Source organism: Pedococcus sp. 5OH_020, assembly GCF_027812955.1.
Classification (GTDB): domain Bacteria; phylum Actinomycetota; class Actinomycetes; order Actinomycetales; family Dermatophilaceae; genus Pedococcus.
On record NZ_JAPYZV010000004.1, the window covers coordinates 114,164 to 341,892 of the forward strand.

At 70.4% G+C, this 227,729-nt stretch carries 213 protein-coding genes, 3 tRNA genes, 3 rRNA genes, 1 other RNA gene and 1 riboswitch (2 of these 221 running past the window's edge); of the genes, 153 read left to right on the plus strand and 67 right to left on the minus strand.

What is annotated here, in order from left to right; translation table 11 throughout:
- The 3 genes in view from mrdA to PHA84_RS08340 are tightly spaced (at most 50 nt apart) and all read left to right on the plus strand, a layout consistent with a single transcriptional unit that may run on beyond the window.
- On the plus strand, positions 1–612 hold the end of the coding sequence (mrdA, locus tag PHA84_RS08330; RefSeq protein WP_270887637.1) for a penicillin-binding protein 2. 1,398 nt of this gene lie to the left of the window's left edge; only the last 612 of its 2,010 coding nucleotides appear in the window; the start codon falls outside the window, past its left edge; it ends in the stop codon at positions 610–612.
- A gap of 50 nt (positions 613–662) precedes the next feature.
- Positions 663–2,057 (plus strand): dihydrolipoyl dehydrogenase, encoded by a 1,395-nt coding sequence (gene lpdA, locus PHA84_RS08335; RefSeq protein ID WP_270887638.1) that lies wholly within the window; start codon positions 663–665, stop codon positions 2,055–2,057.
- A gap of 11 nt (positions 2,058–2,068) precedes the next feature.
- Positions 2,069–2,641: a GNAT family N-acetyltransferase gene (locus PHA84_RS08340; protein ID WP_270887639.1), complete on the plus strand. Its 573-nt coding sequence runs from the start codon at positions 2,069–2,071 to the stop codon at positions 2,639–2,641.
- Here PHA84_RS08340 and PHA84_RS08345 read toward each other — a convergent pair.
- Positions 2,622–2,972, minus strand: coding sequence for a TfoX/Sxy family protein (locus PHA84_RS08345; protein WP_270887640.1), 351 nt, complete (start codon positions 2,970–2,972; stop codon positions 2,622–2,624). The genes PHA84_RS08340 and PHA84_RS08345 overlap by 20 nt on opposite strands.
- 173 nt (positions 2,973–3,145) lie before the next feature.
- Between PHA84_RS08345 and rpsO the strand changes: the two genes are divergently transcribed.
- The 5 genes from rpsO to PHA84_RS08370 all read left to right on the plus strand — a co-directional run bounded on the left by rpsO (position 3,146) and on the right by PHA84_RS08370 (position 8,710).
- Positions 3,146–3,415 (plus strand): 30S ribosomal protein S15, encoded by a 270-nt coding sequence (rpsO, locus tag PHA84_RS08350; protein ID WP_270887641.1) that lies wholly within the window; start codon positions 3,146–3,148, stop codon positions 3,413–3,415.
- Positions 3,416–3,598: 183 nt separating this feature from the next.
- On the plus strand, positions 3,599–6,076 hold the full coding sequence (locus PHA84_RS08355) for a polyribonucleotide nucleotidyltransferase (RefSeq protein WP_270887642.1): 2,478 nt from the start codon (positions 3,599–3,601) through the stop codon (positions 6,074–6,076).
- A gap of 92 nt (positions 6,077–6,168) precedes the next feature.
- Positions 6,169–7,425 carry an NAD(P)/FAD-dependent oxidoreductase gene (locus PHA84_RS08360; protein WP_270887643.1) on the plus strand — a complete coding sequence of 419 codons (1,257 nt, stop codon included), beginning with the start codon at positions 6,169–6,171 and terminating at the stop codon, positions 7,423–7,425.
- Positions 7,426–7,597: 172 nt separating this feature from the next.
- On the plus strand, positions 7,598–8,359 hold the full coding sequence (gene dapB / locus PHA84_RS08365) for a 4-hydroxy-tetrahydrodipicolinate reductase (RefSeq protein WP_270887644.1): 762 nt from the start codon (positions 7,598–7,600) through the stop codon (positions 8,357–8,359).
- Positions 8,360–8,710, plus strand: coding sequence for a hypothetical protein (locus tag PHA84_RS08370; protein ID WP_270887645.1), 351 nt, complete (start codon positions 8,360–8,362; stop codon positions 8,708–8,710).
- 13 nt (positions 8,711–8,723) lie between these two features.
- Here the strand turns inward: PHA84_RS08370 and PHA84_RS08375 are convergent, their stop codons facing one another.
- From PHA84_RS08375 to PHA84_RS08395, 5 genes are read right to left on the minus strand one after another with little or no spacing between them, the layout of a single operon-like run.
- Positions 8,724–9,038, minus strand: a complete 315-nt coding sequence (locus tag PHA84_RS08375) for an AzlD domain-containing protein (RefSeq protein ID WP_270887646.1) — start codon at positions 9,036–9,038, stop codon at positions 8,724–8,726.
- The gene (locus PHA84_RS08380) at positions 9,035–9,772 is read right to left on the minus strand and encodes an AzlC family ABC transporter permease (protein WP_270887647.1); all 738 of its coding nucleotides are present in this window, start codon (positions 9,770–9,772) and stop codon (positions 9,035–9,037) included. The genes PHA84_RS08375 and PHA84_RS08380 overlap by 4 nt, the downstream gene beginning before the upstream one ends.
- Entirely contained in the window at positions 9,769–10,395 is a 627-nt protein-coding gene (locus PHA84_RS08385; RefSeq protein WP_270887648.1) for a GNAT family N-acetyltransferase, read from the minus strand. Before PHA84_RS08385 ends, PHA84_RS08380 begins: the two co-directional genes overlap by 4 nt.
- A gap of 44 nt (positions 10,396–10,439) precedes the next feature.
- On the minus strand, positions 10,440–10,907 hold the full coding sequence (locus tag PHA84_RS08390; RefSeq protein WP_270887649.1) for a dihydrofolate reductase: 468 nt from the start codon (positions 10,905–10,907) through the stop codon (positions 10,440–10,442).
- A gap of 18 nt (positions 10,908–10,925) precedes the next feature.
- On the minus strand, positions 10,926–11,717 hold the full coding sequence (locus PHA84_RS08395; protein ID WP_270887650.1) for a thymidylate synthase: 792 nt from the start codon (positions 11,715–11,717) through the stop codon (positions 10,926–10,928).
- A 61-nt stretch (positions 11,718–11,778) separates the two neighbouring features.
- Here PHA84_RS08395 and dapA point away from each other — a divergent pair, with 61 nt between their 5' ends.
- Both dapA and PHA84_RS08405 read left to right on the plus strand, forming a co-directional pair.
- The gene (gene dapA / locus PHA84_RS08400; protein WP_270887651.1) at positions 11,779–12,669 is read left to right on the plus strand and encodes a 4-hydroxy-tetrahydrodipicolinate synthase; all 891 of its coding nucleotides are present in this window, start codon (positions 11,779–11,781) and stop codon (positions 12,667–12,669) included.
- Positions 12,666–14,351, plus strand: a complete 1,686-nt coding sequence (locus PHA84_RS08405; RefSeq protein ID WP_270887652.1) for a ribonuclease J — start codon at positions 12,666–12,668, stop codon at positions 14,349–14,351. Before dapA ends, PHA84_RS08405 begins: the two co-directional genes overlap by 4 nt.
- 55 nt (positions 14,352–14,406) lie before the next feature.
- Here PHA84_RS08405 and PHA84_RS08410 read toward each other — a convergent pair whose 3' ends face one another.
- Positions 14,407–15,873: an aminotransferase class V-fold PLP-dependent enzyme gene (locus PHA84_RS08410; RefSeq protein ID WP_270887653.1), complete on the minus strand. Its 1,467-nt coding sequence runs from the start codon at positions 15,871–15,873 to the stop codon at positions 14,407–14,409.
- 41 nt (positions 15,874–15,914) lie between these two features.
- A riboswitch (SAM riboswitch) is annotated at positions 15,915–16,028 on the minus strand.
- A gap of 337 nt (positions 16,029–16,365) precedes the next feature.
- Here PHA84_RS08410 and PHA84_RS08415 point away from each other — a divergent pair.
- The 3 genes from PHA84_RS08415 (at position 16,366) to PHA84_RS08425 (ending at position 21,188) form a co-directional block, all read left to right on the plus strand.
- Positions 16,366–19,095, plus strand: a complete 2,730-nt coding sequence (locus tag PHA84_RS08415; RefSeq protein WP_270887654.1) for an FtsK/SpoIIIE family DNA translocase — start codon at positions 16,366–16,368, stop codon at positions 19,093–19,095.
- 188 nt (positions 19,096–19,283) lie between these two features.
- The gene (locus PHA84_RS08420) at positions 19,284–20,489 is read left to right on the plus strand and encodes a multidrug effflux MFS transporter (protein WP_270887655.1); all 1,206 of its coding nucleotides are present in this window, start codon (positions 19,284–19,286) and stop codon (positions 20,487–20,489) included.
- 36 nt (positions 20,490–20,525) lie between these two features.
- On the plus strand, positions 20,526–21,188 hold the full coding sequence (locus PHA84_RS08425) for an ion channel (RefSeq protein WP_270887656.1): 663 nt from the start codon (positions 20,526–20,528) through the stop codon (positions 21,186–21,188).
- Here PHA84_RS08425 and PHA84_RS08430 read toward each other — a convergent pair.
- Positions 21,185–22,381 (minus strand): dipeptidase, encoded by a 1,197-nt coding sequence (locus PHA84_RS08430; RefSeq protein WP_270887657.1) that lies wholly within the window; start codon positions 22,379–22,381, stop codon positions 21,185–21,187. The two genes, PHA84_RS08425 and PHA84_RS08430, sit on opposite strands and share 4 nt — an antisense overlap.
- A 33-nt stretch (positions 22,382–22,414) precedes the next feature.
- Here PHA84_RS08430 and rimO point away from each other — a divergent pair, with 33 nt between their 5' ends.
- The 4 genes from rimO to PHA84_RS08450 all read left to right on the plus strand — a co-directional run bounded on the left by rimO (position 22,415) and on the right by PHA84_RS08450 (position 25,550).
- A complete protein-coding gene (gene rimO / locus PHA84_RS08435; RefSeq protein WP_270887658.1) occupies positions 22,415–23,935 on the plus strand; it encodes a 30S ribosomal protein S12 methylthiotransferase RimO in 1,521 nt (506 codons plus the stop codon).
- Positions 23,929–24,612 carry a CDP-diacylglycerol--glycerol-3-phosphate 3-phosphatidyltransferase gene (pgsA, locus tag PHA84_RS08440; RefSeq protein WP_333742248.1) on the plus strand — a complete coding sequence of 228 codons (684 nt, stop codon included), beginning with the start codon at positions 23,929–23,931 and terminating at the stop codon, positions 24,610–24,612. The genes rimO and pgsA overlap by 7 nt, the downstream gene beginning before the upstream one ends.
- Positions 24,609–25,103, plus strand: coding sequence for a CinA family protein (locus PHA84_RS08445; RefSeq protein ID WP_270887659.1), 495 nt, complete (start codon positions 24,609–24,611; stop codon positions 25,101–25,103). The genes pgsA and PHA84_RS08445 overlap by 4 nt, the downstream gene beginning before the upstream one ends.
- Positions 25,104–25,250: 147 nt before the next feature.
- Positions 25,251–25,550, plus strand: a complete 300-nt coding sequence (locus PHA84_RS08450; protein ID WP_270887660.1) for a helix-turn-helix domain-containing protein — start codon at positions 25,251–25,253, stop codon at positions 25,548–25,550.
- Positions 25,551–25,583: 33 nt separating this feature from the next.
- Here the strand turns inward: PHA84_RS08450 and PHA84_RS08455 are convergent, their stop codons facing one another.
- Both PHA84_RS08455 and PHA84_RS08460 read right to left on the minus strand, forming a co-directional pair.
- Positions 25,584–26,450, minus strand: coding sequence for a DNA-formamidopyrimidine glycosylase family protein (locus PHA84_RS08455; protein WP_270887661.1), 867 nt, complete (start codon positions 26,448–26,450; stop codon positions 25,584–25,586).
- A 3-nt stretch (positions 26,451–26,453) separates the two neighbouring features.
- Positions 26,454–31,196, minus strand: coding sequence for an ATP-dependent helicase (locus PHA84_RS08460; RefSeq protein ID WP_270887662.1), 4,743 nt, complete (start codon positions 31,194–31,196; stop codon positions 26,454–26,456).
- Positions 31,197–31,301: 105 nt separating this feature from the next.
- On the opposite strand from PHA84_RS08460, the gene PHA84_RS08465 reads away from it, so the two are divergent.
- The 8 genes from PHA84_RS08465 (at position 31,302) to miaB (ending at position 38,954) form a co-directional block, all read left to right on the plus strand.
- Positions 31,302–31,523, plus strand: coding sequence for a DUF3046 domain-containing protein (locus PHA84_RS08465; protein WP_270887663.1), 222 nt, complete (start codon positions 31,302–31,304; stop codon positions 31,521–31,523).
- Positions 31,520–32,554: a nitronate monooxygenase gene (locus tag PHA84_RS08470; protein ID WP_270887664.1), complete on the plus strand. Its 1,035-nt coding sequence runs from the start codon at positions 31,520–31,522 to the stop codon at positions 32,552–32,554. The genes PHA84_RS08465 and PHA84_RS08470 overlap by 4 nt, the downstream gene beginning before the upstream one ends.
- Positions 32,555–32,624: 70 nt before the next feature.
- Positions 32,625–33,554, plus strand: coding sequence for an ABC transporter ATP-binding protein (locus PHA84_RS08475; protein ID WP_270887665.1), 930 nt, complete (start codon positions 32,625–32,627; stop codon positions 33,552–33,554).
- Complete coding sequence (locus tag PHA84_RS08480) at positions 33,554–34,399, plus strand: ABC transporter permease (protein WP_270887666.1); 846 nt, start codon at positions 33,554–33,556, stop codon at positions 34,397–34,399. Before PHA84_RS08475 ends, PHA84_RS08480 begins: the two co-directional genes overlap by 1 nt.
- Positions 34,396–35,220 carry an ABC transporter permease gene (locus PHA84_RS08485; RefSeq protein ID WP_270887667.1) on the plus strand — a complete coding sequence of 275 codons (825 nt, stop codon included), beginning with the start codon at positions 34,396–34,398 and terminating at the stop codon, positions 35,218–35,220. The genes PHA84_RS08480 and PHA84_RS08485 overlap by 4 nt, the downstream gene beginning before the upstream one ends.
- 325 nt (positions 35,221–35,545) lie before the next feature.
- Entirely contained in the window at positions 35,546–36,607 is a 1,062-nt protein-coding gene (recA, locus tag PHA84_RS08490; protein WP_270887668.1) for a recombinase RecA, read from the plus strand.
- A gap of 117 nt (positions 36,608–36,724) precedes the next feature.
- Positions 36,725–37,381, plus strand: coding sequence for a regulatory protein RecX (locus PHA84_RS08495; protein WP_270887669.1), 657 nt, complete (start codon positions 36,725–36,727; stop codon positions 37,379–37,381).
- Positions 37,382–37,409: 28 nt separating this feature from the next.
- Entirely contained in the window at positions 37,410–38,954 is a 1,545-nt protein-coding gene (gene miaB / locus PHA84_RS08500) for a tRNA (N6-isopentenyl adenosine(37)-C2)-methylthiotransferase MiaB (RefSeq protein WP_270887670.1), read from the plus strand.
- A gap of 101 nt (positions 38,955–39,055) precedes the next feature.
- Here the strand turns inward: miaB and PHA84_RS08505 are convergent, their stop codons facing one another.
- Positions 39,056–39,337: a hypothetical protein gene (locus PHA84_RS08505; RefSeq protein WP_270887671.1), complete on the minus strand. Its 282-nt coding sequence runs from the start codon at positions 39,335–39,337 to the stop codon at positions 39,056–39,058.
- A gap of 167 nt (positions 39,338–39,504) precedes the next feature.
- Between PHA84_RS08505 and def the strand changes: the two genes are divergently transcribed.
- The 3 genes from def to dapF are packed head-to-tail and all read left to right on the plus strand — an operon-like array spanning position 39,505 to position 41,891.
- Positions 39,505–40,101, plus strand: a complete 597-nt coding sequence (gene def, locus PHA84_RS08510; protein ID WP_270887672.1) for a peptide deformylase — start codon at positions 39,505–39,507, stop codon at positions 40,099–40,101.
- A 4-nt stretch (positions 40,102–40,105) separates the two neighbouring features.
- On the plus strand, positions 40,106–41,038 hold the full coding sequence (gene miaA, locus PHA84_RS08515) for a tRNA (adenosine(37)-N6)-dimethylallyltransferase MiaA (RefSeq protein ID WP_270887673.1): 933 nt from the start codon (positions 40,106–40,108) through the stop codon (positions 41,036–41,038).
- Complete coding sequence (gene dapF, locus PHA84_RS08520) at positions 41,031–41,891, plus strand: diaminopimelate epimerase (protein WP_270887674.1); 861 nt, start codon at positions 41,031–41,033, stop codon at positions 41,889–41,891. The genes miaA and dapF overlap by 8 nt, the downstream gene beginning before the upstream one ends.
- Here the strand turns inward: dapF and PHA84_RS08525 are convergent.
- Positions 41,875–42,483, minus strand: a complete 609-nt coding sequence (locus PHA84_RS08525; RefSeq protein ID WP_270887675.1) for a class I SAM-dependent methyltransferase — start codon at positions 42,481–42,483, stop codon at positions 41,875–41,877. The two genes, dapF and PHA84_RS08525, sit on opposite strands and share 17 nt — an antisense overlap.
- Positions 42,484–42,628: 145 nt before the next feature.
- Here PHA84_RS08525 and hflX point away from each other — a divergent pair, with 145 nt between their 5' ends.
- Both hflX and PHA84_RS08535 read left to right on the plus strand, forming a co-directional pair.
- Positions 42,629–44,080, plus strand: coding sequence for a GTPase HflX (hflX, locus tag PHA84_RS08530; protein WP_270887676.1), 1,452 nt, complete (start codon positions 42,629–42,631; stop codon positions 44,078–44,080).
- Positions 44,077–44,961 carry an SDR family oxidoreductase gene (locus PHA84_RS08535; RefSeq protein WP_270887677.1) on the plus strand — a complete coding sequence of 295 codons (885 nt, stop codon included), beginning with the start codon at positions 44,077–44,079 and terminating at the stop codon, positions 44,959–44,961. The genes hflX and PHA84_RS08535 overlap by 4 nt, the downstream gene beginning before the upstream one ends.
- Positions 44,962–45,032: 71 nt before the next feature.
- Here PHA84_RS08535 and PHA84_RS08540 read toward each other — a convergent pair whose 3' ends face one another.
- The 4 genes from PHA84_RS08540 to PHA84_RS08555 form a co-directional block, all read right to left on the minus strand.
- Positions 45,033–47,645: a DEAD/DEAH box helicase gene (locus tag PHA84_RS08540; protein WP_270887678.1), complete on the minus strand. Its 2,613-nt coding sequence runs from the start codon at positions 47,643–47,645 to the stop codon at positions 45,033–45,035.
- Positions 47,646–47,733: 88 nt separating this feature from the next.
- Positions 47,734–48,402 (minus strand): DUF3618 domain-containing protein, encoded by a 669-nt coding sequence (locus PHA84_RS08545; protein ID WP_270887679.1) that lies wholly within the window; start codon positions 48,400–48,402, stop codon positions 47,734–47,736.
- Positions 48,399–48,881 (minus strand): phage holin family protein, encoded by a 483-nt coding sequence (locus PHA84_RS08550; protein ID WP_270887680.1) that lies wholly within the window; start codon positions 48,879–48,881, stop codon positions 48,399–48,401. Before PHA84_RS08550 ends, PHA84_RS08545 begins: the two co-directional genes overlap by 4 nt.
- Positions 48,878–49,732: a hypothetical protein gene (locus PHA84_RS08555; protein WP_270887681.1), complete on the minus strand. Its 855-nt coding sequence runs from the start codon at positions 49,730–49,732 to the stop codon at positions 48,878–48,880. Before PHA84_RS08555 ends, PHA84_RS08550 begins: the two co-directional genes overlap by 4 nt.
- 194 nt (positions 49,733–49,926) lie before the next feature.
- Here PHA84_RS08555 and PHA84_RS08560 point away from each other — a divergent pair, with 194 nt between their 5' ends.
- The 3 genes from PHA84_RS08560 to rpsT all read left to right on the plus strand — a co-directional run bounded on the left by PHA84_RS08560 (position 49,927) and on the right by rpsT (position 53,724).
- Positions 49,927–52,185, plus strand: a complete 2,259-nt coding sequence (locus tag PHA84_RS08560) for an ATP-dependent DNA helicase (protein WP_270887682.1) — start codon at positions 49,927–49,929, stop codon at positions 52,183–52,185.
- 78 nt (positions 52,186–52,263) lie between these two features.
- Positions 52,264–53,238 (plus strand): DNA polymerase III subunit delta, encoded by a 975-nt coding sequence (gene holA, locus PHA84_RS08565; RefSeq protein ID WP_270887683.1) that lies wholly within the window; start codon positions 52,264–52,266, stop codon positions 53,236–53,238.
- A gap of 225 nt (positions 53,239–53,463) precedes the next feature.
- Complete coding sequence (gene rpsT, locus PHA84_RS08570; protein WP_270887684.1) at positions 53,464–53,724, plus strand: 30S ribosomal protein S20; 261 nt, start codon at positions 53,464–53,466, stop codon at positions 53,722–53,724.
- A gap of 84 nt (positions 53,725–53,808) precedes the next feature.
- On the opposite strand, the gene PHA84_RS08575 is transcribed toward rpsT, so the two are convergent.
- Both PHA84_RS08575 and PHA84_RS08580 read right to left on the minus strand, forming a co-directional pair.
- Entirely contained in the window at positions 53,809–54,372 is a 564-nt protein-coding gene (locus PHA84_RS08575; protein ID WP_270887685.1) for a type II toxin-antitoxin system PemK/MazF family toxin, read from the minus strand.
- 22 nt (positions 54,373–54,394) lie between these two features.
- A complete protein-coding gene (locus tag PHA84_RS08580; RefSeq protein WP_270887686.1) occupies positions 54,395–55,273 on the minus strand; it encodes a M48 family metallopeptidase in 879 nt (292 codons plus the stop codon).
- 82 nt (positions 55,274–55,355) lie between these two features.
- Between PHA84_RS08580 and PHA84_RS08585 the strand changes: the two genes are divergently transcribed.
- Both PHA84_RS08585 and lepA read left to right on the plus strand, forming a co-directional pair.
- Complete coding sequence (locus tag PHA84_RS08585; RefSeq protein ID WP_333742251.1) at positions 55,356–56,624, plus strand: MFS transporter; 1,269 nt, start codon at positions 55,356–55,358, stop codon at positions 56,622–56,624.
- Positions 56,625–56,647: 23 nt separating this feature from the next.
- The gene (lepA, locus tag PHA84_RS08590) at positions 56,648–58,507 is read left to right on the plus strand and encodes a translation elongation factor 4 (RefSeq protein WP_270887922.1); all 1,860 of its coding nucleotides are present in this window, start codon (positions 56,648–56,650) and stop codon (positions 58,505–58,507) included.
- 168 nt (positions 58,508–58,675) lie between these two features.
- Here lepA and PHA84_RS08595 read toward each other — a convergent pair whose 3' ends face one another.
- The gene (locus PHA84_RS08595; RefSeq protein WP_270887687.1) at positions 58,676–59,473 is read right to left on the minus strand and encodes a tyrosine-protein phosphatase; all 798 of its coding nucleotides are present in this window, start codon (positions 59,471–59,473) and stop codon (positions 58,676–58,678) included.
- Positions 59,474–59,527: 54 nt separating this feature from the next.
- Here PHA84_RS08595 and hemW point away from each other — a divergent pair, with 54 nt between their 5' ends.
- A complete protein-coding gene (gene hemW / locus PHA84_RS08600) occupies positions 59,528–60,751 on the plus strand; it encodes a radical SAM family heme chaperone HemW (protein WP_270887688.1) in 1,224 nt (407 codons plus the stop codon).
- Positions 60,752–60,788: 37 nt separating this feature from the next.
- Here the strand turns inward: hemW and PHA84_RS08605 are convergent, their stop codons facing one another.
- Both PHA84_RS08605 and PHA84_RS08610 read right to left on the minus strand, forming a co-directional pair.
- Positions 60,789–61,184: a DUF4870 domain-containing protein gene (locus tag PHA84_RS08605; protein WP_270887689.1), complete on the minus strand. Its 396-nt coding sequence runs from the start codon at positions 61,182–61,184 to the stop codon at positions 60,789–60,791.
- Positions 61,185–61,277: 93 nt separating this feature from the next.
- Positions 61,278–62,162 (minus strand): DUF3097 domain-containing protein, encoded by an 885-nt coding sequence (locus PHA84_RS08610; RefSeq protein ID WP_270887690.1) that lies wholly within the window; start codon positions 62,160–62,162, stop codon positions 61,278–61,280.
- A gap of 135 nt (positions 62,163–62,297) precedes the next feature.
- Here PHA84_RS08610 and hrcA point away from each other — a divergent pair, with 135 nt between their 5' ends.
- The 3 genes from hrcA to PHA84_RS08625 are packed head-to-tail and all read left to right on the plus strand — an operon-like array spanning position 62,298 to position 65,238.
- Complete coding sequence (gene hrcA, locus PHA84_RS08615; RefSeq protein WP_270887691.1) at positions 62,298–63,329, plus strand: heat-inducible transcriptional repressor HrcA; 1,032 nt, start codon at positions 62,298–62,300, stop codon at positions 63,327–63,329.
- A gap of 28 nt (positions 63,330–63,357) precedes the next feature.
- The gene (gene dnaJ / locus PHA84_RS08620; protein WP_270887692.1) at positions 63,358–64,485 is read left to right on the plus strand and encodes a molecular chaperone DnaJ; all 1,128 of its coding nucleotides are present in this window, start codon (positions 63,358–63,360) and stop codon (positions 64,483–64,485) included.
- A 9-nt stretch (positions 64,486–64,494) separates the two neighbouring features.
- Positions 64,495–65,238 (plus strand): 16S rRNA (uracil(1498)-N(3))-methyltransferase, encoded by a 744-nt coding sequence (locus PHA84_RS08625; protein ID WP_270887693.1) that lies wholly within the window; start codon positions 64,495–64,497, stop codon positions 65,236–65,238.
- Positions 65,239–65,290: 52 nt separating this feature from the next.
- Here the strand turns inward: PHA84_RS08625 and PHA84_RS08630 are convergent, their stop codons facing one another.
- Complete coding sequence (locus PHA84_RS08630; protein WP_270887694.1) at positions 65,291–66,478, minus strand: Gmad2 immunoglobulin-like domain-containing protein; 1,188 nt, start codon at positions 66,476–66,478, stop codon at positions 65,291–65,293.
- Positions 66,475–67,023, minus strand: a complete 549-nt coding sequence (locus PHA84_RS08635) for a SigE family RNA polymerase sigma factor (protein WP_270887695.1) — start codon at positions 67,021–67,023, stop codon at positions 66,475–66,477. The genes PHA84_RS08630 and PHA84_RS08635 overlap by 4 nt, the downstream gene beginning before the upstream one ends.
- A 69-nt stretch (positions 67,024–67,092) precedes the next feature.
- Here PHA84_RS08635 and PHA84_RS08640 point away from each other — a divergent pair, with 69 nt between their 5' ends.
- The 6 genes from PHA84_RS08640 (at position 67,093) to PHA84_RS08665 (ending at position 72,500) form a co-directional block, all read left to right on the plus strand.
- Positions 67,093–67,497 (plus strand): histidine triad nucleotide-binding protein, encoded by a 405-nt coding sequence (locus PHA84_RS08640; RefSeq protein ID WP_270887696.1) that lies wholly within the window; start codon positions 67,093–67,095, stop codon positions 67,495–67,497.
- Between the two features lie 24 nt (positions 67,498–67,521).
- Entirely contained in the window at positions 67,522–68,634 is a 1,113-nt protein-coding gene (locus PHA84_RS08645) for a PhoH family protein (protein ID WP_442952858.1), read from the plus strand.
- Positions 68,612–69,079, plus strand: a complete 468-nt coding sequence (ybeY, locus tag PHA84_RS08650) for an rRNA maturation RNase YbeY (RefSeq protein WP_270887697.1) — start codon at positions 68,612–68,614, stop codon at positions 69,077–69,079. Before PHA84_RS08645 ends, ybeY begins: the two co-directional genes overlap by 23 nt.
- Positions 69,080–69,089: 10 nt before the next feature.
- Complete coding sequence (locus PHA84_RS08655; RefSeq protein ID WP_270887698.1) at positions 69,090–70,412, plus strand: hemolysin family protein; 1,323 nt, start codon at positions 69,090–69,092, stop codon at positions 70,410–70,412.
- Positions 70,409–71,374, plus strand: a complete 966-nt coding sequence (gene era / locus PHA84_RS08660) for a GTPase Era (protein WP_270887699.1) — start codon at positions 70,409–70,411, stop codon at positions 71,372–71,374. Before PHA84_RS08655 ends, era begins: the two co-directional genes overlap by 4 nt.
- Before the next feature lie 91 nt (positions 71,375–71,465).
- Positions 71,466–72,500: an aspartate-semialdehyde dehydrogenase gene (locus PHA84_RS08665; RefSeq protein ID WP_270887700.1), complete on the plus strand. Its 1,035-nt coding sequence runs from the start codon at positions 71,466–71,468 to the stop codon at positions 72,498–72,500.
- Positions 72,501–72,514: 14 nt separating this feature from the next.
- Here PHA84_RS08665 and PHA84_RS08670 read toward each other — a convergent pair whose 3' ends face one another.
- Positions 72,515–73,420, minus strand: coding sequence for a GNAT family N-acetyltransferase (locus tag PHA84_RS08670; protein WP_270887701.1), 906 nt, complete (start codon positions 73,418–73,420; stop codon positions 72,515–72,517).
- Between the two features lie 88 nt (positions 73,421–73,508).
- Here PHA84_RS08670 and PHA84_RS08675 point away from each other — a divergent pair, with 88 nt between their 5' ends.
- Positions 73,509–74,528: a 1-aminocyclopropane-1-carboxylate deaminase gene (locus PHA84_RS08675; RefSeq protein ID WP_270887702.1), complete on the plus strand. Its 1,020-nt coding sequence runs from the start codon at positions 73,509–73,511 to the stop codon at positions 74,526–74,528.
- A 212-nt stretch (positions 74,529–74,740) separates the two neighbouring features.
- The gene (leuA, locus tag PHA84_RS08680; RefSeq protein WP_270887703.1) at positions 74,741–76,486 is read left to right on the plus strand and encodes a 2-isopropylmalate synthase; all 1,746 of its coding nucleotides are present in this window, start codon (positions 74,741–74,743) and stop codon (positions 76,484–76,486) included.
- A 9-nt stretch (positions 76,487–76,495) separates the two neighbouring features.
- Here the strand turns inward: leuA and PHA84_RS08685 are convergent, their stop codons facing one another.
- Positions 76,496–77,125 (minus strand): alpha-ketoglutarate-dependent dioxygenase AlkB, encoded by a 630-nt coding sequence (locus PHA84_RS08685; RefSeq protein WP_270887704.1) that lies wholly within the window; start codon positions 77,123–77,125, stop codon positions 76,496–76,498.
- 132 nt (positions 77,126–77,257) lie between these two features.
- Here PHA84_RS08685 and recO point away from each other — a divergent pair, with 132 nt between their 5' ends.
- Both recO and PHA84_RS08695 read left to right on the plus strand, forming a co-directional pair.
- Positions 77,258–78,049, plus strand: coding sequence for a DNA repair protein RecO (gene recO / locus PHA84_RS08690; RefSeq protein ID WP_270887705.1), 792 nt, complete (start codon positions 77,258–77,260; stop codon positions 78,047–78,049).
- Complete coding sequence (locus PHA84_RS08695; protein ID WP_270887706.1) at positions 78,046–78,828, plus strand: isoprenyl transferase; 783 nt, start codon at positions 78,046–78,048, stop codon at positions 78,826–78,828. The genes recO and PHA84_RS08695 overlap by 4 nt, the downstream gene beginning before the upstream one ends.
- Positions 78,829–78,880: 52 nt before the next feature.
- Here PHA84_RS08695 and PHA84_RS08700 read toward each other — a convergent pair whose 3' ends face one another.
- From PHA84_RS08700 to PHA84_RS08720, 5 genes are all read right to left on the minus strand, one after another.
- Positions 78,881–79,297 carry a Fur family transcriptional regulator gene (locus PHA84_RS08700; protein ID WP_270887707.1) on the minus strand — a complete coding sequence of 139 codons (417 nt, stop codon included), beginning with the start codon at positions 79,295–79,297 and terminating at the stop codon, positions 78,881–78,883.
- On the minus strand, positions 79,294–80,295 hold the full coding sequence (locus PHA84_RS08705; RefSeq protein WP_270887708.1) for a metal ABC transporter permease: 1,002 nt from the start codon (positions 80,293–80,295) through the stop codon (positions 79,294–79,296). Before PHA84_RS08705 ends, PHA84_RS08700 begins: the two co-directional genes overlap by 4 nt.
- The gene (locus PHA84_RS08710) at positions 80,292–81,143 is read right to left on the minus strand and encodes a metal ABC transporter ATP-binding protein (RefSeq protein WP_270887709.1); all 852 of its coding nucleotides are present in this window, start codon (positions 81,141–81,143) and stop codon (positions 80,292–80,294) included. Before PHA84_RS08710 ends, PHA84_RS08705 begins: the two co-directional genes overlap by 4 nt.
- Positions 81,140–82,087 (minus strand): metal ABC transporter substrate-binding protein, encoded by a 948-nt coding sequence (locus PHA84_RS08715; protein WP_270887710.1) that lies wholly within the window; start codon positions 82,085–82,087, stop codon positions 81,140–81,142. Before PHA84_RS08715 ends, PHA84_RS08710 begins: the two co-directional genes overlap by 4 nt.
- 88 nt (positions 82,088–82,175) lie before the next feature.
- Entirely contained in the window at positions 82,176–82,457 is a 282-nt protein-coding gene (locus tag PHA84_RS08720; protein WP_270887711.1) for a DUF6703 family protein, read from the minus strand.
- An 87-nt stretch (positions 82,458–82,544) separates the two neighbouring features.
- On the opposite strand from PHA84_RS08720, the gene PHA84_RS08725 reads away from it, so the two are divergent.
- From PHA84_RS08725 to PHA84_RS08740, 4 genes are all read left to right on the plus strand, one after another.
- Positions 82,545–83,936: a glycine--tRNA ligase gene (locus tag PHA84_RS08725; RefSeq protein WP_270887712.1), complete on the plus strand. Its 1,392-nt coding sequence runs from the start codon at positions 82,545–82,547 to the stop codon at positions 83,934–83,936.
- Between the two features lie 28 nt (positions 83,937–83,964).
- Positions 83,965–85,686, plus strand: coding sequence for a sigma factor-like helix-turn-helix DNA-binding protein (locus PHA84_RS08730; protein ID WP_270887713.1), 1,722 nt, complete (start codon positions 83,965–83,967; stop codon positions 85,684–85,686).
- A gap of 77 nt (positions 85,687–85,763) precedes the next feature.
- On the plus strand, positions 85,764–86,981 hold the full coding sequence (locus PHA84_RS08735; protein WP_270887714.1) for a sensor histidine kinase: 1,218 nt from the start codon (positions 85,764–85,766) through the stop codon (positions 86,979–86,981).
- A complete protein-coding gene (locus PHA84_RS08740) occupies positions 86,978–87,586 on the plus strand; it encodes a response regulator transcription factor (RefSeq protein ID WP_270887715.1) in 609 nt (202 codons plus the stop codon). The genes PHA84_RS08735 and PHA84_RS08740 overlap by 4 nt, the downstream gene beginning before the upstream one ends.
- Here the strand turns inward: PHA84_RS08740 and PHA84_RS08745 are convergent.
- Entirely contained in the window at positions 87,583–88,146 is a 564-nt protein-coding gene (locus tag PHA84_RS08745) for a sulfurtransferase (RefSeq protein WP_333742256.1), read from the minus strand. The two genes, PHA84_RS08740 and PHA84_RS08745, sit on opposite strands and share 4 nt — an antisense overlap.
- 77 nt (positions 88,147–88,223) lie before the next feature.
- Between PHA84_RS08745 and PHA84_RS08750 the strand changes: the two genes are divergently transcribed.
- A complete protein-coding gene (locus tag PHA84_RS08750) occupies positions 88,224–88,469 on the plus strand; it encodes a hypothetical protein (RefSeq protein ID WP_270887937.1) in 246 nt (81 codons plus the stop codon).
- A complete protein-coding gene (gene dusB, locus PHA84_RS08755; RefSeq protein ID WP_270887716.1) occupies positions 88,466–89,695 on the plus strand; it encodes a tRNA dihydrouridine synthase DusB in 1,230 nt (409 codons plus the stop codon). Before PHA84_RS08750 ends, dusB begins: the two co-directional genes overlap by 4 nt.
- Positions 89,696–89,749: 54 nt before the next feature.
- Here the strand turns inward: dusB and PHA84_RS08760 are convergent, their stop codons facing one another.
- Positions 89,750–90,316: a type 1 glutamine amidotransferase domain-containing protein gene (locus tag PHA84_RS08760; RefSeq protein ID WP_270887717.1), complete on the minus strand. Its 567-nt coding sequence runs from the start codon at positions 90,314–90,316 to the stop codon at positions 89,750–89,752.
- Positions 90,317–90,414: 98 nt separating this feature from the next.
- On the opposite strand from PHA84_RS08760, the gene PHA84_RS08765 reads away from it, so the two are divergent.
- Together PHA84_RS08765 and PHA84_RS08770 are read left to right on the plus strand one after the other, a co-directional pair.
- Complete coding sequence (locus tag PHA84_RS08765; RefSeq protein ID WP_270887718.1) at positions 90,415–91,077, plus strand: YdeI/OmpD-associated family protein; 663 nt, start codon at positions 90,415–90,417, stop codon at positions 91,075–91,077.
- 9 nt (positions 91,078–91,086) lie between these two features.
- Complete coding sequence (locus PHA84_RS08770; protein WP_270887719.1) at positions 91,087–92,316, plus strand: deoxyguanosinetriphosphate triphosphohydrolase; 1,230 nt, start codon at positions 91,087–91,089, stop codon at positions 92,314–92,316.
- Between the two features lie 55 nt (positions 92,317–92,371).
- Here the strand turns inward: PHA84_RS08770 and PHA84_RS08775 are convergent, their stop codons facing one another.
- From PHA84_RS08775 to PHA84_RS08785, 3 genes are read right to left on the minus strand one after another with little or no spacing between them, the layout of a single operon-like run.
- Positions 92,372–93,406, minus strand: a complete 1,035-nt coding sequence (locus tag PHA84_RS08775) for an ABC transporter ATP-binding protein (protein ID WP_270887720.1) — start codon at positions 93,404–93,406, stop codon at positions 92,372–92,374.
- Positions 93,403–94,953, minus strand: a complete 1,551-nt coding sequence (locus PHA84_RS08780) for an ABC transporter permease (protein ID WP_270887721.1) — start codon at positions 94,951–94,953, stop codon at positions 93,403–93,405. Before PHA84_RS08780 ends, PHA84_RS08775 begins: the two co-directional genes overlap by 4 nt.
- 11 nt (positions 94,954–94,964) lie before the next feature.
- Entirely contained in the window at positions 94,965–95,996 is a 1,032-nt protein-coding gene (locus PHA84_RS08785) for an extracellular solute-binding protein (RefSeq protein WP_270887722.1), read from the minus strand.
- A 229-nt stretch (positions 95,997–96,225) separates the two neighbouring features.
- Between PHA84_RS08785 and dnaG the strand changes: the two genes are divergently transcribed.
- The 3 genes from dnaG (at position 96,226) to PHA84_RS08800 (ending at position 98,854) form a co-directional block, all read left to right on the plus strand.
- Positions 96,226–98,175, plus strand: a complete 1,950-nt coding sequence (gene dnaG, locus PHA84_RS08790) for a DNA primase (protein ID WP_270887723.1) — start codon at positions 96,226–96,228, stop codon at positions 98,173–98,175.
- Positions 98,176–98,216: 41 nt separating this feature from the next.
- Entirely contained in the window at positions 98,217–98,690 is a 474-nt protein-coding gene (locus tag PHA84_RS08795; RefSeq protein ID WP_270887724.1) for a hypothetical protein, read from the plus strand.
- Positions 98,691–98,781: 91 nt separating this feature from the next.
- Positions 98,782–98,854, plus strand: a tRNA-Asn gene (locus tag PHA84_RS08800).
- Positions 98,855–98,927: 73 nt separating this feature from the next.
- Here PHA84_RS08800 and PHA84_RS08805 read toward each other — a convergent pair.
- From PHA84_RS08805 to PHA84_RS08820, 4 genes are all read right to left on the minus strand, one after another.
- A complete protein-coding gene (locus tag PHA84_RS08805) occupies positions 98,928–99,806 on the minus strand; it encodes an amino acid ABC transporter permease (protein ID WP_270887725.1) in 879 nt (292 codons plus the stop codon).
- A complete protein-coding gene (locus PHA84_RS08810) occupies positions 99,803–100,468 on the minus strand; it encodes an amino acid ABC transporter permease (protein WP_270887726.1) in 666 nt (221 codons plus the stop codon). Before PHA84_RS08810 ends, PHA84_RS08805 begins: the two co-directional genes overlap by 4 nt.
- Positions 100,469–100,564: 96 nt before the next feature.
- Complete coding sequence (locus PHA84_RS08815) at positions 100,565–101,404, minus strand: glutamate ABC transporter substrate-binding protein (RefSeq protein ID WP_270887727.1); 840 nt, start codon at positions 101,402–101,404, stop codon at positions 100,565–100,567.
- Positions 101,405–101,470: 66 nt separating this feature from the next.
- On the minus strand, positions 101,471–102,211 hold the full coding sequence (locus PHA84_RS08820) for an amino acid ABC transporter ATP-binding protein (RefSeq protein WP_270887728.1): 741 nt from the start codon (positions 102,209–102,211) through the stop codon (positions 101,471–101,473).
- A 363-nt stretch (positions 102,212–102,574) separates the two neighbouring features.
- Here PHA84_RS08820 and PHA84_RS08825 point away from each other — a divergent pair, with 363 nt between their 5' ends.
- The 5 genes from PHA84_RS08825 to PHA84_RS08845 all read left to right on the plus strand — a co-directional run bounded on the left by PHA84_RS08825 (position 102,575) and on the right by PHA84_RS08845 (position 104,537).
- Positions 102,575–102,715 (plus strand): hypothetical protein, encoded by a 141-nt coding sequence (locus PHA84_RS08825; protein ID WP_270887729.1) that lies wholly within the window; start codon positions 102,575–102,577, stop codon positions 102,713–102,715.
- 117 nt (positions 102,716–102,832) lie between these two features.
- Positions 102,833–102,982 carry a hypothetical protein gene (locus tag PHA84_RS08830; protein WP_270887730.1) on the plus strand — a complete coding sequence of 50 codons (150 nt, stop codon included), beginning with the start codon at positions 102,833–102,835 and terminating at the stop codon, positions 102,980–102,982.
- Between the two features lie 71 nt (positions 102,983–103,053).
- Positions 103,054–103,218 carry a hypothetical protein gene (locus PHA84_RS08835; RefSeq protein WP_270887731.1) on the plus strand — a complete coding sequence of 55 codons (165 nt, stop codon included), beginning with the start codon at positions 103,054–103,056 and terminating at the stop codon, positions 103,216–103,218.
- A gap of 173 nt (positions 103,219–103,391) precedes the next feature.
- The gene (locus PHA84_RS08840; protein ID WP_270887732.1) at positions 103,392–103,631 is read left to right on the plus strand and encodes a hypothetical protein; all 240 of its coding nucleotides are present in this window, start codon (positions 103,392–103,394) and stop codon (positions 103,629–103,631) included.
- Between the two features lie 645 nt (positions 103,632–104,276).
- On the plus strand, positions 104,277–104,537 hold the full coding sequence (locus tag PHA84_RS08845; RefSeq protein ID WP_270887733.1) for a hypothetical protein: 261 nt from the start codon (positions 104,277–104,279) through the stop codon (positions 104,535–104,537).
- A 79-nt stretch (positions 104,538–104,616) separates the two neighbouring features.
- Here PHA84_RS08845 and PHA84_RS08850 read toward each other — a convergent pair whose 3' ends face one another.
- The gene (locus PHA84_RS08850; RefSeq protein ID WP_270887734.1) at positions 104,617–105,147 is read right to left on the minus strand and encodes a hypothetical protein; all 531 of its coding nucleotides are present in this window, start codon (positions 105,145–105,147) and stop codon (positions 104,617–104,619) included.
- A gap of 97 nt (positions 105,148–105,244) precedes the next feature.
- Positions 105,245–105,439, minus strand: coding sequence for a hypothetical protein (locus PHA84_RS08855; protein ID WP_270887735.1), 195 nt, complete (start codon positions 105,437–105,439; stop codon positions 105,245–105,247).
- 24 nt (positions 105,440–105,463) lie between these two features.
- On the opposite strand from PHA84_RS08855, the gene PHA84_RS08860 reads away from it, so the two are divergent.
- Positions 105,464–105,652: a tyrosine-type recombinase/integrase gene (locus tag PHA84_RS08860; RefSeq protein ID WP_270887736.1), complete on the plus strand. Its 189-nt coding sequence runs from the start codon at positions 105,464–105,466 to the stop codon at positions 105,650–105,652.
- Positions 105,653–105,738: 86 nt separating this feature from the next.
- Here PHA84_RS08860 and PHA84_RS08865 read toward each other — a convergent pair.
- Positions 105,739–105,815 (minus strand) — tRNA-Ile (locus PHA84_RS08865).
- Between the two features lie 265 nt (positions 105,816–106,080).
- On the opposite strand from PHA84_RS08865, the gene PHA84_RS08870 reads away from it, so the two are divergent.
- A complete protein-coding gene (locus PHA84_RS08870; RefSeq protein ID WP_270887737.1) occupies positions 106,081–106,596 on the plus strand; it encodes a DUF3145 domain-containing protein in 516 nt (171 codons plus the stop codon).
- Between the two features lie 47 nt (positions 106,597–106,643).
- Here the strand turns inward: PHA84_RS08870 and PHA84_RS08875 are convergent, their stop codons facing one another.
- The 6 genes from PHA84_RS08875 to PHA84_RS08900 all read right to left on the minus strand — a co-directional run bounded on the left by PHA84_RS08875 (position 106,644) and on the right by PHA84_RS08900 (position 112,411).
- Positions 106,644–107,147 (minus strand): hypothetical protein, encoded by a 504-nt coding sequence (locus tag PHA84_RS08875; RefSeq protein WP_270887738.1) that lies wholly within the window; start codon positions 107,145–107,147, stop codon positions 106,644–106,646.
- A 172-nt stretch (positions 107,148–107,319) separates the two neighbouring features.
- Entirely contained in the window at positions 107,320–108,564 is a 1,245-nt protein-coding gene (gene fabF, locus PHA84_RS08880) for a beta-ketoacyl-ACP synthase II (protein ID WP_270887739.1), read from the minus strand.
- Between the two features lie 100 nt (positions 108,565–108,664).
- The gene (locus PHA84_RS08885; RefSeq protein WP_270887740.1) at positions 108,665–108,913 is read right to left on the minus strand and encodes an acyl carrier protein; all 249 of its coding nucleotides are present in this window, start codon (positions 108,911–108,913) and stop codon (positions 108,665–108,667) included.
- Positions 108,914–109,010: 97 nt separating this feature from the next.
- Positions 109,011–110,051, minus strand: coding sequence for a beta-ketoacyl-ACP synthase III (locus PHA84_RS08890; RefSeq protein ID WP_270887741.1), 1,041 nt, complete (start codon positions 110,049–110,051; stop codon positions 109,011–109,013).
- 2 nt (positions 110,052–110,053) lie between these two features.
- On the minus strand, positions 110,054–111,064 hold the full coding sequence (locus PHA84_RS08895; RefSeq protein WP_270887925.1) for an ACP S-malonyltransferase: 1,011 nt from the start codon (positions 111,062–111,064) through the stop codon (positions 110,054–110,056).
- Between the two features lie 147 nt (positions 111,065–111,211).
- Positions 111,212–112,411 carry a PucR family transcriptional regulator gene (locus tag PHA84_RS08900; protein WP_270887742.1) on the minus strand — a complete coding sequence of 400 codons (1,200 nt, stop codon included), beginning with the start codon at positions 112,409–112,411 and terminating at the stop codon, positions 111,212–111,214.
- 348 nt (positions 112,412–112,759) lie between these two features.
- Here PHA84_RS08900 and PHA84_RS20695 point away from each other — a divergent pair, with 348 nt between their 5' ends.
- Positions 112,760–112,921: a hypothetical protein gene (locus PHA84_RS20695; RefSeq protein ID WP_333742260.1), complete on the plus strand. Its 162-nt coding sequence runs from the start codon at positions 112,760–112,762 to the stop codon at positions 112,919–112,921.
- 199 nt (positions 112,922–113,120) lie between these two features.
- On the opposite strand, the gene PHA84_RS08910 is transcribed toward PHA84_RS20695, so the two are convergent.
- The 3 genes from PHA84_RS08910 to fdhD all read right to left on the minus strand — a co-directional run bounded on the left by PHA84_RS08910 (position 113,121) and on the right by fdhD (position 117,868).
- Positions 113,121–114,038: an NAD-dependent epimerase/dehydratase family protein gene (locus PHA84_RS08910; RefSeq protein ID WP_270887743.1), complete on the minus strand. Its 918-nt coding sequence runs from the start codon at positions 114,036–114,038 to the stop codon at positions 113,121–113,123.
- Positions 114,039–114,116: 78 nt separating this feature from the next.
- A complete protein-coding gene (gene aceE / locus PHA84_RS08915; RefSeq protein WP_270887744.1) occupies positions 114,117–116,891 on the minus strand; it encodes a pyruvate dehydrogenase (acetyl-transferring), homodimeric type in 2,775 nt (924 codons plus the stop codon).
- A 95-nt stretch (positions 116,892–116,986) separates the two neighbouring features.
- On the minus strand, positions 116,987–117,868 hold the full coding sequence (fdhD, locus tag PHA84_RS08920) for a formate dehydrogenase accessory sulfurtransferase FdhD (RefSeq protein WP_270887745.1): 882 nt from the start codon (positions 117,866–117,868) through the stop codon (positions 116,987–116,989).
- Positions 117,869–117,912: 44 nt separating this feature from the next.
- On the opposite strand from fdhD, the gene PHA84_RS08925 reads away from it, so the two are divergent.
- The 10 genes from PHA84_RS08925 to PHA84_RS08970 all read left to right on the plus strand — a co-directional run bounded on the left by PHA84_RS08925 (position 117,913) and on the right by PHA84_RS08970 (position 125,585).
- On the plus strand, positions 117,913–118,434 hold the full coding sequence (locus PHA84_RS08925; protein ID WP_270887746.1) for a PH domain-containing protein: 522 nt from the start codon (positions 117,913–117,915) through the stop codon (positions 118,432–118,434).
- A gap of 23 nt (positions 118,435–118,457) precedes the next feature.
- A complete protein-coding gene (locus tag PHA84_RS08930; protein ID WP_270887747.1) occupies positions 118,458–119,954 on the plus strand; it encodes a PH domain-containing protein in 1,497 nt (498 codons plus the stop codon).
- A 129-nt stretch (positions 119,955–120,083) separates the two neighbouring features.
- Positions 120,084–120,509 carry a DUF3052 domain-containing protein gene (locus tag PHA84_RS08935; protein WP_270887748.1) on the plus strand — a complete coding sequence of 142 codons (426 nt, stop codon included), beginning with the start codon at positions 120,084–120,086 and terminating at the stop codon, positions 120,507–120,509.
- A gap of 20 nt (positions 120,510–120,529) precedes the next feature.
- The gene (locus PHA84_RS08940; protein WP_270887749.1) at positions 120,530–120,997 is read left to right on the plus strand and encodes a peroxiredoxin; all 468 of its coding nucleotides are present in this window, start codon (positions 120,530–120,532) and stop codon (positions 120,995–120,997) included.
- A gap of 109 nt (positions 120,998–121,106) precedes the next feature.
- Positions 121,107–121,179: transfer RNA gene (locus PHA84_RS08945), tRNA-Val, on the plus strand.
- Between the two features lies 1 nt (position 121,180).
- Positions 121,181–122,041, plus strand: coding sequence for a Nif3-like dinuclear metal center hexameric protein (locus tag PHA84_RS08950; RefSeq protein WP_270887750.1), 861 nt, complete (start codon positions 121,181–121,183; stop codon positions 122,039–122,041).
- Positions 122,042–122,136: 95 nt separating this feature from the next.
- Positions 122,137–122,778, plus strand: a complete 642-nt coding sequence (locus tag PHA84_RS08955; RefSeq protein ID WP_442952865.1) for a zinc ribbon domain-containing protein — start codon at positions 122,137–122,139, stop codon at positions 122,776–122,778.
- 3 nt (positions 122,779–122,781) lie between these two features.
- Positions 122,782–123,921 (plus strand): bifunctional RNase H/acid phosphatase, encoded by a 1,140-nt coding sequence (locus tag PHA84_RS08960; protein WP_270887751.1) that lies wholly within the window; start codon positions 122,782–122,784, stop codon positions 123,919–123,921.
- Positions 123,922–123,984: 63 nt separating this feature from the next.
- Complete coding sequence (locus tag PHA84_RS08965; protein WP_270887752.1) at positions 123,985–124,398, plus strand: rhodanese-like domain-containing protein; 414 nt, start codon at positions 123,985–123,987, stop codon at positions 124,396–124,398.
- The gene (locus PHA84_RS08970) at positions 124,395–125,585 is read left to right on the plus strand and encodes an O-succinylhomoserine sulfhydrylase (RefSeq protein WP_270887753.1); all 1,191 of its coding nucleotides are present in this window, start codon (positions 124,395–124,397) and stop codon (positions 125,583–125,585) included. The genes PHA84_RS08965 and PHA84_RS08970 overlap by 4 nt, the downstream gene beginning before the upstream one ends.
- 66 nt (positions 125,586–125,651) lie before the next feature.
- Here the strand turns inward: PHA84_RS08970 and PHA84_RS08975 are convergent, their stop codons facing one another.
- Together PHA84_RS08975 and PHA84_RS08980 are read right to left on the minus strand one after the other, a co-directional pair.
- Positions 125,652–126,746: an SLC13 family permease gene (locus tag PHA84_RS08975; RefSeq protein ID WP_270887754.1), complete on the minus strand. Its 1,095-nt coding sequence runs from the start codon at positions 126,744–126,746 to the stop codon at positions 125,652–125,654.
- Between the two features lie 13 nt (positions 126,747–126,759).
- Positions 126,760–127,506 carry a YaaA family protein gene (locus tag PHA84_RS08980; RefSeq protein WP_270887755.1) on the minus strand — a complete coding sequence of 249 codons (747 nt, stop codon included), beginning with the start codon at positions 127,504–127,506 and terminating at the stop codon, positions 126,760–126,762.
- Between the two features lie 87 nt (positions 127,507–127,593).
- Here PHA84_RS08980 and PHA84_RS08985 point away from each other — a divergent pair, with 87 nt between their 5' ends.
- Together PHA84_RS08985 and rnpB are read left to right on the plus strand one after the other, a co-directional pair.
- A complete protein-coding gene (locus PHA84_RS08985; RefSeq protein ID WP_442952860.1) occupies positions 127,594–129,042 on the plus strand; it encodes an RNB domain-containing ribonuclease in 1,449 nt (482 codons plus the stop codon).
- Positions 129,043–129,140: 98 nt separating this feature from the next.
- An RNA gene (rnpB, locus tag PHA84_RS08990) (RNase P RNA component class A) lies at positions 129,141–129,538 on the plus strand.
- 565 nt (positions 129,539–130,103) lie between these two features.
- Here the strand turns inward: rnpB and PHA84_RS08995 are convergent.
- The 3 genes from PHA84_RS08995 to PHA84_RS09005 form a co-directional block, all read right to left on the minus strand.
- Positions 130,104–131,819, minus strand: coding sequence for an IPT/TIG domain-containing protein (locus tag PHA84_RS08995; protein WP_333742263.1), 1,716 nt, complete (start codon positions 131,817–131,819; stop codon positions 130,104–130,106).
- Positions 131,820–131,911: 92 nt separating this feature from the next.
- The gene (locus PHA84_RS09000) at positions 131,912–133,147 is read right to left on the minus strand and encodes an IS30 family transposase (protein ID WP_442952866.1); all 1,236 of its coding nucleotides are present in this window, start codon (positions 133,145–133,147) and stop codon (positions 131,912–131,914) included.
- 594 nt (positions 133,148–133,741) lie between these two features.
- Positions 133,742–134,533: an esterase/lipase family protein gene (locus PHA84_RS09005; RefSeq protein ID WP_333742264.1), complete on the minus strand. Its 792-nt coding sequence runs from the start codon at positions 134,531–134,533 to the stop codon at positions 133,742–133,744.
- 335 nt (positions 134,534–134,868) lie between these two features.
- Between PHA84_RS09005 and PHA84_RS09010 the strand changes: the two genes are divergently transcribed.
- From PHA84_RS09010 to PHA84_RS09085, 16 genes are all read left to right on the plus strand, one after another.
- A complete protein-coding gene (locus PHA84_RS09010; protein ID WP_270887758.1) occupies positions 134,869–136,002 on the plus strand; it encodes an acyl-CoA dehydrogenase family protein in 1,134 nt (377 codons plus the stop codon).
- Positions 136,003–136,014: 12 nt separating this feature from the next.
- Positions 136,015–137,076, plus strand: a complete 1,062-nt coding sequence (locus PHA84_RS09015; protein ID WP_270887759.1) for an SDR family oxidoreductase — start codon at positions 136,015–136,017, stop codon at positions 137,074–137,076.
- A complete protein-coding gene (locus PHA84_RS09020; protein ID WP_270887760.1) occupies positions 137,073–138,335 on the plus strand; it encodes an aspartate aminotransferase family protein in 1,263 nt (420 codons plus the stop codon). Before PHA84_RS09015 ends, PHA84_RS09020 begins: the two co-directional genes overlap by 4 nt.
- A gap of 4 nt (positions 138,336–138,339) precedes the next feature.
- Positions 138,340–138,813: a type II toxin-antitoxin system RatA family toxin gene (locus PHA84_RS09025; protein ID WP_270887761.1), complete on the plus strand. Its 474-nt coding sequence runs from the start codon at positions 138,340–138,342 to the stop codon at positions 138,811–138,813.
- Positions 138,813–139,316: a flavin reductase family protein gene (locus PHA84_RS09030; protein ID WP_270887762.1), complete on the plus strand. Its 504-nt coding sequence runs from the start codon at positions 138,813–138,815 to the stop codon at positions 139,314–139,316. The genes PHA84_RS09025 and PHA84_RS09030 overlap by 1 nt, the downstream gene beginning before the upstream one ends.
- A 59-nt stretch (positions 139,317–139,375) precedes the next feature.
- On the plus strand, positions 139,376–140,320 hold the full coding sequence (locus PHA84_RS09035) for an alpha/beta fold hydrolase (RefSeq protein ID WP_270887763.1): 945 nt from the start codon (positions 139,376–139,378) through the stop codon (positions 140,318–140,320).
- A gap of 2 nt (positions 140,321–140,322) precedes the next feature.
- Entirely contained in the window at positions 140,323–142,716 is a 2,394-nt protein-coding gene (locus tag PHA84_RS09040; protein WP_270887764.1) for an MMPL family transporter, read from the plus strand.
- Positions 142,703–143,221, plus strand: a complete 519-nt coding sequence (locus PHA84_RS09045) for a hypothetical protein (RefSeq protein ID WP_270887765.1) — start codon at positions 142,703–142,705, stop codon at positions 143,219–143,221. The genes PHA84_RS09040 and PHA84_RS09045 overlap by 14 nt, the downstream gene beginning before the upstream one ends.
- Positions 143,221–144,237 (plus strand): DUF2156 domain-containing protein, encoded by a 1,017-nt coding sequence (locus PHA84_RS09050; protein WP_270887766.1) that lies wholly within the window; start codon positions 143,221–143,223, stop codon positions 144,235–144,237. Before PHA84_RS09045 ends, PHA84_RS09050 begins: the two co-directional genes overlap by 1 nt.
- A gap of 4 nt (positions 144,238–144,241) precedes the next feature.
- Positions 144,242–146,332: an FAD-dependent oxidoreductase gene (locus tag PHA84_RS09055; protein WP_270887767.1), complete on the plus strand. Its 2,091-nt coding sequence runs from the start codon at positions 144,242–144,244 to the stop codon at positions 146,330–146,332.
- Positions 146,333–146,402: 70 nt separating this feature from the next.
- A complete protein-coding gene (locus tag PHA84_RS09060) occupies positions 146,403–146,885 on the plus strand; it encodes a hypothetical protein (protein ID WP_270887768.1) in 483 nt (160 codons plus the stop codon).
- Entirely contained in the window at positions 146,882–148,195 is a 1,314-nt protein-coding gene (locus tag PHA84_RS09065; RefSeq protein ID WP_270887769.1) for an NAD(P)/FAD-dependent oxidoreductase, read from the plus strand. The genes PHA84_RS09060 and PHA84_RS09065 overlap by 4 nt, the downstream gene beginning before the upstream one ends.
- 80 nt (positions 148,196–148,275) lie before the next feature.
- Positions 148,276–150,036: a substrate-binding and VWA domain-containing protein gene (locus PHA84_RS09070; protein WP_270887770.1), complete on the plus strand. Its 1,761-nt coding sequence runs from the start codon at positions 148,276–148,278 to the stop codon at positions 150,034–150,036.
- A gap of 177 nt (positions 150,037–150,213) precedes the next feature.
- Positions 150,214–150,732: a DivIVA domain-containing protein gene (locus tag PHA84_RS09075; RefSeq protein ID WP_270887771.1), complete on the plus strand. Its 519-nt coding sequence runs from the start codon at positions 150,214–150,216 to the stop codon at positions 150,730–150,732.
- A gap of 701 nt (positions 150,733–151,433) precedes the next feature.
- Positions 151,434–152,438 carry a glycosyl hydrolase gene (locus PHA84_RS09080; protein ID WP_270887772.1) on the plus strand — a complete coding sequence of 335 codons (1,005 nt, stop codon included), beginning with the start codon at positions 151,434–151,436 and terminating at the stop codon, positions 152,436–152,438.
- A gap of 54 nt (positions 152,439–152,492) precedes the next feature.
- Positions 152,493–154,148 carry a glycoside hydrolase family 13 protein gene (locus tag PHA84_RS09085; protein WP_270887773.1) on the plus strand — a complete coding sequence of 552 codons (1,656 nt, stop codon included), beginning with the start codon at positions 152,493–152,495 and terminating at the stop codon, positions 154,146–154,148.
- A gap of 58 nt (positions 154,149–154,206) precedes the next feature.
- Here the strand turns inward: PHA84_RS09085 and PHA84_RS09090 are convergent, their stop codons facing one another.
- Positions 154,207–154,719 (minus strand): bifunctional DNA primase/polymerase, encoded by a 513-nt coding sequence (locus PHA84_RS09090; RefSeq protein WP_270887774.1) that lies wholly within the window; start codon positions 154,717–154,719, stop codon positions 154,207–154,209.
- Positions 154,635–156,455, minus strand: a complete 1,821-nt coding sequence (locus tag PHA84_RS09095) for a sialidase family protein (protein WP_270887775.1) — start codon at positions 156,453–156,455, stop codon at positions 154,635–154,637. Before PHA84_RS09095 ends, PHA84_RS09090 begins: the two co-directional genes overlap by 85 nt.
- 250 nt (positions 156,456–156,705) lie before the next feature.
- Between PHA84_RS09095 and PHA84_RS09100 the strand changes: the two genes are divergently transcribed.
- The 11 genes from PHA84_RS09100 to PHA84_RS09150 all read left to right on the plus strand — a co-directional run bounded on the left by PHA84_RS09100 (position 156,706) and on the right by PHA84_RS09150 (position 167,864).
- Positions 156,706–157,698 (plus strand): Gfo/Idh/MocA family protein, encoded by a 993-nt coding sequence (locus tag PHA84_RS09100; protein ID WP_270887776.1) that lies wholly within the window; start codon positions 156,706–156,708, stop codon positions 157,696–157,698.
- Between the two features lie 12 nt (positions 157,699–157,710).
- A complete protein-coding gene (locus PHA84_RS09105) occupies positions 157,711–159,243 on the plus strand; it encodes a GMC oxidoreductase (RefSeq protein ID WP_270887777.1) in 1,533 nt (510 codons plus the stop codon).
- Complete coding sequence (locus PHA84_RS09110) at positions 159,240–159,770, plus strand: VOC family protein (RefSeq protein ID WP_270887778.1); 531 nt, start codon at positions 159,240–159,242, stop codon at positions 159,768–159,770. The genes PHA84_RS09105 and PHA84_RS09110 overlap by 4 nt, the downstream gene beginning before the upstream one ends.
- Positions 159,767–160,633 carry a DMT family transporter gene (locus PHA84_RS09115; RefSeq protein WP_270887779.1) on the plus strand — a complete coding sequence of 289 codons (867 nt, stop codon included), beginning with the start codon at positions 159,767–159,769 and terminating at the stop codon, positions 160,631–160,633. The genes PHA84_RS09110 and PHA84_RS09115 overlap by 4 nt, the downstream gene beginning before the upstream one ends.
- A gap of 66 nt (positions 160,634–160,699) precedes the next feature.
- Complete coding sequence (locus tag PHA84_RS09120; protein ID WP_270887780.1) at positions 160,700–163,360, plus strand: response regulator; 2,661 nt, start codon at positions 160,700–160,702, stop codon at positions 163,358–163,360.
- Positions 163,357–163,743 (plus strand): response regulator, encoded by a 387-nt coding sequence (locus PHA84_RS09125; protein WP_270887781.1) that lies wholly within the window; start codon positions 163,357–163,359, stop codon positions 163,741–163,743. The genes PHA84_RS09120 and PHA84_RS09125 overlap by 4 nt, the downstream gene beginning before the upstream one ends.
- A complete protein-coding gene (locus tag PHA84_RS09130) occupies positions 163,736–164,860 on the plus strand; it encodes a response regulator (RefSeq protein ID WP_270887782.1) in 1,125 nt (374 codons plus the stop codon). The genes PHA84_RS09125 and PHA84_RS09130 overlap by 8 nt, the downstream gene beginning before the upstream one ends.
- Positions 164,857–166,458 carry a peptide ligase PGM1-related protein gene (locus PHA84_RS09135; protein ID WP_270887783.1) on the plus strand — a complete coding sequence of 534 codons (1,602 nt, stop codon included), beginning with the start codon at positions 164,857–164,859 and terminating at the stop codon, positions 166,456–166,458. The genes PHA84_RS09130 and PHA84_RS09135 overlap by 4 nt, the downstream gene beginning before the upstream one ends.
- A gap of 87 nt (positions 166,459–166,545) precedes the next feature.
- The gene (locus PHA84_RS09140; RefSeq protein WP_270887784.1) at positions 166,546–166,680 is read left to right on the plus strand and encodes a hypothetical protein; all 135 of its coding nucleotides are present in this window, start codon (positions 166,546–166,548) and stop codon (positions 166,678–166,680) included.
- A gap of 185 nt (positions 166,681–166,865) precedes the next feature.
- Positions 166,866–167,513, plus strand: coding sequence for a Crp/Fnr family transcriptional regulator (locus PHA84_RS09145; protein ID WP_270887785.1), 648 nt, complete (start codon positions 166,866–166,868; stop codon positions 167,511–167,513).
- Positions 167,514–167,627: 114 nt separating this feature from the next.
- A complete protein-coding gene (locus tag PHA84_RS09150; protein ID WP_270887786.1) occupies positions 167,628–167,864 on the plus strand; it encodes a hypothetical protein in 237 nt (78 codons plus the stop codon).
- A gap of 86 nt (positions 167,865–167,950) precedes the next feature.
- Here the strand turns inward: PHA84_RS09150 and PHA84_RS09155 are convergent, their stop codons facing one another.
- The gene (locus tag PHA84_RS09155; RefSeq protein WP_270887787.1) at positions 167,951–168,652 is read right to left on the minus strand and encodes an ANTAR domain-containing protein; all 702 of its coding nucleotides are present in this window, start codon (positions 168,650–168,652) and stop codon (positions 167,951–167,953) included.
- A 229-nt stretch (positions 168,653–168,881) separates the two neighbouring features.
- Between PHA84_RS09155 and PHA84_RS09160 the strand changes: the two genes are divergently transcribed.
- Genes PHA84_RS09160 through PHA84_RS09175 form a run of 4 tightly spaced genes read left to right on the plus strand, consistent with a single transcriptional unit; the run spans position 168,882 to position 172,700 of the window.
- Positions 168,882–169,628 carry a GAF and ANTAR domain-containing protein gene (locus PHA84_RS09160; protein WP_270887788.1) on the plus strand — a complete coding sequence of 249 codons (747 nt, stop codon included), beginning with the start codon at positions 168,882–168,884 and terminating at the stop codon, positions 169,626–169,628.
- 46 nt (positions 169,629–169,674) lie between these two features.
- Entirely contained in the window at positions 169,675–170,331 is a 657-nt protein-coding gene (locus tag PHA84_RS09165) for an MBL fold metallo-hydrolase (protein WP_270887789.1), read from the plus strand.
- Positions 170,332–170,382: 51 nt separating this feature from the next.
- Entirely contained in the window at positions 170,383–171,153 is a 771-nt protein-coding gene (locus PHA84_RS09170; protein ID WP_270887790.1) for an ABC transporter ATP-binding protein, read from the plus strand.
- The gene (locus PHA84_RS09175; protein WP_270887791.1) at positions 171,129–172,700 is read left to right on the plus strand and encodes a hypothetical protein; all 1,572 of its coding nucleotides are present in this window, start codon (positions 171,129–171,131) and stop codon (positions 172,698–172,700) included. The genes PHA84_RS09170 and PHA84_RS09175 overlap by 25 nt, the downstream gene beginning before the upstream one ends.
- 9 nt (positions 172,701–172,709) lie before the next feature.
- Here the strand turns inward: PHA84_RS09175 and ppgK are convergent, their stop codons facing one another.
- Together ppgK and map are read right to left on the minus strand one after the other, a co-directional pair.
- A complete protein-coding gene (ppgK, locus tag PHA84_RS09180; protein WP_270887792.1) occupies positions 172,710–173,468 on the minus strand; it encodes a polyphosphate--glucose phosphotransferase in 759 nt (252 codons plus the stop codon).
- 32 nt (positions 173,469–173,500) lie between these two features.
- Entirely contained in the window at positions 173,501–174,364 is an 864-nt protein-coding gene (gene map, locus PHA84_RS09185; RefSeq protein ID WP_270887793.1) for a type I methionyl aminopeptidase, read from the minus strand.
- Positions 174,365–174,413: 49 nt separating this feature from the next.
- Here map and PHA84_RS09190 point away from each other — a divergent pair, with 49 nt between their 5' ends.
- Entirely contained in the window at positions 174,414–174,602 is a 189-nt protein-coding gene (locus PHA84_RS09190; RefSeq protein WP_270887794.1) for a methionine aminopeptidase, read from the plus strand.
- Positions 174,603–174,645: 43 nt separating this feature from the next.
- Here PHA84_RS09190 and PHA84_RS09195 read toward each other — a convergent pair whose 3' ends face one another.
- The 5 genes from PHA84_RS09195 to PHA84_RS09215 form a co-directional block, all read right to left on the minus strand.
- The gene (locus tag PHA84_RS09195) at positions 174,646–175,272 is read right to left on the minus strand and encodes a class I SAM-dependent DNA methyltransferase (protein WP_270887795.1); all 627 of its coding nucleotides are present in this window, start codon (positions 175,270–175,272) and stop codon (positions 174,646–174,648) included.
- A 42-nt stretch (positions 175,273–175,314) separates the two neighbouring features.
- Entirely contained in the window at positions 175,315–176,322 is a 1,008-nt protein-coding gene (gene fgd / locus PHA84_RS09200; protein ID WP_270887796.1) for a glucose-6-phosphate dehydrogenase (coenzyme-F420), read from the minus strand.
- On the minus strand, positions 176,319–177,383 hold the full coding sequence (locus PHA84_RS09205) for a M36 family metallopeptidase (protein ID WP_270887797.1): 1,065 nt from the start codon (positions 177,381–177,383) through the stop codon (positions 176,319–176,321). The genes fgd and PHA84_RS09205 overlap by 4 nt, the downstream gene beginning before the upstream one ends.
- 82 nt (positions 177,384–177,465) lie before the next feature.
- Entirely contained in the window at positions 177,466–178,338 is an 873-nt protein-coding gene (panB, locus tag PHA84_RS09210; RefSeq protein WP_270887798.1) for a 3-methyl-2-oxobutanoate hydroxymethyltransferase, read from the minus strand.
- Between the two features lie 36 nt (positions 178,339–178,374).
- The gene (locus PHA84_RS09215; protein ID WP_270887799.1) at positions 178,375–180,099 is read right to left on the minus strand and encodes an NAD+ synthase; all 1,725 of its coding nucleotides are present in this window, start codon (positions 180,097–180,099) and stop codon (positions 178,375–178,377) included.
- 208 nt (positions 180,100–180,307) lie between these two features.
- Here PHA84_RS09215 and PHA84_RS09220 point away from each other — a divergent pair, with 208 nt between their 5' ends.
- The 14 genes from PHA84_RS09220 to PHA84_RS09285 all read left to right on the plus strand — a co-directional run bounded on the left by PHA84_RS09220 (position 180,308) and on the right by PHA84_RS09285 (position 197,946).
- Entirely contained in the window at positions 180,308–182,608 is a 2,301-nt protein-coding gene (locus tag PHA84_RS09220; protein ID WP_270887800.1) for an immune inhibitor A domain-containing protein, read from the plus strand.
- Between the two features lie 162 nt (positions 182,609–182,770).
- Positions 182,771–183,052: a hypothetical protein gene (locus tag PHA84_RS09225; protein WP_270887801.1), complete on the plus strand. Its 282-nt coding sequence runs from the start codon at positions 182,771–182,773 to the stop codon at positions 183,050–183,052.
- Positions 183,053–183,127: 75 nt separating this feature from the next.
- Positions 183,128–184,678: a phytoene desaturase family protein gene (locus tag PHA84_RS09230; RefSeq protein WP_270887802.1), complete on the plus strand. Its 1,551-nt coding sequence runs from the start codon at positions 183,128–183,130 to the stop codon at positions 184,676–184,678.
- A 45-nt stretch (positions 184,679–184,723) separates the two neighbouring features.
- Complete coding sequence (gene glnA, locus PHA84_RS09235) at positions 184,724–186,061, plus strand: type I glutamate--ammonia ligase (RefSeq protein ID WP_270887803.1); 1,338 nt, start codon at positions 184,724–184,726, stop codon at positions 186,059–186,061.
- 74 nt (positions 186,062–186,135) lie between these two features.
- The gene (locus PHA84_RS09240; RefSeq protein ID WP_270887804.1) at positions 186,136–189,180 is read left to right on the plus strand and encodes a bifunctional [glutamine synthetase] adenylyltransferase/[glutamine synthetase]-adenylyl-L-tyrosine phosphorylase; all 3,045 of its coding nucleotides are present in this window, start codon (positions 186,136–186,138) and stop codon (positions 189,178–189,180) included.
- Between the two features lie 17 nt (positions 189,181–189,197).
- On the plus strand, positions 189,198–190,550 hold the full coding sequence (locus PHA84_RS09245; RefSeq protein ID WP_270887805.1) for an MFS transporter: 1,353 nt from the start codon (positions 189,198–189,200) through the stop codon (positions 190,548–190,550).
- Between the two features lie 43 nt (positions 190,551–190,593).
- Entirely contained in the window at positions 190,594–191,964 is a 1,371-nt protein-coding gene (gene hisD / locus PHA84_RS09250) for a histidinol dehydrogenase (RefSeq protein ID WP_270887806.1), read from the plus strand.
- Between the two features lie 8 nt (positions 191,965–191,972).
- Positions 191,973–193,220 (plus strand): histidinol-phosphate transaminase, encoded by a 1,248-nt coding sequence (locus PHA84_RS09255; protein WP_270887807.1) that lies wholly within the window; start codon positions 191,973–191,975, stop codon positions 193,218–193,220.
- Positions 193,217–193,831, plus strand: coding sequence for an imidazoleglycerol-phosphate dehydratase HisB (gene hisB, locus PHA84_RS09260; protein WP_270887808.1), 615 nt, complete (start codon positions 193,217–193,219; stop codon positions 193,829–193,831). The genes PHA84_RS09255 and hisB overlap by 4 nt, the downstream gene beginning before the upstream one ends.
- Complete coding sequence (locus PHA84_RS09265; protein ID WP_270887809.1) at positions 193,828–194,460, plus strand: hypothetical protein; 633 nt, start codon at positions 193,828–193,830, stop codon at positions 194,458–194,460. The genes hisB and PHA84_RS09265 overlap by 4 nt, the downstream gene beginning before the upstream one ends.
- Entirely contained in the window at positions 194,460–195,107 is a 648-nt protein-coding gene (hisH, locus tag PHA84_RS09270; RefSeq protein ID WP_270887810.1) for an imidazole glycerol phosphate synthase subunit HisH, read from the plus strand. Before PHA84_RS09265 ends, hisH begins: the two co-directional genes overlap by 1 nt.
- Before the next feature lie 46 nt (positions 195,108–195,153).
- On the plus strand, positions 195,154–195,891 hold the full coding sequence (priA, locus tag PHA84_RS09275) for a bifunctional 1-(5-phosphoribosyl)-5-((5-phosphoribosylamino)methylideneamino)imidazole-4-carboxamide isomerase/phosphoribosylanthranilate isomerase PriA (protein ID WP_270887811.1): 738 nt from the start codon (positions 195,154–195,156) through the stop codon (positions 195,889–195,891).
- Entirely contained in the window at positions 195,888–196,610 is a 723-nt protein-coding gene (locus tag PHA84_RS09280; protein WP_270887812.1) for an SseB family protein, read from the plus strand. Before priA ends, PHA84_RS09280 begins: the two co-directional genes overlap by 4 nt.
- Positions 196,611–196,698: 88 nt before the next feature.
- Entirely contained in the window at positions 196,699–197,946 is a 1,248-nt protein-coding gene (locus PHA84_RS09285; RefSeq protein WP_270887813.1) for an MFS transporter, read from the plus strand.
- 14 nt (positions 197,947–197,960) lie between these two features.
- On the opposite strand, the gene PHA84_RS09290 is transcribed toward PHA84_RS09285, so the two are convergent.
- Positions 197,961–198,371 carry a DUF1844 domain-containing protein gene (locus PHA84_RS09290; RefSeq protein ID WP_442952861.1) on the minus strand — a complete coding sequence of 137 codons (411 nt, stop codon included), beginning with the start codon at positions 198,369–198,371 and terminating at the stop codon, positions 197,961–197,963.
- Positions 198,372–198,697: 326 nt separating this feature from the next.
- Here PHA84_RS09290 and infC point away from each other — a divergent pair, with 326 nt between their 5' ends.
- From infC to PHA84_RS09425, 27 genes are all read left to right on the plus strand, one after another.
- Complete coding sequence (gene infC / locus PHA84_RS09295; RefSeq protein ID WP_442952862.1) at positions 198,698–199,303, plus strand: translation initiation factor IF-3; 606 nt, start codon at positions 198,698–198,700, stop codon at positions 199,301–199,303.
- Positions 199,304–199,388: 85 nt separating this feature from the next.
- Positions 199,389–199,583, plus strand: coding sequence for a 50S ribosomal protein L35 (gene rpmI / locus PHA84_RS09300; protein WP_270887814.1), 195 nt, complete (start codon positions 199,389–199,391; stop codon positions 199,581–199,583).
- Positions 199,584–199,660: 77 nt separating this feature from the next.
- Entirely contained in the window at positions 199,661–200,044 is a 384-nt protein-coding gene (gene rplT / locus PHA84_RS09305; protein WP_270887815.1) for a 50S ribosomal protein L20, read from the plus strand.
- A gap of 79 nt (positions 200,045–200,123) precedes the next feature.
- The gene (locus PHA84_RS09310; protein WP_270887816.1) at positions 200,124–200,888 is read left to right on the plus strand and encodes a TrmH family RNA methyltransferase; all 765 of its coding nucleotides are present in this window, start codon (positions 200,124–200,126) and stop codon (positions 200,886–200,888) included.
- Positions 200,889–200,898: 10 nt separating this feature from the next.
- A complete protein-coding gene (locus tag PHA84_RS09315; protein ID WP_270887817.1) occupies positions 200,899–202,014 on the plus strand; it encodes a sensor histidine kinase in 1,116 nt (371 codons plus the stop codon).
- Positions 202,015–202,295: 281 nt separating this feature from the next.
- On the plus strand, positions 202,296–203,390 hold the full coding sequence (pheS, locus tag PHA84_RS09320) for a phenylalanine--tRNA ligase subunit alpha (RefSeq protein WP_270887931.1): 1,095 nt from the start codon (positions 202,296–202,298) through the stop codon (positions 203,388–203,390).
- A complete protein-coding gene (gene pheT / locus PHA84_RS09325; protein ID WP_270887818.1) occupies positions 203,390–205,924 on the plus strand; it encodes a phenylalanine--tRNA ligase subunit beta in 2,535 nt (844 codons plus the stop codon). The genes pheS and pheT overlap by 1 nt, the downstream gene beginning before the upstream one ends.
- Positions 205,921–206,658 carry an SDR family oxidoreductase gene (locus PHA84_RS09330; RefSeq protein ID WP_270887819.1) on the plus strand — a complete coding sequence of 246 codons (738 nt, stop codon included), beginning with the start codon at positions 205,921–205,923 and terminating at the stop codon, positions 206,656–206,658. The genes pheT and PHA84_RS09330 overlap by 4 nt, the downstream gene beginning before the upstream one ends.
- Positions 206,659–206,745: 87 nt before the next feature.
- Positions 206,746–207,795, plus strand: a complete 1,050-nt coding sequence (argC, locus tag PHA84_RS09335) for an N-acetyl-gamma-glutamyl-phosphate reductase (RefSeq protein ID WP_270887820.1) — start codon at positions 206,746–206,748, stop codon at positions 207,793–207,795.
- Positions 207,792–208,202, plus strand: a complete 411-nt coding sequence (locus PHA84_RS09340; RefSeq protein ID WP_270887821.1) for an ACT domain-containing protein — start codon at positions 207,792–207,794, stop codon at positions 208,200–208,202. Before argC ends, PHA84_RS09340 begins: the two co-directional genes overlap by 4 nt.
- Positions 208,199–209,350 carry a bifunctional glutamate N-acetyltransferase/amino-acid acetyltransferase ArgJ gene (gene argJ / locus PHA84_RS09345; RefSeq protein ID WP_270887822.1) on the plus strand — a complete coding sequence of 384 codons (1,152 nt, stop codon included), beginning with the start codon at positions 208,199–208,201 and terminating at the stop codon, positions 209,348–209,350. The genes PHA84_RS09340 and argJ overlap by 4 nt, the downstream gene beginning before the upstream one ends.
- A complete protein-coding gene (gene argB / locus PHA84_RS09350; protein ID WP_270887823.1) occupies positions 209,347–210,303 on the plus strand; it encodes an acetylglutamate kinase in 957 nt (318 codons plus the stop codon). The genes argJ and argB overlap by 4 nt, the downstream gene beginning before the upstream one ends.
- Complete coding sequence (locus tag PHA84_RS09355) at positions 210,303–211,505, plus strand: acetylornithine transaminase (RefSeq protein WP_270887824.1); 1,203 nt, start codon at positions 210,303–210,305, stop codon at positions 211,503–211,505. The genes argB and PHA84_RS09355 overlap by 1 nt, the downstream gene beginning before the upstream one ends.
- The gene (gene argF, locus PHA84_RS09360) at positions 211,502–212,440 is read left to right on the plus strand and encodes an ornithine carbamoyltransferase (protein ID WP_270887825.1); all 939 of its coding nucleotides are present in this window, start codon (positions 211,502–211,504) and stop codon (positions 212,438–212,440) included. Before PHA84_RS09355 ends, argF begins: the two co-directional genes overlap by 4 nt.
- Positions 212,437–212,937, plus strand: a complete 501-nt coding sequence (locus PHA84_RS09365) for an arginine repressor (protein ID WP_270887826.1) — start codon at positions 212,437–212,439, stop codon at positions 212,935–212,937. The genes argF and PHA84_RS09365 overlap by 4 nt, the downstream gene beginning before the upstream one ends.
- A complete protein-coding gene (gene argH / locus PHA84_RS09370) occupies positions 212,934–214,436 on the plus strand; it encodes an argininosuccinate lyase (RefSeq protein WP_270887827.1) in 1,503 nt (500 codons plus the stop codon). Before PHA84_RS09365 ends, argH begins: the two co-directional genes overlap by 4 nt.
- A 167-nt stretch (positions 214,437–214,603) precedes the next feature.
- Positions 214,604–214,894, plus strand: a complete 291-nt coding sequence (locus tag PHA84_RS09375; RefSeq protein WP_270887828.1) for a hypothetical protein — start codon at positions 214,604–214,606, stop codon at positions 214,892–214,894.
- A gap of 2 nt (positions 214,895–214,896) precedes the next feature.
- Positions 214,897–215,748, plus strand: a complete 852-nt coding sequence (locus tag PHA84_RS09380) for a hypothetical protein (protein ID WP_270887829.1) — start codon at positions 214,897–214,899, stop codon at positions 215,746–215,748.
- 84 nt (positions 215,749–215,832) lie between these two features.
- Positions 215,833–217,740, plus strand: a complete 1,908-nt coding sequence (locus PHA84_RS09385; protein WP_270887830.1) for a fumarate reductase/succinate dehydrogenase flavoprotein subunit — start codon at positions 215,833–215,835, stop codon at positions 217,738–217,740.
- Positions 217,737–218,489, plus strand: coding sequence for a succinate dehydrogenase/fumarate reductase iron-sulfur subunit (locus PHA84_RS09390; protein ID WP_270887831.1), 753 nt, complete (start codon positions 217,737–217,739; stop codon positions 218,487–218,489). The genes PHA84_RS09385 and PHA84_RS09390 overlap by 4 nt, the downstream gene beginning before the upstream one ends.
- Complete coding sequence (locus tag PHA84_RS09395) at positions 218,453–219,100, plus strand: DNA-3-methyladenine glycosylase (RefSeq protein ID WP_270887832.1); 648 nt, start codon at positions 218,453–218,455, stop codon at positions 219,098–219,100. Before PHA84_RS09390 ends, PHA84_RS09395 begins: the two co-directional genes overlap by 37 nt.
- Before the next feature lie 69 nt (positions 219,101–219,169).
- The gene (tyrS, locus tag PHA84_RS09400; RefSeq protein ID WP_270887833.1) at positions 219,170–220,432 is read left to right on the plus strand and encodes a tyrosine--tRNA ligase; all 1,263 of its coding nucleotides are present in this window, start codon (positions 219,170–219,172) and stop codon (positions 220,430–220,432) included.
- 694 nt (positions 220,433–221,126) lie between these two features.
- A 16S ribosomal RNA gene (locus PHA84_RS09405) occupies positions 221,127–222,650 on the plus strand.
- A 334-nt stretch (positions 222,651–222,984) separates the two neighbouring features.
- Positions 222,985–226,102 (plus strand): 23S ribosomal RNA (locus PHA84_RS09410).
- Between the two features lie 72 nt (positions 226,103–226,174).
- Positions 226,175–226,291: ribosomal RNA gene (rrf, locus tag PHA84_RS09415) — 5S ribosomal RNA — on the plus strand.
- The 16S, 23S and 5S rRNA genes sit together here, the layout of an rRNA operon.
- Positions 226,292–226,978: 687 nt before the next feature.
- On the plus strand, positions 226,979–227,656 hold the full coding sequence (locus PHA84_RS09420) for a tetratricopeptide repeat protein (RefSeq protein WP_270887834.1): 678 nt from the start codon (positions 226,979–226,981) through the stop codon (positions 227,654–227,656).
- Positions 227,622–227,729, plus strand: the 5' end (the start) of a protein-coding gene (locus PHA84_RS09425) for an HAD-IIA family hydrolase (protein ID WP_270887835.1). The gene runs 945 nt beyond the window's last position; only the first 108 of its 1,053 coding nucleotides appear in the window; the start codon lies at positions 227,622–227,624; the stop codon falls past the right edge of the window. Before PHA84_RS09420 ends, PHA84_RS09425 begins: the two co-directional genes overlap by 35 nt.

Genomic DNA, 227,729 nt, shown 5'->3' on the forward strand with positions numbered 1-227,729 from the left:
GAAGCCACGAAACAGCAGACCTGCGCCCGGGCCAAGGTCGGCTACCCGCAGGTCGCTCGGGTCGACAGGGCCAGGGCGGCGTACCTCAAGGCGCTCGCCGAGGAGAGCTGCCGTACCGGGTTCCAGCTGCGCGCCGGCGATGCGGCGAACTTCGCCATCGGTCAAGGCGACAGCACGGTGACGCCGCTGCAGATGGCCCGCGTGTATGCCGCGGTCGCGAACGGTGGGACCCTGTGGACCCCGCAGGTGGCCCGGGGCTTCCGGGACCCCGACGGCACCCTCGGCGAGCCGCTGGAGCCGCGCGCCACGGGACAGGTCGACCTCCCGCCGGGGACGGTCGGGCTGCTGCACAGCGCACTGGCCGGGGTGGTGTCCGAGGGCACGGCGAAGGCCGCGTTCCAGGGGTTCGCGCTGGACCGCTGGCCGGTGGCAGGCAAGACCGGCACCGCGGAGTCGTACGGGGCGCAGGACACGTCGTGGTTCGTGTCGTACGCGCCGGCCACCCGACCGAGGTACGCCGTCGCGGTCGTGGTCTCCCAGGCCGGCACGGGGGGCGGGGCCGCGGCGACGGCTGCACGCCGGATCCACGAGGTGCTCCGGAGGCTGCCGTAGCCGGGAAGCCACCGGTGGGGGCGCGCGGGCCCAGTCAGTAGGCTGCCGCCATGGCTGACTTCGATGTGGTGGTCCTCGGTGCTGGTCCCGGTGGGTACGTCTCGGCGATCCGCGCCTCGCAGCTCGGGCTCAAGGCGGCGGTCGTCGAGTCCAAGTACTGGGGCGGGGTCTGCCTCAACGTCGGCTGCATCCCCTCGAAGGCGCTGCTGCGCAACGCGGAGCTCGCGCACATCCTGCAGCACGAGAAGGACAAGTTCGGGATCGAGGGTGAGGCCCGGATGTCGTTCGGGGTGACGCACGCCCGCTCGCGCAAGGTGAGCGAGGGGATCGTCAAGGGCGTCCACTTCCTCATGAAGAAGAACAAGATCACCGAGATCGACGGCTGGGGCACCCTCACGGGTCCGAAGTCGATGGACGTGGCGCTGAGCTCGGGGGAGAAGCGGTCGCTGACCTTCGACAACCTCATCATCGCGACGGGCGCGACCACCAGGCTGATTCCCGGTACCGCACTGTCCGACCGGGTCGTCACGTACGAGGAGCAGATCCTCACCGACCAGCTGCCCGGTTCCATCGTCATCGCCGGCTCGGGTGCCATCGGTGTCGAGTTCGCCTACGTCATGAAGAACTTCGGGGTCGACGTCACCATCGTGGAGTTCCTCGACCGGATGGTGCCGACCGAGGATGCCGAGGTCTCCAAAGAGCTGCTGAGGCATTACAAGAAGCTCGGGGTCACCGTGCTGCTCTCCACCAAGGTGGAGTCGATCGACGACAGTGGGGAGAAGGTTCGCGTCACGGTCTCGCCGGCGGGCGGCGGCGAGTCGCGCGTCCTCGAGACGGACAAGGTGCTTCAGGCCATCGGGTTCGCGCCACGCCTGGAGGGCTACGGCCTGGAGTCCTTGGCCGTGGTGACCGAGCGCGGTGCCATCGTGATCGACGAGTACTGCCGCACGAACGTCGAGGGGGTCTACGCCATCGGCGACGTCACCGGCAAGCTGATGCTCGCGCACACCGCGGAGGCGCAAGGCGTCGTCGCGGCGGAGTCGATGGCCGGTGCCGAGACGATGCCCGTGGAGTACGACTTCATCCCGCGCGCTACCTTCTGCCAGCCCCAGATCGCCTCGTTCGGCTACTCCGAGGAGCAGGCCAAGGAGAAGGGATTCGACGTCAAGGTGGCCAAGTTCCCGTTCTCCGCCAACGGAAAGGCCATGGGTCTGGGGGAGGCGGTCGGGTTCGTGAAGGTCGTCGCCGACGCCACCCACAACGAGATCATCGGGGCGCACCTCATCGGGCCGGAGGTGACCGAGCTGCTGCCGGCCCTCACCCTGGCGCAGAAGTGGGACCTGACCGCGGACGAGATGGCGCGGAACGTCTTCGCGCACCCCACGCTGTCGGAAGCCGTCAAGGAGGCCGTCGAGGGCATCGCCGGCCACATGATCAACCTCTAGGCGGGGGTCCGGTGCCACGCGTCCGGCTTCCGCTGCACACCGACCGGCTGGTGCTGCGCAGCTTCCGCCCGGGCGACGAGGACGACGTCTCCGCCTACCGGTCGGTGGAGGAGGTCGTCCGCTACATCCCCGGCGAGCCCAGGACGCGCGAGCAGGTCGCCGACCTGGTGGCAGAGCGAGCCACCGCGGGAAGGTTGGAGCCCGCCTCGCCCATCCTCACCCTCGCCGTCGAGCTCCCCGGGCGGGTCATCGGTGACGTCCTGCTCCATCTCGACGGCCTCGACGGCCACGACGGGCGGCAGGCCGAGGTCGGGTGGGTCTTCACGCCCGACGTGGCTGGACAGGGGTATGCCACCGAGGCGGCTCGCGCGATCATCCAGGCGGCGTTCGAGCAGGTCGGCGTGCATCGCGTGTGGGCCCAGCTGGAGCCGGACAACACCGCCTCCGCACGCCTGTGCGAACGGCTCGGCATGCGGCGAGAGGCGTTCTTCGAGAAGGCCTCCTGGTTCAAGGAGCGGTGGACCGACCTTGCGATCTACGCCATCCGCGCGGACGAGTGGGCGGCTAGGTCTTCGCCTTCCTGACCTTGGGCGGCAGCCGGGCGATGTGGTCCCGGGCGCGCTCCACCCATGCGGCGCGCTCCTCCTCGCCCAGGTCGGCGGGAAGGGAGGCCCAGCCACCCATCGGCCGCTCGGCGGGACCGAAGGGCCCGCTTCCGGGGAGCGCACGAAGCTCCGCCAGTCCGGCGTCGTCGAGCTTGACCCCGACGTCGTCGCCGAACAGCCCGGCATACATGTTCCCGTTCACGAACGCGCCGACACTGCCGAACATCGGCTTGACCTCCACGTCGGGTCCCGGCCGCACCAGGTCCCGGAAGGCAGCCTTCGCCTCGTCGCTGTGCGTGGGGATCTGCATGGCACCATCAAAGCAAGTGCGGCGGCCGGTGGGGAGCCCCCGCACCGATTAGGGGCGCCGCGGACCCGCTGGTAGCCTGGAACCCGCCGTAGACCGGCCGCGGATCGAGAGAGCCCAGGTGGACCAGCCCTGGCGCACCGCGCAACGACCAGTTCGAAGGAGAGTGTCGCCCCATGCCGTTGAGCACGGACGTCAAGAAGAAGATCATGACCGAGTACGCCACGCATGAGGGCGACACGGGCTCCCCCGAGGTCCAGATCGCGATGCTGACCCAGCGCATCCTCGACCTCACCGAGCACTCGCGGCAGCACAAGCACGACCACCACAGCCGCCGTGGGCTCCTGCTCCTGGTCGGCCAGCGTCGTCGCCTGCTGCGCTACCTCGAGAGCGTCGACGTCGAGCGTTACCGCTCGTTGATCAAGCGCCTCGGCCTGCGCCGATAGGCATCCGACGGGGGCGGTCCTCAGCAGAGGACCGCCCTTCTCGCATGGAGAGCGGCAGCCGTGCCAGAAGCGCGGCTGCCTGAGATGGACAACTGCATAGAGGCACGACAGCAGAACAGAAGAACGCCCGCGCACAACGACGATGCGCGTGGTTCGTTGAGAGAGAAGAAATGGAGGGCCCACATGGAGGGTCCAGAGATTCAGTACGCCGAAGCGACGATCGACAACGGTTCGTTCGGCACCCGCACGGTCCGGTTCGAGACCGGACGCCTGGCCAAGCAGGCCGGCGGCGCCGTCGCCGCCTACCTGGACGAGGACACGATGCTCCTGTCCACCACCACCGCCGGCAAGAGCCCGCGCGAAGGTTTCGACTTCTTTCCCCTGACGGTCGACGTCGAGGAGCGGATGTACGCCGCGGGCAAGATCCCCGGCAGCTTCTTCCGCCGCGAGGGCCGCCCGTCCACCGACGCGATCCTCACCTGCCGCCTGATCGACCGCCCGCTGCGACCCACGTTCACCAAGGGCCTGCGCAACGAGGTCCAGGTCGTCATCACGGTGCTCGCCCTGAACCCCGACCACCAGTACGACGTGCTCGCCATCAATGCCGCGAGCGCCTCCACCCAGATCTCCGGTCTGCCGTTCTCCGGCCCCATCGGTGGCGTGCGGATCTCGCTGGTCGACGGTCATTGGGTGGCGTTCCCGAACTTCTCCGACATCACGCGCTCGACCTTCGACATGGTCGTCGCGGGCCGCATCGCGGGCGACGACGTGGCCATCATGATGGTGGAGGCCGAGTCCACCGAGTCGACGTGGGACCTGGTCAAGAACGAGGGCAAGCAGGCGCCTACCGAAGAGGTCGTCGCCGAGGGACTCGAGGCTGCCAAGAAGTTCATCAAGGTTCTCTGCGAGGCCCAGCAGGAGCTCGCGTCGAAGGCCGCCAAGCCCGTGCAGGAGTTCCCGATCTTCCTCGACTACGAGGACGACGTGTACGCCGCCGTCGAGGGCGCCGTGACTGCTGACCTGTCTCAGGCCCTCACCATCGCGGGCAAGCAGGAGCGCGAGGAGCGCATCGACGAGATCAAGGACGCCGTCAAGGCTGAGCTCGCCGCGGAGGGCAAGGACTTCCAGGGACGCGAGAAGGAGATCTCCGCGGCCTACCGCTCCGTCCAGAAGAAGCTGATCCGCCAGCGGATCCTGCGCGACAAGGTGCGCATCGACGGCCGCGGTCTGGCCGACATCCGCGCCCTTGGTGCAGAGGTCGAGGTCCTGCCCCGGGTGCACGGCTCGGCGCTGTTCGAGCGCGGCGAGACGCAGATCATGGGCGTCACCACGCTCAACATGCTGCGCATGGAGCAGCAGCTCGACACGCTCTCCCCGGTGACGCGGAAGCGCTACATGCACAACTACAACTTCCCGCCGTTCTCCACCGGTGAGACCGGACGCGTGGGCTCGCCCAAGCGTCGCGAGATCGGTCACGGCGCACTGGCCGAGCGGGCTCTCATGCCCGTCCTGCCGACGCGCGAGGAGTTCCCGTACGCCATCCGCCAGGTGTCCGAGGCCCTCGGCTCCAACGGCTCGACCTCGATGGGATCGGTCTGCGCCTCGACCCTCTCGCTGCTCAACGCCGGTGTGCCGCTGCGCGCGCCGGTCGCGGGCATCGCCATGGGCCTGGTCTCCGACGAGGTGGACGGGCAGACGCAGTACGCCGCGCTGACCGACATCCTCGGCGCTGAGGACGCCTTCGGCGACATGGACTTCAAGGTCGCCGGCACGCGTGAGTTCGTGACCGCCATCCAGCTCGACACCAAGCTCGACGGCATCCCCGCCTCGGTGCTGGCCGGCGCGCTGACCCAGGCACGCGACGCACGGCTGCACATCCTCGACGTGATGAACGAGGCGATCGACGCTCCTGACGAGATGAGCCCGTTCGCGCCGCGCGTCATCGCGGTCCAGGTCCCCGTGGACAAGATCGGGGAGGTCATCGGCCCGAAGGGCAAGATGATCAACCAGATCCAGGACGAGACCGGCGCCGACATCTCGATCGAGGACGACGGCACCGTCTACATCGGCGCCACCGACGGCCCGTCCGCCGAGGCAGCGCGGGCGATGGTCAACGCGATCGCGAACCCGCAGATGCCGGAGGTGGGCGAGCGCTTCCTGGGCACCGTGGTGAAGACCACGACGTTCGGCGCGTTCATCTCGCTGCTGCCCGGCAAGGACGGCCTCCTGCACATCTCGGAGGTGCGCAAGATCGTCGGCGGCAAGCGCATCGACGCTGTCGAGGACGTCCTGGGCGTCGGTCAGAAGGTCCAGGTCGAGCTCAAGGAGATCGACCCACGGGGCAAGCTGTCGCTGGCCGCCGTCCTCCCCGAGGGCGAGAGCGGTGAGGCCGTGGCCGACGGCCAGACCGCCGACGGCGAGACCGCGGTCGAGGCCCGATCCGCCGACCCGTCCGCCGACGGGGGCGACCGCGCCGACCGAGCTGACCGTGGCGAGCGCGGCGGCCGCAGCCGAAACCGCAACCGTCGCCGTGGCGACCACGGCGACCGCAGCGAGCATGGCGAGCGCGTCGAGCAGGGCACCGGAACGCCGGCGTCGGAGAACCTCGTCGACGCCCACCAGGGTGGCGCCGCCGCGTCGTCGGAAGACGTCGCCGGCTGACGTCGGTCCCCGCACGGAACCCAAGGGCCGGCACACCTTCCGCGGTGTGCCGGCCCTTGCGTCCGCCGGGTGGAGCCGGGGAGGCTGGCCCCATGTCTGAAGCAGAGAGTGCAGACCGGTCTGACCAGCGCAGCTTCGTCGTAGTGGGCGGTGGCCTGGCAGGGGCCAAGGCCGTGGAGGGTCTGCGCGAGCGGGGCTTCGGCGGGCGGGTCGTCCTGCTTGGCGCGGAGCCGCACCTGCCGTACGAGCGGCCACCGCTGTCCAAGGCGTACCTCAAGACGGGCGAGAAGCTCGACGAGGCGTTCGTCCACGACCAGGAGTGGTACGACGCCCACAACATCGAGGTCCGGACGTCGACTCGCGTCGTGGCGGTGGACCGTGACGCGAAGACCGTTCGCACGCAGGACGGCCAGCAGGTCCGCTATGACCGGCTGCTGCTGACGACCGGTGCCTCCCCGCGCACCCTCTCGATTCCAGGGGCGGATCTCCCAGGGGTGCTGACGCTGCGCACCATCGAGGACAGTGACCGGATCAGACAGGTGCTCCGTGAGGGGAACCGCGTGGTGTTCGTCGGGGGCGGCTGGATCGGCCTCGAGGTGGCCTCGGCGGCAGCCGAGGCGGGCGCGCGCGTGACGGTGCTGGAAGCGCTGGAGCTGCCGCTGGTGCGGGTGCTCGGACCCCGCATCGCGCAGGTCTTCGTCGACCTGCACCGGGAGCACGGCGTCGACCTGCGCACCGGGGTCACGGTGCAGGCGCTGGAGCCGCAGGAGGGCCGGCCCGACGCCGTCGGCGCGGTGCTCCTCGGGGACGGCACCCGGATCCCGGCGGATGCAGTCGTCGTCGGAGTCGGCGCTGCGCCGAACGTGCAGCTCGCGGAGGCGGCCGGCCTCGAGGTGGACAACGGGGTGGTGGCGGACGCCGTCGGTCGGACGAGCGACCCCGACATCTTCGTGGCCGGCGACCTGGCCAACGCCGAGCACCCGTTCCTGGGCCGCCGCGTGCGGGTGGAGCACTGGGCAAACGCGCTCAACCAACCGGCAGTGGTGGTGGCTGGCATGCTCGACGAAGCGGGGCCCCAACCGGAGCTGCCGTACTTCTTCACCGACCAGTACGACCTCGGCATGGAGTACACCGGTCTGGCGTCGGCCGAGGACGACGTGGTCGTCCGGGGCGACCTCGCGACCCGTGAGTTCATCGCCTTCTGGCTGCGCGACGGCAGGGTGACGGCCGGCATGAACGTCAACGTGTGGGACGTGACGGAGCCCATCAATGCCCTGGTGACCAGTCGTGCGGTCGTGGACCCGCAGCGGCTGGCCGACCAGGCGGTACCACTGGAGGAGCTGACCTGACCTTTACGCTCTCCTCACCCCGGTGGTTCCCAGGGCCCCAGGAGGACCCGCTCCAGGTGCTCTGCCGCGCGTCCTCGGACCACGACCCCGAGGTGCTGGGCCTGAACGCCTTCGCGCGGTAGCGCCGGACCGACGCCGAGGCACTGTACCGACGATCGCTACGCTGGCGCGCGTGAGCGAGAACGCGACAGCGACGAGGGTGGCGGTCATCGGGGCGGCGGGACGGATGGGCGGCGAGGTATGTCGCGCGGTCGACGCGGCGGGCGACCTCGAGCTGGTCGGCCGGTTCGACCAGGGCGACAGCCTGGGCGACCTCGGCGAGGCCGAGGTCGCCGTCGAGTTCTCGGTGCCGGCGTCCTCCCCGGCGAACGTCGCCTACTGCGTCGACCGGGGCGTCCACGTGGTCGTGGGGACGACGGGCTGGGACGAGGCCCGGCTCGATGCAGTGCGCGCGCAGCTGGTCGAGCACACTGGGGTCGGAGTGCTCGTGGCGCCCAACTTCGCCATCGGTGCGATCCTCATGATGCGTTTCGCGCAGCAGGCCGCCCCGTTCTACGAGTCGGTGGAGGTCATCGAGCTGCACCATCCCGACAAGGTGGACGCGCCCTCGGGGACCGCGGCCAGGACCGCCGCGCTGGTCGCCCGCGCGAGGCAGGAGGCCGGCCTGGGAGCAGTTCCGGACGCCACCACACAGGACCCGGACGGTGCCCGCGGCGCCGACGTCCACGGCATACCCGTGCACTCCGTGCGCCTGCGCGGTCTGGTGGCCCACCAGGAGGTGCTGTTCGGTGCGGTGGGGGAGCTGCTGACGGTTCGCCACGACTCCTTCGACCGCTCCTCCTTCATGCCGGGTGTCCTTGCCGGTGTCCGTGCCGTGCCGCGCCACCCGGGCCTCACCGTGGGACTGGAGCACTACCTGGGTCTGGACGACTGAGTGCGCGAGAAGGTCACCGCGCTGGTCCTGCTCCTCGTCCTGGGGTTCTACTCGGCGACGATCGGCTGGCGCGGCGTCGAGCTGGTCCGTGACGGCCGGCCCGTCCCCGTGCTGCTCGGCCTGGCCGTCATCCTCGTCCCCGTCGTCGTCGTCGTGGCGATGGTCCCGCTCCTGCTGCTCGCCCGAGACGGGGCGCGGATGATGGAGCAGGCGCGCGAGCGGGGAGCCGAGGGGGACTGGGGCCGCGAGCTGGAACGGGCGGAGGCGAGCCGGGTGGCCCGGGACCGGGGGGCTGAGCAGCGCCACTACCGCGCCGCGGTGCGCGCGTGGCGGGCCGGCCGACCGCGCTGACCTGGCTCCAGGCTCACGGGAGGCCCAGCAGCCGCAGGCCGGCTGCCACGGCGGCTGCCGCGACCACGACGACGATGAACGGCGCTCGCAGCAGCAGCGCGATGACCGCCACCCCGACGGCCGCGGCACGGGAGTCGACCGCCACCTGACCCCCGCTCGACGTCAGGGTCTGCACCCCCACCAGCGCCGCCAGCAGCGCGATGGGTAGTGCCGAGGTGATCCGGGTGGTCCGGTCGCCGCCCAGCCAGGTGCCGGGAACGATGTAGCCCAGGAGCTTGAGCAGGAAGGCCAGGGCCGAGGCCAGCAGCACGGCCGTCCAGGTGCTCATGGGACCTCGCCCTCCGCCTCGTCCGGCCAGTGGTGTGGCGGCCGGGGGTCGTGACGGGCCCGACGCCATACGCCCGCCGGCAGCGCGCAGGCGGCAGCAACGAGCACCGGCACACCCGCCGGCGCGTGCGGAGCCAGCAGGACCGCCACGAGGCAGGCGAGCGCGGCGATCGCGAAGGCATCGACGGACTTCAGGCGTGGCCACAGCAGCGCGCAGAAGGCGGCCGCGGCGGCAGCGTCGAGCCCGTACCGGCGCGGGTCTCCGATGGCATCGCCCACGACTGCCCCTACCAGCGTCATGAGGTTCCAGAGCGCGTAGACCCCGGCTCCTGTGACCCAGAAGCCGAGCCGACCCGAGGCAGTGTCCGGCTGCCCGACGCCCACCGCAGTGGACTCGTCGATCGTCAGCTGGGCGGCGAGCGCTCTGCGCGGGCCTCGGGCACCGAGCATCCGCGCCACCTGCAGGCCGTAGAGGCCGTTGCGGACGCCGAGCAGCGTCGAGGTGGCGATGGCGGCTCCCGCGCCCGCGGGCCCGGCGGCCATCACGCCCACGAAGGCGAACTGGGACCCGCCTGAGAAGAGGAGGAGGGACAGGGCCTGAGTCTGCAGGAGGGACAGACCCGCGGCGACGGACAGCGCGCCGAAGCTGACGCCGTAGGCGCCGGTCGCCACCGCGACGGACAGTGACTGGCGGACGACCTGGCGCCTGCGCTCCTGAGCCAGCGTTCCGCTCACGCCGGTGGCTGGGTGATCGCCGCGACCAGCCGTACCTCGCGGGCGACGTCCCCGTCCGGGGAGACCACGCGGTCCCGGAAGGCTCCGTCCGGCCGCAGGCCCGCCTGCGTGAGGAAGGCGCGCGTCGTCTCGTCGGTCACCAGGACCCAGGCGGACAGGTACTCGGCGTCCGCGCCCCGCAGGGTGTCGACCGCGGCGTTGAGCAGCCGCGAGCCGTGTCCCACCCGTCGAGCCTGGGGGTGCACCCCGAGGGCGGTCAGCTCGCCCGTGGTCGGTGAGGCATCGGGGTCCTGGCTCGGGCCGATCGCCGCGAAGCCCACGACCTGGTCGCCCGCACAGGCCGCCAGGAGGCGGTAGATGCCTGCCGGTGGCGCTGCCAACGAGCGGCGCCACCCCGCGGCGAACGCCTGCGGCTCGAAGGCCTCCAGCGCCTGGGCCGGCAGCACCCCCGCATACGCCTCCCGCCACACGGCCGACTGCACCAGCCCCACGGCGGGAACATCGGTCTCCCGAGCGAGCCGCACGCTGGCGTCCGCCAGCGGGCGCGGGCCGTGCGTGTGGGACGGGGCGTCGTGGGCCGGGGCGTCGTCGGCGGGGGAGGTGTGACTGTGGTCGTGCGGCACAGCAGGCAATCCTGCCACCGGGCTGTGCGAGGCTCGAACCTCGGTCAGCCGCGCTCGTAGGTCACGATCTCGAAGCCGTCCTCCGGGACGCGACCCACCTCTCGCCACTCGCGCGGGTCCCAGCTGGGGAAGAACGTGTCGCCGTCGGGCGAGGCGGGTACGTGGGAGAGCACCATGCGCTGGGAGTAGGGCATGGCCTCGCGGTAGAGCTCCCCACCACCGACGACGAAGAGCTCGTCCCCCGGGCCGGCCAGGGCCAGCGCCTCGGCGAGCGAGTGGGCGGCCTCGACGTCGGAGTGCTTCCAGTCCCGCTGGCGTGTCACGACGATCGTCCGCCGGCCCGGAAGGGCCCGACCGATGGAGTCGAACGTCTTGCGCCCCATCACCATGGGGTGGCCCATCGTCGTGGCCTTGAAGTGCCGAAGGTCCGCCGGCAGGTGCCACGGCATGCGGCCGTCCCGGCCGATCACGAGGTTGCGTCCGATCGCGGCCAGCAGCGTCACCCGGGTCATGGGACGAGGGTATGCGGCTCAGACGGCGATGGGTGCCTTGATCGAAGGGTGCGCCTGGTACCCCACGAGGTCGAAGTCGCCGAGGTCGAACTCGTCGATGGCCTTGCCCGAGGCGATCGTGAGGTGAGGAAGCGGGTGCGGGGTGCGGGTGAGCTGCAGGCGCGCCTGGTCGAGGTGGTTGGAGTAGAGGTGGGCGTCTCCCAGCGTGTGGACGAAGTCGCCCGGCTCCAGGTCGCAGACCTGCGCGACCATCATGGTGAGCAGCGCGTAGCTCGCGATGTTGAAGGGGACACCCAGGAAGACGTCGGCGGAGCGCTGGTAGAGCTGGCAGGAGAGCCGGCCGTTCGCGACATAGAACTGGAACAGCGCGTGGCAGGGGGGCAGCGCCATGGAGTCGACGTCCGCGACGTTCCAGGCCGAGACGATGTGGCGCCGGCTGTCCGGGTTCGTCCTGATCGACTCGATGACCTTGGCGATCTGGTCCACGTGGCCCCCGTCCGGGGTCGGCCAGGAGCGCCACTGGTAGCCGTAGACCGGCCCGAGGTCGCCGTTCGCGTCGGCCCACTCGTCCCAGATCGTGATGCCGCGCTCCTGCAGCCAGCGGACGTTGGAGTCGCCCCTCAGGAACCACAGCAGCTCACCGATGATCGACTTGAGGTGCAGCTTCTTGGTCGTCAGCACCGGGAAGCCCTCGGACAGGTCGAACCGCATCTGGTAGCCGAACACCGACCTCGTCCCCGTCCCGGTGCGGTCCGGCTTCTCCGTACCGGTGGTCAGGACGTGGTCGAGGAGGTCGAGGTACTGCTGCACGCCCGCAGCCTAACCCGGTGCGCGCGAGGGACACGACGTACCGGGACGATAGCCTGCAGGTATGAGTGCGACGTCTCCTTTCGGCCGGGTGGTCACCGCGATGGTCACCCCGATGCGCGCCGACGGCACCCTCGACCTGGACGGGGCCCAGCGGGTCGCAGCCCATCTCGTCGCCCACGGCCACGACGGCCTGGTGGTCAGCGGCACGACCGGGGAGGCGCCGACGACCAGCGACGCCGAGAAGGCGGACCTCATCCGCGCCGTCCGGGAGGCCGTGGAGGGGCGCGCGGTCGTCACGGCCGGCGCCGGGACCAACGACACGGCACACTCGGTGGAGCTGGCGCGCCAGGCGGAGGCCGCCGGCGCCGACGCCGTGCTCGTCGTCACGCCCTACTACAGCAAGCCGCCGCAGGAGGGGATCCTCGCCCACATCACCACGGTCGCGGACGCCACCGGGCTGCCCGTCATGGTCTACGACATCCCGGGGCGCACCGGCGTGCCCATCCACACGCAGACCCACCTGCGGCTGGCCGAGCATCCGCGGATCGCCGCGGTCAAGGACGCCAAGGGCGACCTGTTCGCGGCCACCGAGGTGATGATGCAGACCGACCTGCTGTGGTTCTCCGGCGACGACGCCCTCAACCTCGCGCACCTGACCAACGGGGCGACCGGTGTGGTGAGCGTCGTCGGTCACGTGGCGGGCGACGTCTACGCCGAGATGGTCGCCTGCGTGGACAAGGGCGACCTCGGCCGCGCCCTGGAGCTGCACCGGCAGGCCGTGCCCGCCGTCCGCGCCGTCATGAACCTCACCCAGGGGGCGATCATGGCCAAGGCGGCGCTCAAGGAGCTCGGAGTCCTGGAGTCCGCGGCCGTCCGCCTTCCCCTCGTCGAAGCCACCCCCGACCAGGTCGCGCGACTGCGTGACGGTCTCACCGAGTCAGGACTGATGTGAGCCATCCTCACCCCGAGCTCAACACACCCCCCGCCCTTGCGCCGGACGGCGTCCGGATCGTCGCTCTCGGCGGCCTCGGCGAGGTCGGCCGCAACATGGCGGTCCTGGAGCACGCCGGCCAGCTGCTGGTCATCGACTGCGGCGTCCTGTTCCCGGAGGACCACCACCCCGGGGTGGACCTGATCCTGCCGGACTTCGAGTACCTCGAAGGCCGGCTCGACCGCGTGCAGGCGATCGTCCTCACGCATGGACACGAGGATCACATCGGCGCGGTGCCATACCTGCTCAGGCGCAAGCCCGACATCCCCCTCGTGGGCTCCATGCTCACGCTGGCCCTCGTCGAGGCGAAGCTCAAGGAGCACCGCATCACTCCGTACACCCTCGGGGTCAAGGAAGGGATGCGGGAGAGGCTCGGGAAGTTCGACTGCGAGTTCGTCGCCGTCAACCACTCGATCCCGGACGCCTTGGCGGTCTTCGTCAGGACTCCTGCAGGGACCATCCTGCATACCGGCGACTTCAAGATGGACCAGCTTCCGCTGGACGGCCGGCTCACCGACCTTCGGGCGTTCGCGCGGCTCGGCGAGGAGGGCGTCGACCTCTTCATGACGGACTCGACCAACGCCGAGGTGCCGGGGTTCACCACGCCGGAGCGCGAGATCGCGCCGGCCATCGACAAGGTGTTCCGCGACGCCCGCCGGCGCATCATCGTGGCATGCTTCTCCTCGCACGTGCACCGGGTCCAGCAGGTCCTCGACGCAGCGGAGCAGGCCGGTCGCAAGGTCGCCATGGTGGGGCGATCCATGGTGCGGAACATGGGCATCGCGGCGGACCTCGGCTACCTCCACGTGCCCGACGGCGTCCTGGTCGACGTCAAGAGGCTCGACAGCTACCCCGACGACCAGGTGGTGCTCATCTGCACCGGGTCGCAGGGGGAGCCGATGGCGGCCCTGTCACGGATGGCGAACCGGGACCACCGGATCGAGGTGGGGGAGGGCGACACGGTCCTGATGGCCTCGTCCCTCATCCCGGGCAACGAGAACGCGGTGTACCGCGTCATCAACGGTCTGATGCGCCTGGGCGCCGACGTCGTGCACAAGGGCAACGCGAAAGTGCACGTCTCCGGGCACGCAAGTGCCGGCGAGCTGCTCTACTGCTACAACGTCGTCAAGCCGCGCAACGTCATGCCCGTCCACGGCGAGTGGCGCCACCTGGTGGCCAACGCCGAGCTCGCGGTACAGACCGGCGTCCCACGGGAGCGGGTGGTGCTGGCGGAGGACGGGGTCGTCGTCGACCTCGTCCGCGGCGTGGCCAAGGTGGTCGGCGCCGTGGAGTGCGGATACGTCTACGTGGACGGCTCGTCCGTCGGCGAGTTCGACGAGGCTCTGCTGAAGGACCGCCGGATCCTGCGCGACGAGGGGTTCATCTCGGTGATCGTCGTGATGGACGCCGCGACGGGCAAGATCGCCGCAGGGCCGGAGATCCAGGCGCGCGGGTTCGCCGAGGACGACGAGATCTTCAAGCAGGTCCGTCCGAAGATCGAGCAGGCGCTCGCGGACGCCACCGGCAACGGGGTGACCGACTCCTACCAGCTGGAGCAGGTCATGCGGCGGGCCATCGGCAGCTGGGTGGGCGGCAAGATCCGCCGCCGCCCGATGATCATCCCGGTCGTCATCCAGGCCTGAGCCGAGGGGGGTCGCACCCTGGGCGCAGGCTGGTCGCCGCCTGGGCGGTGACCTCCTACCAGGGTCGGGCGGGCGTGCTGTCGCGCGGGTCGTCCGCGAGCACCCAGCCGTCCGGCGTCCGGGTGTAGTCGCCGCGCGGTCCGTGCTCCGCGAGCTCGGCGACAGCACTGAGCAGCCGGTCGACGTGCTCGGCCGTGTTCGCCAGTCCGACGCTCGCGCGGACGGCGGTGCGCGGCGCCGGCCGCGCCGCGTCATCGCTGTGGTCAGAGTCGTCGTCGTCCTCGCTGTCCAAGGTGTCCAAGGGGTCCAAGGCGTCCTCGAGGAGAGCGTCCACGCACAGGTGCGCGCAGAACTTGCCGTCGCGCACCCCGATCCCATACTCCGCGGACAGGGCCGTCGAGACGAGCGAGGAGTCGAGGCCCTCGATCGTGAAGGTGGCCACGGCGACCCGCTCGTGGTCGGGTGAGAACAGGGAGTACGTCTCGACGCCCTCGATGGCTGCCAAGCCTCGGGCCAGGGTGCCTCCAAGCGTCGCCTCGTGCTCCTCGACAGCCTCAGCGTGCGTGCGCAGCGCGCTGCACGCCGCGGCCAGGGCGATGGCTCCGATGACGTTCGGGCTACCGGCCTCGTGCCGGGCGGCGCCGTCCTGCCAGACCACGCCCGCCTCCGTCACGGAGCGGGTCGCACCGCCCCCGGCGAGGTAGGGCGCTGCCGCGTCGAGCCAGTCACGTCGGCCCACGAGGACGCCGGTGCCGAAGGGTGCATAGAGCTTGTGTCCGGACAGGACGGCGTAGTCCACGCCGAGCTCGGCGAGGTCGAGCGGCCGGTGCGGTGCGTACTGCGCCGCGTCGAGCACCACCCGAGCGCCGTGCCGGCGGGCGATGGACGCCAGCTCGCGCACCGGCCAGATCTCGCCGGTGACGTTCGACGCGCCGGCCAGTACGACGAGCTTGTGCCGTGCGTGGTCCGAGCGCAGGGCCGCCCGCAGCAGCGCCTGCGCGTCACGCACCGACCCTGGGACAGGCAGCCGGTGGGTGCGGGCGGCGGCCCACGGAAGCAGCGCGGCGTGGTGCTCGGTCTCGAACACGAACACGCTCGTCTGCCGGGGCACTGCCCTCGCCAGCAGGTTGAAGGAGTCGGTGCTGTTGCGCGTGAAGACGACCTCATCGTCGGGGCGGGCGCCCACGAAGGTCCTGACCTCCTCGCGCGCCTCCTCGTACCAGGCGGTTGTCACTCGGGAGGCATACCCGTTGCCGCGGTGGACCGAGGAGTAGGTGCGCAGCGCCGTGTCGACGGCCCGCTTGACCGACAGGAGCGCCGGGGTGGAGGCGGCGTGGTCGAAGTTGGCGTAGTCCACGGTGCCGGTGAGGGTGGGCACGGACAGCCCGGCTGACACGACGGCCGGTAGCGCCGACCCCGTCCCGGGGGTGCCCAGCGGGGGGACTGCTCGCAGGTGATCGCGCGCCTGGGCCAGCGGAGCGGTCCGCCGCGAAGGGGTGGGAGGTGTGCTGGCGATGGACATCTGAGGCGCTCCTGGGTCCGGTGGGACCTACGGGGCTCGCAGGTCCGCGCTTGCCGGCTGCGGGTGCAGCCGACCCGGTCGTCACCCGGAGCACCCCACCGCGGAAGGAGGGTTGCTGGCCAGCAAGCCGGGGCTGTGCGCTGGCACTCATGACCTGAGCCAGCACAGTAGTGACCGGTCGCCCGTCGATCCAGCAGACGGTGGGTCATTTCCGGCATCTGAGACGCCGGCCGTGGCGGCTGTCTGGTCAGGACGTCTGGTTGGTCTGTCTGCGCCTGTGCCGACGACCCCGTGGGGCCGTCGGCACAGGCCCCCGCCAGACGCGTTACTACTGTGGCACTGGTCGGGCGGCGGAAGGCGGCAACGGCGTGCGCAGGGCCGAACTCCAGGGATGGATTGCCCGTTCGGTGGAGGCCTTACCTGGCGATATCACCCGTCCTGCGACGCGTGTGACGAGTGTGTCCACTGTGACTTTCGCGTAACGTGCCGACCATGGCCACACGTCCGTCCACCTCAGCGCGCTCCTCGGGGGGCCGGGGCAGCACCACGCGTCCGGCCAACCGCAGGAGCGGCGCGCCTCGTACGTCGGCCGCCCGAGGCAAGCCCAGCGGCGGGGGACTGCCGCTGCCGCTGCGGGCCGTCAAAGGCACCTGGATGGGGATGGCGCATGTGGCCGGAGGGGCGGTTCGCCGCGTGGGCACCAGCGCGCGGGACCTCGACCCGGAGCACCGGCGCGACGGATTGGGCTTCTTCCTCATCGGGATGGCCATCCTGGTGGCCACCCGCGAGTGGTGGGCGTTCGAGGGAGCAGCCGGGGAGGTGGTGCACGCGGTCGTGGCGGGGACGCTTGGCCGGGTGGCCTACGCCCTCCCCCTGGCCTTGGTCTTCATCGGGTTGCGCGTGCTTCGCGCCCCCCAGGACGACGCAGCGAACTCCCGGATCGGGATCGGGCTGGGAGCTCTGGCGTTCGCCTCCTGCGGCCTTGCCCACGTGGCAGCGGGCATCCCGACCCCGCCCCAGGGCGCCGACGGGATGAGGGAGGGCGGTGGAGTGATCGGGTTCCTCGCCTCCAGCCCGCTGGAGGCGGCCGTATCGGTGTACGGGACCGTCCCGATCCTGGTCATGCTGGGGTGCTTCGGGCTGCTCGTCATGACGGCGACTCCGCTGCACCAGGTCCCGGCCAGGCTCGCCGAGCTGCGGAACCACCTGCTGCACCGGGGGCTGGACGCCGCAGTGCCGGGCGCCGACCCGGTCGGAGACCAGCCGGTCGAGGACAAGCCGAGGCGGCGCCGCGGGGCTCCGGCGGCGGGCGGGACCGTCGAGGGCCCGCTCGACGGCGACGAGGCGTTCGAGCAGGCTGCGCTGGTGATCCCCGACGGCAAGCGGCTGCGCCCGGGGGAGAAGCGCCCGACCGCACCCGGGGTTCTGGCTCCGGGAGCCGAGGCCCGGGGGAAGGCGGCTCCCGCGGTCGAGATCAAGGCGAGCCTGGAGGCCCCGCCCACCACGCCGCTGCCGCAGCGCGTGGAGCAGCTCGCCCTGGCCGGCGACATCACCTACACCCTGCCCGACAACGCGCTGCTCGAGCCGGGCTCCCCGCACAAGTCACGGAGCGCGGCCAACGACCGGGTCGTCGAGGCGCTGAGCCAGGTCCTCGACCAGTTCGACATCGACGCGCAGGTCACCGGCTTCTCCCGCGGGCCGACGGTCACCCGGTACGAGGTGGAGCTCGGGCGCGGCACCAAGGTGGAGCGTGTCACAGCGCTGTCGAAGAACATCGCGTACGCGGTGGCGTCCGCGGACGTGCGCATCCTCAGCCCGATCCCCGGCAAGTCGGCCATCGGCATCGAGATCCCGAACACCGACCGCGAGAAGGTCAGCCTGGGCGACGTGCTGCGCAGCCAGGCCGCGCGCGGCAACGAGCACCCCATGGTCATGGGGGTCGGCAAGGACGTCGAGGGCGGCTACGTCATCGCCAACCTCGCCAAGATGCCGCACCTGCTCGTGGCGGGCGCCACCGGCGCGGGCAAGTCGAGCTTCGTGAACTCGATGATCACCTCGATCCTCATGCGCTCCACCCCGGACGAGGTGCGCATGGTGCTGGTCGACCCGAAGCGGGTGGAGCTCACGGCGTACGAGGGAATCCCGCACCTCATCACGCCCATCATCACGAACCCCAAGAAGGCCGCAGAGGCGCTCCAGTGGGTGGTGCGTGAGATGGACACCCGGTATGACGACCTGGCCCAGTTCGGCTTCAAGCACGTCGACGACTTCAACAAGGCCGTCAAGTCCGGCAAGGTGAAGCCGTTGCCCGGGTCCGAGCGGACGATCCAGCCCTACCCCTACCTGCTCGTGATCGTCGACGAGCTCGCGGACCTCATGATGGTGGCGCCCCGAGATGTGGAGGAGTCGATCGTCCGCATCACGCAGCTGGCCCGCGCCGCGGGGATCCACCTCGTGCTGGCCACCCAGCGGCCGTCCGTGGATGTCGTCACCGGGTTGATCAAGGCCAATGTGCCGTCGAGGATGGCGTTCGCCACGTCGTCCCTGGCCGACAGCCGCGTCGTCCTCGACCAGCCGGGCGCGGAGAAGCTGATCGGCCAGGGCGACGCGCTGTTCCTGCCGATGGGCGCCAGCAAGCCGATGCGCGTCCAGGGCGCCTGGGTGACCGAGTCGGAGATCCACAACGTCGTCAAGGCGGTCACCGACCAGCTCAAGCCCCGGTACCGCGACGACGTCACCCTGGTCGCGGCCAAGAAGCAGATCGACGACATCGGGGACGACCTTGACCTTCTGCTGCAGGCCACGGAGCTCGTCGTCACCACGCAGTTCGGGTCGACGTCGATGCTCCAGCGCAAGCTGCGGGTCGGCTTCGCGAAGGCCGGTCGCCTCATGGACCTGCTGGAGTCGCGGGGTGTGGTGGGTCCCTCCGAGGGGTCCAAGGCCCGCGACGTCCTGGTGAAGCCGGACGACCTGCCGGTGACTCTGGCGCTCATGCGTGGGGACGACATTCCCGACGAGGACCCGGTGTTCGACGGCCAGGCGGCTGGCGCGCGCCTCGGCGCCGTCGCCGGTTCGGTAGCGGTGGACGAGCGCACCGACGAGGTCGCCAGGGGCTACGTCCCGGACGCCCGGTACGCCGGGGACCCGGTGGCCGCGCAGTTCGCCGGCCGGGACGAGGTGGAGGAGTCGCAGGACGCCTGGGAGCTCACCGGCCGCGACTGAGCCCGACGGCGTCGGCGGTCTGGTCACCGAGGAGATCTGCTGGGGGACGAAATACTGCCGCGCCGCTCGACGTTGCGGCCCAGGTGACTGCCTCCCCCGACAACCTGACCGACGTACGCCCGTCCGCGGCGACCCCTGCCCCAACCCGGGCGACCACAGGCTCGGCCCCGGCCACCCCAGGCTTGCCGGTGGACAAGGCTCCCAACGCCCGGTCCACGCTCCGGTTCGTGCTCGTTCTCGGCGCGCTGACGGCGATCGGGCCACTCACCATCGACACCTACCTGCCGGCGCTTCCCTCGATCACCCGGGACCTCGCCGCGTCGGAGTCCGCGGTGCAGGCCACCTTGACGGGCATGCTGGTCGGGCTGGGGCTGGGACAGCTTCTCATCGGTCCGCTGTCCGACGCGGTGGGCCGGCGTCGGCCGCTCATCGCCGGGATCTCGCTGCACATCCTCGCGTCCATCCTGTGTGCGCTGGCGCCCTCGATCCAGCTGCTCACGGTGGGCCGGGTCCTCCAGGGCCTGGCCAACGCCGCCGTGGCGGTGGTCGCGATGGCCACCGTGCGTGACGTCTTCGTCGGCTCGGCTGCCGCGACGCTGCTGTCCCGGCTCATGCTCGTCTCGGGCGTCGCGCCCATCGTGGCGCCCACCGTCGGCGGGACGATCCTCAGGTTCACGAGCTGGCGCGGGGTCTTCGTGGTGCTCGCCGTGACCGGGGTGCTGCTCGTCATGCTGGCGACCACTGCGCTGCGCGAGACGCTCCCTGCCGAGCGTCGCCGTCCTGCCCAGGTCTCGGAGGTCGCGCGGACGTTCCGGCGGCTCCTGAAGGACCGGACCTTCGTCGGCCTGGTCCTGGTGGCCGGGCTGGGCTTCGCGACCCTGTTCTCGTACATCGGGGGCTCGTCGTTCGTGCTGCAGAACGTCTACGGGCTCGGCGCCCAGCAGTTCGCGCTCGTGTTCGGGGCGAACTCCGTGGGTCTCATCGTCGCGTCGCAGCTCAACCCGGTGCTGGTGCGCCGGCATGGTCCCCGTGCCGTGCTGCGCGTGGCGGTCATCGTCCTGGCCACCGCCGCGCTTCTCATGCTCGGGTCGACGGTGTCAGGGGTGGGCGGTCTGGCGGGCCTGCTGGTGCCACTGGCGGTGGTCCTCGCCTCCTGTGGGTTCATCTTCCCGAACACCCCGGCCCTGGCCCTCAGCCGGCACGGGGAGGCGGCCGGCACCGCCGCGGCGATGCTCGGCGCGTCGCAGTTCGTTATCGGGGGGCTCGCCGCCCCGGTGATCGGGATGTTCGGCGGTGGCTCCGCGGTGCCGATGGCTGCGGTGATGGCGACCACCGCGACGCTGGCCGCCGCGGTTGCGGCCCGGACGCTGCGGGTCGAGGTCGTCACCGGCTGACGCGCTCGCGGGTGTGGCGCGCCCTAGGGTGGCGCCATGCCCGCCTGGTTCTCCGCCGTCAAGGGACACCCCAGCGCGGTGCTGCTGGCGGCCCAGCTGGTCGCGGTCCTGGTCTACCCCTTCGCCGGCGACACCGCCTGGGGCCGCACCGTCATCGGCGTCTTCGGCGTCATCGTCCTGTCGTTGGCCGTGTACGCGGTGCGGGCCACCCCTGCCCTCACCTGGGTCGCGGTCGTGCTCGGCATCCCGCTGACGCTGCTGACGGTCGTTGAAGGGGTGGTCCGTGGCAACGACCAGGTCACGCTGTGGTCCGCGGGCCTGCACGTCGTGTTCTACGGGTACACGGCCTACGGGCTCATCCGGTACCTGTTCGAGGACTCCTGGGTCACGCGCGACGAGATCTTCGCCGTGGGGGCGAACTTCACGGTGGTGTCGTGGCTGTTCGCCTATGCCTTCACTGCGGTCCAGGTGCTCTGGCCGGGCTCCTTCATCGCCTACCAGGGCGGCGGCCACCGGACGTTCCTCGAGCTGCTGTACCTGTCCTTCGCCAACCTCACGAGCGTCGGCCTCTCCGACGTCACGGCGGTCCTGCCGCACGCCCGCGCCGTGGTCATCGTCGAGCAGGTGACCGGCGTGATGTACGTGGCGCTCATCATCGCCCGGGTGGTCGGCCTGACCATCACCCGCTGGCGCGGCTAGCTGCCGACGGCCTGTCCGTCGAGGTCGGCGATGGTCGCCAGGCTGGGTCCACGCTGCTGCTGCAGGACCCGCGCGCCGGCCTCCGCCTCACGCAGCACCCGGAGGATGTTGCCGCTGGTGAGACTCGAAAGGTCGGCGTCGGACCACCCGCGCTCCGCCAGGGCGGCCAGCAGCCGCGGGTAGCCCGTCACGTCGTCGAGGCCCTCGGGGAGTACGTCGACCCCGTCATAGTCGCCGCCCAGGCCGACGTGGTCGACCCCGGCCACCTCCCTGACGTGCTCGCAGTGCCGGACGACGTCGGCGACCGTCGCCCGGGGCTCCGGAGACCTGCTGCGGTACCCGGCGTAGAACGACGCGAACGCCGTCGCGTCGGCCTGGGTGACGCCCTGCGCTGCCGCCTCTGCCACCCCCTGGGCGTGCCACGCCGCCGCGTCCGGGTTCACGAACTTGGGCACGAAGGTCACCATGCAGACGCCCCCGTTGTCCCGCAGCGACTCCAGCACGTCGTCCGGGACGTTGCGCGGGCTGTCACAGACCGACCGGGCGGAGGAGTGGCTGAAGATGGCAGGGGCCTTGGCCGCACGAAGGGCGTCGCGCATCGTGTCGCCGGACACGTGTGAGAGATCCACCAGCATGCCGATGCGGTTCATCTCACGCACGACCTCGACCCCGAAGCGGGTGAGCCCGCCGTGAACCGGCTCGTCGGTGCCGGAGTCGGCCCAGGGCACGTTGCTGTTGTGCGTCAGCGTCAGGTACCGCACTCCCAGGACGTACAGCATCCGCAGGGTCGCCAGCGAGCTGTTGATGCTGTGGCCACCCTCGGCCCCCAGCAGCGAGGCGATCCGGCCGGACTCCCACGCGGCCGCCACGTCGTCGGCGGTGCGGGCGAACGCCAGCTGGTCGCCATACCGAGCCACGAGCTGGTGCCCGGCATCGACCTGCTCCAGGGTGGCGCTCACCGCATCGTCACCGGACAGCGAGGCCGGGACGAAGACGGACCAGAACTGACCGCCCACGCCGCCCTTGCGCAGGCGTGGCAGGTCGGTATGGGTGGGGGTGCCGCCGGCCCCGACGTCCAGACCGTCGAAGTCATAACCGACCCGTTGGCGCGCCTCCCAGAGCAGGTCGTTGTGCCCGTCGACGACCGGGTGCGTCTGAAGGAGAGTGGCAATGCGGGCGGCGGCGGCGGTCATGAGCCACACCGTACTCAGCCTAGAGTGGAGCTCATGAGCTCGACCGTGCAGCGCAGCGTGGCCCTGGTGACCTTGGGGTGCACCCGCAACGAGGTCGACTCGGAGGAGCTGGCCGGGCGGCTGGCCGCCGAGGGCTGGCTGCTCGTCGACGACGCCGACGACGCGGACGTGGCGGTCGTCAACACCTGCGGGTTCGTGGAGCAGGCGAAGAAGGACTCGATCGACGTCCTCCTCGAGGCCTCCGCCCGCAAGGGATCGGGCCGAACCCAGAAGGTCGTCGCCGTGGGCTGCCTGGCCGAACGGTACGGCGAACAGCTCGCAGCCGAGCTGCCCGAGGCGGACGCGGTCCTCGGGTTCGACTCGTACGCAGACATGTCGTCACACCTGCGTGCGGTGCTGGACGGGCACGCTCCGGCGTCCCACACGCCGGCCGACCGCCGCCGTCTGCTGCCGGTGTCGCCGGTGGAACGCCAGCACGGCGCACAGGCCGTGGCGCTGCCTGGCCACGGCTCGCTCGAGAGGTGGGCCTCGCAGGGCGGACCGGCTCCGCAGGGCGGACCGGTTCCGCAGGGACCAGCGTCCGGGCCTCGGGTGGTGCGGGCGAGGCTGGACGACCGGCCTTGGGCGCCCCTGAAGCTGGCCAGCGGCTGTGACCGTCGCTGCGCCTTCTGCGCCATCCCGAGGTTTCGAGGGTCCTTCGTCTCGCGCCGTCCGCACGACATCCTCGCCGAGGCCCGCTGGCTCGGCGAGCGCGGCGTACGCGAGCTCTTCCTGGTCAGCGAGAACTCCACCTCGTACGGCAAGGACCTCGGGGATCTCGCCCTCTTGGAGAAGCTGCTGCCCGAGCTGACCGAGGTCCCGGGGGTCGAACGGGTGCGGGTGTCATACCTCCAGCCCGCCGAGATCCGGCCAGGGCTGCTGGACGCGATGGCGTCCGTGCCGGGGGTGGCGCCCTACTTCGACATCTCGTTCCAGCACGCTTCCGCGCCGCTGCTGCGTTCCATGCGCCGTTTCGGCGGCCGGCAGGCGTTCCTCGGACTGCTCGACGAGGTCCGGTCCAGAGCTCCGCTGGCCGGCATCCGCAGCAACGTCATCGTCGGCTTCCCGGGAGAGACGCAGGAGGACCTGGCCGAGCTCGAGGACTTCCTGGTCGCCGCGCGGCTCGACGTCGTGGGCGTCTTCGGCTACTCGGACGAGGACGGCACGGAGGCACAGGGGTATGGCGGCAAGCTGCCTGCCGACGTCGTCGCAGAACGCACCTCCAGGATCACCGACCTGGTGGAGGAGCTGAACCTGCAGCGCGCCGAGGAGCGCGTCGGCGAGATCGTGGAGGTCCTGGTCGAGGAGCTACCCGCGGAAGGTCTCGCGAGTGCCCTGGGTGAGGACGGCTCCGACGAGGCGCGGGTCGTCGGTAGAGCAGCCCACCAGGGGCCGGACGTGGACGGCGTGACGTTCCTCGACCCCGCGGACTGGCCGGACCTCGCGGTGGGCGGCCTCGTACGTGCGACGGTGGTGGCGACGGAGGGCATCGACCTCGTGGCTGCTCCGTGCTGAGCGAGTCCGCACCGGCTCCCGACCCCGCCGCGACCCCCGTCGCTGAGCCGGCCCCGAGCCCCTGGAACGTCGCCAACGCCCTCACCGTCGCGCGCATCCTCCTGGTGCCCGTCTACGGCTGGCTGCTGCTGGCCCAGCAGGGGGAGCAGGCGCAGCTGCGATGGTGGGCCGCCGGCGTGTTCGCCGTGGCCACGGCCACCGACCGCGTCGACGGTGAGCTGGCCCGTCGCCGCGGTCTCATCACGAACTTCGGCAAGATCGCGGACCCCATCGCCGACAAGGCGCTCATGGGTATGGCGTTCGTCGGCCTGGCTGTCCTCGGCGAGATCCCGTGGTGGGTCACGCTGGTGGTGCTCGTCCGGGAGTGGGGGGTCACGGTGCTGCGGTTCTTCGTCATCCGTCATGGGGTCATGCCGGCAGGTCGCGGTGGCAAGGTGAAGACGACGCTGCAGTTCTTCGGTCTCCTGCTCTTCACCCTCCCGCTGTGGACGTTCCCGAGCCACGGCGCGTGGATGACCGGGGCATGGGTCGTGCTGCTGCTCGCGGTTCTCGTGACCGTCGTGACGGGCCTCGACATCGCCGTCAAGGGACTGCGCCTGCGCCAGACGAGCGAGCGGGCCGCAATGAAGCGCGCCGCCCGCGCGTCCCGCGCGGCGCGGGCGGGTCGCCCGGGGTGACGTCCGCCCAGGAGGTCGTGACCGCCCTGCAGGGGGCCTCGCTGACGGTAGCCACTGCCGAGTCCCTGACGGGTGGCCTGCTGTGCGCGGCGCTCACCGACGTCCCCGGCGCGTCGACGGTGGTCCGTGGTGCGGTCGTCGCCTACGCGACCGAGGTCAAGAGCTCGGTGCTGGGGGTCGACGCGCAGGTCCTGCGGTCAGGCGGCGCGGTGCAGGGCGTGGTGGCCACCCAGATGGCAACGGGCGCAGCACGTGCGTTGGGCTCGGACCTCGGTGTCGCCACCACGGGGGTTGCCGGCCCTGACCCGCAGGACGGCCAGCCGGTCGGGACCGTGTTCGTCGCCGTGTCTCTGGCCGGGCGGCGGGAGGTACGTCGCCTCCGGCTCGCCGGATCGCGGGCGCAGATCCGCTCAGCCACCGTGCAGGCGGCCCTAGGGCTCGTGGCAGAGGTGCTCGGTGTGCAGGAAGATCCCGAGCTGCCGGGTCGTTGACGTGTTCGTGCCGCGGGTTCTGGCAATCCTCCAAGCGCAGCGTCATGGGCTCGGGGTAACGTTGGCTTGGCTGCTGATGTCATCGGTTGCCGAAAGCCAGCGGTGGGCCCCGTACCGAGCATCAACGTGGAAGGTGAAGGAGGCGTCATGATCCTGCTCCGTCGTGAACTGGGTGACGTCCTCCGCGAGCAGCGTCAGGCCCAGGGCAGAACGCTGCGCGAGGTCTCTGCTGCCGCTGCGGTGTCCTTGGGCTACCTCAGCGAGGTCGAGCGTGGCGAGAAGGAGGCCTCCTCCGAGCTGCTCGCCTCCATCTGTGGTGCCCTACGGCTACCCCTGTCCGAGGTGCTGGGCCAGGTGTCGGAGCGGGTCGCGGAGACCGAGGCGCTGACGGCTCCCGTTGCGCTGCCGCTTCCCAAGTCCTCGATGGTGTCGGCCTCCGCTGCGTGAGGCCACCAGAGCGTCTCTGACGGCGACGGTCGTTCAGACGCGCCGGTAGGGGGTGCGGCGGCCCGTGCTCGACCCCAGTGGAGCCTGAGGGCGACCGTCGTCGCCGGGACCCAGCCCACCCTGGCAGCCGGGGCAGTAGAACATGGTCCGCTCCTGGCCCTCGGGGCCGATCATCGCCACGCGCACTGGCTGACCGCACCGTCGACATGGCCTGCCGGACCTGGCGTGGACGTATGTCTCCTCCCCGTGTCGGCGCAGCCCTGTGCTGGCCTGGACCGGGTGGTGTCGAGCGGCGTCGAGGAGCCGGTGGGCTCGGTCGACCACGCGCTCGAGCGTCCCGGGGTCGAGCTCGAAGGTAAAGGTCCAGGGGTTGAGGCGCTCCAGGAACAGGCACTCCGCACACCACAGCGTGCCCAGGCCGGCGAGGTTGCGCTGGTCGAGGAGAGCGGCGCCGATAGGGGTCTGCGTGCGCTGGAGGTTGGCCACCGCGCGGGGCGCGTCCCAGTCCGGCCCGAGCAGGTCTGGCCCCAGATGCCCCACGACATCCGCCTCGTGCGACGTCCGGAGCAGGTCCAACATCCCGAGCCGCAGTCCCAGGGCCAGCCAGGCGTCCGTGCCGAGCGCCGCCCGCAGGTCCCCCCGACGCAGCCACCGCGCCGCGGTGTCTGCGGGCTCCAGGCGCCACTGACCTTCCATCCGCAGGTGCGAGTGCAGAGTCGCGCCCGTGTCCAGCCGGTGCAGGATGTGCTTGCCGCGGCTGAGCACGTCCGTCGTAGTGGCCCCGCGCAGGTCTACCGTGGCGATCCCTGGGAAGCGGAGGTCGGACACCGTGAGCACCTGGCCCGCGAGGGCTTGGTGGAGCCGGCGAGCGGTCCGCCAGACGGTGTCGCCCTCAGGCACCGGTCACCGCCGCAGCCGAAGGCCGCGCGGCGTGGCGTGGAACCCTGCCTGCGCCAGGGCCGCCGCGAGGGGGTGACCAGAACCGAGCACGGCGTCGCCGTCCGCCTTCTCCACCGTCAGCCGCCCCAGAGCGCCCTCACGGACGGCCAGGGCCAAAGCGTCGGCGGCGCTCTGCAGAGCATCGGGCTCGTCGGTCCACGACAGGAGCGTCTTCCCTCCGCGCTCCACGTAGAGGACGAGCTCCCCGTCGACCAGGACCACCAGGGCGCCCGCCTTGCGACCCGGTTGGTGACCTCGCCGGGAGCCGCTGGAGGGGGCGTCGTCGCCGAGCTCGTCACCGGTGCGCACGGACGTGCGGTCGGGCCATGGCAACGCCGCGCCGTATGCGTTGGCCGGGTCCGTCGCGGCCAGCACCGTCGCCGGCACCGCCGCCGTGCGCCCGGTCGGGGCCCCCAGGAGCGGACGTACGCCCGCGCGCAGCCGGTCGACGGCCCCCGTGGTCGAGAACTGGGCTGCGCCCAGAGACTCCACGAAGTACCCCCGCCGAACCCGTCCTGACTCCTCGGCGGCGGCCAGGACGCGGTAGACGGCGGCGAAGCCCCCCGGAACGTCCTCTGCGACGACCGAGCCTCGGGTCACGACGCCGTATCGGTCGAGCAGGACCTCCGCAGTGGCGTATGCGCGGACCGTGGGGTCCGGGTCGGGTGGGGGAAGCAGCGACCACCGGCCGGCGCCTGTCGGTGGCCCCGAGCGCGCGGGCAGGGGGGAGCGGCTCCGCGGCCTGCGTCCGGACAACAGACCGAGCGACCCCGGCCCAGCACCGTACCGAGCGGACCGCGGTGCCGACCCACTGCGGCGGGGGGCTGTCCGCCCCCCCGCGAGCAGAGCGCGTAGCGGGGCGATGGTGTCGTTCGTGAGGCGGCCGCCCCACACCAAGGACCACAGGTCCGCCACGAGGCCCGGGTCGTCGGTAGCGCGGACGGCGTCGGACAGGGTGCGGAAGAAGTAGGCCCCACCACCCGACAGCGCCTCGACGATCGTGAGCTGCCGATCGGTGAGCTCGAGCTCGGGGGGGTGCGCCAGCGTGAGGGGCGCCGTGTCGGCGAGGTGGAGGGAGACCCACCCGTCGTCGCCGGGGAGGCCACCGTGTCCCTGCCAGAGCACCTCACCACTGCTCATGAGGTCGTCGAGCAGGGACGGGGTGTAGCCAGCTACCCGGGAGGGCAGGACCAGGGTCTCCAGTGCGCTGGCCGGCAGCACGGCGCCGCAGAGCTGCTCCACGGCACGAGTGAGCCCCTCCCGGCCCCGTAGGCCAGCACCGACGGACTGCCACTGGGGAAGGAACCTCGCCAGCTCCACCGCGGGCACGGGTTCGACCTCGGCCCGCAGAGCTGCCAGGGAGCGACGGCGCAGCAGGCGGAGGACCTCGGCGTCGCAGTAGTCGAGGCCGTGCGTGCCGCCGCCGTTCTCCGCCGGCAGGAGCTCGCCCTCCACGATGCGGCCGGATCCCACAAGTCGACGCAGAGCGTCGAGTGCTACGGCTGGTCCGACACCCCACCACGCGGCCACTGCCACCGCCGGGAAGGGGCCATGGGAGCGGGCATACCGTCGCACCAGGTCGCCCAGCGGGTCGGACACGGACTCCAGGAAGGCCTGTGGCACCCCGACCGGCAGGGAGACACCAAGCGCGTCCCTGAGTCGCCCGGCGTCCTCGATGGCCGACCACCGCTCCTGGCCGGCGAGACGGACGCGGATCAGCCGGCGGGCGCCCTCGAGATCGACCAGCCAGGACCCGACCTCCTGAAGGGACAGGCCTGCCTGGCAGCGCCGCTGGATCTCGGAGAGGGGCAGCGGGCCCAGCACGCGAAGCAGGTCGGCGACGTCCTCGGCGTCCCGGCAGGCACGCTCAGGCACCAGGCGCTGCAGCTCCGCCTCCGTCCGGCTCACCTGGGCCGGGTCGAGCAGGTCGCGCAACGACAGACCCTCTCCTCGGCCGAGCAGCTCGGCAAGCAGCGTCGGGTCCAGTGCCAGAGCGGCGGCCCGCTTCTCGGCCAAGGGAGAGTCACCCTCGTAGAGGAACTGAGCGACGTAGCCGAACATCAGGGAGCGCGCGAAGGGCGACGGCTGGCTCGACTCGACGTCGACCAGCGTGACGTCCCGCGACTCCACTGCGCGCATCAGCTCCGTGAGCCCCGGAACGTCGAAGACGTCCTGGACGCACTCGCGCACCGTCTCGAGCACGATCGGGAACGAGGCGTACTGGCTCGCCACCTCCAGCAGCTGTGCCGCCCGTTGCCGCTGCTGCCACAACGGCTGCCGGCGGTCCGGTCGGCGGCGGGGCAGCAGCAGGGCGCGGGAGGCGCACTCGCGGAACCGTGCGGCGAACAGCGCCGAGCCGCCGATCTCTGCCGTGACGAGGTCATGGACCTCGTTCGGGTCGAGGCGTACCAGCTCGAGGAGCTCGGCGCCCACCTGGCCGCCGTCGTCGAACTCCAGGTCGGGGAGCCGGAAGACGATGCCGTCGTCACCGTGCATAGCCTGTACGTCGACTCCGAACCGCTCGCGCATCCGTGCCGACACGCAGAGCGCCCAGGGGGCGTGCACCTGACCGCCGAAGGGTGAGTGCACCGCCACCCGCCAGTCACCGATCTCGTCGCGGAACCGTTCGACCACGATCGTCCGGTCGTCCGGAACGTGACGCGTGGCCTCCTGCTGCTCCGCCAGGTAGGCCAGGAGGTTGTCGGCGGCCCAGTCGTCGAGCCCGGCGTCGATGACCCGACGACGCGCCTTGGCCGGCGCAAGACCGACGATCTCCCGTACGAAGGCGCCGACAGCTCGCCCCAGCTCCGCCGGGCGTCCGAGCTGGTCCCCCTTCCAGAACGGCAGCTTGCCGGGCAGGCCGGGCGCGGGAGTCACGAGCACGCGGTCATGGGTGATGTCCTCGATGCGCCACGTGGAGGTCCCCAGCGTGAACAGGTCACCGACCCGCGACTCGTAGACCATCTCCTCGTCGAGCTCTCCGACGCGTCGACCGGTCCCCTCCGAGGACGCCAGGAACACCCCGTACAGCCCGCGGTCCGGGATGGTGCCTCCCGACGTCACCGCCAGCCGCTGGGCGCCCGGGCGTCCGCTCAGAACGCCGGCGACCCGGTCCCACACGATGCGTGGACGGAGCTCGGCGAACTCGTCGCTGGGGTAGCGGCCGGACAGCATGTCGAGCACAGCCTCGAGGATCGAACGCGGCAGTGAGGCGAAGGGGGTCGCCCGGCGTACGACCTTCTCCAGGTCGTCGACCGTCCAGTCGTCGAGGGCGCACATCGCGACCACCTGCTGCGCCAGCACGTCGACCGGGTTGGCGGGCACGCGCAGGGACTCGATCGCCCCTGATCTCATCCGCTCGACGACGACCGCCGTCTGGACCAGGTCACCACGGAACTTCGGGAAGAGCACGCCGCGGCTGACCGCACCGACCTGGTGCCCGGCGCGACCGACGCGCTGGAGCCCCGAGGCGACGGACGGCGGCGACTCCACCTGGACGACGAGGTCCACCGCTCCCATGTCGATGCCGAGCTCGAGGGAGCTCGTGGCCACCACCGCGGGCAACCGCCCGGCCTTCAGCTCCTCTTCGATGACCTGCCGCTGCTCCTTGCTCACCGAGCCATGGTGGGCTCGGGCCAGCACGGCAGGTGCGCCCTTGGATGCCCCCGCCTGGGCCATCATCTCCGCTGGCGTCCGTGACGTGTGGCCTGCCGTGACGGCGCTGCGGGCGCTGAGCGTGTCAGGCGCCTCCTGCTCTGCCGCCGCCTCGTCCAGCCGCTCCTGCCAGATCTCGTTGAGGCGCGTCGTCAGCCGCTCCGCCAGCCGGCGGGAGTTGGCGAAGACGAGGGTCGAGCGGTGCTCGGAGATGAGATCGACGATGCGTTCCTCGACGTGGGGCCAGATCGACGCGCGCCGCTCGGCGCCGGCAGCAGGCCCGGACAGATCCGTCTCCTGCACCTCGCCGAGGGCCGACATGTCCGGGATGGGTACGACGACGTCCAGGTCCCACTCCTTGGTGGACTGCGGCTGCACCACCTCGACCGGTCGGCCACCCGCGAGGAACCGGGCCACCTCCTTCACCGGCTGGACCGTGGCAGACAGTCCGATGCGCTGGGCGGGCGTGTCCAACATCGCGTCGAGCCGCTCGAGGGAGAGCGCGAGGTGCGCGCCCCGCTTCGTCCCCGCCACGGCGTGGACCTCGTCCAGGATCACTGTCTGAACGCCGGCAAGGGCCTCGCGAGCCTGCGAGGTGAGCAGCAGGAACAGCGACTCGGGGGTGGTGATGAGCACGTCGGTGGGGGTGCGCGCGAAGGCCCGCCGTTCCTGGGCCGGCGTGTCCCCAGACCGGACCGAGACCGTGATGCTCGGCGGGGGCACCCCCAGTCGCGTGGCGGCGTGACCGATGCCGACCAAGGGAGACCGCAGGTTGCGCTCCACGTCGACGGCGAGGGCCTTCATGGGGGAGATGTAGAGCACGCGGCAACGCCGCAGACGCTCCGCCGGCACCGGTTCGGTCGCGAGCCGGTCCAGGGCCCAGAGGAACGCCGACAGCGTCTTGCCGGATCCGGTGGGGGCGACCACGAGCGCATGGTGGCCGGAGCTGATGGCGTCCCACGCCCCGGCCTGCGCGGCGGTGGGCGAGCTGAAGGAGCCCCGGAACCACTCCGAGGTGGCGGGGGAGAAGCGGCTCAGCACGTCTACCGTCATGGTCCTGACAGCCTGCCACGTCGCACCGACAACGCCGCGTGACCGTCGTCCCGACGGTGACCACCGCCGTGCTGTGCGTCTCGCGCTGCTGCCTAGACTTCCAGGATGCGGCTGAGCAAGTTCTGGGAGCTGATGAACGACGAGTTCGGCGAGGCGTATGCGGGGTCGCTGGCACGACACCATGTGCTCGCCGCGCTGGGAGACCGGACGCCCGAGCAGGCGTTGGCGGCCGGGGAGAGCCCTCGCCGCGTCTGGCAGGCGCTGTGCGACGACATGGATGTGCCGGAGGCTCGGCGTCTCGGCGTGGAGCGGAAGCCCGCACGGTGAGCACGCTGGACTGGCGCAGCCACCCGCTGGTGCTGGCACCGATGGCGGGCGGGCCCAGCACCGTCCCGCTCGCGGCGGCGGCCGCGAGCGGGGGCATGTTCGCCTTCCTGGCCGGCGCCTACCTGGCTCCGCAGCAGCTGCGGGAGGACATCGAGGAGCTGCGGGCCCTGGTCCCGGTTCCGTTCGGCGTCAACATCTTCGCGCCGTCGGACGACCGTCCCTCGATGCGCTCGGAGGCCGAGGCGTACGGCAGTCTGCTCGCACCCTGGGCCGCGTCGGCCGGCGTCGAGCTGGGCGAGCCGCGTTACGACGACGACGCGTTCGGGGCCAAGCTCGACGTCCTCGTGGAGCTGGCCCCTGCCGTGGTGAGCTTCTCGTTCGCGTGGCCGCCCGCGGACGCAGTCGCCCGCCTACGGAGGGCCGGGGCCGAGGTCTGGGTGACCCTGAACGAGCCGGACGAGCTGGCGTGGGCCGTCGAGCTCGGCGTGGACGGCGTGGTACTGCAGGGCTGGGAGGCGGGCGGCCATCGCGGAGGCCCGCACGACTCCGGCCGTCAGCAGCCTTCCGTCGACGTGCTCGTGCGCGAGCTGTCGTCGGCGGCCCGGTCAGCCGAGCTCGGCGTCATGGCGGCCGGCGGGGTGATGACCGGAAGGGACGCCCGGCGCCTCCTCGACGCCGGCGCCGACGCTGTCGCGTTCGGGACGGCCTTCCTCCCCTCCTCCGAGGCGGGCACGGCCCCGGTTCACGTACACGAGCTGACCCAGGGCCGGGGCACCACCGTGACGCGGGCGTTCACCGGGCGCAGTGCGCGGGCGCTCGTGACGACCTGGACCCAGCGGTTCAGCGACGCGGCGCCGGCTGCGTACCCGCATGTCCACCACCTCACCGCACCGTTACGGGCGCATGGCAAGGCCACCGGCGAGGCGGAGCTCGTGCACCTGTGGGCGGGAACGGGACACGCGGCGGCGCGGACCCTGCCCGCGAGGCAGCTGGCCGAGCTGCTGTACGAGGAGCTGCGCGCCGACGGGTGACGGCTCGACGGCCCGGGTCCCGCGAAAAACCGGGTGGCCTTGTCGGCGGATGTCTGTAGCGTGACGAAACGTGTCCGAGGAGATCCTGCTGCACGCCAGAGGCCTGACCAAGACGTTCGGGGACTTCACGGCGGTGGACGGCATCGACTTCGCCGTGCGCAAGGGGGAGTGCTTCGGGTTCCTGGGGCCGAACGGCGCCGGCAAGTCGTCCACGATGCGCATGGTGGGCTGCGTGTCGCCGGTGACGCGGGGTGAGCTGAGGCTTTTCGGGCTCGACCCGGCTACCGACGGCCCGGCGATCCGGGCGCGGCTCGGAAGCTGCCCGCAGCGGGATACCCTCGACGAGGAGCTCACCGTCGAGGAGAACCTGTGGATCTACGGCCGGTACTTCGGCCTCTCACGCAAGGAGGCCCGCGCGCGAGCAGCCGAGCTGCTGGAGTTCGCGCAGCTCACGGAGCGCGCCCGTGACAAGGTGGAGCCGCTCTCCGGGGGCATGAAACGTCGGCTGACCATCGCGCGCTCGCTCATCAACTCCCCCGAGATCCTCCTCCTCGACGAGCCCACCACCGGCTTGGACCCCCAGGCCCGACATGTGCTGTGGGACAGGCTGTTCCGGCTGAAGCGGTCCGGGGTCACGCTCGTGCTGACGACCCACTACATGGACGAGGCCGAACAGCTGTTCGACCGGCTCGTGGTGATGGACCACGGCAGCATCGTGGCGCAGGGCTCTCCTCGCGAGCTCATCGGTGCGCACGCGACCCGCGAGGTCCTGGAGCTGCGGTTCGACGCCGAGGACCACAGTGAGCTCGCGCCGCTCGTCGAGGGCGTGGGCAAGCGCGTGGAGGTGCTGCCGGACCGGCTGCTGGTGTACGCCGACGACGGTGACGAGGCCTCAGCGCAGGTGCATGCCCGAGGCGTGGAGCCGCTGTCGTCGCTGGTGCGCCGCTCGACCCTCGAGGACGTCTTCCTGACCCTCACCGGCCGGACGCTGGTGGACTGATGACCACGACGAGCTCGGCTGCCTCGGTGCGCGGCGATGCCCGGGCAGCCCCGGGGCCGCGGCCCCCGCTGACTGGCCCTGAACGCGTACTCGCCGTGGTCGGGTACCACCTCGCGGTGTACCAGCGCACCTGGCGTGCGAGCATCACCAGCCGGGTCCTGTCGCCCGTGCTCTTCATGCTCTCGATGGGAGTGGGCCTCGGAGCCCTCGTCGACAGCCGAGCCGGGGGGATCGACGGCAGGCCGTACCTGCAGTTCGTCGTGCCCGGAATCGTGGCGGCCCAGACGATGTGGGTGGCCTGGAGCGAGTCGAGCTACCAGGTTCTCGGCTACCTCAAGTGGAACATGGCCTACCACGCGCAGCTCGCCACGCCGCTGGGTGTCCGAGACGTGCTGGCGGGACACTTCCTGACGATCGCCGGGCATCTGGGCGTGGCCACAGCGCTGTTCCTGGCGGTCTCCTCGCTCTTCGGCGGCTTCGCGTCCTGGTGGGCGGTGCTGTGCCTGCCGGTGGCGGTCCTCACTGGGCTGGCCTTCGTCACACCGATCTTCGCGTTCACTGCCACGCAGGAGGGGGACAACGGCTTCAACATCCTGTACCGCTGGATCATCACGCCCCTGATGCTGTTCTCGGGCACGTTCTTCCCCATCGCGCAGCTGCCCGGCTGGATGCAGCCGGTGGCCTGGGTGACGCCGTTGTGGCACGGGGTGCAGGCCTGCCGCGCGGTGGCCTACGGTATGCCACACGCGGGGCCTCTCGTGGCCCACCTCGCCGTTCTGGTGACCTACATCCTGGTCGGCTGGTGGCTGGCGGAGCGGTCCTTCACCCGGCGGCTGGTCTCATGAGCAGCACGCTGCGGGCGCCGGGCGCCCGACTGTCCCGGGCCCTGCCCATGCCGGCCGGCGCGGGGCTCGCTCGAATGCTCGTCGAGCGAAACGTCACCTCGTTCAGGCACGGCTGGATCGCCCTCGCCACGGGGTTCGCCGAGCCGGTGTTCTACCTGTTCTCCCTCGGAATCGGGATCGGTGCCCTCGTCCACAGCGTGCGGACGGACTCCGGCCTGGCGGTGACATACCCCCAGTTCGTGGCACCCGCCCTTCTCGCGGCGTCGGCGATGAACGGCGCGGTCTTCGACTCCACCTTCAACGTCTTCTTCAAGCTGAAGTACGCGCGGCTGTACGACGCCGTCCTTGCCACGCCCATGGGGCCACGCGACATCGCGGTGGGCGAGATCACCTGGTCGCTCATGCGCGGCGGCCTCTACTCAGCCGCCTTTCTCGTGGTCGCGCTCCTTGCGGGTGCGGTGCGGTCGTGGTGGGCGCTGCTGGCCCTGCCAGCCGCCGTGTTCATCGGCTTCGCCTTCGCCGCCGTGGGGATGTTCGCGACCACCTTCATGAGGTCCTGGGTGGACTTCGACTACGTCACACTCGCCATCCAGCCGATGTTCCTCTTCTCGGCGACGTTCTTCCCGCTGTCGACCTACCCAGGTGCGCTTCAGTGGTTGGTGCAGCTGACCCCGCTGTACCACGGGGTGGCTTTGGAGCGAGCGCTGATGCTGGGCGACACCGGGTGGGGAGTCCTCGGCCACGTGGGCTACCTGGTGGTGCTGGGGTCGGTCGGAGTGGTGGGTGCTGCGCGCCGGCTCGACAGCCTGCTGTTGTCCTGACTGTTGTTGGATGCGTGGTGTCGGTCCTGATGGAGCGGTGGCCGTGGCCCTGGCCCTGGCCCTGGCCCTGGAGCCGGCGTCGCGTGCCCTCTGTTGGCGTGCCGCGCCTGTCGGCGTGTCGGCGCGCGAGATCCGGACAGTCGAACAGACGTTCGGTAACCTGAGCACAGGTGGATCCCCGCCGTCTCGTCGTCCACAGGTCGCCCGGTGGTCTGCGCCGAGTGTCGGTGGCAACTCCTAGCGTCTGACCCAACAGCAGATGATCTGCCCGTGGGTCGAAGGCAGGCGCGCCCGACTCGATGCGAAAGAAGGAAGCGTGGCGAAAATGGCTGGAGCCAACGCAGCAGGCGTGGACCAGAAGGCAAAATCCCTCGATACCGTCATGGGGCAGATTGAGAAGTCGTTCGGCAAGGGCGCCGTGATGCGCCTTGGCGACGACGTCCGGCCGCCTATCGACGTCATTCCCACCGGGTCGATCGCGCTGGACGTCGCGCTCGGGATCGGCGGCCTGCCCCGGGGCCGGGTGGTCGAGATCTACGGCCCCGAGTCCTCGGGCAAGACCACTGTCGCCCTGCACGCCGTCGCCAACGCGCAGCGCGCAGGAGGCATCGCGGCGTTCATCGACGCCGAGCATGCGCTGGACCCCGAGTACGCGAAGAAGCTGGGCGTGGACACCGACGCCCTGCTCGTCAGCCAGCCGGACACCGGCGAGCAGGCGCTCGAGATCGCAGACATGCTGATCCGGTCCGGGGCGCTGGACATCATCGTCATAGATTCGGTGGCGGCCCTGGTGCCGCGAGCCGAGATCGAGGGCGAGATGGGCGACAGCCACGTCGGCCTGCAGGCCCGGCTGATGTCGCAGGCCCTGCGCAAGCTCACCGGTGCACTCAACAACACCGGCACCACGGCGATCTTCATCAACCAGCTCCGCGAGAAGATCGGCGTGATGTTCGGTTCGCCCGAGACGACGACCGGTGGCAAGGCGCTCAAGTTCTACGCCTCGGTGCGCCTGGACGTCCGGCGCATCGAGACGCTCAAGGACGGCAGCGAGCCGGTCGGTAACCGCACCAGGGTGAAGGTCGTCAAGAACAAGGTCTCCCCGCCGTTCAAACAGGCCGAGTTCGACATCCTTTACGGGCATGGCATCTCCCGCGAGGGTGGCCTCATCGACATGGGCGTGGAGCAGGGCTTCGTCCGCAAGGCCGGCGCCTGGTACACGTACGAGGGCGACCAGCTGGGGCAGGGCAAGGAGAACGCCCGGCAGTTCCTGAAGGACAACCCGGACCTGGGCAACGAGATCGAGAAGAAGATCAAGGAGAAGCTCGGCGTCGGGCCTCAGGTGGACAAGCCGGCCGAGCCCGGGACAGACGTCCCGGTCGAGTTCTGAGCCTCCGACTTCTGAGCCTTGACAAACTTCTGAGCCTCAACGGACGCAGAGCCGCAGCTCTCACACTCCGTCACCCAGCCCGTCATCAGTGGAGGCCGTCATGGGTCGAAGCCCGTCATGAACGACCGACACGCAGCAGCGAGAGCAGCCCTGGAGGCTGCTCTCGCTGCTGGCGACGCACCCAGCTCCACCTCGGGCGAGCCGCAGGTCACGCCGACCAGAGGCCGGTCTTCGGCGTGGCAGCCGATCCCCGGAGATCCTGAAGCGGATCCGACGACTCGCGGCGACCAGGCTGACCCGCACGACGTTGCGAGACAGATCGTCCTACGACAGCTCGCGTCGGCACCCAAGAGCCGCAAGCAGCTGCGCGACAAGCTGCGACAGCGTCACTGTCCGGACGACGTGGCGGAGGCTGTCCTCGACCGCATGACCGAGGTGGGACTCATCGACGACGAGGCCTACGCGGGAATGGTCGTGCGCTCCCAGCAGGCGGGGCGCGGTCTCGCAGCTCGAGCGCTGGCCCGCGAGCTGCGAGCGAAGGGCGTCGACGAGGAGCTGGCCAAGGCCACCCTCGACGCGATGGACCCCGAGCAGGAGCGGGAGCGCGCGGAGCAGCTCGTGACGAAGCGGCTCAAGACGATGCATGGCCTGGATCCGACGGTGCAGCGGCGCAGGCTCGCCGGGATGTTGGCCCGCAAGGGGTATGCCTCCGACCTGTCCATGACCGTGATCCGGGAGGCGCTGGCGCGGTCCCCGGAGCATCAGCGTGACTGAGATGCCACCCCGTACCCTTGTCCGTGCGATGAGTGCTTCCACTGCCTACAAGACCTACGACGTCCGGACCCACGGGTGCCAGATGAACGTCCACGACTCCGAGCGGCTCGCTGGGCTGCTGGAGAGCGTCGGGTACGTCGACGTGAACAGCCTGCCCTTGCCGGAGCGCCCCGAGGCCGCTGACGTCGTCGTCTTCAACACCTGCGCGGTGCGGGAGAACGCGGACAACAAGCTCTACGGCAACCTCGGCCAGCTGCGCCCCGCGAAGACCCGCAACCCGGACATGCAGATCGCCGTGGGCGGCTGTCTGGCCCAGAAGGACCGCGCCACGATCGTCGCCCGCGCGCCGTGGGTGGATGTCGTCTTCGGGACCAACAACCTCGGCAGCCTGCCGGCCCTGCTCGAGCGTGCACGGCACAACCGTGCGGCGGAGGTGGAGATCCTGGAGAGCCTGGAGGTCTTTCCCTCCACCCTGCCCACCCGACGCGACTCCGCCTATGCGGCGTGGGTGTCGATCTCGGTGGGATGCAACAACACCTGCACGTTCTGCATCGTGCCGAGCCTGCGCGGCAAGGAGGCGGACCGTCGACCGGGCGACGTTCTCGCCGAGATCGACGCGCTGGTGGCCCAGGGCGTGGTCGAGGTCACTCTGCTCGGGCAGAACGTCAATACCTACGGGGTGGAGTTCGGTGACCGGTTGGCGTTCAGCAAGCTGCTGCGGGCCTGCGGCGAGATCGAAGGTCTGGAGCGGGTGCGCTTCACGAGCCCCCATCCGGCTGCATTCACCGAGGACGTCATAGCAGCCATGGCGCAGACGCCGAACGTCATGCCCAGCCTGCACATGCCGCTGCAGTCGGGCTCGGACAAGGTGCTCAGGGACATGCGCCGCTCCTACCGCAGCGCGAAGTTCCTCGGAATCCTGGACCGTGTGCGCGCCCAGATCCCGGATGCCGCCATCACGACCGACATCATCGTCGGCTTCCCGGGGGAGACGGAGGCCGACTTCGAGGAGACGTTGCGGGTGGTGCGGGCGTCCCGGTTCTCCAGCGCCTTCACGTTCCAGTACTCGATCCGCCCTGGGACGCCTGCCGCCACGATGCCTGACCAGCTTCCCAAGGCCGTGGTGCAGGAACGGTACGACCGGCTTCTCGCCGTGCAGGAGGAGGTGTCCTGGGCAGAGAACCGCGCTCTGGAGGGACGCACCGTAGAGGTGCTGGTCTCCACGGGCGAGGGGCGCAAGGACCGCTCCACGCAGCGTCTTTCCGGACGTGCACGCGACAACCGGCTGGTGCACTTCGCCGTTCCGGAGGGCGTCACGGCGCCGCGACCGGGGGACGTCGTGACCGTCGATGTCACCTACGGTGCCCCGCACCACCTCGTCGCGGACTCCGCACTCCTGGGCGGCGGTTCATTCGCAGTTCGCCGCACGGCCGGCGGTGACGCCTGGCAGGCGCTTCAGGACGGTCCGGTGCCGGGCAAACCGCCGGTCGCACCGGGGAGGCCGAGCGTGTCACTGGGGATGCCGACTGTCGGCCGGCCGGCAGTGACGACTTCGGCTCCGCAATGCGGCTGAGCCGCATGGCTCCGCGGTGCGGCTGAGCCGCAGTGGCATGGCGTCGCCGGACGCGGTCGGCGACCCTGCCTAGCCGATAACGCCGGGCCAGGCCCTGCGGCTTACCCGTCGGACTCGCTGGTCTCGATGTCCATGTCGGTGGTCGAGCCGCTGTCGGGGTCGAAGCCGGAAGTGTCTGAGCCGGAAGTGTCCGAACCCGACGTGTGCGAGCCGGAAGTGTCCGAGCCTGAAGTGTCTGAGCCGGACGAGTCCGAGGTGCCCGACTGTCCGTCGAAGCCGGCGTCGCCCTGGCCTGCGACTCCTGCCTGTGACCCACCGCTGCCGGCCCCGGCCGCCTCCTCGGTACCTTCGCCTTGGTCGGGCAGGTCGGCCGGCTCGCTCATCGTGCGCTCCTCGCGTCGGTTGATGGTGGGGTCGCGGCACGAAGGCCGCCGGCTCCATGGTTCCCCAGAGCCGTGACGCCCGCCACCGCAGTCCGCCCAGCCGGCGCGGCCCGCGCGCCCCAGTGCCCCGCGTCTGCGTCTGCTGCCCGATCTGGGAGACTCGCGGCATGACGATCCGCCCCATCGTGATCACGGGCGAACCGGTGCTGCACCGCCGGGCTGAGCCGGTCGACGCCTTCGACGCGGCGCTCACCGAGCTCATCACCGACATGTACGAGACCATGGACGCGGCCCATGGGGTGGGTCTCGCCGCCCCGCAGATCGGCGTAGGGCTGCGGGTGTTCACCTGGCAGATGGACAACGAGGATGGCGTCCCTGCGCGCGGTGCCATCGTGAACCCGTACCTCAGCCCCGCCAAGGCACCCCTCGACGACCCCGACCCGCACGACGACGTGGAGGGCTGCCTCTCCGTGCCGGGGGAGAGCTTTCCGCTCAAGCGGGGCGAGCGGGCCGGCGTCACGGGCTTCGACGTATCGGGCCGCCAGCTCTCTTTCGAGGCGACCGGTTGGTTCGCCCGCTGCATGCAGCACGAGTACGACCACCTCAACGGCTTCCTCTACGTCGACAGGCTGAACGAGCGCTGGTCCAAGAAGGCTCGCAAGGCGATCAAGCAGCACGGCTGGGGAAAGCCCGGGCACAGCTGGATGCCCGGTGTGGACCCGGACCCCTTCGGTCACGACAGCCCGGACGAGCACGACCTGTGAGCCGATGCCGGGGCCTCTGACCATCGCCGTCGTCGGCGCCACAGCCACCGGAAAGTCCGACCTCGCGCTGGACCTGGCCGAAGCCTGCGGCGGTGAGGTCGTGAACGCAGACGCCAGCCAGCTGTACGCCGGGATGGACATCGGGACCGCCAAGCTGACCGAGAGCCGCCGACGGGGGATCCCGCATCACCAGCTCGACGTCATCTCGGTGACCGAGGAGGCGTCCGTCGCGGCGTACCAGCGTGCCGCACGCGCCGACCTCGACGGCATCCGCGAGCGCGGTCGGCACCCTGTCCTCGTCGGTGGGTCCGGGCTCTACGTCCGAGCCGCCCTCGATCGCCTGGAGATCCCCCCGACCGACCGGGCGGTCCGGGCGCGCCTCGAGTGGGAGGCGGCGAGGGTAGGGGCTGCCAACCTATACGCCCGCCTGCGGGAGGTGGACCCCGCCGCGGCCCGCCACATCGAGCCGAACAATGTCCGGCGGATCGTCAGGGCCCTGGAGGTCCTCGAGCTGACCGGCAGGCCCTTCTCCGCCACCATGCCCCGACGGGAGCTGCTGGTTCCGACGGTCCTCATCGGCCTGCGCGCTTCGCGGCCTGAGCTCGACGCGCGTATCGGGCGGCGGGTCGACGCCATGTGGCGGGACGGGCTCCTCGACGAGGTGTCCCGGCTCGAGGCGCACGGGCTTCGCCGTGGGCGGACCGCGCCCCGGGCGCTGGGCTACGCCCAGGCGCTGGCCCAGCTCGACGGACGCCTGACCGAGGACGAGGCCAAGGCGGAGACGGCCCGGCTGACCCGTCGTCTGGCCCGCAGACAGGAGTCCTGGTTCGGTGCCGACCCGCGCATCGTATGGCTCGACGCCGACGCTGCCGGCCTGAGCCGACGGGCTCTCGCCACGGTGGAGACAGCCATCAGGGACAATGACGGCCATGGCTGACCAGACCACCTTCACCAAGGGCCACGGGACCGAGAACGACTTCGTGCTCGTGCCCGACCTCGAGGGTGGCTCGCCGCTCACCGCGGCGCAGGCGGCGCTGCTCGCCGACCGGCATGCCGGTATCGGCGCCGACGGGGTGATCCGGGTGGTGCCCACGGCACTGGCGGGTGAGCCGGACGTGCTGTCTCAGGCGGGCGCCGCACGGTGGTTCATGGACTACCGGAACAACGACGGCGGCCTGGCCGAGATGTGTGGGAACGGGGCGCGCGTCTTCGCGGCGTACCTGCGGCGGGAGGGCCTGGAGACCGCGGACGAGTTCGCCATCGCGACGCGTGCCGGTACGAAGGTCGTGCGGTTCGAGGCCGCAGACCTGATCGCCGTGAATCTCGGTCCCTGGCGGCTGGCCCAGCCGCAGATCGCCGACGCCGAGGGTTTCGACGCCCTGGTGCATCTCGACGGGCACGAGCCGTTGTCCGCGCTGAGCCTCGATCTGGGCAACCCCCACACCGTGGTCGCGCTGCCCGAGTCGCTGGACGTCGACACCCTCGATCTCCACCGGGCCCCCATGGTCAACCCGAGGCCGGAGCGCGGGACCAATGTCGAGCTGGTCCGTCCCATCGGCCCGGGCCACCTGCGGATGCGGGTCCACGAGCGCGGGGTCGGAGAGACGCGGTCGTGCGGGACGGGTGCGGCCGCTGCGGCCCTGGCCACCCGGTTCTGGGCCGGAGGAGGGGACACGTGGACTGTCGACGTGCCCGGCGGCAGGCTCCGAGTGCGGGCGCTACCGGACCAGCAGGTGGAGCTTGCCGGTCCGGCGGTGCTTGTCGCCGACGGCGTCACGCCCCTCGTCTGACCTCGAGCACCCGAAAGCCCTTGTCCGAGGCGTAGCGGCGCACGGCATACCGCTGCGGGAGGTTCGAAGTGAGCCAGCGCTGGAGCGAGTCCGAGCCCAGGTTCTTCTGCACCACGAGGTAGGCGGCTCCTCCCACGGCCAAGCGCGGCAGCCAGCTCAGCATCAGGTCGTGCAGGACGGCCTTGCCCACGCGGATGGGCGGGTTGGACCAGATCGCGTCGAACTCGAGATCGGTGGGCACCTGGTGAGGCAGGACGGCGCGGACACCGTCGAGCCGGAGAGTGGCGGCGTTCCGGCGGACCAGGTCCACCGACCGCTCGTTGACGTCGACGGCGTAGACCAGGGCCTCCGGAGCCAGCAGCCCCAGGGTCAGCGCGATCGGCCCCCATCCGCAGCCGAGGTCCAGAAGACGACCCGAGGTAGAAGGCGGGGGAGCCGTACGCAGCAGCACGGCCGTGCCCTTGTCGAGGGCGTCCGGGCTGAAGACCCCCGCCGCGGTCTCGACGGTGACGTCGCGGTCGGCCAGCCTGACGCGCAGTGGGCGCACCTGACCGGGGGTGGCCGGCTGCGCGGTGAAGTAGTGCTCGCTCATCGGACGGGGTGCTCGCTCATCGGTGCCAACGCTACTGGCAGGGCCGGCACTGACCGACGCGGACGCGTGCTGGAGCCGACGTGTGAACCACCGGGGCATAAACCAGTCGGCAGACCGGTTGAAAGGATGAGATTCTTGAGGGGATATGACACAGAGATCACACATTTTCGACTCCAAGGCATCGGCGCTGGCGGACGAGGAACGGTTCCTCGAGGCCGTCGACCCGCAGAGCTACGACGGCGACCAGTACGACCGTGAGGACCGTGCCGCCCTGCGGCGGGTCGCGGGGCTGTCCACCGAGCTCGAGGACATCACCGAGGTCGAGTACCGCCAGCTGCGGCTGGAGCGCGTCGTGCTCGCCGCCGTGTGGACCGAGGGCACCAGCGAGGACGCCGACAACTCCCTGCGGGAGCTCGCCGCGCTCGCAGAGACGGCGGGCTCCACCGTGCTCGCCGGCCTCGTGCAGCGGCGGGCCAGACCCGACACGGGCACCTACCTCGGCTCCGGCAAGGCCCGGGAGCTGCGCGACATCGTCATCGCCGAGGGCGCGGACACCGTCATCTGCGACACCGAGCTGACGCCCAGCCAGCGGCGTGCCCTCGAGGACGTCGTCAAGGTGAAGGTCATCGACCGCACCGCCCTGATCCTCGACATCTTCGCCCAGCACGCGAAGTCGAAGGAGGGCAAGGCTCAGGTCGAGCTGGCTCAGCTCCAGTACCTCCTCCCACGCCTGCGCGGATGGGGTGAGTCGATGTCCCGACAGGCCGGTGGCCAGGCGGCCGGCGGCCAGGGCATGGGCTCGCGCGGTCCTGGTGAGACCAAGATCGAGCTCGACCGGCGCCGGATCAACCAGCGCATGGCCAAGCTGCGCCGGGAGATCAAGGAGATGAAGACGAGCCGCGACACGAAGCGGTCGGGACGCAAGGCGAACGACGTGCCGAGCGTCGCGATCGCGGGGTATACCAACGCCGGCAAGTCCTCGCTGCTCAACCGGCTGACCGGCGCGGGCGTCCTGGTCGAGAACCAGCTCTTCGCCACACTCGACCCGACGGTACGGCGGGCGGAGACCGAGGACGGCCGCCTCTATACGCTCGCGGACACGGTCGGGTTCGTGCGTCAGCTGCCCACCCAGCTCGTCGAGGCCTTCCGCTCGACCCTGGAGGAGGTCGCGGACGCAGACCTGCTGCTCCACGTCGTCGATGGGTCGCATCCCGACCCCGAGGGGCAGATCAGTGCCGTCCGGTCTGTGCTCGCCGACGTGGACGCCGCCGACGTCAAGGAGGTCATCGTCGTCAACAAGGCCGACGCGGCAGACCCCGAGGTGCTCGACAGGCTCCGTCGGCACGAGAAGCACTCGATCGTGGTCTCGGCGCGCACCGGTGTGGGGCTTCCCGAGCTGAGGGCGTTGATCGCCGAGGAGCTCCCGCGGCCCACGATCGACGTCGAGGTGCTGGTGCCCTACGACCGGGGTGACCTGGTCAGCCGCCTCCATGAGGAGGCCGAGGTGCTCGCGAGCCAGCACACCGAGAACGGCACGATGGTCAAGGCGCGGGTCCATGCGGACCTCGCCAGCGAGCTGGCCGCGTTCGCGGCATGACAACGGACGGCGCGGCCGCTGACGGCGTCACGACCAGCGCACGCGACGGCCGAGCGCTGGTCGGCGTGACCGGGGTGACCGGGCACGTGGGCGGGCTGGTCGCCGCGGAGCTCGCCGGGCGAGGGCTGCCACTGGTCCTGCTCGCCAGGCGCCCGGACGCAGCGCCGGTCATCGCCGGCGCGCCCGTGCGCCAGGTGGACTATGCCGACACCGCCGAGACCCGTGCCGCGCTGGCGGGGGTCGACACGCTCTTCATGGTGTCCGGCGCGGAAGCCGTCGACCGGGTGGACCACCACAAGGCGTTCGTCGATGCTGCAGTGTCGGCGGGCGTCGGACATGTCGTGTACACGTCGTTCCAGGGCGCCGCACCGGACTGCACGTTCACGCTCGGTCGTGACCACTGGGCGACCGAGGAGTACCTGCGCGCCTCGGGTCTCGACCACACCTTCCTGCGGGACAGCCTGTATGCCGACTTCCTACCGCTCATGGTGCAGGACGGAGAGCTACGTGGGCCCGCCGGCGAGGGCAGGGTCGCCGCAGTGGCTCGTGCCGACGTGGCGGCGGTGGCCGCAGCCGTGCTGAGCGACCCGGCCCGTCACGTCGGGGCCTCGTACGAGGTCACCGGCCCCGAGGCGCTGAGCCTTGCCGAGGTCGCCAGCCTGGTCAGCGAGGTGACCGGCATGCCTACGAGGTATGTGGACGAGAGCGTCCCCGAGGCGTACGCCTCGCGGGCGAGGTATGGCGCGCCGGACTGGCAGGTGGACGCCTGGGTCTCGACGTACACGGCTATCGCCGCAGGCGAGGTGGAAAGGGTCAGCGATGCCGTCCCGAGGCTGACCGGTCGCCCCGCCACCAGCCTGCGACAGCTGCTGACGGCCTGAGCCGCCAGGACCCGTCCGGCACTGAGCCATTGAGCAGGTCTCCGGCTAGGGCCCCTGAGGATGCAGCCGGCTCAAAGGCGCCGGAAGGAAGTCGTGAGAAGGACCGGCTCACCCGCCTCGTCCGAGGCGTCGAGGTCGAGGTTCGCCTCGACGACCCAGTCGAGGTCCCGCGCCGGGTCCAGGACCGTCTGGCGGACCAGCCGAGACCGCCGTCCGGGCACGGGTTCAGGCTGGGGCTCTATGTGGAACAGGTGCGGCCCACGAGCCGCGCCGTCGGTGCCGATCGAGTCGTGGTCGGCGTAGTAGGCACCCAGCGCCTCGTCCCAGGCGGTGACGTCCATCGGTGGCTGTCGGCGTGGCTCCGTGAGTGCGGCGTTCGACTCGTCCAGGGCCGCCAGGTCCTGGAACCGGTCGCGGCTTGCCAGCTCCACTCGGCGGAACATCGCGTTGCGCACCATGACTCGCAAGGCGCGCTCGTTGGCCGTGACGGGCCTCGACGGCCGGGTCCCGCCGTGGGCTGCGAGGTCCTCCAGCTCCTCCAGCCGTGCCGAGGAGTCGGGATCCGTCAGGGCCTCCCACTCGTCGAGCAGTGAGGAGTCGGTCTGCCGCACTGTCTCGCCGAGCCATTCGAGGAGGTCGTCGAGCTGGTCGGTGCGGTGCGTGGTGGGCACCGTCTGCCGCAGCGTGCGGTAGGCGTCGGTGAGGTAGCGGAGCACGAGCCCCTCGGACCTGGCCAGTCCGTAGCTCGAGACGTACTCGGTGAAGGTCATGGCCCGCTCGTACATGTCTCGGACGACGGACTTGGGAGAGAGCGCGGACTCCGAGACCCACGGATGGCTCTGGCGGTAGATCTCGAACGTCGCCTCCAGGAGGTCTGCCAGCGGCCGGGGCCATGTGACGTCCTCCAGCAGCGTCATTCGCTCCTCGTACTCGACACCGTCTGCCTTGAGCTCGGCAACGGCCTCGCCCCGGGCCTTGAACTGCTGGGCCATCAGGACGGGACGCGGGTCGTCGAGGATCGCCTCGATGACGGATACGACGTCCAGTGCGTGGCTCGCGGCATCCGGGTCCAGCACGTCGAGCGCCGCGAGGGCCAACGGTGCCAACGGTTGGTTGAGGGCGAAGTCGAGCTGCAGGTCAGCCTGCACCGTGACTGTCCGTCCGTCCGGCCCCGGTGGCCTCACACGGAGCAGCACGCCTGTGTCCAGGAGACTCCGGCCGAGGGTGATCGCCCGGCGCGCCAGGCGGACCTGGCTCCGAGCAGGCTCGTGGTTGTCACGCAGCAGGTGGCTCAGTGAGCGCACCGGGTCACCGGGCCGCTGGACGACGTTCAGGATCATGGCGTGGTCGACCCGCATCCTGGACACCAGTGGCTCCGGCTCGGCAGCCACGAGCTTGTCGAAGGTCTGCTCCGTCCACGACACCTCCCCGTCGGCGGGCCTGCGACGCTGGAGCTTGCGGAGCTTCTTCGGGTCGTCACCGGCTCTGGCGAGGGCCCGGGCGTTCTCGATGACGTGCTCCGGCGCCTGGACGACGACCGATCCGCTCGTGTCGTAGCCGGCGCGTCCGGCTCGACCGGCGATCTGGTGGAACTCGCGCGCCTTGAGCACCCGTTGTCGGGAGCCGTCGAACTTCACCAGACCGGTGAACAGCACGGTCCGGATAGGGACGTTGATGCCCACGCCGAGCGTGTCCGTCCCGCAGATGACCTTGAGGACCCCCGCCTGGGCCAGCTGCTCGACCAGGCGCCGGTAGCGCGGCAGCATCCCGGCGTGGTGGACCCCGATCCCGGCACGGACCAGCCTGGACAGGGTGCGACCGAAGCCCGCAGTGAACCTGAACCCGCCGATCCGCTCGGCGATGGCGGCCTTGTCGACGTGGAGCGCGCCCTTGAGCCCGAGCAGTGCCTGCGCCTGCTCCAGCGCCGCGGCCTGGGTGAAGTGGACGACGTAGACGGGCGCCTGGTGGGTCGTCAAGAGCTCCTCGATGGTCTCGGGAAGCGGCGTCAGCGCCCACGAGAAGCTCAGTGGGACAGGGCGTTCCGTCCCCGTGACCAGCGTGGTCTCCCTACCCGTCCGACGGGTGAGGTCCCGCGAGATGGGCGTGATATCACCCAGCGTCGCCGACATCAGCAGGAACTGTGCCTGCGGGAGCTCGAGCAGTGGGACCTGCCAGGCCCACCCGCGGTCGGGCTCGGCGTAGAAGTGGAACTCGTCCATGACGACGAGCCCGACGTCCGCCTGGGCACCTTCCCGCAGGGCGATGTTCGCGAGGATCTCGGCCGTGCAGCAGATGATCGGCGCGTCCGGGTTCACCGAGGCGTCGCCGGTCAGCATCCCCACCTCCGAGGCGCCGAACACCTCGCAGAGCGCGAAGAACTTCTCGCTCACCAGAGCCTTGATGGGGGCCGTGTAGAAGCTGACGCGGTCGCTGGCCAGGGCGGCGAAGTGCGCCCCCGTCGCCACCAGCGACTTGCCGGAGCCCGTAGGGGTGGACAGGACGACGTGCTCACCGGCCAGGAGAGCGAGGAGGGCCTCGTCCTGGTGGGGGTACAGCGACAGTCCTCGATCCTGCGCCCACCCGGTGAAGGCCCCGTATACGTCGTCGACGTCCGCGTCGTCCCCCGGCAGCCGGTCCCCCAGAGACGTGGCCAGACGGATTGGGGCCGAGGTCGTGTCAGTCATCGCGGCCATCCTCGCACCGGATCCCCCGAGCGGGGATGCTCGGGGGATCCGGTCACACGGAGCTGCGTGGGCTGCGTGGGCTCTCGCCTCAGCTGCTGCGGTTCTCCTGCACCGTGTCCTTCGCGTCCTGCGCGCTCCCCGCGACGTCCTGGGCCGCCTGCTGGCCCTGCGACTTCACGGTCTCGGCGGCCGACTGCGCCGTCTCCTTCACCGACTGAGCGGACTTCATGGCCGGTTCCTTCAGGTTCTGGCCCATGTCCTTGGCAACGGACTGCGCCTCCTGCAGGACGGGCTGGGCCTTGTCCTTCAGCGCGGCGGCGCTCTGCCGCTCGCGCTCGCTCGCCGGAAGCAGCGACCCGAGCAGCCAGCCGGCGCCCAGGGCGATGACACCCGCGGCCAGGGGGTTGCCCTGCGTCTTGCGGCGCGCCGCCTGGGGTGCGTCGGACGCGTGCTCGGCCACACTCGACGCGGCACTCGAGGCCGCGCCCGTTACGGAGCTCGCGGCATCGCTCACCGAGCCGGTGACCGAGCCACCGGCGTCGCTCGCGGTGCCCATCACGCGGTCCTTGACGCCGCTCACGGCATCGCCGACCTTGTGGACCTGGCGACGCGCCACGTTGCCCGGCGACACTGCGTCCCCCAGGGCGTTCACGTCACGGCTGAGGTTGCCGCGGGTCCGCTCGATCTCCGCGCGCAGCGCGTCGGGGTCGCTGCTCTGCGTCGACACGGTGTCAGGGGTGGTCTGCTCGTAGCTCATGCTCGGTCCTCGTTTCCTTTCAGTGCCGTAGGCACCTGCTTGGCGCTGTCCACGGTGCGCGACATGCCGTTCACGTCTTTCAGCTGTTTGCGCCCGACGGTGGCGAGCACCGCGGCGATGATGCCCCACAGGACCGCCACGATGACCGCGGACCAGCCCAGGCTGTCGATGGCGTCGCCGATGGCCCACCACAGGGCGATGGAGAGGAACAGCAGGGCATAGCTGGCTGCTGCACCCGCGCCCCCGAGAAGGCCGGCACCCTTGCCCGCCCTCGTCGCGGACTCCTTGGCCTCGGCCTTCGCGAGGGCGACCTCCTGACGCATGAGCGTCGAGAGGTCCCCGGCGATATCCCCGATCAGCGCGCCGATCGAGGAGACCTCGCCTTTGACATAGGTGTCCTGGGAGCCGTGGATCACGTCCTCCCGGGCATTGGCCCGATGCGCTCCACCGGTACCGCTCAGGTTGTCGTACTGGCTCATCGCCAGGTGTCCTGCTCGGTCGTGGCCGTCTCCGTGACGTCAGGGACGCCGGTGGGGTATGCCGCGCCTTCGGCCGGGGCCACCGGGGTGGCGACCACCGGGGTGGTCAGGGGCTCGTCGTACGCCGTGCCGACACCAGAGGTGGCGTACGTGCCAGACGTCGCGCTGGTGGCCGGCGTGGTGAACGCGCTCGAGGTGGCTGCGCCGGCGGACTGGCTGTCGTTGCTCCCGGATGCGTCCGCCGTGAGGCCCCGAGTCAGGCGGCCACCGAGGAAGCCGATGGCCGCCGCCGCGGCCAGGAAGGTGCCAGGGCGCCGTCGCGCGAACGACGTCACCTCGCTGAGCACATCGCCGGGCTCGCGGGACTCCAGCCAGTCGGCCACGGTCCGTACGCGGTCGGAGGCCTGACCCGCGAGATCGCTGGCCATGCCGGACTGGCCGGTGCTCGCCATGGAGCCCAGCTCCTCGCTGAGGGAGCGCAGGCCCTGGGCCGCGCGCTGCTGCTGGCCGGAGGCCTGTCCGCTCATCTCTCCCTTGACAGAGTGGAAGAGCTGCTTGGCCTGGGTTCCGGCCTCGGAGGCGACCTGCTGGGCCTGGTCCTTGGCCGTGCTGGCGACCTCCGCAGTGCTTTGCTTGGCGTCGTCGGCGACGCTGCGCGCCTGCTCCTTGGCGACGTCCGTGGTGGACGACCCACCGGACGACCCAATGGACGTCTCAGTGGAAAAGTCGGTGGACGCTCCCGTGGTCACAGCGCCCGTCTCGGGGGCAGCCAGCCCCGAGGAGCCGTCGCCGGCTCCGCTGGTGGGAACGGCCCACGGGTCGCCGGTGTTCTCGTACGGTCGATCGGTCATCGCTCGTTCCTTTCGTAATGGTGACTCCCGCGCAGGATGGAGCCCGGTGCACAACGCCCGGCTGCTTGAGCGCAGGGGCCGACCCGAAAAGCGCGGATGCCCTGTCCTCCTACCCAAACACACGGGTTCGCATGCGGCCACCGGAGGCGGGGGACGGACGGTTCGGCCGGCGTGCGACGGCATACGCTGTCGGGGTGGCCACCCTGGACGAGCTCCTGCATGCGGCGGTGCGCGCCATCGGAGGGGTCGAGAGACCGGGCCAGGTCGAGATGGCCCACGCCGTGGCCGACGCGATCGCCAAGGACGAGCACCTCCTCGTCCAGGCCGGCACGGGGACCGGCAAGTCGCTTGCCTACCTGCTGCCCGCGGTCCTGCACGCCTTCGACACGGGCAAACCCTCTGTGGTGGCCACCGCCACCCTGGCCCTCCAGGCGCAGATCGTCGACCGGGACATGCCGCGGCTCGCGGAGGCTGTCGCCCCCCTGCTCGGGCGGCATCCCACGTACGGGCTCGTCAAGGGCCGGCGCAACTACCTCTGCGCGCACAAGCTGCAAGGCGGCTTCCCTGATGACGAGGACGGCCTCTTCGAGGTCGCGGACGTCGACCAGCAGGCGAGCAGGCTCGGCAAGGAGATCGTGCGGCTGCGCGACTGGGCCGAGGTGACCGAGTCCGGTGACCGAGACGAGCTGGTCCCAGGGGTGAGCGAGCGGGCTTGGCGTCAGGTGTCCGTGAGCGCCCACGAGTGCCTCGGCGGCACCTGTCCGATGCTGGCGGAGTGCTTCGTCGAACGGTCACGGGAGGCGGCCAAGGACTGCGACGTCATCGTCACCAACCACTCCTTCATGGCGATCGACTCCTTCGAGGGCCGGCAGATGCTGCCTGAGCACGACCTGCTCGTGGTGGACGAGGGACACGAGCTGGTCGACCGGGTGACCTCGACGATCACCGACGAGCTGACCTCCTCGATGGTGAGCGCCGCTGCGAAGCGGGCGGGCCGCCTGGCCGAGTCCACGGAGCCAGTGGACGACGCGGCCGTCTTCCTGCAGGGGGTCCTCGACGAGCTGCCCGAAGGCAGGCTCAACGGCATCCCTGACGCCCTGGGGCTGGCCCTGGCCCGCGTGCGTGACACCACACGACAGCTCCAGAGCGAGCTGAAGCCGGACAAGGGGGTCGAGCCCGACGGCGCGCGGAAGGTGGCCCAGGCCGCCGTGGAGGAGGTGTTCGAGAACTCCGCGCGCATCCTGGAGCAGCGCGAGCTCGACGTCGTGTGGGTGAACCGCGACCCCCGGCGCGGCTCGGTGCTCCGTGTTGCGCCCATGAGCGTCGCCATGCTGTTGCGGGACAAGGTCTTCGGCGACCGCACCGTCGTCATGACCTCTGCCACGCTGGAGCTCGGGGGCACGTTCGACGCCGTGGCCGGGACGATGGGACTGCGCGGCGAGGGTGCGCCCACCTGGCGAGGGCTCGACGTCGGGAGCCCCTTCGAGTACCCACAGCAGGCCATCGCCTACGTGGCCCAGCATCTGCCCCCGCCGGGGCGTGACGGGCTGAGTGCCCAGACCCTCGACGAGATCGAGGCGCTCGTCCGGGCTGCGGGCGGACGAACGCTGGGCCTGTTCTCGTCGATGCGCGCGGCTCGCGAGGCGACGGAGGAGATGCGGCGGCGCTTCGACGGAGACCTCGGCTTCCTGTGCCAGGGGGAGGACCAGATCACCACGCTGGTGCGCCAGTTCGCGCGTGACCCGAGGACCTGTCTCTTCGGGACCCTGACGCTCTGGCAGGGGGTCGACGTCCCCGGCTCGGCCTGCCAGCTGGTCCTGATCGACCGCATCCCCTTCCCGAGGCCCGACGACCCGCTGTCGTCCGCGCGGTCGCAGGCCATCGCTCGGATGGGCGGCAACGGCTTCATGGCGGTCTCGGCGACGCACGCCGCCCTACGGCTGGCGCAGGGCGCCGGGCGGCTCATCCGTCGCTCGGACGACCGAGGGGTCGTGGCCTTCCTCGACTCCCGCATGATGACGGCTCGGTATGCCGGGTTCCTCCAACGCTCGCTCCCTCCGTTCTGGCCCACCACGGACCGTGAGCGGGTGCTGGGAGCGCTGCGCCGCCTTGACGAGACCGCGCCACCGGTGCTCGCCGTCCACGAACCGGCCCTGCGAGGGGTCGCTGGGGCCGTGGCAGCCACCACCATGGGCAGGACGGGGGAGGACTCCGCAGAGCACCCGCGGCCGGTGGCAGCCGACCCGCCACCGGCGGAGTCGGCCCGCACCGCCGTCACCCAGGGCCACGCCTGGACCCCGGAGTCCGATGAGGAGCTGCGGGACGGCGTCGAGCTGGGCCTGTCTCTGGAAGAGCTCGCCGAGAGTCTGGAGGTCCCGGCGCAGGTGGTCGCGGCAAGGGTCAGCGGTCTCGGCCTTCAGGTGTCGGCGGAGACGACCCTCGCGTTCGAGTAGCGCCCGGCAGGCGAAGGAGGACGCTCGGCGACGCGGGCAAGGGATGGGGCTGTCCGGCCGGCATGACAGGCTTGACGGGTGACCACCACCCCCTCGACCACCGTGCCACCGCTGGTCCTGATCAGCGGCCCGGAGCAGGTCATCGCCGACCGCGCGCTCGCAGGGACCTTGGACGAGCTGAGGCAGGGTGACCCCGACGTCGAGGTGGTGCGACTGGACGCGGCAACGTACGACGCCGGGTCGCTGTCGCTCCACGCCAGCCCCTCCCTGTTCGGGGGCACGAAGGTGATCATCGTGCGCGACCTCGACGAGGCGTCGGACCACCTGCAGGAGGACCTGCTGGCGTTCCTGGCGGCGCCGGAGCCGGACGTCACCCTGGTGGTCGCGCACAAGAGCGGCCAGCGCGGCAAGAAGGTGCTCGACCTCCTGAAGAAGTCCGGTGCCCGCGTCGTCGACGCCCCCGCCATCAAGAGCGACCGGGACAAGACCGACTTCGCGACGCATGAGTTCCGGCGTGCGGGTCGCAAGGTCACGCCGGAGGCGGTGCGGGCCCTCGTCGAAGCAGTGGGGCGTGACGTCAGTGAGCTGGCCTCGGCCTGTCAGCAGCTCGTCGCGGACACCACCGGGGTGGTCGACGAGCAGCTGGTGGGCAAGTACCACGGCGGCAAGGTGGAGGCCACCGGCTTCCGCGTAGCCGACGCAGCCGTCGGCGGCGACGCCGGTGAGGCGCTGCGCCTGCTACGCCACGCCATCGCCAGCGGGGTCGACCCCGTGCCGATCGTCGCCGTGCTGGCCCAGCAGCTGCGCCAGCTGGTCAAGGTCGGCTCCGCGGGGCGGGGTCGCTCGGCGGACCTGGCCAGGGACCTGGGGATGGCTCCCTGGCAGGTGGACAAGGCGCGCCGCGCGCTTTCGGGGTGGGGCCCGGAGGGCCTCGCAACGTCCATCCAGGCGGTGGCCCTGGCGGACTTCGAGGTCAAAGGGGGTGGCCGCGACCCGGTGTATGCGGTCGAACGAGCTGTCCTGGCCATCACGTCCGCGCGGACCGGGCAGTAGCGGAGCGGCCGCTCAGTAGGGGCCGGGGCAGCCGCTCGACCGCTGCCCGTTTTGGGTGCGGGGGCCAGTCGCTGGTAGATTTGCCCCTCGCGTGCGCGCATGGTCCTGCGCGCATGCTGCATCACCAGAGCGGCTCAACCACGGGCGTCCCCACGGCCCGGTCCCGAGACGCTTCTGCCGCCCTCTAACGGCAACCTCCCGACCAACCAAGAAAGACACACACCTGTGGCAAACATCAAGTCCCAGCTCAAGCGGATCAAGACGAACCGCACGGCGACCGAGCGCAACAAGGCGGTCAAGAGCGAGCTCAAGACCTGGATCCGCAAGTTCCAGGCCGCCGCGGAGACCGGCGACGCAGCCGCGACCCAGCGGGCGCTGAAGGCGGCGTCGACGAAGCTCGACAAGGCTGTGAGCAAGGGTGTCATCCACGCCAACCAGGCCGCCAACAAGAAGTCGGCCATGGCGAAGAAGGCTTCCTCCCTCTGAGAAGGTCCTCGATCTGACGGTCCACGAGGGCCGGCCACCTGCTGGTGGCCGGCCCTCGTGCTGTCGAGGCGACGACGGCGCCGGTCAGGAGCCCGGTCTGGCCCCGGACACGACCGTTATCAGCCGGTGGAAGCGCTCTCGGTCCAGCACGGCTCCCTCGCGGCGCACCGCTGACGGGTCCACACGCACGACCCGGTCCAGCCGTACCTCGCTCGGACGTCCCTGCGAGTCCCAGGTCCCCGAACCGATGTCCTGCCAGCGCCGTCCGTGTCGGGCCTCCTGGCCGGCGTCGCGGTCATGGTCCTTGCTGGTCAGCATCAGCGCCAGCAGCCAACCCCGGTCCCGTCCGACCACGAGCACCGGCCGATCCTTGCCGCGGGAGGGGTCTTCCTCGTAGGGCACCCAGGTCCAGACGATCTCGCCCGGGTCGGGCAGTCCGTCGGGCCGGGGGCCATAGGTCATCTCGAACGTGCCCGTGAAGTCTCCGGGGTATGCCGTCGACGCGCGGTCCAGAAGCTCCGCCGGCTGGGCAACGACGTCCGTGCGGCTGGCGACGGGCCGGGCCGTACCGCTCGATAGAAGTCCTGTCGTACGACCCCAAAGCCCTGTGAGTCGCGCCTGCAGGGTCGCTATCCGGGGCTTCGGCATGACGGCACGCTAGCGGGGCTGGTCACGGGCGGTCCTTCGGCCGCCACAGCAGACGACCCGGACGTCTGCGGTCGCGCAGCGCATGCGAGCGCCAGACCAGCACCGGGTGGCTGGCCAGAGCGTTGACCACCCAGACGAAGAACCCCCGCTCGGTGGTGGCGCGGTCGGCGAGGGCGTTCACGTCCACGGTGCGGTTGAGGTACTTGCCGGCCGCGAGGGTCGCCATGGCGCTCGCACTCCCGTGCGGCACGAACGCGTACCCGAAGTTGTCGGCCGTGTACTCCTGGCTGCGACTCAGGGTCGAGCCCACGAAGGGGATCCACTGCGCGCCGCTGATCGCAAGTATTCGCCAGTAGCTCGTGTGGCCGGCGGCGATGTGGCCGACCTCGTGGCCGATGATGAAGCGGAGCGCATCGGGATCGCGAGCCTTTCCGCCGATCTCGAAGAGGTCGCTGTACACGAACACGAACCGGCGGAAGCCGTGTCCTGACGCGGCAGCGTTGATCATCCCGTTGCCCAGCACGACATACGCGTCGGGGACCCGCGACAGGCCGTGGTGCGCGCACGCGTCGAGGATCATCCGGTGCGCCTCCGGATACTGCGTCGGCGAGATCTTCACGCCACTGAGTCGCAGCTGGGCATACAGCTGTCCGCGCAGGAAGTAGACGATGAGCGGAGCCGCGAGGAAGATCACGGCGTACGGATCCGGCTGGCGTCGTTCCACGACGGCCGAGACCACCTCGTACCAGGACAGCGCCCAGACCGCGACAGAGGCCAGGATCACGACCACGAGGCAGAGGTTCTCCAACGGGTGGCGCAGGTGGGAGCGCACCGCGCGCCGGTATCCCGGGGAGGGCAGGGCACCCGCCGGGGCGGGTGCGTAGTAGATCTGGTCGGCCATGAGCCCCTCGCTGTCGGTCGTTGCGTGGCCTCGATGCTATGTCGCCGGGAATGCCCGGCGACCCGGCCCTCGTTGCACTGCCGTGACCGACGCGACCCTCTCCGGCTCCTCTCTCGACCTCGAGCCGGAGCCCGAGGTCCGGTCGGCGCACACGACCTTGGCCCTGCTCGCCCTAGCGGTGGGCGGCTTCGCGATCGGCACGACAGAGTTCGTCACCATGGGGCTGCTTCCCGAGATCGCCCGGGGTGTTCGGATCTCCATCCCCACCGCGGGTCACCTGGTGTCCTCGTATGCCGCCGGCGTCGTCGTGGGCGCGCCTGTCCTGGCGACCCTCGGCTCCCGGATGCCGCGCAAGCGCCTGCTCCTGTGGCTCATGGCCGCGTTCGCCGTCGCCAACGTCCTGTCCGCGCTGGCAGGTGGCTATGGCGTGCTGATGGTGGCCAGGTTCCTGTCCGGCCTTCCGCACGGCGCGTACTTCGGCGTCGGTGCCCTCGTCGCGGCCTCCCTGGTCCCGGCACACCGGCGCACCTGGGCGGTCTCCATGATGATCGCCGGGCTCACCGTGGCGAACATCGTCGGCGTGCCGGTCACGACCCGTCTCGGCCAGGCCTACGGCTGGCAGTGGCCGTATGCCGCTGTGGGTGCGCTCGCGCTCGTCACCGTGGTCGCGGTGTGGCGCTGGGTGCCCTACTGCCCCCCGGACGGCGGGGCCACCCTCCGCTCCGAGCTGTCCGCGCTGCGGCGGCCCCAGGTCTGGTTCGCGCTGGCGATCGGCACCGTCGGCTTCGGAGGCATGTTCGCCACGTTCTCCTACATCTCGCCCACGATGACGCAGCTCGGCGGCTTCGGGGTGTCGACGGTGCCGTTGCTGCTGGCGCTGTACGGGGTCGGCATGACTGCCGGGGCGATGCTGTCCGGCCCGGTGTCGCGGCTCGGGGTGCTGCGCGGGATCACGGCGTCCCTGGGGACGATCGCGGTCATGCTGGCCCTGTTCGGTGTGGCGGTTCGGGCTTCGCACGCGCTGGCCCTGCTGGCCGTGTTCATGCTCGGCCTGCTGCCGAGCGTCCTCGTGCCGATGCTGCAGACCCGGCTCATGGACGTGGCCCACGAAGGCCAGTCGCTGGCGGCGGCGCTCAACCACTCGACGCTCAACATCGCGAACGCGCTGGGCGCCTGGCTGGGGTCCATCGTGCTGTCGGCAGGGCTCGGGTACGAGTGGCCGTCCCGGGTGGGCGCGGTGCTCGCGGTGCTGGGCGTGGGCATTGCACTGACGTCAGCGGTGACCGAGCGCCGTCACGGGCATGCCGGCTCGCATGGGAGGATGGGCCGTTCCCAGCCACCACTCCCGTGAGGTCGAAGCAACCCGTGTCCCCCCTGGCCCGCACCGCGCTGCAGCCTGCCGCGACGCCGCCGGAGAAGATCCGGAACTTCTGCATCATCGCGCACATCGACCACGGCAAGTCCACCCTGGCCGACCGGATGCTGCAGATCACCGGAGTCGTGGACGACCGCGCCATGCGTGCGCAGTACCTCGACCGCATGGACATCGAGCGCGAGCGCGGGATCACGATCAAGAGCCAGGCCGTCCGGATGCCGTGGGAGGTCCGGGACGATGCGGGCAATCCTGATGTCTTCTGCCTCAACATGATCGACACGCCTGGCCACGTGGACTTCACCTATGAGGTCTCCCGTTCGCTGGCTGCGTGCGAGGGCGCTGTGCTGCTGGTCGACGCCGCGCAGGGGATCGAGGCCCAGACCCTGGCGAACCTCTACCTCGCCATGGAGAACGACCTCACGATCATCCCCGTCCTCAACAAGATCGACCTGCCGGCGGCGCAGCCGGAGAAGTACGCCGAGGAGCTGGCGGGGCTGATCGGCTGCGACCCCGAGGACTGCCTCAAGGTCTCGGGCAAGACCGGGGTCGGCGTCGAGCCGCTCCTCGACGAGATCGTGCGCCAGCTGCCGGCCCCTGTGGGTGACGCGGACGCTCCTTCGCGCGCCATGATCTTCGACTCGGTGTACGACACGTACCGGGGGGTCGTGACGTACGTGCGCGTCGTGGACGGCTCCCTCAACCCCCGCGAGCGCATCCAGATGATGTCGACGCGGGCGACGCACGAGCTGCTGGAGATCGGCGTCATCTCGCCTGAGCCGGTGCCGTCCAAAGGCCTCGGCGTAGGGGAGGTCGGCTACCTCATCACGGGGGTGAAGGACGTCCGCCAGTCCCGGGTCGGCGACACGGTGACCAACCAGAGCAAGCCCGCCAAGGACGCGCTCGGCGGCTACCGGGACCCCAAGCCGATGGTGTTCTCCGGGCTGTACCCCATCGACGGTTCCGACTACCCCGCCCTTCGCGACGCCCTCGACAAGCTGAAGCTCAACGACGCGGCGCTCGTCTACGAGCCGGAGACCTCTGCGGCTCTCGGCTTCGGGTTCCGCATCGGCTTCCTGGGGATGCTGCACCTGGAGATCGTGCGCGAGCGGCTGGAGCGAGAGTTCGACCTCGACCTGATCTCCACCCTGCCGAACGTCGTCTACGACGTGACCCTCGAGGACGGCAAGAAGCTCGTGGTCACGAACCCCAGCGAGTTTCCCTACGGCAAGATCAGCTCCGTTCGCGAGCCCGTGGTGCGCGCGACGATCCTGGCGCCGAGCGAGTTCATCGGCGCCATCATGGAGCTGTGCCAGCAGAAGCGTGGCTCGCTTCGCGGCATGGACTACCTGTCCGAAGAACGGGTGGAGATGCGCTACACGCTGCCGCTCGCGGAGATCGTGTTCGACTTCTTCGACCAGCTCAAGTCACGGACCCGTGGATACGCGTCGCTGGACTACGAGCCCGACGGCGACCAGGAGGCCGACCTGGTCAAGGTCGACATCCTGCTCCAGGGCGAGACCGTCGACGCGTTCTCCTCGATCGTGCACAAGGACAAGGCGTACGCCTACGGCGTGATGATGGCCGGCAAGCTGAAGGACCTCATCCCGCGCCAGCAGTTCGAGGTGCCGATCCAGGCCGCGATCGGGGCGCGCATCATCGCCCGCGAGAACATCCGCGCCATCCGCAAGGACGTGCTGGCGAAGTGCTACGGCGGTGACATCAGCCGTAAGCGCAAGCTGCTGGAGAAGCAGAAGGAAGGCAAGAAGCGAATGAAGATGGTAGGCCGCGTCGAGGTCCCCCAGGAGGCCTTCATCGCCGCGCTCTCCTCCGACGCCGGCTCCGAGAAGCCCAAGAAGTAGCTCGACCGGACTCACGTTTTGTGCGGGTCGCGCAGCGCGGGACGCGCGACACTCACAAAAAGGTGAGTCCGGTCGGATGGGGTGAGTCCGGTCGGATGGGGTGAGTCCGGTCGGATGGGTGAGGGCGGGTCGGATGGGGTGAGGGCGGGTCGGATGGGGCGGGTCTGGTCAGCGCGGCTCGCGAAGGCGGCGGCATAACGTCTCCACCTGGTCCTCGCTCCAGCCCTGCTCGCGCAGCCAGCCGGCGGCGCCGCCGTGGCGCTCGGCGAGCACGGTCAGCAGCCGCTGCATCGTCTCCGGCCGCGGGACGTGCTGGGACATCGGCTGGTCGCGGAGCGTCTCCTCGTACGCCGGCCGGGTCATCAGCCGGGCGACGATCCGCTCCACCCTCTCACCGGTCGCCACATAGTCCTTCACGACGTCCTCGTCGCTGACCCCTGCCACGGACAGCGCCATGGCGACCACCGTGCCGGTGCGGTCCTTGCCCGCGGCGCAGTGCACCACCGTCGCACCGCTGCTCGTGGCGACGACCTCGAGGGCCGCGCTGACCGAGTCCGGGCGGTCGGCGAGGTAGCCGAGGTAGTGGCTGGCCCAGTGGTCGTCGTCGCGCTTCGGCGGTTCCGGCCGGCCGCTCTCCTTGGCCCACGGCAGGACGAGCGCGGCCGCCGCGGGGTCGTCGTGCTCGTCGTCGGTCAGGAGCGAATGGTGGTGATGCGGCACGAGATCTCGCGCGCGCAGCGGTCCCGCGCCTTCGAGATGAACCTCCACGTTGCTGCGCAGGTCCACGATGTCGGTCACCCCGAGCCCGTCCACCAGGTGCGCGACGTCGCCGTCCGACAGGTCCTGGAGGTTGTCGGAGCGCAGCAGCCGGCCGGAGGCGACCCGGGAGCCGTCCGTCGTAGGCAGGCCGCCGACATCACGCATGTTGACGACGCCGTCAAGCTCGATCCACTTCGGTGCGCTCACCCTGTGACCCTAGCCGTGCGAGGCGCTTTCAGGCCTACTGGGACAATGGTGCCCATGCCAAGCGCCCTGCCCGACGGCGATCCCGCGCCCGCCGACGGCCACCTCGGTCCGCAGGCACTCGCTGCGCTCGAGGGCCGTCCGTTCGGTGTATACCTGCACGTCCCGTTCTGTGCCGTGCGGTGCGGCTACTGCGACTTCAACACCTACACGCTGCGGGAGCTGGGGACCGATGGTGCCAGCGTGGCGACGTTCGCCGATGCCGCGCTGCGCGAGGTGCAGCTCGCCGCGGGTGTTCTGGGAGCTGCGCCCTGCGTCGACACCGTGTTCGTGGGCGGCGGGACTCCGACGCTGCTGGCGGCGGCGGACCTCGGACGGATGCTCGGCGGCATCCGCGAGACCTTCGGCCTGGCCCCCCATGCCGAGGTCACCACGGAGGCCAACCCCGACTCGGTGGCTCCGGACGACCTGGAGCTCCTGGCGGTGGCCGGCTTCACGCGCGTGTCGCTGGGGATGCAGTCCGCCGTGCCACACGTCCTGGCGACGCTCGACCGCACGCACGACCCAGCCAACGTGGCGCGGGCGGTGCAGGCGGCTCGCGCGGCCGGCCTGCAGGTGAGTCTGGACCTCATCTACGGAACGCCGGGGGAGAGCCTCGCGGACTGGCGACGCAGCCTCGAGGCCGCTGTCGCCCTGGAGCCCGACCACATCTCGGCCTACGCACTGGTCGTCGAGGAGGGCACCAGGCTGGCGACCCAGGTACGACGGGGCGAGGTCACCGCCCCGGAGGAGGACGACGAGGCTGCCAAGTACGAGATCGCCGACGAGCTGCTCGCCGGGGCGGGGTACGGGTGGTACGAGGTGAGCAACTGGGCCCGTCGGGAGGACGCCCGCTGCAGGCACAACGAGGGCTACTGGGCGGACGGCAACTGGTGGGGGGTCGGACCAGGCGCGCACAGTCATGTCGGTGGTGTGCGCTGGTGGAACGTCAAGCATCCCAACGCGTACGCCGCGCGGGTCAACGCAGGGCAGAGCCCTGCGCACGCGCGTGAGACGCTCACCGAGGAGCAGCGCTACGACGAACGCGTGCTGCTCGGTATCCGGCTCGTGGACGGTCTGGCGGTCGGTGACCTTCGCAGCGAAGGCCGGACCGCCCTGGCGGGTCTCATCGCGGACGGTCTGGTGGACGCGCCCTCAGTCCTGCGCCGTCGTCGGGTGGTGCTGACGAGGCGGGGCCGACTGTTGGCCGACACGGTGGTTCGCCGGCTGCTGGCTGTCTGACCCCCGGGCGGCACGCCGGTCAGAGGTCACACGCCGGTCAGGAGAGGACGCGGATCTCGAACGGGTACCGGTAGGGCTCGTTCCTGTTCGCCTTGACCGCTCCCTGGATGTGGCACACGAGCGCCGTCAGGCCCGCGACGATCCACAGCACGACGGCGACCGGGATCAGGATGATGGTGAACAGGCAGATCCAGCCCACGATGAAGGCTGCCCAGATCGCCAGGTTGAAGTTGAAGGCCCCCGCGGCGGCCTGCCGAGCCAGCGGGCTGCGGTCCTTGTAGAGCGCCCACACGATCAGCGGCCCCACGATGCTCAGCCAACCGGCGGAGACGACCGCGGCGATGATGGCGGACAGGTGCGCGAGGATGGAGGCGGTTCGCTCCTCGGCCGAGGGAAGGGGTTGCGACGAGGGGTGGCTGGGCTGCTGCGTCATGGTTCCTCCGAGGTGGTGTTGCCACCAGTGAAGCGCACGAAGGGCACAGCGGGTTGGCGTTTCGGGGTGAGACGGGGTGAGACCAGGGCTCGTTCAGGGGCGACCCTGACCCGGCTCGGTGACGAAGTCGATGAGCTCCTCCACACTCGCCAGCAGGGTCGGCTCGAGGTCGGCATAGCTGCGGACCGTCCCCAGGATCCATTTCCAGGCGCGGGCGATGTCGGCCTGCGACTCGTGCGGCAAGCCGAGGTGGGCACAGATGCCGTGCTTCCATGACTGGCCGCGCGGGATGACCGGCCAGGCGCCGAGGCCGAGCCGCTCCGGGCGCACCGACTGCCACACGTCGACGTAGGGGTGGCCCAGGATGCGCACGTGCTCGGCATGCGGCCCCCTGGCGCACGACCGGACGACCCGGTGCTCCTTCGTGCCGGGCACCAGGTGGTCCACCAGCACGCCCATCCGGCGACCGGCGCCGGGCTGGAACTCCGCGATCGCGGCGGCCAGGTCGTCGACGCCGTCCAGCAGCTCCACCACCACGCCCTCGACGCGCAGGTCGTCACCCCACACCTTCTCGACGAGCTCGGCGTCGTGCCCGCCCTCGACGAAGATCCTCGAGCCGCTGGCCACCCGCGCCCGCACGCCGTCGACGGCGCGCGAGCCCGACGCCGTCCGGGACGCGACCCGGCGGGCCTCCTCGAGCTCCGCTCGCGCCCGGGACGTCGCCGGTACGAGGACGACCGGTGACCCGTCGAGCAGGAACCCTGGACCGAGGGGGAAGCCCCGGGTGCGGCCGCGCCGGTCCTCCAGGTGCACGACGCGCATCCCCCCGGCCTTCTCCACCCGGGTGACCGCACCACACCAGCCCGTCTCCACGTCCTCGACGACGAGGCCCGGCTCCGCCTCAACCTCGCGCGAGCGGCCCCGGGGCGGCACCTTCCAGTCGCCGGAGAGGACGTCGGAGCCATAGCGATCGGACACCGGGGAAGGGTATGCCGCGCCGAGGCACGGGCTGCGGGGACGCGCCGCCTGAGTCGCCCTACTCCGGGAACAACGTAGACTTGGCACTCGCTGACCATGAGTGCCAGCGCCAGCCGACAGCGGGAGGGAGGTGCCATGAGCGACGAACGTCGGCTCGCCGTACTACGGGCCATCGTGCAGGACTACGTCCAGACCTCGGAGCCCGTCGGCTCCAAGGCCCTGCTCGACCGTCACCACCTCGGCGTCTCCGCAGCGACCGTGCGCAACGACATGGCGGTTCTGGAGGAGGAGGGCCTGATCGCCGCGCCCCACACGAGCGCCGGCCGCGTGCCCACCGACGCGGGCTACCGGCTGTTCGTGGACCGGCTCAGCTCTGTCAAGCCGATGTCGAGCGCCGAACGGGCCGCGATCGCCCGCTTCCTCGAGGGGGCGGTCGACCTCGACGACGTGGTGGACCGGACCGTGCGGCTGCTGGCGACGCTGACGCGGCAGGTGGCGGTCGTGCAGTACCCGTCGCTGACCCGCTCGTCCGTCCGGCACATCGAACTGGTGCCGATGGGTGCCACCCGGCTCATGGTGGTCCTCATCGTCAACACCGGCCGCGTCGAGCAGCGCGTCATCGAGACCCCGCGCGACCTGTCGACCACCGATGGTGAGGCCACGCTGGGCCTTGTGCGCGCCAAGGTGAACGCCCGGGCGGTGGGGGAGCGGCTCATCGACGCGGCGGCCTCGCTCACCTCCTTGGCCGACGAGTTCGACCCGAGCGAGCGCGACCTCGTCCGGGCCGTCGTGGGCTCCCTGGACGACGCCCTGGTGGAGGAGCGCGAGGAGCGGGTCGTGCTGGCCGGCACGTCGAACCTGGCTCGTGCCGGCGCCGACTTCCCGCTGAGCATCGGACCGGTGCTCGAGGCCCTCGAGCAGCACGTGGTGCTGCTCAAGCTGCTGGGCACCGCCCGCGAGAACGCGGACGCCGTGTCTGTGCGGATCGGCCACGAGAACCCCTACGCGGGGCTGCAGTCGACCTCCGTCGTCTCGACCGAGTACGGCACGGGCGCCGACCTGGTCGCCGGTCTCGGGGTCCTGGGCCCCACCCGGATGGACTACCCCACCACCATGGCGTCTGTGCGCGCCGTGGCGACCTACGTCTCCCGCATCCTCGCGCAGTGACTCGCGACACCGACAAGGAAAAGAACCGTTGAACGACTACTACCAGGACCTGGGCGTGGCCCGTGACGCCTCTGCCGAGGACATCAAGCGGGCCTACCGCAGGATGGCCCGCAAGCTGCACCCGGACGTGAACCCGAGCCCGGAGGCCGAGGAGCAGTTCAAGAAGGTCTCCCAGGCGTACGACGTCCTGTCGGACCCGGCGAAGAAGCAGTCGTACGACCGCGGTGCGGACCCCTACGCCGGCGCCGCCGGTGGCTTCGGCCAGGGCTTCTCGTTCAGCGACATCATGGACGCCTTCTTCGGCGGGGGTGCAGCGGGGACGGCTCAGCGGGGCCCTCGCTCGCGGCAGCGCCGCGGGCAGGACGCTCTCATCCGGCTGGACCTCGAGCTCGCCGACGCCGTCTTCGGGGGTGAGAAGGAGCTCACTGTCGAGACCGCCGTGGTGTGCTCGACCTGCCACGGTGAGGGTGCGCAGCCGGGTACGTCTCGCCGGACCTGTGACGTCTGCCGCGGGCGCGGCGAGATCCAGCAGGTCCAGCGCTCCTTCCTCGGTCAGGTGATGACCAGCCGGCCCTGCATCACCTGCCAGGGCTACGGCGAGGTCCTGGTCAGCCCGTGCTTCGAGTGCTCCGGCGACGGCCGGGTCAGAACCCGCCGGACGCTGAAGATCAAGGTGCCGGCCGGTGTCGACACCGGCACCCGCATCCAGCTGGCGGGGGAGGGCGAGGTCGGTCAGGGCGGCGGTCCTGCCGGCGACCTGTACGTGGAGGTGGCGGTCCGGGCGCACCCGACGTTCCAGCGTCGGGGAGACGACCTGCACTGCACGGTGGAGGTCCCCATGACGGCCGCGGCTCTCGGCACGGTCCTCAAGCTGGACACGCTCGACGGGACCGACGAGCTGGAGATCAAGCCCGGCACCCAGGCCGGAGACGTCATGACGCTGCGTGGGCTGGGCGTCACGCATCTGCGAGGCACCGGGCGCGGCGACCTCATCGTGCACGCCAACGTGATGACGCCGACCCGTCTGGACGAGGAGCAGGAGTCGCTGCTGCGCCAGCTTGCTGTGCTCCGCGGTGAGGAGCGGCCGGAGGGCCGGCTGTCACCGGCCAACCACGGCCTGTTCGGCAAGCTCCGCGACGCCTTCAAGGCCAAGTAGCGTCTGACGGTGACGCTGCCCCTCTTCCTCGTCGAGCCCGCCCTGCTCGCCGGTGCGCAGGCGGGGTCGCCGATCGTCCTGGACGGGCCGGAGGGCAGGCATGCCGCGGCGGTCCGCAGGATAGGAGTCGGGGAGCAGGTCATGCTGGCCGACGGGGTGGGAACGCGGGTGACGTGCGAGGTAGTGGGTGCCGGCGCCGCCGAGCTGGTCCTGCGCGTGGTCGGGGCCGTCCACGAGCCTGAGCCGCAGCCCCGCCTCGTGCTGGTGCAGGCCCTTGCGAAGGGCGACCGGGACGACCAGGCGATCGAGGCGGCGACCGAGCTGGGGGTGGACGAGGTCGTGCCCTGGCAGGCCGCTCGAAGCATCGTCCAATGGCGAGGCGAGCGGGGGGAGAAGGCCCGGCGCAAGTGGGAGTCGGCCGTGGTGGCCGCGACGAAGCAGTCCCGTCGGGCCCGTGCTCCCGTCGTCGCCCCGACGGTCTCCAGCAAGGCGCTCGCGGAGCGGGTCACCGCCGCCGCCGCGGCGTACGTCCTGCATGAGGACGCCACCACGACGCTGGCCGCCCAGCCGCTGCCTGCGGCAGGCGACGTGCTCGTCGTGGTCGGGCCCGAGGGCGGGATCACTCCGGAAGAGCGTGCTTCCTTCGAGGCCGCCGGAGCCGTCATCGTCCGCCTCGGGTCGACGGTGCTGCGGTCCTCCAGCGCTGGCCCGGCCGCGCTGGCCGTGCTCAGCGCGCGGGACCGGTGGGCCTGAGCCGGCCGTGCACCGACCGACCCTCGGTCGGCTCTGAGCCCTCCGTCGGCGCCTACCGCACCGAGAACGCGACCGTCTTCTCGGCGGTGACCGTGGTGCCGTCCTTCATGCTCGTCTCGAAGACGCGGATCGAGTAGTCGCCGGGCGCGAGACGACCGAGCTCGAAGGAGTAGCTGCCCTGTTCGGGGGCGCCGATGCTTGCTGTCGCGTGCCCGTTCTTCACCGCCGTGGTGCCCCGGCTGAGCTGCCAGCTGACCGTCGCCTCGAACACGATCGCCTGACCTTGGACCACGACCGGCTTGCTCGCGGGAAGCACCTGGTCCCGCGACGGCGAGGTGACCCAGATCGGTGCGAGGTCCTTCCAGAGCTGGTCCTTGGCGGGGCGGTTGTAGTCGCGGTCGGTCGGCAGGGACCCGTACAGGCTGCCTTGTCCCGGCACCTCGAACCGCACGGGGATGGTGCCCTTGCCGACGGCCGCCTGGGCGGTCCACACGAGCTCCTGGACCGCCAGCCGCTGCGTCTCCCGGTCGAAGGCCGGCGGGCCGCCATTGCTGAGACCGACCGTGATGCGGTCCTGCGTGACGCGCACCGACGTGACCCGCGTGCCCGACCACGGCTGGAGGTAGCCGTCGGTGTTGCTGTACGGCTGGGCGTTCATGGCGAGCCGGAGCGCCGCGGTCGCCTTGGCCTCGTCCGTCGCCGGCAGGGTCACCGTGCCGGGCAGGAACTCGCGGAAGAGCTTGTAGGTCGGCTTCGCGTCCCCGACGGGGCCGACGAAGTACACCGGCAGCGCCATCGTCCTGGACTGGCCTGGGGTCGTGGTGCCTGTGGTCGGAGCCGTGGTGGCAGCCGAGCTGCTCGACTGCCCGGACGTCGCCGGCCCGGTCGCCGAACCGGAGATCGACGGCGTCGTGGCGATCGTCGTCGGACCGGAGTTCACCGGAGGAGCCGGCTCGACGCGGTCGTCCTGGTTCGACCAGAGCAGCCCTCCGGCGAGCGCCGCCACCGCGGCCGCTGCCGCCACCGGGACGAGCCAGCGTCGCGAGCCGCTCCCTCCGGTAGCCGACACCGGGCCGGCTTCGTGCGCCTCGTGGAGGATGGCCTCGAGCCGATGCGACGGGTGCACACGGCGGGTGTCCTCGGCCAGCGCGCGGCGCAGCTGACGCTCGACGCGGTCGAACTCGCCCGGCTCGAAGTCAGGGTGCAGGAAGTCGGGGTGGGAACCGTTCCGGTTGTTCATGACGCTGTCTCCATCCGGTCACGCAGGGTGGCGAGCCCGCGATGGGCATGGGCCTTGACCGAACCGGCCGAGATGCCGAGGGCGTCGGCGATCTCGGCCTCGCTCAGGTCGAGGTAGTAGCGCATGGTCAGGACCTCTTTCTGGCGCTGGGACAGGTGCCCGAGCGCCACGATCATGGAGCTGGTCGTCTCGGCGTCGAGTGCCCGTTCCTCGGCGCTCTTCTCAGTACGCCGCGCATAGCTGGTGGGCTCACCCTGCTCGCGGGTGAGGTAGCGCTCCTCGACCCCGCGGTGCCGAAGGCCGGAACGGGCGCCGTTCACCACGGCCCGGCGCAGGTACGCGGTGGCGTTCTCGTGGCTGCGCAGGCTGTCCCAGCGGCGGTGCACCGCGATGAACGCATCCTGCACGACCTCCTCTGCGGCGAGGTCGTCGCGCAGCAGCAGCCAGGCCAGGCGGACGAGCCCCTTCCAGTGCGCCGCGTACAGCTCGCCGACCGCCTCGTCCGCGGTCGGCCGCAGCCGACCACCGGGCTCGCGCTCTGCCACGCTCAACGTTCTCACGACCCAGTGACGCGCAGCGGCTTTGCCGGGTTGACGCGCGGATACCCTCGGTTCATGGCAGCAGCGACACCTGGTCCGGAGACCACAGGTCGAGGAACCCCCGAACGTGCCCGCGACGCGGCCTGCCTCTTCTGCAGGATCGCCTCCGGTGAGATCCCGGCGACTCTGGTCCACGAGGACGAGGCCACGGTGGCCTTCCGGGACGTCGACCCGCAGGCCCCCACCCATGTCCTCGTCATCCCGAGGCTGCACGTCCCCACCGTGGCCGCCCTCGCCGAGCAGGCCCCGGACGACCTCGTCGCCCTGCTCGGCGCAGCGGCGCAGGTGGCTCGTCAGGAGGGGGTGGCGGAAGGCGGCTACCGCACGGTGTTCAACACGGGGGCCGACGCGCAGCAGTCCGTGCTGCACGCGCATCTGCATGTCCTGGGGGGCCGGGCACTGACGTGGCCGCCTGGCTGAGGCGCACCGTAGACTGGGTGGACCATGCCTGATGCCGACCATCCGACCACGCCGGGCGGAGCACCCGACGCTGCCCGCCCGGTCCCCACCCACACCGTGGAGATCCCGCCACAGGTCCAGATGGTGACGCTGCTGGGTCCGCGCGACGAGCTCCTGCGCACCATGGAGCGGGCCTTTCCCCAGCTGCAGATCCACGTCCGGGGCAACGAGTTCCACCTGTCCGGCCCGAGCGCCGAGGTGGCTCTGGCCGAGCGCACGATCGACGAGCTGCTGCTCGTGATCGAGGGCGGCCAGCCGCTGAACCGGGACGCGGTGGAGCGCTCCATCAGCATGCTCCGCGCCCAGACGTCGGAGCGGCCGGCCGACGTGCTGACGATGAACATCGTGTCCTCCCGCGGCCGGACGATCCGTCCCAAGACGCTGAACCAGAAGCACTACGTCGACGCGATCGACCAGCACACCGTGGTCTTCGGCATCGGACCGGCGGGCACGGGCAAGACGTACCTCGCCATGGCCAAGGCCGTTGCAGCGCTCCAGGCCAAGCAGGTGAACCGGATCATCCTGACCCGACCGGCCGTCGAGGCGGGAGAGCGGCTGGGCTTCCTGCCCGGGACCCTCAACGACAAGATCGACCCCTACCTCCGACCGCTCTACGACGCGCTGCACGACATGGTCGACCCGGAGTCCATCCCCCGGCTGATGGCGGCGGGCACGATCGAGGTGGCCCCCCTCGCCTACATGCGTGGCAGAACTCTCAATGACGCGTTCATCATCCTCGACGAGGCCCAGAACACCTCGCCGGAGCAGATGAAGATGTTCCTGACCCGGCTCGGCTTCGGCTCCAAGATGGTGGTGACCGGCGACGTGACCCAGATCGACCTGCCCGACGGCACCCGCTCGGGGCTCCGGGTCGTCCGCGACATCCTGGCCGACGTGGAGGACATCCACTTCTCGCTCCTGACGCCGCAGGACGTGGTGCGCCACCGACTCGTCGGAGCGATCGTCGACGCCTACGGCAAGTGGGACGAGGGGCAGCAGAACGGCCACTCCCGCCCTCAGCAGGGCGGTCACCAGAGCGGTCAGCCGAGCGGTCCGCAGGGAGGACGAGGACAGCGTGAGCGTCGACGTTCTCAATGAGACCGACCACCGGCTCGACGAGCTGGAGCTCGTGGCGCTGAGCCGGTACGTGATGAAGGAGATGCGGGTCCACCCTGGGGCGGACCTGTGCCTGCGGCTCGTCGACGAGGCGGCCATGGAGGTACTCCACGTGCAGTGGATGGACCTGCCCGGACCGACCGACGTCATGTCGTTCCCGATGGACGAGCTGCGTCCGGGGCGGGAGGGCGAGGAGCCCGCGGAGGGCGTCCTGGGCGACATCGTCCTGTGCCCCTCGGTCGCCGCCCGGCAGGCCGCTGAGGCGGGGCACGCCACCGAGGAGGAGCTGCTCCTGCTCACGACGCACGGGATCCTGCACCTGCTGGGGTACGACCACGCCGAGCCGGAGGAGGAGCGCGAGATGTTCGAGCTGCAGCGGCAGCTCGTGCTCACCTTCCTGGCGGGCCGCGGGCGGCCCACCACCTGATGAGGCACCGATGACCGGGCTCGTCCTCACGGCGCTCCTCAGCATCGCGCTGGCCTTCCTCCTCTCGGCGGCCGAGGCGGCGATCTGGCGGATGTCCCGCGTGCGCGCGCACGAGCTGCTCGAGGAGCGGCGGCGCGGTTCGGCGGCGCTTGCGCGGGTGGTCGGCGACAGCGCGGCCTACCTGTCCGTCACGGCGTTCCTGCGTATCGTCGCCGAGGCGACGACCGCTGTCCTGATCACCCTGGGGGCCGTCGACCTCGTCGACGGGTTCTGGAAGCCGCTGCTCCTGGCGATCGGAGTGATGGCGCTGGTCTCCTTCGTGGTCGTCGGGGTCTCGCCGCGCACCCTGGGCCGTCAGCACTCGGACACGGTGGCGCTGCTGGCCTCGCCGGTCATCGTGGGCCTGCGGACCTTCCTCGGCCCGCTCGCCCGGGTGCTCGTCGCGCTGGGCAACGCGGTGACGCCGGGCCGCGGGTACCGCGACGGTCCGTTCCAGAACGAGTCGGAGCTGCGCGACCTCGTCGACCTCGCCGGCGAGAGCGCGGTCATCGAGGCGCAGGAGCGCGAGATGATCCACTCCGTCTTCGAGCTCGGCGACACCGTCGTCCGCGAGGTCATGGTGCCGCGCACCGACATGGTGACCATCGACGGCGAGAAGACGCTGCGGTCCGCCATGTCGCTGTTCCTGCGTTCCGGGTTCTCCAGGATCCCCGTGGTGGGAGACGGGTCGGACGACGTGCTGGGGCTGCTGTACTTCAAGGACGTCGCCCGGCGGGTCAACGCCGACCACGACGCGGGGTCGCTGCCGGTCACGACCCAGATGCGGCCCATGCACTTCGTCCCGGAGAGCAAGCCGGTCGACGACCTGCTGCGCGAGATGCAGCGCGACCAGAGCCACTTCGCCGTGGTCGTGGACGAGTACGGCGGCACGGCGGGCCTCGTGACGATCGAGGACATCCTCGAGGAGATCGTCGGCGAGATCGCCGACGAGTACGACCGGGAGGCGCCCGGTGTCGAGGAGCTGGGCGACGGGAGGTTCCGGGTGCCCGCCACCATGGACATCGACGACCTCGCGGACCTCTTCGACGTGGACATCGAGGAGGACGAGGTCGACACCGTGGGAGGTCTCATCGGCAAGACCATCGGCCGGGTTCCCATCGTCGGCTCTCGCTGCGAGGTCGGCGGCCTGCGGCTGACGGCGGAGCGGATGGCTGGCCGTCGCCACCGCATCGCCTCGGTGATCGTCGAGCGGATGGCGCAGCCGGCACCTGAGGGTGAGGCCCTCCCGGTGCGGCCCAGTACCGTGGAGCCAGAGCGCGAGGGAGTGTCATGACGGCCGACGGTCCGAGCAGGCAGGTGCCTGGCGATGTCGCCGCGGATGGCGCCGCGTATGTCGCCGGCTTCGCCTGCCTGGTCGGACGCCCCAACGCCGGAAAGTCGACGCTGACGAACGCCTTGGTGGGCCACAAGGTCGCCATCACCTCGTCCAAGCCGCAGACCACCCGGCACACGATCCGGGGCATCGTCACCACCCCCACCTCCCAGCTGGTGCTCGTCGACACCCCCGGTCTGCACAAGCCGCGGACGCTGCTCGGCGAGCGGCTCAACGACGTGGTGCGGGAGACCCTGCTCGAGGTGGACGTGATCGGGTTCTGCCTGCCGGCGGACCAGAAGACCGGGCCGGGGGACTCCTTCATCGCCCGCGAGCTCAAGGAGATCCAGCAGGGAAAGCGGCGACCGGTCGTGGCGATCGCCACGAAGATCGACGCCGTGGACCGCCAACGGCTGGCCGAGCACCTCATCTCGATCGACCAGCTGGGCTCGTGGGACGCGATCGTGCCGTGCTCCGCCGTGGACGGCCGTCAGGTCGACGACGTGGCGCAGGTGCTGTCGTCCTACCTTCCGCCCTCTCCGGGACCGCTCTACCCCCAGGGAGTCCTGACCGACGAGCCGGAGACGATCATGATCGCGGAGCTGGTCCGCGAGGCGGCGCTGGAGGGCGTCCGCGACGAGCTGCCCCACTCGCTGGCGGTGGTCGTCGAGGAGATGGTGCCGCGCGAGGGCCGCCCTGCGGACAAGCCGCTGCTCGACGTCCGGGTCAACGTGTTCGTCGAGCGTTCCTCCCAGAAGGCCATCATCATCGGCCGGGGGGGCTCACGGCTGCGACAGGTCGGGACGACAGCCCGCCGGGGCATCGAGGCCCTGCTGGGCCAGAAGGTGTACCTCGACCTGCACGTCAAGATCGCCAAGGACTGGCAGCGCGACCCCAAGCAGCTGCAGCGGCTGGGCTTCTGAGCCGCGCGGCTCCGGCTCGCGCTCCGCAGGCATCTCGCCACATCGTGGGCCCGAGACCCGACGTCCCGGGTGGCCTTCTAGACTTGCGCCCATGCGAGTCGGAGTCTTCGGAGCCACGGGCCAGGTCGGGTCGGTCATGCGCACGCTGTTGAGCGAGCGTGGCTTCCCGGTGGACGAGATGCGCTACTTCGCGTCCGAGCGTTCGGCGGGGACCACCCTGCCCTGGGCGGGCACCGAGGTGACGGTGGAGGACACCGCCACGGCGGACTTCTCCGGGCTCGACATCGCACTGTTCTCCAATGGCGGCTCGACGTCGAAGGAGTGGGCGCCGAAGGTCGCTGCGGCCGGCGCCGTGGTCGTCGACAACTCCTCCGCCTGGCGCAAGGACCCCGACGTCCCGCTCGTGGTCAGCGAGGTCAACGCCGACGACCTGGACTCGGTCCCGAAGGGAATCGTCGCCAACCCGAACTGCACCACCATGGCGGCGATGCCGGTGCTGAAGCCGCTGCACGACGCAGCCGGCCTGGTCCGTCTCACCGTGGCCTCGTACCAGGCCGTGTCCGGCTCCGGGGGCAAGGGCGTGCAGGAGCTCGACGGCCAGCTGCGCGGCGCCTATGCCGCGGGCGCGCCGGCCGAGCTGGCGCTCGACGGCCGTGCGGTGCAGGTCCCGCCGGCCACCGTGTACGCGGTCCCCGTCGGCTTCAACGTCATCCCGCTCGCCGGCTCCATCGTCGACGACGGCTCGTTGGAGACCGACGAGGAGCAGAAGCTGCGCAACGAGTCGCGCAAGATCCTGCACCTGCCCGACCTGCGGGTCTCGGGCACCTGCGTCAGGGTCCCGGTCTTCACCGGGCACTCGCTGGCCATCCACGCGGAGTTCTCCTCCGACCTGTCCACCGACGAGGCCCTGCGGCTGCTGGCGAAGGCGCCCGGAGTCGTCGTGGCAGACGTGCCGAACCCGCTGGAGGCGGCAGGTCGTGACGAGGTGTTCGTGGGTCGCGTCCGCGCCGACCAGGCGGCACCACAGGGCAAGGGCCTCGTGCTGTTCGTCGTGGGGGACAACCTGCGCAAGGGCGCGGCCCTCAACGCCGTCCAGATCGCCGAAGAGCTGCTCAAGCGCCGCTGACGGCGCTCAGGTGCTCACCGTGCTGGGACGTCGGTCATCCAGTGCTGGTACCACTGGCTGATCTGCATCCCGACATGCTCGTAGAGCGGCAGGGCGCCTGTCCGCGAGTCCGTGGCCAGCTCGCTACGCGTGGCGCCGTGCTCGCGTGCTCTGGCGAAGGCGTCGACCAGCAGGGCCCGAGCCAAGCCCTTGCCTCGCTGGTCACGGCGCGTGGCGAGCTGGTCCACGTAGCCGCAGCCGTCCGTCATGATCGTGAAGGCGACGGCCGCCGCCGCTCCGTCCGGTGCCACCGCCAGCCGCAGCTGCCACGGCTCGAACCCGGGGCGGTGGATGGTGCCGGCCGCCCAGTCCTCGAAGGTGCTGGCCTGACGGTCCGGCCACTCGTTGAACGCGTCCTCGACGAGGCGGAAGGCCGCCTCGTCGTCGATGCCGGGACGCAAGTCGCGCAGCGTGTAGCCCCTGGGCAGCGGCTGGGGCTCGATCCGAGCCCCTTCCGGCACCACGAGCACCCAGGACTGCCAGCCCTTGCGGTAGCCGAGCCGCCGGAACAGCGCCTCGGCGTCCCCGCCCACCGGGACAGTCTGTCCGACGACGGTCCCTCCTCTGCGGGCGCTGCACTCCTGGGCCCACGTCGCCAGCCAGGTGCCGATGCCGCGTCCCCGGTCCGCCGGGTGAACGGTCGCCTCGGCCCGGCGCGCCTTGTACACCTCACCGGCAGCCACGAGCCGCTCCCGGTCGAAGACACCGACACTCTCGTGCTCGAGGTCGAAGCTCGGACGGGCCCAGCCCCCCTCGATGTCCTCCGGCTCGACGACCACCTGGCCGGTGTCGTGCTTCTCGGCTGCCGCGAACAGCTCGTACGTCGCGTGGGCGTCAGCCGGCGTCAGCGGCCGGGACCTGAGTCCGTCGGGAAGCTTCATGGAGACCATGGTGGCGGCGGCACGGCCATCGTCGCATCCGGTTTCCCGCAGCCGTGCGCCCCGCTCGATCCCCGAGAAGGAGAATGACGTGTCGATCCACGACTTTCCGCGGTACCCCCTCACCTTCGGGCCCAGTCCCGTGCACCGGCTCGACCGGCTCACGGCGCACCTCGGCGGTGCCGACCTCTGGGCCAAGCGCGAGGACTGCAACAGCGGTCTGGCGTTCGGTGGCAACAAGACCCGGAAGCTGGAGTACATCGTTCCGGACGTTCTCGCGCAGGGGGCAGACACGCTGGTCTCGATCGGCGGGTACCAGTCCAACCACACCCGTCAGGTGGCCGCAGTGGCGGCGAAGCTGGGGCTGCGGTGCAGGCTCGTCCAGGAGCGGTGGGTGGACTGGGACGACCCGGTGAACGACAAGGTGGGAAATATCCTCCTGTCGCGGATCATGGGCGCGGACGCGAGGTTGGACCCACACGGGTTCGACATCGGCATCCGTTCCTCCTGGGAGGACGCCCTCCGGGAGGTCGAGGAGTCCGGTGGGAAGCCGTACGGGATCCCTGCCGGTGCCTCCGAGCACCCGCTCGGCGGTCTCGGGTTCGCGGGGTGGGCCTACGAGGTCGCCCAGCAGGAGCGGGAGCTGGGCGTGTTCTTCGACACCATCGTCGTCTGCACGGTGACCGGCTCCACCCACGCCGGCATGGTCGCCGGCTTCGCGGCGCTCGAGGACGCCGGCGGACCCACCCGCCGGATCCTCGGCGTCGACGCCTCCGCCACGCTCGAACGCACCCGTGACCAGGTCAGGCGGATCGCCCGCCACACCGCCGGCCTCATCGGCCTCGAGCGTGAGCTCAGGGACGACGAGGTCACGGTACTCGAGGGGTGGGCTGGGGATCTGTACGGCATCCCGGTCGACTCGACGGTCGAGGCCATCCGGCTCAGCGGGCGGCTGGAAGGCATGATCATCGACCCGGTCTACGAGGGGAAGTCCATGGCCGGACTGGTCGACCTGGTGTCGTCGGGGGAGATCCCTGCGGGCTCCACCGTCCTGTACGCCCACCTCGGCGGGCAGCCCGCGCTCAATGCGTACTCCGGCATCTTCGCCTGAGCCACGCTGCTGTCCGGATCGTGAGCGGCGACGTGGCGAAGATGGACGCGTCGATCCGCGGCGACATACTCTCCTGCCGTGCGTCTCGTGCACCTTCTCCTTCGCCGCCGCGGCGGGGCCTGACAGATCAGCCGCCCCTCGTCGCGGAGTAGCGTTGCCCAGGCTGAGGCTCTGACCGAGCCACCCAGCAACGAACCGATAGGCGAGAGACCATGATCCACCCGCAGCAGCCCTCCGGGATGCCGGTCGCCAAGTACCTGCCGTTCCAGGACCAGATCAAGGTCGACCTGCCGGACCGGACCTGGCCCACCAGGGTGATCCAGCACGCGCCCCGGTGGTGCGCTGTCGACCTGAGGGACGGGAACCAGGCGCTGATCGACCCGATGAGCCCGGACCGCAAGAAGCGGATGTTCGAGCTCCTCGTCCGTATGGGGTACAAGGAGATCGAGGTCGGCTTCCCCAGCGCGAGCCAGACCGACTTCGACTTCGTGCGCATGCTCATCGAGGACGACATGATCCCCCGGGACGTGACCATCCAGGTCCTGACCCAGTGTCGCGACCATCTCGTCGAGCGGACGTTCGACGCCATCCGTGGGGCGAAGCAGGCGATCGTCCACTTCTACAACTCGACGTCGGTGCTCCAGCGCAGGGTCGTGTTCGGCCTCGACCAGGACGGCATCGTCGACATCGCGCTCCAGGCGGCGAGGCTGTGCCGCAAGCTGGAGGAGACCATCCCGGACACCACCGTGTACTACGAGTACAGCCCGGAGTCCTACACCGGGACTGAGCTCGACTTCGCCGTGCGCATCTGCAACGAGGTCATCGACGTCATCGACCCGACGCCGGACCACAAGATGATCATCAACCTCCCGGCCACGGTCGAGATGGCGACTCCGAACGTCTATGCCGACTCCATCGAGTGGATGACGCGGCATCTGGAGCGCCGGGAGTCGGTCGTGGTCTCGCTGCACCCGCACAACGACCGTGGGACGGGCGTCGCGGCCGCCGAGCTCGGCTACCTTGCGGGTGCCGACCGCATCGAGGGGTGCCTCTTCGGCAACGGCGAGCGCACCGGCAACGTGGACCTCGTCACCCTCGGGATGAACCTGTTCAGCCAGGGCATCGACCCGCAGATCGACTTCTCGAACCTCGACGAGATCCGCCGGACGGTCGAGCACTGCAACCAGCTGCCGGTGCCCGAACGGCATCCGTGGGGCGGCGACCTCGTCTTCACGGCCTTCTCGGGCTCCCACCAGGACGCCATCAAGAAGGGCTTCGAGGACATGGACCGCCAGGTGGCCTCCTCGGGAAGGTCCATCGACCAGCTGGTCTGGGGAGTCCCGTACCTGCCCATCGACCCGCACGACGTCGGACGGTCGTACGAGGCGGTCGTGCGCGTGAACAGCCAGTCGGGCAAGGGCGGCGTCGCGTACATCCTCAAGACGGAGCACCAGCTGGACCTGCCGCGCCGCCTGCAGATCGAGTTCAGCGGAGTCGTCCAGGGCAAGACCGACAGCGAGGGTGGCGAGGTCAGTCCCGCGCAGCTGTGGGAGGCCTTCCAGGACGAGTACCTGCCCGCGGTGGGCGGCGCTGCGAACGCCTGGGGCCGGTTCACCCCGGTGGACCACACCCTGGTCAGCGAGACCGGCGGGTCTGACCACATCGTGGCCACCATGCTGGACCACGGCCGCGAGGTCACCGTGGAGGGAGACGGCAACGGGCCGATCGCCGCCTTCATCGACGCGCTGTCCAGGCTGGGCGTAGACGTCCGCGTGCTCGACTACGCCGAGCACGCGCTGTCGGCGGGCGGGGACGCCAGGGCCGCCGCCTATGTCGAGTGCGCCGTGGGCGACCGCGTGCTGTGGGGAGTGGGCCTGCACTCCTCGATCGTCAAGGCCTCGCTCACGGCTGTTCTGTCGGCGGTGAACCGAGCCGAACGCGCGGTCGCCGCTGGCTGAGCCATCGGGTCAGCGGACGCCGCGCGGGCGGAACTGGACGGAGATGCGGGGGCCCACCGGTCTCGCGGTTTTCGGCACGCAGTGGTCCCAGGTGCGTTGGCACGAGCCACCCATGACGACCAGGTCGCCGTGGCCCAGGGAGAACCGCAGGGAGTCGCCGCCCCCTCGTGGCCGCAGCATCAGCGAGCGAGCCGACCCCACGGACAGGATCGCGACCATCGTGTCCAGGTTCTTGGCCCGGCCGATGCGGTCGCCGTGCCAGGCCACCGAGTCCTTGCCGTCCCGGTAGAGGCACATCCCGGCGGTGACGAAGGGCTCGCCCAGCTCGTCGGCGTATCGGTCCGTAAGGTCCTCCCGGGCCTGCGCCAGGGCCGGATGGGGCAGCGGCTCTCCTTCGTCGTAGAACTTCAGCAGGCGCGGAAGGTCCACCAGACGCTCGTACATCTCGCGCCGCTCGGCGTGCCAGGGGACCTCCCGGTGAAGAAGGTCGAAGAGCCGGTCGGCTCCGGCGAGCCAGCCCGGCCGGTAGTCGACCCACGCCCCACGGGACAGCTCCGTGCGCCGAGTCGCCGTGCCGAGCGGCTGCAGCGCGATCTCGTCACCGACGTCGAGGAGCGAGGCCTGCCATGCCATAGCCATTCACGCAGCATAACGCTCCTTCGAACGTATGTACTAGTAGTCGCCAGGACTGCGGAGAGGTTCGGCAGAGGTTCATCAGGAGGTCCGGCACGGCCTCCCGCCCGCGCGCGACCGGTGCGGGACAATGGGCCCATGCCCCTGTACCGCGACGAAGGGATCGTCCTACGCACCCAGAAGCTGGGCGAGGCCGACCGCATCGTCACCATGCTGACGCGCACGCTGGGCAAGGTCCGGGTGGTCGGTAAGGGGGTACGCCGCACGAGGAGCCGGTTCGGTGCACGGCTCGAGCCGGGGATGATGGTGGACGTCCAGTGCTACGAAGGGCGCAGCCTCGACACGGTGACCCAGGCGGAGTCGCTTGCCTCGTGGGGTGACGTGCTGGCGCGCGACTACACCACGTACACGGCTGCGGCGGCAATGCTGGAGACGGCCGACCGGCTCACCGAGGAGCGGGAGCCCAACCTGCAGCAGTACCTGCTGCTCCAGGGTGCGTTGCGGTCCATGGCCGAGGGCGCCCACGACCCCGGCCTCGTGCTCGACGCCTACCTGCTGCGCGCGCTGGCCATCGCCGGATGGGCCCCCAGCTTCCATGACTGTGCGCGCTGCGGTGCGCAGGGGCCCCACCGCGCCTTCAACCTGGCCGCAGGCGGCACCGTGTGCCCGGTATGCCGTCCGATGGGCTCCGCTGCGCCGGCCCCCGAGACCCTGGCCCTGCTGGCTGCGCTGCTCGCGGGGGACTGGGTGGTCGCCGATGCCTCGCAGAGCCGGCACCGCCGGGAGGGCAGCACGCTGGCGAGCGCGTTCCTGCAGTGGCACCTCGAGCGCGGGGTGCGCTCGCTGCGTCTGGTGGACCGCCGGGACGCGGACGCGCCGGCGCACGTCCACCCCTCGCTCCCACCGGTGCGCACGGCGGCCCAGCCGTGAGCGGTGCGTACCTCACGCCGTTCTCCCACCCGAGCGGCGCCAGACCTCCCTCCTTGCCCACGGAGCTCGTGCCCCGGCACGTCGCCATCGTCATGGACGGCAACGGTCGGTGGGCCAACCAGCGTGGGCTGCCCCGGACGAAGGGACACGAGGCGGGGGAGGCGGCGCTGCTCGACGTGACCGCCGGCGCCATCGAGGCAGGGGTGACCCACCTGTCCGCGTACGCCTTCTCCACCGAGAACTGGAAGCGCAGCCCCGACGAGGTGCGCTTCCTGATGGGCTTCAACCGCGACGTCATCCGGCGTCGGCGCGACCAGCTCCACGAGTGGGGCGTCCGGATGCGGTGGGTCGGGCGTCGGCCTCGGCTGTGGGGCTCCGTCATCAAGGAGCTGGAGACCGCACAGGAGCTGACGCGGCACAACACCGGCCTGACGCTCTACTTCTGCGTCAACTACGGCGGTCGCGCAGAGATCGCCGACGCCGTCCAGCGGATCGCCGAGCAGGTGCAGCGCGGCAGGCTGAGACCGGGCTCCATCGACGAGCGCACGATCGCGCGCCACCTGCCCGAGCCGGACATGCCCGACGTCGACCTCTTCGTGCGATCCTCGGGCGAGCAGCGGACGAGCAACTTCCTGCTCTGGCAGAGCGCGTATGCGGAGCTGGTGTTCCAGGACACCCTATGGCCCGACTACGACCGGCGGCATCTCTGGGCCGCGATCCAGACGTACGCCGAGCGCGACCGGCGATACGGAGGCGCGGTGGATGTGCCCTCCGCCTGAGGTCCTGGGCCACCTCGCGGCCCAGCGACCTCACCGGCCTCAGCGTCACGGCCTAGCGGCGACACTCCTGGCAGGTGCCGACGATCTCGAGCGTGTGACGCACGTCGGTGAAACCGTGCTCGGCGCTGACCCTCGACGTCCACGCCTCGACGGTCGGCCCCTCCACCTCGACGGTGCGACCGCAGACCCGGCACACCAGGTGGTGGTGGTGCCCCGTGGAGCAGGCCCGGTAGACCGCCTCGCCCTCGTCGGTGCGCAGCATGTCGATGTCGCCGTCGGCGGCCATGCTCTGCAGCGTGCGGTAGACCGTAGCGAGCCCGACCTGGTCGCCCGACTCGCGTAGCACGGCGTGAAGCTCCTGGGCGGAGCGGAACTCGTCCGTGTCGGCCAGCGCGGCCGCCACTGCGGCGCGCTGGCGGGTCGGGCGCCGGCTGGCCTCCATGGTCCGGCGTTCTTCCACTCTGGTCATGGCTGCGCGTTCTCCTTCCGGGCTTCGTGACGGGCGGGGTCGTGCTCGTCGTAGTGGCCTTCGTGCGCCGCGTGCCTGTGGCCGTCGTGCACATAGTCGACGTGGTCATGGTGCTCGATGGCGGCATGTCCGCAGTCCGGGCCGTGCTCGTGGTCGTGGCGTTCGGCCCGGCGGTGCTGGTGCGCCCGGGCCTTGGCGATGGCGGCACTGGCGCTCGCCGCGACGACGAACAGGGCGATGGCCAGCAGCACGATCGTCCCGCCCGAGGGAGTCTCCGCGTAGAACGACGCGACGACCCCGCCGACGCTCGACACCACGCCGACGAGCACCGCCCAGCGCACCGAAGCGCGGAAGCTGCGGCCCAGCAGCTGGGCCGTCGCGTTGGGGATGATCATCAACGCGCTGATGAGCAGCAGCCCGACCACTCGCATCGAGACGACGACGGTGACGGCGGTGAGGACGGCGAGCGCGATGTTCAGACCGGTGACCGGCAGCCCGCCGGCGCGTGCGTACTCCTCGTCGTTCGCCACGGCGAACAGCCAGGGGCGCAGCACCCAGGTCGTGAGGAGCACCACGACCGCCAGCCCGGCGAAGACCCACAGGTCGCGCTGGTCCGCCGTCGTGATGGCCCCGAAGAGGTACGCGGTGAGGTTGGCGGGACTGCTGCTCGGCGACTTGGCGATGATGACCACCCCGGCCGCGATGCCGCCGTAGAACATCACCGCGAGCGCAACGTCCCCGCTGGTCCTGCCACGGCCCCGGATGAGCTCGATGGCGACTGCGGCCGCGACCGCCGCGAGCAGTGCGGTGAGGACCGGCGCGTGACCTGTGAGGACGCCGACGGCCACGCCGGCCAGCGCCACGTGACCCATACCGTCGCCGATGAGGGACAGGCGCCGCTGGACGAGGAAGACCCCGACGAGCGGTGCGGCGATGCCTACCAGCACCGCGGCCAGCAAGGCCTGACGCATGAAGTCCAGGGACAGCAGCTCGGTCACGAGCGTCGCACCCCCTTGGGGTCGAGGGGCCCGGCGGCAGGGGCCGCCGCGAGCGCGGTGGGGGTCAGCCGGTTGTCGTCGTCATCGTGATGGTCATGAGCGCCGGCGTCGAAGTCCCCTGCCCTCGATGCGAATGCGTCAGGCGTCCCGTCGAACGCGACGTGCCCCGACTGGATGACGACGATCCGCGTGACGATGCCGGCCAGGGCCGCCAGCTCGTGGGTGACGATGACCATGGTGGTCCCGCGGCGGGCGAGCCGGGAGAGGACCTCTGCGAGGACGTGCTGGTTCGCCGCGTCGATGCCGGCGGTCGGTTCGTCCATGACGAGGATATCGGGGTCCGAGGCGAGGGCCCGGGCGATGAGGACCCGGCGCTGCTGGCCGCCGGACAGCGTCGAGACGTCCGCAGCGGCCCGCTCGGACAGGCCCACGACCTCCAGCGCCCGTTCGACGATCTCGGTGTCTCGGGCCGACCTCAGCAGGGGCCGCCACCAGTGGTGGTGTGCCAGCCTGCCGACGGCCACGATCTCGGCAGCGGTGGCCCGCACGGAGGCCGACAACGTATGCCGCTGGGGCACATAGCCGAGGCGTGCGAAGTCGTGGAACTCTGCCCGCGGCACCCCGAAGAGCTCGACCTCGCCGCCGAGGTGGGTGGTGAGGCCCATCAGGCCCCGGACGAGGGTGGACTTGCCGGAGCCGTTCGGTCCCAGCACCGCGACGACCTCCCCCGCCCGTACGGTCAGGTCGGCGCCTTGGACCACGGGCTGGTCGGTGTAGCCGAAGGAGGCCTGTCGAAGCCGCAGGATGGGTGGAGCGGCGGTCGGCTCTGCAGGGGAGGCGGTCGTCATGAGCACTCCTGTCCGGCGCGCAGGGTGGTGAGGTCCGCGCGCATCACGGCCGGGTAGTCGTGGCCCGAGGAGACAGACGTGATGCCCTCGACCGGGTCGAGGACCGCCATCCTGGCGCCCGTCTCACGGACGAGGGTCTTGGCGACGTCCTGGCTGACCAGCGTCTCGGCGTAGACGGTAGTGGCGCCGGTCTCGCGGATGAGCGCGGCCAGCCGAGCCAGAGCGGTGGGGCTGGGCTCGCCTTCGGGTGACAGGCCGGTGATGCTGTACTGCCGCAGGCCGTAGGCCCGTGCCAGGTACCCGAAGGCGGCGTGCGAGGTGACCAGGTCCTTGAGCCGGCACCTGCTCAGGCCTGTCCGCAGCTCGGCGTCGAGCGAGGTGAGCGTGGCGCGGAACGCCTGCGCGTTCGCCCGGTAGGAGTCGGCATGGGAGGGATCCTTCGCAGCCAGCTCGCCGGCGATGGCGTCGCCGACATCGGCGTACCGCAGGGGGTCCAGCCAGAAGTGTGGGTCGGGAGCGCCCTTGGTGAGGTCCGTCGGGTTCGGCTCGCCCGCGTGGTCGTCCGAGTGGTCGTCCTCGGTGAGGGTGAGGGTCAGGCGCGCCGCCGGGGCGACGTCCAACGCGCGGTGCCGAGCCTGCCTTGCTACCGCCGCGTCGACGGCAGGCTGGAAGCCTCGTTCGTAGACCACGACGTCGGCCTGCGCCACGTCGGCCACCTGCCGGGGCGTGAGCTCGAGGTCGTGCGGCTCCGCGCCCGGCTTGGTCAGTGGCTTCACCGAGACGTACCCGCCGCCGACCTGGCTGGCGGCGTACTCCAGCGGGTAGAAGGCCGCCACGACGGTGAGCTTGTCACCGGCGCCGCCACTGCTGCCGGACGTACCGCACGCCGCGGCCAGCGCCACCGCGAGGCTCGTCGCAGCGAGGCGGAGGAGTGCGTACGTCATGACAATGATTCTCAACGAAAGTGAGAATCATTGTCAAACGGCTGGGTCAAACGGCTGCGGTTTCCGGTAGGTCAGTGCTGGGTGACTCTCAGTGCCTCGGGAAGGCCTGGGTGACCGTGATGGCCATGGCCAGGAGGATCACCGCGACGCGGGCGAGCCGAGGCGTCGCCTCGAGGACCGGCCAGGAGAGGTAGAGGGTCCAGACCAGGAACAGCACGACGACGAGGAGGAGCAGCCAGCCCCACCCCGGCACGAACAGGCCCGCGACCATCAGGGCGAGCACCAGGCCGAACGGCACGACCCTCGGGAGGCTGTCGAGCCACCGGAGTGCCGGGGTGCTGACCCTCTCGATGCGTTGGCGCGTGGACACGCGGGCACTCTAAGGCGTGCCGGGGTCTCGCCGGACACCCGGCATACGCCGTCGAGGCTGGCCGGACCGCACAGTAACCTTCTGCGCATGGCCGCACCCTCCACCGTCGACACCGTCGTCTCCCTGTGCAAGCGCCGCGGGTTCGTCTTTCCCTGCGGCGAGATCTACGGCGGGACGCGGTCGGCGTGGGACTACGGGCCGCTCGGGGTCGAGCTCAAGGAGAACATCAAACGGCAGTGGTGGAAGTCGATGGTCACCGGGCGCGAGGACATCGTGGGTCTCGACAGCTCGGTGATCCTGCCACGCCAGACGTGGGAGGCCTCGGGTCACGTCGCCACCTTCTCCGACCCCCTCGTGGAGTGCCTGAGCTGCCACAAGCGGTTCCGGGCGGACCACCTGCAGGAGGCGGTGGCCGAGAAGAAGGGCCTGGACAACCCCGACGACGTCAAGCTGACCGATGTCGCGTGCACCAACTGCGGGACACGAGGGCAGTGGACGGAGCCGCGCCAGTTCTCCGGCCTGCTCAAGACCTACCTCGGCGTCGTCGAGGACCAGTCGGGCCTGCACTACCTGCGCCCCGAGACGGCGCAGGGCATCTTCCTCAACTTCCTCTCGGTGATGAACTCCGCCCGCAAGAAGCCGCCGTTCGGCATCGCGCAGACCGGCAAGAGCTTCCGCAACGAGATCACCCCTGGCAACTTCATCTTCCGCACCCGCGAGTTCGAGCAGATGGAGATGGAGTTCTTCGTCAAGCCGGGTGACGACGAGGACTGGCACCAGTACTGGATCGACGAGCGCACCCGCTGGTACACCGACCTCGGCATCAGGCCCGACAACCTGCGCCACTACGAGCACGCCCAGGAGAAGCTGAGCCACTACTCCAAGCGGACGGTGGACATCGAGTACCGGTTCGGCTTCACGGGCAGCGAGTGGGGTGAGCTGGAAGGCATCGCCAACCGCACGGACTTCGACCTGACGACGCACAGCAAGCACTCCGGCACGGAGCTCGTCTACTTCGACCAGGCCACCGGCGAGAAGTACACGCCCTACGTCATCGAGCCCGCGGCTGGCCTCTCGCGCAGCCTGATGACCTTCCTCGTGGACGCCTACACCGAGGACGAGGCGCCCAACACCAAGGGCGGGGTCGACAAGCGCGTCGTGCTCAGGCTCGACACGAGGCTGGCGCCGGTGAAGGCGGCGGTCCTGCCGCTCTCCCGCAACGCCGACCTGTCGCCGAAGGCCCGCGACCTCGCCGCCGCCCTACGCCGACACTGGAACATCGAGTTCGACGATGCCGGAGCCATCGGCCGGCGCTACCGGCGACAGGACGAGATCGGCACGCCGTTCTGCATCACCGTGGACTTCGACACCCTCCAGGACCAGGCGGTGACGATCCGCGAGCGCGACTCGATGGCGCAGGACCGTGTAGGGCTGGACCAGGTCGAGGGCTACCTCGCCGGGCGGCTGCTCGGCTGCTGACGCCGAGCCTGCGTAGTCGGAGGGTGGAATGCGGCGCGAGCCGGACGCGGACTTCGCCCGCTACGCCAGAGCTCGGCAGCACCGCCTGCTGCGCGGGGCCTATCTCGTCTGCGGGGACCTGGCGGAGGCCGAAGCCCTCGTCGTGGACGCTCTCGCCCGCCTCGCCGACCGCTGGCAGCGTGCCCGCGAGGACGACCCCGACGCCTCGGTGCGCCGCATCCTCTACCGGGCCGCGGCGTCCTCGCGCGCTGCCCGCCGGGATCTCGCCCAGGCTGCCGCGCACGGCAGTGCCGTCGATGCCTTCCCGCTGGAGGCCCTGACGGCGCGCCAGCGAGCAGTGCTGACCCTGCGCTGGTTCGAAGGCCGCAGCGAGGTGGAGACGGCCCAGCTCCTGGGGGTCTCCGGCGGCAGTGTGCGACACGCCGAGGCGGCCCTGCACGAGGTGCGCCGAGCAGCGGCTCCCGTCGCGGCCGACGGGTCGCGGCGCCTGGGCGAGGTCGAGCCCGGGCAGCTGCTCGAGAGGCTCAGTGCCGCCGTACCGGAGCTCGACGTCGCTCACCGGTCCTGGGCTGTCGCCGTGGAGCGCCGCCGAGCCAGGCGGCGCCGCGCCGTGGCGGCCGTGGGCCTCACGACCGTCGTCCTGGCCCTCGTGGTGGCACTGCGCCTGACCGATGCCCCACGCCCCACCCCGGGGCCCACCGCGACGACGAGCGCGGCGCTGCGGACACTCGCCGACGGCACGGTCTACGCGGAGCTGCCCCCGGAGGGAGAGGAGGGGCAGCTCGGCGAGTTCGACGCGGGCGTTCCGTCCGTCATCGACACGGCGGCGCGGGTGACCCGCCTGTCCGACCTGCCCCGGCCTCTCGAGGCGGTGGCCGCGGTGTACCTGCGCCCTGAAGGGGCGGCCTACCGGGCGGTGCTCGTCACCTCCACGGGGAAGCAGGTCCTCGCCGACAGGCTGCGCCTGCTCCCGGTCCGAGGGCCGGACGACGAGCCGGACGTGCCCCTGGGGCCGCGCGCCCTGGGAGGTAGGGGCCGCTTCGCCGTCTTCGCCCAGCCCGGCGCCGTCGTACGGCTGGACATCAGCACCGGCGACCTCACGACGTACCCGGTCCCCGACCGGAACCTGCTCGTGGCGGGGTGGACGGTCGACCAGGACCTCGTGGTGGCCCGCTCCGCAGGCCGGGCCTGGACCATCGACGTACAGGAGCCCGGAGCGCGGGCGGTCGAGACCGTGCCGACGGCGTACGAGGGCAGGTTCCGGCTGCACTCGGACCAGGGGCGGCCGGGCCGCCTCCTCGTCAGGGTGCAGGACGCTCGCGGCGTGACCGGCTCCTCCAGCACCGTGGCGGCGCCCGTCACGCAGGTGTGGGGAGAGACCCTCGGCACCCAGGAGCGGGCGGTGGCAGGCGTGTTCTTCGACCAGAACCTCACCCACCCGGTGATCCGCCGGGGGAACGGGCCGATCTACCAGGGTCTGGCCGCCGTCGACCTGCAGAGCGGGTCGGCGCGGCTGCTCCTGGCTCCGGAGTCGCCGGACGGAAGGACCGGTCGCGTCGGCCAGTGCTGCGCCGCGCTCGGCTGGGCCGACGCTCGCACGGTCGTCCTGCGGTCCTGGGGGAGCCATGGGTCCTGGCTGTTGTCCTGGAACGTGCAGACGGGTGAGGTGCTGAGGGTCGCGCAGGTCAGGGAACGCGCAGCGACGGGGCAGCGGACGGCCCTCGCCCTGGCGGTGGGCTGGCGCTACTGAGGCGCCGTGGGCACAGCCGGTACGGCAGTCCTGCCCGACACGATGGCTCTGCCGGCAGAGTCTGACAGGCTGGTGTCGTGAGTGGACCGCAGCCCGGGCCCGACCTTCCCGAGGTGCCCGCACGCCTGTCGGCGACGGCAGAGGACCCGGCGTGGCCGGGCCGGCTCCTCGCGCTCTTCATGGCCGGAATCTGGCTGGTGTTCCTCTCCGACGCGTTCGCGCTCGCGTGGCGGGAACGCGAGAGCGTGCGGGGTGACGGCGCCCTGGGCGTGCTCGCGGCCTTCGTGGCGCTCTACCTCCTGCACTTCACCCATCTGCCTGCCGCGGTCTGGGGCAGCCGGGTTTCCGCGGCCCCGGGACCGTGGTACATCACGCGGTCCGGCGTACTGTGCTGGGCGGGGCTCGCCGTGCTGGCCGGGCTGGCGACGGTCACGCTGGGCCAGGAGGGGGCAACCACGTGGGTGTTCCTGGCCGTCTCTGGTCTGTGGACGTTCCGGTTGCGGATCGGGCTCGTCGTCGGGCTGTCGCTCGTCGTGCTCTACGAGTTCCTCACGCTGCACATCTCGGGGTGGACTCACGACGCCAGCATCAGCATGTCCATGGTGCTCGCCATGGCGGCGGTCACCGGCGGGATGGTGGCCTCGCAACGCCAGCGGGCGCTGGCGGAGGCTCGTCGCGAGAACGCCCGGCTCGCGATCCAGGAGGAGCGCAACCGGATGGCCCGCGACGTCCACGACATCCTCGGGCACAGTCTCACCGTCATCACCGTGAAGGCCGAGCTGGCGGCCCGGCTCATGGACGTGAGCCCGGACCGGGCCAAGGCCGAGGTGGCTGACCTGGAGCGGCTGGCGCGGGACGCCCTCGCCGACGTGCGGCGGGCCGTAGCCGGCTTCCGCGATCTCTCCCTGCCCGCCGAGCTCGCACGGGCCCGCTCGTCGCTGGCCGCGGCCGGCATCGCGGCCGACCTGCCCAGCGCCACCGACGCCGTGCCCACTCCCCTGCGCGAGGTCTGTGCCTGGACGCTGCGCGAAGGGGTGACCAACGTGATCCGGCACAGCGGGGCGACCGTCTGCCGGGTGACCCTCGACGAGTACGGCATCGTCATCACCGACGACGGGACGGGCAACTCGCCCGGTCCCCCGGGGACCGGCCTGCTGGGCCTGCGCGAGCGTGCGTCAGCGGTCGGTGCGCACCTGGAGTCGCAGGCGCTGGCGCCGCGAGGTTTCGAGCTGTCGGTCGGTCGCGCGGAACGCGACCGTGCCCAGAGGCATACCGAAGAAAGGGCCGAGGCATGACCATCCGTCTGCTGCTCGCCGACGACCAGGCCCTCGTCCGGGGCGCCCTGGCGACCCTCTTGGGGCTCGAGCCCGACATGGAGGTGGTCGCGGAGGTCGGCCGCGGCGACGAGGTCGTCGCCACCGCTCGCGCGTCCAGTCCGGACGTCGCGCTGCTCGATGTCGAGATGCCGGGACTGGACGGCATCGCGGCCACGTCCGCCCTACACGAGGCGATGCCGGCAGTCAGGGTCCTCATCGTCACGACGTTCGGGCGTCCGGGCTTCCTGCGCCGGGCCCTTCAGGCGGGGGCCCACGGCTTCGTCGTCAAGGACACGCCGGCCAGGCAGCTGGCGGAGGCGGTACGCCGCGTGAACGCCGGGCTGCGCGTCGTCGACCCCACGCTGGCTGCGGACTCCCTTGCCGGGGGCGAGTCTCCGTTGACCCCCCGCGAGACGGAGGTGCTCATCGCCGCCCGCGACGGCGGCTCGGTGGCCGACATCGCGAGGCATGTCAGCCTCTCGGAGGGCACCGTACGCAACCACCTCTCGTCTGCGATCGGGAAGACGATGGCCCGCAACCGCGCGGACGCGGTCAGGATCGCCGACGAGTACGGCTGGCTCTAAGGCCCCGTCGCGACGGGCCTGGAGGGGTCGCTGACCCAGTCGCTCCACGAGCCCACATAGAGGGCTGCCTCGATCCCGGCCTCCTGCAGGGCGAGCAGCTCGTGCGCCGCCGTCACCCCCGACCCGCAGTACACGCCGACCGGCCCGGTGGCGGCGACCCCGAGGTCGAGGAAGCGCCTGCGTAGGTCCGGGCCGGTCCGGAACGTGCCGTCGCCGGTCACGTTGTCCGTGGTCGGCGCGCTCAGCGCTCCCGGGATGTGACCCGCGACCGGGTCGACCGGCTCGCGGCTTCCGGTGAACCGCTCCAGGGCTCGGGCGTCGAGGAGGCTGCCTTCGCGAGCCACCCGAGCGGCCTGCTGGGCATCCAGGACCGGCAGGTGCCCGCTGCTCACGGAGTAGGAGCCCGGCGCCGGGTCGGGGACCGCCGTGCTGGTCGGGAGCCCCGCTCGTTTCCAGGCGGCCAGCCCGCCGTCGAGGACGCGCACGTCTTCGAGCCCGACGTAGCGCAGGACCCACCAGGCTCGGGCGGCCGCGAACGACGGACCCTGGTCGTAGACCACCACCCCGCGGTCAGCGTCGACACCGCAGCGCCGCAGCGCCGCAGCGCCGTCTCGACGACCTGGACGGAGGGGAGGGGGTGACGGCCGCCGACGACCCCCGGCGCGACAGGGCCGGCCAGCTCGGTGTCGAGGTCCAGGAAGGACGCGCCGGGAAGGTGCTCGGCGGCGTACAGGTCCCTGCCCGGGGGACCGCCGGCGGACGTGAGATTCCACTGGACGTCGAGCACGACAAGGCCCGCGAGCTGTCCGCTGAGGTCGGTGACGCTGACGAGGGCGCTCATTCGGCCAGTCAAGCAGCAGATGGGACACTGGGGACGCCATGACCACCATCACCAGCACCGCCCCCGCCCCTGCCGGCGCCCGCACACCCGTCCTGTCGGCCCTGCGCATCGGACGGCACCTCATCGAGTCACCGGTGGTGCTGGCTCCCATGGCGGGGATCACGAACCGCGCCTTCCGACGGCTGTGCCGCGAGTACGGGGAGGACGGGCTGGCGCAGGGTGGAGCGAGCGGGGCGACGTCGCTGTACGTCAGCGAGATGATCACTTCAAGAGCGCTGCTCGAACGGACGCCGGAGACCATGCGGCTGATCGCGCACGACCCGCAGGAGAGTCCGCGCTCGATCCAGCTGTACGGCGTCGACCCGGCCACTGTGGGAGAGGCCGTGCGGATGCTCGTGACCGAGGACCGCGCCGACCATGTCGACCTGAACTTCGGCTGTCCGGTGCCCAAGGTGACACGCAAGGGAGGCGGTGCGGCGCTGCCCTGGAAGAAGGACCTGTTCGAGGCCATCGTCACTGCCGCGGTGCGTGAGGCCGACCCGTACGACGTGCCGGTGACGGTCAAGATGCGCAAAGGCATCGACGACGGCCACCTCACCTACCTCGACGCCGGACGGACCGCGGAGCGTGCCGGGGTCGCGGCCGTGGCGCTGCACGGCAGAACAGCCGCGCAGGCCTACTCGGGTGAGGCGGACTGGACCGCGGTGGCGCGGCTCAAGGAGGCGGTGCGCACAATCCCGGTTCTGGGCAACGGCGACATCTGGTCCGCCGAGGACGCGCTCCGGATGGTCCGCGAGACCGGCTGCGACGGTGTCGTCGTCGGCCGCGGCTGCCTGGGACGGCCCTGGCTGTTCACGGACCTCGCAGCCGCTTTCGCCGGCACCTCGGCGCGGGTCCGGCCCACGCTGGGCGAGGTCACCGCGACGATGCGCCGGCACACGGAGTACCTCGTCGAGTTCTACGGCGACGAGTACAAGGCCTGCCGCGACATCCGAAAGCACATCGCCTGGTACCTCAAGGGTTTCCCCGCCGGGTCCAGCATCCGCAACCAGCTCGCCCTCGTCGACTCTCTGGAGGCACTTGACACGCTCGTCGCCTCGTTGGACCCGGGCGCCGTCTGGCCGGGAGACGCCGCCGAGGGCCAGCGAGGCCGAGCCGGCTCCCCCCGCCACGTGGCCCTGCCGGACCGCTGGCTGGAGTCCCGGCGGCTCGACGAGTCGACCCGTCACGTCGTGGCGCAGGCGGAGCTGGCCGTCTCGGGCGGCTGACCAGGGGTGCGGCTCCAGGGTCTCAAGCTCCGGGGCCTCGACCAGAACTGCGGCTCAGGAAGCGGCGCCCGCGGACGCGGACCCGTGTGCCAGCGCCTCCAGCAGGGCGTTGGTGAAGGCGGGGATGTCTCCGGGGTTGCGGCTGGTGATGACGTTGCCGTCCACGACGACCTCCTGGTCCACCCACTGCGCCCCGGCGTTGCGCAGGTCGGTCTGCAGGCTGGGCCACGAGGTGACCGTCCGTCCGGAGACCACGCCGGCCTCCACGAGCGTCCAGGGGGCGTGGCAGATGGCGGCCACCGGCTTTCCGGTGGCGACGAACTCCCGTACGAAGGCGACGGCCTTCTCGTCCATCCGCAGCTGGTCGGGGTTGGCCACGCCGCCGGGCAGGACGAGGGCGTCGTAGTCCTCGACGGACGCCGAGGACACCTCCTTGTCGACCGGCCGGGTCTCGGCCTTGTCCAGATGGTCGAACGTCTGCACCTCGCCGTTCTCGGGGGCCAGCAGCTCCGGGGTGGCGCCGGTGTCGGCGACGGCGGCCCACGGCTCCGTCAGCTCCACCCGCTCGATGCCCTCGTTGGCGACGAGGAAGGCGACCTTCTTGGCGTTGAGATCAGTCATGGCTCCACCCTGCGATGGCAGTCCGGCACCGGCAACTCGGGCGGAGCCGGACCGCGGCCGGGCGGTGGGGTGTCGCACGGCCGTGAGAGGCTGCCTGCATGGTCGGCACACCGGGCGGGACACCGGAGCGTCCTGCCCTGTTCTTCTCGGGACCGGAGGAGTTCGGCGCCTGGCTGGAGGAGAACCACGACACCGCGCCCGAGCTGTGGATGGGGCTCCACAAGAAACACGTGCCTGACCGCGGGCTCACGTGGGAGGACGCCGTCCTCGAGGCGCTGTGCTGGGGCTGGATCGACTCGATGTCCCAGCGCATCGACGAGGACACCATCCGCCAGCGCTGGACCCCCCGGAAGCCGTCCAGCACGTGGAGCGCAATCAACATCGCCGCGGTGGACCGGCTCAAGGCGCAGGGGCGGATGCGGCCGCCGGGACTGGCGGCGTACGCGCGCAGGCGTCCCGAGCGGTCGGTCGTCTATGCCTACGAACAGCCGGGCGAGCTCGACCTTCCGTCCGAGTACGCCGCGCAGCTGGCTGCCGACCAGGCGGCTTCCGCGTTCTGGGAGCAGGCGACGCCGTCGTACCGCAAGATCTGCGTGAACTGGGTGGTGACGGCCAAGCAGCAGGCCACCAGGGACAAGCGGATGGCCCAGCTCCTCGAGGACAGCGCGCAGGGCCGGCTCATCGCCACACAGCGTTACGGCACCGCGCCGAAGTGGGTCGAGCGAGCCGCCGAGGCGGCCAGGGCGGCAGCCGGGTCCTAGAGTTCCCTCGTGGGCTACACCGAGGTCGACCGGGAGCGCTGGGTGCGCGAGGATCCCGTCCTCAAGCTGGCCGACCGGGACGACTTCGCCCGCGACCGAGCCCGACTCGTACACAGCGCCTCGCTGCGCCGGCTGTCCGCCAAGACGCAGGTGGTCCAACCGGGCGACGACGACTTCGTCCGCAACCGGCTCACCCACTCCCTGGAGGTCGCCCAGATCGGCCGGGAGTTCGGGGCCGCCCTCGGCTGCAACGCCGACGTGGTGGACTCCGCCTGTCTGGCCCACGACCTGGGTCACCCTCCGTTCGGACACAACGGCGAGGAGGCGCTGGACGCGATGGCGGCGGAGATCGGCGGGTTCGAGGGCAACGCCCAGACGCTGCGGCTGCTCAGCCGCCTGGAGCCGAAGCGCGTCCATGCCGACGGCCGTCCGGCCGGTCTCAACCTCACCCGGGCCACCCTTGACGCCACGACGAAGTACCCCTGGCGGCGCGGGAAGGGACCGGGTGGCACCGCGAAGTTCGGCGTGTACGCCGACGACCTACCCGTGTTCGAGTGGTACCGCGAGGGCCGTACCACCCCGCAGCGGTGTCTGGAGGCGGACGTCATGGACTGGTCGGACGACGTCGCGTACTCGGTCCACGACGTCGAGGACGCCATCGCCTCGGGACGCCTGGACCTGCGCCGGCTGCGGGACAGCACGGACGTGGACAGGGTGCTCGCCGTGGCGACGGCACTGTACGCCCCGGACCTCGGCGTCGGCTCCCTGGGAGGGGCCCTGGAGAGGCTTCTGGCCACTGGGGCGGTGCCGACCGCCTACGAGGGGTCGCGAGGGGACCGGGCAGCGCTGAAGGACATGACCTCGAGGCTCATCGGGCGGTTCGTGCTCGCCGTGGAGCTGGCCACCCGGGAACGCTATGGGTTCGGCCCGCTGACGCGGTACGACGCCAACCTCGTGGTGCCGGAGGGCACCCGGGCGGAGTGTGCCGTCCTCAAAGCGGTGGCCGCCCACTTCGTCATGCACGCGCACGAGCGGGTCCCCGTGATGGCCAGGCAGCGAGAGGTGGTCCGTGACCTCGTGGAGGCGTACCGCGAGGACCCGGTCGCCAGGCTCGACCCCGACCTGCTCGAGGACTGGAAGGCCGCGGAGTCCGACAGCGGGGCACTGCGGGTCGTGGTGGACCAGGTCGCGTCGCTGACCGACGTCCGGGCAATGGTGCTGCACGCCCGCTGGAGCTGAGCGGCGGAAGCTAACCGTACCTCCGTGCTGGCTCTGTGCTGGCTCTGTGGCTGGCTCAGTGCTCGAAGGCCCGTGCCTCACCGATGACGGACAGTCCGACGATGGACCCGGTCGGCGGCACGTCGGTCCCGTTGACCCTGGCCGTCACGACGGTGTGGTCCGCCTGCAGCCTCAGGGCCACGAGCGCGTCGTGGCCGAAGTACGTCGTCGAGAGCACCTCGGCGCATGGCACGCCGGGCGCCATCGCGCCGAGCTGGATCTGCTCGGGTCTGATGAGGACGTCCACGGTGCCCTCCGGAGCCGGCTGGTGCACCCGGAGCCGGCCGAGAGCAGTGCTGACCGACGTGCCGTCTGCCTTTCCGTGCAGGAAGACCGCGTCGCCCAGGAACGCTGCGGCGTGCCGGTCCGCGGGCCTGGCGTAGACCTCCGCAGGGGAGCCGACCTGTGAGAAGTGACCCGCGTGCATGATCGCGACCTGGTCGGCGAAGGACAGCGCCTCGGCCTGGTCGTGCGTCACGAGCACCACGGTCACCTCCTGCTTCGCCAAGGCGTCTGCCACCGCCTCACGGGTCGTAGCCCGCAGCCCGGCGTCGAGAGAGGAGAACGGCTCGTCGAGCAGGACCACCTTCGGGCGACGGGCGAGCGCCCTGGCCAGGGCGACCCGCTGCTGCTGTCCACCGGAGAGCTGGTCGGGGCGACGGGCGGCGAGTTCGGGGCTCAGGCCGACCAGGTCGAGCAGCTCGGCCACTCCTTCGCCCGACCTGCGGGCAGCGCGGGGCAGGCCGTAGGCGACGTTGGCCCCCACGCTGAGGTGGGGGAACAGGTTCCCCTCCTGGGCGACATACCCCACACCGCGCCGCTCGGGCGCGACCCACGTCCCCGGTCCCACCACCACCTGGTCGTCCAGGGCCACCGTCCCGGCGTCAGGGGTCTGGAAGCCGGCGACCACCCTCAGCAGGGTGGTCTTGCCGCAGCCCGACGGGCCCAGGATGGCCGCGGTGGTGCCCGAGGGCACGAGGAGGTCGAGGCCGTGCAGGACCGGGCGCCCGTCGTACGACGCGGCGACACCGCGGATGCGCAGCGTTGTCACGGGGTCGGCTCCTCCTCGGCTCGGCGCAGCAGCAGGTACGTCAGCGGGGCGGAGACCAGCACCATCGTCGCTGCGTACGGTGCCGCGCCCGCGTAGTCGATGCTCTCACTCGCGCTCCAGAACGCGGTGGCCAGTGTCTGCGTCCCCGTGGGGGCGAGCAGCAGGGTCGCCGTGAGCTCGGTGGCGGTTGCGATGAACACCATCGCGAACCCGGCCAGGGCGCCGGGCGCCGTGAGCGGCACCATGACTCGGAGGAAGGCCCTGAGCGGCCCGTCACCCAGCGCCCTCGCCGCCTCGATGAGCTCCTCCGGAGCGTGTGCCATCGCGGCCCGGATCGTCACCATGGCGAGGGGGATGAAGAGGATGGTGTACGCGGCGACGGTCACCACGCTCGTCTGGTAGACCGGGCGGGCGTACCGCACCGAAAGCGTCACCAGGGCAAGGGCGATGACGACCCCCGGCAGGGAGGACGCGACGTACGTGGCTCGTTCCACCAGCACCGACAGCCAGCTTCGGCGACGAGCGATGAGCCACGCGACCGGGAAGGCGGCGGCCACACTGACCAGGCCTGCGGAGGTGGCCAGCCGTAGCGTGCCCCACACCGTCGCGGCGAGCTCGGCCGGGTCGAAACCGCTCTCCGACTGGCCCCCGGCGGAGAACCAGTACACCAGGCTGCCCAGCGGCACGCCGAGCGCCAGCACGGTCAGCGCCGTCATGAACACCAACGCCGGGACGGTCCAGCGGCCGAGCGGAGCAGACAGCGCCCGGCGTGCCGCCCCGCGACCCAGGCGGGCGTGGCGCAGCGTCCCGCGGAGCAGGGACTCCACCGTGAGCAGGGCCAGGCACAGCGCGATGAGGACGACGGCGAGCAGGCTGCCCGCGCTGTTGCTGAAGGCCACCTGGAACTGCTCGAGGATCGCCGTGGTGAACGTGTTGAAGCGCAGCATGGCCAGGACGCCGAACTCGGACAGCAGGTGCAGCGCGACCAGTAGCATGCCGCCCAGCGCCGCCGGTCGCAGCTGCGGCAGGACCGCGCGGAAGAAGGCTGCCCAGGGGCTCAGGCCCAGGGAGCGGGCCGAGTCCTCCAGGCCCTGGTCCAGCCCCCGCAGCACTGCCGCCACGGGCAGGAAGACGAAGGGGAAGTACGACAGGGTCGTGACGAGGACGGAGCCGCCGAGGCCTTCGAGGTCAGGCCGGACCGTCACCCAGGCGTAGCTGTTGACGAAGGCGGGGACGGCCAGCGGGCACACCATGAGGACCCGCCAGTAGCGGGCACCGGGCAGGCTCGTCCGCTCCACGAGCCAGGCCGCGCACACCCCCAGCACGGTGGTCAGCGACACGGTGACGAGGACGAGGGAGGCGGTGTTGCGCAGCAGCTCTCCGACGCGCGGTCGCCACAGCAGGTCGAAGGCCTGTGCCGGACCGACCTCGAACGCCTTGAGCACCACGACCAGCAACGGCAGTACGCAGAGCGCCGCGACGGCCAGGCTGGCCGCCACGACGGGCGCGGGCGTGGCACCGGAGGCGCCGCGCGGGGGTCTGGTCATCGGCTCGTCACCTAGAGCAGTCCCGCCTTCGTCATGAGCTGGATCACCTCGGGGCCGTTGAGCCGCGCCGGGTCGACGGCGGGCGCCTCCAGCGAGGCCAACGGTTCCAGGGCGGGATCGGACGCCACGCCCCTGCCCACGGCATACTCCTTGGCGTCACTCGTCGCCAGCACCTTCTGCCCTGCCTGGCCGGTCACGAACGCGAGGAACTTCTGCGCGTTGGCACCGTGCCTGCTCGACTTCAGCACCGCGCCGCCCGAGATGCTGACGAAGGCGCCCGGGTCATGGTGGCGGAAGTAGAGCAGCCTGGTGTTCTTGCTCCCGGCCTTGGTCAGCGCCTGGTCGCGGTACCAGTAGTAGTGGTACATGATCCCGACGGGCACCTGGCCGGAGTTCACCGCCTTCATCACGGCGATGTTGTTCTGGTAGATCTTGCCGCCGTCCTTGAGGGCCTTGAGCCACGCCGCGGTCTTGGCCTCGCCCTGCGTCGCGAGCACCGCACTGACGATGGCCTGGAAGTCCGCGCCTCCTGCGGCGGCGCCCCACCGTCCGGCCCACCTGGGGTCCTGGAGGTCCATGAGCGACTTCGGCAGCTCCGCCTCGGAGATCTTGCCCGGGTTGTAGACGAGCACCGTCGAACGGGCCGCGATCCCGACCCAGTCGCCCGTCGACGGGGCGTACCCCTTGCCCACCTGAGCGAGTGTCGGGGCGTCCACCTTGGCGAGCAGCCCGGCGTTCTGGACGGTGGTCATGGCGGGGGAGTTCTCGGTGAGGAACACGTCGGCCGGGGACTTGGCGCCCTCCTGGACGATCTGCGCAGCCATCGACGAGTCGCTCCCGTACCGGATCTGCACCTTGATGCCCGACTGCTCCTGGAACTTCTTCGCCCACGCCTGGGTGAGGTTCTCGTGCTGCGCGCTGTAGATCGTGAGCTTGTCCGGGTCCAGGTCCTTGCCGGCTTCCAGGCTGCCGCTGCCCCCGCACGCCGTCAGGGCCAGCAGAACAGTCGTGCCCAGGGTGGCCAGGGCGGTCCGTCGGCGCATCACGGGGGTCCTCCAGGAGGGGTCGGGAGTATGCCGGGGAAGTGCGGCGCCCGGCCTTGAGGCCGTCACGACACTGTAAAGGCAAGGCTTACCTTACCTACCGTGGTTCCAAGGCCGAAATCGCACCTCCGCTGGCACGGAGATGCGCACTGGACGCGGAAGGGGTGTAGCCCGACCCCGGCCAGCGTCGGACACCACCTAGACTCGGCGGCGGCGACAAGGAGGGGCTGTGGCGGGTCGGATCAAGACCGACGACATCGCGCTCGTCAAGGAGCGGTCCTCGATCGAGGACGTCGTGAGGGAGCACGTCACCCTGCGCCCAGCCGGACCCGGCTCGATGAAGGGCCTGTGTCCGTTCCATGACGAGAAGACACCCTCATTCACGATCCGGTCCACCGTGGGCGCCTGGCACTGCTTCGGCTGCGGTGAGGGCGGGGACGTCATCTCGTTCCTCCAGAAGGTCGAGCACCTCACCTTCACCGAGGCCGTCGAGCGGCTGGCCCAGAGGCTAGGGATGGAGCTGCACTACGAGGAGGGCGGCCGGCCCACCGGCCGTGACGGGGAGAGCCTCGGTAGGCGGTCGCGGTTGCTCGAGGCACACCGGGTGGCTCAGGAGTTCTACCACCGCGCGCTGCTCGACCTTCCGGAGGCGCGAGCCGGCCGCGACTTCCTGCGCGAGCGGGGGTTCGACAGCGCGGCGGCGAAGCTCTTCGGGGTCGGCTTCGCGCCCCGGGGTGGCGAGGAGCTGTCGCGGCATCTGCGCGGCAAGGGGTTCACCGAGGAGGAGCTGACGCTGGGCGGGTTGTCTGGGCGGGGCAGCCGCGGGCTCTACGACCGCTTCCGCGGCCGGCTGGTCTGGCCGATCCGGGACATCACCGGCGACACCGTGGGGTTCGGGGCCAGGCGGCTGTTCGACGACGACCGGATCGCGGCGAAGTACCTCAACACGTCAGAGACGCCCATCTACAAGAAGTCAACGGTGCTCTACGGCCTCGATGCGGCGAAGAAGTCCATCGCGGCGGAGCGCAAGGCCGTCGTGGTGGAGGGCTACACCGATGTGATGGCGTGCCACCTGGCCGGTGTCGAGGGCGCCGTGGCGACCTGTGGCACAGCGTTCGGCGTCGACCACATCAAGGTGCTGCGTCGCATCATGCGCGACGAGGCGGACCTGGCCCCGGCCCGGGTCGTCTTCACCTTCGACGGGGACGCCGCAGGGCAGAAGGCGGCGATGCGCGCCTTCGGGGAGGACCAGCGGTGGGCGTCGCAGTCGTTCGTCGCCGTCGCGGACGGCGGGATGGACCCGTGTGACCTCCGGATCGCCAAAGGTGACGACGCCGTACGCCACCTGGTGGACGACGCGGTGCCCATGTTCGAGTTCGCGGTCCGCACCACCATCGACCGGTTCGACCTGCGCACCGCGGAGGGGCGGGTCCAGGGGATGCGCGCCGCTGCGCCGATAGTCAACAGCATCCGCGACAGCTCCATGCGCCCCGAGTACATCCGCACGGTGGCCGGGTGGATCGGCGTAGAGGTCGAGCAGGTGCGGGCGGAGGTGGCCCGGGCGGCACGGGTGGCGGCCCGGGAAGGCGCTGTCGGAGCGGAGGCGACGGTGGGGTCCTCGCGCCTGGATGTCGACGCGGTGCCGGAGCCGTCCGTCGAGGAGGCGCGGGCCGCCCTGCCGACGCCCGACCTGCGGGACCCTGTGGTGTTCGCCGAGCGACAGCTGCTGCAGACCCTTCTGCAGTACCCGGACAGCTTCAGCGGCGCCGACGTCGACGCACTCTCGCCGGAGGCCTTCACGGCACCGGCCCACCGCGCTGTCTTCGACGGTGTACGCGGCGCCGGAGGGCCGCAGCGCGGGCTCTCGGCCCAGGCCTGGGCGGACAGGGTGACCAACGCGTCCGCTCTGGCGGTCAAGGGGCTCGTCGCCGAGCTCGCCGTGGCATCGCTTCCGACGCGGTTCGACAAGGCGACCGGCCTGCCGGAACGCCGCTACATCGACGCGCTGCTCGTGCGCGTCCAGGAGGTGCTGCTCACCCGGAAGATCGGTGACGCGATGTCCGCGATGCGGCGGATGGCAGCCGATCCGCAGACCGACCCCGCCAAGGCACGGGCCCTGAGCGCAGAGCTGCAGGACCTCCAGCGGGAGCTGGCACGGTTCCGGGACAGGGCGAGCTGATGCGGCTGCCCCTGCGCCGCTCGCAGAGGCTGCCCCCGGCAGTGAGGACTGCACTCGGTCGTGGCCCCGGAGAACGAGTGCTGGCCTGGAGCCGCGAGGGGGCCTCCGGCACGGTGGTGGTCGCCACGAACCACCGGCTGTACGCCGTGGGGGCTGACGGTAGCCGTCTGCTGGCCCGGCCTTGGCACGAGGTGGATGCCGGCACGTGGTCCTCGGAGCTGGGCCAGCTCACGGTGACCTGGGTCGACGGTGGCAGACCGGGGCAGTGGGTGCTGGGACCGGCGTCCCTGCTCCCGGAGACGGTGCGCGAGCGCGTCCAGGCCAGCGTCGTGCTGCTGCAGCGGGTGGACCTCGGACCCCGCCGCTCGGCACGCGCAGTCATCCGTCAGGACCTGGGCACCGGTGAGTTGGTGGAGCAGGTGGTGCTGGGACGGGGCGTGAGGCGTGACGATCCGGAGGTGGTCATGCGCAGCGAGGAGGCCCTGGCGTATCTGCGGGAACAGGTAGGCCTGTAACGCACCCGGACGCCCCTCAGGCCGTTTTCTGCCGCCCCGCCATCCTTTGCTATGGTTGCGCAGCGCCGGACGCGGAGCCGCCGACGGTCCTTCCCCTGTAGCTCAATTGGCAGAGCAGCCGACTGTTAATCGGCAGGTTGTTGGTTCGAGTCCAACCGGGGGAGCGCAGCACGAAGGCCCGGGTCGGCGGATCCGGGCCTTCGTCGTTGCTCCGCGTGGTCTTGGTTGTGCTGCGCCTCAGGTGGCAGTCGCCGGCTCCACCGGCGCGTGGACGGCCGTAGCCTCGTGCACCGTCGGACGACCCCGCCGGCTCAGGCGCCGCTCGACGCGAGAGGCGACGACCGTGAGCGAGTAGTTCACGAGGATGAACAGGAGCGCAGCCACGATGTACGCCGGGACGGTGTTGGCGAACGCCGAGCCCAGCGTCTTGGACCAGTTGAGCAGCTCAAGATAGGTGATCTGGTAGCCCAGCGCGGAGTCCTTCAGGACGACGACGAACTGACCGATGAGCGCGGGCAGCATGGCCGTGAGGGCCTGGGGAAGCTGGATCGACCGCAGGGTCTGGGCGGGCGTCAGCCCGATGGAGAGCCCGGCCTCGGCCTGGCCCTTGGGCAGCGAGAAGACACCCGACCGGACCAGCTCGGCGACCACCGAGCCGTTGTACAGGGTCAACCCGGTGACGACCGCCGCGAGGGGCGCCGTCTCGCTGGAGAAGATGTCGCTGCGGCTGTATATGCCGAAGTAGGCGAAGATCATCATCAGTAGCACGGGAACCGAGCGGAAGAACTCGACGACGATCCCGCAGAACCAGCGCACCGCAGTGACGTGGGAAAGGCGCCCGATACCGAAGACCAGGCCGAAGGCCCCCGCCAGGACGATCGAGACCAGGGCCGCCTTGAAGGTTCCCCAGAGCCCCGGAACGAGGTAGTCGCGCCACACCGCGCGGTCGGTGACGAACGGCTTCCACATCTCGGCCTTCAGCTGGCCGGCGTCCTGCATCTTGCGGACTGCCACGAAGGCGAGCGCAACCACCAGGAGCACACCGAGGGCCGACAGGATGGCGTGTCGCCGTCGGGCCCGGGGCCCGGGGGCGTCGAAGAGGACGGACGTGCTCATCGCTTCACCGCCAGTCGTCGCGACATGCTGGTGAACAGCAGCCCGAGCGGCAGGGTCAGGATGACGAACCCGACGGCGAAGATCACGAAGACCGCGAGGGCGCCCGTCTCGTTCTCGATGATGACGGCCATGAGGTTCGCTGCCTCCGCAACCCCGATCACCGCCGCCACGGTGGTGTTCTTGACGAGCGCGATCAACGTGGAGCCCAGCGGCGCGATGGCACCGCGGAAGGCCTGTGGCAGCAGGACGTGACGCATGCTCTGGCCGAAGGTGAGGCCCATCGCCCGGGCAGCCTCGGCCTGCCCCGCCGGAACGGTGTTCACTCCCGAGCGCAAGGCCTCACAGACGAACGCGGCGTGGTAGATCGACAGCATCACGATGGCCCACCGCGTCGCGTTCCCCTTGATGTCGCTCGGGTCGAGGTTGAGCCCGAGGATGTAGGTCATCCCCAGCACACTGAAGACCATCAGCAGCGTCAGTGGCGTGTTACGGAAGATGTTGACGTACCAGGTGCCGAGGAGGCGCAGCACCGACACCGGCGACACACGCATCACTGCCACCAGGGTTCCCAGGACCAGCGAGCCGATGGCGGAGAAGACCGCCAGGTAGACCGTCAGGCCGAAGGCGCCGAGGATGTCGTACTTGCTCAGGATGTCACCCATGCAGGGGCCCTTCCGTTGCGGAGCGTGAGCGAAGGAGGCGTCTCCGGTATGCCGCCGGGGTGAGGGGGCGGGATACCGGAGCGGTCAGCGGACGGGTCAGGTGCAGGGATCCTGCTTGGGAGGGTTGGTCGCGGTGTCGACCTTGAACCCTGCCGGCCCGAGGTTGGCGTCCACGGCCTTCTGCCACTCCCCGGAGCTCACCATCTTGGCGATCGCGCTGTTCACCTTCTCGCAGGTGGCCTTGTCGCCCTTCTTCAGGCCGATGCCGTAGCGCTCCTCGGAGAACGGCTTGCCCACGACCTTGAGCTTGCCCTTGTACTGCGCCTGCGAGGCGTACCCGGCAAGGATCGTGTTGTCCGTGGTCACGGCGTCGACGCCCTTGGAGACCAGCGCCGCCACGCACTCGGAGTAGGTGCCGAACTCCTGCAGCTGCACCCCGGGGTACTTGGCCTTGATCTTCTGCGCCGGGGTCGACCCGGTCACCGAGCACAGCTTCTTGCCCGTCAGCGTCTCCGGACCGGTGATCGCCGTCTCGTCCGACCTCACGAGGAGGTCCTGGCCGGCGACGAAGTACGGGCCTGCGAACGAGACCTTCTCCTTGCGGGCGTCGGTGATGGAGTACGTCGCGACCACCATGTTGACCTGGCCGGTGGAGAGAAGCGTCTCGCGCTGCGCCGAGGGCGCCTGCACCCACTGGATGTCGCTCGCCTTGTGACCGAGCTCCTTCGCGACGTAGGTGGCAACGTCGACGTCGAAGCCGGTGTACTTCGAACCCTCCTTGAGGCCCAGGCCGGGCTGGTCGAACTTGATGCCGACCTTGAACTTGGCGCCGCTGCCTCCTCCGCTGCCGCTGCTCTTGCCACTGTCTCCGCATGCGGTCAGGCCGAGCGCCAGCACCGATGCGGCGGCGACGGCGCCAATCTGACGTACGTTCATCTGTTTCCTCCTGATGGTTGGTCGCAGCGCGGACTGCGCCTCGGTCGAGTGGCTCGGTGACGTCGCTCAGTGCGTCAGGATCTTCCCGAGGAAGTCCTTGGCCCTCTCGGAACGGGGGGCCGTGAAGAAGCCCTCGGGCTCGTTCTCCTCGACGATCTGGCCGTCGGCCATGAACACGACGCGGTTGGCCGCCTTGCGGGCGAACCCCATCTCGTGCGTCACGACGACCATGGTCATGCCCTCTCGGGCGAGGCCGACCATGACGTCGAGGACCTCGTTGATCATCTCGGGGTCGAGCGCGGAGGTCGGCTCGTCGAACAGCATCACCTTGGGCTCCATGGCCAGTGACCTGGCTATCGCCACGCGCTGCTGCTGCCCGCCGGAGAGCTGTGCCGGGAACTTGTTCGCCTGTTGCGCGACGCCCACGCGCTCGAGCAGCTCCATGCCGCGCTTCTCGGCCGCCGACTTGGAAGCCTTGCGGACCTTGACCGGGCCGAGGGTCACGTTGTCGAGGATGGTTTTGTGCGCGAAGAGGTTGAACGACTGGAACACCATGCCGACGTCGGCCCGCAGCCGGGCGAGGTCCTTGCCCTCCTCGGGAAGGGCGTTTCCGTCGATGGTGATGCTGCCGCTCTCGAACGTCTCCAGCCGGTTGATGGTCCGGCACAGCGTCGACTTGCCCGAGCCGGAGGGGCCGATCACGACGACGACCTCGCCCTTGCCGATGGTCAGGTTGATGTCCCGGAGGACGTGCAGGTCGCCGAAGTGCTTGTTGACGTCCTTGAGGACGACGAGTGGCTCCGTCATGACCGGCAACCTACCGGTTCGTGGCGGTCCGTGAACCACCCGCGCCCACACCGTCACGTAATGGCAACGTGCGGTGGGCGAGGGTGGCCCGGCCGGCGGCGTGCTTCTCGCAACAGCGGCTGCCGGCCCTTTGCGGCGATGTGGACAGCCCTGTCGGTGAGGCTGCCGCCGGCGCCGGAACGGACCAGCGCTCCGGCTTTGGAGACCTCGTCTCCTCGCGAGGTCCCGTCGGCCTCCTTCGGAGGAGAGAGGCGTCCCATGCCGAGGGTCAGCGCTACCGCTACACACGGTGCGGCGGCTCAGGATTGAAGGCCAAGGTGTCGGGTATGTCCCCAGGCATCTCCGCGACGAACGGAAATCCCCATGAACAGAGATGCCACCTTCATCTTCCTCGGCCTTGGAGCGATTGTGTTGCTGATGGCTCTCTACGTGCTCGTCCTGGCGAGGAACAACGGCCGGAAGCCGCCCAAGGACTGGGACAAGGAGGGTCGCCGCGGCCCCTGAGACCAGCCGGACCGGCATCGTCCGTTCGGATGATTCTGGGGGGTGGGCCGGTCCCTCCAGGCTCGCGGCTCGTTAGAGGAGTCGTACGTTCCATTTCTGCCTGGGAGGCGAGACCGGATGACCTCCATCGACCCGGCCGAGAGGCTCAACGACGACGTCCTCCAGGAGGAGATCGCTCTGCTGGGTGACGTGATCGCAGCGGCCACCCAGGCCGGCCGGCCTCTCTGTCAGGCAGAGGTGGACCGGGCCCTGGGAGTGGATCGGTGAGCCGCGGTGGCCAGGGGTTTCCCCAGTCGAGGCCCCATCTTCGCCCCCACCTCCTACCAGAGGTGCCGTTCGTGCCTGTTCTGCTGACACCGCCAACCGTGCCGACGCCGCGCCCGCTCAGGTATGAGGAGCGGCTGGAGCTGCTGGAGCGGCTGGCGCGTGCCGGCTGGCTGACGACCGAGGAGGCGAGGGACAAGCGGGTGTCGTTGCTCACCGAGGCGCGAAGCATGGGGTGACTAGGCGCCGGGGGGTCCAGGGGGTCACGTTGAGCCATCGACGCCCCAGTCTGACGTCAGGCAGGATGGTCCCGAGGTCGAACAGACGGACTCGAGCCCGCTGTAGGGGTCCCCGCGACTGCGCGGACGGAGCTGACCCAACTAGCGCTGCTGTCGGGAGAAGGACCTCAACCATGGCTGACATCGACCCGGCCCCGGAGCTGCACGACTCCACCCTGGAGGAGGAGATCGAGCTGCTGGGCGACCTCCTGGAAGCGGTGGCTCAGGCTCATAGCCCGCTTGGCCAGGCGGAGGTGGACCAGGCCCTCGGCGTCGATGGCAGTCACGACGGCGCCCACCACGATGGCGCCCCGCGCGGCCACCGCGAGCCCGCAAGGCCTCCGTTCATCCGTGGTGGGGCAGGTCGGGCTTGAACCGACGACCGACGGATTATGAGTCCCGTCCGCTACGTCCTGCCCTATAGTCCGCCACCCGGTTACGTGCTCAGGGGTGGGGGAGCGGGGCACCTTCATCCTGCCCTGTCGGCGTCCATTCTGAGCGGTGGCGTAGCAACGCCGTTAGCAAGAAGTTGGGACGAGTCGGACACCGAAACGGCAGACGCTTAGACCCGCATCAGCTACAAATGATGCAGGCCCAGCCGATCTCTCGACGTCAAGACAGCACCGGCCAGTCGGGCGGGGTGCTGTCTTACGTGTCACGGGGGAAGTTCTCTAGGGCCAGGGCGCCGATCTCGGGCCTGCGTCGTAGCGGCAGCGCTCGGCCGCATTCGGCTCCGGGTGGACATGGATGGTGAGGCGGCTCAGACCGGCCACATCTCGGCGCGGGCGGGGCGGGAGGATGGGGGGACGTGCGCCGGCACGGCCAAGCGCGATAGCGCCAACTTCTGGGGTGGTTGTCGCTTGTGGCAGGCCGACTTACGCTGTGCCCGAGGCGACCGCCCCCGTGTCCTCGCTGCTGGATCCACGGGGCCGGTCTCCGAGTGCGCGTACCCGGGGGAACCCCCCCCCATTCATGGACCAGCTGGCGCTACCGTGCGGGCTCATGCTGAGACGTATCGCGTGACCTATCGGGGCATTGCCCCGTTCGCTTCGATGCTCGTTCAGATGCTCGAGGACGAGGGCGTCACTGTTGCGGACTGGGAGCGTCCGGAGGAGGCCCGGGGTGCTGGGGCTGATGCGCTGCGCGACGTCGTCGTCGGCCTTGTGACCTCCGGTGCCTATGACGCGATCAAGTTCGCGATCGAGCGTTTTAGGACGGCGGCTAAGGGCCGCGGTCATGCCACGATCGACGGCGACCCTGACGATGGCGGCTTCTTTTGACGCAAGGTGTCAGATGCGCGGTCCATGTTGGAGGGACAAAGTTGATGCAAGTTCCGAGGGAAAGACGACGAGGGTGTCGCTAGTTCCACCCGAGCACGGCCGGTAGGACCGACACGACGGATCCGATGCCGATGAGCAGGAGCCCAAACAACTGCATCCCTACAGTGCTTGTGGCATTCCGCCGTGCTAGCAGCTCGACCTCTGACGTTGCTGCTGCCGCCTTCGCCTCCGTGCCCGCGAGCTGTTGGCTCACGTCGTCGATCCGTCGGTCAGCTTCGCGGTGGTAGGTGTCGAGCGCTTGGTGTAGGGCATCGACCTCGCGCCGCAGGTACTCGATCTGCCGCTCCGTGGGCGCGTCCGCATCGGGGATTAGCCGCGTCACTAATCCCTCAGCGACGAGGATGCCCTCACCACCAAGAAACACTGTTCCGCTCGCAGTCACCGGGCCTCGGAACGGCAGCTGGTTAGCGGCCCAGCGCCGGGCCGCCACTAACCAAGGCAAGAGCGGCACGCCCTGCGCATTTTCGCGGTAGTCCTGGATGAGCGCCTTTCCCGCAAGGAAGGTGCCAGTGACGTTCAGCACAAGACCGATGACGGCTGCGATCTTCACGCGAAATAGAGTGACAGCGCGGCTCGCGCCTCCACCAGCGGGTCGGCTGCGAAGGGGCCCGAGCCCCCCTCCCCCCAGTGGCACCGATGGCCCGATCTCAGTCCTTGGTGTAGTCGGCATACCGGGCGACCTCCCGGCGCAGTGGAACGCGGAGCACCGGCCGACCAGCCTCGAGGATCTCGGCGCCGTTCCCGCACCAAGTCCGCCAGCCTTGCTCGGCGAGGTCTGCGGCCCACTGCTCAAAGGGCGGGTCGACGGTCGGGTCGTGGTCGAAGAGTTTGTACTGCCACATGAAGACTCACCGTAGGGTCCTGGTGTGACGCCGCTGCGGGTAACGTTCGGTAACGCCACGATGCTCCTGCGCGACGGAGTGCCTGTGCACGTCGTCGCCAAGCGCCTCGGTCACAAGGATCCGTCTGTGACCCTGAACGTCTACGCCGATGCCATTCCCGACGACGACGGCCGCGCCGTCGACACCTTCACACGGGCGGTGTGGGGCGCGTGAGGGCTGCTGTTAGCAAATCCGTAGCAGGCCGGTGCCGCATGGGTGCTCCCTCCGGACCACCGCAGGCCCCTCACCTGCGAGGACACTGGTGGGGCAGGTCGGGCTTGAACCGACGACCGACGGATTATGAGTCCGCTGCTCTGACCGACTGAGCTACTGCCCCGCGCCGACGGTGAGTTACCGCTCGGGCGCCGTGAGCCTACCTCCACCCGGCGACGCGCCGGCTGGCGAGGGACGCGACTGCAGCGCCGGTCGCACCAGTGTGGAATGGCAGCGCGCATCACGGTGACGACTGTGAGTGCTGGTGCTTATGTGCATTCTGGTGCAGAATGTGCGTGCAACGACAACTGAAGAGCCGCGGCGTACGCCGAGCAACCTGGTGCAGAGGTTCGTGGGGAAGACGTCCCTCGCACACCAAGGAGGCCCGGATGTCTGTCGCGATGCCGCGTGTCATGACCCGCGGGGTGGTGTTCATTCACTCCACCCCCAAGGCGTTGTGCCCGCACATCACCTGGGCGCTCGAGTCCGTTCTCGACGGGCGCCTGGCCATCGACTGGACCCCTCAGCCAGCCGGTGCCGCACTGGTCCGCGCGGAGTTCCCGTGGACCGGTGTGCAAGGTACCGGCGCCAAGCTCGCCTCGACCCTGCGCGGCTGGGACAACCTGCGCTACGAGATCACCGAGGAGCCGAGTGCCGGCAGCGACGGCTCCCGGTGGTCGCACACGCCGGCCCTCGGCATCCATCACACCTGGACGTCCGCGTCCGGCGATGCGGTCGTCAACGAGGACCGTCTGCGCGAGGTGGTCCGGCTGGCGGCGGGGTCGCCGGACGCCATGGCGGAGATGATCGAGGAGCTGCTCGGCGCGGACTGGGACGCCGAGCTCGAGGCCTTCCGTTACGCCGGGGACGGTGCGCCGGTGCGCTGGCTGCACAAGGTCGGCTGAGCCAGGCTGGTCAGCCCGTCGGCCCACTCGTGCGCTGTCGGGCGCGGTCAGCCCACGAGAGACGTCGGCAGCCCTGCGCGGCCCACCCGGGCGCGCAGGATGTGCAGGTCATGCGTGTCGAACATCTCCACGGGCAGGGCCCACATGGCCGACCCGCGCGAGATGACCACGATGTCGCCGTACTGGTGGACGCCGGTGATCACGGGGTACGCGTACTCCACCGCAGACTGGTGGTCGCGGACACGCAGAGACTGGGTCCCCATGGTGACCGCCAGCATGCGGCCCGGCACCAGCTGCCGGTCGAGGTGGGAGCCGATCCGCTGCATCGTCAGGGCGACCAGTCCGGCGTACGCCACGGCAGCCGCGGCGGGCACAGACATCAGCAGGAACGACAGCACCTGGCGGCGGTCGGCCCCGTGGTGGAACACCATGACTGCGCCGACGACCAGCACCACCGACATCACGGCGAGGGCGTTCTTCCAGAGCGCGGGACTCCGCCACGTGTGCTTCCACATGGCGCTCTTCACCCGCGCCGCAAGGAGCTCGTCCACTATGTGGATGCGCTCTTGGGCGCGCCAAGAAGAGTCCGTCGGTCCCAGCATCGAAGTCGCCCCTCACCCTGCGCCGGCGTGGCGCTCGGCTGCGTCAGACCATACGAGAAAACCGCAGGTCACGCCCGCGCCGGGACGAGGAGTCGACCGAACGGACGACGCTCAGCGGCCGTCAGACCGAGGTGAACACCACCGCGACGTTGTGACCACCGAACCCGAACGAGTTGTTGAGCCCCGCGATGTCCCCTTCTGGGAGCTTGCGCGCCTCACCATGCACGACGTCGAGGCGGATGGCCGGGTCGAAGTCGTCGAGGTTGATCGTCGCCGGAGCCAGCCGGTTCTTCAGCGCCAGGATCGTCAGCACTCCTTCGAGCGCACCCGCAGCACCGAGGAGGTGACCGGTCATGGACTTCGTCGCGCTGACCGGCATCCCGTCGGTGTCGTCGCCGAACGCGCGGCGGATGGCATTTGACTCGGCGACGTCCCCCACGGGGGTCGAGGTCGCATGGGCGTTGATGTGCACGATGTCCTTCGGCGACAGCCCTGCACGGTGCACGGCCTCCACCATGGCCCGCGACGCTCCGGCGCCCTCGGGCTCTGGAGCCGCGATGTGATGCGAGTCCGACGACATGCCGACGCCGGCGATCTCGGCATAGATCTTGGCGCCGCGCGCCTTCGCCCTCTCGTACTCCTCCACCACGACGACCGCCGCGCCCTCGCCCAACACGAAGCCGTCACGACCGGTGTCGTACGGGCGCGAGGCCTTCTCCGGCTCGTCGTTGCGGGTGGAGAGGGCCTGCATCGCGGCAAACCCGGCGATCGGGAGGGCGTGGACCGCTCCCTCCGTGCCCCCAGCGACGGCGATGTCGGCGCGCCCCGCGCGGATCATGTCGTACGCGTAGCCCATCGCCTCCAGGCCGGAGGCACACGCTGACACCGGCGTATGCGCGCCCGCGCGCGCCCCGATCTCGAGTGACACGGCGGCGGACGAGGCGTTCGGCATGAGCATCGGGACGGACAGTGGGAAGACCCGGCGCGGGCCCTTCTCCCTGAGGTTGTCCCACTGCGACAGCAGCGTCCAGACGCCGCCGATTCCCGTGCCGATGCACGCGGCCAGCCTCTCCGGGTCACCCTCGGGCATGCCAGCATCCGCCCAGGCCTCACGCGCGGCGATGAGCGCGAACTGGGCACTGGGGTCCATGCGGCGGATCTCGACCTTGGAGAGGACCTCCTCCGCCGGAGTGCGAAGCGTGGCGGCGAACTTCACCGGCAGGTCGTACTTCTCGACCCAGTCGAACGGCATGGTGCGGGCGCCGGACCGGCCGGCCAGGATGGCGTCCCAGGTCTCGGGGACGGTGCCGCCCACCGGGGTGGTGGCTCCGAGTCCCGTGACGACGACGCGTCGTTCGGCGGTCATGGCGTGGGTGCTCCTTCGGGTGGAGAGTCGATGTGGTGCTGTCGCGCGGTGGCGCGGGCGGCCCTACGGGTATGCCGCCGGCACGCCACCGCGCGGAGGGTCAGCTCTGGTTCTTGGCGATGAACGAGACCGCGTCGCCAACGGTCTTGAGGTTCTTGACCTCGTCGTCGGGGATGCGCACGCCGAACTTCTCCTCGGCGTTCACCACGATGGTCATCATCGACAGGGAGTCGATGTCGAGGTCGTCGGTGAAGGACTTCTCGGACTGCACCGATTCGGTGTCCAGACCGGTCTCCTCGTTGACGATCTCGGCCAGGCCTTCGAGGATCTCCTGCTCGCTCTGCGCCATGGGGCTCAGCTCCTTCATGTTGTCACTGGTGTGTTCGACGGATGTCGATCGGGTGGTCGGCCCGGTGTTTCACCCGCGGGCCAGCGGGAGTCTGTCGTCAGGGCAGCACCACGACCTGCGCGGCGTACACCAGCCCCGCGCCGAAGCCGATCTGCAGGGCCAGTCCACCGCGAGGCGCCTCACCCTCTCGCAGCATCCGCTCGGTGGCCAGCGGGATGGAGGCGGCGGAGGTGTTGGCCGTCTCGGCGATGTCGCGGGCCACGGGGATGTCGGCCGGAAGCTTCAGCTGCTTGATCATCGCGTCGATGATGCGCATGTTGGCCTGGTGCGGGATGAAGGCGTCAAGGTCATCGGCACGCACCCCCGCGGCGTCCATGGCCTTCTGCGCCACGGGAGCCATCCCCCAGACCGCCCACCGGAACACGGGCTGGCCCTTCATGAGGATCGCGGGGAACCCGAGGTGCTCATCCTGCGGCCTCGACCACGAGTCCCTCACATCGATCCACGTGTCCCGCTGTGCGATCGCCTCCCACTGCGAGCCGTCGGACCCCCAGACGGTCGGTCCGATGGCCGGGGTGTCCGAGGGGCCGACGACGGCCGCGCCGGCACCGTCCCCGAAGATGAACGCCGTTCCGCGGTCCGTGGGGTCTGTGAAGTCGGACAGCTTCTCCACACCGACGACCAGGACGTGCCGGGCGCTGCCGCCTCGCACCATGTCGTTGGCCAGGGCGATGCCGTGGCAGTAGCCGGCGCACGCGGCGGAGATGTCCATCGCCGCGGACCGGATGCCCAGGCGATCGGCCAGGATCGGGGCGGCGGCCGGAGTCTGGTACGGGTGCGTCACCGTGGCCAGGAGGATCGCGTCCACGTCCGACGGCTCCAGCTCGGCCATGGCCAGGGCCTCACGCGTCGCCGCCTCCGACATGTCGACGACCGTCTCGTCCTTGGCGGCGAAGCGACGGGCCTTGATCCCGGACCGCTCCTGGATCCACTCGTCCGAGGAGTTGATCGGGCCGATGATCTCTGAGTTGGGGACCACGCGTTCGGGCCGGTACCCGCCGACCCCCATGATGCGCGCGTGGGCCGCGCCGGTAGAGGTCGTGAGGCGGCCGGTGGCCTTGGGGCTGAGTGCGCTCATGCTCAGGCTTCCTGAGAGGGGGTCGTAGGGTCCGAGGCGGCTGTGGAGGCGGCCGGCTTCGTTGAACCGGTGCCAGCAGGATCTCCGCCGGCGTGGCCGTGCTCTGCGATGAGGGACCGAGCCGCGTCGAGGTCGTCGGGCGTCTTGACTGCCAGTGTGGCAACTCCGGGCATCGCGCGCTTGGCGAGTCCGACCAGTGTCCCGGCGGGTGGCAGCTCCAGCACGGCGGTGACCCCGAGGTCGACCATGGTTCGCATGCACTCGTCCCAGCGCACGGGGCTGCTGACCTGGCGGACCAGCCTCGCCAGCGCCTCCTCGCCGCCGGACACGGGGCGGCCGTCGGAGTTCGACAGGAGGGTGACCCCGGGGTCGCTGACGTCGAAGTCGGCGGTGAGCCGCCGGAGGGCCTCGACGGCGGGCGCCATGTGCCTGGTGTGGAAGGCGCCGGCCACCTGCAGCGGGATGACCCGCGCCTTGGCGGGAGGGTCGCCGGCCAGAGCCGCGAGCTGCTCCAGGGTGCCCGCCGCGACGGTCTGCCCGGCTCCGTTGGCGTTGGCGGCCGTCAGACCGTGCCGGCCGAGGACCTCGGCGACCTCCTGCGGGTCGCCGCCGAGCACCGCGCTCATCCCGGTCGGAGTCAGGGCGCTGGCCGCCGCCATACCGGCACCGCGCTCACGCACGAACACCATGGCGTCGTGGTCGGACAGCACGCCGGCGAAGGCCGACGCGGTGATCTCTCCGACGGAATGGCCGGCCGTGACCTGCCCCCTCGCACCGGTCTCTTCGCCGAAGAGCACCGACGCGGCCGCCAGGCCGGCACCCACGATGAGGGGCTGCGCGACGGCGGTGTCCTTGATGGTCTGTGCGTCGGAGGTCGTCCCGTGAGCCACCAGGTCCAGCGCCGCTGTCTCCGACAGGGCCTCCAACCGGTCGCGGAACCCCGGCACCTCGAGCCACGGGGCCAGGAAGCCGGGAGTCTGGGAGCCTTGTCCGGGGCAGAGGATCGCTAGCACGGTTCCAGCCTTGCCGCCCTCGGTGTGTGAGGTCGTCACCGATTGGCACCAACCTGCGACCCTCCTTTTAGAGGAAGCCTCCAAACCGTCGCGCCGGCCCCGGGGCTTGCGGACACGTCCGAAGACGAGGTCTCCCGACAGCGGCAGTCACTGGTCCCGCCTCTGCCGGCCCCGCGCCGCGCCGCTCCTGCTCAGCCGGCCCAGGGCCAGCGCCATCCTGACGGTGTGCGCGTCGTGGGGGTCGGTGAGCTGGTAGCCCGTGAGATCGGCGATCTTCCCCAGCCGGTACCGCACGGTGTTGGGGTGGACGAAGAGCAGGCGGGCAGTGCCCTCCAGCCCGCCACCGGACTCCAGGTACGACGCCGCCGTGTCCAGCAGTACGCCGCCGCTGGCCACGCTCAGCGGGTGCCAGATCCGGTCGAGCAGAAGGGCCCTGGCTGGCGCGTCGCCGACCAGGACGCGCTCGGCCAGCAGGTCGTCCGCCGACACGGGCCGCGGCGCGTGCGGCCACGCCTGCGCGCACGACTGTCCCGCGAGCGCCGCGCGGGCCGACCGTCCGGCTGCGAACAGGTGCGGCACGGTCGGACCCACCACGAGCGGTCCGTCGCCGAAGTGGTCGCCGACCTCCCGCGCAGCACCGAGGGCATCGTCGACGTTGCCGACGATGCACACGAGCCGTCGGCCCTGGACTGCCACGAGCGTGTCGACCCCGACACGCTCCGCGGCCCGGCGCAGGGCGTCTACGACGCCTGCCGGACTGCCCTCCGGCGTGCTGCCCGCCACGACGGCAACGCGGGTCGTGGACCCCCAGCCCAACGCGGCTGCCCGAGACTGCATCGAGTCGTCGGCCTCACCGCGGAGGACCGCGTCGACCACCAGGCCCTCGAGCCGGGCGTCCCAGGCCCCTCGGGCCTCGGCCGCATGGGCGTAGACCTCAGCCGCCGCGAAAGCGATCTCCCTGGAGTACCGCAGCACCGACTCGCGCAGCGCCTGCTCCTCGCCCGGCTCGGCCAGCGCTGTGGCGTCCTGCTCGACGACGTCGACGACCGAGCGGACCAGGTCGAGGGTCTGCCGCAGCGTGATGGAGCGGGTCAGCTCCCGCGGGGCAGTGCCGAACACGTCCGCTGTCACCGGCATCTGGTCCCCACCGTCACGAAGCCAGGCGATGAACGCGGCGATACCGGCCTGGGCGACGAGGCCGACCCAGGAGCGGTCCTCGGCGGACAGGGCGCGGTACCAGTCATGGCTGGCCTCCATCCGCCGCGTGGCTCCGCTGGACAGCTCTCCCGCCGAGCGCTCGACGCGACGCAGAGTCGCCGCGGAGGTGCTCACGGAGGTGGGCGGCATACCGGCAGTCTATTTGTATGCCGTCCACAACCTGTACGGCCGCGGCGCGAGGAGCTCGGGCGCTCACCAGGCGTTCCGACACCCTCCACGCGCTCGACAGGTCGCCGACGCCTTCCGTGACGCAGCTGTCCCTGCCGTCCTCGCGAGGGGACCTCGCCGCCCCCAATTGTCATCGCCCACCGTGGCGCGTCCGGCTACCGCCCCGAGCACACCGTCGGGCGTACGAGTGGTCCGTCGCCCTGGGTGCCCACTACATCGAGCCGGACCTCGTGATGAGCAAGGACGGGGTGCTCGTCGATCGTCACGAGCCGGACATCTCCGAGTGGTCGACGGGGTATCGACCAGCGGTTGGTTCACCGAGGACTTCACCCTCGCCGAGCCCAGGCCGAGCTCAGGAGGCTTCCGGCCAGGGAGCGCCTCCCGCAGCTCCGCCACGAGAACACCGTCTACAACGGCTACGAGGTGCCCACCTTCGCCGAGGTGCTGGCGCTGCGATCCAGGCTCCCGTGAGTCCGGCCGGCAGCTCGGGATCATCCGCGGGATCAAGCCCCCGACGTACTCCCACGCAGAGGGGCGGGACCCGTGGCGGCCCTCCTGAAGCTCGTGCGCCAGTACGAGCCGAAGTCCGGGACTTCGGGTGCGACACGCGGGTGCAGAGCCGAAGTCCCAGACTTCGGAGGCGTCGGAGGGAGGCGTGGGAGGCGGCGGGTCAGGGGGTGTCGGAGGGCCTGACGTGGTCGCGCCAGGAGTGGGCCGGCTCGTACCCGAGCAGCCTTCGCGCCTTGTCGATGCTCAGCAGGGTCTCGTGCTCCTCGAGCGCCTTGCGAAGCTCGACCCCAGGAAACACCTCGCGCATGAGATCGGCGCTCGACCGGCCCATCACCGTGTCGGCGTTGGCGATGACGAACACCTCCATGCCGGGGCGGTCGTACGCCAAGGCCCGCTCCACGGCCTGCGCACCGTCGCGGGCGTCGATGTAGCCCCACAGGTTCCAGCTGCGCAGCGACGGGTCCGCGTCGAAGGACGGAAAGGCCTCGTAGTCCTGCGGGTCCATGACGTTCGAGAAGCGCAGTCCCACCATCGTGAGCCCCGGGTCCCAGCGGCAGAACTGCCTGGCCATCTCCTCCTCGAGCACCTTGTTCAACGAGTACGTCGACTCCGGGCGCGGCGGACACTCCTCGTCCACCGGGGCGTACGGCGGAGGCGTCTCGAACGGCAGCCCCAGGACCGTCTCGCTCGAGGCCCACACCACGCGCCGGATGCCGACCGCGCGCGCCGCCGCGAAGACGTTGTACGTGGCAGCGGAGTTGTTCGCGAACGTCGCCGCGTTGGTCGTCAGGCCCGGTGCGGGGACGGCAGCCAGATGGACGACGGCCTCGACGGCACCGGCGTGCTCGTCCACACCTCCCGAGATCGCCTCGACGACCTGGCCGTAGTCGGTCAGGTCGACGGCCACGAACTCTCCGGCGTCGGCCGTCGGGAGCAGTCGGTCCAGACACACCACCTGCCGGCCCTGCTTCCGCAGGTGGTGCACGACGGCGCGGCCCAGCTTGCCGGACGAACCGGTGACCGCGACGCGGCCCTGCCCGGCCACCGGCGACGAACTGGTCGAGGGAGTGGTCGACATGGCCCCATCCTGCCGTGGACACAGGTATGCCGCCCGCCTTGGAGGACGAGCGGCATACCTGTCAGCCGTGCCGGTCGGTCAGCTCTCGCCGCCCGCGTTGCCGGACGTGCCGGCAGTGACGTCCAGGAGCCGGTAGCGGGAGGCCGCCTCACGAGCGACGTTGCCGTCGACCTCTCCGCGCTGCGCGAGCTGCTGCAGCGCGCGCACCGCCACCGAGGGTCCGTCGATGTGGAAGAAGCGACGGGCCGCAGGGCGCGTGTCGGAGAAGCCGAAGCCGTCCGCTCCCAACGAGACGAAGTCGCCGGGCACCCAGGGCTGGATCTGGTCCTGCACCTGGCGCATGTAGTCCGACACCGCGACGACCGGCCCCCGGGTCTGGCCCAGCCGCTGGGTGACGTACGGCACCCGACGCTCCTCGTCGGGGTGCAGGAACGCATGCTCATCGCACGCCATCCCATCGCGGCGCAGCTCGCTCCACGAGGTGACCGACCACACGTCCGCAACCACGCCCCAGTCGGTGCGCAGCAGCTCCTGGGCCTCCAGGGCCCACGGAACGCCCACCCCCGAGGCGAGCAGCTGGACCCGTGGCGCGTCGTCCGAGAGGCCGTCGGCGATGCCGGGAGCGAAGAGGTGCATACCGCGCACGATGCCCTCGCGGTCGACGTTCTCCGGTTCCGCCGGCTGGCTCATCGGCTCGTTGTAGACGGTGATGTAGTAGATGACGTTCTCGTTCTGGCCGGAGTCCTGGCCGTACATGCGGCGCAGGCCGTCCTCGACGATGTGCCCGATCTCGAACGCGAAGGCGGGGTCATAGGCCACCACCGCCGGGTTCGTCGCAGCGAGCAGCGGGCTGTGGCCGTCGGCGTGCTGCAGGCCCTCACCGGTCAGGGTCGTCCGTCCGGCCGTCGCGCCGATGAGGAAACCGCGGGTCATCTGGTCGGCGGCGGCCCAGATCGAGTCACCGGTCCGCTGGAAGCCGAACATCGAGTAGAAGACGTAGATCGGGATCATCGGCTGGCCGTGCGTGGCGTACGACGTGCCGGCGGCCGTGAAGGCAGCGACGGAGCCGGCCTCGTTGATGCCGAGATGCAGGATCTGGCCGTTCGTGGCCTCCTTGTACGCGAGCATCAGCTCGGCGTCCACGGACGTGTAGTTCTGCCCGTGCGGGTTGTAGATCTTGATCGTCGGGAAGAACGAGTCCATGCCGAAGGTGCGTGCCTCGTCCGGGATGATCGGCACGACGCGCTTGCCGAACTCCTTGTCGCGCATGAGCTCCTTGAGCAGGCGGACGAAGGCCATGGTGGTGGCGACCTGCTGCTTGCCGGTGCCCTTCTTGACGACCGCATAGGCCGAGTGGTCCGGGAGCTTGAGCGGCTCGTGCTGGACGCGGCGGGCTGGAAGGGCGCCGCCCAGCTTCTCGCGCCGCTCCCGGAGGTACTGGATCGTGGGGTCGTCCGGTCCCGGGTGGAAGTACGGCGGGGCGTACGGGTCCTTCTCGAGCACCTCGTCGGAGATCGGCAGCCTCAGGCTGTCGCGCAGGCCCTTGAGGTCGTCCAGGGTGAGCTTCTTCATCTGGTGGGTGGCGTTCCGGCCGGCGAAGTGGCTGCCGAGGCCGTAGCCCTTGATCGTCTTCGCCAGGATGACGGTCGGCTGGCCGGTGTGGTTCATCGCCGCCTGGTACGCGGCGTACACCTTGCGGTAGTCGTGGCCACCGCGCTTCAGGCGCCACCAGACGTCCTCGTCCGACCAGTCCTTGACCATCTCCCGCGTGCGGGGGTCACGGCCGAAGAAATGCTCGCGCACGTACTTGCCGTCGTTGGCGCGGAACGTCTGGTAGTCACCGTCGCTGGTGGTGTTCATCAGGTGCACCAGGGCGCCGTCGCGGTCCTGCGCGAGCAGGGGGTCCCAGCCACGGCCCCAGACGACCTTGATGACGTTCCAGCCGGCTCCCCGGAAGAAGGCCTCCAGCTCCTGGATGATCTTGCCGTTGCCCCGGACGGGGCCGTCGAGCCGCTGCAGGTTGCAGTTGATGACGAACGTCAGGTTGTCGAGCTCCTCGCCGGCGGCGAGCTGGAGCAGGCCGCGGGACTCGGGCTCGTCCATCTCGCCGTCGCCGAGGAACGCCCAGACCTGCTGCTGGCTGGTGTTCTTGAGCCCTCGGTTGTGCAGGTACTTGTTGAACTGCGCCTGGTAGATCGCGTTCATCGGCCCGATGCCCATCGAGACCGTCGGGAACTGCCAGAAGTCGGGCATGAGCCGCGGGTGCGGGTACGAGGGCAGGGCGAGTGGCTTGCCCGCCACGAGGTGGCTCTTCTCCTGGCGGAAGCCGTCGAGCTGGTCCTCGGTGAGCCGGCCTTCGAGATACGCCCGGGCGTACATCCCGGGGGAGGCGTGGCCCTGGAAGAAGACCTGGTCGCCACCGCCGGGGTGGTCAGCACCGCGCCAGAAGTGGTTGAAGCCCACCTCGTACAGCGTGGCGGCGGAGGCGTACGTCGAGATGTGCCCGCCGACGCCCACGCCGGGTCGCTGGGCTCGGTGCACCATGACCGCGGCGTTCCAGCGAAGGTAGGCGCGGTAGCGCCGCTCCACCTCCTCGTCCCCGGGGAACCAGGGCTCCTGCTCAGGGCCGATGGTGTTGATGTAGTCCGTCGCGGTCAGGGACGGGACGCCGACCTGCATCTCGCGGGCACGCTCCAGCAGCTTGAGCATCACATAGCGGGCGCGTTGACGTCCCCCGTCCTCGATGACTCCGTCGAGGGAGTCCAGCCACTCCTGGGTCTCCTCAGGGTCGATGTCCGGGAGCTGGCTGGGGATGCCGTTGAGAATCGGTCCGGCTTCCTCGCGTGCGGCCACGGTCGTGGGTCCTTTCTCGCGCCTCGGCCGCAGGGTTCTCAGCGGCCTCCACCCATCTTCCCCCCTGACGAGGCGTGGGTCGCAACCGGACGCCGCTACTGGCCAGTATGCAGAGCGGCCGGTGCCGGGGCGTCGTTCCGCTCGAGCACCAGCCGCTGCTCGCCGGCGTACACGGTCAGCTTCGGCTCGCGGGCGAAGGCCACCAGGGTCATCCCGGCCTCACGGGCCAGCGACACGGCGAGCGAGGACGGGGCGGAGACGGCGACGAGCGCGGGCACGCCTGCCATCACGGCCTTCTGGACCAGCTCGAAGCTCGCCCGCGCGCTCACGACGAGGACATGGCCGGTGAGCGGGAGCAGGCCCTCGCGCCCCGCCCACCCGATGACCTTGTCCACGGCGTTGTGCCGCCCGACGTCCTCGCGCACCGCCAAGGGCCGGCCGTCGGCGGCGAAGATGCCGGCGGCATGCAGGCCCCCGGTCCGGTCGAACACCTTCTGTCGGGCGCGCAGGGTCGTGGGCATGGCGACGAGGGTCTCGGGCCGTAGCCGCACGGGATCGGACTCCACCGCATACCGGCGCCGGGTGGTGACGGCCTCGATGCTGGTCTTGCCGCACACCCCGCAGGCACTCGTCGTATAGGTGTGGCGGGCGCTACGGCTCAGGTCGGGTCGAGCTCCCGGCGCGAGGGTCACGTCGACGACGTTGTACGTGGGCGAGCCGGTCTCGTCCTCGTCGAGGCAGTGCATCAGCCGCTGCACGTCGGTGGCCTCGGCGATCACCCCCTCGGCGAGCAGGTACCCGAGGGTGAGGTCGAAGTCGTCGCCCGGCGTGCGCATGGTGACCGACACGGACTCCCCGGCGACGCGGATCTCCAACGGCTCCTCCACCGCGACCGTGTCGGGTCGTGACACCGACCGGACCCCCTGCGCCGTGACCTCGACCCGGACCGCCGGCGTGCGCTGCGTCACCCTTCCCACCACTGCAATGTATGCCGCCCGGCGGCCACAGCTAAGTTGGGGCCGTGAGCGACACCTCCCGCGACGTGACGGCCGATGCGCCGTCCGTCCATCTCTACTCCGACGCGGGGATGCCCTGGCGGCCCGTGTCACCGAAGCTCGCGACTGCGCGCCTGATCGTGCTCACGGCGGTGGCGCTCCCGGTGGTCGTCCTGGCGGTCGCGCTCGCGCTCCTGGCCTGGGGCGGTTTCTGGGCCGCGGTGGCGGTGGCTCTGCTCGGCCTCGCCGCCGGCTGGTGGGTGATCCGCAGGCAGGTGCCGGCCATCACGTGGGCGGAGGGGCCGGAGGAGCTGGTGGTCCGCCGAGGTCGTCTCTTCCGGACGCTGGTGAGCGTCCCGTATGGCCGGCTGCAGTTCGTGGACGTCCAGTCCGGGCCCCTGCAGCGCCGGTTCGACCTCGCCACGGTGGAGCTGCACACCGCCTCGCCGGAGAGTGGCGCACACGTTCCGGGCCTCCCCACGGCCGAGGCCGAAGCCCTCCGGACACGGCTGGCCGCTCGCGGCGAGTCGCAGCGGGCCGGTCTGTGACGAGCGTCCGTGAAGAGTCCTCTGTGAACAGTCCACAGCCGACGGGCCCCCAGCCGACGGGCCCCCAGCCGTCGAGCCCACTGCCGTCGGGGGGCTGGACCCACCTGCATCCGCTGTCGCCCCTCCTGCGCGGCGGCATCGCCTTCGTCGCGGTCGTCGCCTACGTCCTCTCCCAGCAGCTCGACGCCTTGTTCGGAGCGAGACCGGACGACCCGACGCACGGCCACCTCGGGTGGGCCGCGCTCGCCGTACTGCTCGTCCTCGTTGCGATCGTGGCCGGAGCGTGGGTGTCCTGGCGGTTCTCCCGCTACCGGGTCACCGCCTCCCTGGTGGAGCTGCGTACGGGAGTCGTCTTCCGACAGCACCGTCAGGTGCCGTTCGACAGGATCCAGGCGGTCGACGTGGGGCGGCCCCTCCTGGCCCGGCTCACGGGGCTGTCCGAGCTCGTGGTCCAGTCCGCGGGGGGCAAGGACTCCCACGTTCGTCTGGCCTTCCTCACCGACGGCACGGCGCAGCGGCTCCGCGACCAGCTCCTGGCACTGGCTCGCGGCGACGACGGCGCGGGAACGGTCGGAACGGTCGTGCCCGCCGCTGAGGCACGTGACGTGGTCGACGACGCGGTGGACGCGCAGGCACAACCGCGGTCCCAGCCCGGGTCGGCGCACCCAGGCGGGTCCCTGCCGGCGACCGGCGGCTCGCGGGTGGTCAAGGTGCCGAACGCGCGGATCCTCCAGGCTGCGGCGTACAGCGGTCCTGGGCTGGTGATCCTGCTCGCGGTGCCGGCCTTGGCCATCTCCGTGGCCCTCGGAGTGCCGGAGATGATCGCCTGGCTCGGGCCCATGACCCTGGCCGTCGGCAGCGGCCACCTCAAGCGGCTGACCCGCGAGGGCAACTTCGAGCTGCTCCACGAAGGGCACCGCCTCCGGGTCCGCCACGGGCTGACCGACCTGCGTGCCACCACGGTGCCGCTGCACCGCATCCAGGCGGTGCAGCTCAGCCAGCCGCTGCCGTGGCGGCTGACGGGATGGTGGCGGATCCAGGTGAACGTCGCCGGCGCGGTGCACGACGACAAGGAGACCCAGACGGTGCTCCTGCCGGTGGGTACCTTGGCGGAGGCGCTCCGTGTCCTGGCGCTGGTGCTCCCCGACGTGCCGCCCCCGACCGCGGTGGAGGCCGCGGTCGGGGCCGGCACGGGCAGCGGGTTCGTGGTCTCGGGCCGGGGTGCGCGGCTGCTCGACCCGCTCGGTTGGCGCCGTCAGGGGTACGCGGTCGCGCCGGGCTGTCTTGTGGCTCGCCGAGGCAGGCTCTACCGGTCGGCGCAGTTCGTGCCCCATGCCCGGGTGCAGTCCCTCAAGGTGGAGCAGGGGCCGGTCCAGCGCCTGCGCGGCGTCGCGTCCGTCAGGCTGGTGTCCACCCCCGGACCGGTGTCAGTGGTGGTACCGCACCTGGACCAGGACGAGGCTCTGCGCCTCCTTGACGAACAGGTCCTCCGCTCCCGGCACGCCCGGCGCCCCGTCTGAGCGTGGCGTTGCCCGACCTGCGCCGACGCCGGCCCGGAAAACGGTCCGGATTCCCCGCAGCGGTTGAAAATCGGGCCGCAACCCGGTGGACTTACCGGCAACAACCGCAATGAGGGGACGGAAGAGGCTGTGAGCACGCCAGCGCATGCCGCGCTGCACAACACGGTGGGCCGTCTGGGCTTCACCGCTGGACAGGTCATCCAGGAGTTCGGCTACGACTCCGACGTCGACGACGAGCTGCGTTTCGCCATCGAGGACCTCACGACCAACGAGCTGGAGGACGAGGACTACGGCGACGTCGCCGACGGGGTGCTCATCTGGTGGCGGGAGGACGACGGCGACCTCGTCGACGCGGTCGTGGACGGGCTCACCAACCTCGCCGAGGGCGGTTCCATCGTCGTCCTGACGCCCAAGGCTGGACGCGAGGGCCACGTCCAGGCGAGCGACATCGAGGAGGCCGCGACGACGGCCGGTCTGCATACCTCCGGCACGATCAACGCGTGTGAGGACTGGACTGCCACCCGCCTGGCAGCACCCAAGTCCGGACGACGCTGACCCCCTGGCAGACTCCGCACATGACCTCCCCGCTATCCATCGGCGCCGCAGCCCCTGACTTCGCGCTCAAGGACCAGAACGGCCAGGACGTCACACTGTCCGAGTTCCGTGGCTCGAAGAACGTGGTGCTGGTGTTCTACCCGTTCGCGTTCTCCGGGATCTGCACCGGCGAGCTGTGCGAGATCAGGGACAACCTCGGCGCCTTCGTCGACGAGGACGTCCAGGTGCTCGCGCTGTCCTGCGACCACATGTTCAGCCAGCGCGCCTGGGCTGACAAGGAGGGGTACTTCTTCCCCTTGCTCTCCGACTTCTGGCCCCATGGCGAGGTCGCTCGGGCGTACGGCGTCCTCAACGAGCGGGCGGGCGCTGCGGTGCGGGGTACGTTCCTGGTGGACCGCGACGGCGTCGTCCGGTGGACCCTGGTCAACGAGATCGGACAGGCCCGGGACTTCACGGGCTACCACGCGGCGCTTGCAGCGCTGCGCTGACGGAACTGCAGCCGAGACTGGTCGTAGCGGACAGGGGCCGCACCTCGACTGCGGACCTGACACAATGACGCGCGCACCGCGTGGAACCACCTGGCTCCGTTCGGTGCCGGGGCCTGTAGCTCAGTTGGTAGAGCGCCACGTTTACACCGTGGATGTCGTCGGTTCGAGCCCGGCCGGGCCCACGTGCAGCTGACTCTCGCCGAGGTCCTCCCCGCGCTCGAGGGTCTCTACCCTGCGGCGACCGCCCAGTCGTGGGACCAGGTCGGTCTGGTCTCCGGCGACCTGGGACAACGGGTGGAACGGGTGCTCTTCGCGGTCGACCCGACACTGGCCGTCATCGAGGAGGCGCGCGCGCTGGGCGCAGACCTCCTCGTGACCCATCACCCGCTACTGCTCCGGGGCGTCCACAGCGTCGCCACGAACCGGGCCAAGGGTGCCGCTGTGACCGCCTTGGTGGTTCACGACATCGCCCTCTACGTCGCCCACACCAACGCCGACGCCGCCTCGCCAGGGGTGAACGACGCGCTCGCCGAGGCGATGGGGCTGCTCGACGTCGAGCCGCTGGCCGTGGTGGAGGGGCACCCCCTGGGCAGGGTCGGCCGCCTGCCGTCCCCGATATCGCTGGCCGAGTTCGCGCAGGCGGCCGCGGCAGCGCTCCCCACGACCGCAGGTGGCCTGCGGGTCGCCGGCCCTCCACAGGCCCAGGTCGAGCGGGTCGCCGTCATGGGGGGCGCCGGCGACGACCTGTTCGAGCAGGTCAGGGCCAGCGGCGCCGACGTGTACCTCACCGCGGACCTGCGCCACCACCCCGTACTGGAGGCTCGGGAGGAGACCCGCGGCGGCCCGCCGTACATCGTCGACGCCGGGCACTGGGCCACCGAGTCGCTGTGGCTCGCGTCGGCCGCACGACGACTCGGGGCCTCGCTTGCCGGGGCCGACGGACGGGGACCTAAGGTGGAGACCCACATCTCGACCCTGCGTACCGACCCCTGGGACTTCGTCGTCGGTACCCGCTCGCATCCTGCTTCCGGAGGTACGTCCTGAAAGCCGACCCGTCCCGTCAGTGGCGACTGCTCGACCTGCAGGCCATCGACACGAGGATCGACCAGATAGCCCACGCCCGCCGGAACCTTCCGCAGCTGGCGCAGCTCGCCGCCCTCGAGGCGCGGGCCTCGGCCCTGGACTCCGAGCTCGTTCGGGCGCAGACCGCCCTGGACGACATCCAGCGTGAGGTGTCCAAGGCGGAGGCCGACGTCCAGCTGGTGCGCGCCCGGGCGGCGCGGGACCAGTCCAGGCTCGACTCGGGCACCGGTTCGGCCAAGGACCTGCAAGCCATCCAGCACGAGCTCGAGTCCCTGCGTCGACGGCAGTCCGAGCTCGAGGACGTCGAGATCGAGATCATGGAGCGGGCCGAGACAGCGGAGTCCGAGGTCGCCAGGCTCACCCGTGACCGCGAGGCCCTGACCGCCGAGCTGGACGAGGTGCGGGCAGCGCGGGACGCGGCGCTCAAGGACCTCGACCTCGAGGCCGAGACGGTGGCCCGGCCGCGCCCCGACACGGTGGCTGGGGTGGGGGAGGACCTGGTCACGCTCTACGAGAAGATCCGGGTGCAGTCCGGTGGGCTGGGCGCCGCGCCACTGCGGCAGCGACGGTGCGGCGGTTGCCAGCTCGAGCTGAACAACGTCGACATGACGCGCATCAAGTCGGCCCCCGCGGACGAGGTGCTGCGTTGCGAGGAGTGCCGGCGCATCCTCGTCCGCACCGCCGAGTCCGGCCTCTGAGCCGTGGGGCGCACCCTCGTCGTCGAGGCCGACGGCGGTTCGCGAGGCAACCCCGGAGTCGCCGGCTACGGCGCGCTGGTGCGTGACCCGGGCAGCGGGGTAGTCATCTGGGAGGGTGCGGCACCCCTGGGCAGGCAGTCCAACAACGTCGCGGAGTACTCCGGCCTGATCGCCGGCCTCCAGGCTGCGCACCGCATCGAGCCGGGGGCCGACGTCGAGGTCCGGATGGACTCGAAGCTCGTCGTCGAGCAGATGGCCGGCCGCTGGAAGATCAAGCACAAGGACATGCGACGCCTGGCGTCGCAGGCACGGGACCTCTGCGCCCGCATCACTGCCGCCGGTGGCTCGGTGTCCTTCACGTGGATCCCCCGGGAGAGGAACAAGGACGCCGACGCGCTGTCCAACGTCGGGATGGACGGACGCACCGTCGACCGTCTTCTCGCCGAGCCGGAGGTCGAGACCGCCCAGGCGGTCGAGCAGCTCGTCGACCCGGCCGTCACGACGGTCCTCGGCGCAGACGTCCCACCCGAGGCCGGCACGCCGACCCGCGTCCTGCTCATCCGTCATGGGGTCACCGACTTCACGGTCGCGTCGCGGCTCGACGGGCGGGGCGGCGCCGACCCCGGGCTCAACGAGGCGGGCCGGGCGCAGGCGGTGGCTGCCGGCCGTGCGGCGGTGCACCTGCTCGCGGGAGCGCCTGCGCAGGTCGTCACGTCGTCGCTCGCCCGGGCGCGGCAGACCGGGGCCGAGGTGGCTGCCGCGATCGGCGTGGTGGCGCAGGTCGACGCGGACTTCGACGAGCAGGACTTCGGCGACTGGGACGGCGCCAGCATCCCCGACCTCGTGCGGGGCCATCCCGGCGAGCTCGCCGCCCTGCGCGCCGACCCCGCATACGCCCGACCGGGCGGTGAGTCGCACCTGCAGCTGCAGACCCGGGTGCTGGCGGCGTTCCAGCGCGTCGTCGCGGCGGGCGGGACGACCGTCGTGGTGTGCCACCGCAAGCCGATCATGGTCGTGCTCGCTCACCTGCTCCAGATCCCCCACGAGACGATATGGCGCCTCGCGGCCGCGCCGGGTTCGCTCACGGCAGTCGAGGTGTGGGCGGACGGCAACGCCTCCGTCGCCTTCACCAACCGCACCTGACTCGCCTCGCCCACCATGTGGCCCCGGCGTCTCGGCATGTGACTGGCGTCCTAGGCTGGCCGCATGAGCTACGCCGGAGACTTGGCACCCGAGGAGACGTATGCCGCCCTGGCTGCGGACCAGGACGCGGTCCTCGTCGACGTCCGCACCAGCGCGGAGTGGACCTATGTGGGGCTCCCCGACCTGACCGCCCTCGGCAAACGGGTGGTCTGTGTGGAGTGGCAGCGGTTCCCCGACGGCGCCCTCAACGGTGACTTCGTGGAGCAGCTCCAGGACGCGGGGCTGCCGGACGGCGCCCCGCTGTACTTCCTGTGCCGCTCGGGAGTCCGCTCCCTGGCGGCGGCGGAGGCGGCCACGGCTTCGGGCCTGGGTCCGGCGTACAACGTGCTCGACGGGTTCGAGGGGCCGCAGGACGACCACGGCCACCGCACCGTAGCCGGGTGGAAGAACGCCGGCCTGCCGTGGAGGCAGGGATGAGCAGCGACGTGCCCGTCTCTGGAGGGCCACGGCCTGACACGGTGGCTGTGCGGGGCGGCCTGACCCGCAGCAGCTTCGACGAGACCTCTGAGGCGCTCTTCCTGACCTCCGGCTTCGTCTACGAGAGTGCCGAGCAGGCTGAGGCGGCCTTCAAGGACGAGGTCGAGCACTTCATCTACTCCCGCTATGGAAACCCGACCGTCACCATGTTCGAGCAGCGGCTGCGCGACCTCGAGGGCGCCGAGGCCTGCTTCGCGACGGCGTCCGGCATGTCTGCGGTGTTCGTCGCCCTTGCCGCGCTGCTCGGCAACGGCGACCGGGTGGTGTCCTCGCGCGGTCTGTTCGGGTCGTGCTTCGTCATCCTCGACGAGATCCTGCCGCGGTGGGGCGTCGAGACGGTCTTCGTCGACGGTCCCGACCTCGAGCAGTGGCGTCAGGCGCTCTCGGAGCCGACGCAGGCGGTGTTCTTCGAGACCCCGAGCAACCCCATGCAGGAGCTCGTGGACATGCGCGCGGTGGCCGACCTGGCCCATGCCGCCGGGGCGCGGGTCGTGGTGGACAACGTCTTCGGCACGCCGGTGTTCTCGCGGCCGCTCGAGCATGGTGCCGACGTGGTCGTGTACTCGGCCACCAAGCACATCGACGGCCAGGGTCGCACCTTGGGCGGGGCGGTCCTCGGGACCCGCGACTTCATCGACGGACCGGTCAAGAACCTCATGCGGCACACTGGTCCCGCGATGTCGCCCTTCAACGCGTGGGTGCTCGTCAAGGGTCTGGAGACGCTGAGCCTGCGGGTGACCCGGCAGGCCGAGAACGCTCTGGCTGTGGCGCGCGCCCTGCAGGAGCACCCGAAGGTCGCCACGGTCCTGTACCCGTGGCTGGACTCGCACCCGCAGTACGAGCTGGCTCGTCGACAGATGCTGGGCGGCGGGACGGTCGTCACCTTCGACCTCGACGGCGGCAAGGAGGCGGCGTTCGCCCTGATGAACGCCCTGGAGGTCGTGGACATCAGCAACAACCTCGGGGACGCGAAGTCCATGGTCACCCATCCCGCCACCACGACGCACCGACGGCTCACGCCGCAGGCGCGAACCGCGGTGGGCATCACCGACGGGACGGTGCGGATCTCCGTAGGCCTGGAGGACCCGCTGGACGTCATCGAGGACCTTCGGCGCGGGCTGGGCTGAGGTTCGAGCGCGACGACGGTGAACGCGGGCTCCCACGGCCCAGCGGGTGCAGCTGCGCGTCGCCGCTCAGCCGAGCAGCAGGCCCGCCCAGGCGAGCCCCGCGGAGACCGCCGCGCAGGCGGCGCCCTGGACCACCAGCGTGCGCATCGGCACGCTCACGCCACGAGCCCTGCACCGCTGCGCCCACAGCACCGTGGCGAGCGAGGCCCATGGCGTCACCAGTGGCGCCACGTCGACGCCGACGAGCAGCGCCATCAGCCTGTGCGGTGAGTCCGAGGTGACCGACTCCAGGGCGGCGTAGGCCGGCAGGTTGTTCCCGGCGTTCGCGGCAAGCGCGCCGATGCCGACCACCCTGGCGAGGTCGCCCGGAGAGCTTCCCGTTCCGGTGGCCGACAGGAGTAGTGGCTGCAGCCCATGGCGCAGGGCGAGGTCCACTGTGACGAAGAGCAGGGCCACGCCCAGTGCCATGCGCCACGGGACCGCCAGCCCTGCGACCATCGAACGGTTGCGCGCGGAGGCAATCATGACGAGCGCCACCGCGGCCAGGCCGGCGACCCAGGCCGGGGAGAAGCCGAGGGCGAAGAGCGGTCCGACGGTCAGGCAGACGCCACCGGCCACCACGAGCATCGTCCGGTCGTGCGGCTGGGGCGGCGCCTCGGTGACATAGTGCCCGGCCAGCGCCGTGCGGTGGCTGACATAGAGCACCAGCACGGTGCCCAGCACCGCTCCGAGAGCCGGCGCCGCCGCCAGCCGTACGTACCCGGCGTGCCCCAGGTCCAGCAGGTGGAACCGTTGCTGCGCAAGGAGGTTGGTGAGGTTCGAGACCGGTAGCAGCAGGCTCGCCGTGTTGGCGAGCCACAGCGTCGTGAGGGCGAAGGGGACGGGGGAGAGGCCGAGCTGCGCTGCGACGGAGATGCCGACAGGGGTGAGCAGGACGGCCGTGGTGTCCAGCGACAGGAAGACCGTGCAGGCTACCGCGACGACGACGAAGAGCAGCCACAGAAGCGGCGTACGGTGCCGGCCGGCTCGCGCGGTCCAGTGACCGGCGACGTCGAACACCCCTGCTGCGTCGGCGATCTCGGCGACGACCGTGATGGCGACGAAGAAGACGAGGACGGGTCCCACTCGGGTCGCCAGCCCGTCGAGCTCCGCTGCCGTCACGGTCGTGGTTCCTTCATCGGGCGGCGGCGTCGAGGACCCAGGGACCTCCCGGCCGGGCGGGCTCGTGCAACTCCACGGTGAACGCGTCACGCAGGAAGGTGGGCAGGTCGGGCACTCGCCGGGCGTCGCGTCCCAGCTCGCACAGCCTCCTCGCCACCAGGCCGCGGGTGTGCTTGGCCTGGTGGGTGGCGCCCGGGACCCGGACCTGGACCCAGCGCTCGGCCAGTGGCCCACGCGGTACCCAAGCCGCGGCGTACGTGCTCGACCGGCAGTCGACGACCACGCCCCGCCCCGCGACGTCGGGCAGCACCCGTTCGAGCTCCGGCTTCCAGGCGGAGGCCAGCGGCCCCACTCCAGGCAGGTTCACCGCCATGGAGAGGCGGTACGGGGCGATGAGATCCGTAGGGCGCACCGCGCCGTAGAGCGCCGAGACGACGACCAGCCAGCGGTTGGCGCGCCGCTTGGCGCCCGGTCCCAGGCTCGCGTAGTCCAGCGCGTCGTACAGCACTCCCGAGTAGACGCGTGACGCGGGCGCGGCGGGCGCCGAGCCCAGTGCCAGGTTCCGTGCGATCTCTGCGGTGAGGTTGTGGCTCACGCCGAGCGTGGTGGCGGCGTCAGGATGGGCGCTCACCTTCGCGACTGCCTCGGCCACGTCGCGGCGCGTCTGCGACAGCGACGGGAAGGAGAGGGCGAGCGGGTCGACGGGCCGGCCTCTGCGCCGCTCTGTCTTGGACTCCGAGGGCGGAAGCAGGATCAGCACGAGGCCAAGGGTAGGCGGCTCGCTCGCCGGACCCACCGCGTGTCCGTCCAAGGGCTGTCGCCTGCGCTTTCCGGTTACGTTGGCCTCATGCTGATGCGCAGAATCGAGGTCCGTCGGCCGGTTGCCGACAAGGCCGTCGAACAGAGCGCCGCCTTGGCGGCGCGGTTCGCGGCTGTCCGCGCCGAGCTCGACGTGCCGACGCAGTTCCCCGAGGCGGCGCAGGCGGAGGCGGAGCAGGCCGCCGGCTCGCCGACCGACGCGCCGCAGCGGGACGAGACGGCGGTGCCCTTCCTGACCATCGACCCCCCTGGGTCCCAGGACCTCGACCAGGCCCTGCACATCGAGCGGCACGGGCAGGGCTACCGCGTCCGGTATGCGATCGCCGACGTGCCTGCCTTCGTGAGGCCGGGTGGTGCCCTCGACGGCGAGACCCGCAGGCGAGGGCAGACGATCTACGCGCCGGACGAGCGCATCCCGCTGCACCCGCCGGTGCTTTCCGAAGGTGCTGCCAGCCTGCTGCCAGGGCAGGTGCGTCCGGCCTTCGTCTGGGACATCGTGCTCGACGGGGATGGTGAGGACACCGACGTCAGCCTCTACCGCGCGCTCGTCCGCTCCACGGACCGGCTCGACTACGACGGTGTGCAGCAGGCGGTGGACAGCGGCTCGGCGGACGAGCGGCTCGTCCTGCTCAAGGAGGTCGGGCTGGCTCGGATCGCGTACGAGCGGCGTCGAGGGGGAGCCAGCCTGCCCATGCCCGAGCAGGAGGTCAGCGAGGACGACAACGGCCACTACCGGTTGCACTTCCGTCCGCCGCTTCCGGCGGAGGACTGGAACGCGCAGCTGTCGCTGATGGCCGGTATGGCCGCCGGAGCCATGATGATGAAGGCCAGGATCGGGGTCCTACGGACCATGCCCGCGCCTGACGAGAACGCCCTCGGCCGGTTCCGCCACGCATGTCGCGCCTTGGGCGTGCAGTGGCCGGACGAGATCTCGTACGGGGAGTTCCTTCGCACCCTGGACCGCACGAACCCCAAGCACCTGGCCCTCATCCACGAGGCCACATCGCTGTTCCGCGGGGCGGGGTACACGCCATTCGACGGCGAGCTGCCGGAGCAGACCGAGCACGCCGCAGTGGCAGCGCCCTACGCGCACGTCACGGCCCCCTTGCGCCGGCTCGTCGACCGATTCGGACTGGCGCTGTGCGAGGCGGTGTCCACCGGCACCCCGGTGCCCGGCTGGGTCCGGGAGGCGCTCCCCTCGCTGCCCGAGATCATGGCCGCGTCGGACAAGGTCGCCGGCGGGGTCGAGCGCGGCTGCGCGGACGCCGTCGAGGCCGCAGCGCTCGAAGACCGCGTCGGCGAGGTCTTCGACGCCATGGTCGTGGACAAGCGGGAGAACGGCAGGGCCTTGGTACAGCTGCAGGATCCCGCGGTGCTGGCCAACGCGGAGGGGGAGAGCGAGCTCGGCACGTCCGTGCGCGTCGAGCTCGTCGAGGCGACCGTCTCGACGGGGACGGTGCGGTTCCGGGTCGTATGACGGCCGCCCTTCCAGGCCGCATGAACGGCGCCATTCCGCGCCGCATGACGGACGCCATGATGGGTCGCCGGTCACGCTGCCCTATCCTTGTGAGCGGATGAGTCGGTCAGGCGGTCGCGTCAGTGGGAAACCACTGCCGAGGAACGTCCGGGCTCCACAGGGCAAGGTGGTGGCTAACGGCCACCCGGGGCGACCCGCGGGACAGTGCCACAGAGAACAGACCGCCACGACGAACCACCCGGCTCAGGCCGGGCAGGCGCCGCGGTAAGGGTGAAACGGTGGTGTAAGAGACCACCAGCGGCCTGGGTGACCAGGTCGGCTCGGTAAACCCCACCTGGAGCAAGCTCAGACAGTGCACGTCCGAGGGCGGCCCGCCCGAGTGCACGGGTAGAGCGCTGGAGGCAGTCGGCAACGGCTGTCCTAGATGGATGACCGTCACCGCGGCGCCGGCAACGGCGCCGCGGGACAGAACCCGGCGTATCGACCGACTCATCCACTTCTGCGCCCTTTGACCTGCGGGTTTCTCTCTCCGGATGGTCGACAGTCCGCAAATAGTCCCTGGCCGGCCAGGCCAGTCAACCTCCAATCAGGTAGCTGCCCTCTCCGAGCAAGAGCCCGCCGCGAACGGGCCGATGACCGATGCGTCCGACTCCTCGATGCCGAAAACGGCCTCGTCGGACAACTGACGACGATTAGGAAGTCGCAACGGCAGGCGCTCGAAATGGCCCGCGGTGTCTCGGTCGACGTGGCATTACCGGTCGAATCCGCGGGAGCGGGTCACCGAACCGGTACGGCAGAGAGATCGGGCGCACGCATCGCGGAGCAGCCGGGCCGATCGTGTCGTGGTCGCGGAGAGGATCACGGCGGGCTGGGCGGACGAGGTTTCGGTGGATTACTCGTTCGCGTCGGCGTGGGACCAGGGCCTGGTGCTCGCCTCACGCCGCTCGTGGTGGCGGATCGCGCACGGCATCGAGGACCAGTCCGTCCGCCCGGTCGCGCCCACCCGGCGCAGCAACAGGGCCCCGGCGCCGGCTCGTACCCAGCTCCCGACTGCGCGCGCTCTACGACTTGGTGGCGTTCCAGGCCTGGTCGTTGCTGGTGCAGTCCCGGGCCGGTGTGTCGGTGTAGGAGATGGACTCCCGTAGCGTGCCAGCCAGCCGTGGTAGCCCGGAGGGACTCAGGCCGTGGACGTTTCCGTTGAAGCGGTAGGTGAACGTTGCGGGGTGGCCGGCGAAGACGCCGCTTTGGGTGGTGGTCGAGGCAAACGACCCGTCGGCGTTCAGAGCGATCGAGGCGATCTGTATCTTGTCGAAGGCGGCGGCGCCGTCGGGGACACAGGCCAGATCCACGGTCGGCACCGAGACGTCCTGCAGTGCCGTACCGGGAGCCGAGACGAAGAACGTCAACGGACGTGACTGGGTGTCGGCCCCGGTGTAGCTGCCCGATGGTGGGGCGGTGGTGGGCTGCGCCGGCTGGGTGTCGCGGGTGGCGTTCCAGGCCTGGTCGTTGCTGGTGCAGTCCCGGGCTGGTGTGTCGGTGTAGGAGATCGACTCCCGTAGCGTGCCAGCCAGTTTCTGTGCTCCACCGGTCGTCGCGCCGGCCAGGTGACCGTTGAAGACGTAGGTGAACGTTGCGGGGTGGCCGGCGAAGACGCCGCTTTGGGTGGTGGTCGAGGCAAACGACCCGTCGGCGTTCAGAGCGATCGAGGCGATCTGTATCTTGTCGAAGGCGGCGGCGCCGTCGGGGACACAGGCCAGATCCACGGTCGGCACCGAGACGTCCTGCAGCGCCGTACCGGGAGCCGAGACGAAGAACGTCAACGGACGCGACTGACCATCGGACCCGGTGTAGCTGCCAGGCGGTGCCGTTGCTGGTGGGGCCAGGTAGGTGAAGACGTCGGCGGTCGCCGCGCTCGAGGTGCCGTAGGCGCCGGAAACCCGCCCATGAACGGCACCCAGGGCGTGGGCGGGGGCAGTAACGAGCAGCTTGGTGGTCGACAGCACCGACACCGCGGTCCCCGCACTCGTGCCGAACCGAACCGCGGTGACCCGCCTGAAGCCGGTGCCTGTGACCGTCACCCGGGTGCCGCCGCCCGTCGGTCCAGACGTAGGAGCCACGGCCGTGACGCGTGGCGGTGTGAAGAAGGTGAAGACGTCTGCCGCGACCGCCGGTGACGTGCCGTAAGCCCCGGAAACCCGCACATGAACGGCAGCCAGGGTGTGGGCGGGGGCAGTAACCAGCAGCTTGGTGGTCGACAGCACCGACACCGCGGTCCCCGCACTCGTGCCGAACCGAACCGCGGTGACCCGCCTGAAGCCGGTGCCTGTGACCGTCACCCGGGTGCCGCCGCCCGTCGGCCCAGACATAGGAGCCACGGCAGCGACGCGTGGAGGTGCGAAGAACGTAAAGCGATCAGCAGTGACCAGTGCTGAGCGGCCAGCTGTGGTCAGGACCCGAACGTCAATCCTCCCGACCGCATGTCGGGGACTGGTTACCTGAAGCTTGGTGGACGACAGTACCCGCACCAACGTGCCAGCCACCGTCCCGAACTGCACGCCCCGAACATGCGAGAACGCGCGGCCGGTGACAGTCACACGGGTCCCGCCGTTCGTGGAACCAGACGTCGGGGAGACGGCGGTCACCACCGGCCGGGTCGCCGCCGCGGCGGGGACCGCCCCGCCCTCCACGCCGACCAGCCCCACCAGACAAGCGAGGGCCGCAACGATGGCGCGACGCATCAGATGTGACCGCACGGAGGACCCCTGGGAAGCGTGCATCGCGAATCTCCATCATCCGTCGCGAGTCACAGTCGGAAGCAGCTGTGCCAGCTTCCGAATGTCCTCCGTGTCGACGCTCCGGTGGGTTCTAGTCAACGTCGCAACACTGGCTGGTTCTGGGAGGCTAGCAGCGCGGCGAAGAGGTCGGCTGGCGCGCGGTTGTTGAGGACGAGTCTGGGTCGCCTGTTGAGCTCGTTCTCGACCTCCAGCAGGTGCTTCGCCGAGTGCGTGCTCAGGTTGGTTCCTTTCGGGAAGTAGTCGCGCAGCAGGCCGTTCATGTTCTCGTTGGAGCCGCGCTGCCAGGGCGAGTGGGAGTCACAGAAGTAGACCGGTGCCCCCAGAGTTTTGGCGATGGTGAGGTGACGGGCCATCTCCGTGCCCTGGTCCCAGGTGATCGATCGCAGGAGGTGAGCCGGTAGGTCGCCCATGCGGTGCTTCAACGCTTCGTGGAGGGTGTCGCCGTCGCGTCGGGGAAGGTGTAGCAGCCGTACCAGGCGGGTCTTGCGTTCGACGAGGGTGCCGATCGCCGACCGCTGGTCCTTGCCGATGATGAGGTCGCCCTCCCAGTGTCCGGCCTGCGAACGGTCCTGGGGCAGGAACGGGCGCTGATGGATCGACAGCATCGGCTGCTCGAACCGCGGCCGGCGCCGCTCGACCCGTTGATGGGCACGCCGGTGATCGCGGCCGGTGCGCAAGGGCGAACGGTGGTGCGGGGCCAGCCGTGATGGCCGGAACAGCACCGATCCGGGCTGATAGACGGCCTGGTAGATGCTCTCGTGGCAAAGGCGCATTGAGCGGTCCTGCGCAAACCGGCCCTTGAGGTGCCGGCTGATCTGGTTCGGGCTCCACCGCTGCGCCAGCAGGTGCGCGACGAGATCTCGCAGCTCGTGGTTGGTCTCGAGGCGGCGCCGGTGATGGCGGGCACGACGGGCGGTCGCCTTCCGGTGGGCCTGGAACGGGCGGTAGCCGCCGCGGCCGGTGGCGTTGCGGCGCAGTTCGCGCGAGACCGTCGAGGGCGCCCTACCGAGCCGGTGGGCGATCTGACGGATGCTCAGCCCGGCACGGCGCAGGTCGGCGATCTCGATCCGCTCGTCCTCGGACAGGAACCGGGCGCTGACCTGGCGAACCGCGAGGCGGTCCAGCGGGGGCACGAACCCGACCAGAACACCGTTGCGGTAGGTCTTGTACCCGCGAGCCCAGTTGTTGCCCGCGCTGCGCGACGCGCCGACCTCTCGAGCAGCCGCGCGGATGCTGAACCCCCGCGCCCGCAGCTCCATGAACCGCTGCCGCTTGGCCGACTGTGGGCGCCGCCCCGGCCCCTTCTTCACACGACGCGTAGATGTCAACACGACCTCCAAGAATGTCGGAAGTGTTGCGACCGTCGCTGGAAACCGCCCCAGCGCAACCGGCCTAGTTTTCAGCGAGCGTCAACACCTCCGTCCGTCTGACACCCCACACCGATCATTTGAGTAGGGCGAGTCATCCATTCGGGGTGCTGTTTCCTCCGGGGCGGCCGCCTCTCCCTCGATGGCGTCCTCTGGATCCAACCGGTGCGACGGTTCTCCGCCATTTGATGTGGGACACGCGGCTTGGCAAAAGTGTGCAACCGTCTGTGCCCGGTCCGGGCAGCGACCCATGTGGAACGGTTCGCCAGCTGCATCGCCGCACTCAGTGGGACGAAGTTGGACACGTACTCTGAACTCAAGGTTGGGCTGGCCATGTCCTCTCAGGAACCGGGCCGGGACCTACACCACCAAGAGGACTTGACCCCGGAGTCCCGACCGCGCGTCACGGCGCTCGGAGACGCGCTGAACGCCGTCACACGTCTACCACGACCCGACCCAGCACTATGACCACCACTGCAGGCAGCTCGCGTTCGCGGTTCGGCGTCGCCCCAGGGCCTGCTCGACCGGACGATCTTGTCAGGCAGCCTCACGGTGGTCGTCCGGCAGCCTGGCAGCCGCAAGTTCTTCGAGGACGATCTGCAGGCAGTGCTTGTTGTTCGGTAGAGCCAGATGGCCGCCCCAAGATACCGTGATATTGCGGACGTTCTCCGAATCGGGGAGCCGAGCGTAGTTTGGCGGTACAACCCAGTCCTGTTCGCTGCCCACCGCGATCCAACGAGTGGCTCCGCCCAGACTATGGTGGATCGCGTCGCGGATGTCGGCGTTGCGTGGCCGGAGTTGGCCGATGATCTTGCCGAGGCCTGGTAAAGCATGAGGCGCGAGACAGGCGGTCGGCGTCCCGCGATGCGGGCTACCCAACGTTACGGCGACGTTCACCCAGTCGCGCATCCATGTGTGCGCTAGCGCCCATCGAAGGACAACTCCGCCGAGGCTGTGAGCCACCACATTCGCGGATGCGCACCCCGTCGCGTCGCGCAGCCAGGCCGCTTCGCGTGCCAGATGCCTACCACAGGCGGCAATGTCCGCGCCGAAGCACGAATACTCGACCGCATAGATGGTGTAGCCCTCGCCGTGGAGGGATCGCTCCATGTTGCTGAAGCAGGACCTGTTCGACGCCAAGCCGTGGACCAGAATGACGGGGCCCGGTAGCGTCCCCAGCCTCAGCTCGCTGGAACCGGCCAACTGCGTCCCATAAGCAGATGCACGCACGAGCCGGGTCGCAGCCGAGAGGCCACTGGATATCTCCGGTACAAGGGTCGCAGCCGCCCGTAGCCGGCGGCCGGCGGTTCGTCGGGCAGACATCGGCATGGTGCACGGTCTTCCATTCCTTGGCAGGCGGGTCCCGCCGTTCACCCACAAGGAGGGACTGAAAGACACAGCAGATACGTCGCTCACTGGAAGTGGCCGTGGCCTCACGAGCGTGGATGAGGCAACCGGCGCGCCGGTTGCCCGCTGCCGCTCTCCGTCTACCCGAGCACTCCTGCGCTCACGTCCACCCTCCGACGGTTGGACCTGCCCTGAACGGAGCCAGCCACCCACGCCGTGATCCCCGCAGCGGCGGCCTTCGTGAGGGCAGGCTGCGATGTATTTATCGGGCGTCCGACGGCTCTTCTTTGCAGGATCTGCCGACCCGAGGGTGAGCGATGAAACTACTGGAGAACGAGCGTGCGGCGCTACACATGTTCCTGCCCGGGCTTGACGAGTTCCTGTGCGGCGAGACGCTGACGGACCTGGAGAGCGCGCAGAGCAAGGGCATCGCCGCCTTCCGCGGCCATCGCGGCCCAGCGCTGCTCGTGCCGGCCGAACACTCGGGAAGCGGCGTGAGCGCGCTCGACGCCGTACGGGTGCAGCTCGCGATCGGCTCGCGCTCGCCGTCGCTGGCCGTCGCGACGACGATGCACCACTTCTCCGTCGCCAGCCTGGTCGCGCTCAGCGAGCTGTCCACCGGCATGGAGTGGATGATCCTCGAGGGTGTCGCCACCAACAACCTGCTGGTCGCCTCTGGCTTCGCCGAGGGTCGCGCCGGAGGCGCCATCCTGCAACCCACGATGCTGACCACGATGGTGGACGGCGGCGTCCGGGTGACTGGCGTCAAGCGACCGTGTTCGCTCGCGCGGTCCATGGACCTGCTGACGGCGAGCGTCCAGGTGCCGCGTCTGGACGGCAATGGAACCCAGCTGGCGGTCGCGCTCATCCCGGCTACCAGCGAGGGCATCGAGGTCACCCCGTTTTGGAGCACCTTCGCCCTCGCCGGCGCCGAGAGCGACCAGGTCAGCCTCACCGACGTCCTTGTGCCGAACGACTTGTTGGTGCGGACCGAGCTGCAGCCCGGTGAGCGGCTGGACGACGTGCAGACGACAGGGTTCGTCTGGTTCGAGCTGCTGATGATGGCGTCGTACCTCGGCGCCGCCGCGGCCCTGGTCGAGCGGGTCCTTGACAACGAGCGCGTGCCCGAGGCCGAGCGGGCCCGCATCGTCACCGACCTACTGGGAGCCGTCGCGGCCCTCGAGAACATCGCGCGTCAGATCCCGGAGCGGCAGCGTGACCGCAACCTGCTGGCCGAGTCGCTCTTCGTCCGCTACGCCGTCCAGGGCGCGATCGCCCGGATCGTCCCGCAGGCGGTCGAGCTGCTCGGCGGGCTCAGCTTCATCAGCTCCGACGACACCGGCTACCTTGCCGCCGCGGTCAACGGGCTCGGCTTCCACCCGCCGGCACGCACCAAGATGGCGGCACCCCTGCTCGGCTACCTGGCCGGCGCACCTCTCGAGATCGCCTGAAGGGGCATCCCCATGCGAATCGCGCATCCCACCGTCCTGCTCACCGGGGCCTCCGGCGTCGTCGGCCGAGCCCTGATCGACGAGCTCAGCCCAGACCACCGGATCATCTGTCTGCGCCACCGCCGGGACCTCGCCGACCCGCGGGTCCACGAGGTCACCGGCTCTCTGGACGAGCCGCTTCTGGGGCTGACGCCGCACGACTACGACCGGCTGACCGCGGGGGTGGACCTGGTGGTCCATGCGGCGGCTGCGACGAACTGGAAGGCCAGCGCGGAGGCGATCAGGGAGACCAACGTCGCCGGCACCCGAGCGATGCTGGCGTTGGCGGAACGCGCGGATGCGCCCATGGTCTACGTCAGTACCGCGTTCGTCGCCAACCCTCCCGCCGGTGCCAACGGTCAGTTCGCCAGCGCACGCGCCTACATCGCCTCGAAGGCCGAGGCCGAGCAGAGCACCCGCGACAGCGCCGTTCCCACGGTCATCGTCCGGCCCTCGGTCGTGATCGGCGACTCCCGCGATGGCCACATGGCTGCCTTCCAGGGGCTGCACCGCGTGGCTGGGCTGATCGCCCAGGGCATGGTGCCACTGATCGCCTGCGACGAGGACGTACTGGTTGACACCGTCCCGCAGGACGTCGTCGCCGCCGCGATCGGGAGGGTGGTCCGCGAACGGCATACCGCGGGGGAGCTCTGGCTCACCGCAGGTTCGACCGCGATGACGGCGGGGGACATCTTGGGCAGCTCGTTGCGGCTCGGGCACGAGCTGGGGCTCGACCCGGCGGCACCGCGCTTCATCCCGGCTGAGGCGGTGGACCGGCTGTTGCTGCCGCTGATGGCCGACGCGATCAGCCCCGCGCTGCGGCAGATGTTCGCCGAGCTGCTGGAGATGACCTGGCTCTTCCAGATGCCCGCTGCACTGCCCACCTCCCTGCCTGAGCTGGGGCTCGGCGCCGCGGTGACGCGGCAGCGGCTGCAACGCGCCTTCGACCTGTCCCTGGGCTTCTGGGCCGACGTCAAGGGTCTGCGGCCCGCCTTCGGCGACGAGGACGCGGACGAGCCCGAGCTGGCGTCATGACCCTCCATTCGGCTCCCCCCATCGTGGACGTCACGGGCGGCCTGCTGGATACCTACCGCCGTCACCTGGGCGCCGGCCGCGCCGCCGTGGGGCAACTCCTCGGCGGGATGGTCGAGGTCGAGTCGTCCGGTGCCTGGATCAGGGTCGCGGACGGCCGGCGGTACCTGGACTTCGGCGGCTACGGGGTGTTCATCCTCGGTCACCGGCACCCCGTCGTCGTCGCTGCCGTGCACGAGCAGCTGGACCGCCACCCCCTCGCCAGCCGCACCTTCCTCGAGCCGGTCACGGCGGCGGCCGCGGGCGCCCTCGCGGAGACGACCCCCGAGGGCCTGGACCTCGTTCACTTCGTCAACTCCGGAGCCGAGGCCACCGAGGCGGCGCTCAAGCTCGCCCGGATCCACGGCTGCAGGTCGGTGATCACCACGACGTCCGGCTTCCACGGCAAGACCCTCGGGGCGCTGAGTGTCACCGCGAAGGCTGTCTACCAGCAGCCCTTCCGCCCGCTGCTCCCCGGAGTCACCGAGGTCGCCTACGGTGACCTGGGCCAGATGGAGGCTGCGCTGACAGGCGCTCCGGGACGAGCCGTCGTCATCCTCGAGCCGATCCAGGGCGAGGGCGGCGTGGTGATCCCGCCGGCCGGCTACCTCCGCGCGGTCGCCGAGCTCTGCCAGAGGACCGACGCCCTCTTCGTCATCGACGAGATCCAGACCGGCATGGGCCGGCTCGGCACCTGGTGGGGGATCGAGCCCGAGCACGTCGTGCCGGACATCCTGCTGGTGGGCAAGGGCCTGTCGGGCGGGGTCGTGCCGATCGCGGCCATGGTCGCCACGGAGCGGGCGTACGCGCCGTTCGCGAAGGACCCGTACCTACACACGTCCACGTTCGCCGGCTCGCCTCTGGCATGCTCGGCCGCCGTGGCGACCATCGCGGCCATCCACGACGAGGACATCGTGGGGCGCGCGAAACGGGTCGGCGCCCAGCTTCTGGAGAGCATGAGGGCGACCTGCCGGCAGCTGCGACCGGCCGGCCTGGTCGAGGTCCGCGGGCGCGGCCTGCTCATCGGCATCGAGTTCACCGACCCTGGCGCGGTGGGCGAGCTGGCCCTAGAGCTGGTCGAGCGCGGTGTCATCTCCTGCCACTCGCTCAACTCCTCGCGGGTGCTCCGCTTCACCCCTCCGGCAATACTCGATCAGAGCGAGATCGGGCAGTTCCTCACAGCCTTCGGCGCGGCAGTCGCTGCGCTCGGAACCGAAAGGTAGAGCCATGCCCAACGTCACGATCCACCTGCACGCGCCGGCGGTCGACCATCTCCAGGCCTACGCGCGGGTCAGCGACTTCGCCCGCTATCCGGGCCTCGTCGAGACGGTTCGACAGGTCGTCGTCGAGGAGCCCGAGACCGACGGCTCGGTCGTGTCCAGCTGGACGGTCGCCTTCCGTAACGGCCTGCTGCAGTGGACCGAACGCGATGTGCTCGACCGGGTGGCCAACACGATCACCTTCACTCAGCTCAAGGGCGACTTCCACAGATTCAGCGGGCAGTGGCGGATCAGCCCGGCCGCGAACGGCGGCACCGTCGTCGCCTTCGATGCAGCGTTCGACCTCGGCATAGCGAGTCTGGAGGCGATCCTCAACCCGATCGCGGAGAGGACGCTGCGCAGCAACATTCGGCTGATCGTCCAGGGCCTGCTCGGCGAGGTCGCCGAGGTCGTCCCCTCCCCGGGCCGGTCGGGGCCGTGATGTGGGGCGCCGAGCTCGCGGAGGGCGGCCCCGGGCTCTCCAGATCGCTGAGCCTCTACCGACGGCTGGCGGCCGGGGTCAGCGTGGTCACGGCCCGCGGTGACGACTCTGCCGCTGCGCTCACGGGGATGACGGCCTCGTCCGTGACGTCAGTGTCGCTGCGGCCCGCCCTGCTGCTCGTGTCGGTGGCCAACGGCTCGCGGACGCTTGCCGCGATCCGCTCCCGGCGGGCCTTCGCCGTGCACCTGCTGCGGGAGGACCAGCGGGACCTGGCGCGCCGGTTCGCGGCACCGGGTGACCGCCAGGTCAGCGATCGGGCCGTGCGAACCGTCCTGGGTGTGCCCGTCTTGACCGACGTGCTCGCCTGGTCGGTCTGCCTGCTCGAGGCGGAGCACGCCCACGGCGACCACACCCTGGTCATCGGTGCCGTTGCCGCCACGCACATCGGAGTCGGCCGCCCCTTGCTCTGGCACGACCAGGCGTTCGCCGAGCTGGCCGGCTAGCTCGGAAAGCCGGTTCAGCCACCGACCAGCTCTTCGCAGAAGAACCGAGAGGAACCTGCATGGACAACGACGGCACGCACGGCAACCAGACGTCCAACGACGGCTCGCCCCAGACGTCCGCAGGCGCGTCCCTGCTCGGTGCGCCGTTCCGCGAGATCGCGGTCAGTGGTGGCCGGATCCGCTACCGGCGGCTGGGGTCAGGTGTCCCGCTGCTGTTCGTCCACGGGGTGTTCGTCAACAGCGACCTGTGGCGCACCGTGGTCCCTCTGCTCACCGACCGCTTCGACTGCGTGGTGCTCGACCTACCCCTCGGCTCCCACTCTCTGCCGATGGACCCGAGGGCCGCGCTGTCGCCGGGTGACCTGGCTGCCATCCTCGCGCAGATCATCGAGGCGCTCGACCTCGGCCCGGTGCGCATCGTGGCCAACGACAGCGGTGGCGCGCTCGCGCAGATCCTGACCAGCCGCCGGCCCGACCTGGTGCACTCGATGGTCCTGACGTCCTGCGACACCTACGACTACTTCTTCCCCCCGCTGTTCCGCACGCTGCCGATCGTCGCACGGATCCCCGGGGCGATCGCGGGACTGGCGCAGGCCTTGCGGCTGCGCTGGTTCCGCGCGCTGCCGATCGCCTACGGCTGGGTGACGGTGTCGCCGATCGCCGACGAGACGATGGACTCCTACATCCGGCCGATGCGCCAATCCGCCGCGGTCCGAGCCGATCTGGCCTCGGTGCTCAAGGATGTCCGGCCGCACTACACCCTCGATGCGATGGAGCGGCTGCGGACGTACGACGGCTCGGTCCTGCTCGTGTGGGGCGAGTACGACAAGGTGTTCCCGCTCTCGCATGCCCGACGTCTGGCTGCCGACCTGAGAAACGCCGCGCTGGTCACCCTGCCGGGCGCGGGTGCGTTCGTCCCGGAAGACGCCCCGGTGAGACTTGCCGAGCTGATCGGCCGGTTCTTCGGGGACCCGGTCTCCGGGCCGCCTCGGACGGAGGGCTAGCGATGGCCACCTCCACCACAACAGCCACGTCGCTGCGCTCCAAGCGCCGCGCTCGGGCCGTGCTGCTGGTCGCCCTACTGTTCCTCCTGGTCGGTGCCGGAGCATCGCTGGACCTCGGTGAGCACCTCGGCGTGGGCGGCTTCTATGCCCCCGGCGACGAGTCCACGCGGGCCGATGCCGCGCTGAACGTCGGCCTGCCGGCAGGACCGCACAACCTCGTGGTCCTCGCCCAGGCCAACAACGGAGTAAGCGTGGACTCGGTCGGCGCCAGCGCGGGTGGCCTTGCCCTGACCACGTACCTGACGGGCCAGCAGGGCATCTCGTCGGTCGTGTCGTACTGGACCACCAAGGACCCGAGCCTGCGCTCGACCGACCGGCGGACGGCTTTGATCCTGGCGCGGATCACCGGCAACGAGGATCAACGCAAGGCCACCCTGCTGCGGCTGCTGCCCCGGATCCACGGTGAGCACGGGGCGCTCTCGCTCAAGCTCGGCGGCCAGCCCGCCGTGGAGCGGGAGGTGACCACGCGCAGCCAGCAAGACCTGCACCGAATGGAGCTGCTCGCCACCCCGGTCGTGGCCGTCATCCTCGTCCTGGTCTTCGGCAGCCTGGTGGCGAGCCTACTGCCGCTGGTGATCGGCCTCGCGGCCATCGTGGGCACCCTGGTGACCCTACGCGTGCTGACGATCTTCACCCACGTCTCGATGTACTCCCTCAACATCGCCACCGCGCTCAGCCTCGGCATGGCGATCGACTACGGGCTGTTCATCGTGACGCGCTACCGCGAGGAGCTCGACACCGGCGCCTCGGTCTCGTCTGCAGTGTCCACGACGATGGCGACCGCCGGCAGGACCGTGCTGTTCTCGGCCATGACGGTCGCGCTGTCCCTGGCCTCCGTTCTGGTGTTCCCGCTGTACTACCTGCACTCGTTCGCCTACGCCGGTATCGCGGTCGTCGCCTTCGCCGCCCTGAGCGCCGTCGTTGTCCTTCCCGCCGTGCTGACCCTGCTGGGCCGGCGGATCGACCGCTGGGACGTCCTGAGCGGACTGCGCATCGTGCGCGGCCAGAGCCACGGAGTCCACAGTCCCGTGGGCAAACGCAGGCCGCTGCGGTCGGGTGGCCGGCTGAGTCGCGCCGGTGTCGGGCGCTGGCACCAGATCGCGATGCTCGTCATGCGCCATCCGGTCCCGTTGCTCGTTGGCGGGGTGATGCTTCTGCTGGTCCTGGCCATGCCGTTCCGTGGAGTGCAGTATGCCCTGCCCGACGAGTCGAGCCTGCCGAAGAACAGCGAGAGCCATCACGTCAGCCAGGTGTTGAGCAATGGTTTCCGCCCGTTGGCGACCGACTCGATGTACGTGGTCTCGCCCGGCCATCGGCTCAGTCCCGGGCAGACCCGGGACTACGCGACGGCGGTCTCAGAGGTGACCGGGGTGTCGCAGGTGCAGTCGTCCGTGGGCACCTTCGTCCGCGGGCACCTGGTAGCTCCAGCCGCGCCACAGGTGGCGGCCCGGTTCGACGGCGCCACGGCCTCCTGGCTCAGCGTGGGGCTGCAGGGCGATGCGCAGGGGCTCACCGCACAGGCAGCGGTCAAGCGCGTCCGGTCCGTTGTCGCGCCCGAACCGGTCCTGGTCGGCGGCAACGCCGCCCATCTCGTCGACACACGCCATACCCTCAGCGGCGCCCTGCCCTGGGCGCTGTCGATCGTCGCCCTCTCCACGATGGTGCTGCTCTTCCTGTTCACCGGAAGCGTCGTGATCCCCGTCAAGGCTGTGCTGATGAGCCTGCTCAGCCTGACAGCGACCTTTGGCGCAGTGGTCTGGATCTTCCAGGAGGGGCACCTGCGATGGCTGCTCGGCGACTTCCAGACCAACGGCGCGCTCGAGATGACGACCCCGATTCTGTTGTTCACCCTAGCCTTCGGGCTCTCGATCGACTACGAGCTCTTTCTCCTCTCACGCATCAAAGAGGAGTACAGCAGGCTCAGGGACAACACAGCCGCGGTTGCCAACGGGCTGGAACGCACCGGGCGACTGGTCACCTACGCAGCGCTTCTCTTCGTGATCGTCATGGTCAGCTTCGCCGCCTCGGGACTCAGTGTCCTGAAGCTGGTCGGCGTCGGCCTGGGGCTCGCGGTCTTCATGGACGCGACGGTGGTCCGGGCGATCCTCGTGCCGGCCGTCATGCGGCTCGCGGGCACCGCCAACTGGTGGGCACCGGGCCCCTTGCGAGCGCTGCACCAGCGCATCGGACTGCGCGAGGGGCCTGCCTCACCTGCCGTCCTCGGAGCCAGTAGCGAAGCCGGCGGGCAGCACCTCCGATCGATGCGCCCGAAGGACGACATCCCACAGCTGACCTTCCAGTCACGACCACTAGGAGCAGACCATGGACCCGCGTAACCTCTTCTTCACCCCGACCACCTACCGGTTGATCCGGTCGGAGTACCTCGCCGGCCTGGTGGTCTGCACCGCGCTCGCCCTGACCCATGTCGGGCAGCTGCGCTGGCCAGTGTTCGTCGGGCTGTTCCTCTACATCGACGTGATCGGTTACCTGCCCGGGGTCATCGCGCACAAGCGTTACCGGACCGCCTACCTGCCTCGCGTGTACTACGTGCTGTACAACACCATGCACAGCCTGACCAGTGCCAGCATCGTGGCCGGCCTCTGGTGCCTGTTGGTCCGCCCCGAGTGGGCGCTGTTGGCCCTGCCGCTGCACCTGTTCGGTGACCGGGCCCTGTTCGGCAACTTCTACAAGTCTTTCGGCATCGAGTTCGAGCCGAGCGCGCACCCGGACTACGCGCAGGCCAAGCCGCTGCTGGATCGCCCGCGCCGGACCCTGACCATTGCCGCGTCCGCCCGGTCGGACGGGCTCGCCACCGTGGCCGCAGCCTCGAAGGTGGCATGATGAGCGCCGTCCCGCTGCTCGACGGGAGCGAGCTGCTGGGCACGCTGCGCAGGCAGGCGCAGAACCCGTCCTCGTTCCTGGCTCTCAACGACGGGAACGAGTTCTTCCGCGCAGCCGGTATCGACGGGGTCGTCGCCTACCGCTCGATCGGCCGCCGGTACTGGGTCCAGTTCGCCGGGCCCTGCGCGGCGGCGAACGAGCGGGTACACCTGTGGCGGCTGTTCCTCGACGCGGCCGACGCCGCCAACCGCCGGGTGATCGGCGTGCAGCTGCACGCCGACGACGCCAGGGCAGCGGTGGACACCGGGTTCACGGTGAACCAGTTCGGCTCGTCGTACAGCATCGACCTGTCCGACTTCACGCTGAAAGGCCACGCCTTCGTCAAGACCCGCAACATGATCATGCGGTCCCGGCGTGAGGGCGTCACCATCGCTGAAGCAGGAGTCGACGTGCCGGACGACGAGGCGCTGGACGCCGAGCTGCGCCGGATCGACCACACCTGGCTGCGGAACAAGGGCTGGCACACCCGCGAGCTCACCTTCCTGGTCGGTCAGCGAGGGGGCCGGTTCCAGTCCGCGCGGCGACTCTTCGTCGCGCGCCGGGAGGGAGCGGTGGTCGGCTACGTCTCCTACTCCCCGGTCTTCGGCGACCGACCGGGGTGGCTGTACGACCTCACCCGCCGCGGCCCGGACGCACCTCCTGGAGTGATCGAGCACATCTTCTTCGAGGCCGCGCAGCGGCTCGCGGCCGACGGAGCCGCGTGGCTGCACCTCGGGCTCACCCCCTTCGTCGGGCTCGACGCCGAGCACACGCTCCAGGGTGGATCCCACGCGGTCGTGGACCGGCTGATGCACTGGATCGGCAGCAACGGGTCCTGGCTCTACCCGTCGGCCGGACAGGTCGCGTTCAAGCTCAAGTGGCGGCCCCAGCTGACCACTCCGGAGTACGTCGCCGTGCCGGGGCGTCCTCGACTACGCGACGGGCTCAGCCTGGCCCGCGCGACGAATGCGCTGTGACTCCATGCCTGATCTGATCGAGCCCGAGACAGCACCTATCTGGTGGTGGGGGACAGCGACGACCCCCCTGCGGCCGAGCCTGGCCGGGGACGCGAAGGCCGACGTCCTGGTCGTCGGCGCCGGACTGGCCGGCACGGCGACCGCGTACTTCCTCGCGCGACAGCGGCCAGACCTGGAGGTACTTCTGATCGACGCCAGCCAGGTCGGACTGGGCGCCACCGGGCGGAGCACCGGCATCGTCGGGCCGGGCCTGAGCGCGCCGCTGCGTTCGATGCGCCGCCGCTATGGCGACCCGGTGACCGCCGCCGCGTTCGCAAGCACGGTGGCCGGTGTCACGGAGCTCGGCCGGCTGATCCAGTCGGAGCGGATCGACTGCGACGCCCGGTTCGAGCGGCAGACGATCTGCGCCCTGACCAGCCAGCAGGAGCGCCGGATGCGCCGGCACACGGCGGATCTTCGCGACCTGGGTCTCTCCGGCCGATGGCTCGCTGCGGGCGACCTGCGCCGCAGCGTCGGAGGGTTCTACCGGGCCGGTTTCGCCTACGACGACGTTCTTCTCGTCGACCCCTACCGGTTGGTCACCGGCCTGGCGGCCGCGGCAGAGCGGCGCGGCGTCCGAGTCCTCGAGCGCACCCGCGTCCACCGCATCCAGCCGGATGGCGACCAGGTCCTCGCGCACACCCCGGCAGGCACCATCCGGGCCGGACAGGTCCTCCTCGCGGTGGACGGCTACGGCGACGAGCTCAACCCTCACCCGTCGTCGGTCGTCCCGCTGCGCACACATGTCGTCGCCACCGCGCCGCTGACACCGGTGGAGCGGGAAGCATTGGGCTGGAACGGCTTCGGCGGCGTCATCGACCAGCGCAACTTCTTCAGCTACTACCGCCTGGGTGTCGATGACCGGCTGATCTTCGGCGGGGGACCGGCACTGGTCGCCAGTGGAGACCCACGCCGTGACGCCCTCGGGTCTGCAGCCGTGTTCCGGCGCGTCGTGGAGGAGATGCACCAGCGGTTCCCAGCGGTGCGCGACGTCCCCGTCGAAGCCCGGTGGTCGGGCCTGACCGGTGCCACGCTCGACCGGCTGCCCATCGTCGGTCCGGTAGGGGGCTCGTGGGGGGGGCTGCCGGGTGCACTTCGCGGGTGGCTGGTGCGGCCACGGGCTCGCGATGTGCGTCTCCACCGCGCTGCGCTACAGCAACGTGCTCGCCGGTGGGGGGTCGCCTACCGACGCGTTGCCGTGGTCGCGCAGCAGCACGGCGGGCGTCCCCTCCGCGTTGCTGCCCTCCCGCGGGCTGCCCGCCTACCTGCGGGCGATGGACCTACAGGACCGCGTCTCGCTCGCCCTGTCGCCGCATCACCCGGCCCTTGCTGTGCGGCCGTCAGCCCTCTCGACCCATACGAGGAGATCGTCATGAAGACCGACTACCTGCCCCTCATGCTCGAGGAGAGCCGAGACCTGGCAACGCTGCTCGACGCCCTCGACGACGCGCAGTGGCACGCGTCCTCACTGTGTGCGGGGTGGCGGGTCAAGGACGTGGTCGCACACATGGCGGTCGGTCACTCCATGTCCGTCCTGGCGTTCGGGGCCGCTGTGGCGCGGCACCGGTTCTCCGTGGACGCGACCTCGCTGACGCTGGCGAGGTCATTCGCGGAACGGCACTCGGAGCGGCAGGTGCTGGATCTGTTCGTCGCCGGGACCAGCGGACCGCCACGTGCCTCCGCGCGGTTCGTCCCCGTCCACGAGCTGTTCACCGACCACCTCGTGCACCACCAGGACATCCGGCGCCCCCTCGGTTTGCACCGCGAGATCCCGTCAGGCCGCCTGCTGGCGGCGTTGGAGTCGCTGCCCCGGCTGAGCTCGCGCATCGGCAGCCGCAAGCGGATGTCGGGCCTGAGGGTGGTGGCGAGTGATGTCGAGTTCGACTCAGGCGCGAGCGGACCCGAGCTGAGGGGACCGGCCGAGGCCCTGGTGATGACGCTGACCGGTCGCCGTGCAGCGCTCGAGGAGCTTAGCGGCCCCGGCGTCGAGGTCCTCGCCACGAGGGTGTCCGGCTCGCCGCACCGGCTGGGCTCCAGTCCCGCCCCACGCGCCTGACCGCACGCCACCAGACCTCACCGCCGAGCCCCGCCCACCCGACACCACCCGACCAGAACAGGAACTTCTCATGCGCACCATACGACTTCGCACGGCACTTCGCGCCGGGCTGGTGATGCTCGTCCTCGAGGCCGTCACGATCGGCGTCCAGGCTCTCTTCTTCCCGATGTACTTCTACCAGAAGTTCCTCTTCGGACGCGGCTGGGTCGCGATGATGCCGCCTTACAACGAGCACATCACCCGAGACCTCGGGGCGCTGTACCTCGGCTTCGGCGTCGTCCTCGGGTATGCCGCGGTCAAGATGTCACGAGACCTGTTCAACGGTGCGGTGGCAAGCTTCGTCGTGGCCACGATCCCGCACATGACCTTCCACGCCGCCCACACCGACATGGCGCCGCAGCTGCTGGACAAGGTCCTTCAGGTGGGGGCCCTCGCCCTCACGGTCGCTCTGGGGCTCGCGATGATGTACCTCGGGCGGGGGTACTTCCGGTCGAGCGATGCCACGACTGCCCCTGCGCAGGCCCACACGTCGACTCAGGGCGCCCTCCGGTGACCGGTCCCAGCCCCTCGCTGGACACCCAGCCCTTCGACGTCGTCATCGTGGGCGGCCGGGTCGCCGGATGCGCCATGGCGATCAGGTTGGCCCGGTCCGGGCTGTCGGTGGCACTCGTGGAGCGGGACCCGGTCCCCAGCGAGACGCTGTCGACCCACCTGATCCAGGATGTGTCGCTCTTCGCGGAGCTGGGCGTGCTCGGTGAGGTGATGGCCTGCGGCGCACCGCCGCTGCGTGAGGTCAGCATCCATCTGGAGGATGCCGACCTGTCGGCAGCGACGGCGGACCGGCCCTGGCTGTGCCTACGCCGGATCTCGCTGGACGCGGTGCTCCACCGCGCCGCGCGGGACGCCGGCGCCGAGGTGTTCGCGCAGACGGCCGTGGTGGACGCACTGTGGTCCGGTGGGCGGGTCAACGGCGTCGTCGCGCAGCGGCCGGACGGCACCCGAGTCGCACTCAGCGCACGCATCGTCGTCGGCGCCGACGGCCGCAACTCAACGGTGGCCAGGCTGGTGGGCGCCGAGCGCTACGACGTGCGGCCGAACGAGCGGACGGCATTCTGGGGGTACTTCGCCGGTATCCCGATGCCCAACGTCTTCCACCTGGCGCGGCGTGGGCGGGACATGATCCTGGTGGCACCGTGTGATGACGGCATGACGCTCGTGGCCGGGCAACCGCCCCTGGACGACCACCGGGACTGGCGTGACCCCTCAGTGCTGGTGTCGGTCGCCAGTCAGCTCATCGGGCCGCTGAGGGGCACCATCGACGAGTCCAAGCTCGTGGGGGGCATGCGCAGCGTCCGCCGGATGGACGGGTTCTTCCGTCCAGGAGCCGGGCCGGGCTGGGCTCTGGTCGGAGACGCCGGTCACTTCAAGGACATCGTGGTCGGACAGGGGATCTGCGACGCCCTCCGTCAGGCGCGAGGGCTGTCCCGCTGCCTCACCAAGGAGTCGCTCCGGGACCCTGCACGGCTCGACCCGGCCCTGAACTCCTGGTGGCGCGAGCGGGACGCCGATGCCCGGCCGATGTCCTGGCTCGCCCAGGATCTCGGCCGGGTGCAGACGACGGTGTTGGACCACGAGCTCCTGCGGGTGCTCGCAGGGTCGACCCGGCATCGGCGGCACTTGCAGGACGTGCTCGCCCGCCACCGCCGGCCTGCTCATGTCGTCGGCCGCGCCGTGCAGAGCCAGGCGCTGGCCAGAGCGGCGCTGCGCGCATCGAGAGCCGACCTGCGGGACGCCGTCAGCGGAGCCCTCGGGAGGGAGCGCGACCGTCTGTCCGTGGGCCGCCGGGCGACCTTTGACACCTGAGCGATCGACTCCTGTATCAGGCGAGGTTCGCGGACCCTCCTTCCGACGATGGGCCGCGACGACCAGCCGAGGAGGTCAGAATGACCGGACGGGCCAAGCACGCCGGCACCTCAGTCGGCCGCGCCCGGCGGGTCGCCCGGATCGCCTTGAGAGTCGGTGTCGTCGCCGCCGTGGCCGTGACGGTGCCCCTGTCGTTCTCGCGGGGCCGCACGGCGCACCCGGTGTGTACGGCCGCGAGCGGACCGATCCACGTGACCGCCTCTCCCGACATCGCTCCGGTCGTAGAGGCTGTTGCGGCGACCCTTTCATCTGCCTCCCGCTCGACCTGCGTCACCGTCCGGGTCACCCGCCAGGACCCGGCGGACGTCATGGACCAGATCAAGGCCGGAGCCGCGCAGCTCCCGGACGTGTGGATCCCCGACTCGTCCACCTGGCTTCTGGAAGCCCGGGCGGCTGGACTGCAGCTCCCCGGTCAGCACCCCTCCGTCGCCACCAGCCCCCTCGTTCTCGCCGTGCCGGAGGCATCCGGCGTCGCACCGTCCGGGACCCACAGCCCGTCCGTCGCGGCCAGCGCCTCCGCGCCCACCGGTGAGTCCAGCCCTGCCCATGGGGATGGTCGCCTCCGGCCCGCGGATATCGCCGGGCTGCTCGCCAGCGGCGTCAACCCGAGGGTGCACCTCGTGCTGCCCGAACCGCAGCGCTCCACCGCTGGCCTGGCCGCCGTGCTCGGGCTTCAGGATGCTTTGGCTGGGCGTCCCCAGGCGCGCGCTGAGCTGACTGCAGCGCTCCGGTTGGCCCAGCCGGCGGCCACGACGAACGCGTCGGCCCTCCTCGACTGGGCCGCGGAGCGCTCGGATGTCGCGGTCCCGGCCAGTGAGCAGGCCGTGTGGCACCATCGCCTCGCCGGTCGCGACCGGACCGCAGCCGTCTACCCGCCGGGTCAAGCGCACGCGTTCGACTATCCCTTCGTCCTGCTCAACGCCCGGGACAGTGTGACCGGAGAGGCCGACGTCCTACTGAAGGCGTTGCAGTCGAGTGCCGGCCGGCAGCGCCTGCAGTCAGCGGGGTTCCGCGACTCTCACGGCCACGCGGGGCCGGCCCTCGCCGGTGTCGCCAGGTTCGGTCCGATCGGCCCTTCGGCCGACCGCCCACCCACGGTCGCCTCGGTCCAGCTGGCCATCCGGACGCTGCAGTCGATCCGCAAGCAGGCTCGCGTGCTGGCTGTGATGGACGTGTCCGGGTCGATGGACCTGCTGGTCCCTGGCGCGCACGGCGCCACCCGGCTGCAGCTGGCCCAGGCGGCTGCGGCTCGCGGCCTGGCCCTCTACCCTGACAGCACCGACATAGGGCTCTGGGTCTTCTCCACCAACCTCACTCCGAGCACCGACTACCGCCAAGTCGTGCCGATGACGCGGATGACCGCCGGGGCCAACGGCGGGCGGCACCGGCTGTCTCGTGCGCTCGCAAGCATCCAGGACGTCCGCTACGGCGACACCGGGCTGTACGACACGACCCTCGCCGCCGTCCGCGCAGTGCGCAGGAGCTTCGACCCGAGCCGGATCAACGCCGTGGTGCTGCTCTCTGACGGCAAGAACGACGACGCCAAGGGGATCAGCCTCAGGCGCCTGCTCGGCACCCTCCGCAAGGAGCAGGACCAAGCGCACCCGGTGCCAGTCATCACGATCGCCTACGGGCCGGACAGCGACGCCACCTCGATGGCGGCGATCAGTGCGGCGACGGCAGGCTCGTCGTACCGGGCCAAGGACCCCCGCCAGATCAGCCGAATCTTCCTGGACGCTGTCGGGCAACGCGTGTGCCGACCGAGCTGCTCGCCATCGTGACGACGGCCGCCGCCACGAGCCGCCGGACGCCGAGCCGGCTGATGGTGTATCAGCGAGGCAAGAGGGCGCTCTTTGATCCATTGGACGACGGGCTGCCCAGCGTGAGTCGCCGTCGGTCGCAACCCATCACAAGCAGTCCCAGAAGGCCAGTCAACCGGTGTTGCTCAGGAGGTCCCCATGCCGATCACCTCGGCTGATGTCCGCACGAAGGTGTTCCCGCTGGCCTTTCGTGGCTACGCGGTCGATGATGTCGACGCGTTCCTGGCCAGCATCGAGACCGAGCTCGACCGCTTGGCGAGCCGCGGTTCCCCGCCAGTCGACGACGCGGCCGCGGATCCGTTGTCTCGGTCGCTCGCCCTCTTGCGGCTGGCCCAGCAGACGGCCGACGCCAGTCTCGCCGAGGCGCATGTCGAGGCAGCGCAGCTTCGGGCCGCCGCTCTCGAGGAAGCCGAGCTCCTGAGGGCACAGGCCGCCGCGGAAGCCGAGCGGATCGTCATCGAGGCCCAGATCTGCGCAGAGGGTCTCGTGGCGGAGGCGCATGCCGAGACCGGGCGGCTCACCGCCGACCTCAGTCGGCTGCAGCATCTGGACCGTACCTACCGCGACCGGCTGAGGTTGCTGCTGGTCGAGCAGCAGCGGCTGCTCGACGAGGAGGCTCCCGTCGCGCTGACTCTCGTGTCGTCCTCCGGGGACTAGGCCGGGCAACGCACGGCCCTGTGACCAGTGGTGCCGAAGCCATCTGGTCGGTGAAGAAGGCCTGGCGTGGTCAGGGGCGTGACCCAGTCAGTGACAAGGGCATCGGATCTCGCACCACACCGGAGGACGGTGGCCGACCCCTTTGTGCTCAATCAGGCTCACAGGAGACGCCTTGAGGAGTGTCGGACGCTCAGGTCCTCGGCGCGGCCCGACGAATCCCTTCCAACGGCAGCGGGTACCTCAGAGATGGCGTCATCGTCCACCTCCAGCAGCGTGGGGTTGGCGGTGCCGTCCCTGGGGCGCAACACCTGGAGCTCGGGGGCGGCTGACCGCCCCCACCAAACGCGGGCTCCCCGCTCACCCGGGTGGGGGAAGTGGCCTACGACACTGCGGTGCAACGATGAAGTTGTCACGCCCGCCACCACCACCCCCAGCCTGGCGGGCCGTCGACCAGCGCGCCCCCGCTTGCCTCTCGCGAGTTGGGCGGGGGCGCTTACGTCATGCCCGGGGAGCCGGGATCTACGACGCCGAGGCGGTGACCGCATCTACCCGTCTCTGGCCAACGCTCGCAAACGGTGTTTGTGCAGGTCCGGACGGCGCTGGGCCTCATCGGCGCGGATGAGCGCCAAGGGACTCCCGACGCTGGCATGGCCCATCCGGGCAGCGGGGCGTGCCGAGGACGGCCTGCCATGATGTGGCTCATGCTGCGCTTGGACGACGCCTGGATCTGGGACTCATGGTGGTTCGACGACGGCACGCGCCACCACCTGTACTACCTCCAGGCGCCCCGGATGCCGCAGGGCGACATGCGGCACGAGAAGGCCCGGATCGGACACGCGGTCACCGGGGACCTGAGGTCCTGGGAGGTTCTGGGCGAGACCTTCGGCCCGGCCGGAAGAGGCGCCTTCGACGATCTCGCTACGTGGACCGGCTCGGTCATCTCGGTCGGCGACCGGGCCTACCGCCTCTTCTACACCGCCATCTCGACGGCGGGGCACGGGTTGCGCGACCAGCGGCTGGGGATGGCCTCCTCGACCGACCTGCACACCTGGACCGACCGCTCGACCGCGCCCCTCGCCGCCCCGGACCCGCGCTGGTACAAGACCCTGGAGGACTATCCCGACGTGGCCACCGCGGGCCCGCCAGTGGGCACCGTCAGTGAGACGTGGCGCGACCCGTTTGCTGTCCGCGACCCCGAGGGGGACGGGTGGCACCTGCTCGTGACGGCCAGAGCCGTGGGCGCCGACCGCAACGACGACGGCGTCGTCGCGCACCTGCACTCTCCCGACCTTCAGACCTGGACCGTACTGCCCCCGCTGTCCTCGGCCGGGACCGGTTTCGGGCAGCTGGAGGTGCTTCAGACCCGTGAGGTGGACGGCCGCTGGGTGCTCGTCTTCACCTGCCACCCGCAGGAGATGACCCCCGAGCGGGTCGCCCGGAGCGGGCACTTCTGCACGTGGTCGGTTCCCTGCGAGGGCCCGCTCGGGCCCTTCGACATCGACGCCGCGCGGCCGTTCACGCCCGACCCGACGCTGTTCGCCGCGCCGCTGGTCCGCCAGCGCGACGGGACGTGGGTGATCCTCGGCTTCCACAACCTGGAGGACCGTGGTGGGGAGAGCTTCGAGATCTGCGACCCGATCCAGGTCAGGCTGGATGAAGAGGGCTACCTGGTCGCTCGAGCCGAAACCGGCCGACGTGGGGCATGACGAACGTCCGACCTGACAATGGTGTCCTTCGCCGATGGGCCCTAGGTTCGCGGTATGAGCGGCAGCGATGACGAGTCGGCTTGGTGGCGCGATGCAGTGATCTACCAGGTCTATCCGCGCAGCTTCGCGGACGGGACCGGGGACGGCGAGGGCGACCTGCCCGGCCTCCGGGCGCGGCTTCCCTACCTGGCGGACCTCGGCGTCGACGGCCTGTGGATCTCACCGTGGTTCCCGTCTCCGATGGCCGACGGCGGGTACGACGTCAGCGACTTCCGGGGCATCCACCCGATGTTCGGCACCCTGGCAGATGCCGATGCCGTGCTCCGAGAGGCGCATGCCCTCGGACTGCGGGTGATCATCGACCTGGTTCCGAACCACACGTCTGACCGGCACCCATGGTTCCTCGCAGCCCTGGCTGCGGAACCGGGCTCCTCGCTGCGGGACCGGTACTTCTTCCGTGACGGTCGCGGCCCTGATGGCGAGGAGCCGCCCAACAACTGGATCAGCGCGTTCGGCGGGTCGGCATGGGCGCGGGTCACCGAGGCCGACGGACGTCCGGGCCAGTGGTACCTGCACCTGTTCGCCCCCGAGCAGCCGGACCTGAACTGGACCAACACCGCGGTGCTCGAGGACTTCGACGACGTGCTGCGGTTCTGGTTCGATCGTGGCGTCGACGGACTGCGGATCGATGCTGCGCCGGCGATGGCGAAGAAGGCCGAGCTTCCGGATGCCGACTACGGCGGGGTCCTGCAGTTCCGCACGGTGGACTGGGACGACAACCCGCACTGGGACGTCGAGCAGGTGCATGACATCTTCCGGCGGTGGCGGGCCATCGCTGACACCTATGACGGCGACCGCGTGTTCGTGGCGGAGGCCGTGGTGAGCACGCCGGAGCGGCTGGTGAAGTACCTGCGGCCGGACGAGATGCACACGGCGTTCAACTTTCCCTACCTCAAGAGCCCTTGGGACGCCGAGGCGCTGCACGACGTCATCGACGCGACGCTGGCATCGTTCGAGCCGGTCGGCGTTCCGTCGACGTGGGTGCTGACCAGCCATGACGAGATCCGCCCGGTCACGCGCTACGGCCGTCCGACGACGAGCTCCTTCTTCATCACCGACGGGGAGGGCGAGGTGTCCGACCTCGCCCTGGGAACCCGGCGGGCCCGGGCAGCGGCGATGTTGATGCTCGCCCTGCCCGGGGGCGCCTACATCTACCAGGGTGAGGAGCTCGGGCTGCCCAACGTCGACGACCTGCCCGAGGAGGTGCTTCAGGACCCCATGTTCCTGCGCAGTGGCGGCGCGATACGCGGACGCGATGGCGCCCGGGTGCCACTGCCGTGGAGCGGCGTTGCGCCGCCGTTCGGGTTCTGCCCCGACGAAGCGCAGCCGTGGCTGCCCCAACCGGAGTCGTGGAGCGCCCTGACCGTCGAGGCCCAGTCCTCCGAGCAGGGGTCGATGCTCTCCCTCTACCGGGCGGCGCTGCGGCTTCGGCGCAGCACCGAAGGGCTCCATGCCGCGCCCCTGGTGTGGCGCCGCTCCCCATCCGGGGTCCTGGACTTCGACCGCGGCACCGTCCTGCGGTGCCTGGTCAACCTAAGCCGGGAACCTGTCGAGGTCACGGTCGCCGAGGTCCTGTTGAGCAGTGCTCCGGTGGCCCGCGGACACCTGCCCGTCGACGCCGCCGCCTGGCTCCGCCCTCTGACGCAGTAGCCCTCTCACGCAATAGAAGGCCGGGAGGCCCGAGATACCGGCCCGACGCGTCGAGCGGTCAGCGTCTGACGAGCTTGAAGAACGTGCTGTCCTCGCCGCTGGCCTTCTTCGCCTGGTAGAGGAAGGCGAGGTCGCTGTCCTCGAACGTGGCGAACCACTCGTCCCAGCTGATGTGCTCGAGCCGGTCCTCCCCCGCGCCGCCCGGGAAGTCGATGCGCAGCACTCCGGCGGAGTCGTCCGAGCCCGTGTCCCGGACCGCTGCAGGCTTGCCGTCGTGCTCCTCGACCCAGGAGCGGATCTCGTCGTGGTCGGTGGTCGTGTGGCTCTCGGACGCCATGGTGGCCGGGCTCCTCTCCGGTGAGGTAGGACGGTGCGGCAACTGCGGGGCCGTCGGGTGTCGGCTCCGCACGGGAGTCCTACCCCGGCATCCCGTCGGTATGCCGGGGTATCCACGGCTTTCCGGCGCTGAGGCCGGGGGCCTCGGCCCTAGGGTGCCAGGTCCCCGTAGATGTTCTGGTCCAGACCGCCCGCCCGTGGACAGGTGTCCCCGGCAGTGGCACTGGCCCGGCACTGCAGGACGTCGGCTCCCTCGTTCGGCTCCGGGGTTCCGGCGACCGACGTCTCGCGAGCGTCGGAACCGGGAACGGTGTCACGCCAGTCGGTCCAAGTCGTGAACGTGGTGGTTCCCACACTGTCCACCCAGAGGTAATCGCCTGCGAACGGCACGGTGCGCCCACTGAACTGCTCGAAGTTCGGGTTGCTCGACGTGTCGCTCACCCGGACCGCAGTGCCAGCGGCGGGGCCGGTCGACACCGGGAACGCCTTCCCGTAGACGTCCAGGGCGTCCTGCACGACATGCCGGTCGGCGGTGTTGCCGACGGGCTGACGGGCGCAGGCTGTCGCGTCTGCGCAGCTGGAGTCGTTGCGGCTGTCCCACCAGATGACGTGGGCGGTTCCGGCATTCAGCGCGATGTCCGGGAAGAGCTGGTGCTGCTTGGTAGGCCTGTCGACCAGCACGGGTGCTGTGTGCGTACCCGTAGCGCCGTGGAGCACCACGTAGTACGCCGCCGACAGCGACCCCACGCCGGGAGCCACCATCCCGTAGGACGACCCCGTCGCCACGTCCGGCCCGTACGCCGCGTCATACACGATGTGGACGTTCTCGCTGGTGCGGTCGGCCTGGTCCGTCGCCGACCTCGGGGTGGTGTCCGCGCGGAAGAACGTGTAGCCGGAGGGGCAGGCGCTTGCGGCGTCGCCGCAGTCACGGAAGCCGCTGTCCTGGTGGGCGTAGCCCTCGAACGTCACGACCGTCCTGGCGGGCGTGAACGTAGCGCCGCAGGTGCTGCTCTTGGCGTACTGCACAGCATCCGTCTCGGTCCTCTTGTTGCCGATGGTGGCGAGCCACGTGACGTAGACGTGGCCGTTGCCGGTCACGGTGACCTCGGGGACCTGAACGTCGTTGACGCGGGTGGTGAGCAGCCGGGGCGTCGACCACGTGCTGCCGTGGTCGGTCGACCGTGACAGGTAGATGTTGCTGCTGTTGTTGGTGAAGCGCGACCAGGCGAAGTACACCGTCCCGTCGCAGGAGCCGCCGGTGCGGTCGACCTCGATGGCGGTCTTGTCGTTGAACTTGCCCAGCAGGTTGGGCGCGGACGAGCCGCGGGCCACGATCTCGGACCGGACGAACTCGCTGCCGTCGCGCAGGGTGCTGCCTGACGGGCCGGCCGGGTTCTGGAAGGTCGCCACCCAGGCGTCACCGAAGGTCTTCTTCGACCCGGCCGGGTCGTCGGAGCTTTCCGAGCCGGCGAACAGGCGCCCATGGTTGTCCCAGGCCAGCACCGGGTCACCGGCGCTGGCCGTGCGGATGTGCGCGCGGGCGGCGTAGGGGCTGGTGTCGCCCGGATAGCCAGGCACCAGCGAGCTGGCGAACGACCCACCACCGTTGGTGGAGCGGTAGTACCCGAGCCAGATGGGACCGGACGCGATGGGCGCACCGTCGGCGTCGACCCCGTCGTTGTACACGCCGCAGTAGTCGTTCGAGCTCCCGACCATCACGCGCTGGTCGCGCGGGTCGATCGCCACGGACGGCTCGTTCTGACGGCCACGAGAACGCGAGCACTCGGTGAGGGTGGCGTCGGTGTACGGTTGACCGGTCGCCATGGTGTAGGTGCTGGTGTAGCCACCTGCCCTGTCGTTGCTGAGGCGGACGTCGCTTCGAGGCGTCGACGCCGGTGCGGCGGTCGCGGTCAGCCCCGCGACGAACAGGGCGGTGATGAGGGTGGTCGTGAAGCGTTCGCGAGCGCGCATGGCGTCTCCACAGGGTCTCTGCACTGCGACGATAGGGCGTCTCGCGACGGTACTCCTCCGGAGACTCTCGGAGTAGACCCATCTGCACGAGTGAGCCGCAGGCGGGGTGAGGCCTAGAACCTGCTCCTCCACGCTGAGCGACCAGAAGTGCGGCACCGGGCTCAGTCGCGAGCTCACCGGCCTCGTTCGGCGTGTCCGGCGACGTGTCGTGTCGCCTCGGGGCCGCCACGCCGCGTGGTACTTTCTCGCCATGCTCGGCGCCCCCGCGCCTGTTCGCCTCGCCTTTCTCGGGTGCGGCTACATCACCGGCGTCCACAGCCGGAACCTGCGCGCCCTCGCGGGCCAGGTGGTGACCGGGTACGCGAGCCGGGACCGCGCCAAGGCCAGAGAGTTCGCCGCCCGGTATGGCGCGGACCGGACCTACCACGGCTACGAGGCGGCGGTCCAGGACCCGGAGGTCGACGCCGTCGTCGTCGCGGTCCCACCGAGGCTTCATCTGCCCCTGACGCTGGAGGCGCTGCGCGCCGGCAAGCATGTGCTGGTGGAGAAGCCGGCCTTCGTCCGCAGCGACGACTATGAGCTGGTCCGCGAGGCGCGCAGGGTCGCGGGGCGCGTCGTGCTCGTGGGGGAGAACGACCACTACAAGCCGTTGGCGGTGAGGCTGCGGGCGTTGGTCGGCAGCGGCGTCATCGGTGAGCTGGTGCTGGCGCACTTCGCGACCGTGGCCCACCGCCCCAAGCCCGCGGACGACTGGAGACACGACGAGACGATGGCCGGAGGTGACGCCTTCTTCGAGGAGGGGGTCCACTGGCTGCACCTCGCGAACAGCCTCGGCCCGCGGATCACGAGCATCCACGGCCTGCGCCCCTCGACCGCGCGAGCCGCGGTCGGCGGCAGCGGCCGACGGGAGAGCATGCTCGTCGCGTTCGGCTACGACACCGGAGCGGTCGGCGCGCTCTACTACTCCCGCGAGGTTCCCTCCCCGCTGGGCGGGGTCAGGTTCTCCCACCTGTATGGCCGCGAGGGCGTCATCTCCTTCGAGTCCAACGGCGGGGTGGTCCTCGTCAGGGGCCGGGGTCTGCCGCGGATGACCATCCCCGGGCTTCGCGACGTGCGGGGCTACCAGGCGATGTACCGCGACTTCGTCGGCGCCATCCGGGGCGGCAGACCACCGCAGATGACCCTGGAACGCGCCCTGGAGGACCAGCGGCTGATGGACCAGATCTACGCGAGCCTGGGCTGAGGCGCGCAGCTCATGCCGCAGGAGCACTACGACGTCGTCATCGTGGGGACCGGCGCCGGAGGCGGCACGATGGCGCACGCGCTGTCCTCGTCAGGCGCCAGCATCCTGCTCGTCGAGCGCGGGTACTCCGTGCCGCAGGAGGCCGAGAACTGGGACCCTGCCGCGGTGTGGAAGCAGCTGCGCTACCGCGCGGACGAGCGCTGGCTCAACGACGCGGGCCGAGAGTTCCATCCCTTCATGCACTACGTCGTGGGCGGCAACACCAAGTTCTGGGGAAGCGTGCTGTACCGCCTGCGAGCGGAGGACTTCACCGGCGTCGAGCACCACGACGGCGTCTCACCGGCCTGGCCGATCGACTACGCCACCCTGGCGCCGTGGTACGACCGCGCGGAGGCGCTCTTCCAGGTCCATGGGCAGGCCGGCGCGGACCCGACCGAGCCGCCCAGGACAGGGTTCCCGTTCCCTCCAGTGCGGCACGAGCCTCGTATGCAGCTGATCGTGGACGGGCTCCTCGCCCAGGGTCTCCACCCGTCATACCTTCCGCTCGGACTGATCCGTCCCGGCGAGCCGGGCGGGTGCGTCCTGTGCAACACCTGCAACTCCTTCCCCTGCCGGATCCATGCCAAGAGCGACGCAGAGCTGCTCTGCGTCCAGCCGGCGCTCGCCACCCCCGGCGTCACCCTGTGGGAAGGGGCCCATGCGGACCGGCTGATCACCGACGCCACCGGGGAACGGGTACAAGAGGTGGAGATCACTCGGAAGGGGCGAACAGTCCGCGTCGGTGCCTCCACGGTGGTCGTCTCGTGCGGCGCCGTGAACTCGGCCGCGCTCCTGCTCCGCTCGGCGAACGACAAGCACAGGAACGGGCTGGCGAACAGCTCGGGGCAGGTAGGCAGGCGCTACATGGCACACCTGGCCACGATGCTCGAAGCCTTTCATCCGTTCGAGGTCAACCCCACGGTGTTCCAGAAGACCGTGGCCGTCAACGACTTCTACTTCGCCGGCAACGGGCGCGAATACCCCCTCGGCCACCTGCAGTCCCAGGGCCGGGCCCACGGCGTCGTGGCGCAGACCGTGGCCCCCTCCATCCCGGTCTGGGCGTACAACGCCTGGGTGGCCCGTGGCGTCGACTGGCTCGCCCTGTCCGAGGACCTGCCACGCGAGGAGAACCGCGTCTGCGTCGAGCCGGACGGACGCCTTCGGGTGCGCTACCGGCCGAACAACGTGGTCCCGCACGCGGAGCTGGTGGCGGAGGCGGTGCGGATGCTGCGGCGGCTGGGCTTCTGGAAGGTCGTCACGCATTCGTTCAAGGTCCAGAACACCACCCACCAGTGCGGCACCCTCGTGTTCGGCAAGGACCCGCGCACGTCGGTGCTCGACGAGTTCTGCCGCAGCCACGACATCGGCAACCTCTTCGTGGTCGACGCGTCCTTCTTCCCCTCGTCGGCGGCCGTCAACCCGGGGCTGACGATCATCGCGCAGGCTCTGCGCGTCGCCGACCACCTCGCTCGACACGACCTCCAGCACAGGGAGCAGCTGCCGTGAAAGTGCACTCGTTCAGCCACGTCGCCATCACCGTCTCCGACTTCGACGAAGCCGTGCGCTTCTACTGGGAGACGTTCGGCTGCCCGGTAGTGGGAGTCTCCGACACTCCCACCCACCGCGTGCGGACGTTCTTCGGGGTGGATGCGCCGGAGCCGACGTGCAGGATCGGGTGGATCCGGGTGCCGGGCGGCGCGACGATCGAGATCTTCGAGTTCGACCCTCGGCAGCCGGCGGCCGACGTGGCCTGGAACCGGGTCGGCATGACGCACATCTCCTTCAACGTGCGGGACACCCACGCATGGCACGCGTATCTTGCGGGCAGAGGCGTCGAGATCGTGAGCCGGCCGGAACAGTCCCCGCACGGGCAGTTCTTCTTCTTCGTCAAGGACCCCGATGGCAACCTCATCGAGCTCATCGACCTGCGGCACATGCGTCCGGTGCTCAAGTGGCTGGGCCCGCTGGGCGGCCTCGTCTTCCGGCACAGCCTGTACCGCCGCCACTACCGCACGAAGTCGGCCACTCGGTGATCGGCGCCGTGGTGGCGGCGCTCGGCTCGGCCGCGTGCTTCGCGGTGTCCACGTCCCTTCAGCACCGCGCCGTCTCCTCGGCACCCCGGTCCGCGCACCGGTTCCGGGTGCTCCTGCGCTACCTCGTCCGGAAACCGGCCTGGCACCTCGGGCTCGTCGTGGGCGGGGTCGGGTTCGTCCTCCATGCGCTCGCCGTGCGGGTGGGGGCGCTCGCGCTCGTCCAGCCCCTGATGATCAGCGGGATCGTGTTCGCCGTCGTCGTGCGCGCTGCCCTGGACCGGCACCTCCCGTCGCACACCGAGGTCTTCTGGTCCTCGGTGGTGGCTGCCGGCCTCTGTGTGCTCGTCCTCGTGTCAGATCCCCTCCCCGGCCCGGGAACCGCCCACGCGCCGGCTGCCGGGGTGCTCATCGTCCTGGGCACGGTCGCCGTCTGTGGGTGCCTGTGGCGGGTGAAGGCTCCGATGGGGGGCAGGCCGCGGGGGCTTCTCCTCGGCGGTGCCGCGGGCGTGCTGTTCGGCCTGACCGCGGGCCTGCTCAAGATGTCGGTGCTCGCGGTGGTGGCCGGGGAGGTCGCTCTCTGGCCCCTCGCCGCGCTGGGGGTCCTCGGGCTTGCTGGGGTGGCGCTGAACCAGGCGGCGTACCGGCAGGCGCCTGTCTCGGTCTCGATGCCGACCCTGAACGTCGTCGACGTCCTGGTGTCCATCGCCTTCGGCTTCTTCGTCTTCGATGAGTCGCCGAGCAGGCGCCCCGCGCTGCTGGTCCTGTACGTGGCGTGTCTGCTCGTCATGGTCGTCGGCCTGCGGCGGCTCGCCACTGCTCCACCGGTCGATGTTCCTCACCCGTTGGTCGTAGGCAAGGGGTGAGGGTGGGGAGCACAATGCAAGGGTCGCTCCCCACGGCCGCCGGTGTGGCCGGGAACGGAGGCCGGGATGGTCGGCTCCGCGAACACCAGCAGTGGGTCCGCTGCGGTCGCGGGGCAGGCCAGCCTCGCTGAGCGGCTCACCGAGACCCAGGAGCAGCTTGCCGCCACGAGCGAGATCCTCGCGGTGCTCGGTACCTCGAGCTCGGGGCAGATGGAGGTCTTCGACGCCATCGTGGAGCGGGCCCGCAGGCTCTGCCGGGCGGATGCCACCCAGATCCACCTCGTCCGGGACGACACCCTTGCGATGGTCCACTCCGTCGGGCTCCCTCCGGCGTACCTGGAGCTCGCCAGCGCGGGGCCGGTCCCACGGAACCGCGCTTCCTTGATCGGTCGGGTCAGCCTGGACGGTCGAACCCAGCAGATCGTCGACGTGCTCTCAGACCCCGACTACAACCGGCCGGAGTTCCAGCGGCGCGGGGGCTACCGGACGATCATGGGCGCCCCGATGGTCGTCGGCGACGAGGTGGTCGGCGTCCTTTCCGTGTGGCGAACGCGGGTCGACCGCTTCGACGACCGGGTGTGCAGCCTGCTCAGCACGTTCGCGGCGCAAGGCGCCCTGGCGCTGCGCAACGTCGGACTCTTCCATGCCCTCGAGAGCAGGTCCGAGGAGCTGTCCCGCAAGGTTGCCCAGCTCGAGGCCCTGGCGCAGGTCAGCGAGGCGGTCAGCGCGTCCCTGGACCCCGACGAGGTGCTCACCACCATCGTCACCCACGCCGTCCGGCTGTCGGAGACCGACGGCGGCTCCCTGATGGAGTACGACGAGGACACCGAGCTCTTCCGTGTCCGGACCGCTTACGGCACCAGCCCCGAGGTCATCGAGGAGCTGCGCCAGTCCCGGATCCATGTCGAGGAGAGCTTCGTCGGCCGCGCGGCGGCCTCCGACACGGTGGCCCAGATCCCGGACCTCTCGGCGGTCGACCTCGACCCGCACCTCGCGGTGCTGCACGCGGCCGGCTGGCGCTCTCTGGTCGCCATCCCGATGACCAGGCCCGACCGCATCGTTGGCGCGCTCGTCGTCCGCCGAAAGCAGCCGGGCGGCTTCAGCGCCGAGATCTGCGAGCTGCTGTCGGCCTTCGCGAGCCAGTCGACCATCGCCCTGGTCAACGCCAGGCTCTACCAGGAGCTGGAGCGACAGAGCGCAGAGCTCGCTGAGGCCAGCCGGCACAAGTCGGAGTTCCTCGCGAGCATGTCGCACGAGCTCAGGACGCCGCTCAACGCGGTGATCGGCTTCTCGGAGGTGCTGCTCGAGCGGATGTTCGGCGACCTCAACGAGCGGCAGGCCGACTACCTCCAGGACATCCTCGGCGCGGGCCGGCACCTCCTGGCGCTGCTCAACGACATCCTCGACCTCTCCAAGGTCGAGGCCGGCCGGATGGAGCTCGAGCTCCGCACCTTCGATGCCGCGGAGGCCTTGGCGTCCACCCTGGCGCTGGTGCGCGAACGTGCGTCGCAGCACGGCATCGCCCTGTCACTGGACGCGCCCGCAGAGCTCGGCGCGGTGTGGGCCGACCCGCTGCGCTTCAAGCAGATCGTCCTCAACCTGCTGAGCAACGCCGTGAAGTTCACGCCCGACGACGGGAGCGTTCGGGTGACCGCTCGCCGCGAGGAGGACAGCCTGGTCGTCACCGTCGAGGACACCGGGGTCGGCATTCCCGCCTCCGACCAGGCGCGCATCTTCGACTCGTTCCAGCAGGCGGGCCGGAACGCCGCCTCCGCAGAGGGCACCGGGCTGGGCCTGACCCTGACCCGCAGGATCGTCGAGCTGCACGGCGGCACCATGTGGCTCGACAGCGAGCCGGGTCGCGGAAGCATCTTCGGCTTCAGCATCCCCCTGCACGCCGAGCCGGTGCCCGAAGCGGGCCCGGCGCAGTGGGAGCTCGTCGCACCCGACGAGAGGCCCCTGGTGGTCGTCATCGACGACGACGAGAGCTCCGCCGAGCTGGTCTCGGTCCACATCACCGCGGCCGGGCTCCACGCCGTACCCGTCCGGACCGGTGAGCAGGGGCTGGCTGCAGTCCGGTCCCTGCACCCGGCCGCGGTCATCCTCGACATCCGGCTGCCGGGCATGGACGGCTGGGCGGTGCTCAGCGCCCTCAAGGCGGACCCCGAGACCGCGGAGCTGCCGGTGGTCGTCGTCTCCGTGCTGCCCGAGCAGGGACACGGCTTCGCGCTCGGGGCGTCCGACTACCTCGTCAAGCCGGTACGCCGAGACGACCTCCTGGCTGCCCTGCGGCGGGTGGTGGTGGACCGGCCGGAGCCGGAGGCGGGGGCGCGGCGGATCCTCGTCATCGACGACGACCCGACCGCCCTCGAGCTCGTCCGAGCCACGCTCGAACCACTGGGCTGGGACGTCCGCACCTGTGGGGAAGGCACCGAGGCCCAGGCGATCGTCCGCGCCGAGCGGCCGGCGGTCATCCTCGTTGACCTGCTCATGCCGGACCCGGACGGCTTCCGAGTCATCGACCAGGTTCATGCGGATCCTGCGACGCGCGGGACGCCGATCGTGGTGCTGACCGCCAAGACCTTGACGGCCCAGGACCGCCGGCGACTGCGTGGACGCGTCGAGTTCGTGGCCGGCAAGGGACACCTCGACCTGGTCCAGCTGTCCGCTCGCCTTGCCTCCCTCACCCACGCCGGCGGGGCGGCGGCCCAGGGGGTGCCGTCGTGACGGGGAGCACCGTGCTGCTCGTGGAGGACAACCAGCGCAACGTCAAGCTGGCCCGTGACGTCCTGGAGTTCCACGGGTTCGTCGTCCACGTCGCGACCACGGGGGAGGAGGCTCTGGGCGAGGCGCTCCGGACGGCGCCGGACCTCATCCTCATGGATCTCCAGCTTCCCGGCATCGACGGCCACGCGGCCCTCTCCCGTCTGCGCGCCGACCCCCGTACCGCCGCCATACCGGTGGTCGCCCTGACGGCCTTCGCCATGGCAGCGGACCGGGAGCGTGCGATGGACGCCGGGTTCGACGGCTACCTGGAGAAGCCCATCAGCGTGCGCGACTTTCCCGGGCAGGTCCGGCGCCACCTCGTCGCAGGAGGACCTGATGGGTGACGACGGCAGGGTCCTGGTGGTCGACGACCTGGCGCAGAACGTCAAGCTGATGGACGCGATCCTCAGCCCCCGAGGCTTCACGGTGGAGACCGCCACCTCGGGGGAGCAGGCGCTCGAAGCGCTCGGCCTGCGACTGCCGGACGTCGTGCTGCTGGACGTGATGATGCCGGGACTGGACGGCTACGAGACCTGTCGCAGGATCCGGGCCGACCCCGCGACCTCCTTCCTGCCCGTCGTCATGGTGACGGCGAGCGGTGGACGGGAACGGCTGCAGGCCATCGAGGCGGGCGCGGACGACTTCGTCACCAAGCCGTTCGACCAGGCGGAGCTGCTCGCGCGGGTCCGCTCCCTGGTGCGCATCAAGCGCTACCACGACACGGTGACGGCGCAGGCCGCCGAGCTCCGTGCCTGGAACGAGGAGCTGGCCGGCCGGGTGGCCAGTCAGGTGGCCGAGCTCGAGCGGCTGGACCGGCTCCGCCGGTTCCTCGCTCCACAGGTGGCCAGGGAGATCCTCGACAGCGGGGACGACGGCGTCCTGCGCAGCCACCGGCGGGAGATCACGACGGTCTTCACGGACCTTCGCGGCTTCACCGCCTTCGCGGAGACCTCCGAGCCGGAGGAGACGATGGCCGTCCTCGGGGACTACCACCGCACATTGGGGGAGCTGGTCTTCGCCTACGAGGGGACGCTCGAACACTTCGCCGGGGACGGTCTCATGGTCTTCTTCAACGACCCGGTGCCCTGCGCCGACGCACCTGAGCGTGCCGTGTCGATGGCGGTCGAGATGCGGGCGCGGGTCGCCGAGCTGGCCGAGTCGTGGCGGTGGCGTGGTCACAGCCTGGGCTTCGGCGTCGGCATCGCGCAGGGCTACGCGACGCTGGGGCGGGTCGGGTTCGAGGGCCGCTACGACTACGCCGCGATCGGCACCGTCACCAACCTCGCCGCCAGGCTCTGCTCGGAGGCGGTCGACGGGCAGATCCTCGTCACCCCGCGGGTCCTGTCGGGGGTCACCGGTCCGGTGGAGGCCCGAGCGGTCGGCCCGTTGGCTCTCAAGGGCTTCTCCCGCCGCATCGAGGCGTACGAGGTTCTCGGCGTGCCCTCGCGGGTGTCGCCATGACCGTGGTCGGCGCGACGGGCGCGACGGGCGCCACCACCCTGGCCGACCTCGACGAGGCAGCACGGTATGCCGTCTTCGACCGGCTCCAGGAGCGGATGCCCGCCGTCTGGCGGGGCATCCAGACCGCCGACCCGCTCGAGTCCGTCGTCGTCGTCCCCTCGCTGACCCTCGACCGGGTGACCGCCGGCAGTGCGGCCATGACCCAGGCCATGGAGGAGCGGTTCCTGTTCATGCTGCTCCTGCTCCGGCAGCCGCGCCTTCGAATGGTGTACGTCACCTCCGTGGCGATCAACCCGGCGATCCTGGAGTACTACCTGTCACTCCTGCCAGGAGTCATCCCCGGTCATGCGCGCTCGCGCCTGCACCTGGTCGACGTCGGGGACTCGCGCGCCGGGTCACTGACCGCGAAGCTCCTGGCGCGACCCCGGCTGCTGGCCCTGATGCGCTCCCACATCCCCGACCCGCTGCGCTGCCATCTGGTGCCGTACAACACGACGACGCTGGAGCGTGACCTCGCGGTGGAGCTGGGCATCCCGATGTACGCCGCGGACCCGCGGCTCTTCCCCCTGGGCACCAAGTCGGGGTGCCGACAGGTGTTCTCGGAAGCCGACGTCCGGTTTCCTGCGGGGGCAGAGGACCTCCACAGTCTTGCTGACGTCGTGGGCGCTCTGGTCGAGCTGCGCGGTGACCATCCTGCTGTCCGCTCCGCCATGGTGAAGCTGAACGAAGGCGTCTCAGGGTCGGGGAACGCGGTGGTGGACCTGACCGGGCTCCCCGAGCCCGGCTCGGCCACCGAACCGGGCGAGGTGGAGCAGCGGGTCCTGTCGATGCAGCTCGAGTCCAGTCAGGTCACGGTAGGAGCCTTCCTCGACAAGCTGTCCGAGCGGGGCGGGATCATCGAGGAGCGGGTCGTCGGTCAGGACATCCGCAGTCCCAGCGTGCAGCTGCGGGTCACCCCCCTGGGCGAGCTCGAGATCCTGTCCACGCACGACCAGGTGCTCGGGGGACCGAGCGGACAGTCGTACCTGGGTGCCCGGTTCCCGGCCGAGCCGGCATACGCCTCGCTCATCACCGCGGAAGCGACCCGGATCGGCCAGGTCCTCGCGCGCAAGGGCGTCATGGGACGTTTCGCCGTCGACTTCGTCGTGGTCCACGACGGTCCGCAGGCCTCAGACGGCGCGGGGTGGACCAGCTACGCGATCGAGGTGAACCTGCGCAAAGGCGGTACCACCCACCCCTTCCTGACTCTTCAGTTCCTCACCGACGGCCGGTACGACGCTGACTCGGGCCGGTTCCTGACGCCGAGCGGTGAGGAGCGACATCTCGTCGCCACCGACCACCTCGAGGACCCGCTGTTGCACGGGTTGCGGGTCGACGACCTGTTCGACCTCGTCGCCCGGACCGGCATGCACTACGACCAGTCCCGTGGCCGAGGGATCGTCTTCCACATGATCAGTGCGATCACGGAGTGCGGCCGTGTCGGGATGACGGCGATCGCGGAGACGGCGGACGCTGCCCAGGCGGTCTACTCGGCTGCGGAGAGAGCCCTGCACGAGGAGGCCGAGGCCGCCCTGGCTGCTCAGCCTCTCCAGCTCTGACCGAAGGCATCACGCAGCCCGGGCGTCACGGAGCGAAGGCATCACGGAGCGAAGGCATCGGAGCGGAGGCATCACGGAGCGAGGGTGGTGGAGTGCCTCAGCGCCTCGACCAGCATCTGGTGCCAGCTGGCCGGGCTGGGGGAGGTGCGGCATGACGCGCCGCCGCAGGAGCAGCTCCAGGTCCAGCGCCCCATCACGGTGCGCCGGACGACTGGATGGTGATGTGTCACGTCGGGGTGATGGTGAAGCCGGGTCGTCATGGCGGCCACTCCGTTCGTTCTCGGTGGTGTGGAGGAAGGACACGCTCAATCTCCGCGCCGACGGGACGGACGTCTGTTCCGCCGGTGACACACCGGCTGTGGCGGGTGCCACGTTGTGGGTTCGCCCGCGAGGTGCTCCACTCAGCCATGGAGTGGCACCTGCTGAGCGGGCTGACCGAGCAGGACCGGACGCGAGTCCTCGAGCTCATGACGAGACGGTGCTACCGCCGGGGCGAGACGGTGCTGCACGAGGGGGATGCCTCGCAGTCCGTCCATTTCGTCGTCGAGGGTCACGTGCTGGTCCGCCGCACCACCGCGTCGGGAGACCGTGCGGCCTTCACGGTGCTCGGTGCGGGTGACGCTTTCGGCGAGCTCGCCCTGCTCGCGCCCAACGCGCGGCGCAGCTCCTCAGTAGTGGCGTTGGAGCCCGTCGTGACGCTCGTCCTGGGAGCCGACGACTTCCGCGTCCTGGTCGACGGCAGCCCTGCGGTGAACCGGCTCCTCGTCGACGTGCTCGCCGCCCAGGTCCGTCGCCTCTCCGACCACCTCATGGAGGCGCTGTACTCGAGCGTGGAGGAGCGCGTCGTAGGGCGACTGCGGGACCTGTGCCGGATCTACGGCGCTCCGCAGGGCCGGGTCGTCCTGCCTATTAGGCAGACGGACCTCGCCGAGATGGCGGGCGCCTCCAGGCCTGCGACGAACCGCGTGCTGCGCCGGCTCGCGGACGAGGGCAGCGTCGTGCTCTCGCGTGGACACATCCAGGTGCTGCGGCCGCGGGGTCTGGCGCCACGCTGACCGCCTGCCGCCCCGTCATCGCCTGGGGGCCGGCGTGCTCCTCCTCTTGGCTCATGGCATGGTGTGGCCATGGCTGGTGGAGGGCGGACCTGCCCGAAGTGCGAGAGTCCCAAGGTGGCGACGATCAAGGTGCCCCGGCACGTACCGGCTGGTCAGCCGCCGGCGACCCAGACGGCCTTCCGGTGCCTGGTCTGCGACACCCAGTGGGTGGATCGCGACGCGTGGCTGGCCGAGCACGCCGGTGACAAGGACAGCGGTGACAAGGACAGCGGTGACACGGACGGCGGTGACAAGGACGGCGTCGACCAGGCTGGCCCGACCACCCTGACAGGGACGTCCGGGGACGCCTGAGGAGCCGCCCGGCGCCCCCTGGCCTCACTCCCGCCCGGCGCCCCCTGGCCTCACTCGGTGCCCGCCACTCGATGCCTTTCAGCCCGTCACTCGATGCCTTTCAGCACCGCCCGGGCCACGTCCGCCTCGTGCACCCCCGCACGTGCGGCGGCCTCCAGGAGCACCTCCCGGGCCGCGACGAGGTCGATCCGGCGGGCGGCGGCGACGTAGCCGGTGGCCCGGTCGATGACACCCTGGTCAGCCAGCAGACGAGGCGCCTCACGAGCGGCGACGCGACTGGAGAAGGTCATCTCGGCGTTCATCACCGCGCCCGGGGCCCACGCCCCCATGATCGCGGCGAGCGCCTCGTGCCGGCCGTTGAAGGCGTCGGGAGTGGAGGCGTAGAAGTTGACGCCGCCGATGACCCTGTCCTTCTCGCCGAGCGGCATGGAGAGAGTGCTCAGCACCCCGGCAGCGGCCCCCGCACGGGCGAAAGCCGCCCAGCGACCCTCGTCCAGAAGCCCCGCGCCGCCGCTCGTGTCGAGGATCTCCTCCTCGAGGACCGCGTCCACGCACGGCCCGCCGACGGCGTACTGCACGGCATCCAGGGCGGCGATGTCCTCGGACGTGGCCACCAACGTGAACGTCAGCCCCTCCGTGAACATGGCCAGGCTCATGCCTACGCACTCCGGCACGACCTGCTGGACCTTCTCCCCGCAGCGCTTCAGGTCGGCGAGCAGATCCTCCTCGGACCAGCTTCCGACCTCTTCGAGGGCCGCCGCGGTCTCGGGCAGCGGTTCTAGCGGCACGACGATCGGTCCTCCTTCATCGGCCCCCTATTTCCCAGCCCAGGCAGGGCACAAACCCCTCCGGCCGTCCGGAAGCGGATGGGTCGGTTTTGGGGTCACCACCACGGGGTATGGTCGCCAGCGGCCCTGAGGCAGAGGGACAGCAGGGCTGGAGGGTCAGCAGGACAAGGGACGGCATCGCGCTGCGCCGGCAGGGTGGTGGATAGGTCGACGGGACTGGAGGTGCGACATGAGCGGTAGTTCGGGTACCGGCGTCGCGCGGGTGCTTGCCACCGTGGCGCGGGACATCAACGCACCACGAGACGTGGCCAGCACGCTGGACACCATCGTCAACGCGGCGCAGCGCTCGCTGCCGGGGATCGACCACGTCGGCGTCTCCATCACCCATCGGGACGGCACGATCGAGACCATGGCGGCCACGGACCCGTTGGTCCTCAAGCTCGACCAGCTCCAGTACGAGCTGTCGGAGGGCCCGTGTGTCGACTCCCTGCGCGACGCCGAGGTCGTGAGCGTGAGCTATGCGGACCGTTACTGGGACCGGTGGCCCCGGTACATGCCCAAGGCGGTGGACCTCGGGCTGCGTGCCCAGCTCGCGCTTCGGCTGTACGTGGAGGAGTCCACCCTGGGTGGGCTCAACCTGTACTCCACCGAGAGCGACGAGCTGCCGCCCGACACTCCCGAGCTGGCCGAGATCTTCGCCGCCCATGCGGCGCTGGCCCTCGGGCGCGCCAACACGGAGCAGAACCTCAACACCGCGCTGGCGACGCGCAAGGCCATCGGACAGGCGATCGGGATCCTCATGGTGCGGTACGAGCTCACCGAGGAGCGCGCCTTCCAGTACCTCAGCAGGGTCTCCCAGACGGGCAACATCAAGCTGCGCGACGTGGCTCTGGAACTCGTCGCCCAGACGGAGGCTGCGAACCAGCTCCCTGGCGAGCCACCGGCGTCGGGCGGAGGCAGGGGCTCCCTGCGCTGACTGGCAGCGGCGGGCGTGGGCCTGGCGGTCGGCCTACGGTGGATGCATGCGGATCACCCATCTCGGACACTCGTGCCTGCTCGTCGAGACGGCGGACGCCCGCATCCTGGTCGACCCGGGGGGCTTCTCGCCGGGTGCCCGCGACCAGCGCGCCCTGGACGCGGTCCTGGTGACCCACCAGCATGCCGACCACCTGGACCGGGACATCGTGCCCGACCTGCTGCGAGGCAGCCCGGACGTCGTGCTCCTGGCCGACCCCGACTCCGCAGGACTGCTGCACGACCTCGGCTTCGACGCGCAGTCGCTCGGGGCGGGTGAGGAGGTCAGCGTCAAGGGCGCCACCGTCACTGGGGTGGGGGAGCTGCACGCGCTGATCCACGACGACCTACCGCGCATCCACAACACCGGCATGCGCATCTCCGCCGCCGGCGAACCGACCCTGTTCCATCCCGGAGACGCCCTGGACGCAGAGCCGGAAGGTGTCGACGTGCTGGCCTTCCCGCTCCATGCGCCCTGGGCCCGCAGCCGCGAGATGACAGCGTTCCTGCGGCGGTTGGCTGCTCCCACCGCGGTGCCGGTCCACGACGGCCTCCTCAACGGCGCCGGACGCAAGCTCTATCTCACCCAGGCGCGCGACCTCGGCTCGCCGATCACCGCCATCCGGGACCTCGGGGACGGGCTGCCGGCAGACTTCGCACTCTGATCCCCCGCGACTTGTCCACCCGAGGCCGTCGCTTCGCGTAGTTTTCCCTGCATGTCCCGTCCCGAGACCGCCCTGCGCCTGCGTGGGCTCACCAAGCGCTTCGGTGACACGATGGCGGTCGACCACCTGGACCTGGACGTGCCTCGGGGCTCGTTCTACGGCCTCGTAGGACCCAACGGCGCGGGGAAGACGACCACGCTGTCCATGGCCACCGGGCTGATGCGTCCCGACGCCGGCTCGGCAGAGGTCCTCGGCACCGACGTCTGGACCGACCCCGTGCAGGCGAAGGCAGGCATCGGCGTGCTACCGGACGGGCTGCGGATCTTCGACCGCCTCACGGGCCGTCAGCTGGTCACCTATGCCGGCCTCCTGCGGGCCATGGACCGCCGCCTCGTGCTGGACCGCGTCGACGAGCTGCTCGTCGCCCTCGGCCTCGCTGACGAGGCCGACAAGCTCGTGATCGACTACTCCGCCGGCATGACGAAGAAGGTGACGTTGGCCTGCGCCCTCGTCCACGCCCCGCGGCTGCTCGTGCTGGACGAGCCGTTCGAGGCGGTGGACCCGGTGTCCGCCCGCACGATCCGCGGGATCCTCGAGGACTTCACCGCCGGTGGGGGGACCGTCGTCCTCTCCAGCCACGTCATGGACCTGGTGGAGCGGATCTGCGACCACGTCGCCATCATCGCCCGGGGCCGCGTCCGCGCGGCCGGCCCCGTGGCGGCCGTCCAGGCCGGGCTGAGTCTCGAGGACCGCTTCCTGGACCTGGTCGGGGAGAGTACCGCCGTGCAGGGCCTGGCATGGTTGCGCACCTCCTGCGACTGAAGCTCGCGCTGCTGCGCAACGGCCTTCGGCGCAACGTCGCCGCGATCGTCGGAATGGTGGCCGGCGTCGTCTACGGCGGCGGGCTGCTGCTCGCGGCGATGACAGCGCTCGTCGCGCTGCGGCTTCAGGCCGACCCGGTGCTGACCCGCACCGCGGTGGTCCTCGGTGGGGCGGCGTTGACCGCCGGCTGGGGGCTGCTGCCCGTCCTGCTCTTCGGAGTCGACCCCACGCTGGACCCGGCTCGGTTCGCCCCCTTCCCGGTGCCGGTGCGCACTCTCGCGCTCGGGCTCGTGCTCTCGGCGCTGGTCGGGATCCCGGGGCTCGCCTCGTCGATGCTCGTGGTGGGAACCGTCGTGGCAGGGTCACGTTCTGCGGGCGCGGCGGTCATGGCGCTGTTGGGAGGAGTCGCGGGCCTGGCCGCGTGCGTGCTGCTGAGCCGGATCGTGACGGCGGCGGCGTCGGCGGTGCTCGCCAGCCGTCGGGGCCGGGACGTCGCCGGCATGGGCGTGCTCCTGCTCGTGCTCTCGTTGGCTCCGTCCGCCAGCCTGGTGGGCCAAAGGGGGGTCGACCGACACGTCCTCACCTCGCTGGCCGACGTGGTGGCGTGGACGCCGTTGGGTTGGGCCTGGGCGGCGGCCGGTGACGTCGCTCTCGGCCACTGGAGAGCGGCGCTGCTCCGCCTCCTGCTGGCCGGCGGGCTGTGCCTCGCGCTTTTCGCCGTCTGGGAGCGGCTGCTCGCCTCGGTGCTGTGCAGCCCCCGGTCGACGTCCGGGACCGACAGCGGGACCCGGCGGGGGCTCGGGCTGTTCGGCCGCCTCCCGGGTTCGCCCGTGGGCGCCGTCGCCGCACGTGCAGGCACCTACTGGGTCCGGGACCCTCGACTCAACCTGCCTGCGGTCATGACGGCGGTGCTTCCCTGCGGGCTGTTGCTACCCGGCCTCGGGTCGAGGGTGGACCTGGCTCTGGTGGCGATGCCGCTCGTCTCCGCATACCTCATCGGCTGGGGCCAGCACAACGACGTGGGCTACGACTCCACCGCCTTCTGGATGCACGTCGCCTCGGGCGTCGACGGGCTGAGCGACCGGCTCGGCCGGCTCTTCCCGTCAGGTCTCCTGGCTCTGGTCTGCGTGCCGGCGTACGCCCTCCTGGGTCCGCTCGTCGGAGGCCCGTGGCGGCTGCTGCCGGCGACTCTCGGGGTCGCGACGGCCTTGGCGCTCAACGGTTTCGCCGTCGCCTGCGTCACCAGCGCCGTGAAGCAGTACGCCGTGCCCCCACCGGGGGAGAACCCGTTCAGCAGCCGTCCGGGGTCCGTCGGCGTGACGTTGGCCGTGCAGACCCTGTGCGGCGCCGCCGTCGTGTCGCTCTCCTCGCCAGCCCTGGTCCTCGGCGTTCTGGCCTGGACCGGACGCGACTGGGCCGGGTGGCTGGTCCTGGCGCTCGGCCCGGCCCTGGGCGCCGCCTGCCTTGTGACCGGGGCGCGCCTGGGGGCGCGGCTCTTCACCCGGCGTCAGGCCGACCTGCTGCAGGACCTCGTGGCGTTGCGCTGAGTACTCCGCCTAGTGGTGATGTGCCGCCAGGTGCGCCGCACCGATGATGCCCGCCTTGTTCTGCAGCGTCGCCGGCACGATGGGGGTGCGCAGAGTCAGCAGCGGCAGGAACTTCTCCGAATCCTTGGACACGCCTCCACCGACGACGAAGAGGTCGGGCCAGAGGAGGGCCTCGAGGTGGCTGTAGTAGCGCTGCAGCCGGGTGGCCCACTCGGGGTAGCTCAGCCCCTCCTTGTCCTTCACGGAGGAGGCCGCCCGGGTCTCCGCGTCGTACCCGTCCAGCTCGAGGTGACCCAGCTCGGAGTTCGGGACGAGCTCGCCGTCGTAGATCAGCGCCGTCCCGATGCCCGTGCCGAGGGTCGTCATGATGACGAGCCCCTTCTGCCCCTTGGCAGCGCCGTAGTGCAGCTCCGCCACGCCGGCCGCGTCGGCGTCGTTCACCAGCACGATGTCGTGACCGAGCTTCTTCTCGAGCATCGGCTCGGCGTCGAAGTCCAGCCATGACTTGTCGATGTTCGCCGCAGACCTCACCACGCCGTGGGTCACGACGCCGGGAATGGTCACGCCGATGGGGGAGTCGCCGCGGACGTCGTCGAAGTAGTCGACGATCTGGTCGATCACGTCGGCGACTGCCTCGGGGGTGGACGGCACCGGGGTGTCGATGCGCTGGCGCTTGGCGGCGAACGCTCCCTTGGCAAGGTCGACCGGCGCACCCTTGATCCCGCTGCCTCCCACGTCGATGCCCAGGGGTAGCCCGTGCTTGGCCATGTCTTCCACCTCTCCTTGCCGTGGCCCCAGGGCTACGGCAGCGTCAGGATCTCGTTGCCGCTCTCGGTGATCAGGATCGTGTGCTCGAACTGCGCCGACCGCCGCCGGTCCTTGGTGACGACCGTCCAGTCGTCGTCCCACATCTCCCACTCGTGCGTGCCCAGGTTGAGCATCGGCTCGACGGTGAAGGTCATCCCCGGCTCGATCAGCGTGCTGTACGACGGTGCCGCATCGTAGTGCGGCACCACGAGCCCCGAGTGGAAGGAGCGCCCGATGCCATGACCGGTGAAGTCGCGGACCACCCCGTAGCCGAACCGCTTGGCGTAGCTCTGGATCACCCGCCCGATGACGTTGAGCTCGCGACCGGGCAGTGCCGCCCTGATCCCGCGCATCATGGCCTCGTGGGTGCGCTCGACGAGCAGCCGCGACTCCTCGTCCACGTCGCCGACGAGGTACGTCGCGTCGGTGTCCCCGTGGACGCCGTCGAGGTACGCCGTGATGTCGATGTTGACGATGTCGCCGTCTTCGAGGGGCCGGCTGTCGGGGATGCCATGACAGACCACCTCGTTGACCGAGGTGCACAGCGACTTCGGGAAGCCCTTGTACCCCAGGGTCGAGGGGTAGGCGCCATGGTCGAGGAGGAACTCGTGGCCGACGCGGTCGATCTCGTCGGTGGTCACCCCTGGCGCGATGGCCTGCGCTGCGGCCTGCATCGCCTGAGCCGCGATCCTGCCGGCGACCCGCATCCGCTCGATCGTCTCCGCGTCCTTGACCTCGGGGCTGGTGTCGCGAGCCGGGGCAGGCCGGTCGACGTACTCCGGCCGGGGGATCGACGCGGGGACGGGACGACGCGGCGACACCTCGCCCGGGGCCACACTTGCGTACGTCAACGGCATACGGTGGAGTCTAGGGACGTGCGCAGATCCGTCGAGTTGGAGGGCACTGATGGCCTACTGGTACAACCTCACCACCGGGCAGGTCGAGCCGGACGACGCCAAGAGCCAGGGCGACGACCTGATGGGCCCCTACGACACCCAGGAGGCGGCCGCCAACGCGCTGGAGTCCGCACGGGCACGGACCGAGGCCTGGGACGCCGAGGACAAGGCGTGGGAGGAAGGCTCCACCGACGACTGAGCCCTCCGAGTCGCCGGACGCAGTGCGAGTCGTGCCTGACCGCTCAGTCGTTGAGCCGGTGGACCGACACGGCATACCCGGAGTCGGGTCTCCAGCTCACCCGGTCCCAGCCGGAGTGCCGGCGCACGAAGGACAGCCCTGCCACGTCGCAGGCGCGGTCGTAGTCGGCCAGTGGGGTGACTGGACACCCCGGCGGCAGGTGCGCCTCGTCGAGCCCGAAACCTGCGACCAGCAGGCCGCCCGGCTGCAGGTGGGCGGCCAGCCTCTCCACCGCGGTCACGAGGGTTCCCGGTGCCAGGAGCGGGATGACGTTGCCGGCGAGGATGGCCACCTCGAAGGCTTGCGAGCGCAGCTCGAGCCGGCTCAGGTCCTGCCGGACCCACCGGGTGGAGGGGTCACGCTGCTCCGCGACCGCGATCATGTCGGGGTCTGAGTCCACACCGACGCAGTGGTAGCCCAGGGCCGTGAGCTGGGTGGCGACCCGGCCGGTACCGCAGCCGGCGTCGAGCACCCTCGCCGGCGGTGGCAGCAGCGACTCGACGAAGGCCGCCTCGCCGTGGATGTCGACCCCCGAGGCTGCCAGGTCGTCGAACCGCTGCTGGTATGCCGTGGCACCGCCCAGGCCGGCGGAGACCTCGGACCAGCGGGTGCGGGGTTCCGTCTCGCTCATGCGTCCAGCGTAGATTCGGTTGTGCCGGAAGGGAACCGGGCGTCAGCCAAGCTCGCGCAGCCCTGGTAGCACCTGCTCGGCGAAGCTCGTCAGGAAGCGTGACTGGTCGGCCCCGGGCCCGTGGAAGACGAGGTGGTTGAAGCCCAGGTCCGTGTAGCTCCGTACGGCGGCCACCACCTCGTCGGCGTCGCTGGACACGATCCAGCGCGACGCCACCTGCTCGTCCGGCAGGGCGTCGGCGAGCCGTTCGAGCTCCACGGGGTCCGTGGTCCCGTGCTTCTGCTCGGCCGTCAGGGACAGGGGCGCCCAGAACCGGCAGTTCCGGACCGCCTGCTCGTGGTCGGGGTCCCAGGACAGCTTGATCTCGATCATCCGGTCGAGGTCGTCACGTGAGCGGCTCGACCTCTCCAGCCCCTCGTCGACGGCGGGCAGGAGCTTGTCCCGGTACAGCTCCTCGCCCTTGCCGGACGTGCAGATGAACCCGTCGCCGGAGCGACCCGCATACCGCGCCACCAGCGGACCGCCGGCGGCGACGTAGACCGGCACGGGCGCATCGGGGCGGTCGTAGACCGTGGCGTCCGTCGTCGAGTAGTACTCGCCGTCGAACGTCACCCGCTCCTCGGTCCACAGGCGGCGCATCAGCGTGACCGCCTCGCGGAGTCGGGCGAAGCGCTCCTTGAACTCCGGCCACTGCTCGACGGAACCCACCACGACCTCGTTGAGCGCCTCACCCGTGCCGATGCCGAGCATGACCCGCCCCGGGTACAGCGACCCCAGCGTGCCGAAGGCCTGCGCCACGACGGCGGGGTTGTAGCGGAACGTCGGGGTCATGACGGACGTACCGAGCTGGACACGCTCCGTCCGCTCGCCGACCGCGGCGAGCCACGCCAGGGAGAACGGGGCGTGGCCACCGTGGTGCCGCCAGGGCTGGAAGTGGTCGGAGATCATCACGCTGTCCAGGCCGACCTGCTCGGCCTGGACCGCGTACTCGAGCAGCTCTCGCGGGGCGAACTGCTCGGCGGACGCCTTGTACCCGATGCGCAGGGTCATGAGACGGAGATCCCGCGGGCGGCGAAGCGGTCCTTGACCAGCGCTGCTGCCGCGGCGCCATCGTGCGTCAGGGCCTCGGTGTAGGTCGCCTTGGCCGCGGCGTCGAAGCTGGTGCCGGGGGCGTAGGAGAACTGGCTGTCGATGAGGGTGCGGTCCCAGGCGGCGCTACCCTTGCCCATCGCCTCGTAGCCCTTGCGGATCTCCCAGAGGGCCTGGCTCCAGATCTGGCCGTCGTAGTGCACCTCACCCTTCTTGTCCGCAACAGTGAGGTCGAGGTCGAAGTGGCGGATGCAGTGCGGGGTCTTGCTGGTGTACGAGGTGGAGTCCCAGTCCATGGGGCAGGCCTGCGGCGCGTTGACCGGCCAGCCGTAGCTCTTGGCGGCCGCGAGGCCGACCGACACCGCGAAGTAGTCGCCGAAGGACTCGCCGATCGACCCCGCCTCCTCACTCGTGCCGTACCCGGGCACCTGGGACGCGTGGACGGCGTGGCCGTACTCGTGCACGATGACCTCTGCGTCCTCTGCGTCGTCCACCCCGCCCTTGCCCAGCCGGACCCGGTACGGCTTGTCCGTCTGGTACGAGTTGTCACCGCCGTACTGGTCGATCTTGACGGGGAAGGACTGGTGGACGATCCCGGGCAGGGTGGACCCGAAGCCCAGGGACTGCAGGTACTCCTGGGCCTGGTTGACCCAGAAGTAGGCCATCACCTGCTCGAACTGGTCCTGGTGCCGGGTGTAGCGGAAGGTGTTCGTCGTGCTGTACGCCGGCGTACCGGTGGCCGACTGCACCGAGACCCAGGACCCTCGCAGGTAGCCGGACCCGTCGAGGTGGCGCAGCGGGACCGTGGCGTAGGCGGTGGCAGGCACGGCGGCGTCGGAGTCCTTCTGGTCGGTCAGCCCCTCGTTCCCGCTGGACTGCACGGGGTTGACCATGAAGACCGCCCCGGAGCCGGTGGCGCTCCCGCTGCCGGTCTTGGTGGCCTGGGCAGGAGAGGCGGCCAGGCAGAGGGCTGCGCAGCCCGCGCCGACGGCGGTGAGGAGGGAGGCGCGAGGCTGGATCATGGGATGTTCTCCGTTTCGGCTGGGTCGGTGTGGCTGCTACTGGCGATACTTGCGGTTCCTCGGGGTGGTTGGCGCTACGGGGCTACTCGGGGAACGAGTGCTCGGAGGCGGGGAAGGCGCCGGAGGCGACGTCTGCGGCGTACGCGGCGGCCGCTCGCCCCAGCTCGCCGCGCAGGTCGGCGTACTTCTTGACGAACCGCGGCGCCTTGCCGCCGCGCAGGCCCGCCATGTCCTGCCAGACGAGCACCTGCGCGTCACAGTCGGGTCCCGCCCCGATGCCGATGGTGGGGATGGTCAGGACCTCCGTGACGCGGGCTGCCAGGGGGGCCGGCACCATCTCCATCACGAGGGCGAAGCAGCCGGCCCTCTCCAAGGCCACGGCGTCCTCCACGAGGCGGTCGGCGGTGTCGCCGCGGCCCTGGACCTTGTAGCCGCCGAGGACATGCTCGCTCTGCGGGGTGAAGCCGATGTGCCCCATCACCGGGATGCCGGCGCGCACGAGGAGCTCGACCTCAGGCACCATCGGCTTGCCGCCCTCCAGCTTCACGGCGTGCGCCAGGCCCTCCTTCATCATCCGGGTGGCCGTGGCCAGCGCCTGCTGGGGGCTGGCCTGGTAGGACCCGAACGGCAGGTCCGCGACGACCATCGCCCGCCTGGCCGCCGAGGTGACCGCCCGCACCAGCGGCACCATGTCGTCCACGGTCACGGGGACCGTCGTCTCGTAGCCGTACACGTTGTTGCCGGCCGAGTCGCCCACCAGGAGAACCGGAATGCCTGCCTCGTCGAAGATCTCCGCGGCATACATGTCGTACGCCGTGAGCATCGCCCACCTCTCGCCGCGGTCCTTCATCGCCTGGAGGTGGGGGATGCGGACCCGACGCTGCGGCGCCGCCTGTGCGCCCGTCCCGTAGGGGGCGCTGACCTCGGTGAGGGGAGAGGGGGGCTGGTCGCTCATGGTCGGCATACTAGGTGGGCCCGCCGACCGGACGGCTCAGGAATCCTGCTCACGCCACTTGCTGGTGATCGGCAGGCGTCGGTCCCGGCCGAAGGCGAGAGCCGAGATCTTGGGTCCTGGCGCGAACTGCCGCCGCTTCCACTCCGCGCGGTCGACGAGGGACACGACGCGGTCGACGACGGCGGGCTCGAAGCCCGCGGCGACCAGCTGGCCCCGACCCTCGTTGCCCTCGACGTAGCGGTCGAGGACCGCGTCGAGCACCTCGTACGGAGGCAGGCTGTCCTGGTCCACCTGCCCCGGTCGCAGCTCAGCCGAAGGCGGCTTGGTGATGGAGCTCTCCGGGATGGGTGGCGTCCGTCCGGCGGCCGCGGCCTGGTCGTTGCGCCAGCGGGCCAGCTGCCACACCAGGGTCTTGGGCACGTCCTTGAGGGGAGCGAACCCCCCCACGCTGTCCCCGTACAGGGTCGAGTAGCCCACCGCCAGCTCCGACTTGTTGCTCGTGGCCAGGGTCAGGTGACCTTCCTGGTTGGCCAGCCCCATGAGGATGACGCCGCGGCACCGTGCCTGGAGGTTCTCCTCGGCGACACCCTCGAGCTCCAGCTGCGCCTGGAACGACTGCACCATGTCCTTGATCGGCTGCACCCGATAGTGCAGGCCGGTCCGCTCCGCGAGGTCGGCCGCGTCGTCCTTGGAGTGCTCGGAGGAGTAGCTGCTCGGCATCGACACGGCGTACACGTGCTCCGGTCCCAACGCGTCGCAGGCCAGCGCCGCCACGAGGGCGGAGTCGATGCCGCCGGAGAGCCCGAGCACCACCGACGTCATGCCGTTCTTGCGCACGTAGTCCCGGAGCCCGGTGACCACGGCGTGCCAGACCTCCCCCACGGGGTCCAGCCTCTGCGCGTGGGGTGGCACGGGCGCCCGGGCGTACGCAGCCACGGGCTCCTCGCTGACCGAGGTGAAGCTCACGCCGGCAGGGGGATGGGCCGCGTCGACCGTCGACTCCTCGAGGTCGAGGTCGATGAGCAGCAGGTCCTCGCTGAACTGCGGGCCGCGGGCCAGCACGGTGCCGCCGGCGTCGACGACGAGGGAGTCGCCGTCGAACACGAGCTCGTCCTGCCCGCCGACCATGTTGAGGTAGGCGAGCGTGCATCCGGCCTGGGCGGCCCGGCGCGTGACGAGCTCCAGTCGCGTGTCGTCCTTCTCCTCCTCGTACGGCGAGCCGTTGACCACGAGTAACAGCTCCGCACCCGCCTCGCGGGTCTTGGAGACCGGTCCGCCCTCCTGCCACAGGTCCTCGCAGATGGCGATGGCCACGTCGACACCCCGGACGCGCACCACGGCGAGGTCGTGGCCGGGGGCGAAGACCCGGGCCTCGTCGAACACTCCGTAGGTGGGCAGGTGGTGCTTGGCGTACCGGGCGACGACCGCTCCGCCGTGCAGCACCGCTGCGCAGTTCTGCGGCAGCAGCCGGCCTCCGGGGGCGCGGTCCAGATAGCCGACGACGACCGGCAGGTCGCCGAGGCCGTCCGCGGCCAGGTCCCGGGCGAGTCGTTCCAGGGCCGCCCGCGACGCCTCGACGAACGAGGGACGCAGTGCCAGGTCCTCCACTGGGTACGCCGTGAGCATCATCTCGGGGAAGGCGACCAGGTGAGCCCGCGCCGCGGCCGCCTGTGCCGACCACTGCCGGACGAGTCGGGAGTTGCCGGGGAGGTCCCCGACGGTGGGGTCCACCTGGGCGAGCGCGAGGCGCAGCTGAGCCATAACGGCAGCCTAGCCACGGGCAGACCGGCCGCATCCTCGCCCTAGCACGCTCGCTGTTCGCGGTGAGACGGGCGCACCCCGCCCTGACCGACCGTTCGGTCAGATTTTACGAAGCTCTTACCTGCACCCTCTTTGTCTGCTTTGTCCCCCGTGTTTAGGTCGACCTTGCGTGTGCCGCGAAGGGTGGCGCATATCAACTGGAGGATTCGTGAAGAGGCGTCATCTGAGCGTTCTCTCTGGCGCGGCCGTCGCGGCCGTCGCCATGAGCATGGCTTCCGCGCCGGCACAGGCAACCCCTGTGCAGGGCGACAAGGAGCCGAAGGCCACCAACCGCAAGCACGACCTGCCCAACCCGCTGGGCGACGCAGAGCGCGCGCTGCGCAAGGAGGCCGTCGACAAGCTGGTCAAGGGCCAGGCGACCACCGAGACCCGGGGTGGCCAGCGGGTCATCAAGCTGAAGGGCAGTGACAAGGCGCCCAAGGGCAGTCCCGCGGCCAAGGACCGGTACGTGTCCTACCCCGTGGAGCGCGAAGAGGACATCTTCACCATCCTCGCCGACTTCGGGGACCAGGTGAACCCTACGACAGGCGGCACCGCCGGACCGGTGCACAACCAGATCCCGGAGCCGGACCGCAGCTGGGACGGGGACAAGACGGACGACAACTCCACGTACTGGACCCAGAACTTCGACACGGCCCACTACAAGGACATGATGTTCGGAGACGGGGAGTCCTTCAAGGACTTCTACTCCAAGCTGTCCAACGGCCGTTTCGTCGCCAAGGGCGACGTCTCGGACTGGGTGAAGGTGCCGTACAACGAGTCTCGCTACGGCAGCAACAAGATCTCCGACGCTGCCGGCGCCTGGCCCTTCATCCGCGACAGTGCGGCGGCGTGGTACCACGCCCAGAAGGCGGCGGGCAAGAGCGACGCCGAGATCACGACGTACCTGTCGCAGTTCGACAAGGTGGACCGTTACGACTACGACGGCGACGGCAACTTCAACGAGCCGGACGGGTACATCGACCACTTCCAGGCGATCCACGCCGGAGAGGGTGAGGAGGCCGGCGGCGGCGCCCAGGGCGAGGACGCCATCTGGTCGCACCGCTGGTACGCCTACTCCACCCAGATCGGCACCAATGGCCCGGCGCAGAACAAGGCCGGCGGCGTGCCGATCGGCGACTCCGGCCTCTGGATCGGCGACTACACGACGGAGCCGGAGAACGGTGGGCTCGGCGTCTTCGCGCACGAGTTCGGCCACGACCTGGGTCTGCCCGACTACTACGACACGCAGGGTGGCGACAACGGCACCGGCTTCTGGACCCTCATGTCCGGTGGCTCGTGGCTGAACCACGGTGGCAGCTCCATCGGCACGACGCCCGGCTACATGGGTCCGCTCGAGAAGCTCCAGCTCGGCTGGCTCGACTTCAGGACGGTGCCCTACGGCCAGGACATGACCGTCAAGCTCGGGCCGGCCGACAAGCCGAAGAGCACGTCCGACTACCAGGCCCTCGCGGTGACGTTGCCGGACAAGACGGTCAGGACGAGCTACAACACGCCGCACTCGGGCACGACCGAGTGGTGGGGTGGCGCGGCCGACAACCTGCAGAACACCCTGACGCGCGACGTCAACCTGGTCGGGAAGAGCTCGGCATCCCTGACGGCGTGGCTCCAGGCCGACATCGAGAAGGACTACGACTACGTGTACGTCGAGACCTCCACCGATGGCGCGAACTGGACGAAGGTCGGTGAGGTGACCGGCGAGGGCCAGCCCTGGGCGCAGAAGACCTGGGACCTGACCTCGCTGGCCGGCAAGGCCGGGAAGGTGCGGTTCCGCTACGCGACCGACGGCGGCCTGCACTACAAGGGTGCGTTCCTGGACGACCTGACCATCACCGCGGACGGCGCACCCCTCTTCACCGACGACGTCGAGTCCGGCGACAACGGCTGGACGGCGGCGGGCTTCACCCGGATGAACGGGTCCACCTCCAAGGTGGTCAGCCACTACTACCTCGCGGAGAACCGCGTCTACAGCGGCTACGACAAGACCCTCCAGACGGGGCCGTACAACTTCGGCTACGCCACCACTAGGCCCGACTGGGTGGAGCGGTTCCCGTACCAGAACGGCATGCTCGTCTGGTACGTGGACGGCGAGTTCACGGACAACAACACCTCGTCGCACCCTGGGGGCGGACAGTCGCTGCCCGTCGACGCCCGTCCGGCGCCGGTGAGGTTCTACGACGGCACCAAGCTGGGCAACCGGCGTCAGCCGTTCGACGCCACGTTCGGCCAGGAGGCAACCGACGCCGTGACGTTCCACAAGAACGGCATCGCCACGCAGGTGCCTTCGCAGCCCGCCATCCCGGTCTTCGACGACAGCAACCCGAACACGTACTGGGACGCTGCCAACCCCTGGTCCTCGGTGCAGGTCGCCGGGTCGGGCACCGAGCTGAAGGTCAACAAGACCTCGGACGCCGGCAACGAGCTGCAGGTGCAGGTCTCCTTCAAGTGACCCGTACCGGCGACTGACGCCGACAGCGTGGACAAGGCCCCGGGAGCTGCCTCCCGGGGCCTTGTCGTGCCGGTCCGCCTCTCGGCTGGTGCGCGCCGCACCGCCGCGACAGACTCGTACAGAGGCCGCCCACCCGGTGCGGCCCGGACGATGGAGGGCAGCATGTCCGACAGCTTCCAGGTGGCTGAGCCGGCCGAGGGGGAGGGCGAGCTGGACGAGCAGAGGCGCCACGAGATGGTGGCGGCCCAGCTGCGGGGCGAGGCCAAGGCGGCTGGTCAGCCTCCCGAGGCCGTGGAAGCCTCGGTGGCGGAGGAGCTCGAGGGGCTGGGTCTGGAGCCCAACGAGCAGGAGCTCGGGCGGCGGTACGAGGAGGTCGACCCCGACCTGCCGGTCACCCAGGACCGCGACCAGGACACCGGCAGCAGCGTCGACGACCCCCTCTGACCGCCCCCGCGCCCCCGGGCCGCGGTAGGTCGTGCTGCCGGCCCGTCGTCGCGGCCGGCCCGTAGAGTGCCCGCCGTGGACTACGACGACGTCGTCATCGGTGCCGGGCACAACGGGCTCACGGCGGCCGCCTACCTGGCGCGCGCGGGCCGGCGCGTCCTCGTCCTGGAGGCTGCCGACCATGTGGGCGGCGCGGCGGTCTCCGCGCAGGCGTTTCCCGGGGTCGACGCCAGGGTCTCCAGGTACTCCTACCTCGTCTCGCTGCTTCCCCGCCAGGTCCTCAGTGACCTGGACCTCGACCTCCGGCTGGTCCGTCGACGCTTCTCCTCGTACACGCCTGTGCCCGGACGGCCGGAGCTGGGCCTTCTCGTCGACCAGGGCGACCCTGCGGCCACGGCAGCGGCCTTCGCCTCGGTGACTGGCAGGCCCGACGAGCACGCCGCCTGGCAGGACTTCTACGGCCGGGTGCAGCGCCTGGCCCAGCGAGTGTTTCCCACGGTGCTCGAGCCGTTGCGCTCGGAGGCCGAGCTCGCGGAGCGCGTCGGTGACGCCGAGCTATGGGAGTCGCTGGTACGCCGACCTCTCGGCGAGGTGCTCGAGCGACAGTTCGGCGACGACACCGTGCGGGGAGTCGTGGCGACCGACGCGCTGATCGGCACGTTCGCGGACCTGCACGGAGCCGACCTCCGTCAGAACGTCTGTTTCCTCTACCACCTCATCGGGGGCGGCACCGGCGACTGGGACGTGCCGGTGGGCGGCATGGGGGCGCTCACCGACGCCCTGGCGCGTGCCGCGGTGGAGGCGGGCGCTCAGCTGGTCACCGGCGCGCGGGTCACGGCGGTCGACCCCGACGGCCGCGTGAGCTGGGAGACCGGCAGTGCGCGAGCCTCCGTCGTCCACGCCGCCTGCGCGCCCACCGTGCTCAACGGGCTGCTGGCCGCCGCCGGGGCGGCGCCGGTGGACACCGAGCCGGCCCCCGAGGGAGCGCAGCTGAAGGTCAACATGCTGCTGTCGCGGCTGCCGCGGCTGCGCGACGCCTCGGTCGACCCTGCTGCCGCCTTCGCCGGCACCTTCCACGTCAACGAGGGCTATCGGCAGCTCCAGGACGCGTACGCCGCCGCTGCCGACGGTCGCGTGCCGCAGGTGCCGCCGTGCGAGATCTACTGCCACAGCCTGTCCGACCGCTCGATCCTCGGCCCGGAGCTCGCTGCCACGGACGCGCAGACCTTGACGCTCTTCGGGCTGCACCTGCCGGCCCGGCTGTTCAGCGGGACGCAGGAGGAGCGCGACGAGGTCAAGGACCTCGCCCTCGCCCGGACGCTGGAGTCGCTCGGCTCCGTGCTGGCCGAGCCCATCCAGGACGTGCTGCTGCGAGATCCCGACGGCGCCTACTGCCTGGAGGCCCGCACTCCGGTGGAGCTCGAGGCGGAGCTCGGGCTCCCGGGCGGCAACATCTTCCACCGCTCGCTCCAGTGGCCGTGGGCGGAGAGCGAGGGCGAGGTCGGGACGTGGGGTGTCGAGACGCGGCATGACCGCGTGCGGCTCGCCGGCGCCGGGGCCCGCCGCGGTGGCGGAGTCAGCGGCATACCGGGACACAACGCAGCGAGGTCGGTCCTCGGGACCTGAGCGGCCGTAACGCCCGGGAAACACAACTAGGGCAGGATTCGTCACATGGACCGTCAGCAGGAGTTCGTCCTTCGCACCATCGAGGAGCGTGACATCCGCTTCGTGCGGCTCTGGTTCACCGACGTGCTCGGCACGCTGAAGTCTGTGGCGGTCGCTCCTGCCGAGCTCGAGGGCGCGTTCGCCGAGGGCATAGGCTTCGACGGGTCGGCCATCGAGGGTTTCGCCCGGGTCTACGAGGCCGACATGCTGGCCAAGCCGGACCCGTCCACCTTCCAGGTGCTGCCCTGGCGGGGCGAGAACCCCGGCACGGCGCGGATGTTCTGCGACATCACGCTCCCTGACGGGACGCCCAGCTTCGCCGACCCGCGCCACGTCCTGCAGCGCGCGCTGGGCAAGGCGTCGGACCTCGGCTTCACCTTCTACACGCACCCCGAGATCGAGTTCTACCTGTTCAAGGCCGGCTTCCGGCCCGGCGAGACGCCGGAGCCGATCGACCAGGCCGGCTACTTCGACCACGTCCCGCACGGCACCGGGCACGACTTCCGCAGGGCCGCCATCACGATGCTCGAGTCGATGGGCATCTCGGTGGAGTTCAGCCATCACGAGGGCGGGCCGGGGCAGAACGAGATCGACCTGCGCTACGCCGACGCACTGTCCACGGCGGACAACATCATGACGTTCCGCACGGTGATCAAGGAGGTGGCGCTGGAGCAGGGGATCTTCGCCTCCTTCATGCCCAAGCCGTTCGCGCAGCATCCCGGCTCCGGCATGCACACCCACATGTCGCTGTTCGACGGTGACAGCAACGCGTTCCACGAGCCGGGAGCGCCCTACCAGCTGAGCAAGGTGGGACGGCAGTTCATCGCCGGGCTGCTGCGGCACGGGGGCGAGATCACGGCGGTGACGAACCAGTGGGTCAACTCGTACAAGAGGCTATGGGGTGGCGGCGAGGCGCCGGCGCACCTCACCTGGGGGCACAACAACCGGTCGGCGATGGTCCGCGTGCCGATGTACAAGCCCACCAAGGGGCAGAGCAGCCGGGTCGAGGTGCGCACCCTGGACGCGGCGTGCAACCCGTACCTGTCCTTCGCGCTCATGCTCGCGGCGGGCCTCAAGGGCATCGAGGAGGACTACGACCTCCCGGCCGAGACCGAGGACGACGTATGGCGCCTGACGTCCTCGGAGCTCCAGGCGATGGGGATCGAGCCGCTGCCCACGTCCCTCTACGAGGCGATCCGGGTGATGGAGCACAGCGAGCTCGTGGCGGACACCCTCGGCGAACACGTCTTCGACTTCTTCCTGCGCAACAAGCGTGCGGAGTGGGACGACTACCGCGGCGAGATCACCCGCTTCGAGCTCGAGCGCTACCTTCCCGGGCTCTGACCGGCGGTCGCGCGTGACCGCCCGTAGCTGGTGACCGCCCGTAGCTGGTGACCGCCCGTAGCTAAGGTGGCGGCGTGATCTCCGGCCGCGCCGTCTCCCAGAGCGCCACCCTGGCCCGGCTGGGGTTTGCTGACCCGCCACGGGCGGCGCAGCTACTGGCAGACCCGGCGCTGGCCGGGCTGGTGGACCCCTTCGACGACGTCTTCAGCGACGGCCTGCCCGACGCCCTCGGCGCCGTGGCGGACCCCGATCTGGCCCTGCTCAGCCTCGTGCGGCTCATGGAGGCGCTTCGCTCCTCGGAGCCACGCCGACGGGACCTGGAGTCGGAGGCCGCCACGACGGTCTCCGGACTGGTCGCCGCCCTTCGCCGTCCGGGGGAGGCGCGTGACCGGCTGCTGGCCGTCCTGGGCGCCTCCGCAGCATTGGGAGACCACCTCGTCGCGCACCCGGAGCACTGGCGCAGCGTGGCGCACGCGCAGCCCAGCACGCCGCAGGACCGCATCGCCGAGCTGGTCGCGGCGGTGAGCGAACCGGGGGAGCACACCGCGTACGACGCGCTGCGCATCGGCTACCGGCGGCAGCTGCTGGGCATCGCCGCGCTCGACCTGACCTCCGGCGACCCGGAACGCGCCCTGCCGGAGGCGGCCGCCGCGCTGGCCGACCTGGCCGAGGCGGCTCTGGAGGCTGCGCTGGTGGTCGCGCGCAGCAACGTCGGCGAGGCGGCCGACCTGTGCGACTTCGCCGTGATCGGCATGGGGAAGACGGGGGGCCGGGAGCTGAACTACGTCAGTGACGTGGACGTCATCTTCGTCGCGGAGCCCCGTGCGGGCGTCGCCGAGCCGGAGGCGATCGCGGCGGCCACCGCCCTCGCGACGCAGCTCATGCGGGCCTGCTCCACGTCGACCGGGCAGGGCACCCTGTGGCCGGTGGACGCCGCGTTGCGGCCGGAGGGCAAGAACGGGCCGCTGGTGCGCACGATCGAGAGCCACCGCACCTACTACGAGCGCTGGGCCAAGACGTGGGAGTTCCAGGCCCTGCTGAAGGCGCGTCCGGTCGCCGGCGACCGTGCCCTCGGCGAGGCCTACCTGCAGGCGGTGGAGCCGATGGTCTGGCGGGCAGCCTCCCGGGACAACTTCGTCGAGGACGTCCAGGCCATGCGGCGCCGGGTGGAGCAGCATGTGCCGCCGGGCGAGGCCGACCGCCAGCTGAAGCTGGGTCCGGGCGGCCTGCGTGACGTGGAGTTCAGCGTGCAGCTGCTGCAGCTCGTCCACGGTCGGTCCGACGACTCTCTGCGCTCCGGCACCACCCTGGAGGCGCTCGAGGCGCTGGCGCTCGGCGGGTACGTCGGCCGTGAGGACGCCGCGACCCTGGACGCCGCCTACCGTCTGCTGCGCGCGTTGGAGCACCGCATCCAGCTGTTCCGGCTCCGCCGCACCCATCTCATGCCCACGGCGGACGCCGACCTGAGGCGCCTGGGCAGGGCGCTGGGGCACCGCTCGGACGCGGCGAGCGCAGTGGTGGACCAGTGGCAGCAGCAGGCCCGGGAGGTCCGCCGGATCCACGAACGACTGTTCTACCGCCCCTTGCTCGCCGCCGTCGCCCGGCTCAGCAGCAGCGAGGCGCGGCTGGCCCCGGAGGCGGCCCGGGAGCGTCTCGGCGCCCTCGGCTTCCGCGACCCCGCGGGGGCGATGCGGCACCTGGAGGTCTTGACGGCGGGCGTGAGCCGCCGCTCGGCGATCCAGCGCACCCTCCTGCCGGTGATGCTGGGCTGGTTCGCCGACGAGGCCGACCCGGACGGCGGCCTGCTGGCCTTCCGCAAGGTCAGCGAGGAGCTGGGGTCGACACACTGGTACCTACGGCTGCTGCGGGACGAGGGCTCCGCCGCCGAGCGGCTAGCCCACACCCTGGCTCGCAGCCGCTACGCCGCGGAGCTGCTGCTGGGTGCGCCCGAGTCCGTCGCGCTGCTCGGCGACCCTGGAGGCCTCGTGCCGTTGTCGCGGGAGGACCTCAGCAGACGGATGAGGGCCGTGGCGGGTCGCCAGGACGACCCCGACAAGGCCGTCCGCGCCGCACGCAGCATCCGCCGTCAGGAGCTGTTCCGCATCGCCGTGGCGGACCTCGCCGGACAGCTCGACCTGGCCGGGGTGGGGCGGGCGCTCACCGACCTCACCGCGGCGCTCCTCGAGGCGGCGCTGTCCGTGGCGGTGCGAGCGGTCGAGAGCAGGCGCGGTCCACTGGCGACCCGGCTGCTGGTCGTGGGGATGGGACGTCTCGGTGGCGCCGAGGTGGGGTACGCCTCGGACGCGGACGTCCTCTTCGTGCACGACCCGATGCCGGGGGCCGGCCCGCAGGAGGCCGCCGAGGTCCTTGCCCAGGAACAGGCGCTGGAGACCGTCCAGGAGCTGCGGCGGCTGCTCGGCGTCGCGGGGCCCGACCCCCAGCTCGGCGTCGACGCCGACCTGCGACCCGAAGGCAAGAACGGACCGCTCGTCAGGAGCCTGGCGAGCTACCGGACCTACTACGGCCGCTGGTCCCTGACCTGGGAGTCCCAAGCCCTCCTCCGCGCGTGTCCGGTCGCGGGTGACGAGGAGCTCGGGGCACAGTTCCTCGAGCTTGTCGACCCGCTGCGGTGGCCTCAGGGTGGTCTGGACGCGACGCAGGTGCGGGAGATCCGGAGGCTGAAGGCGCGGATGGAGTCGGAGCGGCTGCCTCGCGGCGCCGACCCGAAGAGCCACTTCAAGCTCGGCCGAGGCGGGCTCTCGGACGTCGAGTGGACCGTCCAGCTCCTGCAGCTCCAGCACGCGTACGAGGTGCCGGGTCTGCGAACCACGAGCACCCTGCCGGCCCTGGAGGCGGCTCTCGACGCCGACGTGGTGAGCGGGGCGCACGCCGACGCCCTGCGCGAGGCCTGGACCTTCGCCTCCCGGCTCCGCAACGCCTCGGTGCTCTATCGCGGGCGCCCCGTCGAGAGCGTGCCGTCCGACCTGCGGGTCGCCGACGGGGTGAGCCGCATCCTCGGGGGCGAGCCGGGAAGCGGAGCCGAGCTGGCAGAGTCGTACCGCAAGGTGGCACGCCACGCCCGCGCCGTCGTCGAGGCTGACTTTTACGGCGCCACCTAGCGAGGTACCGTCGCCCCATGGTGAGCGACAGACGGGGCGAGGTCTCGGTCCCGTCGTTTCGCGAGGTGCTCCGTGCCCCGGTGTTCCTGCCCGTGTTCCTCGCCTCGACACTCTCCACCTGGGGCGACTACATCGCTCGTATCACCGTCGCCGCGGTGGTCTTCAGCTGGACCGGCTCCGCCCTGGCCACCGCGGCCACATTCGCCGTCTCCCTCGTCCCGAGCATTCTCGGGCGGGCCCTCCTGTCCCCCCTGTGTGACCGGCTCGCGCCCCGTACCTGCCTGGTCGGCACGCACCTGATCCGGGCGGTCCTCGTCGGTTGCCTCGTGGCTGCGGTGACAGCCACCCGGTCGGTGGCGCTGGTGCTGGTGCTGCTGTTCGTTCTCGAGTTCGTCGGTGGTCCGGCCATCACGGCCAGCCAGATCCTGCTCACCGACCTCTTCCCGGACCGACGCCTCTACGCGCGAGCCTTCGGGCTCACCACACTGGCCACCCAGGTCAACCAGGCGATCGGACTGGCGCTCGGTGGGGTGATCGTGGGCCGGACGGGCGACGTGAACGCCCTGGCCCTTGACCTCGCCACGTTCCTCATCGGCGCGGCAGTGCTCTGGATGGTGGCCCCGCGGCGGTCCGAGGTCCCGCCCGAGGAGCAGAAGCTCGCCGGGCTGGTGGGCGACCTCGCCCAGGGCTGGCGCGAGATCCGGCGCAGCCGCGTGCTGACGATCCTGCTCGTCGTCTCACTGGCCAGCGCGCTCGCCATCGCCGCCCCGGAAGCCGTCGCCCTGCCGTACGCCAGCGGTCACAACGGCTCGCCGACCTGGGGTGGCTTCCTCATGGCCGCACCGATCCTCGGCACGGTGGTGGGTCTCATCCTCATCGGGCGCCGGCCCGCCGAGCATCAGACCCAGCTCGTCATGCGGCTCGCGCTGCTCACGCCGCTGCCGCTCCTGGTCACCATCGTCGAACCGCCGCTGACTTCGGTCTGGGCCGCCTGGTTCGTCTGCGGCGCCCTCCAGGCCTACATGCTGCCGCTCCAGTCCGCGTTCACCCTCCTCGTGCCGCTGGCGATGCGTGGCCGGGTGTTCGGGCTCGCCGGAGCCCTGTCCGTAGGCGTGACCGGTCTGTGCTTCCTGCTCGCGGGGTGGATCTCGGAGCGCACTTCGCCCGCCGCCTCGGTCGGGGTCTGCGCCGTCATCAGCCTCGGCGTGCTGGTGCTGCTCGCCGCGCGGTGGCCACGCGAGGAGATCTCCGCGGCGCTCGAGGCCACCTTCGACCCCGAGGTGGAGGGGACCCCGCCGCCCTCCACCCGGCAGCCCGAGGACGGCATACCGCGTCCCATGACGAGGCCGGGCGGCCTTTCCGGGGGTTGAGACCAGGCGAGGTGGCCCTACGGCCGACACCTAGACTTGGGTCATGATGTCCACGATCGACCTGAGGGGGCGTGCCCTCGGGGCCCGCGAGCTGCGCCGGCTCCTGCCGCGCGCCGAGTTCGACGTGGCGGCGGCCGTGGAGACCGTGCGCCCCATCTGTCTGGACGTCCAGCATCGCGGTGCGCAGGCGCTCTACGAGCTCGGCGAGCGGTTCGACGGGGTCCGTCCGCCGTCGCTGCGCGTGCCGGCCACCGTCCTGTCCGCTGCCCTCGCGGCGCTCGACCCGCAGGTGCGGGCTGCGCTGGAGGAGTCGGTCCGTCGGGCCCGCCTGGTGCACGAGGAGCAGCGCCGCTCCACCGTCACGACCACGGTCGTGCCGGGAGGCGAGGTGACCGAGCGCTGGGTCCCGGTGGACCGGGTCGGCCTCTACGTCCCCGGTGGCCGCGCCGTCTACCCGTCCAGCGTCGTGATGAACGTGGTACCCGCGCAGATCGCGGGCGTCGGTTCCCTGGCCGTGGCGTCCCCGCCGCAGCGCGAGAACTCCGGCGTGTTCGCGGGCTACCCGCACCCCACGATCCTGGCCGCCTGCGAGCTGCTGGGCGTCGACGAGGTGTATGCCGTCGGGGGAGCGCAGGCGGTGGCCGCGTTCGCCTACGGCTTCGACGACGCCTCCACCGGCTCGACGGTGGTCTGCGAGCCGGTCAGCCTCGTCACCGGTCCAGGGAACATCTACGTGGCTGCAGCCAAGCGGTTCTTGAAGGGCGTCATCGGCATCGACGCCGAGGCCGGCCCGACCGAGATCGCCATCCTGGCCGACGACACAGCAGACCCGGCCCATGTCTCCGCCGACCTCGTCTCCCAGGCCGAGCACGACCCGCAGGCGGCCTCCGTCCTCGTCACCTCCTCCCAGGCGCTCGCCGAGGCCGTGGCCACGGACCTCGAGCACCGAGTGGCGTCCACCAAGCATGCCGACCGCGTGCGACAGGCCCTGTCCGGCCGTCAGTCGGGGGTCGTCCTCGTCGACGACCTCGACGCCGGCCTCGCCGTCGTCAACGCGTATGCCGCCGAGCACCTGGAGCTGCAGGTCGCCGATGCACCGGCCGTGAGCGACCGGGTCCGCAACGCTGGCGCGATCTTCGTGGGGCCGCACTCGCCGGTGAGCCTGGGCGACTACGTCGCCGGGTCCAACCACGTGCTGCCGACGGGAGGCTGCGCGTGCCACAGCAGCGGCCTGTCGGTCCAGACGTTCCTGCGCGGCGTCCACGTGGTCAGCTACACCCGGCAGGCTCTGGAGGAGGTCGCCGGCCACGTCGTGGCCCTCGCCCAAGCCGAGGACCTGCCCGCCCACGGCGAGGCGGTCCAGGTGCGCTTCGCACACGAGGCGGCCCAGGTTCCCGCCGTCGACGAGGTATGAGCGCGCCGATGACCGACACCGTAAGCGCCGCAGCCGACCGGGTCGAGAGCATCCAGCGACTGCTGCGCCCGGACCTGCGCGGCGGCACACCCTACGGGGCCCCGCAGCTCGACGTGCCGGTGCGCCTCAACACCAACGAGAACTCGTATCCCGTCCCGCCGGAGGTCGTCGACGACATCACCCAGGCCGTGGCCACCGTCGCGGTCGACCTCAACCGCTACCCCGACCGGGAGTTCACGGCGCTGCGCACCGCTCTCGCCGCGTACCTGAGTGAGGCCACCGCCGGGAACACGGTCGGGGACCCAGTCGAGGGCACTGACGAGGGCACTGACGAGGGCACTGACGAGGGCATGGACGAGGGCACGGACCGGGGCACGGTCGGGGTCCGTCCCGAGCAGGTGTGGGCCGGCAACGGGTCCAACGAGGTGCTCCAGCACCTCGTCCTCGCGTTCGGCGGCCCGCAGCGGGTGGCGCTGGGCTTCACCCCGGCGTACTCCATGCACCCCATCATCAGCGCCTCGGTCGGCACGACCTGGGTGGACGGGCTTCGCGGGCAGGGTGGGGAGCCGTTCGACCTGACCGTGTCGTCGGCGGTGGCCCAGGCCCGCGACCACCAGCCGCACCTCGTGTTCCTGTGCTCGCCCAACAACCCCACCGGGACCGCACTGGACCTCGACGTGGTGGAGGCCGTGTACGCCGCGGCGGAGCGCGCGGTGGTCGTGGTCGACGAGGCCTACGCCGAGTTCGCCCGCCCGGGTACGCCGAGCGCCCTGACGCTGCTGCCCGGAAGGCCCAGGCTGGTCGTCACCCGCACCATGAGCAAGGCGTTCGCCTTCGCCGGTGGCCGCCTGGGGTACCTGGCCGCAGACCCGGCCCTCGTAGACGCCCTGAGACTGGTGCGCCTGCCCTACCACCTGTCCAGCCCGACGCAGGCGATCGCCCTGGCGGCGTTGCGGCACTCCGGCACCATGCTCGGGACCGTCGAGGTCATCAAGGAGCAGCGCGACCGGATGGTCACCCGCCTCGCCGAGCTGGGCTACGCGCCGGTTCCGAGCGACGCCAACTTCGTGCTGTTCGGCGGACTCCGCGACGCCGCCCAGACCTGGCGCGACCTTCTCGACCGAGGAGTGCTCGTCCGCGACGTGGGCATCCCGCACTATCTTCGTGTCACGGCCGGGACCCCGGCCGAGACCGACGCGTTCCTGGCCGCCATGGCGCAGGTCGCGGCCCTCGCACCGGACAGGAGCACGTTGTGACCTCGGGTGACCGCACCGTCTCGCTGAGCCGCTCGACCTCGGAGTCGAGCGTCGAGCTGGAGCTCGACCTCGACGGCACGGGAGCGTCGGACATCCGAACGGGCGTGCGGTTCTACGACCACATGCTCGCCTCGCTCGCCAAGCACTCCCTCTTCGACCTCAAGGTCAAGGCCACCGGCGACGTCGACGTGGACGCGCACCACACGGTCGAGGACGTGGCCATCGTCCTGGGAGACGCGCTGCGCGAGGCTCTCGGCGACAAGAGCGGCATCTCGCGGTTCGGCGACGCCACCGTGCCCCTGGACGAGGCTCTGGTGCAGGCCGTGGTCGATGTCGCGGGGCGGCCGTACGTCGTCCACACCGGGGAGCCCGAGGGCCAGCAGTACGTCGTCATCGGCGGCAGCTACGTCGGGTCCCTGACGCGCCACGTCTGGGAGTCCTTCGCGGGCCGGGCGGGCATTGCGCTCCATGTGCGGGTCCTGTCCGGCCGGGACCCGCACCACATCGTCGAGGCGCAGTTCAAGGCGGTCGCGCGCGCCCTCCGGGCCGCGGTGGCGCGCGACTCCCGCGTCACGGGCGTCCCGAGCGCGAAGGGCAGCCTCTCCACGTGAGCGTCCCGTGGCAGTCCGCGGGCGAGTCACGCGGGCTGCTCCTGGTGCATGGTGAGCCCCGGCGCGTGTCGAGCTGGGTCCGTGGCGGGCTGGTGGCCTGCGACGTGGTCGAGCGCGGACCGTGGACGGTGCTGCTCCCGGCCGAGCCCTTCTCCCGTGCCGCGCCGCCGTACGACGACGCCCTCGGCGTCCTCGTGTCGCGGCCGGTGCCTCGGCGGCTGCGTCCTGCGCTGGGGTTCCTGGTGGTGGACGACCGCGCCCTCGTCACCGTGCAGCCCGGTGGCTGGGCCGTGCGTCGACGCTGGGTGGCCTGGGAGCCCGGGACCGGGGTGGTGCGCGTCCCAGGCTGGGACCTGGCGTCCCCGCGGGCCCTGGCCACGGCGGCCGCGGGCGCCGGCGCTCCGGGTCTGGCCGCGGCGGTCGCCGCGGTGCTCGCAGACCGCACCGGCGACGCCCAGTGGATGATGGACCGGCTGCTGGGGGCGTTGCGGCTGCCCGGCGCAGGGCTGCTCAGCCACGGGGAGGAGATCCTCGGCACGGTCGTGCGGCCCAGTGCCCGGGCGGTGGCGAGGTTCGACGCACGCATGACTGACCAGGCGCGGCATCGCGCGGAGCTGGAGGAGGGCTGATGAGCAGGGCCGGCAGGGTGGTGGTGTTCGACTATGGCAGCGGCAACGTCCGCTCGGCCGTGCGTGCGCTGGAGCACGTCGGCGCCACGGTCGAGCTGACGGGCGACCGTGCGGCCGCGCTGGCCGCGGACGGGCTCTTCGTTCCAGGCGTGGGGAACTTCCACGCCTGCATGTCGGGGCTGCGCGCGGCGGACGGTCCGCTGGTCATCGACCTCCGGCTGTCCGGCGGCCGGCCGGTACTCGGCGTGTGCGTGGGGATGCAGGTGCTCTTCGACGGCTCAGAGGAGCCGTCCGCGGACCCGCAGGAAGGGCTGGGGGAGTGGCCCGGCACCGTGTCCCGCCTGGTCGCCGACGTGGTGCCGCACATGGGCTGGTCGGAGGTCACGCCGCCGTCCGGCACCCGCCTCTTCGCCGGGCTGGAGGGGGAGCGCTTCTACTTCGTCCACTCCTACGCCGTCCAGCACTGGTCGATGCAGGCCCCCACCGGTGCGTTCGCCGCGGTGGCGCCGAAGCTCACCTGGTCCGAGCACGGCCGCCCCTTCCTCGCCGCGGTCGAGAACGGGCCGTTGTCCGCCACGCAGTTCCACCCGGAGAAGTCCGGTGAGGCGGGCCTGGGGTTGCTCGAGAACTGGGTCAAGTCGCTGTGACCCCATCCCGGCCGTCTGCTCGGCCCACCACCTCGGAGGAAGCCGCATGACCGACACACCCCGCCTGGAGTTGCTGCCCGCCGTCGACGTGGCGGGCGGCGAGGCGGTCCAGCTCGTCCAGGGCGTCGCCGGCACGGGGGGCAGGTTCGGCGACCCCTGGGAGGCGGCACTGGCCTGGCAGGAGGAGGGAGCCGAGTGGCTGCACCTCGTGGACCTCGATGCCGCGTTCGGCAGGGGCTCCAACCGCCAGCTCGTCGCCGACATCGTCGGACGGCTGGACATCGACGTGGAGCTCAGCGGCGGGATCCGCGATGCGGCGTCGCTGCAGGCAGCGCTCGCGACCGGGTGCCGGCGGGTGAACCTCGGCACTGCGGCGCTGGAGGACCCTGAATGGACCGCGCGGGCGATCGCCGAGCACGGCGACCGCGTGGCCGTGGGCCTGGACGTCAGGGGCACGACCCTGGCGGCTCGTGGCTGGACGCAGGAGGGGGGCGACCTGTGGGAGACCCTGGACCGCCTCGACCGCGAGGGGTGCGCCCGGTACGTCGTCACGGACGTGAACAAGGACGGGATGCTCAAGGGCCCCAACCTGGAGCTGCTCCAGGAGGTGTGTCGTCGGACCGCCCGTCCGGTCGTCGCCTCCGGCGGGGTGTCCACCCTGGAGGACGTGGCTGCTCTTCGACGTCTGGTCCCGCAGGGCGTGGAGGGGGCCATCGTCGGCTCCGCCCTCTACCGCGGGTCGTTCACGCTGCCCGACGCGCTCGACGTGGCCGGGCGCCCGTGAGCGACGCCCGGGACTCGGCAGGGCTCCCGTTCGGCGGGCGGCGGGTGACCGACACGGGGTTCGGCGCCGACACCGGCGACGCCGACCCGGCCCTGCTGACCGCGCTGGACGACCGGGCGGACGAGACGTCGCTCATGCGGGCCCTCACGCTCGCGCGGCTGCTGGTGCCCGTGGTCGCCGAACCGGCGGAGCTCGACTCCTGCGGCGCGCTGCCGGTCGAGAAGAAGACGGACCTGGCGGTGGTCACGCTCGTGGCCCCGGACGGCGTGCGGGCGCTGCCGGTCTTCACCTCCCTGCAAGAGCTGGCCCGGTGGGACCCGGATGCCCGGCCGGTCCCTGTCACGGCGGCGCGGGCCGCCCAGGCCGCGGTGAGCGAACGATGCGACGTCATGGTGCTGGACGTCGCCGGTGACCGGCCGCTGTCCTTGCGTCCCAGCATGGTCTGGGCGCTCGCGCAGCAGCGCGACTGGCTACCGGCTCACGAGGACCCCACGGTGGCCGCCGCGGTGGCGACCGCACTGCAGGACCAGCCCGAGGTCCTGGGCCACGAGCTCGGCACCGGCGAGCCTGGAGCCGGCATCCTGCGGATCTCCCTGACACTGGCGCCAGGGCTCCTGGCAGACACGGTGAGGTCGGTGGCTACGACGGTCGGCGAGCGGCTGGCGACGGACGGGGAGCTCCGAGCACGCATCGACGGGCTCGCCTTCTCCATCCGCTAAGCAGTTCCCCGGCCCTCTCGGCGCCTCCGGGGCCTCGGGGGTCATAACCCGGTTGGCCGCTGTCGGTGCCGCCTGGGACAGTACGGGGGTGAACGTCGCCCGTGCCCGCTACAGCCGCGTCCTGGCCAGCAGCCGGCTGCGGCAGGCGCTGGTCCTCGGCTTCCTCGTGCGCATCCCCATATTCGGGGGCGGCGTGGTGCTGACGCTGCACGTCGTCTCCAGCCTGCACCGCGAGTATGCCGCCGCGGGCCTGGTCTCGGCGGCGGCGACCGTCGCGATCGCGGTGAGCGGGCCCTGGCGAGGCCGGCTCCTCGACCGCATGGGGCTGCGCCGAGTGGTCGTCCCCTCGATCGTCGTGGCCGCCGGCTGCTGGTCGGTGGCACCTTTCGTGGGCTACTGGTGGCTTCTGACGCTCGCCGCTCTGGCGGGCCTCTTCGTCATCCCGTCGTTCTCGATCATCCGTCAGGCGGTGATCGCCGCGGTGCCCGAGGACGACCGCCGCACGGCCATCTCGCTGGACTCGGTCGCCGTCGAGCTGTCGTTCATGGTGGGGCCTGCGGCAGGGGTATGGGCGGCGACCGTGTGGCCGACGCGATGGGTGCTCTTCTGGTTCGAGATGCTCGGCGTGGCTGCGGGCGTGCTGCTGTGGGTCGCCAACCCGGTCCTCCACGACGAGGCCGCGGAGCCGGTCGACGACGAGGGCGTCCCCGGGTCGGGCAGCGTGGTCGTGGCCCGGGCGTCCTGGTTCCGCCCCCGGTTCGTCGCGATCTGTCTGGGCGCCGCCGCGACGACCGTGGTGCTCGGCGGCTCCGACATTGCCATCGTGGCCGCGCTGCGAGACTTCGGGGCGCAGCCCGCCATCGGGTGGGTGCTCGCCATCTGGGGGTTCGGCTCCCTGGTCGGCGGTCTGGTCTACGGCGGACTGCGGCGCTCCGTCTCCGCATTCTGGCTGCTGGGAGCCCTCGCGCTCGTGACGGCCCCGATGGCTCTGGCGACGGGGGCCGGGTCCCTTGCCGCCCTGTCGTTCGTGGCCGGTCTGCTCTGCGCTCCCACCATCACCGCCACCGTGGACCAGGTGAGCCGCGTGGTGCCTGCGGCGGCCCGGGGGGAGGCGATGGGCTGGCACGGCTCGTTCATGACGTCGGGCATGGCCTTGGGGGCGCCGGCTGCGGGCTTCGCCATCGACCGTCAGGGCTGGGGAGCGGGGTTCACGGTGGTGGCCGGGCTGGGGCTGCTCGCGGCAGTCGTCGGAGCGGCCGCCACGTCCGGCCGCGCGGCGCGCACCCGCCTTGCCGTGCGGTCTGCCGGACGCAGCGACACCGCACCGGTCCGCTGAGGAGGTGCGTGGTCTCAGACCACCGATCCCGTCAGCTTCTCGCCGGGTCCCTGTCCGGGCGGGTCCGCGACGACGGAGGCTTCGCGGAACGCCAGCTGCAGCGACTTCAGGCCGTCGCGCAGCGGTGCCGCATGCTGGCTTCCGAGGTCCGGGGCGGCGGCGGTCACCAGCCCCGCCAGGGCGGAGATGAGGCGGCGCGCCTCATCGAGGTCAAGGTACTCCCGGGCGCCCGGCCCCTCGGCCAGTCCGCACTTCACCGCGGCGGCGCTCATCAGGTGGACGGCCGCGGTGGTGATGACCTCCACCGCGGGCACGTCCGCGATGTCCCGGGTGGCCCGGGCCGCCTCACCCTCGTGCGGGGGGCGGGCAGCGGTGGCGGAGCCGGCGGTCCGGCCGCCCTCGGGATTGGGTTTTTCCGTCGTCACGCTGGTAGCCTTGCAGATCGACCGGCCGTGTCCTCTCTCGGGTGACCTAGCGTCGCCCGGTGGCGGGCACGGTGTGCAAGAGAAGCAGCACCTGCTTCCACCCGCGTCCGACCTTATGGTCGCCGGGTCCACGAGGTCACCGAGGCGTAGGCCGCGGGCGTCAGCCCTGCGGCATACCTGCTCGGTGGGCTTGTCATCGGATCAGGTGAGGCTTCTCCCGCAACGGCGGCGAGGAGCCTCTTCTCGTTGCTGCGGCCGACAGACCTACGCAGAGGAGCACCAACATCAGCGAGCCTCGCATCAACGACCGCATTCGGGTCCCCGAAGTGCGGTTGGTTGGCCCCAACGGAGAACAGGTCGGCATCGTGCGCGTGGAAGACGCGCTGCGTCTCGCCGCCGAGGCCGACCTCGACCTCGTCGAGGTCGCCCCGATGGCCAAGCCTCCGGTGGCCAAGCTCATGGACTTCGGCAAGTTCAAGTACGAAGCAGCACTGAAGGCGCGGGAAGCACGCAAGAACCAGGTCAACACGGTCATCAAGGAGATCAAGCTCCGACCCAAGATCGACCCGCACGACTACGGCACCAAGAAGGGCCACGTCGAGCGGTTCCTCAAGGGCGGGGACAAGGTCAAGGTGACGATCATGTTCCGCGGCCGCGAGCAGTCGCGGCCCGAGCTGGGGTTCCGGCTGCTGCAGCGCCTGGCCGAGGACGTCCTGGAGCTTGGCACCGTGGAGTCCGCACCCAAGCAGGACGGTCGCAACATGATCATGGTCCTGGCTCCGACCAAGAAGAAGTCCGAGGCGATGGCCGAGCAGCGTCGGGCGCGCACGAGCAGCGGCCCTACGACGAGTGCGGACGCCGGCGCAGCGGACCAGCCCGCGGCGGCAGAGCCGCAGGAAGCCCCGCAGGCCGCGCCCACACCGGCCGAGTAGGCCCCACGAACGTTCCGTACCACCGTTCCATCACCAGGTCCCGCGTCACGGCGCAGGATCGACGACAGCTAGGAGATCGGCAGCCATGCCGAAGATGAAGACGCACTCCGGTGCCAAGAAGCGCTTCCGCCTCACGGGGAAGGGCAAGGTCATGCGTGAGCAGACCAACGGCCGCCACTACCTCGAGCACAAGTCCTCGCGCTACACCCGTTCGATCGCGAACGACGTCGAGGTCTCCAAGCCGGACGCCAAGAAGGTCAAGAAGCTCCTCGGCCGCTGAGCCGAGCCCATCCACCCATTGTTTGGCCGGGCTCAGCACGCAGCCTCGCAAGCAGCTAGACAGCAAGGAGAACTCACGTGGCACGCGTGAAGCGGGCGGTCAACGCCCAGAAGAAGCGCCGGGTCGTCCTCGAGCGGGCCAGCGGCTACCGCGGACAGCGGTCGCGCCTCTACCGGAAGGCCAAGGAGCAGGTCACCCACAGCCTCGGCTACGCCTACCGCGACCGTCGCGCGAAGAAGGGCGACTTCCGCCGCCTGTGGATCCAGCGCATCAACGCCGGCGCTCGCGCCAACGGCATGACCTACAACCGCTTCATCCAAGGCCTCAAGGCCGCGGAGGTCGAGGTGGACCGCCGCATGTTGGCCGAGCTGGCCGTCAGCGACGAGGCCGCCTTCGCCGCCCTGGTGGACATCGCCCGGGCCAACGTGCCGGCGACCGCCGACGCGGCCGCGAGCGCCTGAACCGGCCCTGAGCCGTCTCCCCGAGCGCCGGGACGTGCCCCAGCCGCCCACCCCTGTGACCAGCTCGAGGTCCGACCGGGTGAAAGCGGTACGGGCGCTGTCCCGGCGCTCGGTGCGTGAGCGGACTGGGCGCTTCCTCGTGGAAGGCCCCCAGTCGGTGCGCGAGGTCGTGCGGTACCACCCCACCGCGGTCCTGGACCTCTACCTCACCGCCGAGGCGGCCGGGCGGCACGACGACATCGTCGCGCACGCCCACGCCGCGGGGCTGCGCCCGCAGCTCGTGAGCGACGACGTGCTAGCGGCGATGTGCGACACCCCGTCGCCTCAAGGGCTCGCCGCCGTGTGCCGGCTCCTGACCGCGGCGCTCGACGACGTGCTGGCCTCGGCTCCCGCGCTGCTCGTGCTGCTGACGAACGTCCGGGACCCCGGCAACGCGGGGACGGTGGTCCGGGGCGCGGACGCCGCAGGGGCCGACGCGGTCCTGGTCAGCGAGGCCTCGGTGGACGTCTTCGGGCCCAAGGTGGTGCGTTCCACCGCGGGGTCGCTGTTCCACCTGCCGGTCGTGACGGGCCTCGGCATCGAGCAGACCATCGCCCGCTTGCGGGGAGCGGGCCTGCGGGTGCTGGCAGCCGACGGTGCCGGTCCGGCGCTCCTTCCGGAGGTGGACCTCGGACGTCCACACGTCTGGGTCCTGGGGAACGAGGCGTGGGGGCTGGACCCGCAGGTGCTCGAGCTGTGCGACGAGGTGGTGCGGGTGCCGATCTACGGCAAGGCGGAGTCGCTCAACCTTGCGATGGCTGCCACCGTCTGTCTCTACACGTCCGCCGCGGCACAGAGAGGCTAGGGTTCGCCGCATGGACTTCCGGCCCGGCTCCATCCTCCCGCCAGACCGCGCGGCGATGGCGAGCGAGCTGCTGCCGGACGGCATGATCGCGGCCGAGGCCGACGCGAAGGTGAGCTTCCTCAACCGGCGGGCCATCCAGGTGCTCGGCATGGACCCGGGAGACCTCGTCGGGCGCGACATCCGCAAGGCGCTGGTCCTGCGCGACGGCGACGGCACGGACTGGTGGGAGGTCACCGATCCCTGGCGCGGCCTCAACATCCGCACCGGTCACCGCGAGAAGTTCCTCGTCGTCGAGGGGGGCGCCGAGGTGCTCGTCACCGCTAAGTACCTCCGGCCGGGGCGCAACCAGCCGGTCAACCGCGTCATCCTGATGCTGCGCGACGCGGAGGCGCGGCGGCGGCTGGAGGCGGACCACGCGGCCCTCATCTCCACCGTGGCCCACGAGCTCCGTTCGCCGCTGACGTCGGTGAAAGGGTTCTCCTCCACGCTGCTGCGGCGCTGGGAGCGCTTCACCGACGACCAGAAGCGGCTGATGATCGAGACCATCGAGGCCGACGCAGACCGGGTCACCCGGCTCATCACCGAGCTGCTCGACGTCTCGCGCATCGACGCGGGTCGGCTCCAGATCCGCCCGCTGCCGGTGGACGTGTCGGCCGTATACGGCCGGCACGTCGAACGGGCCGTGGCCAGCGGGTACGACCGCGAGCGCTTCACCATCGACGTGCCGTCGGACCTTCCCGAGGTCTGGGCCGACCCGGACCGGCTCGACCAGATCCTCTCGAACCTCATCGAGAACTGCTTCCGGCACGGCGAGGGAGTGGTCACCCTGGCCGCCCGCCCCTCCAGCGGTGACGCGCAGGAGGTGCTCGAGGCCAAGGGCCACACCGCCACGGGCGTTGACCTCCTGGTCAGCGACGAGGGCAAGGGAATCGCCGCGGACCACCGCGACCTCGTGTTCAGCCGGTTCTGGCACGGGTCGGGGCGGGGCAGCACCGGTCTCGGGCTGTACGTGGTCAAGGGCCTCGTGGAGGCCCACGGCGGACGCGTCCACGTGGAGTCCGCGCCCAGCGGCGGGGCCCTGTTCCGGCTGAGCCTGCCGTCCGAGCCGCCGGACTATCTCGCCTGAGCCCCGCGTCTGACCTCTCGGCGGACGATACTCGGTTGCGCCGGCGCGACGGTGGGGCGCAGGCTTGCCGTATGAGTGGCCACAGCCGGCGATTTACCGCGCCTTCGGACGCGGCTTCCGCGCTGCGCTGAGGGCACCACCGAACAGGTCGCCACGGAGGGTCGCAGGACCGCTCCACGAGCCGACCGTCGGCATCCTCGCGCCTCGCCCACCGCCTCCGGAGGCTTTCCCGAAGCGCCCTAGACTTCGGTGCGCCGCGCCGACGAGCAGAGTGGATGACGATGTCTGGACCGAACAAGCAGTACGACCCTGTCGAGGTGGCCACCCTCGACCCCGAGGCCGTCGAGCGAGCCGTCGAGGAGGCGCTGGAGGCGATCCGGGGCGCCGGTTCCCTGGAGGAGCTCAAGGCCGTCCGGCTGGCGCACCACGGTGAGAAGAGTGCCCTGGCCCTGGCCAACCGGGAGATCGGCGCCCTGCCTCCGAGCGCCAAGGCGGAGGCGGGCAAGCGGGTGGGTCAGGCCCGCGGGCGCGTCGCCCAGGCGATCGCCTGGCGTCTGGCGGAGCTGGAGAGGCTGCGCGACGAGCGCATCCTCGTGGAGGAGACGCAGGACCTCACGGTCCGCGTTCCCCGCCACCGGCTCGGCGCGAGGCACCCGATCAGCCTGGTCACCGAACGGGTGGAGGACATCTTCGTGGCCATGGGCTGGGAGATCGCCGAAGGCCCGGAGATCGAGTCGGAGTGGCTCAACTTCGACGCCCTCAACATCGGCGCCGACCACCCGGCCCGGGGCGAGGCGGACACCTTCTTCGTCGCCCCCGCCGGCTCGGGACTGGTGCTGCGCACCCATACCTCTCCCGTGCAGGTCCGGACCATGCTGGACCGTACCCCGCCGATCTACGTCCTGTGCCCTGGCAAGGTGTTCCGGACCGACGACCTCGACGCGACCCATACCCCCGTCTTCCACCAGTTCGAGGGCCTGGTCGTCGACGAGGGGATCACCATGGCGCACCTCAAGGGCACGTTGGACGCCTTCGTGCAGCGGCTCTTCGGCGACGGCATCGTCACCAGGCTACGCCCCAACTACTTCCCCTTCACCGAGCCCAGCGCCGAGATCGACTGCCAGTGCTGGGTCTGCGGTGGCGAGGACCCGGGGTGCCGGACCTGTGGTGGCACGGGCTGGATCGAGCTCGGCGGCTCCGGGATGGTCAACCAGCGGGTCCTGCGTGCCTCGGGGATCGACCCGGAGCGCTACACCGGCTTCGCGTTCGGGCTCGGGATCGAGCGCTCCCTCATGCTGCGGCACGGCGTCGCCGACATGCACGACATCGTCGAGGGAGACGTCCGCTTCTCCCGCCAGTTCGGAATGGAGATCTGATGTACGCGCCGGTGTCCTGGCTGCGCGAGCTCGCTGACGTGCCGGCCGGCGCGTCGGGGTCCGACGTGGCCGCCGCCCTCGTCAGGGTCGGTCTGGAGGAGGAGGGGCTCAGTGGGGGCGACCTCTCCGGTCCCATCCTCGTCGGTCGCGTGCTGTCGGTCGAGGCGGAGCCGCAGAAGAACGGCAAGACCATCAGGTGGTGCACCGTCGACGTCGGCCAGCACGGGCAGATGCTCACCGAGGGCAAGCCGCAGGAGATCGTCTGCGGCGCGCACAACTTCGACGTGGGCGACCTCGTGGTGTGCGTGCTTCCCGGGGGCGTCCTGCCGGGCGGGTTCGAGATCTCGGCCCGCAGGACCTATGGGCACGTCTCGCAGGGGATGATCTGCTCCGCCCGCGAGCTGGGGCTCGGGGACGACCACGAGGGCATCGTGGTGCTGACCGAGCTGCTGGGAGCCGAAGCGGCGGAGGACCTCAAGCCCGGTGACGACGCCATCGCCCTGCTGGGGCTCGCCGACGAGGTCGTCGAGGTCAACGTCACCCCGGACCGCGGCTACTGCTTCTCGATGCGCGGCATCGCTCGCGAGTACGCCCTGTCGACTGGGGTGGCGTTCCGCGACCCGGCGGACGTCCACGTCGCAGCGGCGAACGAGCAGGGGTATCCGGTGCACCTCACCGACGAGGCGCCCATCGACGGCCGTGACGGCTGCGACCGGTACGTCGCCCGCGTCGTCCGGGGCGTGGACGTGGCCGCGCCCACCCCGCGCTGGATGCAGAAGCGACTGACGCAGCTCGGCATGCGTGCCATCTCCCTGCCGGTCGACGTCACGAACTACGTCATGATGCTCGTCGGCCAGCCGCTGCACGCCTTCGACCTGGCGACCTTGTCCGGGTCGGTGGGCACCCGCCGCGCCAGATCGGGCGAGGAGCTCACCACGCTCGATGGCGTGACCCGGTCGCTGGAGCCGCAGGACCTGCTGATCGTCGACGGGGCCGACACCCCGCTGGCGGTCGCCGGTGTCATGGGCGGGGCGTCCAGCGAGGTCTCCGACACCACCACCGACATCCTCGTGGAGGCCGCTCACTTCGACCCCGTCACTGTGGCTCGGTCCTCGCGTCGTCACCGGCTCACCACCGAGGCGTCGAAGAGGTTCGAGCGGGGGGTGGACCCCGGGGTCACGGCTGCTGCGGCGCAGCTGGCCGTCGACCTCCTCGTCCAGTATGGCGGGGGAGCGCCCGACGAGGGCGTGACGGACGTCGACCGCCGCGTCGCCTCGTCGCCGTTCACCTTCGATACCACGCTGCCGACCCGCTACGTGGGGCTGGAGTACTCCCGCGACGAGGTGCTCGCCACGCTCGGCGCCATCGGCTGTGCCGTGCAGGACACGGGCGCGGACGTCGTCACCGTCCGCTCCCCGTCCTGGCGGCCGGACCTGGTGGACGGACCGGACCTGGTGGAGGAGGTCGCGCGGGTCCGGGGGTACGACGAGATCCCCTCGGTGCTTCCCCTGCCCAAGGCGGGCGGCGGCCTCACCCATGCGCAGCGAGTACGCCGGCTGGTGGCAGCGACCCTGGCACAGCAGGGGCTCGTCGAGGTGCTCAGCTACCCCTTTGTGGGACAGGACCTGTTCGACCGGTTGGGCTATGAGCCGGCAGACCCGCGTCGCCGGACGGAGACCCTGCTCAACCCGCTCTCGGAGGAGGCTCCGCTGATGCGCACCTCCGTCCTGGACAGCCTCGTGGAGGTGCTTCGGCGCAACGTCGCCCGGGGGGCCAGGGACGTGGGGCTCTACGAGCTCGGTGCGGTGACGGTGGGCCGAGGAGCGGCGCAGGCAGCACCGGTCCCGGGGACCGACTCCAAGCCGGACGCGGAGACCCTGGCGGGGATCCGCGGGGCAGTGCCCGCACAGCCGCTTCATGCGGCGCTGGTCGCCTCCGGCGATGCGGAGCCCGGCGGCCCCTGGGGCCCAGCACGTGCGGTGGAGGCGTCCGACGCCGTGTCGTGGGCGCTGGCGGTGTGTGCGGCCCTCGGGGTGGACCCGGTGGTGGCGTCCGCCTCCACCGCCCCCTGGCATCCCGGGCGGTGCGCCCTCATCTCGATGCGCGACGGGACGGTCCTGGGCCATGCCGGGGAGCTGCACCCGAAGGTGACCGCCGCGCTCGAGCTGCCGCCCCGGACGGTGGCCGCCGAGCTCGACGTCGAGGCTCTCGTCTCGGTGACCGGTGCGGCCGTGCAGGCGGTCCCGTTGTCGACCTACCCCATGGCGCACACCGACGTCGCCCTCGTCGTGGACGAGACCGTGCCGGCCGCGTCCGTCGAGTCGGCGTTGCGCGACGGTGCCGGGCCGGACCTGGAGTCCTTGGTGCTCTTCGACGTCTACCACGGGGAGCAGGTCGGAGCTGGCCGGAAGTCGGTCGCCTACCGCCTGACCTTCCGGGCCGGGGACCGCACGCTGAAGACCGAGGAGGTCAGCGTCCTGCGCGACCGGGCCGTCGCCTCGGCCGCGTCCCGCGTCGGGGCGGTGCAACGGTGAGCCCCCGCGTCGCGGTGGTGACCGGCGCTTCGCGCGGCATCGGCCACCACATCGCGGTGGCCTTGGAGGCAGCGGGGTATGCGGTCGAGCGCGGTTCGGCCGCCGTCGCGGACGTCACGGAGCCAGCGGCGGTCGAGAGGTGGGTGGCCGGCATCCTGCGCAGCCATGACCGCGTGGACCTGCTGGTCAACAACGCGGGCGTCATCGACGACGAGGTGCCACTGCACGAGTCCGACCCGGACCAGTGGTGGCGCACGATGGAGGTGAACGTGCGCGGGCCCTACCTGATGACGCGCGCCCTGATGCCCCATCTGGTCGCCTCCGGCGGTGGCCGGGTCATCAACGTGAACAGCGGTTCGGCGACGCACCCCGGTCAGGTGGCCTCTGCCTACAACGCCAGCGAGACCGCGCTGGCACGGGTCACCGGTTCGACCCACGAGGCTGGCCGGCCGTACGGGGTCAGGGCCTTCGACCTGGCCCCCGGCGTGGTGCGCACCGACATGACCGCCTCGATGCAGTCCCATGTCGGCCGGACGCAGTGGACGTCGCCCCGCGAGGTCACGGATCTCGTGCTGGCTCTCGCCGACGGTCGCCTCGACGCCTGGTCGGGACGACTGGTGCGCGCCGGTCACGACACCCCGCAGAGCCTGGCTCGCAAAGCCGCGCAAGGGCTGGACGAGGCGGATCGCACCATCACGCTGGTGACCTGGGGCGAGGACGACCCGCTGCGCTGAAGGGGTGACCGGAGCGAGTCCGCGGTGCCTGCCTCGGTGCATACTGCCTCGGTGCATACCTTCCCGTTGTGGTGTATATTCATGCACATGCTCAGAGCTGCTGTCGCCGGCGCCTCCGGCTATGCCGGAGGAGAGATCCTCCGGCTCCTCCTGGCCCATCCCGAGGTCGAGGTGGGCGCCATCTGCGGCGGGACGAGCGCCGGGCAGCGGCTCGGCTCCCTGCAGCCACACCTGACGCCCTTGGCCGACCGGATGCTTGAGGACACCAGCGCCCGGACCCTGGCCGGCCACGACGTGGTCTTCCTCGCCCTGCCGCACGGGCACTCGGCCCAGCTAGCGGTGCAGCTGTCGCAGGACGTGGTCGTGGTGGACTGCGGGGCCGACTTCCGGCTGCGCGACCGCGGCGCCTGGGAGGCGTACTACGACACCCCGCACGCCGGCTCCTGGGCCTACGGGCTCCCCGAGCTGCCGCTGACCAGCGGCGGACACCAACGGGACTCCCTGGCCCGGACAACACGCATCGCTGTGCCCGGCTGCTACCCCACGGCGGCCAGCCTGGCGCTTGCGCCCGGCTTCGCCGCGGGGCTCCTCCAGCGGCAGGACGTGGTCATCGTCGCGGCGTCGGGTACGTCCGGGGCCGGCAAGTCCCTCAGGCCGCACCTGCTCGGCGCGGAGGTGATGGGGGCGATGTCCCCCTACGGGGTGGGCGGTGTCCACCGGCACACTCCCGAGATCGAGCAGAACCTGTCGGACGCGGCGGGAGGACCTGTCACCGTCTCCTTCACACCGACGCTCGCGCCCATGCCGCGTGGCATCCTGGCCACGTGCACGGCGCGGCTCGACCCTGCGGCGGACGCCTCGCCGGAGGCGGTCCGCGCGGCCTGGGAGAAGGCCTACCTCGAGGAGCCGTTCGTGCACCTGCTTCCGGCCGGGCAGTGGCCGTCCACCGGGGCTGTCCTCGGCAGCAACTCGATGCACCTGCAGGTGGCGGTCGACGAGAGGGTCGGACGCGTGGTCGCGACGGCGGCGGTCGACAACCTCACCAAGGGCACTGCGGGGGCAGCGGTCCAGTGCATGAACCTCGCCCTGGGCCTGCCCGAGGGACTCGGGCTGCCGGTGGCAGGAGTCGCGCCGTGAGCCTCCCGCTGCACCTGATGAAGCACGCTGAGCCGGTCGCCTTCGCTCGGCTGGCAGCCCGTGAGGAGCCCTCGTGGGACTGGCGTGACGGACCGCTCGCCTCGATCACGTACACCGACAGTGAGACCTCGGTCGTCGGCGCGTACGACGCGATGCCCCCGGGCGTGGTCAAGCAGGGCCCCCTCACCGCGTTCGAGATCGCCGGTCCGCTCGACTTCAGCATGGTGGGAGTCCTGTCCGGGCTCCTGGAGCCGCTGGCGCGCCAGGGGATCAGCATCCTCGCCCTCTCTACGTACGACACCGACTGGATCCTCGTGGACAGCGCCCGCAGCGACGACGCGGCGGCCATCTGGAAGCGCGGCGGACAGACCGTGGCTCCGGCCCGCCTGACGGGCAGGGCGTCGTGAGCGTCACCACTGCCAGGGGGTTCCGTGCGGCGGGGGTGGCGGCGGGACTCAAGGCGAGCGGGGCCACGGACCTCGCCCTGGTCGTCAACGACGGACCCGACCACCACGGGGCGGCGGTCTTCACGAGCAACCGGGTGGAGGCCGCGCCGGTGACCTGGTCCCGGCAGGTGGTCCAGGACCACCGGGTCGACGCAGTGGTGCTCAACTCGGGCGGCGCCAACGCCTGTACCGGCGCACAGGGCTTCGTGGACACCCACACCACGGCCGAGAAGGTCGCCGAAGCCCTCGGCGTGTCCGCGGCAGATGTCGTCGTGTGCTCCACCGGCCTCATCGGCACCCTGCTTCCGATGCCCTCGGTGCTGGAGGGAGTGCAGCGCGTGTCAGGTGCTCTTGCATCGGACGGAGGAGGGGCAGCCGCCGTAGCGATCATGACCACCGACACCGTCCCGAAGGAGGCTGCGGCGCAGGGACCGGGCTGGAGCGTGGGAGGTATGGCCAAGGGGGCTGGCATGCTGGCGCCGGCGCTGGCCACCATGCTCGTGGTCGTCACCACGGACGCCGTCGTGCCGGCCCAGCAGCTGGACGGCATCCTCCGCGCCGCCACGGCGGTGACGTTCGACCGCGTCGACTCGGACGGGTGCCAGTCCACGAACGACACTGTCGTGCTGCTGTCCTCGGGAGCCTCCGGGGTGACCGCGGACGTGGCGGAGCTGACCGCCGCGGTCACCGACGTGTGTGCGAGCCTGGCGCGCCAGCTCGTGGCCGACGCCGAGGGCGCTCACCACGACATCGCCATCGAGGTCCGCACCGCCGCCAGCGAGGCCGACGCCCTCGAGGTCGCCCGGTCCGTGGCTCGGAACAACCTCTTCAAGTGCGCGGTCTTCGGCAACGACCCCAACTGGGGACGCGTCCTCGCCGCCGTCGGGACGACCTCCGCGGCGTTCGACCCGAACGACCTGGACGTGTCCATCAACGGAGTCGAGGTCTGTCGGCGCGGGGGCCTGGGAGAGGACCGGTCACTGGTGGACCTCGCCCCCCGGGAGGTCCACGTGACCGTCGACCTGCACGCCGGGCAGGAGAGCGCGACGGTGTGGACCAACGACCTCACGCACGAGTACGTGCACGAGAACTCGGCATACTCCTCATGACCGGGACCAACACGGTCCGGGGGCACATCGGTGCCGCAGCCCTCCGGGTGGCGCAGGGGAAGGCCCAGACCCTCGTGGAGGCCCTGCCCTGGCTGGAGCGGTTCCGCGGCGCCCTTGTGGTCGTCAAGTACGGCGGGAACGCCATGGTCGACGACGCGCTGAAGGCAGCCTTCGCGCAGGACGTCGCCTTCCTGCGGTACGCCGGGCTGCGTCCGGTCGTGGTGCACGGGGGAGGGCCGCAGATCGCCCGGATGCTCGACCGGCTCGGGCTGCACAGCGAGTTCAGGGGCGGGCTCCGGGTGACCACGCCGGAGGTGATGGACGTCGTCCGGATGGTGCTGACCGGGCAGGTCGGCCGTGAGCTGGTGGGCCTGCTTAACCAGCACGGACCGGTCGCCGTGGGACTCTCCGGCGAGGACGCCGGGCTCTTCGGCGCTCGTCGGCGAGGCACCGAGGTGGACGGCCGGCAGGTGGACCTCGGGCTCGTCGGGGACGTCGTGACGGTGAACCCGGGAGCGGTCCAGGACATCGTCGACGCCGGACGCATCCCCGTCGTGTCCACCGTGGCCCCCGACCTCGACGTCGAGGGCCAGGTGCTGAACATCAACGCGGACACGGCGGCCGCGGCCCTGGCGGTCGCGCTCGGCGCCCACAAGCTGGTGATGCTGACCGACGTGGAGGGTGTGTACGGCGCCTGGCCCGACCGCGGCTCCCTGCTGTCCTCGCTCACCGTCAGTGGTGCCCGAGACCTGCTGGACCGGGTCGACGCCGGCATGATCCCCAAGCTGGAGGCCTGCGTGCGGGCCGTCGACAACGGTGTGCCGCAGGCCCACGTCATCGACGGACGCCAGCCACACTCGCTGCTCCTGGAGGTCTTCACCTCCGAGGGCATCGGCACGATGATCCTCCCCGACCGGGTCGGGGGCCACCACGACGGAGCAGGTGACCGCTGATGGGTTCGCTGCAGCAGGAGCTTCTCGACCGGTACGAGGCGTCGGTGCTCGGCGTCTTCGGCCGGCCACCTCTGGTCTTGTCCCACGGTGACGGCTGCATGGTCTGGGATGTGGACGGTCACCGCTACCTCGACCTGGTCGGCGGCATCGCGGTCAACGCGCTGGGCCACGGGCATCCGGCGCTGGTGTCCGCGGTCAGCAAGCAGGCCGGCGAGGCCATCCACATCTCCAACCTCTTCACCTCGCGGGCGCAGGTGGAGCTCGCCGAACGGCTTCTGGAGATCGCCGGGGCGCCGCAAGGGTCTGCGGTGTTCTTCGCGAACTCCGGTGCGGAGGCCGTGGAGGCTGCGATCAAGCTGAGCCGGCGCACCGGCCGCACCGGTCTGGTCGCGGCCGAGGGCGCGTTCCACGGACGAACGACGGGCGCGCTCGCCCTGACGCACAAGGCCGCGTACCGCGAGCCCTTCGAACCGCTCATCCCGTCGGTCACGCACGTCCCCTATGGCGACGTGGAGGCGCTGCGAGCCGCCGTGGGACCGGACACCGCGGCAGTCGTCCTCGAGCCCGTCCAGGGTGAGGCAGGGGTGCTGGCTCCCGACCCCGGCTACCTTCGACAGGCCCGCGAGCTCACTCGCTCCCACGGGGCGCTGCTCGTGGTGGACGAGATCCAGACCGGCATCGGCCGGACCGGCAGCTGGTTCGCCTTCCAGCAGACGGCTATCGTCCCCGACGCCATCACGGTGGCCAAGGGGCTCGGTGGCGGCGTACCGGTGGGCGCGCTCCTCACCTTCGGCTCGGACGTGTCCGCACTGCTGACGGTGGGCCAGCACGGGTCCACGTTCGGCGGGAACCCGCTGGCGGCCGCCGCTGGGCTCGCAGTCATAGACACGATCGAGAGACAGGGGCTGCTCGCGCATGCCACCGCTGCGGGGGAGCACCTGGCCCGTGCGGTCACGGCGCTGAGCCATCCTCTGGTGACCGGCGTACGCGGCGTGGGCCTGCTCCGGGCCATCACGCTGGCCCATCCGGTGGCCGCCGAGGTGGCCGCACGAGCGAGGGACGCCGGCTTCATCGTCAACCCCGTCGCGCCGGACGCCCTGCGGCTGGCGCCGCCCCTGGTGGTCAGCCTCGAGGAGCTGGACAGCTTCGTCGAGGCTCTGCCGGCCCTGCTGGACGACACCTCCACGGCGGCCGGACGATGAGCGTGCGGCACTTCCTGCGCGACGACGACCTGTCCGCCGCCGAGCAGGCCCTGGTCCTGCGCCGGGCCCGCGAGCTCAAGGCCGAACCGTTCTCACGCCGGCCGCTCGCGGGCCCGCAGCAGGTCGCCGTCCTCTTCGACAAGCCGACGCTGCGCACGCAGGTCTCCTTCGCCGGCGCCATCGCGGGCCTGGGTGGGCATCCGCTCATCGTCGACGGCGCTCTGGCACAGGTGGGCGTGCGCGAGTCCGTGGCCGACACCGCGCGCGTGCTCGGCCGCCAGTGCGCCGCCGTCGTCTGGCGCACCTATGGCCAGGACCGTCTCGAGGAGATGGCGGCCCACGCAGGCGTCCCGGTCGTGAACGCCCTCACCGACGACTTCCACCCGTGCCAGATCCTTGCGGACCTGCTCACCATCACCGAGCATCGCGGCGACCCGGCCGGCCTGGCGTTGGCGTACGTCGGGGACGGTGCGAACAATATGGCGCACTCGTACCTGCTCGGAGGCGCGCTCGCCGGCATGCATGTGCGGATCGGGACGCCGCGGGACCATGAGCCGGACGACGCGGTGCTCAAGCGTGCGGCCGGGCTCGCGGCCGAGCAGGGCGGCTCCGTGTCGGTCCTGCACGAGGCGACCGCCGCCGTGGACCGGGCCGACGTCGTGGTGACCGACACCTGGGTGTCCATGGGGATGGAGGGGCAGAAGGCGCAGCGCCAGGGAACGGCCAGCCCCTTCGTGCCGTTCGCCGTCACCTCTGCCCTCATGGCCTCGGCCGCAACGGACGCCCTGTTCCTGCACTGTCTGCCTGCCTACCGGGGCGTCGAGGTGGCCGCGGAGGTCATCGACGGTCCGCAGTCGGTCGTCTGGGACGAGGCGGAGAACCGGCTGCACGCCCAGAAGGCGCTGCTCTCGTTCCTGCTGGAGGGCGGCGCATGAGCCTTGCGGCCACCCGGACGGGACGGCAGCAGCGGATCGTGGAGATCCTGGCCCGGACCGATGTCCGATCCCAGGGCGAGCTGCTCGACCTGCTGGCGGCGGACGGTATCGAGGTCACGCAGGCCACCCTGTCGCGGGACCTGCTGGACCTCGGAGCCGTCAAGGTCCGTGCCGGAAGGGCCCTGGTGTATGCCGTTCCCGGGCAGGGCGGGGACCGCACCGCTCGCCCGGCCCGGGACGGCGAGCAGCTGACGGGGCGGCTGCGCCGCGTCTGCGAGGAGCTGCTCGTCACGGCGGAGCCCTCCCACAACCTCGTGGTGCTGCGAACACCTCCCGGAGCGGCCAGCTTCCTGGCCTCCGCGATCGACCAGACCGAGCTCTCCGGCGTCCTCGGCACGATCGCGGGGGACGACACGGTCATGATCATCACGGCGGGTGCGGCGGCCAGCCGTCGGACGGCGGCTGACCTGTTGCGCCTGGCCGCGGCGCACGAATGACCACACCGGAGCCGGCGGGCTCGGGCGACCAAGGAGTACCAGTGACCCACCATCCCTCAGTCACCGAACCGAGCGACCCGGCGCGGGTCAGCCTGTGGGGCGGTCGGTTCTCCGGGGGCCCGGCCGACGCGCTCGCGGCGCTGAGCCGGTCCACGCACTTCGACTGGCGCCTCGCGCCGTACGACCTCGCCGGCTCGCGTGCCCACGCCCGCGTCCTGCATGCAGCCGGTCTGCTCGGGGACGACGACCTCGACGCCATGCTGGCCGCGCTCGGCCGTCTGGCCGACGACGTGGAGTCCGGTGAGTTCGTGCCGGCCCCGGATGACGAGGACGTGCACACCGCCCTCGAGCGTGGGCTCATCGAACGGGCCGGGGCCGACGTGGGGGGCAGGCTGCGCGCCGGCCGTTCCCGGAACGACCAGATCGCGACCCTGCTGCGCATGTACCTGCGGGACCATGCGCGCGCGGTGGCTGGTCTGGTCCTCGACGTGGTGGACGCGCTGGTGCTCCAGGCAGAGCGGCACCTCGACGTGGCGATGCCCGGTCGCACCCATCTCCAGCACGCTCAGCCCGTACTGCTCGGCCACCATCTGTTGGCACACGCCTGGGCCCTGCTCCGCGACGTCGACCGGCTACGGGACTGGGACCGTCGTACGGCGGTCTCGCCCTACGGGTCCGGTGCACTGGCCGGGTCCTCGCTGGGGCTTGACCCAGAGGCCGTCGCGCGCGACCTCGGGTTCACCACCTCAGTGGAGAACTCCATCGACGGCACGGCGTCCCGGGACTTCGTCGCGGAGCTGTCCTTCGTCCTGGCCATGACGGCCGTGGACGTCTCCCGGCTCGCGGAGGAGGTGGTCCTGTGGGCGACGAAGGAGTTCTCGTTCGTCAGGCTCGACGACGCGTACTCGACCGGGTCGAGCATCATGCCGCAGAAGAAGAACCCCGACGTGGCGGAGCTGGCCCGCGGCAAGGCGGGACGTCTGGTCGGTGACCTCGCGGGACTGATGACGACGCTGAAGTCGCTTCCGCTGGCGTACAACCGAGACCTCCAGGAGGACAAGGAACCGGTCTTCGACGCCGTCGACACGCTGGAGGTGCTGCTCCCCGCGTTCAGCGGCATGGTCGCCACGATGGTCTTCGACACCGAGCGGCTGGCCTCGCTCGCGCCGCAGGGTTTCTCCCTCGCCACCGACATCGCCGAGTGGCTGGTCCGCGAGGGCGTGCCCTTCCGGGTGGCCCACGAGGTCGCCGGGGCCTGTGTCCGAGAGTGCGAGAGCCGAGGCCTGGAGCTCTGGGACCTCGGCGACGAGGACCTCGCCCGGATCTCCGAGCATCTGAACCCGGGGGTCCGGCAGGTGCTCAGCGTGGAAGGTTCCCTCGGGTCCCGCAACGCGAAGGGCGGCACCGCGCCGCAGCGCGTCGCCGAGCAGCTGGTCCGGGTTCGCCAGGAAGCCGCCAGGGGGCGCGCGTGGTCGGCGGAGACCATCGCGGTCCGCTGACCTCCCCCGACCGAACTCACGACTTGCCCAGGTTCGGCCCTGCGCAGAGCCCGACACTCACAACTTCTGTAGTTCGGTCGTGCGAATTACGGGGGTGGAGGCGCTAGGTTCGGCCCTACGGGTCACTGTCGACCCATACGGTTGGACCGAAGGACGGTGTCGGTGTCATGGGTGTCAGGGACGACCTTACGGGGGCTGCCGGGCATGTGGCCGGACTGCGACGGGCGGTGACCGGGCTCACCAAGGAGCTCGGCAACACGATCGACGTGCAACGGCTCCGGGACGACGTCGTACGCCTGGCGGACGATGTCGACCTCGTTGCCAGGGCTGCGGGCGTGGGTTCACAGGACCGCGCCGGGGGACCGGGCGAGATCGTCTTCATCCCGGACGAGGACTACGACCCCGCGCTGTGGTCCGACGCCGAGGACGAGGGCGTCGGCCCCGCACGGGACCACTGAGCATGGCGCAGGTCGACCAGAGCAGCGGCGGCAGGCCCGTCCGCCGTGGCGCGGCTGACCAGGGCGTGAACGCCCCCGGCCGCGCACAGATCGCGGCAAGGACGCTGCGCGGTGACCGCTGGTGGCTCACACCACTGGTGACGTTCGTGTGCTTCACCGCCTGGCTGCTCTACGGCCTGGTGCGGGCCAGCACCCAGAAGGACTACTTCGTCGCCGACTACGGCTATCTCACGCCCTTCGCGTCGCCCTGCCTGTCGACCTCCTGCGTCCCCGGCTCGGCCCATTTCGGCACACCATTCGGAGACTGGCCGCCGCTCATCCCCTTCGCGGTGCTGACGCTGCCGTTCCTGCTGCTGTTCCGGCTGACGTGCTACTACTACCGCAAGGCGTACTACCGCTCCTTCTGGCTGAGCCCGCCGGCGTGTGCGGTGGCGGAGCCGCATCGGGCCTACAGCGGTGAGACCCGGTTCCCGCTCATCGTCCAGAACCTGCACCGCTACTTCTTCTACGCCGCCGTGATCGTCTCGCTGATCAACACGTATGACGTGCTGCACGCCTTCCGCGGCAAGAACGGCAGCTTCGGTCTCGGGCTCGGCACCCTGATCCTGCTCGCCAACGTCGTCCTGCTGTGGTGCTACACCCTGGGCTGCCACTCGTGTCGCAACATCGTGGGCGGCCGGCTCAACCACTTCAGCCGACATCCCTTGCGGTACAAGGCCTGGGGCTGGGTCAGCGCGCTGAACGCCCGGCACATGACCTTCGCCTGGGTCACCCTGGGCAGCCTGGTGGTCACCGATGCCTATATCGCGCTGGTGGCCGCGGGGGCCTTCGGTGACCTACGGATCATCAACTAGCACAACGCCATCGGGCACCGGCATCCCTGACCGTCGGGGCAGACCGGCCGCCCCTGCCCCTGAAGCAGAACCGAAGGAGCCCACGTGACAGACCTCGAGAGGCACGAGTTCGACGTCGTGGTCATCGGCGCCGGAGGTGCCGGGCTGCGCGCCGCCATCGAGGCCCGCGAACAGGGCCTGCGCACGGCCGTCATCTGCAAGAGCCTCTTCGGCAAGGCGCACACGGTGATGGCCGAAGGCGGGATCGCGGCGTCCATGGGAAACGCCAACGCGCGTGACAGCTGGGAGGTGCACTTCCGCGACACGATGCGTGGCGGCAAGTTCCTCAACAACCCGCGGATGGCCGAGCTGCACGCCAAGGAGGCACCCCAGCGGGTATGGGAGCTGGAGACCTACGGGGCGCTCTTCGACCGCACCGCTGACGGTCGCATCAGCCAGCGCAACTTCGGCGGACACGAGTACCCGCGGCTCGCCCATGTCGGCGACCGGACCGGGCTCGAGCTGATCCGCACCCTCCAGCAGAAGATCGTCAGCCTCCAGCAGGAGGATCACCGCGACAGTGGAGACTACGAGGCGCGCCTGAAGGTCTTTCCCGAGCTCACCGTCACCGACATCCTCAAGGACGGCGACGGGGCGGTCGCGGGCGTGTTCGGCTACTGGCGCGAGTCGGGCCGGTTCGTGCAGCTCAGCGCGCCCGCGGTCATCCTCGCAACGGGAGGGATCGGCAAGTCCTTCAAGGTGACGAGCAACTCGTGGGAGTACACGGGTGACGGCCATGCCCTGGCGCTGCGCGCCGGCGCGAGCCTGGTCAACATGGAGTTCATCCAGTTCCATCCGACCGGCATGGTGTGGCCCCCGTCCGTCAAGGGCATCCTCGTCACCGAGTCCGTGCGGGGGGACGGCGGTGTGCTGCGCAACTCCGAGGGCAAGCGCTTCATGTTCGACTACGTCCCGGACGTCTTCCGTGGCCAGTACGCCGAGACGGAGGAGGAGGCCGACCGCTGGTACAAGGACCCCGACTCCAACAAGCGGCCGCCCGAGCTGCTGCCCCGCGACGAGGTGGCACGGGCGATCAACACGGAGGTCAAGGAGGGCCGGGGATCCCCGCACGGCGGCGTGTTCCTCGACGTGTCCACCCGACTGCCCGCCGAGGAGATCCGTCGCCGCCTGCCGTCCATGCACCACCAGTTCAAGGAGCTCGCCGACGTCGACATCACGGCCGAGCCGATGGAGGTGGGTCCGACCTGCCACTACGTCATGGGCGGTGTGGAGGTCGACGCCGACACGGCCGCGACGCGGGTGCCCGGTCTCTATGCCGCCGGTGAGGTGGCCGGCGGCATGCACGGCTCGAACCGGCTGGGCGGCAACAGCCTGTCGGACCTCCTGGTCTTCGGTCGCCGGGCCGGGCTGGGCGCAGCCGCCTACGTGGCAGGCCTGGATGCGAGACCCGTGGTCGCACAGCCGGACGTCGACGAAGCCGCCGCCACGGCGTTGGCGCCGTTCCGCGAGGCCGACGAGAACCCGTACACGGTCCACCAGGAGCTGCAGCAGAGGATGAACGACCTCGTGGGCATCATCCGCCGCGAGGAGGAGGTCCGCGAGGCTCTGAAGGTGCTGGACGGGCTCGATGACCGCGCGGCGTCCGTGGGGGTGGAGGGGCATCGCCAGTTCAACCCTGGATGGCACCTGGCCCTCGACCTGCGCAACATGCTCGCGGTCTGCCGGTGCGTGGCCCTGGCTGCCTTGGAGCGGACCGAGTCGAGGGGCGGGCACACCAGGGAGGACTTCCCCGGGATGGACCCGCAGTGGCGGGGCGTCAACCTGGTCTGCACGCTGGACGGGGAGGGCCAGGTCGAGCTCAGGCATCAGCCGGTGCCCGAGATCCGCCAGGACCTGCTCGAGCTTTTCGAGTACGCGGAGCTGTCGAAGTACCTGACCGGGGACGAGCTGGCGCGCCGAGGACCGGCGCCGCAGGACGGGAGCAGCGCATGACGTACCAGGCGTCGTTCAAGGTATGGCGCGGAGACGCCGAGGGAGGGGACCTGCAGGACTTCACGGTGGACGTCAACGAGGGGGAGGTCGTCCTCGACATCATCCACCGCCTGCAGGCCACCCAGGCGCCTGACCTCGCTGTCCGCTGGAACTGCAAGGCCGGCAAGTGCGGTTCCTGCAGCGCAGAGGTCAACGGCCGCCCGCGGCTCCTGTGCATGACGAGGATGAGCACCTTCACCGAGAGCGAGACGATCACCGTCACGCCCCTGCGTACCTTCCCCGTCACCCGAGACCTGGTCACCGACGTCTCGTTCAACTACGAGAAGGCGCGCCAGATCCCTGCGTTCGCCCCGCCGGCAGACCTGGCGCCGGGGGAGTACCGGATGCAGCAGATGGATGTCGAGCGGAGCCAGGAGTTCCGCAAGTGCATCGAGTGCTTCCTGTGCCAGGACGTCTGTCACGTCGTGCGGGACCACGAGGACAACAAGGCGAGCTTCGCGGGGCCTCGCTTCCTCATGCGCATCGCCGAGCTCGACATGCACCCCCTTGACTCCGCGGACCGCCGCCAGGTCGCCCGCGAGGAGCACGGCCTGGGGTTCTGCAACATCACGAAGTGCTGCACGGAGGTCTGTCCGGAGCACATCAAGATCACCGACAACGCCCTGATCCCCCTGAAGGAGCGCGTCGTGGACCGTCACTACGATCCGGTGGTGTGGCTGGGCAACAAGATCAGGCGCCGCGACAGCTGAGCCGCGGCTTCTTCTCGGAGGACGTCCTGGACGTCGCCGCGTCGCTGCTCGGCGCCACGGTGAGCCACGGGGGAGTCACGGTCCGGCTCACCGAGGTCGAGGCGTATGCCGGCATGGCGGACCCTGGCTCGCACGCCTTCCGTGGGCCGACCCCCCGCACAGAGGTCATGTTCGGAGTGGCGGGCCGTCTCTACGTCTACTTCACGTACGGGATGCACTGGTGCGCCAACGTGGTGTGCGGTCCGGAGGGTGAGGCGAGTGCGGTCCTCCTGCGAGCCGGAGAGGTTGTCGCAGGAGAGGACGTTGCCGCCACACGCCGCGCCCGAGTCGCGCGCCGGGACTGGGCTCGCGGGCCGGCGCGGCTGGCGAGGACTCTCGGGCTCTCGGGCGAGCACACCGGGTTGGACGTCTGCGCTGCGGACGCCGCCGTGCGTTTCACCGCACCGGTCGAGCACGTGCCCGCAAGGCGGGTCCGCACCGGTCCGCGCGTCGGGGTGAGTGGAGCCGGCGGAGACGCGGCGGCCTACCCCTGGCGCTTCTGGCTGGACGGTGAGCCCACCGTGTCCGCGTACCGTCCTGCAAAACCCCGTACCAGGAGCCGCTCGGCATGAGACAGGATGTCTGCCGGTGCTCGGCGAGCGGTGCCGACCTCGATGCCCACGACCAAGGAGCGAACCCCGGTGAGAGACATCCTCGACGAGCTCAGGTGGCGAGGACTGGTGGCCCAGACCACCGACGAGTCCGCGTTGCGCGAGGCTCTCGCCGACGGCCCGGTCACCGCCTACTGCGGGTTCGACCCGACAGCCCCGTCGTTGCACTTCGGCAACCTCGTCCAGCTCGTCGTCCTGCGTCACCTCCAGCGCGCCGGCCATCGCGTCATCTGCCTGGTCGGCGGGTCCACGGGGCTCATCGGCGACCCCAGGCCCACCGCCGAGCGTGTGCTCAAGACCAAGCAGCAGACCGCGGACTGGGTGGCGCGCATCCAGCAGCAGGTGCGGCCGTTCCTCGACTTCGAGGGCGACAACCGGGCCGTCATGGTGAACAACCTGGACTGGACGGCGCAGCTGTCGGCCCTGGACTTCCTGCGCGACGTCGGCAAGCACTTCAGGGTCAACCAGATGATCCGCAAGGAGGCCGTGGCCGCTCGGTTGGCCAGTGACGAAGGCATCTCCTACACGGAGTTCAGCTACCAGCTCCTCCAGGGCCTCGACTTCCTGCAGCTCTTCCGGGACTACGGGTGCACGCTGCAGACTGGCGGCCAGGACCAGTGGGGCAACCTGACGGCCGGGGCGGATCTCATCCACCGCGTGGAAGGGAGGTCGGTGCACCTGCTCACCACGCCGCTGGTCACCGACTCCGCCGGCATGAAGTTCGGGAAGAGCGAGGGAAACGCCATCTGGCTCAGCGCCGACCTCACCAGCCCGTACGCCTTCTACCAGTACTGGGTCAACGTCGAGGATGCGTCGGTGGCGAAGCTGCTGAAGATCTTCACCGACAGGACACCGGACGAGATCGCCGAGCTCGAGGAGTCGCTGGAACAGCGGCCGTTCCTCCGGGAGGCGCAGAAGGCGCTCGCCGCTGACGTGACCACCCTCGTCCATGGGCAGGTGGCGACTGCCGCCGTTGCGGCCGCCTCCGACGCACTGTTCGGCAAGGGCGACGTCACGGCCCTGGACGCCAGGACGCTCACCGACGCGACGGGTGAGCTCCCGGGCGCGGAGGTGCAGGTCGGGATGTCGGTCACCGACGCCTTGGTCGCAGTGGGCCTGGTGGAGTCCCGCAACGCGGCGCGCAGGGCGATCGGCGACGGTGGGGCGTCCCTCAACAACGTCCGGCTACATGACCCCGAGCGGCCTCTGTCGCAGGAGGACTTCCTGCACGGGCGGGTGGCCCTGCTGCGTCGCGGGCGCCGGTCGCTGGCAGCCGCGCGCCTCCCCGGCTGACGGGCCGCAGCCTCCCCGGCTGACGGTGCCCCGAGGCCCGACCAGCCGATTTGTGTTCTCCGACCGCCTCCGTCTAATGTTCTCGACGTCAGCCCGACAGGGAGGAACGGACACCACCGCGAAGACGTGAGTCCTCGCGAAGTAGGCCGGTCCCGCGGGTAGACCCCATCGAACAGCAGCTGGGCGACCAGCACGTTCACGAGCACCCGACAGGGTGGCCGGGAGCGGGTCGCAGGACTGCTACAGTGGGCGTCCCACACAACGGCATCCGGGAGACCGGCGTGCTGAAGGCGCCGGAAACGGCGTTCGGAGGCCGGCGAAAAGCCTGCTAGAGTGGGACACCTCGCGGAGAGCCAAGAGCGCTCGATCCACCGCTTCCGACCAGGAAGCGCGGGATTTGACGCCCAAGAGCGAAGCGAGTAACTTTGAAGGGTTGCCCCGGACGCCGGCCGAAAGGCCAGCAGATGGTGCGCGTGCGAACCTTGAGAACTCAACAGCGTGTCAAAAATCGATGCCAATTACCTCGTCTCGAGGTGGTGGACTCCCAGGTCGAAGACCGGGGAAGCGATCACAGCGAACGAAAATCCTTTGGTTGACAACGAATTTCTAGCAATTGCTAGTTGTTCTTGCTCAGTCAGTGAAACAACCCTCTAACGGGTAACGGTTTCGCGGTCTCAGGACTGCGAGCTGAACATCAATGGAGAGTTTGATCCTGGCTCAGGACGAACGCTGGCGGCGTGCTTAACACATGCAAGTCGAACGGTGATCCTCGGAGCTTGCTTCGAGGTGATCAGTGGCGAACGGGTGAGTAACACGTGAGTAACCTGCCCCAGACTCTGGAATAACCCCGGGAAACCGGAGCTAATACCGGATACGAAACGGAGCTGCATGGCTACCGTTTGGAAAGTTTTTCGGTCTGGGATGGACTCGCGGCCTATCAGCTTGTTGGTGAGGTAACGGCTCACCAAGGCGACGACGGGTAGCCGGCCTGAGAGGGCGACCGGCCACACTGGGACTGAGACACGGCCCAGACTCCTACGGGAGGCAGCAGTGGGGAATATTGCACAATGGGCGAAAGCCTGATGCAGCGACGCCGCGTGAGGGATGACGGCCTTCGGGTTGTAAACCTCTTTCAGCAGGGAAGAAGCGAAAGTGACGGTACCTGCAGAAGAAGCACCGGCTAACTACGTGCCAGCAGCCGCGGTAATACGTAGGGTGCGAGCGTTGTCCGGAATTATTGGGCGTAAAGAGCTTGTAGGCGGTTTGTCGCGTCTGCTGTGAAATTTCGGGGCTCAACCCCGAACTTGCAGTGGGTACGGGCAGACTAGAGTGTGGTAGGGGAGACTGGAATTCCTGGTGTAGCGGTGAAATGCGCAGATATCAGGAGGAACACCGATGGCGAAGGCAGGTCTCTGGGCCACTACTGACGCTGAGAAGCGAAAGCATGGGGAGCGAACAGGATTAGATACCCTGGTAGTCCATGCCGTAAACGTTGGGAACTAGGTGTGGGTCTCATTCCACGAGATCCGTGCCGCAGCTAACGCATTAAGTTCCCCGCCTGGGGAGTACGGCCGCAAGGCTAAAACTCAAAGGAATTGACGGGGGCCCGCACAAGCGGCGGAGCATGCGGATTAATTCGATGCAACGCGAAGAACCTTACCAAGGCTTGACATATACCGGAAACATCTAGAAATAGGTGCCCCGCAAGGTCGGTATACAGGTGGTGCATGGTTGTCGTCAGCTCGTGTCGTGAGATGTTGGGTTAAGTCCCGCAACGAGCGCAACCCTCGTTCTATGTTGCCAGCACGTAATGGTGGGGACTCATAGGAGACTGCCGGGGTCAACTCGGAGGAAGGTGGGGATGACGTCAAATCATCATGCCCCTTATGTCTTGGGCTTCACGCATGCTACAATGGCCGGTACAAAGGGCTGCGAAACCGCAAGGTGGAGCGAATCCCAAAAAACCGGTCTCAGTTCGGATTGGGGTCTGCAACTCGACCCCATGAAGTCGGAGTCGCTAGTAATCGCAGATCAGCAACGCTGCGGTGAATACGTTCCCGGGCCTTGTACACACCGCCCGTCAAGTCACGAAAGTCGGTAACACCCGAAGCCGGTGGCCCAACTCTTTGAGAGGGAGCCGTCGAAGGTGGGACTGGCGATTGGGACTAAGTCGTAACAAGGTAGCCGTACCGGAAGGTGCGGCTGGATCACCTCCTTTCTAAGGAGCACTGGTCGCGAAAGCGATCCAGAGCCTGGTCTGAGCGCGAATGTCGCTCAGCAGGTGCTCAAGGGTGGAACATCGATTATTTGGCGCAGACATCACTCACACGCAAGTACAAGTCCTCGGACAGTGGAAAGCGAGTGGGCCGGTGCCGGCGCCTGACACGTTGTTGGGTCCTGAGGGCTTCGGGCGCAAGCTTGAACCTCAGGCCGGTTGAACGGCCAGGACCCTCCCCACGGATGAACCGCTGACTTGTGGTCAGCAGGCACCGAGCTGGGGGAGGGGCCGCCCGTACCTTGAGAACTACACAGTGGACGCGAGCATCTTTGTGGCTCAAGTTTTTAAGGGCACACGGTGGATGCCTTGGCACCAGGAACCGAAGAAGGACGTAGGAATCTGCGATAAGCCTCGGGGAGTCGATAACCAGACTGTGATCCGAGGATTTCCGAATGGGGAAACCCGGCTGGAGGCAAGTCCAGTCACTCTCATCTGAACACATAGGGTGAGTAGAGGGAACGTGGGGAAGTGAAACATCTCAGTACCCACAGGAAGAGAAAGCAACCGCGATTCCGTGAGTAGTGGCGAGCGAAAGCGGAACAGGCTAAACCGATCATGTGTGATAGCTGTCAGGCGTTGCATGGTCGGGGTCGTGGGACTTTTCAGTCGGCACTGACATGCTGACATGGAGTCAAAAATGCGCGTTATAGTCGAAGGGCATTGAAAGGCCCGGCACAGAGGGTGCTACCCCCGTAGACGAAATGGCGCGCACTCCAGAGAAGTATCCCAAGTAGCACGGGGCCCGAGAAATCCCGTGTGAATCTGGCGGGACCACCCGCTAAGCCTAAATATTCCCTGGTGACCGATAGCGGACAAGTACCGTGAGGGAAAGGTGAAAAGTACCCCGGGAGGGGAGTGAAATAGATCCTGAAACCGTGTGCCTACAATCCGTCGGAGCCTCCTTGTGGGGTGACGGCGTGCCTTTTGAAGAATGAGCCTGCGAGTTAGTGCTCAGTGGCGAGGTTAACCCGTGTGGGGAAGCCGTAGCGAAAGCGAGTCCGAACAGGGCGAATTAGTCGCTGGGTCTAGACCCGAAGCGGAGTGATCTACCCATGGCCAGGTTGAAGCGACGGTAAGACGTCGTGGAGGACCGAACCCACTTAGGTTGAAAACTGAGGGGATGAGCTGTGGGTAGGGGTGAAAGGCCAATCAAACTCCGTGATAGCTGGTTCTCCCCGAAATGCATTTAGGTGCAGCGTCACGTGTTTCTTACCGGAGGTAGAGCTACTGGATAGCCGATGGGCCTCACCAGGTTACTGACGTTAGCCAAACTCCGAATGCCGGTAAGTGAGAGCGTGGCAGTGAGACTGCGGGGGATAAGCTCCGTAGTCGAGAGGGAAACAGCCCAGACCACCATCTAAGGTCCCTAAGCGTGTGCTAAGTGGGAAAGGATGTGGAGTTGCATTGACAACCAGGAGGTTGGCTTAGAAGCAGCCACCCTTTAAAGAGTGCGTAATAGCTCACTGGTCAAGTGATTCCGCGCCGACAATGTAGCGGGGCTCAAGCACACCACCGAAGCTGTGGCATTGACACATTGCCCGGCCGTGACATCTGCGGATCCACGGTCCAAGCGTGTTGATGGGTAGGGGAGCGTCGTGTGGCCAGGGAAGCGGCGGAGTGATCCAGCCGTGGAGGCCACACGAGTGAGAATGCAGGCATGAGTAGCGAATGACGGGCGAGAAACCCGTCCGCCGAATAACCAAGGGTTCCAGGGTCAAGCTAATCTGCCCTGGGTAAGTCGGGACCTAAGGCGAGGCCGACAGGCGTAGTCGATGGACATCCGGTTGATATTCCGGAACCGGCGAAGAACCGCCCATGACGAACCTAGTGATGCTAAGCGCCTGAAGCTGTTCTGAAGGTCTTCGGACCGGACGTTTAGTGGAGCGCGCGACCCGATCTAGTAGTAGTCAAGCAATGGAGAGACGCAGGAAGGTAGCCTCCGCGTGGCGATGGTAGTCCACGTCCAAGGGTGTAGGGAGTGAGATAGGCAAATCCGTCTCACACATATCCTGAGACCTGATAGTGACCGCGAATGCGGGAAGCAGGGTGATCCTATGCTGCCTAGAAAATCTTCTAGCGAGGTTCTAGCCGCCCGTACCCCAAACCGACTCAGGTGGTTAGGTAGAGAATACCAAGGCGATCGAGTGAATCGTGGTTAAGGAATTCGGCAAAATACCCCCGTAACTTCGGGAGAAGGGGGGCCCAGAGGGTGAAGGGACTTGCTCCCTAGCCTGAACGGCCGCAGAGACCAGGGAGAAGCGACTGTTTACTAAAAACACAGGTCCGTGCGAAGTCGCAAGACGATGTATACGGACTGACGCCTGCCCGGTGCTGGAAGGTTAAGAGGACGGGTTAGTTCTTCGGGACGAAGCTCAGAATTTAAGCCCCAGTAAACGGCGGTGGTAACTATAACCATCCTAAGGTAGCGAAATTCCTTGTCGGGTAAGTTCCGACCTGCACGAATGGCGTAACGACTTCTCCACTGTCTCAACCACGAACTCGGCGAAATTGCACTACGAGTAAAGATGCTCGTTACGCGCAGCAGGACGGAAAGACCCCGGGACCTTTACTACAGCTTGGTATTGGTGTTCGGTACGGCTTGTGTAGGATAGGTGGGAGACTATGAAGCAGGCACGCCAGTGTCTGTGGAGTCAACGTTGAAATACCACTCTGGTCGTTCTGGATATCTAACCTCGGTCCGTGATCCGGATCAGGGACAGTGCCTGGTGGGTAGTTTAACTGGGGCGGTTGCCTCCTAAAAGGTAACGGAGGCGCCCAAAGGTTCCCTCAGCCTGGTTGGCAATCAGGTTTTGAGTGTAAGTGCACAAGGGAGCTTGACTGTGAGACAGGCATGTCGAGCAGGGACGAAAGTCGGGACTAGTGATCCGGCGGTGGCTTGTGGAAGCGCCGTCGCTCAACGGATAAAAGGTACCCCGGGGATAACAGGCTGATCTTGCCCAAGAGTCCATATCGACGGCATGGTTTGGCACCTCGATGTCGGCTCGTCGCATCCTGGGGCTGGAGTAGGTCCCAAGGGTTGGGCTGTTCGCCCATTAAAGCGGTACGCGAGCTGGGTTTAGAACGTCGTGAGACAGTTCGGTCCCTATCCGCTGTGCGCGTAGGAAACTTGAGAAGGGCTATCCCTAGTACGAGAGGACCGGGATGGACGAACCTCTGGTGTGTCAGTTGTTCTGCCAAGAGCACGGCTGATTAGCTACGTTCGGAAGTGATAACCGCTGAAAGCATCTAAGCGGGAAGCACGCTTCAAGATGAGGTTTCCATGGACTTCGGTCCGAGAGGCTCCCAGCTAGACTACTGGGTTGATAGGCCAGACGTGGAAGTGCAGTAATGCATGTAGCTGACTGGTACTAATAAGCCGATAACTTGATACAACAAAGATGTTACGCGTCCACTGTGTGGTTCCCGAGATACGGTCGGGAACCCGATTGAAATCTCCATAGAGTTTCGGCTGTCATAGCGAAGGGGAAACGCCCGGTCTCATTCCGAACCCGGAAGCTAAGCCCTTCAGCGCCGATGGTACTGCACTGGTGACGGTGTGGGAGAGTAGGACGCAGCCGGACATACTTTCAAAAGGGCCTTCCCATCACGGGAAGGCCCTTTTGCATGCCCGGCGTCGTCCGTGCCGGCCAGGTGTCCCATCCCGGGGCCTGTCCGTAGACTGAACGCGATTTCTGCACAGCGAGGAGCACTTGGTGTCCGAGAACCAGTCCGGCCGTGGTGGCCAAGGCCGTCGTCCAGCGCGGGGCGGGGGGTCCGGCGGGCCCTCGGCCGGCTCAGGTCGCGGTGCTTCAGGCGGTTCGGCGAGGGGTGGCGCCGGCGGTTCCGGCCGAGGTGCCTCAGGCGGTCAAGCGAGGGGTGGCGCCGGCGGTTCCGGTCGAGGTGCCACAGGCGGTCAAGCGAGGGGTGATGCCGGCGGTTCGGCTCGCGGTTCGACCGGCCGGCCGAGGGGGGCCGGGAGCGCCGACCGGGGTGCCGCAGGGGACTCGGGACGCGCAGGGTCGGGACGGCCGCCGCGTGGTGGTACCGGCAGGGAGTCGAGCAGCAAGGGCAGGGACGCGGGCCGAGATGCCGGGACCTTCGACAACAGCGAGCGCCGAGGTGGGCCGAGGCTGGCCCCCCGGAAGCCAAAGCTGCCTGAGCCGCGCATCGCTGAGGGCGTCACCGGCAAGGAGCTCGACCGTTCCGTCCACCACCAGCTGAGGACCCTCAGCAAGGAGAACGCCGAGGGCGTCGCCCAACATCTCGTGATGGTGGCCGCTCTCCTCGACGTAGACGACTTCACGGGAGCCGAGGCCCATGCAGAGACGGCCGTGCGGCGCGCCGGCCGGGTGCCCGCAGCTCGCGAGGCGCTGGGTCTGGTGGCGTACCGCAAGGGAGAGTGGGCCCGCGCGCTGAGCGAGTTCCGTACGGCCAGGCGGCTCAGCGGCTCCTCCCACCTGCTGGCCCTGATGGTCGACTGCGAGCGGGGTCTGGGTCGGCCCGAGCGTGCCCTGGAGCTGGCAACGTCTCCTGAGGCAGGCACCTTGGCAGTCGAGGACCGGGTCGAGCTCGCGATCGTCGTGTCGGGGATCCGCCGCGACCTCGGTCAGCTCGAGGCGGCTCGGCTGGCGCTCGAGATCCCGCAGCTCGACGGCAGCAGCCGCAAACCGTGGTTCGCGCGTCTGGCCTACGCGTATGCCGAGACCCTGCTGGCACTGGGCCGCAGGGACGACGCGCGGGAGTGGTTCGCTCGCGCCACGGCTGCAGACCACGAGCTCGAGACCGACGCTGCGGAGCGGCTCGCCGAGCTTGACGGAGTCGTCCTGACCGACCTGCTGGAGGGCCACGAGGACGACGACGAGGATGGGCTGGCGGAGGACGATCGGGCCGAGGAGCGCCGGGCGGGGGACGATGGCCGCCCTGGACGACGTGGCGAAGGCCCCTGAGGGCGTGCCGAGCCTGGTCCAGCGGTACCGCGCTGTGGTGTGCGACCTCGACGGGGTCGTGTACCGGGGCCCG

Coding starts and splice junctions, on each gene's coding strand:
- lpdA (WP_270887638.1), top strand. CDS start 663: ATGGCTGACTTCGATGTGGTGGTCCTCGGTGCTGGTCCCGGTGGGTAC.
- PHA84_RS08345 (WP_270887640.1), bottom strand. CDS start 2,972: ATGCAGATCCCCACGCACAGCGACGAGGCGAAGGCTGCCTTCCGGGAC.
- rpsO (WP_270887641.1), top strand. CDS start 3,146: ATGCCGTTGAGCACGGACGTCAAGAAGAAGATCATGACCGAGTACGCC.
- PHA84_RS08355 (WP_270887642.1), top strand. CDS start 3,599: ATGGAGGGTCCAGAGATTCAGTACGCCGAAGCGACGATCGACAACGGT.
- PHA84_RS08360 (WP_270887643.1), top strand. CDS start 6,169: ATGTCTGAAGCAGAGAGTGCAGACCGGTCTGACCAGCGCAGCTTCGTC.
- PHA84_RS08375 (WP_270887646.1), bottom strand. CDS start 9,038: ATGAGCACCTGGACGGCCGTGCTGCTGGCCTCGGCCCTGGCCTTCCTG.
- PHA84_RS08390 (WP_270887649.1), bottom strand. CDS start 10,907: ATGACCCGGGTGACGCTGCTGGCCGCGATCGGACGCAACCTCGTGATC.
- dapA (WP_270887651.1), top strand. CDS start 11,779: ATGAGTGCGACGTCTCCTTTCGGCCGGGTGGTCACCGCGATGGTCACC.
- PHA84_RS08410 (WP_270887653.1), bottom strand. CDS start 15,873: ATGTCCATCGCCAGCACACCTCCCACCCCTTCGCGGCGGACCGCTCCG.
- PHA84_RS08415 (WP_270887654.1), top strand. CDS start 16,366: ATGGCCACACGTCCGTCCACCTCAGCGCGCTCCTCGGGGGGCCGGGGC.
- PHA84_RS08425 (WP_270887656.1), top strand. CDS start 20,526: ATGCCCGCCTGGTTCTCCGCCGTCAAGGGACACCCCAGCGCGGTGCTG.
- PHA84_RS08430 (WP_270887657.1), bottom strand. CDS start 22,381: ATGACCGCCGCCGCCGCCCGCATTGCCACTCTCCTTCAGACGCACCCG.
- rimO (WP_270887658.1), top strand. CDS start 22,415: ATGAGCTCGACCGTGCAGCGCAGCGTGGCCCTGGTGACCTTGGGGTGC.
- PHA84_RS08450 (WP_270887660.1), top strand. CDS start 25,251: ATGATCCTGCTCCGTCGTGAACTGGGTGACGTCCTCCGCGAGCAGCGT.
- PHA84_RS08460 (WP_270887662.1), bottom strand. CDS start 31,196: ATGACGGTAGACGTGCTGAGCCGCTTCTCCCCCGCCACCTCGGAGTGG.
- PHA84_RS08465 (WP_270887663.1), top strand. CDS start 31,302: ATGCGGCTGAGCAAGTTCTGGGAGCTGATGAACGACGAGTTCGGCGAG.
- PHA84_RS08480 (WP_270887666.1), top strand. CDS start 33,554: ATGACCACGACGAGCTCGGCTGCCTCGGTGCGCGGCGATGCCCGGGCA.
- PHA84_RS08485 (WP_270887667.1), top strand. CDS start 34,396: ATGAGCAGCACGCTGCGGGCGCCGGGCGCCCGACTGTCCCGGGCCCTG.
- recA (WP_270887668.1), top strand. CDS start 35,546: ATGGCTGGAGCCAACGCAGCAGGCGTGGACCAGAAGGCAAAATCCCTC.
- PHA84_RS08495 (WP_270887669.1), top strand. CDS start 36,725: ATGAACGACCGACACGCAGCAGCGAGAGCAGCCCTGGAGGCTGCTCTC.
- miaB (WP_270887670.1), top strand. CDS start 37,410: ATGAGTGCTTCCACTGCCTACAAGACCTACGACGTCCGGACCCACGGG.
- PHA84_RS08505 (WP_270887671.1), bottom strand. CDS start 39,337: ATGAGCGAGCCGGCCGACCTGCCCGACCAAGGCGAAGGTACCGAGGAG.
- def (WP_270887672.1), top strand. CDS start 39,505: ATGACGATCCGCCCCATCGTGATCACGGGCGAACCGGTGCTGCACCGC.
- miaA (WP_270887673.1), top strand. CDS start 40,106: ATGCCGGGGCCTCTGACCATCGCCGTCGTCGGCGCCACAGCCACCGGA.
- dapF (WP_270887674.1), top strand. CDS start 41,031: ATGGCTGACCAGACCACCTTCACCAAGGGCCACGGGACCGAGAACGAC.
- PHA84_RS08525 (WP_270887675.1), bottom strand. CDS start 42,483: ATGAGCGAGCACTACTTCACCGCGCAGCCGGCCACCCCCGGTCAGGTG.
- hflX (WP_270887676.1), top strand. CDS start 42,629: ATGACACAGAGATCACACATTTTCGACTCCAAGGCATCGGCGCTGGCG.
- PHA84_RS08535 (WP_270887677.1), top strand. CDS start 44,077: ATGACAACGGACGGCGCGGCCGCTGACGGCGTCACGACCAGCGCACGC.
- PHA84_RS08540 (WP_270887678.1), bottom strand. CDS start 47,645: ATGACTGACACGACCTCGGCCCCAATCCGTCTGGCCACGTCTCTGGGG.
- PHA84_RS08545 (WP_270887679.1), bottom strand. CDS start 48,402: ATGAGCTACGAGCAGACCACCCCTGACACCGTGTCGACGCAGAGCAGC.
- PHA84_RS08550 (WP_270887680.1), bottom strand. CDS start 48,881: ATGAGCCAGTACGACAACCTGAGCGGTACCGGTGGAGCGCATCGGGCC.
- PHA84_RS08555 (WP_270887681.1), bottom strand. CDS start 49,732: ATGACCGATCGACCGTACGAGAACACCGGCGACCCGTGGGCCGTTCCC.
- PHA84_RS08575 (WP_270887685.1), bottom strand. CDS start 54,372: ATGCCGAAGCCCCGGATAGCGACCCTGCAGGCGCGACTCACAGGGCTT.
- PHA84_RS08580 (WP_270887686.1), bottom strand. CDS start 55,273: ATGGCCGACCAGATCTACTACGCACCCGCCCCGGCGGGTGCCCTGCCC.
- hemW (WP_270887688.1), top strand. CDS start 59,528: ATGCCAAGCGCCCTGCCCGACGGCGATCCCGCGCCCGCCGACGGCCAC.
- PHA84_RS08605 (WP_270887689.1), bottom strand. CDS start 61,184: ATGACGCAGCAGCCCAGCCACCCCTCGTCGCAACCCCTTCCCTCGGCC.
- hrcA (WP_270887691.1), top strand. CDS start 62,298: ATGAGCGACGAACGTCGGCTCGCCGTACTACGGGCCATCGTGCAGGAC.
- PHA84_RS08630 (WP_270887694.1), bottom strand. CDS start 66,478: ATGAACAACCGGAACGGTTCCCACCCCGACTTCCTGCACCCTGACTTC.
- PHA84_RS08640 (WP_270887696.1), top strand. CDS start 67,093: ATGGCAGCAGCGACACCTGGTCCGGAGACCACAGGTCGAGGAACCCCC.
- PHA84_RS08645 (WP_442952858.1), top strand. CDS start 67,522: ATGCCTGATGCCGACCATCCGACCACGCCGGGCGGAGCACCCGACGCT.
- PHA84_RS08655 (WP_270887698.1), top strand. CDS start 69,090: ATGACCGGGCTCGTCCTCACGGCGCTCCTCAGCATCGCGCTGGCCTTC.
- era (WP_270887699.1), top strand. CDS start 70,409: ATGACGGCCGACGGTCCGAGCAGGCAGGTGCCTGGCGATGTCGCCGCG.
- PHA84_RS08665 (WP_270887700.1), top strand. CDS start 71,466: ATGCGAGTCGGAGTCTTCGGAGCCACGGGCCAGGTCGGGTCGGTCATG.
- PHA84_RS08670 (WP_270887701.1), bottom strand. CDS start 73,420: ATGAAGCTTCCCGACGGACTCAGGTCCCGGCCGCTGACGCCGGCTGAC.
- leuA (WP_270887703.1), top strand. CDS start 74,741: ATGATCCACCCGCAGCAGCCCTCCGGGATGCCGGTCGCCAAGTACCTG.
- PHA84_RS08685 (WP_270887704.1), bottom strand. CDS start 77,125: ATGGCTATGGCATGGCAGGCCTCGCTCCTCGACGTCGGTGACGAGATC.
- recO (WP_270887705.1), top strand. CDS start 77,258: ATGCCCCTGTACCGCGACGAAGGGATCGTCCTACGCACCCAGAAGCTG.
- PHA84_RS08700 (WP_270887707.1), bottom strand. CDS start 79,297: ATGACCAGAGTGGAAGAACGCCGGACCATGGAGGCCAGCCGGCGCCCG.
- PHA84_RS08710 (WP_270887709.1), bottom strand. CDS start 81,143: ATGACGACCGCCTCCCCTGCAGAGCCGACCGCCGCTCCACCCATCCTG.
- PHA84_RS08715 (WP_270887710.1), bottom strand. CDS start 82,087: ATGACGTACGCACTCCTCCGCCTCGCTGCGACGAGCCTCGCGGTGGCG.
- PHA84_RS08725 (WP_270887712.1), top strand. CDS start 82,545: ATGGCCGCACCCTCCACCGTCGACACCGTCGTCTCCCTGTGCAAGCGC.
- PHA84_RS08730 (WP_270887713.1), top strand. CDS start 83,965: ATGCGGCGCGAGCCGGACGCGGACTTCGCCCGCTACGCCAGAGCTCGG.
- PHA84_RS08740 (WP_270887715.1), top strand. CDS start 86,978: ATGACCATCCGTCTGCTGCTCGCCGACGACCAGGCCCTCGTCCGGGGC.
- dusB (WP_270887716.1), top strand. CDS start 88,466: ATGACCACCATCACCAGCACCGCCCCCGCCCCTGCCGGCGCCCGCACA.
- PHA84_RS08760 (WP_270887717.1), bottom strand. CDS start 90,316: ATGACTGATCTCAACGCCAAGAAGGTCGCCTTCCTCGTCGCCAACGAG.
- PHA84_RS08765 (WP_270887718.1), top strand. CDS start 90,415: ATGGTCGGCACACCGGGCGGGACACCGGAGCGTCCTGCCCTGTTCTTC.
- PHA84_RS08780 (WP_270887721.1), bottom strand. CDS start 94,953: ATGACCAGACCCCCGCGCGGCGCCTCCGGTGCCACGCCCGCGCCCGTC.
- PHA84_RS08785 (WP_270887722.1), bottom strand. CDS start 95,996: ATGCGCCGACGGACCGCCCTGGCCACCCTGGGCACGACTGTTCTGCTG.
- PHA84_RS08805 (WP_270887725.1), bottom strand. CDS start 99,806: ATGAGCACGTCCGTCCTCTTCGACGCCCCCGGGCCCCGGGCCCGACGG.
- PHA84_RS08810 (WP_270887726.1), bottom strand. CDS start 100,468: ATGGGTGACATCCTGAGCAAGTACGACATCCTCGGCGCCTTCGGCCTG.
- PHA84_RS08815 (WP_270887727.1), bottom strand. CDS start 101,404: ATGAACGTACGTCAGATTGGCGCCGTCGCCGCCGCATCGGTGCTGGCG.
- PHA84_RS08820 (WP_270887728.1), bottom strand. CDS start 102,211: ATGACGGAGCCACTCGTCGTCCTCAAGGACGTCAACAAGCACTTCGGC.
- PHA84_RS08825 (WP_270887729.1), top strand. CDS start 102,575: ATGAACAGAGATGCCACCTTCATCTTCCTCGGCCTTGGAGCGATTGTG.
- PHA84_RS08830 (WP_270887730.1), top strand. CDS start 102,833: ATGACCTCCATCGACCCGGCCGAGAGGCTCAACGACGACGTCCTCCAG.
- PHA84_RS08840 (WP_270887732.1), top strand. CDS start 103,392: ATGGCTGACATCGACCCGGCCCCGGAGCTGCACGACTCCACCCTGGAG.
- PHA84_RS08855 (WP_270887735.1), bottom strand. CDS start 105,439: ATGTGGCAGTACAAACTCTTCGACCACGACCCGACCGTCGACCCGCCC.
- PHA84_RS08870 (WP_270887737.1), top strand. CDS start 106,081: ATGTCTGTCGCGATGCCGCGTGTCATGACCCGCGGGGTGGTGTTCATT.
- fabF (WP_270887739.1), bottom strand. CDS start 108,564: ATGACCGCCGAACGACGCGTCGTCGTCACGGGACTCGGAGCCACCACC.
- PHA84_RS08885 (WP_270887740.1), bottom strand. CDS start 108,913: ATGGCGCAGAGCGAGCAGGAGATCCTCGAAGGCCTGGCCGAGATCGTC.
- PHA84_RS08890 (WP_270887741.1), bottom strand. CDS start 110,051: ATGAGCGCACTCAGCCCCAAGGCCACCGGCCGCCTCACGACCTCTACC.
- PHA84_RS08900 (WP_270887742.1), bottom strand. CDS start 112,411: ATGCCGCCCACCTCCGTGAGCACCTCCGCGGCGACTCTGCGTCGCGTC.
- PHA84_RS08910 (WP_270887743.1), bottom strand. CDS start 114,038: ATGTCGACCACTCCCTCGACCAGTTCGTCGCCGGTGGCCGGGCAGGGC.
- PHA84_RS08940 (WP_270887749.1), top strand. CDS start 120,530: ATGACCTCCCCGCTATCCATCGGCGCCGCAGCCCCTGACTTCGCGCTC.
- PHA84_RS08965 (WP_270887752.1), top strand. CDS start 123,985: ATGAGCTACGCCGGAGACTTGGCACCCGAGGAGACGTATGCCGCCCTG.
- PHA84_RS08970 (WP_270887753.1), top strand. CDS start 124,395: ATGAGCAGCGACGTGCCCGTCTCTGGAGGGCCACGGCCTGACACGGTG.
- PHA84_RS08985 (WP_442952860.1), top strand. CDS start 127,594: ATGCTGATGCGCAGAATCGAGGTCCGTCGGCCGGTTGCCGACAAGGCC.
- PHA84_RS08995 (WP_333742263.1), bottom strand. CDS start 131,819: ATGCACGCTTCCCAGGGGTCCTCCGTGCGGTCACATCTGATGCGTCGC.
- PHA84_RS09005 (WP_333742264.1), bottom strand. CDS start 134,533: ATGCCGATGTCTGCCCGACGAACCGCCGGCCGCCGGCTACGGGCGGCT.
- PHA84_RS09010 (WP_270887758.1), top strand. CDS start 134,869: ATGAAACTACTGGAGAACGAGCGTGCGGCGCTACACATGTTCCTGCCC.
- PHA84_RS09015 (WP_270887759.1), top strand. CDS start 136,015: ATGCGAATCGCGCATCCCACCGTCCTGCTCACCGGGGCCTCCGGCGTC.
- PHA84_RS09020 (WP_270887760.1), top strand. CDS start 137,073: ATGACCCTCCATTCGGCTCCCCCCATCGTGGACGTCACGGGCGGCCTG.
- PHA84_RS09025 (WP_270887761.1), top strand. CDS start 138,340: ATGCCCAACGTCACGATCCACCTGCACGCGCCGGCGGTCGACCATCTC.
- PHA84_RS09030 (WP_270887762.1), top strand. CDS start 138,813: ATGTGGGGCGCCGAGCTCGCGGAGGGCGGCCCCGGGCTCTCCAGATCG.
- PHA84_RS09035 (WP_270887763.1), top strand. CDS start 139,376: ATGGACAACGACGGCACGCACGGCAACCAGACGTCCAACGACGGCTCG.
- PHA84_RS09040 (WP_270887764.1), top strand. CDS start 140,323: ATGGCCACCTCCACCACAACAGCCACGTCGCTGCGCTCCAAGCGCCGC.
- PHA84_RS09045 (WP_270887765.1), top strand. CDS start 142,703: ATGGACCCGCGTAACCTCTTCTTCACCCCGACCACCTACCGGTTGATC.
- PHA84_RS09050 (WP_270887766.1), top strand. CDS start 143,221: ATGAGCGCCGTCCCGCTGCTCGACGGGAGCGAGCTGCTGGGCACGCTG.
- PHA84_RS09055 (WP_270887767.1), top strand. CDS start 144,242: ATGCCTGATCTGATCGAGCCCGAGACAGCACCTATCTGGTGGTGGGGG.
- PHA84_RS09060 (WP_270887768.1), top strand. CDS start 146,403: ATGCGCACCATACGACTTCGCACGGCACTTCGCGCCGGGCTGGTGATG.
- PHA84_RS09070 (WP_270887770.1), top strand. CDS start 148,276: ATGACCGGACGGGCCAAGCACGCCGGCACCTCAGTCGGCCGCGCCCGG.
- PHA84_RS09075 (WP_270887771.1), top strand. CDS start 150,214: ATGCCGATCACCTCGGCTGATGTCCGCACGAAGGTGTTCCCGCTGGCC.
- PHA84_RS09080 (WP_270887772.1), top strand. CDS start 151,434: ATGCTGCGCTTGGACGACGCCTGGATCTGGGACTCATGGTGGTTCGAC.
- PHA84_RS09085 (WP_270887773.1), top strand. CDS start 152,493: ATGAGCGGCAGCGATGACGAGTCGGCTTGGTGGCGCGATGCAGTGATC.
- PHA84_RS09095 (WP_270887775.1), bottom strand. CDS start 156,455: ATGCGCGCTCGCGAACGCTTCACGACCACCCTCATCACCGCCCTGTTC.
- PHA84_RS09100 (WP_270887776.1), top strand. CDS start 156,706: ATGCTCGGCGCCCCCGCGCCTGTTCGCCTCGCCTTTCTCGGGTGCGGC.
- PHA84_RS09105 (WP_270887777.1), top strand. CDS start 157,711: ATGCCGCAGGAGCACTACGACGTCGTCATCGTGGGGACCGGCGCCGGA.
- PHA84_RS09120 (WP_270887780.1), top strand. CDS start 160,700: ATGGTCGGCTCCGCGAACACCAGCAGTGGGTCCGCTGCGGTCGCGGGG.
- PHA84_RS09130 (WP_270887782.1), top strand. CDS start 163,736: ATGGGTGACGACGGCAGGGTCCTGGTGGTCGACGACCTGGCGCAGAAC.
- PHA84_RS09135 (WP_270887783.1), top strand. CDS start 164,857: ATGACCGTGGTCGGCGCGACGGGCGCGACGGGCGCCACCACCCTGGCC.
- PHA84_RS09145 (WP_270887785.1), top strand. CDS start 166,866: ATGGAGTGGCACCTGCTGAGCGGGCTGACCGAGCAGGACCGGACGCGA.
- PHA84_RS09160 (WP_270887788.1), top strand. CDS start 168,882: ATGAGCGGTAGTTCGGGTACCGGCGTCGCGCGGGTGCTTGCCACCGTG.
- PHA84_RS09165 (WP_270887789.1), top strand. CDS start 169,675: ATGCGGATCACCCATCTCGGACACTCGTGCCTGCTCGTCGAGACGGCG.
- PHA84_RS09170 (WP_270887790.1), top strand. CDS start 170,383: ATGTCCCGTCCCGAGACCGCCCTGCGCCTGCGTGGGCTCACCAAGCGC.
- PHA84_RS09175 (WP_270887791.1), top strand. CDS start 171,129: ATGGTTGCGCACCTCCTGCGACTGAAGCTCGCGCTGCTGCGCAACGGC.
- ppgK (WP_270887792.1), bottom strand. CDS start 173,468: ATGGCCAAGCACGGGCTACCCCTGGGCATCGACGTGGGAGGCAGCGGG.
- map (WP_270887793.1), bottom strand. CDS start 174,364: ATGCCGTTGACGTACGCAAGTGTGGCCCCGGGCGAGGTGTCGCCGCGT.
- PHA84_RS09190 (WP_270887794.1), top strand. CDS start 174,414: ATGGCCTACTGGTACAACCTCACCACCGGGCAGGTCGAGCCGGACGAC.
- PHA84_RS09195 (WP_270887795.1), bottom strand. CDS start 175,272: ATGAGCGAGACGGAACCCCGCACCCGCTGGTCCGAGGTCTCCGCCGGC.
- fgd (WP_270887796.1), bottom strand. CDS start 176,322: ATGACCCTGCGCATCGGGTACAAGGCGTCCGCCGAGCAGTTCGCCCCG.
- PHA84_RS09205 (WP_270887797.1), bottom strand. CDS start 177,383: ATGATCCAGCCTCGCGCCTCCCTCCTCACCGCCGTCGGCGCGGGCTGC.
- panB (WP_270887798.1), bottom strand. CDS start 178,338: ATGAGCGACCAGCCCCCCTCTCCCCTCACCGAGGTCAGCGCCCCCTAC.
- PHA84_RS09215 (WP_270887799.1), bottom strand. CDS start 180,099: ATGGCTCAGCTGCGCCTCGCGCTCGCCCAGGTGGACCCCACCGTCGGG.
- PHA84_RS09225 (WP_270887801.1), top strand. CDS start 182,771: ATGTCCGACAGCTTCCAGGTGGCTGAGCCGGCCGAGGGGGAGGGCGAG.
- glnA (WP_270887803.1), top strand. CDS start 184,724: ATGGACCGTCAGCAGGAGTTCGTCCTTCGCACCATCGAGGAGCGTGAC.
- PHA84_RS09245 (WP_270887805.1), top strand. CDS start 189,198: ATGGTGAGCGACAGACGGGGCGAGGTCTCGGTCCCGTCGTTTCGCGAG.
- hisD (WP_270887806.1), top strand. CDS start 190,594: ATGATGTCCACGATCGACCTGAGGGGGCGTGCCCTCGGGGCCCGCGAG.
- PHA84_RS09255 (WP_270887807.1), top strand. CDS start 191,973: ATGACCGACACCGTAAGCGCCGCAGCCGACCGGGTCGAGAGCATCCAG.
- hisH (WP_270887810.1), top strand. CDS start 194,460: ATGAGCAGGGCCGGCAGGGTGGTGGTGTTCGACTATGGCAGCGGCAAC.
- priA (WP_270887811.1), top strand. CDS start 195,154: ATGACCGACACACCCCGCCTGGAGTTGCTGCCCGCCGTCGACGTGGCG.
- rpmI (WP_270887814.1), top strand. CDS start 199,389: ATGCCGAAGATGAAGACGCACTCCGGTGCCAAGAAGCGCTTCCGCCTC.
- PHA84_RS09315 (WP_270887817.1), top strand. CDS start 200,899: ATGGACTTCCGGCCCGGCTCCATCCTCCCGCCAGACCGCGCGGCGATG.
- pheS (WP_270887931.1), top strand. CDS start 202,296: ATGTCTGGACCGAACAAGCAGTACGACCCTGTCGAGGTGGCCACCCTC.
- pheT (WP_270887818.1), top strand. CDS start 203,390: ATGTACGCGCCGGTGTCCTGGCTGCGCGAGCTCGCTGACGTGCCGGCC.
- argC (WP_270887820.1), top strand. CDS start 206,746: ATGCTCAGAGCTGCTGTCGCCGGCGCCTCCGGCTATGCCGGAGGAGAG.
- argB (WP_270887823.1), top strand. CDS start 209,347: ATGACCGGGACCAACACGGTCCGGGGGCACATCGGTGCCGCAGCCCTC.
- PHA84_RS09355 (WP_270887824.1), top strand. CDS start 210,303: ATGGGTTCGCTGCAGCAGGAGCTTCTCGACCGGTACGAGGCGTCGGTG.
- argF (WP_270887825.1), top strand. CDS start 211,502: ATGAGCGTGCGGCACTTCCTGCGCGACGACGACCTGTCCGCCGCCGAG.
- PHA84_RS09365 (WP_270887826.1), top strand. CDS start 212,437: ATGAGCCTTGCGGCCACCCGGACGGGACGGCAGCAGCGGATCGTGGAG.
- argH (WP_270887827.1), top strand. CDS start 212,934: ATGACCACACCGGAGCCGGCGGGCTCGGGCGACCAAGGAGTACCAGTG.
- PHA84_RS09375 (WP_270887828.1), top strand. CDS start 214,604: ATGGGTGTCAGGGACGACCTTACGGGGGCTGCCGGGCATGTGGCCGGA.
- PHA84_RS09380 (WP_270887829.1), top strand. CDS start 214,897: ATGGCGCAGGTCGACCAGAGCAGCGGCGGCAGGCCCGTCCGCCGTGGC.
- PHA84_RS09390 (WP_270887831.1), top strand. CDS start 217,737: ATGACGTACCAGGCGTCGTTCAAGGTATGGCGCGGAGACGCCGAGGGA.
- PHA84_RS09420 (WP_270887834.1), top strand. CDS start 226,979: ATGGTGGCCGCTCTCCTCGACGTAGACGACTTCACGGGAGCCGAGGCC.